The following is a 230686-nucleotide window of genomic DNA, read 5'->3' as shown; positions in this document are numbered from 1 at the left end:
AAGACAGATTGCAAGTTTGGATTTTTATGTTACCCATCAGATAAAATAGAGTTGAAAAGTATAAGGTACCAAAACGGCATTAATGACACAGTGAGTGAAATATTAATTATGGGTATCCCACTAAGAAAAGATTGTGTGGCTGCTGCAAGAAACATACTCATAGATGAAATAGGAAAAATTTCATCAATGGTTGATTATGCCTAACAATGTGCTGCACCGGACGGAAATTCCGCAGCGCTCCATTGCCGCCGGTGAGCTGAGTAGTTAGTTCCGACGCTTGAGCGCCGGAACTAACGGGCTGCGGATTTCCATCCACTTTTGTCCCGCGCAAGCGCGGGACTAACAAGCGTATGAAGCGGACAGTCCTTATGAAAATAAATTTTCAATGGACATGCCGCTTATCCGCAGCCCGTTAAATTAAAAGGAGGTATGTGAGCTTATGGATTTAAATGGTGCTGAAGATCTCTTCAGCAAACTTTTGCAAATTGTCGATTATCCACTTTATGAGAATTCTCCGCGTATTGAGCTTAGTGCGACATTATCGGGAAGCTCCATGCAATTTGCCGCTTCAGTTCGAGTTCTATGTGCACACGATCTTTTGCTAGGTGCTAGCACTGCACTGCGGTCTCAATTTGAATCCGTCGTTCGAAGCATTTGGGCAATGCATCGTGCAACAGAGGGTCAGATTCAAAAACTTTCTGCAGAGTTAAATCTCGAGACACAACAGGCAAGCAAAAATATCCCGACAGTTAATGCAATGATGATTGAGCTTGAGAAAATTCCAAATCTTGCAAATCTCCTGATCTCACTAAAAGAATTCAAAGACAGTTCGTGGTTACCGCTTAATTCATTCGTGCATTCGGGGATTCATGCAGTTCACTGGACCAAGAATCGTGCTCCTGACGAACTGGTAGAACAAGTGTTCCGAATAAGTAATGGACTTGCACTTTTAACCTTTCAAAATTTAGGAATTTTGACTGGAAGGCCAGGAATTCAATCTGAAATTATCTCAACATCAGCAAATTACCTGGGTTGCTTGCCAAAGAGACGTGAGTGAATGTAAGACAGCAGGGGTAAAAGCCGTTTAATGTGGATAAATTAAATTCACCAAGGTGGGAAGGTTCAAAATGAATGGATCAGTTGGTCTATTCTTCTTTGAAAGAGTCTTCGTATTCTTTACGGATTTGTTTTATTGGCAAAAACACGGTGAGATCGTTTGTTGGTGATTCAATAAATCCTAAATTCATGTAGCATTCTTTAGCCTTCTCATCAATTGCATGAACCATTAATGCTTTGAATGCTACGTGTTCAGAAACTGCGATAGAACGCAAAAGACAATCTTTTAATAGATGTTTACCGAAAGACTGTCCTTGGTATTTATTATCAATAGCTAATCGCGCCAGTACCAATACGGGGATAGGGTTAGGCATATTTCTTTTTAACGCACCTGCCACTTCTTTCTGTTCAACAGAACCAGTAGAAAAGGCGTAATAACCAATGACTTTATTGTCATCGCAAATAACGAAACATCTACTGGCATCCCCACGGTCATTTTTTAATGCTTTCTCTTGTAACCAGTCATTTAAGGCATCATGGCCACAGTTAAAAGAAGAAATATCGTGTTCCTAAGTTAATCCAATCGGTTCTGTTATTTTTCCCAAGGAGATTTTTCCTTAAATAATTGTTTTAACTGACTGTTTTTGCGTACAGGCGTATCCAAAGCTTGATGAAATGCAGTAAATTCTTTCCCATCTAATTCAAAAAAAGTTTGATCTAACAAGACTTTTTTTGCTTTTTCGTAAGCGGCATTAACAATAAAAGTTGTTCTATCTATGTGTTGTAATTGAGCAGCACGACTAATTATCGCTTGCTGCGCAGGTTCAATACGTATATTAATTTGTGCTGTCCTTGCCATTTTTTACTCCTAGTTATAGTCAATACATTGCTAATAAAACTTTGTATATGAAATGTATACAATATTGATTCTTTTCTGAACCTTTAATCAATAAAAATATTTGATAATGACAAAAAACTTGGGTTTGAAATCGATTAAAAAATTGAGGGTAGAGTAATATTCAATCAATAATTTATTGATAATATTGAAAATAATATTACTCTATTTCTCGTTGGGTTATTACAACTTAATAGCTGAAATAGTCTGTTGTAGCTCATTGGCGCGTTGTGACATGGTTTGGCTTAATTGCGCAGATTGGTCGGAGAGAGCGGCGTTTTCTTGGGTGAATTGATCCAGTTGCGACACCGCTTGATTGACTTGTTCAACACTGCTCATTTCCTGAGAAGCGGCCAAGCTAATTTGCGAAACTATTGTCACTAATTCCATAATGGTCTCGTTGATTTCATGGAAAGAGCCGGAAGATTCGTCAGTAAGGTCTTGTCCTTGTTTAACCAGCGATAAATTCTGTTCCACCAGTACTTTAATGTCGCTGGATGCGGCAGCCGCTCTTTGTGCTAGAGCACGTACCTCACCGGCCACCACGGCAAAACCACGACCGTGTTCACCTGCGCGGGCTGATTCTACAGAGGCATTTAAAGCTAATAGGTTAGTTTGAAAAGAAATGCTTTCAATTAATTGCACAATGTCAGCAATTTTTTGACTAGCTCCGCTGATTTGGTTCATGGCCTGCAATGTTTGTTGCACAATTTGCGAACCGTTGGTGACATGTGTTTTGGATTTTTCACCCAAATCGGTGGCAGTTTTCGCTTCGTCGGCAGTGTTACGAATGGTGTGCATCAATTGTTCCATACTGGCGGCAGTTTCTTCAATGGAGGCGGCTTGCTGTTGGGTACGGGCATTTAAGGTTTGATTGCCTTGTTCCATGGTTTGGATACTGTCTACCACGGCGTTACTGGTGCCAGCGGTCTGAGTCACGATGTGATGCAGATTGCTCATGGCTTGGTTAATGTCCTGTTTCAGTGTTTCTAGGTCGCCTTGGTAATCGCCACTAATTTGTTTGGTTAAATCGCCGTTTGAGAAAGCATTCATGGTGCTGTTTATTTCCGATAAGGCCACATGCAAGGCGGAAACGGATTGGTTTACGACCTCTTTTAAATCGTTTAAGTCGCCAGGAAGATCGCGCTCAATACGGTGCGAAAACTGGCCGTTGGCCATATAAAACATTACTCGAGTGACTTCGGCCAATGCACCTTTTAGCGTTAGCATGGCATGTACACTTTTTTGGACGGTTTGTGTGGCTTGAGGAGTCAAATCATCAGAAAGTTTGTCGAGATGAGCCAGTAGGGAAATATCTACGCCAACCACTCCTATGAATTGATTATTATCAATAATGGGTACTGCGAAAGTGGTGAGTAATAGTTCTTTACCATCGATTTCATAGACATAAGGTGCGATGGTTTGGTCGGTTCTATGTTGTTTAGGTAAAAGGTAAAAATCCCCCAGGCCTGGTACGTCATAGTCCATTAGGGCTTCGACAATAACAGAGTTATTATCAGAAAATGCACATACAGGCATAAAGCGTCCAGCTTCATCGTGCCAATCGCGGTTACGGTGATTGGCATCTTGTCCATCAAATGCATCTGGTTCCCAGGCACACCAAACGGTGACGTAATTGGGGTGTTGTTTTAGGTGGTTTTTCAATAAATCGATGGCAGTATCGCGGGAAGCAGATTTTCGTTTTAATGTCAGTAATTCTTGCGCAATCTGGTGTACCAGTTCTTTGGCATTATCTAAATCCTGGTGGGCGCTTTTGAGCGTTAATTGGCCACCAAAATCGGCGGATTGAATTGATTCAATAACGTCAGACATTACATCGGTGGCACGGCTGTTTTGCACGAGATAATGTTGTACTTTTTCTTTAACGCCATTTGGAAGTCGGCTCCATTTGCTATCATCGAGATGAGAGGAACCAGAAGCGAGCTTTTCTATAAAGTCATCAAATGCGGCAGCGGGGCTATGTTGTTGGCGAAAACTTTCTAAGTGGCTATGCCACTCTGGATGTTGTTTGGCCAGGCTGTCATTGTTATCGCCCCATTGTTGAAAAACGTGTTTTTGTTGTGCTTTTATCCGGGCTTGAAAATAAACTAAGGACAGTCCTGAGGCCAGTAGCATGATGGGAATAATGCTCCAGGTTAAAGGCATATCTGGTTGAATATAAAATAGTGTGGTGAGGCTAGCACCAAATAACAGGTTAATCATCAGGGCAGCGATGAGAAAGAATGACATGAATTTTCCTTTTAGTAGAATAATGTTCCTGTAAGGAAAAAGCAAAAAGTGTTCTTAATATTGTAAAAGCCTTATAAATAAGGATGATAGCGATAATAACATTATGTTTTATATGGGAATATTGGGTTGGTTTTGCCTATAAATACGCCTGTAACAGCGCGGCTGCACCAAAATAAGCATCACGATAGGTGACTAAAAGCATGTAAAACACCAGGTTTGGACGTTTTGGTTGTTGACTCATACAACTATTTGCAGTGTTTGAGTTAACTGAGGCAGGGTTACTATTAAATCAATTGAAACTAATTTAAATCTTAATTTAATCTAATTTAACCTAATCTAATCTCATTGATAGGCAACAACAAAACGTGATTAATCGGTTAAAAGATTCGCTTTTAATGAGATGACGTTTTAGAAAATATTTGAATGACAATCACACCAGCCATAATTAGCCCCATTCCTAACCAAGCGGCGGTATCGGGTACTTGTTTAAAAAGCACTATACCAACAATATTCAACACAATAACGCCTAGGCCGGCCCAAAGAGCGTAAGTAAGCCCCAGAGGTAAGTGTTTTAAGGTCTGGCTTAAAAAGAAGAAGGCTAAACTATACCCTACAACCACAATCACGCTTGGCCATAAATTGGTAAACCCTTCACTTAGTTTTAAGAAACTGGTGGCAATTACTTCAAAAACCACCGCTAAAGCCAAATAAAAATAAACCATATTTATTTACTCGTGAAAATAGATTGAGAATTTGAGAATTTGAGAACTTTGCAGGAGTCATGGACAAACGTAAAAAAGCCGTTTTAAAAAACGGCCTTTTTTATCTTCGTTCAGTTAGACAAAATTAGCCTTTTACTGTACGTTTTTTCTTTTCTGGATCGTCGAACGGCATGGTGTGAGCAATAGCAGCTACTTCAATACTGCCTTTAACTTGCAGTGCTGTACCGTGTTTAGCATAAGGTACTTTTAAACGAGCAATTCCCATTGATCTGTCTGTTAAACGTGAATACATAGCACAGGTGATAACACCTACTTTTTTGCCATCAGCCCAAAGTTCATCACCTTCTGCCGCAGCTTCTTTGCCTTCTAGTAACACACCAAAAATGTTGAAACGTTCTTTGCCTTTAAGACGGAAGTGTTCAAAAGCACCGCAGAACTCTGTTTTGTCTTTAGAAACTGTAAAGTCTAGCCCTAATTCCCAAAGAGTGTCACCAGCTGGTTCGTTTTCAAATGGGTACATTTCTGAGTTATCAAATGGATAGAACAATAAAGAACTTTCTGTACGCAACCAATCTAATGTTGTAAATGAGCATGGGATAATGCCAAATTTTTTGCCATGTTCTAGAATGTTGTCCCAGATTGTGGTGGCATCAGCGGCTTTACAGAAGATTTCGTAACCACGTTCTCCGGTATAACCTGTACGAGAGATGGTGACAGGGCAATCGAAAAGACGGGCATGAGTGTGGTTAAAATAGGGTAAATCACGAATGCCTGGAACGTGCTCGGCAAGAAAATCTACCGCGACTGGTCCTTGCAATGAAAGATCGTGCATATCGTCGTCAAACAATACGGCAACCTGTTTACCAATCGCGCCTTGAACTAAGCGTTCGTAGCCTGTACCAGTACCATGTACGACCATAAATGAGTTAGGACCCATGCGGTAGATAACGCAGTCATCAATAAATTTACCTGCTTCATTCAGCATAGAAGCGTAAACCGCTTTTCCTGGGTAAAGTTTAGAGATGTCACGAGTGGTTGCCCATTCTAGTAAACTTTCAGCATGTGGACCGACATAGTGTACTTTTTTAAGACCTGAAACATCCATTAGGCCTGCTTTGGTGCGGATTGCTTCGTGATCATCGGCAAGGGTGTTACCGCTGTTGCTGTACGTCCATGCGGTAGGCATGCCATTCCAGTCTTCTAAGTTTGAACCCAAAGCACGGTGTCTTTCTGCCAGTGCCGCCATACGCCATGAATTAGCCATTATTCTCTCCTTTCGTAGAGTGCATTAAAGATGATGTTTAATTCCTGTGAGGGAAATATTATTCCTACCAGGAAAAGCAAGTTCTAGGCCGTTACCGATATGCGATAAGCAAGTTGATGATTCCTAAGGGGAAATAAAAGTTCCTAATAAATATAGATGGTATTGACTGACCTAAGGTGGGGCAAAAAAATAAAAAAGGTGACTCGTTTTGGGTCAATGTCCATTTTTTTACAGTTTTGTAAAGTGGAAATTATGTCTGGTTTGTATTGATATGTAATGGGCTTGTTGAATAGAAAAAGGGCAATAAATGTTTTGTGGTCAAGAGAGATAAAGAAAAGACACCGAGTGCAAAGATCTTACTTAGTTAAAATAATTAATTAGTATCAGAATTTAGTATAAGAATTTCACGATTGGTTTTATGATTAGAGATTCAAAGCCAAGCTTAATGAAAAGTATTTAAACGAGGTGGTTATGAATGTTAGATTTATTCTCTATTTATAATCTATTTATTTATTAATTTCGTATAAAGGTCTCTAACGGTAATTCATTTAAGCAAATACAGAATTTACTATGCTTACTATAAAAAGAGAAAAAGGCTAGTTATGCATCTTCTTAGAAAAATACAACACTGCATTTTAGCGAGTCATTTAAAGCGCCATAAAATTCCACTTAAACTATGGCATCAATCGATTAGCAAAATGCCTATTTTGCAACGTTATAATTCTAAACAACGTATGCAGTTGCGTTTATTGGCGAGTGAAATTTTGAGAACTAAACATCTTATGGCTATTAAAGGGATGTTGTTTACCGATGAAATTAAAATAACCATTGCCACTCAAGCCGCGATTATGGTTTATGGTTTTGAGGTCAGTAAACCTGGTTCTGCTATAAATTGGTTACGTAATTGGAATCAAATCACGGTTTACCCCATGCCTTTTTTGAATGGTAGAGAAAACATTGTTAGCCCGAGTGGTATTTTGGTGAGTCAGTTAGCTTTTCAATCGGGTGAAACGCAGTACCAAGGTGGTATTGTGATTGATTGGAATGATGATCAGCCACATCCGTTAAGAGCGCACGCAAATCAAGTGTTAATGCATGAAATGGCACATAAGCTAGATATGCTGGACGGCGATACGAATGGACATCCTCCTTTACATGCCGATATGAGTGAAAAAGCGTGGTTTAACGCCTTTGAAAAGGCCTTTGAATTACTTAGCAAACAAATAGCAAAAGGTGAAAAACCTGCAATAAATCCTTATGCGGCAACAAATCCTGCGGAGTTTTTTGCAGTAACCACTGAATACTTTTTTGAAGCCCCTCACGTTTTAAAAAAAGCGTTTCCAGAGGTTTACTATCAACTGACGCTTTTTTATAAACAAACGCCGTTGTTATAAATTAAACGATTTTAATGCAAGGTAAACAATAAAAACCTTTGCAATCAATGTAAGACTACCCTCTTAATAGAGTATCTAAATGATTCACTACATCGGCCCAATCGGCGTCGTCATCAACCGCTTCTTTTAAAAACTGACTTTGAGAGTGCGTCCAAAATATAGCTTGATGTAATAGGGTTTTAGAATCAAGAGGGGAATGTAAGCGGATAAAAGCCTCAATATCTTGTTCACTATTTGCTAAGCCTAATTGAGAAAATAATGCTGTTAAATCATGTGATTGTGATTCCATATCTTGTCTCCTTATTAATTATTAGAGACCTTTGCACGAGTGAGGTGCGAATTAAAAATATGAAAAAATTTCGCAGATTTTAGTTAAAAAATACGCATAATAGCGAGCTATTGGGCGTGTTTTTTGGCTGAAAGATGTGGGATTTTAGCCATTTTTAAATGTAGTTACACTCGTGCAAAGGTCTCTATTAGTTCACCTAAATTGTACGCTTAGTTTACAGGGTGAACAATGCCTATTTAAATAGATGAGTTTGCAATTTACCAGGCCTGGTAAAACGTAATTTAAGTAATAAAATATTGGTTTTTAAAGCTAACAATCTGCACAGTGAGTGGTGGGGCGTGTATTATAGACAGCTATGAATATTATCCTTATAAACTCCTTATTTTAATGTCAGTTTAATCCATTATGAAAACCCCAGAAAGAATTCTCCCATTAGTTGAAGACGGCTTAGTCGATGAAGTTATTCGCCGTTTAATGAGCGGTAAAGAAGCCGATGTTTATATGGTGCGTTGTGGCGATGAGATTCGCTGTGCAAAGGTGTATAAAGAAGCCAGTAAACGCAGTTTTAAAAAAGCGGTTGAATACCAAGAAGGTCGAAAGGTTAAAAATAGTCGCCGTGCACGCGCTATGCAAAAAGGTTCTAAATTTGGTCGTCAGCAACAAGAAGATATTTGGCAAAATGCCGAGGTTGATGCACTGTATAAATTGGCGCAAGTTGGGGTAAGAGTTCCGCAACCTTACGGCTGTTTTGATGGCGTTTTATTGATGGAGCTGATTACCGATGAAGACGGTGATGTAGCACCTCGTTTAAACGATGTGTCTATGTCAGAAGAACAAGCGATAGAAGACCATGCTGAAATCATGCATTATGTAATGTTGATGTTGTCTGTTGGCTTAATTCACGGTGATTTGTCTGAGTTTAATGTATTGGTTGATGAATATGGCCCAGTGATTATTGATTTACCGCAAGCGGTTAATGCGGCGGCAAACAACAATGCCAAACGTATGTTAACGCGTGATATTAATAATATGACCAACTACTACGCGCAATACGCTCCTGAACTTAAAAACACGCAATATGCTAAAGAAATTTGGGCGTTATTTGAAGCGGGTGAACTGACAGAAGAAACAAAATTAACAGGCTTATTTGACGAGCAAGAAAAAGAGGCCGATGTAGATGCCGTTATGCTTGAAATTAAAGCCGCTTTAGAAGAAGAGCAAGCGCGCCAAGAAAGAATTAATGCTGCTTTAGAAGATTAAATAATTTTGAACCACGAAGACACGATGTTTTTTAAAAATCTGTTTAGTTGTTGAATAGTTTTAACACCTTTATTTTAAATGCTTTATTGAGGTGTTTTTTAAGTAATTAAATGTGTGCTTTACCTCTCTTTAAATCTTCGTGACTTCGTGTCTTCGTGGTGATATTAAAACAATATAAATATAAGAAATAGAAAAACCATGGCAAAAAAATATTACGTAGTTTGGGCGGGAAGAAAACCTGGTATTTATACCGATTGGAATAGCTGTAAAGCACAAGTAGAAAAGTTTGCAGGTGCAAAATATAAATCGTTTCCTACGCAAGCAGAAGCGCAACAGGCGTTTAGCGGTTCAGCTGCAAGCTCATCAATGAGCTCAACTTCAAAATCTAGCAGTGCCATTAAAAAGAAACCTGCAGTAAACGGTATTAAAACCTATACCGCTGCTGAAATAGATGCCATGAATATAGATGTAAAAATCTTTACCGATGGCGGATGTAATCCTAATCCTGGTCAAGCAGGTTCAGGTATGGCGGTGTATCGCAATAATAAAGTTGCTGAACTTTGGTACGGCTTATATAACCCAATGGGCACCAATAATACCGCAGAGCTAAATGCACTTAATCAAGCTTTAATCATGGCAAAATCCGAGTTAGAACACGGCCATTCTGTCGCTATTCTATGTGATTCAAAATACTCCATACAATGCGTTACGCAATGGGCAATTGGTTGGCAAAAGAAAGGCTGGAAAAAACCAGGTGGAGAGATTAAAAACCTAGATTTAATCAAGCCAATGTTTGAACTGCATCAAACCTTAAAAGATAAAATTAAAGTGTTACACGTTAATGGCCATGTGGGAGTAGAAGGTAATGAACTCGCTGACCGAATGACGATGGTGGCTGTGGCACAAAAAGAAACGGATATGGTTCGTTTTCCTGAACCGATAAATATACCTAAAATTTTAAAAATGCAGGCTGGTTAAGTTTAGAAAAATGATTGTTTTGTAAACTAATTAAGTTTTGTTTAAATTAACTTAAGTTGGTGTAAATTGATTTATATTTGCCGTTTTACCAGGCCTGGTATGTCCAGTGGCCATCTTTGTTATGTGATCACAGGCTAAAAATATAGAACCGTATTTAAAACTATTGCTAAATCGCGAATGTGGCAATTTGCACAATAACGATCAAAAAGGACAGCTTTAATGAAAAAGACAGACAGTGATAATGAGCCCGTTAAGCTGACCGAATACAGTCACGGTGCAGGTTGCGGTTGTAAAATTTCGCCAATGGTTTTGGACAGTATTTTAAAAACCTCCATGAATATTGTGCCTAATCCCAATTTATTGGTTGGCAATAGCACTAAAGATGACGCTGCGGCTTACGATTTAGGTAACGGCACATCAGTGTTAAGTACCACTGACTTTTTTATGCCGATTGTGGATGATCCTTTTACGTTTGGCAAAATTGCCGCCACTAATGCTATTAGTGATATTTACGCCATGGGCGGAAAACCTTTAATGGCCATTGCTATTTTTGGCTGGCCTATTGATGTTTTACCCGCAGAAGTTGGGCAACAGGTAATAGAAGGCGGGCGCTCAACCTGTGAAGAAGCTGGAATTCCACTGGCAGGTGGGCATTCTATTGATGCACCCGAGCCAATTTTTGGTTTAGCCGTAACAGGGATTGTTGAAAACAAACACCTTAAAAAGAATGCATCTGCCGAAACGGATTGCGAGCTGTTTTTAACCAAGCCAGTTGGTATTGGTATTTTAACCACCGCTCAAAAACAGAAAAAAATACAGCCAGAACATTTAGATATGGCGATTAAAGCCATGACGACGTTAAATAAACCGGGAACCGATTTTGCCAAAATTGATGGCGTTACAGCATTAACAGATGTAACTGGTTTTGGTATTTTAGGCCACCTAATTGAGATTTGTGAAGGCAGTGGCATTGCCGCACAAATTGAGTTTGATAAGGTGCCGATTTTACCTCACGTATTAAATTACCTACAACAAGGTTGCACGCCAGGTGGAACAGGGCGTAACTTTGAAAGCTACGGTCATAAAGTGTCTGCGGTGAATGGTGTTTTAAGTGAAACTCAAAAAATGATTTTATGTGATCCGCAAACTTCGGGTGGTTTATTGGCTGCCGTGAGAAAAGACGCTATTTCAGAATTTAAAGCCGTTGCTAAAACGTACGGTTTAGAGCTTGAATCAATTGGTAAAACCGTTGCAGTCTCAGCACAAACGCATTGCGTTGAGGTAGTTTAATGACGGTAAAAATCACAGATTTTCCAAATGAATTACCGCAAATGGATGATTTCAAATCTATTGTGTTAAACCAAACACCGTTAATTGATGTACGCGCGCCTGTTGAATTTACGCAAGGTGCGTTTAGCTCGGCAACTAATTTGCCATTAATGAATGATGATGAACGTCAAGCAGTCGGGATTTGTTACAAAGAACACGGTAATGAAGCCGCGGTTAAATTAGGTCATCAACTGGTAAACGAACAGACTAGAGAAGGTAGAGTAGAATCTTGGGCCGCTTTTATGGATGCTAACCCAGATGCATTACTTTACTGCTTTAGAGGCGGAATGCGTTCTAAAATATCGCAACAATGGTTGCAAGACGCAGGCCGTGAAATAGTGCGTTTAAAGGGCGGTTATAAAGCCTTTAGACGTTATTTAATTGATTATTTAGACAATTTACCAGGCCTGGTAAAACAGAAAATTGAGCAAGATAATTTACAACAAATTGTCTTAGCTGGACGCACAGGTGCAGGTAAAACCATTGTGATTCAACAGCTCAACAATGCCATAGATTTAGAAGGTTTAGCGCATCACAGAGGCTCCGCGTTTGGTCGCCACGCCACACCACAACCGACTCAAATTGATTTTGAAAATAATTTGGCTATGGCCCTGATACGTTTTATGGAAACCAATCCAACCCGCTTAGTGGTTGAAGATGAAGGGCGTAATATCGGTTCAGTCAATTTTTCTAAAGAGTTGTTTGATACTTTAAAAAACGGTAAAAGAGTTGTGGTAGAAACGCCTTTAGAAGACCGTATTGCTATTACTTTGGATGAATACGTGGTGCAAGCTCAGCAAGAGTATAACAGCATTGAAGAGTGGGAAGTTTTTATGCGTGCCGCCATGCAACGCATTCAAAAACGACTGGGTGGTGAACGTTATCAGCGTGTTATAGAACAATTTGATTTAGCCATGAAAAGCCAATTACAAACAGGCTCAACTCAAGAACACCAGGCTTGGATAAAAATACTGTTAGCAGAATATTACGACCCAATGTATGACTATCAAATGCAAAAAAATGACCAAGAGGTTATTTTTAAAGGCACTATTTCAGAAGTGATTGATTATTTAAATGCCTAAAATAGGTTTTAAATATTTACTCTGCTCACGAATCTCAAACAAATGTTTCTAAAATAAAGGTAATGCCAAATGGCTTTAAAACCAACCATTTATAAATTTAAAATTTCGCTTTCTGATATGAATCGTGATGTCTATGATTCTATGGCGTTAACGGTGGCTATGCACCCGTCTGAAAATGTAGAACGAATGATGGCTAGAGTCATGGCTTATTGTTGGAATTATCAAGAATTTTTAGATTTTACTAAAGGCCTGAGTTCCATTGAAGACCCTGATATTTGGGTAAGAACATTAGATGATCAATTGATGTTGTGGATTGATATTGGTGAACCCGCTTTTGATCGAGTTAAAAAGGCAACAACCCTAGCCCGAGAAGTAAAAGTGTACAGTTTTAACAGTAAAGCCGAAGTGTGGTGGAAGCAGGGCGAAGCCAAATTTAGCAAGTTAAAAGCGAGTTTTTACTCTTTTGATAATAAACAAATTCAAAATTTAGCAGGCCTGGTAGAAAGAACGACCGATATGTCGGTGACTATTTCAGATGAATCAGCTTATGTAACAACGGATAAAGGCGATTGTGAAGTGGTTTGTAAGACGTTTTTGGAACAGCAGTAGATTAGATTATCGGGTCAAGCCCGATAATGACGGTACCTGAGTCAATTGTGATAATCACAGTGCGTGAGTCAGACGTGATAATGACGGTACGTGGGTCAGGCGTGATAATAATGGTGAGGGTGATTGATAATAATCAAAGAGATTGTTTGAGATTAAAATAGTTCTATATCATCGTCTATTTCATGAACAACCACGCAGTTTCGTCCATAACGTTTAGCCGCGTATAACGCTTCATCAGCGTATTTATAAATTTCTTCGGTAATGTAGGTATTTTTTGGATCCATAATCATAATCCCAACAGAAACGGTAATTGCAAAATAAGGACTATTACCCGAATGGGCTATGTTTTTATCTTGAATAACTTTGCGACAACGTTCTGCAATCGCTCGGGCTTTTTCTGCTTCATCCACGCTAAATAGAACCGCAAATTCTTCACCGCCTAGTCTAAAAACAAAGTCGCCAGCACGTTTAAAACACTTTTTAGATGAGCTAACAATTTCTTTTAAAACCTCATCTCCAGCTTGGTGACCGTAGGTATCGTTGTATTTTTTAAAGTTATCAACGTCCATCATCATTAAGCATAAAAAGTGATTATCACGACGAGCACGTTCAATTTCTATGGGTAAAGTTCGGTTATAAAAACGACGATTATGTGCGCCTGTTAATTCATCGGTAATAGTAAGACTTTCAATTCGTTTATGGTCAGTAATGTCACGACTGATTGATAAATACCCTGTGATTTTGCCATCACTATTGCGAATTGGGTCAATGTTCATATCAGACCAATAGGTCTCATTGTCTTTTTTTAAGTTTTTAATTTCACCTTGCCAAGACTTACCTAATTTAATGGTATTCCAGAGTTCTTTAAATAGGCTATTTGGTGTGTCTGGATGCTTAAAAAGATTGTGTTTTTTACCAATAAGCTCTTGTTCGCTATAGCCAGAACTGGCACAAAAAGCTTGGCTTACACTGGTGATAATGCCGTTTAAATCAGTGGTAGAGGTAATAACATGTTTATTCACCATATCAGAATAACGATGAACGTCATGAAGAATGGATTCGAGTTCTCGAATTAGGTTTTGACCATTATGATGATTAGATTTATGCATGTTTTAATAGATTTTTTGTTGGTGATTTATATTCACTAAATATCTTAAAACGGCGCTTAAATGACCATTTTGAGTTAGGTAATGGCCATTTAAGACGTTGGTATTTAAAACTCTGCGTCGTAATATACTTTTTGAACATCATCTAAATCTTCAAGAAGTTCAATAAATTTTTCAAACATTTCAAGGTCTTCACCTTCAATGGTTTTGGTCATTTGAGGCACAAATTGAATTTCATCCACTTCAAATTCAATACCTTCAAAGGCTTCTTTTAGGGCGTTTTTAGCTTTAAAGTATTCAGTATGCGGAGCAAATACTGTGATTTTTCCATCTTCAGCTTCAATGTCAGTTACATCAACATCTGCCATCATAAGAGCATCTAAAGCGGCTTCTTCATCGTCTCCAACAAATACCAAAATAGCTGAGTGGTCAAACATGTGAGCCACACTACCTTGAGTACCAATTTTACAATTTGTTTTAGTAAAGCAATGGCGCACATCACCAAATGTGCGGTTAGGGTTATCGGTTAAACACTCAATAATAACCATTGTGTTTCCTGGGCCATAACCTTCGTAACGTGCAGCAGCAAAATCTTCACCGCCACCACCTTTGGCTTTATCAATGGCTTTTTCGATAACGTGAGCGGGCACTTGGTCTTTTTTGGCTCTATCAATTAGAGCTTGTAACGCTAGGTTACCTTCCGTTTCAACGCCACCAGATTTAGCACAAACATAGATTTCACGACTGTATTTACTGTATACCTTGGCTTTTTGATCCGAGGTTTTGGCCATGGATTCTTTGCGGTTTTGAAAAGCTCTTCCCATTGATTTATGCTCCATTAAAAATGCAATTAAATATTTGTGCGGTAAATTTTACACAATTCCATCATTTATTATGAGTTTTTGCTCTAAAATCGCTCTTAATTATGATAAAAAATATGTAATAACGGATGAATTAGGACAAAATTATGAACCGACAGAAGAAAATCAGACAAAAATTTGAAAAAAAATTAAAACAGGCTAAGGCAAAACGGTTTCCTAAAAATAAAGAACCTTATATTGCAAAAGCCGATCGTGAAGCAGCAGAAAATGCTGAGCAATCCCCATCAGAAAACAATGAAGCGGTTGAACATTGATTTACTAACCTGTAATAACGAAAAAGCCAATCTGTATCAGCAGGTAGTGTTACTGATATTGATTGGCTTTTAATTTACCCTGTGTTCACAGAACATAGATGGCCAAAGGAGATGCCAGGCCTGGTAAAATGGATTTCTTAAGCTTTTTTCAAAAAGGCTGAAACAAGTACAATTTGTGTGCCGTTTACTTTACCTTCAATGTGTAAAGGGTTATCTGTTAAGTGAATGCCTTTTACTAAGGTGCCACGTTTTGCTGTAAAGTTGGCCCCTTTAACATCTAAATCTTTAATTAGGGTAACATCATCGCCTTCATTTAAGATTGTACCGTTACTGTCTTTAGTTGGTGTTGTGTCATCATTTTCTTCTTCAATAATGCCAGCATCAGCCCAAGCTTTCATATCATCATCTAAATACATCATATCAAGTAGATCTTGTGGCCAAACTTCAGCACGTAGGGCATGTAGCATTCTGTAAGAAAGTACTTGTACAGCAGGTGTAGGTGACCACATGCTGTCATTTAAACAACGCCAGTGATTTACATCAATCGTTTCAGGATTTTCCATTTGCGATTTACAGGTTCCACAAACCAATACCGTTTGTTCTTCAGAACCATCGCTGGGAGCAACTTCAAAAACCGATAAATCGTGTTCTGCGCCACATAATTCACATTTGTTACCACTACGGCTAATTAAAGCTTGTTCTACGCTCATAAGAAAATCCTTTTTTAAGGTTGGTTAATTTTTAAGGTGCGTATTATGCATTATTTGAGCTTAAAAGTCATTAAACCCTTTAAAAAAAGTGGTTAAAAGTTGTCTTTTGTTAGCAAAATTTATTTAGTTTACGTTACTGGTTTAATCGCTAATCTATATGGATTATTGTTATTTATAGTCTTGAAATAGAGAATTTACACCCCATATTTTTTATTAATGATATCGATTGAAACCTTACTCTTAAATATCACAAAAAATTAAAGTATAAATCTACAGCTTTTAAGGAACTGTTTTTGCTTTGATGTAGAATAAGTCAATAACTCAACAAAAAACTACGGGTTTAAACTTTACGGTTTTAAACTCTATTAAGTACGGAATTAAAAAGAAAAATGCCTTATTCATCCGAATATGACGACGGTAATTTATTACTAGAAACGGCCAAACCCAAAGTAAAACCGCCCAAAAAATATCAAGTGGTTTTATTAAATGATGATTACACCCCAATGGATTTTGTGGTGGATGTATTGCAGCGTTTTTTTGCTATGGATGAGTTACAAGCGAGTGCGGTAATGTTGGCTGTTCATCACGACGGAAAAGGGGTTTGTGGTGTATTTAGTCGTGAAATTGCTGAGATGAAAGTACAGCAGGTAAACAGTTATTCTCGTCAAAATAAACACCCATTAATGTGCCAATTAGAGGTTGCCTAAGAATGTTAAGTAAAGAATTACAAATGACCCTAAGCAATGCTTTTAGTGTGGCGCATGAATATGAACACGAGTTTGTGACCCTAGAGCATTTATTACTCGAATTATTAGGTGTGCCAGAAGTACAAGAAGTTGTTGCGGCATGCGGTGCCGATATTGTTGCCATAGAAGAAGGCTTGGAGCGTTTTTTAGAATCTGAAATGGTAAGCCGTAAACCAGATGAATTGCAACCTACCATGAGCTTTCAGCGAGTGATTGAGCGTGCTATTTATTTGGTGCAATCTAATGGTTACCCAGAAGTGACTGCTGTGCATGTATTGGCTTCTTTATATGCAGAACAAGATTCTCAAGCGGTATTTTTATTAGAAAGTAACGGGGTTGAGCGTGTTGACGTTTTAAGCTTTTTATCACATGGGGTTACTGCTTCAGAAAGTGATGAGTATTTGCCTGCCAATACTGAGAATGACGATGAACAGCTTGATGCCGGTGGTGAAAGTAAAAAATCTCCTTTAGAAAGTTTTACCAGCAATCTAAATCAATCGGTTGTAGATGGAAAAATAGATCCTATTATTGGTCGTGAGTGGGAACTGAACCGTACATTGGAAGTATTAAGTCGTCGTCGCAAAAATAATCCGTTATTAGTGGGTGAACCAGGCGTAGGTAAAACAGCGGTTGCGGAAGGTTTGGCTTATCAAATTGTGCATAAAAAAGTACCAGAGATCCTTGAAGATGCGGTCGTTTACAGTTTGGACATGGGCGCTTTATTAGCAGGCACGCGTTACCGTGGAGACTTTGAAAAACGTTTTAAAGCGCTGTTAAAAGCATTAGAAGAACAACAACACGCGATTTTATTTATTGATGAAATTCATACCGTAATTGGTGCAGGTGCGGTGCAAGGTGGCGCAATGGATGCGTCTAACTTAATGAAGCCTTCACTATCTTCAGGCAAACTACGTTGCTTGGGTGCTACAACGTATGAAGAGTATCGTGGTGTATTTGAAAAAGATCGTGCCTTAGCAAGACGTTTTCAAAAAGTAGATGTCAAAGAACCAACTCAGCAAGAGACTTTTGAAATATTAAAAGGCTTAAAAGCGAAATATGAAGAACATCACAATATTAAATACACGTTACCGGCGTTAAAAGAAGCAGTGGCTTTATCAGCACGCTATTTAACAGATCGTCATTTGCCCGATAAAGCCATTGATATTATTGATGAAGCAGGCGCTAAACAAGCTTTGGCGGTTGCCAGTAAACGTAAAAAACAAATTGGTGTGGCAGAAGTACAGCACGTAGTTGCCAGTATTGCGCGTATTCCAGTTTCGCAAATTACCCAAAAAGAGAAAGACAAGCTATTTGATTTAGAAGCCAATTTAAAACGCGTGATTTTTGGTCAAAATGCAGCGGTAGAAAAAGTAACATCAGCCATTCATTTGGCGCGTTCTGGTTTAAATAACCCAAATAAACCTACGGCTTCGTTTTTATTTGCAGGGCCAACCGGTGTAGGTAAAACAGAATTGACTCAGCAATTAGCCAATCACATGGGCGTGGAAATGTTGCGTTTTGATATGTCCGAATATATGGAACGTCACACGGTTTCACGTTTAATTGGTGCGCCTCCGGGTTATGTAGGTTATGACCAAGGTGGACTATTAACCGAAGCAGTCGCTAAAAACCCACATGCGGTTGTGTTATTAGATGAAATTGAAAAGGCGCACCCAGATGTCTTTAACTTGTTATTACAAGTGATGGACCACGGAACCTTGACCGATAATAACGGCCGTAAAGCCGACTTTAGAAACATTACTTTAATTATGACCTCTAATGTTGGGGCAGAGCAAATGGCACGCTCTAGCATGGGCTTTACCTTACAAGATCATACAATGGACTTTGATGCCGAGCTTAAAAAAGTCTTTACCCCTGAGTTCCGCAACCGATTAGATGCGGTTATTCAGTTTGATCGTTTATCTGAAGAGTCTATGGAATCGGTGGTGAATAAGTTTATTTATGCGTTAGAAAACGCCTTGGCCGATAAAAAAGTAACCGTTAAGTTAAGTGATGCCGCACGTCATTGGCTAGCCACCAAAGGCTATGATCCACTAATGGGCGCACGTCCAATGGAACGATTGATTCAAGAAAAGGTCAAACAACCACTGGCCGAAAAATTACTGTTTGGTGATTTACAACACGGTGGCGAAGTCTTTATTGACTGTAAAGACGATGCACTGACCTTTGAAAAGGTTGAAAAATAACCTGCCATTAATTTGGAATTAATTTGAACTTATCTCTTTAGGTTAAATTGATCATTCATTTTTAGGACATGTCCTGTGCCTACAAAGTATTAATGGCCACAGGACATGCCTTGTGCTTACAAAGTATAAATGGCTACAGGTTTTACCAGGCCTGGTAAAACCGATTGAACTTAATTTAAAGACCTTTGTCTATGATTCGAGCAAAGGTCTCATTTAGATATTCAAATCAAAGTGAAATGCTAAAAAACGATTAAAATACGTAAAAGTGTTTACCTGTTAATGTGTTTTGCATTAATATGGGTTAATGTTTCTTATTATTTCATTTCCGCTTTTTTTTCAGCGTTTTATTCCAGCAAATATTGTGGCCACCGCCACAGGTCAAATTGTGCCAACGGGCAAAAGTAAAACGTCTCAACCTGCCAAAGCTTCACAAACAAAACTCTCAAAAGTGCTACCCATTACCCAAAAGCATAAATCAATCGAGTCTGATGGTATGGACACGCCCATCATACAAAACGGCTTTACGAATGCATTGAGCCAGTATGATAAAGGTGTAATCTCAAACAAAGGAGCGTGCCCATGACTAAAGATATTACTACTATTGGTGTTGATATTGCAAAACATACCTTTCATTTAGTCTTTGCTAATCAACAAGGTAAACCGATTCAGCGTAAGCAATTGAATCGGTCAAAATTTAAAGAACTCATCCAAACTCATGAGATAACAACATTTGTTCTTGAAGCCTGTGGCACCAGTCATTATTGGGCTCGGACCATTCAACAGGCAGGCCACGAGGTAAAGCTCATTAACCCTGCCTTTGTAAAACCGTTTGTGATGTCCAATAAGAATGACTTTAATGACGCGACTGCCATTATCGTGGCCGCAAACCAACCCACTATGCGTTATGTCTCACCAAAATCCACCGAACAGCAAGATGTTCTGATGCTCCATCGCGTTCGTGAACGTATGGTCAATCAGAAAACCGCACTCATCAACCAAATTCGAGGGTTATTGGCCGAATTCGGCATTGTGATTAAAGGTGGTGCTAAAAGTTTGATGGCCGAACTGCCTTTTACCTTGGAAGATCCTGAAAATGGTTTATCTCCTTTAGCAAGGGAGCAGTTTTATCTGCTTTATCAGGAGTTAAAACAAGCGGATCAACGTCTTAGTGAACAAAGTGCAAAAATTGAACGTTTAGCACAGCAAGATCCGGTGGCATCTAAATTACAAAAACTGCCTGGGGTGGGCTTTTTAACGGCTTCAGCCATTGCGGCTTCTGTCGGTGATCCTCTGGAGTTTAAAAACGGTCGCCAATTTTCTGCATGGCTAGGTCTCGTTCCAAAACAAAACTCCACAGGGGGCAAAAATGTCTTGCTTAGTATAAGCAAACGAGGTGATGGTTATTTAAGGCGGCTGTTAGTTCAAGGCGCATTAACTGCGATTGCTCGAAGTAAAGGCAATGATAACCAAGTCACTTGGGCCAAAAAGTTACGGCAAGCCAAATGTATTCAAGTAGCCGCGGTTGCCCTAGCGAATAAGACAGCAAGAATTATGTGGTCATTAATGGCACACAATAAAGAGTACCAAGTGATGTAGTTAAACTCTGTTACTAGACTACTTCACTTTAACAACTTACCTTGAAAAGCAAAGCTCATGGTAAAACGGGTTAATCCCACCTTGGCAAGGCCTGAATTTGGGGTCTGAGACATAGGTCTCGTGAGTCTGATGAGGAGCCAAGGTGCGGATAACATGATGGCTAGCCGGGTGCCTTAAGCCCGACACTTAAGAGCCGAATATACGACCGCTTAACTCGCTTTTAACCCTAGCCGGCGAAGCTGCGCAAAAAGGTAACTAGTGAATTTAAAATGCTGAAAAATGCATTAATGGAATTTTATTGCTTGAAATCTAGGGCGTGTCCATATATGACCCCGTTGATAAATTAAAAAATAAAAAGAATTGGCAATCTTATATTGCTGTGGTTTTGTTTTGGGTTCTACCACTCAATGTACTGGCCTCTGAAATAGCTGAAAACAAAAATACGAAAAAAGCGCAACCAGAACAACGGATTGGCAAGCTTTATAATCAAAATGGTTATTCACCTCTGGTTTTAGAGCAAGAGGGTAAAACCTTTTATAGTGTGAACAGAAAAGGCTTGCTGCTTAAGTACCAAATGAAGCCCTTTAAAAAACTCCACACCATTGACCTTAAACAACTTAATCTCTCTTATAAGCAGTACGGCGGTGCCAGCATGCACATTACCAATGATGGTAAAAGGCTAGTTATATTTAACTACTTAAATGTTTCGTTGATTGATTTGGTCAATGAAAAACTCATTAAAACGTTCAGTCTTAATAAGCAAGGCTATGCCGCTTTTTTAGATAAAAATCGATTTGTAATGATGATTTCTAAAGATTCAAGGAAAGAAGGAGAGATCGGTAAAACGGAGTTTAAAGTGCTCAGTACTTATGACCTGGGTGAAGTTGGGAGTATTGCTTTTATTGACCCTAATATTCCTCCTAGAGCCAAACTTTTGGGTCCTAACCCATCTTATCAAACCTTATTAATTAATAAGAGTAAACAGCTTGCTCAAGTCATCGTTGCTACAAATGAGTCCGTAGGTCCTTATTACTTAATAAAAGGGCATAAATCTAGATTAGTCATTTTTGAAAAACCTTCTCTTAAGCCGATTTTTATTGCTCAATTTAAGCAAATAGCAGGGTGGTATGACCCTCCGACCATTCGGTATTCATATGATTTAAAAAAAATATACTTGCAAGAGGCTGAACCTTTTTTAGGAGATGAGGCTTTTGCAGACAGTAGTTATAAAACTCTGAACACCCGTGGAAACGTTGAGATAGATTTAGATACTTTAAAGGTTCGTAAGCTAAAGCAGCCTTGGCATGAAACTGAAGAAAACACCCTACGTCTCTATGTTCGAGGAGGGAAATCACTGGCGACCTCTCAGGTAGGTGATTTTATTACCTTTGGTGATGTGCTTATTAATACCCAAGAACAATACCAATCTTATTTATCAATGTTCGAAGACGGTGAGGCGATATTGTTCAATATGAAAACCAAAAAAATGATTATAACGGAAGGGGCTCGTTCTCATCTAAAAATGCAAATAGATAGGCAAATTAGGCCAATGAATGAGGCCACTTTTAACCACTATATTGATGCTGGAAATGAACTTTAAGGGTAAATGAATCAATGGGGTCATATATGGACACGCCCTAGATTTCAAGCAATAAAATTCCATTAATGCATTTTTCAGCATTTTAAATTCACTAGTTACCTTTTTGCGCAGCTTCGCCGGCTAGGGTTAAAAGCGAGTTAAGCGGTCGTATATTCGGCTCTTAAGTGTCGGGCTTAAGGCACCCGGCTAGCCATCATGTTATCCGCACCTTGGCTCCTCATCAGACTCACGAGACCTATGTCTCAGACCCCAAATTCAGGCCTTGCCAAGGTGGGATTAACCCGTTTTACCATGAGCTTTGCTTTTCAAGGTAAGTTGTTAAAGTGAAGTAGTCTAGTAACAGAGTTTAACTACATCACTTGGTACTCTTTATTGTGTGCCATTAATGACCACATAATTCTTGCTGTCTTATTCGCTAGGGCAACCGCGGCTACTTGAATACATTTGGCTTGCCGTAACTTTTTGGCCCAAGTGACTTGGTTATCATTGCCTTTACTTCGAGCAATCGCAGTTAATGCGCCTTGAACTAACAGCCGCCTTAAATAACCATCACCTCGTTTGCTTATACTAAGCAAGACATTTTTGCCCCCTGTGGAGTTTTGTTTTGGAACGAGACCTAGCCATGCAGAAAATTGGCGACCGTTTTTAAACTCCAGAGGATCACCGACAGAAGCCGCAATGGCTGAAGCCGTTAAAAAGCCCACCCCAGGCAGTTTTTGTAATTTAGATGCCACCGGATCTTGCTGTGCTAAACGTTCAATTTTTGCACTTTGTTCACTAAGACGTTGATCCGCTTGTTTTAACTCCTGATAAAGCAGATAAAACTGCTCCCTTGCTAAAGGAGATAAACCATTTTCAGGATCTTCCAAGGTAAAAGGCAGTTCGGCCATCAAACTTTTAGCACCACCTTTAATCACAATGCCGAATTCGGCCAATAACCCTCGAATTTGGTTGATGAGTGCGGTTTTCTGATTGACCATACGTTCACGAACGCGATGGAGCATCAGAACATCTTGCTGTTCGGTGGATTTTGGTGAGACATAACGCATAGTGGGTTGGTTTGCGGCCACGATAATGGCAGTCGCGTCATTAAAGTCATTCTTATTGGACATCACAAACGGTTTTACAAAGGCAGGGTTAATGAGCTTTACCTCGTGGCCTGCCTGTTGAATGGTCCGAGCCCAATAATGACTGGTGCCACAGGCTTCAAGAACAAATGTTGTTATCTCATGAGTTTGGATGAGTTCTTTAAATTTTGACCGATTCAATTGCTTACGCTGAATCGGTTTACCTTGTTGATTAGCAAAGACTAAATGAAAGGTATGTTTTGCAATATCAACACCAATAGTAGTAATATCTTTAGTCATGGGCACGCTCCTTTGTTTGAGATTACACCTTTATCATACTGGCTCAATGCATTCGTAAAGCCGTTTTGTATGATGGGCGTGTCCATACCATCAGACTGAAGTTCCCCCCAATAAATTGGACGGTTAGGCTTTATTGACGTTCTTTCATAAAACTGGATACTAAATATCTTAGATAATAAAAAACCCCTTAGTAACCTTTGCTACTAAGGGGTTTTTTATTTAGAAAGGTTTTTGAATTTCTCTCAACTTACTTGGGTTTATTTACCGCGGTAAGTGATACGACCTTTTGTTAGGTCGTAAGGCGTTAATTCTACTTTTACGGCATCGCCGGCAAGAATTCGGATGTAGTTTTTACGCATGCGTCCAGAAATGTGTGCCAAAATTTGGTGACCATTTTCTAGTTCTACTTTAAACATTGTGTTCGGTAAAGTTTCTAGAACGACACCGTCGAATTCAATTACATCTTGTTTTGCCATAAGCTTTGTTTACACCCTTTCTATAAAAATTTGTGCGCGGATTATAACAAATTTATTTGTTTTATTTCAAATAATTATCTCTTATTTCTTTAATTAAGGGTAAAAAGTGCGGTGGAATGGGGTTTACAGGTGTTGAGGCGCTATTTTGCACATTTAGCAACCAATGAAATAGATTTTGTTCGGTTTCTTGTAACAGCTGGTCAATAAGTTGAGTTTTGTTTTTAATTGTTTCTTGTTTATTATCATCAGTTAATAAGGAATTTAGAGAATGAATATAGCTTTGTAATAGGAGTTCGGTTTCTAAATTTCCTCGTTTACATAGAAATAACGTCTTTTTTTGCCATAATTCAAATGTGTTGTTTGAAAGAGGGGATGGTGCGTTTGTGCAGGTTTTGCGGATTGCATTTTTCATGGTTAAAAAATCATCCTTTTAACTTTCTTTAAGCATTGTCGATTTTAGTTCTTGTATCGCTCGGCTTGGGTTTAAGCCTTTGGGACATGAATCGGTACAATTTTGAATATGACGACAACGAAACACGGTGGTTGGGTTATCAAGTGATTTAATTCGAGCGTTATGTTCAATGTCTCTTGAGTCAATAATAAACCGTTGTGCTGCCAATAATGCCGCAGGGCCAGCAAATTCATTTGGGTTCCACCAAAAAGAGGGGCAGGCGGTAGAACAGCAACCACAGAGTATGCATTCGTAACTGCCATCTAACTTGGCGCGTTCTTGCGGAGATTGTAGGTGTTCTTGATTTGGGTTGAGTTCACGCGTTTGTAAAAAAGGTTGTACGTTTTGATATTGGGTATAAAACAAGCTCATATCAATAATAAGATCTTTAATAATTGGCAGGCCTGGTAGGGGTTTAATTATAATTGGTTGTGTAAGCGTTGATACACGCGTAATGCAGCTTAAATGATTTTTACCATTTACATTCATTCCATCTGAACCACAAACGCCTTCTTGGCAAGAGAATCGAAAACCGAGCGTGGGGTCTTGTTCTCGTACTAGGTGTAAAAGGTCTAGTAACATCATGTCGGCTGAGATGAGATGATCTTCTACAAAGTAGGTTTTATCGTAAGGGGCTTTATCGGTTTCTGGGTTAAAGCGATTAATAATGAGTTGCATCATTTTTCCTTTAAAGGTTTTGTACGCTTGCTTTGCAAAAAAATTGGCTAAGATTAAAACTGGTAATCAATACACACGGGGTTTGGGTTCAAACGGGGCGTGTGTTTTGGGTGTGAGATTAACGGGTTTATAGGCTAAACTTCGGGTTTGGTGAAAATACAAACTGTGTTTTAACCAGGCCTGGTCATCTCGTTCAGGGTAATCTACGCGTGTATGTGCACCACGGCTCTCTTGGCGTGCCAATGCCGATGTAACGGTGGCATAAGCAATGTCTAGCAGGTTTTCTAGTTCAAAGGCTGCTAGGCGCTCTATATTAAAGATTGAGCTATTGTCCGTTAGGGTGACTTTTTGTAATCGTTTTTCAATGGCGGGCAGTGAGTCTAGGGCTTTTTGCATGGTGTCGGCTTGTCTAAATACGCTGCAACCTTGTTCCATGATTTTTTGAAGGTCTTGTTTAATTAAACTCACGCTATCTTGTTCTGTTTGTGTAGAAGCTGAGTTTGTTGGCGGTGCTGTCCAGCGCTGAATTCGTGTTAATACTTGGTTTAATGATTGGCTGTCGATATCTGGTAAGAGCGAAGGAGTGACTTTTTGTTGTTCTTCAACCAAAGTTTGTGCCGCTTTACGGCCAAAGACGACGATATCTAATAAGGAGTTTCCACCCAGGCGGTTTGCGCCATGAACCGAAACACAAGCACATTCACCAATGGCATAAAGGCCTTTAACAACGTGCGATTGGCCATTGCTGTCTTGGGTGATTACCTGGCCATTAATATTGGTAGGAATACCGCCCATCATATAGTGACAAGTTGGAAAAATTGGCACGGCTTGATCAACAGGGTCTACGTCTAAAAACGTCATACTAATGTCTCGAATGCCGGGCAAACGTTCTTTAATGATATTGGCATCTAAGTGCGTTAAATCTAAAAGTACGTGGTCTTTATTTGGCCCACAGCCTCGGCCTTCGTTTACTTCAATGGCAATGGCTCTAGAGACCACATCGCGAGAGGCGAGGTCTTTAACATGTGGTGCGTAACGTTGCATAAAGGCTTCACCATTGGCATTTTTGAGAACGCCGCCTTCACCACGTGCGGCTTCTGAAATTAACATGCCTTTGCCCGCTACGCCAGTTGGATGAAACTGCCAAAATTCCATATCTTGTAATGGGTAACCGGCACGTAATACCATGCCTAAACCATCGCCCGTATTTATGGTGGCATTGGTATTGGTTCTAAAGACTTGCCCAGCGCCGCCTGTGGCTAACATGATTTGCTGACTTTTAAGAATTTGATATTGACCGTTATGAATATTCATAATGACCAGGCCTGCTAAATTGCCTTGGGTGTCTTTTAGTAAATCAATAGCATAAAATTCTTCAAAAATAGTGGTGCCTTGATGAATGTTTTGTTGATAAAGCGAATGCAGTATTGCGTGACCTGTACGGTCGGCGGCTGCACAAGTTCGGTAGGCTTGTTCTTTGCCATAATCTTGGCTTTGACCACCAAAAGCGCGTTGATAAATTTTGCCATTATCAAGCCGAGAAAAGGGTACACCAAAGTGTTCTAACTCTCGCACAATTTCAGCGGCTTCTTGGCACATAAATTCAATGGCGTCTTGATCGCCTAAATAATCACTGCCTTTGATGGTGTCGTACATGTGCCATTGCCAGTTATCGGGCGTAACATTTCCAAGTGCAGCATTAATACCACCTTGAGCAGCAACGGTGTGTGAACGTGTAGGAAATACTTTTGATACCACCGCAACTTTTAAATCTGAATTAGAACCGGTGAGTTGTAAGGCCGCACGTAAACCCGCACCGCCAGCGCCAACGATGACGGCATCAAAATGTTGGCTTGGTAAAGGGTTGGACAGATTATCGTTTTGAGTATTTGTCATAAGGTTGTGCTCAGTAGTGTTTTAACCCTTCATTGGGTAATAGCGTTTATATGTAATAGCGTTTATATGGTTTAAAACTTGTTGTTGTTTGGTAATTAGCAGGTACTTAACTCTAGTTCCTAACTCTGGTTTCTAACTCGTCGTGCAAAGGTTTTATGATGATTTAACTGATCAGTTGGCTTATTAAATACAGCACATCTAACAAAATACATAATAAAAATAACGCATAGAGTTGTAACCAAAATTGCACACGGGTTTGCGGTAGGTAATCAATCATAATGTCGCGTAAACCTACCCATGCGTGAACCAAAATTAAAATAAAGGCTATGCCGCTGATTACAGTAAAAATAGGGCTAAAAAGCAAAGTTGTCCAAACTGTTGGCTCGGATTGTATTGGTAAACTTGTTTCTAACTGTAAAGAGTGGGTTTTCCACGCTAAATAGGGGAAAAATAACCATAAGTATAAGGCACTGTAAGTTTGCCATTTATGGGCTTTAACGCCCGTTAATTTAAAACCAAATACACGTAAAGGATTCATACTGTAAAACCTGACCAGGCCTGGTAAATAATCAAAACTGTGATTAAACACCATAAGGTGATTATGAGAAGATTTGTACTAAGGCTGTTAATTTTTTGATAGATATGGGGCTGTGTGAAGTGTTGAGTTAATAAATGCCTTAACCCTGTTAACCAATGAAATGCTAAGGCTGACCAAAATAGACTATAAAGACACTTATGAATACAGTGATTAGCCACGCTGCTTATGGTGACGTTTGGATGAAATACAATTAGGTTAAATAGAGCAAGATAACCCAATAAACTTGCTATAAGCATAAGACCTGTAATGCGATGTAAAGCAGAAAGTTTGGCGTTTAACGGAAAATGAAAGGAAGTTAAACGTAAAAAGCGTGGTCGATTACCTGGATGTTGATACATCTAAACCTCTTTTTATGAGCTGTTTAAATGTATATGTTACTCCCGACGCTTCAAAACATCAAAAGCAATCATGTCATTGAGGCGAAAAATTTATTTGAGACCTTTGCACGAGTCAGGGGCACAAGAAAAACAAGATAGAATTCTTTAGATTTAGGCTGAAAAATACGCATAATAACGAATTATTGGGCGGATTTTTTAGCTTGAAGATAGAGGATTATAGCTGTTTTTATGTGTTCATGGTCTCGTGCAAAGGTCTCTATTTAATTGAATATTGAATTAATCGTACAAACTAATGTAAGCGCTAATAATCAATACTGACTGTTAATTTGTTGTTGTATATGTGGTGTTATCCACTCAGGCCAGTTATCTGATAGTGTCCACTTAGCCGCTGAAAAGGGTTGTTGTGTTAAAACTTCAATCAAGTCTTCAAAAGTATCACGGCTAATTAAATCGGCACCTAAACTATTTAAATGCGGTGTTTCTACTTGAGTATCAATTAAGCTAAAGCCCCATTCTTTAAGTTGAAGTGATAAGGCTACTAACGCAATCTTGGAAGCATCTGTCATTTTGGCAAACATTGATTCACCATAAAACATTTGCCCAATACTTACGCCGTACAGGCCGCCCACGAGTTCTTCTTGATACCAAACCTCTACCGAATGCGCATGCCCAGCTTTATGTAACGCGCTGTATGCTTTTAACATATCGTCAGTAATCCAAGTGCCATCTTGACCCTCTCGCGGTACTTGTGAACACGCTTGCATAACCGCACTAAAATCTTGGTCAAAAGTGACTTTAAGGTCTTTTGATTTAAGATGTTTATTAATGGTTTTACGTAAACTTTTACTGATTTTTAGATGGTCAATAAATAAGACACTGCGTGGATTAGGTGACCACCAAAGAATAGGTTCGCCAGGATTAAACCACGGAAAAATACCTTTGCTGTAAGCCATTAATAGCCACTCTGGTGTTAAATCACCGCCCACCGCTAATAAACCATCGGGTTCAGTCATCGCTAAGCGACTGGGTGGAAAGGTAACAGGTTGGGTATCAAGCCAAAAAGGAACGGGGTTTGTGTGGTTTGTCATAAAGGCATTCTAAATTTTGCGAGCATTCATCGTGATTATTTACGGCAACTTATCGCCGTGGTTTTGTAATATGCGATAGAATATCACAATTAAAAACATAACCCATTTTGAACGACTTAAATTAGATTTAATTTGTACATTTAAACACTGTGCTTCGGTAATTTATAGACTCTATTTCAAGTTTTACCAGGCCTGGTAAAAGTTCAAAAAGCAAAATAAAAATACAAAGTTGACCCTTTTTTATGAACCAATTTGTTCACCTACATGTTCACTCTGAGTATTCTGTTGTAGACAGTACGCTTGGTATAAAGCCGCTTATTTCTTTGATTAAAGGGTGTAATCAACCCGCAATGGCTTTGACCGATAAAAGTAACTTATTTGCACTTGTAAAATATTACGGTGCCACGATGAGTGCTGGTATTAAGCCTATTATTGGTGCAGATGTTTTTATTGAAGATGAAAATGGTGAGGTATTTAAAGCGGTTTTACTTTGTCAAAACCCGCAAGGGTATTTAAACCTGTCGCATATTATCTCGCAAAGCTATCTACACAATCAAAAGCTTTATAACAACCATATGGAAGCGTTAATTAAACGTGAATGGTTGGCTGAATTTAATGATGGTCTTATTGTGCTTTCTGGCGGTCGTGAAGGTGATATTGGTACCGCATTATTGGCTGAAAAACCAAATTTAGTCGCCAATAGAATGAAATGGTGGACAACCCATTTTGCTGATCGTTTCTATATTGAATTGGTGCGCACTAAACGTGAAAACGAAGAAAAATATATTGCCCAAGCAATCGAAGTCGCTATTCGTTATGACGTGCCAGTAGTCGCCACCAATGATGTACGTTTTGCTAAACCTGAAGATTTTGAAGCCCATGAAGTAAGAACCTGTATTCATGATGGTTATGTTTTAGAAGATCAAAATCGCCCTAAACGTTATTCAGAAGAACAGTATTTTAAAACCACAGAAGAGATGGTTGAACTGTTTTCTGATATTCCAGAAGCCATTGAAAATACAGTGGAAGTGGCAAAACGTTGTAATATAGATTTAACCCTGGGAACCTACTTTTTGCCAGATTTTCCCGTGCCAGAAGGCATGACAATAGACGAATATTTTATTGAAGAGAGTCATAAGGGGTTAGATGAACGATTGGCGTTTTTATTTGGTCATTTGTCTAAGGAAGAGTTTGCAGAAAAACACAAAGAATACTATGCCCGAATTAAATTTGAGTTAGATATTATCTTGCAAATGGGGTTCCCGGGTTATTTCTTAATTGTTGCCGACTTTATTCAATGGGGTAAAAATCAACTGATTCCGGTTGGTCCAGGTCGTGGTTCAGGTGCGGGTTCATTAGTCGCTTTCGCACTAAAAATCACCGATTTAGATCCTATTCAATACGATTTGCTGTTTGAGCGATTCTTAAACCCCGAACGTGTTTCTATGCCCGATTTCGATGTCGATTTCTGTATGGATCGCCGTGATGAAGTCATTGATTATGTATCACGTCATTATGGCCGTGACCATGTATCGCAAATTGTGACTTACGGAACTATGGCGGCAAAAGCGGTAGTAAGAGATGTAGGGCGTGTATTAGGACTTGGTTACGGCGTGGTTGATGGTATTGCCAAGCTTATTCCTAATGAATTAGGTATTAAACTTGCTGAGGCCTTGGAAAAAGAAGAAGAATTACAAAATAAATACGATAACGATGAAGACGCGCGTCAACTGCTAGAGTTAGCCTTAAAGTTAGAAGGTACGGTTCGTAATACTGGTAAACATGCGGGTGGGGTGGTGATTGGCCCTAAACCATTAGACCATTTTTGCCCAGTTTTATGTGAACCTGATGGTTCGAGTGTGGTAACGCAACTTGATAAAAATGATGTTGAATATGCAGGCCTGGTAAAGTTTGACTTCTTGGGTTTACGTACCTTAACCATTATTGATTGGGCGTTACAGTCTATTAATGAAGGTAAGCAGCCAGGAGATGAGGGATTTGTTGATATTGCACGCATACCTTTGGTTGATAAACCTACCTTTGATTTAATTCAAACGGGTAAAACCACTGGGGTGTTTCAGTTAGAGTCTAGCGGAATGCAAAGCTTGATTGTAAAGCTAAGACCCGACTGCTTTGAAGATATTATCGCCTTGGTGGCTCTGTTTAGACCTGGCCCATTAGAATCAGGAATGGTAGATAACTTTATTGCCCGTAAACATGGTCGTGAAAAAGTATCTTACCCGGATGCCCAATGGCAACATGAATCTTTAAAAGAAACTTTAGCGCCAACCTACGGGGTTATTTTATACCAAGAGCAAGTTATGCAAATTGCTCAGATTCTGGCTGGTTACACACTTGGGGGCGCCGATATGTTGCGCCGAGCCATGGGTAAGAAAAAACCAGAAGAGATGGCAAAACAGCGATCGGTTTTTAAAGAGGGTGCAATCAGTATCGGGGTTGATGGCGAACTCGCCATGAAAATCTTTGACTTGGTTGAAAAATTTGCGGGTTACGGTTTTAACAAATCTCACTCGGCCGCATATGCCTTAGTTTCGTACCAGTCTGCTTGGCTAAAAACGCATTACCCCGCAGAGTTTATGGCGGCACAGATTTCATCGGATATGGATAACACTGAAAAAGTGGTTCATATGGTAAATGAATGTTATGCCATGGGCTTAACGGTATTGCAACCAAATGTAAATACCGGACAAATTCACTTTAAACCTTATGGCGAACGCACCGTAAATTATGGTTTAGGTGGCATTAAAGGGGTAGGTGAAGCGGCGCTTGAAGGCGTAATTGAAGAGCGTGAAACGAATGGCGCTTATACTGATTTATTTGATTTTTGTTTACGAGCAGGTAAAAAAGCCAATAAGCGTGTTATTGAAGCCTTAGTTCGCGCGGGGGCGTTTGATGAGTTGCATGACAACCGTAACGCCATGCTTGAAAGTATTCCAATGGCATTAAAACAGGCCGAACAGCAACATAAAAATGAAGAGTTTGGTCAAAACGATTTATTTGGTGATGTTTTATCGGTTGAAGAGTCGGGTGAATCGAAATTGCTTGATGTACCTGAAATGCCACAGAAATTACGTTTATCAGGTGAAAAAGAGACATTGGGTTTGTATATTACTGGTCATCCAATTGATCTGTACCAAAAAGAATTATCGACCTTAGTACCTTCTAAATTAGTGAGCTTACGACCTGAAAAATATAAAAAAGTATCAGCAGCGGGCTTAGTGGTAGAGCTTAGAAATAAAACAACTAAAAGCGGTTCAAGAATGGGCTTTATGGCTTTAGATGATAAAACCGCACGCCTAGAGGTTGTTATGAGACCTGCAGTGTATGAAGCGATTAAAGATACTGTTAAAGCAGATATGGTAGTAATCGTTCAAGGTGAAGTAAGCGAGGATACATTTAACGGAGGAATTAAATTAGACGCTGAAATTGTGGTAAGTTTGGCTGAGGCAAGGGTAGAAAAAGGCCGGGCAATTAAGTTGAATGTAAATACAACAGAAACAGCGATTAATCACCATAAAATCTCTGAATTGAAAGTGTTGTTAGAAGCCTATCAAACAGATAAAGGATTGCCTGTTGTAGTGGATTATACAAATGATATTGCTACGGCTCAGATGAAAACTTATGGTGATAACCAATATTTTCCTGATGATGAACTGATTGAAGCGTTAAATGCTCAAGGGTGGAAACCTGAGGTGGTTGTTTAATTATTTGCTAAGAGTTTTACCTGTGTAGAGCGGGCTGAATATAGCAGTATAATGCTACAAATAACGATTAAAAAACGATTAAAAGAACGTTTATAGCGAGTTTATATAAAAAGAGAGCTGTTGAGTGGCATTTTGGTTTGATAAAAATGAGTTAAGGCGTTTTAGCCGAATAGATATGCCGGTAAAGCTTTTAATTACTCCTGCGGCACCCATTACTAATATGGAGATTTTTGCTCTAGGAATTGATTATTTTCCAAATAGTGTGAATAAAGAAATTAGACAAAATCATCAGCAATTACTGCATTGGGTAAACCATATTCAAGAACAAAAAGAGATTTTGCAGCCTGTTTTTTTGCAAGTTATCGATGCCTCGGAAATATTAGGTGAAGCTATTAAGATGATATCTCAAGGCCGAAACCCTTTGCTTGATGAGCAAATATCTAAGAATATTATGAACAATCTTAAATCAATTGGTCGCATTACTACCTTAGAAGAGCATGCTCCTAAAACCTTTCAATATTTTTCTGAAGTTGAAAAAAAGCTAACCTATTTTTACCGATTACTGCTGCTGTCATTGCATAAATCCACAAATAAAACTTACCACAGTTTTGATCCTGCAATTCCGTGTTTCAAAATAGATGAAATGACTAAAAAGTTTAGTCAACCTACCTTTCAAAAAATACCTTTGGTTCAATCTATTTATTATATGCATAAGCTTGTAGATAGCATTTGTAATGTTCTTAAAGAAATGAACCTTGATTATTATCTAAGAGAAAACCCACAAGCTTGGCCAGTTGAAAACATTAGAGTCAGTGCAGGCGGGTTTTCAGCTCTTTATAAAAAACGCTACTTATCAGGCAAGCCTTTAAGATTGTGCTTTAACATAGCCGGTACACAGCGTGTTATTACAGTAAAAGCTTTGCTTGCAAGATGCGTAACCAATGCACAAAAAAAGGCTGAGCATAATGCGTTTTATTTTGAATTTCCAGACGCCCAAGATCAAAAATATATGGAGCTTGAAGTCGAGCGACGACAATTAGAAAAAGTAGCAGAATCGTGTTTAAATTTTCAAGCTCAATATAACAGTGAGATGCGTTAATGGCGGTAATGATTGAAATTTATTTTATGAATAGCCTGCCTACCGCTTTGCGAAAAGTAGCGCAACAATTATATATTCAGGAAAACTTAGATACGTTAGTTGAGTATCGTTTACAGCAAGTTTCTGATGATTATCAGCAAATGTATTCGTTAACTCAGGAGCAGTGGACGCTGTTATTAAATGCATTAATTTTAACTAAATTATCTCAATTTAGAATTGGTGGGCATTTATCTGAAGTCATTTTGTTACAAGTGCGGTTTTTAGTGAAGCTATCGCTAGATATGCAAGAGGCTAGCGATAGTGAAGTTGAGCAATATTTGCAACTAAATACAAAAACGTTTTCTGTTTGGTACAGTAAATTATTAAGAGCTTGCAAGTAACTTAAAACGGTAAGTTGTTTAAATAAATATTTAACACGTTTTATTCATAAAATTTACAAAACTCGTCCAGTGCTATACGGTCTGTTCTGTATTGATTTACAGGATGAGTTTCGTCTTTATACCCTAAAGCCATTCCGCCAATCAATTTGGTGGTTTTATCTATACCAAACGTCTCTTTAATAATGGTTGGAAATTCACCCAAAGCACCTTGCGGGCAGGTTGCAAGACCTTGTTCTTCTGCAACAAGCATAATGTTTTGTAGAAACATGCCATAATCTAGATAAGAACCTGTTTCTAAACTATCGTCTATAAAAAACAATAGCATTACAGGAGCATCAAAAGCACGGTAGTTTGCTTCCCATTGTTTAATTCTTCTCTCTTTATCCTCACGTTCAATTTGTAAGGCCTGGTAAAGCTTTTGCCCCGTTTCAACACGTCTACCTTTATAAGGTTGAATCCATTTTGTTGGATAGTAATGATAGTCCATTGGCTCTGTGTCTTTAGCTCTAAAAGCGTCAATCATTTTTTGCGAAAGTTCTTCTTTTTGTTGTCCTTGAACAACAACCACTTGCCAAGGTTGCATGTTTACGCCAGATGGGGCGTGTTTAGCGATTTCTAGAATGCTTTTTATGGTTTGATTATTAACGGGTTGAGTTGTAAAAGCTCGGGTAGATTGTCTTTGAGTAATAGCTTGGCTTACGTTCATGGCTCTGCTTTTTGTTAAGGTAGTTTAATGGATTTAATTTTAGTATAAATCGGTGCTTTTGCTGTTAATTCACTTTGATATAGCGTAAAACTGGTGATATTTAGCCAAATGTTTTCACAGCTTGCAACCTCTTTAGGGATAATTATTTGGCTTAAATCTGTTTGTTTACAGATTCTGCCTAAACTAATATGTGGCCTAAATTCTTGATTTGATTTCATAAGGCCAATTTTTTGAGTATGGATCCATAGCTTATCTACCAAGCTTTGCAGTTCTGAATTATTTTTAACGCTCGCAATTAAAGTATGTGCGGTATCTGAACTAGGAAAAAGCTCAAGTTTATCCAGTTGAAGTTTAAATGCGGAAAGGTCACTTTGTATCCAATTGTTCATTACGGTTTGTATTTCTTGAAATTTACTGTTTTCTAGATGTCCGCCAAGAAACTGTAGAGTGATGTGAAAATTTTGCGGTAAAAACCAGCGAATTTCCTCTGACCAGGCATAACGCTTTAGTTGCTGTATTTTAGCTAGCAGCTGTGTTGTTGTATCCGTGTCGATTGCTAAGGCAATGAAACATCTCATGTTTATCTTTTATTCTCTCATTTTTTTTAAAAAAGCACTTTGCATGATTGTATATTTTTTAAACATGTTTATCGATGATTTTGCCTTCAGGTATAAGTGTAACTAACGAATTGGTTATAAGAAAATTTTGTACAGCTTTGGTTATTTTCTATCTATAAATATCATAGTTACCCTTTAATTTTTTGAATAGGGTGGTACACTTTGCTCATTAACTTCTGCACGCTAAAAAAGTGCACAAAAAAATTGAAGTGATTCTCCAAGTCCTAAGTAGCTGGTCCGAGTATCCTAATATATAATTAGGAGGCTTTAGCACGAAGATGTTGGCGAACACAAAGGTCTCGCCTCAGAATGCTAAAGTCGAGAATCTATATCATTTTTGGCAATCCCAAAATGGCATCCTCCTTTGTATCGCAAACGTTTCATGCAATAGTCTCAATTGAGAATAATTATTGTAGGAGACGCCATGTCTAATATTGAATCTATCTTAACCGAAACACGCCTTTTTCAACCATCAGATACTGTTAAGCAAAACGCAGCCATTAGTGAAGAAAAATTGGCTGAAATGTACGCTAAAGCAAATGATGATCATGTTGGTTTTTGGTCTGATTTGGCTAGAGAAAAGCTGGTTTGGACTAAACCTTTCACCATTGGCTTAGATGAATCTAACGCCCCACATTACAAATGGTTTTCTGACGGTGAGCTAAACGTTTCATATAACTGTATTGATCGCCACTTAGAAAATAAGAGCGATAAAGCTGCGATTATTTTTGAAGGTGATCAAGGTGATATAGAACGCTACTCATATAAAGAACTTCACGATCAAGTTTGTCGTTTTGCGAATACTTTGACTGCTCAAGGTGTCAAGCAAGGCGATCGCGTTATTATCTATATGCCAATGATTCCACAAGCGGTAATTGCGATGCAAGCCTGTGCTCGTATAGGCGCAATTCATTCAGTTGTGTTTGGTGGCTTTTCATCTGAGGCTTTACGTGACCGTATAGAAAATGCTCAAGCCAAGCTTGTTATTACGACTAACGGTAGTCGCCGTGGTGGTAAAACCATACCTCTTAAAGGTGCGGTTGATGATGCCTTAGCTAAGGGTTGTGATCATGTTAAAAAAGTCATTGTTTATCGTAGAACTGACGATGTTGTTCATATGGAAGAAGGGCGTGATATAGATTGGATGGAAGCTGAAGCTGGTATGAGTAACTATCATGATCCAGTTCCTGTGAATGCTGAACACCCTCTATTTTTATTGTATACATCTGGTTCAACAGGTATGCCTAAAGGTGTACAACATAGTTCTGGTGGATATTTATTAAATGCCCATTTAACCAATGAGTGGATGTTTGATTTAAATGATGATGATGTCTTTTGGTGTACGGCGGATGTAGGCTGGATTACAGGGCATTCATACGTCGCTTATGGACCTCTTTCTGTTGGTGCAACTATTGTTATGTTTGAAGGCGTGCCAACTTATCCTGACGCAGGTCGTTTTTGGCAAGTTTGCCAAGACCATGGTGTTACGGTTTTTTATACAGCTCCAACAGCGATTCGTGCCTTAATGAAATTTGGTGCAGATCTACCAAATCAATATAACTTATCTAAATTGCGTTTATTGGGAACAGTGGGTGAGCCAATCAATCCAGAAGCGTGGATGTGGTATCACGATGTTATTGGTCGTGGCGAATGCCCAATTATTGATACATGGTGGCAAACTGAAACAGGCGCACATATGATCGCTCCATTCCCAGTAACGCCACTTAAACCTGGTTCATGTACTCGACCACTGCCAGGTATTGATGCCGCTATCTTAGATGAAGAAGGCAATGAACTTGGTAAAGGGCAAGGTGGACTTTTAGTGATTAAAAAGCCTTGGCCATCAATGATTCGTAATATTTGGGGTGATGATGAGCGTTATAAAAACACCTATTTCCCATTAGATGGCGTGCCTTATTATGTAGTAGGCGATAGTGCTTACCAAGATGATGACGGTTATTTCTGGATTCTTGGACGTGTTGATGATGTTTTAAACGTATCTGGCCACCGTTTAGGAACGATGGAAATTGAATCTGCTTTAGTTTCTCATGCCTTAGTGGCTGAGGCCGCTATTGTTGGTCGTCCTCACGATATTAAAGGTGAAGCGGTAGCCGCATTTGTGGTATTGAATGTCGATACGCCAAAAGGTGAGGCTCGTACTACATTAATTGCAGAATTACGTGAGCATGTAGGTAAAGAGATTGGACCGATTGCTAAACCTGATGACATTCGATTTGGTTCCAACTTACCAAAAACACGTTCGGGTAAAATTATGCGACGTCTTTTAAGAACAATCGCAAAAGGCGAAGAGATTACTCAAGACACTTCTACTTTAGAAGATCCAAGCATATTGGATCAATTTCAAAAAAAGAAATAATCTAAAAATATCTAGTTAAGTCTTAATTGGATATATGAATATTAACCAGTTTTTTGGGGAAACCCGAATTTGTCTGCCTTGTTTTAGGTGTTAAACAAGGCGGATTGTTTTTTAACACCTATTTGAAACCTCTATACGGGATCATAAATAACTTTAAAAGGTTAAAATTTTACTGTTTTTGTTTTAAGCCTCAAATAGTAAAACTTGTTCACTTTTTTCCTATGTTTATGGTTCATATAAAGGTCTCTATTTAGTTTTTAACTAAGTCAAAATAAAAATAAAAATAAAAATAAGGATTGTCGTTAGACAATTTAGTTTATTAATGAGGAGGAACTTTGTGAATAATAAAGTTAAATATTCGGCCGTATTATTGGCTATTTTCACAGTATTGTATTTTGGTGTTGCACTTATGGTGAGTGCAAGTTTTCAAGATCTTGCTGCGACAGTTGTAGGTGGAATGCCTATAGCAATTTGGGGAGGGTTATTGGTCATCATTAGTGGTGTAATCATTACTCGCTTGTATTTGAAGAAAATGAATGCTGAGGAAAATGAATAATGGAAAATCTTGTTGCTCTAGTTATCGTTGTACTTGGTATAGGTCTATCGATTTGGATTAGTTTTTATCACCGTGCTTCAACAGGAAGTACAGCAAACTTTTACGTTGCTGGTGGAGGTATTTCACCTCGTGTAAATGGTCTAGCTATGCTAGGTGATTATGCTTCAGCTGCCAGTTTTTTAGGTGTGGCTGGTGCCGTTGCACTTCAAGGTGTTGACGGTTGGTGGCTTGCCATTGGTTTCTTTGCTGCGTGGGTTGTTGTTTTATTAACGATTGCAAGCCCTCTTAAAAATGTTGGTAAATTTACGGCGGCTGATGTTTTGAATGCACGCTTTACTGAGCATTCAAAAAAGATTCGTACCGTTGCAATGGTTTCAACATTAGTGCTTTGTGTTATGTACTTAGTTCCGCAAATTGTGGGAGCAGGTTACCTATTTGGACTACTTCTTGGTTGGGATTATCTGCCAACAGTATTGGTTACAGGTTCTTTAATGGCCTTGTTTGTAATCATTGGTGGTATGAAAGGGACTTCGTATAACCAAGCTATTCAGGGGTCAATTCTTTTTGGCGCAATGCTGTTTCTACTTGTATTCGGTGTAGTGCATCTGTTTGGAGGTAATCCAGGAGGTGTTATTACAGCGGCTGAAACTATGGTTCCAGTAAAATTAGCGGCATCGAATGCTGAAGCAGTAGTCGCTGCAACAGCAGCATCTAGCCCAGGCGCAGCTGTTGATGCAGTACGTGCATTGATGACTGATGCTCCATCAGCCGTTACCCCAGGTGTTGGTCTGCGTGACTTTGCTAACCAAGCTTCTCTTGTTATTGCCTTGTTCCTTGGTGTATTAGGGTTGCCACACATCTTAATCAAGTTCTATACAGTATCAAACGCTTCTGATGCTCGTAAGTCAGCTGAGATTACTATTTGGGGCTTAGCCGTATTCTATACAGCAATCTTCTTTGTTGGTTTAATTGCAATGTACGCTCTATATCCTGAGTTAATCAAAATGATTGCAAGCGGCGAAGTTGGTAAAGCGAAGAACATGACAATGCCTATGCTTGGTGACATGCTGGGTGGTCAGGTCCTAATGGGTGTGATTGCAGCAGGCGCGATGGCAGCAATGTTAAGTACGTCAGCTGGTCTATTGATTTCAGCAACATCTTCTTTGTCTCACGACCTTTATAAAGGTGTTATTAATCCTAACTCAACGGATGAGCAAGAACTTAGATTTGCTAAAATTGGTGCTTTCTTCCTTGCGGTCGTTGCAATAGCAATGTCTGTATGGTTAAAAGAAGAAAACGTAGCCATGCTTGTAGGTATGTGTTTTGGTATTGCGGCTTCAACTTTTGCTCCGGTATTAGTATTGGCCGTTTGGTGGAAAGGTTTAACAAGCCAAGCCGTTATTTGGGGTATGGTAGCAGGTCTAGTATTCTCTTTATTGTTCACGTTCTCTAAGTTCTTTGGACTGAAAACGATGTTAGGTTTAGATGTATTAGTTAACCCAGCACTTTACTCTGTTCCAGTAGCAATTCTTGTGACTGTTGTTGTTAGTATGATGACTAGCGACCGCGGTAATACAGAAGAGTTTATGGCGAAAGCACACGGAAAATAATTTAGATTATTACGTGTTATAAAAAGGGGGCTTTTAGCCCCTTTTTTTATGTTCTTAATTAATGTTTAATATCATTTTTTGTCCTGTTTTTTATTACATACCTGTATTTTCAGAGTATTATTAACGTAATGAAAATGAATGGTTATTAAACATATGGCAGTTACCCAGCAGCGAGATTTTCTTGCACAAATCCCTCCGTTTGATCATCTTGAAGAAACATTATTAAATGAGCTCGCCGATAGTATGAATGTGGTTTATTTACCGCACAAGACGGTGATTAAATTTAAGGACGCTTTAGATAAGAATTTTCTCTATATTTTAATTAAAGGAAAGGTGGCAGAAATTAAGGGTGACGAGGTTACCTCTCGCTATAGTGTGCGTGGTTTTTTTGGTGATACTGATATTTTGTCTGAGGCAGAGCGTACCACTCATTATGAAGTGCAAGAAGAGGCTATTGCTTATAAGTTACCAGCAACCCTTTTTTTAAAGGCCTTTGAGCACAGTCACGATTTTGCTCACTTTTTTAACTCTTCAATTGTTGAAAAATTAAACCGTATTCATGAAGCTGTTCAATCGGCTACCTCAACAGAGGTGATGATGGATACGGTTTGTTCTGCACCTTTACAGCCTTATGTTTCGCTTTCTTATGAGTCTACTTTGCATCATGCCGCTCAACGAATGGTAGAACACCGAACTGATGCTTGCATTGTTGAGTTTAATGATTCAGAAATCGGAATAGTCACTTCTACAGATATATTAAAGCTTCTAGCAAAGAATGAACCAGATTTAGCCTCTTTAACACTCGGTAAGTTAGCAAATAAGCCCGTTCAAACAGTGCATGAGTTTGATTATTTGTTTAATGCTTTATTAAAGATGACCCGCTTTCAGATTGATCGATTGGTTGTCCGAGGAGATAAAGGGTATCGAGGGTTTTTACATCAAAAAGATTTAATGAGTTTGTTTGCAAATCAATCGGGTTTAGTTTTATTAAAGGTTGAGCAAGCACAGTCTGTTGCTGATTTAGTGGTGCTTGGAGAGCAGATTGATGGATTAATCGGAAATCTTAATCGTAAGGGAATTAAAACTCACTATATTGCCAAGCTTGTTAACGAATTGCACCGTAAGATGATTTACAAGCTTGTTGAGTTTTTATTGCCAACGCATTTGGTTAATAAGGTTTGTATATTTGTTATGGGTAGTGAAGGCCGCTCTGAACAAGTGATTCGTACAGATCAAGATAATGCACTTCTTTATTCTGATGAACTGACTGATAGTGAACGTTTTGAGTTGCAAGAATTTGCATCAAAATTTATAAAAACGTTGCAAGACATGGGGTTTCCTCCATGTCCTGGAAATATTATGCTTTCCAATCAAGATTGGCGTATGAGTCAATCTGACTTTATGCTTAAAGTTGCACATTGGTTTGCAAATCCTTCTGATGAAAACTTTATGCATGCCGCTATTTTGTTTGATGCTGAAGCCGTATTTGGTCAGAAAGAGTGGCTAAAAGAGCTTAAAGAATCTTTACAAAACGAGAAAGAACGTTATTCAAACTTTTTACGACATTTTGCCGTGCCGGTATTAAGGTTTAAAACACCAATAGGTTTTTTAGGAGGCCTGGTAGCAGATTCTGAAGCTGGTCATGAAGTTATTGATATTAAAAAAGGCGGAATTTTTAGTATTGTGCATGGTGTACGTTGCTATGCATTGGAGACGGGTATTTCAAAAACCAATACTCATTGGCGTATAAAAGCACTTATGGATGCAGGCGTGTTTGAAAAAGAGTTTGGTATTGAATTGGGTGAAACCCTTAATTTTTTAAATACCTTAAGGCTTGAATCTATGCTTAATCAGCTCGCTAATGGTTGTGACATACCTGACAATAAAATTCGTTTATCTGATCTTAGTCATATGCAGCAAGGGTTGCTTAAACAAAGTTTTGGTGTAGTAGATGAATTTAAAAAACGAATTAGTCATCATTTTGCACTTGATGGTTCGTTGTAATGTTAGAAGATATAAAAGCTTGGTTAAAAGGTTCTCGGTTAAATACTCTTAAACGTCAACTAAAAGAGCCTTATTATCAATACTTATTTGATGTAAAGCCGGGCGTGTTTGTCTGTTTTGATTGTGAAACGACGGGTTTGAATAGAAAAAAAGATCGAATCATCACGCTGAGTGCAATAAAGATTATTGAAAATGAAATTCAAACAAGTCAAAGCTTAAACCTTGTGATTAAGCAAGAAGATGATATTTCGGCAGAAAGTATAGAGATTCATCAAATTCGTAATATGGATGTTGAAAATAGTGAAGCTCTTTATGTTAATGAGTATGACGCTATTAAGGTGTTTTTAGAGTTTATTCGGGGTGCGACACTGGTTGGATATTATCTTGAGTTTGATATTGCCATGGTAAATAGAGTGATAAAACCACACTTAGGCATTGGGCTTCCCAACCCTCAAATAGAAGTTTCGGGTATGTATTATGAATATGCAATGCAAAAATATAAACGCTCATGTATTGAGCCTAATATTGATCTTTCATTTGATGTTATTCTTAAAAGCCTAGATATTCCTAATATAGGACAGCACGATGCATTTAGTGATGCATTGATGACATCATTAATTTTTGTTAAATTACAACAGGATAGAGAAAAATATCTGGCATAGTTTAGTCAATTAGACATTAAAGAATCAATAAAAATTCATGTTTAAGTATTTGACAATTAAACAAAAATGGTTATAATTCTCGCAGATTTTTTAAAAAGTTTTATCGAGGGTCGCTTAAATAGGTTAAGCGGCGGTTCGAATTTTAAAAAACCCCGTTTTTACGGGGTTTTTTGTTATTTAAACTTCAGAATACTTGGAATTAGTAATAAGTGACAATTGAAGAAAAGATAGAAAACGCGTTAAAACCAACGGTTGAATCAATGGGATTTAATTGGTGGGGTATGGAATACATGCCCGCCGGCCGACACACGTTATTACGCATATTTATAGAAAAATCAGATGGCACGGTCAACTCTGATGAAACCTATGCAGTATGCAAACAAATTAGTGCGATTTTAGATGTAGAAGACGTAATTAGCAGTGAATTTCGCTTAGAGGTTTCATCGCCAGGTATGGATCGTCTGTTATTTACACCTGATCAATATAAACGCTATGAAGGCCAAGAGGTGCAAGTTCGTAGTAGTGTATCGATTTTAGGTAGAAAGCGTTTTAAAGGCCCTATGGTTAAGGTCACTGAATCAGGTATTGAACTAGAAGTTGATGGTGAACTTTATGAAGTTCCTTTTGATTTAATCGATAAAGCAAATGTGGTTCCGCAATTTTAGAGACCACTTTAAACCCAAATTTTAAAGCAGTTTTAATCCCCAGTTTTGAAGTATTAAACAGAATTAGAGCGAGACAGAAATGAGTAAAGAAGTATTAGCCGTTGTTGAAATTATGGCCAATGAAAAAGGTGTTGATAAAGAAATCATCTTTGATGCCATTGAAACCGCATTAGCAACCGCAACACGTAGAAGTTACGACGACGAAATGGATGTTCGCGTTACCATCGATCGTCATACCGGTGACTATGAAACATTCCGTCGTTGGGAAGTGATTGAAGATGCCACAGCAATTGAAGATAATGTTGGTTGGTATATCCGCGAAATGGATGCGGTTGATGAAGATCCAAATATTGAAATTGGTGAGTATATTGAAGAGCCAATGGAATCGATTGATTTTGGTCGTATAGGTGCACAAACTGCCAAACAAGTGATTATTCAAAAGGTTCGTGAAGCTGAACGCAAGAAAGTCGTAGAAAATTACGAGAAACGTGTTGGCGAGATTTTAACAGGCCAGGTAAAACGTATTGATCGTGGTGATGTCATTCTTGATATGGGCGACAATGTTGATGCAGTGATTATGCGTAACCAGTTAATTGGTCGCGAAAACTTCCGTATTGGTGATCGTGTTCGCGGTTACTTACAAGAAGTTTCTTTCCGCCCTCGTGGCCCACAATTATTTATGTCTCGAGCTTGTAAAGAGATGTTAATTGAATTGTTCAAAATTGAAGTGCCAGAAATTGCCGATGATTTAATTGATATTATGAGCGCCGCTCGTGATGTTGGTTTCCGTGCAAAAATCGCAGTACGTGCTAATGACCCACGTTTAGATCCAATTGGTGCTTGTGTTGGTATGCGTGGTGGACGTGTTCAGGCCGTGACTAATGAATTGGCTGGTGAAAGAATTGATATTATTCTTTGGGATCCAAACGATGCACAATTTGTTATTAACGCCATGGCACCTGCAGAAGTTACTTCAATCATGGTTGATGAAGATAGACATACTATGGATTTAGCGGTTGAAGATGAACAGCTTTCTCAAGCGATTGGTAAAAATGGACAAAATATTCGTCTTGCCAGTGAGTTGACGGGTTGGGAACTTAACGTTATGACCCAAACAAATATGGCCGAAAAGCACGAAACAGAATCTAAAGACCAAATAGACGTTTTTGTTACGGCACTTGATATTGACGAAGATTTTGCCGAGGTGTTGGTTGCTGAAGGCTTTACAACCGTTGAAGAAGTGGCTTATGTACCAGCAACAGAAATGCTTGAAATTGATGGCTTTGACGAAGACCTGGTTGGTGAGTTAAAGCAACGTGCTAAAGATGCTTTATTAACACAAGCATTGGTTGCAGAAGAAAAAACAGCCTTAGCCGAGCCCGCTGAAGATTTACTGGCTCTAGAAGGTATGACAGAAGAAATGGCTATTCAATTAGCTAAAAACGGTGTGATCACACAAGAAGATTTAGCAGAACTCGGTACTGATGAGCTACTGGAATATGTAGAGATGAATGAGACTGCTGCTGGTGAACTTATTCTTAAAGCGCGCGCACCATGGTTTGAATAATAAAAAGGAAGAGTTTCGATGGCCGAAGTATCAATAAAACAATTTTCAGAGACGCTTAACCTTTCTGTTGAAAAACTAATTGCACAATTAAATGAATCAGGTGTTAAAGGTAAAAAACAGTCTGATAATTTATCAGAAGAAGAGAAGCGTACATTACTAAACTATTTAAAAAGCCTACATGGTGATGCATCTGAAGATGCACCTGCAAAGGTAACACTGCGTCGTAAACAAACGCTAAACCTTTCAGCGGGTTCTGGCAGTGGTAAACGCACCGTAAATGTTGAAGTTCGTAAAAAACGCACTTACGTTAAAAAACCAGAACAGGTTGAAGAACCTGTTGTTGAAGAGCCTATCGTTGAAGAAGTGGTTGAAACGGCTCCAATTGTAGAAGAAAAAGTAGAAGAAACGGTTGTACAAGAAGTTGTTCAACCTGTTGAATCTAAATCAAGCAAAAAAGAACCTGAACAAAAAGAAGTTTTGGATCAAGAGACCATTGCTAAGATTGCTCCAGTTCCGCCAAAAGAAGATCATTCTAAAGCGACTAAAAAAGCCAAAGATCAAAAACATCACGAAACCCGTAAGGCAAATGATGGTGTAGATGGTCCAAAAGGTAAAGGTAAAAAAACCAATAACCGCTCAAATGCATTCCCAAATCGTCGTGGAAAAGGGCGTAAAGGTCAAGTTGATAAGCGCAATGTTGCTCAAGCAGATAATGAGCATGGTTTCCAAAAACCTACTGAACCTGTTATTCGTGAAGTTAAAGTACCTGAAAGTATTACACTTGCCGCTTTAGCAGAACAAATGTCTGTTAAAACAGGTGAAGTCATTAAGTTTATGATGATGGAACTTGGCACTATGGCCACCATTAACCAAATTCTTGATCAAGAAACAGCCATGTTGATTGTTGAAGAAATGGGGCATAAAGCCGTAGCTTTCAATGAAGTAACGATTGAAGATGAAGTTGTAAACCAAGAATATCATGGTGAAACGGTTCACCGTTCACCGGTTGTTACCATTATGGGTCACGTTGACCATGGTAAAACTTCATTACTTGATTACATTCGTAAAGCAAAAGTTGCTAGCGGAGAAGCGGGTGGTATTACACAGCACATAGGTGCTTACCATGTAGATACTGACACTGGTGGTGTTACCTTTATTGATACTCCTGGTCACGCGGCCTTTACAGCAATGCGTGCTCGTGGTGCAGATGTTACGGATGTGGTTGTTATTGTTGTGGCCGCTGATGATGGTGTTATGCCACAAACAAAAGAAGCCATTCAACACGCAAAAGCTTCTGGTGTTGGGATTGTTGTAGCGGTTAACAAAATGGATAAAGAAGCGGCTAATATGGACCGTGTTATGCAAGAGTTAGCGGCCGAAGAAGTGATTCCAGAGTCATGGGGTGGTGACACTCAGTTTGTACCAGTATCAGCAAAAACAGGTTTAGGGATTGATGAGCTTTTAGATGCCATCTCTTTACAATCTGAAATGCTAGAACTTGAAGCGCCTACAGAAGGGCACGCTAAAGGTGTTGTTATTGAATCACGTCTTGATAAAGGTCGTGGGCCAGTTGCAACCGTATTGATTCAGTCAGGTACTCTAAGAAAAGGTGATATTGCACTTTGTGGAATGGAATACGGACGTGTACGTGCCTTAATCAGTGATTCAGGTGAATCTATTTTAGAAGCTGGGCCTTCAATTCCAGTTGAAATTTTAGGTCTTTCTAGTGTCCCAGTTGCTGGTGATGAAATGATTACGGTTGAAAACGAACGTAAAGCTCGTGAAGCCGCCTCTTTCCGCCAAGGTAAGTTTAAAGAACTTAAAATTGCACGTCAGCAGAAGTCTAAGTTGGATAATATGTTCAACAAAATGGCAGAAGGTGATGTTCAAAACGTTAATATTATTCTTAAAGCTGACGTACAAGGTTCTATTCAAGCCATTTCAGATGCGCTGACTAAGCTTTCTACAGATGAGATTAAAGTGGTTATTGTCTCTTCTGGTGTGGGTGGTATTTCAGAAACGGATGCTAACTTAGCCATTGCTTCTGATGCATTAATCTTTGGTTTCAACGTACGTGCAGATGCGTCTGCAAAACGTATTATTGATAACGAAGGTATTGGCCTTAAATATTACAGCGTAATCTATGAAATTGTAGATGAAGTGAAACGTGCAATTGAAGGTAAAATGGCACCTGAATTCCGTGAAGATATTGTTGGTATTGCGGATGTTCGTGAAGTCTTTAAAGCACCTAAAATTGGTCTTATCGCTGGTTGTATGGTGACAGAAGGTTCTGTTAAACGTAATAACCCAATTCGTGTATTACGTGAAAACGTGGTTATTTACGAAGGTGTACTTGAATCACTTCGTCGCTTTAAAGATGACGTACCAGAAGTTCAAAAAGGTATTGAGTGTGGTATTGGCGTTAAAGATTACAACGATGTTAAAGCCGGTGACCAAATTGAGTGTTACCAACGCGTAGAAGTAAAACGTACTTTAGATTAATACCGCGTTTTGTTTATTAAGACCTTTAAATACAATTTACCAGGCCTGGTAAATTGCATTTAAACCTTAAAATTGATCACTCAAACTGCCTCAATGGGATAATCAAATGATTTACCATTGGGGCTTTTTGATTTTAATGAGACTTTTATGTATCTTAAATGAGCAATAAGTCTTCAAGAGTAAAGAGATTATGAGTAATCAAACGGTGAGTAGACCAACCAGAGTCGCTCAAGAAATTAGAAGAACGATTGCACAACTAATTGTGCAAGAAGTTAAAGACCCACGTTTTCAAAATATGAGCATTACGGATTGTAAAATCAGTAAAGATTTAAGTGTTGCCAAAATTCACTTTGCCCTAATGGGGTTTAATGAAAATGATCCAGAAGTGGCGGATGCTTTAGCGGCTTTAGAAAAAGCTCAAGGTTTTTTTCGTTCAGAGATAGGCAAACGCTTACGTTTACGCATTGTGCCGCATATTCGATTTTACTATGACAGTATTCCAGAACATGCGCAGCATATGGAAGAGCTTATTAATAAGGCTTTAAATTCATAAATGTCTGAACAGATTCAACCCAAAAAGGCTAAAAGACCACAAATTAAAAGAGCGCCTAAACGTGTTGTAAACGGTATTGTTTTATTAAACAAACCCGTTGGTGATTCATCCAATGGCATTCTTCAAAAAGTGATTCGTGCTTTTAACGCCAAAAAAGGCGGCCATACAGGCGCTTTAGATCCATTTGCTACGGGGCTTTTGCCTATTTGTTTAGGTGAAGCCACTAAGGTTTCTGGTTTGCTTTTAGAATCAGATAAACGCTATACCGCTACGCTTAAACTGGGTCAACAAACCGATACTGGCGATACAGAAGGTGAGGTTATTAACACCTTACCGGTACCTAAATTAACGCAAGAATTAATCGAATCCGTTTTACGTCAATTTGAAGGTGATATTGAACAAATTCCACCGATGTATTCAGCGTTAAAACATCAAGGTAAGCCGCTCTATTTTTATGCACGTCAAGGCATTGAAATAGATCGGCCAGCTCGCCCGGTTAAAATTTTAAATTTGAGTTTGGTTTCATTTACAGACAATCAAATTGTATTTGATGTGCATTGTTCTAAAGGAACTTACGTTAGAACCTTAGGTGAAGACATTGCCAAAGCGTTAGGTACAGTAGGGCATTTAATTGCCTTACATCGTACACAAACAGGCAGTTTGCTAGGTGAAAACATGTTAACCCTAGAAGAAATTGAAACGCAGCTTGATGCTTGTGTTCAACCTTTAGATATTGCCATACAACATTTGCAACGTATTGATTTAACCCATGAACAAGCGGATTTAATACGTCACGGCGGTAAGTTAGAGTTTGCGCAACCACAAACCGATTTAGTGCGTTTTTATGAAAATGATATTTGTATTGCAGTAGGTGAATGGCAAGCGGATAAACAGTTGCTTAAACCAAAACGAGTGTTTAATTTACCCGAAAGTGTGGCAGGATAATGGTCTTTCAAAAAGCCGATGGCATAATCGATTTACGTTCTTTTGAAGACTATAAACTCAATCATCTAAAAGGCGCTACCTGGCTAAGTTGGCAAAATCTTCCAGAAAGCCTAAATGCCTTGCCTGCTGCGCCAGCTAAGCTTTATTTGGTTGGAGACAAAGAAGAAATTGAAGCCGCCAGTATATTTTTAGACAGTAAAGGGTATTTGGTTTGTGGATCTTTAGTGATTCAATCAAATCAAGCCATGCAAGATTGGTCAAGTAATTTACCAGGCCTGGTAAAATCAGGTTCAGATTCTAAAATACTTTGGTCGCCCAGTGGTTTAGTAAGCCATTTTGTTGATCTATTGAATCAATCACAGCTTTCTTTTAACTTAGAAGAAGGTGCTCGTCCAACCGTATTAGATATTGGTTGTGGCGGAGGGCGTGACGCTATATTCTTGGCTAAGAACCGTATGAATGTGACCGCTATAGATAATGAATCTAAAGTGCTTAAACGCTCCAAAGCTTTAGCCAATTTATCTGGTGCAAATGTAAAGTTTAAATGTTGTGATATCAAAAAAGCAGGCTGTTTACCTGAACAACAATTTGATTTAATTACGATGGTACGTTTTTTAAATCGTGAAACGTTTAATTATATTAAACAAGCTATAAAACCGGGTGGTTTTGTGCTGTTTCAAACCTTTACCGAAGGGGTTGAAAAGTTTGGCTCACCAAAGAACCCAAACTTTATTTTAAAGCATGGTGAGTTAGCGCATTTTTTTGCGGGATTTACTATAATAATTGATAAAGTAGAAACGATAGATGATGGACGACCTGTCGCATCATTTTTGGCTCAAAATAAAGTATAAAATAAAAAATAAAATGATTTGTATTCCAGTGGTGTTTAGCACTGATACAAAAATCACTTTAGGTTACATAAGGAGAATAAATTTATGATTTCAATGTCAGCAAAAGATCTTTTCACTTTTTTCCAAGAGAACGCTATTTGCGAATCTCTAACAAAACAAGATGTAGAAAAGTTAACGCATTACTTGATTGAAAAAGATTACGCTGGTGGCGACATGATTTTAGATCGTGGTGACGTAGGTGATTTTTTAGCGATTATTGTTAGCGGTAATGTAGAGTTTATAAGCTTTAAAGGTCAAGGGCCAGCCCCTGTTGGTAGACAAGGAGAAGGCAGTCTTATTGGTGAGATGTCTTTCTTTGACAGAAAACCACGTGAATTACGTATGGAAGCAAGTAAAAAAGGCGTTAAGTTACTTGAATTAACCCGTCCAATGTATGACCGTATTAAAGTAGAAGAACCCTATATTGTTGTAAATATTTTAGAAAACGCAATTGTGAGTTTAGATATCCTGGTGCGCAATATGAGTAACGATATTTCGGCGTTAGGAAGTTATATGAAAGGGTTTGGCAAACAATAAAAATTTATTGGTTTATTTGCTCCTAAGGTCGTCCATTTCTTTGTTAGTCGGCAGTCACTTACTATTCGTAAGCTCCTTTCTCCTGCCTCGAACTGAACAGCCTTAGGAATAAATAAACTCAATAAATTTATCGGTTATTTCGGCTTTAAATACTGCCATCTCTGCGTTGTTCGTTCGTCACCTACTATATGTAGGCTCCTTACTCACGCCTTGATCTGACATTATTTAAAACTGAACTAACTCGAAAATTAAGTTTATATCATTTAAATTTCTTTGTTAGTCGTTAGTCACTTACTATTCGTAAGCTTCTATTTCATTATAAAGAACACTTCGTGACTTCGTGGTTCATTAAAAATAAATGATAAATTGTTGTATTCTGGTGAAAAATCAGTAAAATACGCGAATTCGTCCCTATCATCGGTTGTGGAGACGATTTTTTATTAAGACCGATCCAATGGAGTAAACATTATGTTTAACGCAGAAGTTAAAGCTAAAATCGTTGCTGAATACGCAACAAAAGAAGGTGATACTGGTTCACCTGAAGTTCAAGTTGCACTTTTAACTGCACGTATCAAATACCTTACTGAGCACTTTAAAACTCACAAGCAAGACAACCATTCTCGTACTGGTCTTCTTCGTCTTGTTAGTCGTCGTCGTAAGCTTTTAGACTACGTTCATAAGAAAGATGGTGAAAGATACCTAGCTCTTATCAAGCGTCTTGGTCTACGTAAATAATTTATTATTTACTGGTTCAAAAGCTCAAAAAGGCCCCGCAATGCGGGGTTTTTTTATGTCTAAAATTTGTTATTCTGTTTGCTCTGTGTTTTTGCTTAAACTTACGTAAAAAACTGCTTGTTTAGTTTTAAATCCTTTACGTTTAAGAGTAGAATGAATCCACTTTATTTTTTGCAAAATAGATTGGCTGTAACCCGATAGCCTGAATCCCTAATAGAATGCACGGTAGTCATTTCATTAGGGATTCAGGTTTCAGACAACAAAAAGTATGCAGAAATAAGTTTGAACCCAATGAATGATTTAAAAGGACAAAAGATGGCCAAAATTACTAAGACTTTCCAGTATGGAAAACACCAAGTTACGATAGAAACTGGAGAGATTGCTCGCCAAGCAGACGGTGCCGTTATGATTGGTATGGGAGACACGCGTGTATTAGTTACAGCAGTGGCTGCTAAATCCGCTAAAGCAGGGCAAGATTTTTTCCCTTTAACGGTTAATTATCAAGAAAAAGCCTATGCGGCAGGTAAAATTCCTGGTGGCTTTTTAAAACGTGAAGGTCGTCCTTCTGAAAAAGAAACCTTAACGTCTCGTTTAATTGACCGTCCTATTCGTCCTTTATTTCCTAAAGGGTTTTTAAATGAAGTTCAAATTATTGCCACGGTTGTTTCTCTTGACCCAGAAGTAGGAACTGAAGTTGCCGCTATGTTAGGAACATCAGCGGCTTTAGCCATTTCTGGTATTCCTTTTGACGGACCTATTGGTGCGGCAATCGTTGGTTACAGCAATGACGAATATTTGCTAAACCCTAGCCTGGAAGAGCTTGTTACTTCTGATTTAGAATTAAGTGTTGCGGGTACTAAAGACGCGGTATTAATGGTTGAATCTGAAGCGGCTGAACTTCCTGAAGATGTAATGTTAGGCGCGGTGATGTTTGGTCATCAACAAATGCAAGTGGCCATTGATGCGATTGCTGAATTTGCTGAACAAGCTGGTAAACCACGTTGGGATTGGCAAGCGCCAGAGGTGAATGTAGAACTAAAAGAGGCCGTATTCGGTTTAATTCGTTCTGATGTAGAAGCCGCTTATTCTATTGCCGATAAAATGGACCGTTATGCGGCATTAGATGCTGCAAAAGCCAAAGCCATGGACGCTTTAGCAATTTCTGAAACCAATGAAAATGGTTTTAATGATAAAGAGATTGAAGGCATGTTTGGTAAGGTGCAAAAAGACATCGTTCGTGGCCGTGTTATTGCTGGTGAACCTCGTATTGATGGCCGTGATACTCAAACCGTTCGTGCGATTAATTGCCAAGTAGGCGTGTTGCCACAAGTGCATGGTTCTGCATTATTTACCCGTGGTGAAACTCAAGCCTTAGTGGTAACAACTTTAGGAACAGAGCGTGACGCTAAGATTGTGGATGATTTAACAGGTTCTTATCACGATCGTTTTATGTTGCATTATAACTTTCCTCCATTCTCGGTAGGTGAATGTGGTCGTACAGGTAGTCCAGGTCGCCGTGAAATTGGTCACGGAATGTTGGCTCGTCGTGGTGTTGCGGCTTTATTACCAACAGCAGAAGAGTTTCCATATACCATTCGTGTGGTTTCAGAAATTACCGAATCTAACGGTTCATCTTCAATGGCGTCAGTTTGTGGTACTTCAATGTCATTAATGCATGCTGGTGTGCCAATTGCAGCGCCAATTGCCGGTATTGCGATGGGTTTAATTAAAGAAGAGAGCGGCTTTGCTGTGCTTTCTGATATTTTAGGTGATGAAGATCATCTTGGTGATATGGACTTTAAAGTAGCGGGTACAGATCAAGGTATTACCGCTCTTCAAATGGACATTAAAATCACAGGGATTACTGAAGAAATTATGCAAATTGCTTTAGATCAAGCTAAAGCAGGGCGTATGCATATTTTAGGTGAAATGGCTAAAGCGATTAGTGTTTCAAATGAATCTGTTGGCGCTACGGCTCCTCGTTTCTTTATGGTTAAAGTTAAGCCTGAGAAAGTACGTGAAATTATTGGTAAAGGTGGTGCAACCATTCGTGCTCTAACAGAAGAGACAGGTTGTACCATTGAAATTGATGACGACGGTAATGTGAAAATTGCAGCAAAAGATGATGAGTCAGCTAATGTGGCTAAAGCACGAATTGCTGAAATTACCGCTGAACCAGAAATTGGTAAAACGTACGATGCGGTAGTTAAGAAAATCGTTGATTTTGGTGCTTTTGTTGCCTATATGCCAGGTCGTGAAGGATTAGTTCATGTTTCTCAAATTGCTGAAGAGCGTGTAGAAGACGTGAATAAATATTTAACTGAAGGCCAAGAAATTAAAGTGAAATTAACGGATATTGATAAGCAAGGTCGTGTAAAACTTTCTATGACCGCTGTTGAACAATAATCTTAATTTTATTGTCAGTTTATAGATAGAAAAGGCCGCCGTATGGTGGCCTTTTTTTGTTTATAATCAATGAAATTATAAAACTTCACAAAAAACGTTACACAAAAACGGAAACTGTATGAGCAATAAAACTATCCAAACGGCACCAAAAAGCCACCCCGCATTTGAATTTAAAGGTGAGCATGAAATTGACTCTCTAAACTTAACCATTCAGCATTTTGAGCATAAAGTAACAGGTGCTGCACATTATCATTTGGCGGCTGATGATCCGCAAAATGTGTTTTTGGTTGGTTTAAGAACGGTACCTATGGATTCAACGGGTGTGGCGCACATTTTGGAACACACTACATTATGCGGAAGTGAAAAGTACCCGGTTCGCGATCCATTCTTTATGATGATTCGCCGTTCGTTAAATACGTTTATGAATGCATTTACCTCAAGTGATTGGACGGCTTATCCATTTGCAACAGAAAACCGTAAAGATTTTCAAAACCTTCTGCAAGTCTATATGGATGCCGTGTTTTTTCCGAATTTAGATGCTTTAGATTTTGCCCAAGAAGGGCATCATTTTGAATTTGAAGAGATGGATAATCCAAATTCACCCTTAACCTATAAAGGTGTGGTTTTTAATGAAATGAAAGGGGCAATGAGTTCGCCTGTTTCAACACTTTGGCAGGCTTTTTCTGCTGAGTTGTATCCAACAAGCACATACCACTACAACAGTGGCGGTGAGCCAGAAGATATTCCAGATTTAACGCATCAACAGTTACTCGATTTCCACAAACTGCATTATCATCCTTCAAATTCGGTATTTATGACTTATGGTGATATTTCTGCTTTGGAACATCAAACGCAGTTTCAAGACCTTGCTTTAGCACGTTTTAAAGATACGGTGCCTCAAGTGCATGTTGGTTTAGAGCCGCGTTATTCTGAACCTAAAGAGGTTGAAGCTAGTTACGCGCTGGATGAAGAAGATGTTACTAATAAAACACATATTGTTTTAGGTTGGCTGTTAGGTCAAAACAAAGATCCATTGCAAGTATTGCGTGGTCATTTATTGGCGGCGGTTTTATTAGATAACAGTGCTTCACCACTGCGTAAAGTGCTAGAAGAAACGGATTTAGCTAATGCACCATCACCACTTTGTGGTTTTGAAGAATCTAATAAAGAAATGGCGTTTGTAGTAGGTGTTCAAGGCTCTGAACCAGAACACGCGCAAGCGATTGAAGATTTAATATTGACTGAATTACAACGCATTGCCAATGAAGGCGTTGAGCAATCTCAAGTAGAAGCGATGTTGCATCAATTAGAGTTGTCGCAACGTGAAGTGGGTGGTGATAGCTATCCTTACGGATTACAGCTTATTTTACATTCATTAGCAGGTGCTTTACACGATGGTGACCCAATTGCATTGTTAGATACCGATTCTGCACTTAAACAACTTGAAGATGAAGTAAAGTCGCCTGACTTTATACCAGGCCTGGTAAAAAAATTATTGTTAAACAATATGCATCGTGTACGTTTAACCATGAAACCAGATACGGAACTTTCGGCACAAAAAGAAAAAGCAGAAAAAGCTAAGTTAGCAGCGATTCAAGCTAAGTTAACCGAAGCAGAAAAACAAGCTATTGTTGATCAAGCTTTGGCATTAGATGAACGTCAATCGCAAGAAGATGATCCAAGTATTTTGCCTGAAGTAACCAAGGATGATATTCCTGCAGAAATTAAAGAATATCCTGCACAAACCTCGCAAGTGGCTAATATGTCGGTTAAGAGTTATCAGTGTGGAACCAATGGTTTAACCTATGAACAGTTGATTATTGATTTGCCGCAGTTAACTGAACAAGAGCAAGCCATAATGCCGCTCTTTAATAGTTGTTTAACCGAGGTGGGTACAGCTAAAAGAGATTACATTGAAATGCAATCTTACCAAGCAGAAGTTACTGGTAGCATTTCGGCACGTTCGAGCATTCATTCTAAATTGGGTGAGCCAAATGGTTGTCATAGTCACTTTATTTTGTCTTCCAAAGCCTTAAACCGTAACCAATTACCTATGGCAGAGTTACTCAATGAAACCTTAAATGAAGCACGTTTTGATGAAACGGCTCGTTTAAAAGATTTAGTCTCGCAAATTAGAGCTTCAGTTGATCAAGGTATTACAGGTAACGGGCACGGTCTAGCGATGATGGCTGCAGTACAAAACTTTACACCTGCGGCTAAATGGAAATTTGAACGTTCGGGTTTTAAAGGTATTCAGTACATTAAGCAATTACATAAAGAGCTTCAAGATTCAGACGATGCCATGCAATCGCTTAGTAATGGCTTAAGTTCTATTCAATCCAAAATCAAGCAGTCGCCTAAACAAGCTTTAGTTGTCAGTGATGAAACAGGAATGGATACAGCTCTATCAACCATGCAAACGGCTTGGGCAGATTCTCAAGCACTAAATACAGATATTGCAGGTTTTGAATTCAGCGCTAACCAACAACCTATTAACCAAGCCTGGGTAACCAGTACACAAGTCAATTTTTGTGCTTTAGCTTATCCTGCGGTAATGTCAGACCATGAAGATGCCGCTAAATTATCAGTGTTGGGTGCGTGTTTACGCAATGGCTTCTTACATTCAACCATTCGTGAAAAGGGTGGTGCTTATGGTGGCGGTGCATCTTATAACGCAGAAGCGGCGGCATTTGTATTTTACTCATACCGTGACCCACGTTTATTAGAAACCTATGCCGATTTTAAACGCGCTAAAGATTGGTTAATGAGTTCAGAAGCCACACAAGCTAAAGTGGATGAAGCGATTTTAAACGTCATTAGCTCAATGGATAAACCAGGATCACCAGCCGGTGAAATGAAAAAGGCCTTTTATCAAGAGTTATACGGTCGTACGCATGATATTCGTATGGCATATCGTGAAGGGGTTATTTCTACCACCATTGATGATTTACGCGTTATGGCAGATAAATATCTAACCAATGACAAAACGTCATCAGTGGTATTAACAAACACGGGTGGTGCAGAATCATTAGCGGATACTGAGTTTGAAATTATTACGCTTTAATGTAGTTAATGTAAATTTGGTTAATGTAAATTGAATTGATTTTAATTCTGTTATTTTTAATTACGTTATTAATGAGTAAACCGTTTTATGCCACATATTATTATTGAATACAGTGCTGATTCTATTGAAAAATACAATCTGCCCTGTGCTCACAAAAAAGATGGTCTGCCACAGGGCATGCCAGGCCTGGTAAATTCAATATTTGATTCTGTGGCAAACACGCAAGTTGTAAACCCAAATAATATAAAAATTAGAGCTTATAAGGCTGATTGTTATAAATTGGGTTTAGAGCAAACTGGATTTATTCATGTGGTGTGTAAAACGCATACGGGTAAAACTGAAATTGAAAAACAGCTGTTATCTCAATCAATATTAAGCGCTTTAACGGCAAGTGTAAAAACTGATGCAACGCAAGACAAAGCAATACTAAAGCACGATGTAGTAATAACGGTAGAAGTGGTTGAGATGCAAACAAACTCTTATACTAAAGCGATTGTTAAGGCGGATGTTAATAATTAATTACATAACCTAAGGTTTGTGCATTTGCTAGTAAACCTTAGAGTTATCAAAATTTAGTATTTTTAAATCTAAATCAAGCTCAATAAAAAGGGCGGTGCAAGTTATTTTTTAACTCGCATCGCCCTTTTTTTGTTTTGAATTTACCGTTAATTAAACCAACCAAATCTAAATATAGATTGGTAAATACAACGGTTTTTACAATTTTAATTCTTTAAAAGCTGTGCCACTTCGTGTTCTTGCCAAGATTTGATATTGTTTAAAATAACCATTCTATACAGCAATAAACCAACCGAAAGCAATGTTAAGGTTGCTAATACAAAGCCTAGTGTCCAGCTTAAATTCCATACTAAACCGTATTTAACAATTAAACCTGCCTTTACCGCTGTTCCTGAAAATAGCGTCAGTAATACATAACTAGAAACAAACATACAAATTTGTCCTAAAGAGAATAGGTAGTTTTTTGATGCAGTTAATAAATGATTAAAAAATCCAGAACGCATAAAGCTAAGTATTACGATAAAAACTAACGGTAAAATGACAATTAATCCCCACGTTAAGCTATTTTTAAAAGCAAAAGAAAAATCACCAAAGTTATGGCCGTAATTTAAATAATTACGAATAATGGCAATTTGCCATACATTTACCGCCGTAATACCTGTGGCTAAATTGACTTGATGCCCCCAAGTTACTTGCTGTTCTGTTTCTGTTTTAGGTTTAACCCAAAGTTGTTTGAATCCTTCTTTTATAGCTGGAATTTTGGTTAAAAAAGCAAACATAGACAAGGCAATAAAAAATAACGAAGCACTTATGGAAATAGTTGCAACCACGCTGTTTGCAGTAAAAGCACCAGGACCCGCTAAGTTTAACCCCATAAAACCTAGGGCAAAAGGCACAACCATTGAAAATTGTTCTTTATTTTCGGCTGTTTTTCTAACTTGGCGATACCAAATGTATTGACCCAATGCCATTAAAGCAATAAGCAGATTCATGGCCATCCAAAACGGCCATAAAATATCGTCTTGTTTGGTATTTAATTCAAAAAACATCACACTAGCAAACGCCGATACATTAGCAAACATCGCTAAAGAGAGTGGAATACCAAACCAACCAGCGGTTTCCATAACATTTTTATCAGAAACACGGTGCGCACCTATTCTTAAAAACTGAATAGACTTAAATAAGAAAAGCGGTATAAGCAGAGCGGCTGTAACCAGTAGAGTCCAAAAAAGCCCCCAATCTAAAAGCAGAAGCGTACCAATAAATCCTTGTTCTGAAGTGTAACTAATGACTTGTTGGTAAGTAGGTAGCATGTATCCAGGATGTGGAATAAAGGTTTTTAAAATAAACACTGTCATAATGCTTAAACCAAGCATTGTGAGCGGTAATAACCAATGGCGAGGGTGCCATTTGTGAAGCTGTAAAGACATGAGAAATTTCTCCTTTAATATTAAAACAACTTAGATATAGTTTAAATTAATACCCGTATAATATAAATCTATATTTATGCGAATTCATTATTTAGTAAGTATTTGTTACTGAGTTTGTAAGGCGAATACTTAAATAAGAAAATATTAATAAAAATAAGTAGATAGGTATAAAAACGAAAGAAAGAAAAGGAGAGTTTGAATGTTTTTTGGGTAGTGTCGTTAAAGACTGATTAAAACGATAACTTAAACAATAACCAAACGTAAGAATGAGTTATTGTTTAAGTAGCGCTTGGAGTAGAGGTTAGAATGGGTTTATTCAATAAAGACTAAGTATTGTAACTTCCATAAATCAAACAGTAGTTTGATATTACCTTCATTGTCACCCGCCAACATAATGGTTTCTTGTGTTAAAAAAGACTGGTTGGCAAATTGGGCAATAAATTGATCACTTGCACCAAAGGTATCCCAAATAGCGCCATTAATATAAAGCTTGGTTTCACCCTCAATCACCGCATAAGCAAAACGACAAACAGGGTCTTTTACCAGGCCTGGTTCAACTTGTAACGCGCCCATAAAGTCTTCAATATCAGGTGTTTCTTCTTCGGTTAGTGGTTCAGGTAATTGTTGTGCCGCCTCTTGATCTAATTGAGTAGCAAAGCGACCAAACCAAGCTTTAATTAAAGATTTATCTTCTAAAACGCTGGTTAATAGTTGTTGTGCTTGGTCAGCGGCCGAATCGGTAATTTCACCAGGATTTAAACCAGCTTGCCAAATTGGATCCATATACAACTCTTTAAAACAGGCCATTTCAGACAAATGATCACCAAAGCTATCCCAAAGTTCTTGCCCGCGATAAGTGCGATAACCAATAGAGTAGGTCATACATTCGTCATCTAAGGCCACACCGTGATGACCCCATTTGGGTGGGATATACAGAATATCGCCTTTTTCAAAAACGTAATCTTCTTCTACGGTAAAGGTTTCCATTAAACGTAAATCAACCCCTTGAATGTAATTGTCTTCACGGCAATCTTGTGAAGTGAGTTTCCAATTACGTTTACCTGCGGCTTGTAATAGAAACACGTCATAATGATCAAAGTGCGGGCCAACATTACCGCCTTTGGTCGCATAACTAATCATAATGTCGTCAATTCGCCAGCGAGGTAAAAAGTCAAAATCATTTAAGATATCGGTGACTTCTGGTACTAAACGATCCATGCCTTGAATCAATAAAGTCCAGTTTTCTTCAGGCAACTTTTCATAGGTTGATTCATCAAAAGGTCCTTTAAGTAGTTGATAATCTTTTTCGCCATTTTGAATCACAATACGGCTTTCAACTTCGTCTTCTAAAGACAGGCCTGCAAGTTCTTCTGCAGAAACAGGTGTTTCAAAATCAGGCAAGGCACCACGGATGACTAAGGGCTTTTTTTGCCAATATTCGTTTAAAAAAGTAGAAATGGTTATTTTATTGAGATGAATCATGATGAAATGCTTTTTTTTATGAGAAAATTTGGTAAATTATAACTGTTTCCCTTTCTCTTTTACGGCTCAATCTTCTTTTATTGAGCAATTTCATTTTAAAATTTATGCAAATTTCTGGATTGTGCAATGACTCCTAAATTAAAGGTTCGCTTGGTTTTTCTCATTCTTTTCATTATTGTTGTGGGAGCTATTTATTTTTATTACCAAAAACACGCTAATGGTCTAGCGGATGGTGTTGTTAAGCTAAACGGTAGAACCGAAGCAGAACAGTATTTAGCCTCCACTAAAGTCGCGGGTAAGGTGTTAGAGTTAAAAGTAAAAGAAGGCTCTGAAGTTAAAGAAGGGCAGGTTTTAGTTGTTTTAGATGATGCTCAAGTTCGCGCACAAGTGGCGCAAGCTAAGGCGGCTTACAATGCTGCTCAAGCGCAATTAAAAGCGGTAGAAATGAGTTTATATGTTTTAAAGAGCCAAGTGCCTTTACAAATTAAAACCGCTGAATCTTCTGTGGTATATGCTCAAGCGGTATTAAACAGTGCTATTGAAAATGCCTCTCAAGCCAGTATTGATGAACAACGTTATAAAAAATTATATGAAAAAGGCACTATTCAAAAACATCAACATGAAGCCGCATTGTTGGCTAAAAAAGTTGCACAAAATGATGTCACCATTGCGCGTGCCGCATTAGATAAAACACAAAAAGCCCTAAATGAAACCAAGTTAGGCTGGGATCAGGTTGAAGCCAAACAGCAGGAAGTTAATGCCGTAAAAGCCCAGGTATTGCAAGCACAAGCCGCTTTAACAGAAGCCAATAGTGTTTTAGATGATATGACAATTAAAGCCCCAACAAACGGAGTGATTACAACCCGATTAGTTAATAAAGGTGAAGTTGTTGCTGCTGGTTCAGGTTTATTTAATATTGTTAATTTAAATGAAGTCTATTTAAAAGGCTATATTGCAGAAGGTAAAGTCGGTTTGGTACACCTAAATCAAAAAGCCGATATTGTGATTGATTCTTTACCAGACGATAAGTTTTCAGCCACTATTCGTTATATTGCCTCGCAAACTGAATTTACCCCTAAAGAAGTGCAAACCAAAGATGAGCGCGTTAAATTAGTGTACGCCATTAAACTCTATTTAGATGAAAACCCCAAACATCGTATTACTCCAGGACTGCCTGCTGACGCTTACATTCAGGTAAAATAACCATGACCGTAGCGGTAAAGGTAAAAGGGTTTTCTAAATCTTATAAAAAAACGCAGGCCGTTGAAGATATTTCTTTGTCTATTCAAACCGGAGAAATATACGGCTTAATTGGCCCTGATGGTGCAGGCAAAAGTACACTAATGCAAGCAGTGGCTGGTGTATTGCGTTTTAATGCCGGCCAAGTTCAAGTTTTTGATCAATTAATCGATTCCGATAAATCTGCCGAAAAAATAAAAAATCGTATTGGTTTTATGCCACAAGGCCTTGGTTTAAATTTATACCCAGATTTAAGCATTGAAGAAAATATCGATTTTTTTGCCAATCTGAGAGGTGTGCCTTTTGATACGTTGCAACAACGTAAAAAAATGTTGCTCGAAGTTTCTAGCCTAAATCACTTTAAAGACCGAGCCATGAAAAACCTTTCTGGTGGGATGAAACAAAAGTTAGGTTTGGTTTGTACATTAATTCATCAACCCAGTTTAGTAATTTTAGATGAACCCACCACGGGTGTAGACCCTGTTTCACGCCGAGATTTCTGGGAAATGTTAAACCAGTTAGTGCGTGAAGAAAATATGACCGCCTTAATTTCTACCGCTTATATGGATGAAGCCACGCGCTTTAATCGCTTAACGGTTATGCACCAAGGCAAAGTGTTAGACAGCGGAACGGCCGATGAAATTATTGAACGTACCCCCGGTTGGTTAATTGAAGTTGAGAGTGAAAACCCTAAAGAATTACTGCCTAAGATACAAAAGCAATTTCCACAAGCCGAAGAGCTGGGACAAATGATTCGTATTACAGGGTTTGAAAGTTCTGCCGAACAAGCCCAGCAATCTATAGAAACCTTAATTGATGGTAAAAACGATAGATGGTATTTTGCGCCAGTGGGGCTAGAAGAGGTATTTATACATCGTTTAAACCATGATTTGGTTGCTGAAAAATCAGTGGTTCAAAAAGACGTAAGTCTTGATTTAACCTCGTCAACGTCAACTACGACAGAGACTAACTCTGAACTGATTAAAGCCCATGAATTGGTTAGACGTTTTGATCAGTTTACCGCAGTAGATAAAGTCTCTTTTGAGGTTGCGGCGGGCGAAATATTTGGTTTATTAGGGGCAAATGGTGCGGGTAAAAGTACCGTTATTAAAATGCTTACCGGTATTTTACCGCCGTCAGAAGGTACAGGATTTGTGGCAGGGCATAATATGGCCACATCCTCTATGGCCATTAAAGAAAGCATTGGCTATATGTCACAGGCTTTTTCACTCTATTTAGATTTAACGGTTGTTGAGAATGTTGATTTATTTGGACGTATTTACGGTTTATCTGGACGTCGATTAAAAGAACGCAGAGATTGGGTGCTAAAAATGGGGCACTTGCAGAAAGTACAAAATTCAACAGCAGGCAGTTTACCTATGGGTAAACGACAGCGTTTGGCATTAGGCTGTGCCTTAATTCATGAACCCAAAGTTTTGTTTTTAGATGAACCCACTTCGGGAGTTGACCCTATTGGTCGCCGAGAATTTTGGCATATTTTAGTTGAGCTTGCCGAAAAAACAGGCGTAGCTATTTTGGTTACAACACACTACATGCAAGAAGCCGAACATTGTCATAAATTAGCGTTAATGCAAGCGGGTAAAGTGGTGGCGTATGATTCACCCAAACAACTTAAGCATGAGTTAAAAGAAAGCAGAGGGACTGTGCTCAGTATTAAGATTTCAAAACCTTATGAAGCCTTATCCATGTTAGAAAACGCAGGATATAACAAGGCTGCACTATTTGGTAGTCGTGTGCAACTGTTTACCAAAACAATAGAAGAAACTCGTCAAACCGTATTAGAGATGTTTGAAAAAAATAATATAGAAATAGAAAATATCATGGTGTTAGAACCAACCTTAGAAGATGTTTTTATCGATAAGATTGAATCAGCCAAAAAGCCAGAAAGGCATACCCAATCATGATGAACTTACACACTGTTTTTACTATCACTAAAAAAGAGATGTTAGAAATTTGGCGTGACCGTGTCTATTTTATAATGGCTTTTGTTTTTCCGTTTTTTATGATTTTAATCTTGGGTTTTGGGTTAAGTTTTGACGTTGAAAAAATGCCATTTGCCGTGGTTGATTACGATAACTCAGATCAAAGCAGAGATTACTCTTATAAATTTATTAGCTCTCGTTATTTTGACTATAAAGGCAGTATTCATTCAGCCAAAAAAGCAGAAGAATTAATTAATACCTCTAAAGTCAGTTTTGTATTGGTGATTCCGCCTGAATTTTCTAAAAATATTCTTAAAGGTCATAAAGCAGAAGTTCAAGCGCAAATAGACGGTATGTTTAATTATCGCGCCGCTATGGTGTCGGGTTATGTTACGGCCATTAACGCACACTATAATTCAGAACTCATGCAACAGTGGGTCATGAAAAGCCAAGGAATGACAAGCCAAGTACTAAGTGATTTGATTTCTCCTGTAAAACTAGAAACCCATTATTTATACAATAATGAATTAAAAAGTATATGGTCAACCGGTACAGGGTTAATTGTATTGGTTATGCTGGTTTCACCTGCCATGCTTGCGGCCTTAGGGGTAGTAAGAGAAAAAGAAACCGGTTCTATCTTTAATATTTATGCTTCCACAGCAACACGTAGCGAATTTATTACCGGTAAATTATTACCTTATATTGTCATTTCATACATAAATATATCCATTCTCTGTTTAGTCGCGCTCTGGGTGTTTCATACTCCCTTTAAAGGAGAGTTATCCGTTCTATTAGTCGCCAATTTCTTTTATGTGGCCGCCGCCGCTGCTATTGGGGTGCTTATCTCTTCTTTTGTAAAATCTCAAGCCGCTGCCGCATTAATCTCTATGTTAGGTACTATGATTCCAGGCATTATGTATTCTGGCTTAATGATGCCTGTTGCTTCTATGTCATCAGAAGCGGTTATAGAAGCGCATGCTTTTCCTGCGATGTATCAGTTAGAAGTGATTTGGGGCGTGTTTTTAAAAGGCCAGGGGTGGGCAGAATTATGGCTTAATATTTTAATTTTAATTGGTTTTTTGGCCTTATTTTGGGCATTAGCCGTTTTGCGATTTCGTAAGAGGGTTAACGGATGAACTTATTATGGTGGCGTCGGGTTTTTACGCTAACAAAAAAAGAGCTACTACAATACAGTCGAGACATCATTCTGGTGATCGCAACTTTATACTTTTTTACTGGCGAAGTTTTTATTGGTGGTAAAGGGGTTTCTTTTGATTTAATCAACGCCCCAATTGGTTATATAGATTACGATCAAAGCTCTGACAGTCGTGAGTGGCTTAATAAATTACGCCAGCCGTACTTTGATGTAAAAGGCAGTATAAATAATGATACGGATGCGCAACACTACCTTGATAATAGCTTGTTACTGGGTGTTATAGAAATACCGCCCAATTTTCAACGCGACTTACTAAAAGGGCAGTCTACTCAAATTAGCTTTCAACTCGATTCTAGTAATGTCATTCTTGGAAATTTAGCGAACAGTTATGTGGGATTATCTAATGCCAGTTTTAACCAAGAATGGATGTTAAAAAAACTCAAGTTAAGTGATCTCGATGAGATGGAAGCGCCCAGCGTTGACGCCAAAAAAATGATTCTATTTAACCCCGAAGGCAAAAGCTCCTGGTTTATGGCGATTTCAGAAATGATGACGGTAATGACCATGCTTTCTTTGTTTTTAACCGCCGCTATACTGGTTAAAGAAAAAGAGCGTGGAACCATTGAACAGCTTTCTATTGCACCTTTAACTCCGTTTCAAATTCTTTTGCCCAAGGTTTTAGCGGTAGAAATTATTTTATTAATTGGCGTAGCATTATCCCTGTTTTTAATTGTTATTCCCGTTTTTGAAGTACCGTTTCAAGGTGAGTTTTGGCTGTTTTTCTTGGTGTCTGCCGTTTATATTTATGCCATGTCAGGCTTAGGCATTTTTATAGCCACCATTAGTAAAAACCTAGCGCAAGTTATGATTGTTTCAATCATACTGATTATGCCTATTATTTTACTTTCAGGAGCCTTTACACCACCAGAAGCCATGCCCGAATGGGAACAACCCATTGTCCATTTTTCACCGCTCTACTATTACATCAATATGGGCTTTGGCATTATTCTAAAAGGTACCGATTTAAACTTGATATGGGGTGATTTACTCACATTATTTGCTTTAGGCACGGTTCTATTCTTATTTGGTATTAGCCAGTTCCGCAAACAGTTTGAAAACTAATTAGTTAAACGAATAGATGATCTAATCAATCAATTTATGAAATAAAAAACCCATCTTACTTTTACCAGGCCTGGTAAAAGTAAGGTGGGGTTTAATCATTATTAAATGAATAATAGAAATGCAGATTGCGAATAAAATGAGTGAAAATCAAGGCTTAAGATAAAGGAGTGTACAAGTGTACATGACTGTTCTTAAACAAAGAGATTCCTCATTTTAGTGTTATATATCTGTGATTAATTTCGAGTTAGAAAGCAGGTAGAGTGTTCAAGTTCAAGGCAAGAAAAGGGCGCGTACAACTCTACGCAACTGTTCTTAATGAAAAAATCGTGCAGTATTAAGAATAGAAAATTATAAAAAATAATAGAAATGCAGATTGCGAATAAAATGAGTGAAAATCAAGGCTTAAGATAAAGGAGTGTACAAGTGTACATGACTGTTCTTAAACGAAGAGACTTCTCATTTTAGTGTTATATATCTGTGATTAATTTCGAGTTAGAAAGCAGGTAGAGTGTTCAAATTCAAGGCAAGAAAAGGGCGCGTACAACTCTACGCAACTGTTCTTAATGAAAAAATCGTGCAGTATTAAGAATAGAAAATTATAAAAAATAATAGAAATGCAGATTGCGAATAAAATGAGTGAAAATCAAGGCTTAAGATAAAGGAGTGTACAAGTGTACACGACTGTTCTTAAACGAAGAGATTCCTCATTTTAGGCGTGATATGCGTTCTATTATCGGCCTTTTAGCATGGTGATGGCTAATTCTATGTTGTGCGCTTGCTGTGCCGCATTACCAATATATGTACCTGGTGTTAAATCACGTAAATATTGTTTAGCATCTTCAGGTAAACCTTCAAGACCATCAACAAAGTTTTGCATAATCTCTTTGTTTACACGTTGACCGCGCGTCAAATCTTTTAGTTTTTCATAAGGTTTTTCAAAACCGTGACGACGCATAACGGTTTGTATCGCTTCTGCTAATACTTCCCAGTTAGAGTCTAAGTCATTGGCCATAGCTTCAGCGTTAACTTCTAACTTGCTCAAACCTTTCATGGTTGATTGTAAAGAGATCATTGTATGCGCCACACCCACACCTAAGTTACGTAAAACTGTTGAATCGGTTAAATCACGCTGCCATCTAGAAATAGGTAGTTTCATCGCAAGGTGTTCAAAAATCGCATTGGCCATACCCAAGTTACCTTCTGAGTTTTCAAAGTCGATAGGGTTAACTTTATGTGGCATAGCAGAAGAACCAATTTCACCCGCAATGGTTTTTTGTTTAAAGAAACCAACTGAAATATAGCTCCAAACATCGCGGTCAAAATCAATTACGATTGTGTTGAAGCGTGACATGGCGTGAAAGTATTCAGCAATATAATCATGTGGTTCAATTTGAGTGGTGTAAGGGTTCCATAGAAGCCCTAAACTCTGAACAAACTGTTCAGAAAGCTCATACCAGTTAACATCAGGGTAAGAGGCAAGGTGAGCATTATAGTTACCCGTTGCGCCATTGATTTTACCCATAATTTGCACATTCATTAACTGCTTAGCCTGGCGCTGTAAACGGTAAGCCACGTTAGCCCACTCTTTACCTGCTGACGTTGGCGATGCTGGCTGACCATGCGTACGAGCCATCATCGGAATATCCGCCATCTCAACACTCATTTCAACCATCTTAGCGATTAACTTATCCATCTCAGGAATAATCACAAATTCACGCGCATCTTTAAGCATTAGGGCATAAGACAAGTTATTGATGTCTTCAGACGTACACGCAAAATGCACAAACTCAGAAACGGCCATTAACTCTTCGTTATCCGCAAAATGCTCTTTAATTAAGTATTCAACCGCTTTAACATCGTGGTTAGTGGTGCGTTCAATTTCTTTAACACGTTGAGCCATCTCTAACGTAAATTCATCCACTAATTTAATTAAATGATTTTCAGCTTCAGAACTTAATTTAGGAATCTCAGAAAAACCAGGGTGATTAGCCAACATACGCAACCAAAACACTTCGACTTTTACACGGTTTTTAATTAAACCAAATTCACTAAAAATTTCTTTTAAATTGTTCAAACGTCCGCCGTAACGACCATCGACAGGAGAAATTGCGGTTAATTCTGAAAGTTGCATAGGTTAAGTTCCTTTAATCACAAAAGTGGTAAATTTAATGGCGGCTATTATAGCCTAAATTAAAGCCAAAAACCTCCATGCTTTTCTGGCTCTTAACGCAATAAACTATTCACTTATTAAAGAGTGAGTCCCTAAGACAAACAATCCCCATAGCTTTAAAGGACTCTCCGCTTACAAAACCGAGAATAGAGATTATATTTCTTTTTATTGAATTGCATTTTTATCTGTCAATGTATGCTCTAAGGTGCTGAATAAGTCGTTTAGTTACAAAAACATTACCTTGATTGGTAATCCCTTACATAATGAACTAGAATTTACACTTATCACATTGATTCAATACACATAAAAAAGAGTATATATATGGCCAAAGGCATTATTAAACGTTTTGACTTCCGAAAAGGGTTCGGATTTATTGTTGACGATAAAACTGGAGAAGACTTCTTTTTCCATAAAAGTGCCTGGCAGGGCAATGGTTCTATCCGCCAGGGTGTGGCTGTTGAGTTTGTAAGTAAAGAATCAGATAAAGGCCCACAGGCAGATTCTGTTACACCTTTAGACGGCGGTAGTGCGAGTAAAAATAAACCTAAACCTAAACCTAAATCTAAAGTAAAACCAGCTTCTATTGAAGAACGTGTTGCATCTTTAGAAAGTTCAGTGCGTACTTTTAAAATATTGTCTTTATTAGCGTTAGCTGGTGTTATCGCTCTAGGAATTGGAATCGTTCTTTAAGTAATGATCTCCGATTTTAAAGTCCGACCAGTTACTTTTTTATCTTAAAACGCCAACCTTTGAATTTAGTGCTTAATAACAGCTTAATAACAGCTTAACTAAGCGCTAAATAATTAGGTGAAGCTATCTTTAAAACTTCAAATTCTTTCGTAAAGCACGCTTATCTTCATTAATTAATTATTGTCTATTTTCTGTGCAAAGTTAATTAACCCATTTATTTAAGGTAAAAAAATATGAGTCAACCAGAAGTCGTTTATGTAACAAAACCTGCCGATGGCATGGTTGCGGGAATCATTGCATGTGTATTAGCCGTTTTGGGTATTTTGTTTTTTGGTACGGTGTTTGTGCCTATAGCCATGATTGTTGCATTTTTTGGCACAATTATCGCCATTAAAAATGGCAGTGGGGCTGGCTTTGGAGTGAATCTTTTAGCTTGGTTATTAATTGTTGTTGGTTTTGTAACATCGCCCATGCTCCTTGCTATTATTCTTGGCGCTACTGCTCAATAAAAATAGGAAATTAAGTAATATTAAGTTGATTGATTTTAGTTTTACCAGGCCTGGTAAAACCTGTGATCACTTGTGGCTTGTAAGCATTAAGTAAAATCAAAATATGTAATGTTTTATGATTAAAATCAGTTTAGATTTTAATGGTGGTTCTTGATTATTCTTAAGGGTTTACCTTGTTTTTAATGATTTAGGGTAGTTTCATGCTGTATAAAAAGTTTTTAATACTTTCTTTTATTTTTATGCTGAGTGGTTGTTCAGATATTAATGATAAAAGTTTGGCGCTTGCTGAAATTAAAAATAGAAATCTTACCTATGATTTGGCAGGGCTTATTAAGTCAACAAATGATATAGATAGTGATGGCGCTTTTATATTTAAAGAGGCTGGTTTTTTTGATGAAATGTCGGATTCAGACTATAAAGAATTGGTAATACATGCAGGCAATAGAAATAACTTTGGTTTAGTTACTACGCTTTTAAAGATAGATAAAAAGGTCGTTTTTGAAAACGAATCGCTACAAAATGCTATGGATAAAGCGGTTAAGAAAGGGTTTGCTAGAACGGTTTTATTACTCCTTAATAATGGCGCTAAACTAAAGCCAGGTTCACTTTTTAAAGCGATTTATAAAGATAATTATGATTTCGTTAAACTTATTGTAGCAAAGGGGCCAAGCTATTCATTAGCCGAATATAAAGAAGCGTTATATGTTGCAGGTAGAATAGGGCATATAGAAGCAATAAGAGCAATTGTTGATAGTGGTAAACCGCCTAAAGAAGCGATGGAACGAGCTATGTTTGGTGGTGCGGTTACTGAAGAGATAGAGGTTGTTAAATACTTAGTGGCTCAAGGGATTGATATTAACTATCGTAGTAAAGACAAATGCACCGCATTGCATTATTTGGCGCAGGATGGCACGGTAGAAATGATTAAGTATATGCTGGATTCTGGAGCCAAGATAAATGCGACATGCCGAAATAAAGAAACCCCTCTCAAGTGGGCACACTATGGTAAAAACGAACCCGTTATACAGTATTTAAAAAAGAATGGTGCCGTTTTATATTAAGTTAGCTACCTGTTATTTTTAAAGCCGTTATTCTAATCTTCATTCTTTCTTTACAATCACTTGTTATAAATTCGTTCATTGAATGACCCATTATTTAAGACACATCAAATAAAGGTTACGGATGAAATCTATAACAAATAAAACCGCCATTTTATATTTATTAGCAATTTGTCTTACATGTAAATCTTCTGCTGCTTATGCAAACGCTAAAAAGCAAACTGTATCAGGTATTTACAATATTGTAGATACTGCAAAAATAGAATGTTTGAATAATTCAACGCGTATATATTAGCTGTTTAAAGGGCAAAGATTTTATGAAAAAATGCTCAATATAAAGGTAATTAAGCATTCTATGCTGATAACAAAGCAAGAACTTTTACAGAAAATGTAACGGATAAATGTGGCAATAATCATGTAATCAAAGTGGTAAGAGTTACATTTGATGTTAATGATAGGCTGGCTTATAAAGAAATTTTTATGAGCAACGCTAATAACCAGTTGCTAACTGGGTAGATATTTATGACTCTGAATCACAATAAAGTGATTCTAAGCGAAATCCTACGAATTGCTCAAAAAACACTAAGGTGATGCCAAACGAATTTATAACTATGTTTATTTAGGTTGTGATGTAAAGTCACATTAATAAACAATATTGGTTACAGAAGTAAACTAATAAAGCTTTAATTCATAATTTAATTAAAAGCTTCTTTTCTCTGACGACAATGGTTCTAAGGATAACGAATTAATGAAAGCAACATTAAAATCTATTGGCTATATTCAAACACCGTATAAAAATATTGAGGAATGTCCAAGTAATGTCGATCCGTCAGGGCCACTTTGCCAGCTGGTTATAGCGGAAGAATATATAGATGCCTTAACGGGGCTTGAAGCAAATCAACAAATACTAATTTTATATTGGCTTGAAAAAACCAATAGAAATTTAGTAAAACAAACGTTTAGACATGGTGATAAGTTTTTAGGTACTTTTGCATTAAGGTCACCTCATCGACCAAATCCTATTGGTGCTGCGGTTCTTTCTATAGAAAAGATTGAAAAAGGGATTGTTTTTGTTAAAGGCATTGACTGTTTAGATGGAACAGATTTAATAGATATTAAACCCGCCATTAAGCAAGAAAAGAATTGAAGTCTAGCAGTAAAGCAGATTAATTAAATCTAAAGAGAGAGATATGTTTAATACGGTTTTTGTGCCTGGTTATGGAAATTCTATTAACGGACATTGGCAAGAAATTTGGTATAAAGAAACCAAAAATAGTTATTGGGTTGAACAAGATGATTGGCAAAATCCAAATTGTAGCGATTGGGTTGAAGCGTTAAATTTGCTTATTCAATCCCTAGAAGGGCCGATTGTATTAGTGACTCACAGTTTGGGGGGCAGTACGGTTGTTGAATGGAACAAAAAATATAAAGCCAATATATTGGGTGCTTTTATTGTGGCAGTACCTGATGTAGAAAGCGATTATTTACCTAAAAAAATAGTAGGTTATCAAAACCTACCTTTAGAAAAACTGCCGTTTCAAAGTGTTGTATTAGCCAGCTCAGATGATCCTTATTCAAGCTTGGATCGTTCCAAATATTTTGCAAATTCTTGGGGAAGCGAATTTATTAATATTGGTGATTTAGGGCATGTTAATAAGGCTTCGGGTATTGGCAATTGGCCTAATGGCAAAACGCTTCTGAATCATTTTGTGGATTCTTTAGAGTAATTTGTTTTGAAGGGGCCTTTGAATATATCGTACTTATTAAGCAATAAAATATAGATAAAGAGAATAATCTAACTTATTGAAATTATGAGTTAAAGTAAAAAGATTTATACTGCTTTAATTGTTTTAGACTACGTTTTGTGGATGAGGATTGTATGAAAAAGTATTTATTAATCTTAGTTTCTGTTTTTGCGTTTAGTTCACCTGTTTTTGCGGATGTCGCTATTAAATATAATAAAGAACTAGATGGATTTAAGTACCCATTTGAAGTTAAAACATTTAATTTTAATTCTCAAAACCAAAATTTAAAAATGCGCTACATGGATGTTGGTGATAAAAAATCGCAAAAAGTGATTGTGTTATTACATGGTAAAAACTTTGCTGGTTATTATTGGGAAAAAATTGCAAAACATCTGTTAAAGAAAAAATACAGAGTCATTATTCCAGACCAGATTGGTTTTGGTAAATCATCTAAACCAAAATCTTATCAATATAGCTTTGGGCAATTGGCACTGAATACTAAATCTTTATTAGATAGTTTACATATTAAAAAGTTTGATCTTGTTGGCCATTCAATGGGGGGGATGTTAGCTGCGACTTTTGCGGCTAATTATCGTAACGCTATTAATAAGCTCATATTAATTAATCCAATTGGTTTAGAAGACTACAGTAAGTATGTAGCTTTTAAAGATGTGAATTTCTTTTACAAAAGAGAGCTTGGTACAACGTTGGATAAAGCTATAAACTATCAAAAGAAAAATTATTATGATGGTAAATGGTCAAGTGAATACGAGAAGCTTTTAACCCCTTTAAAAGGCATGTTAGCTGGAGCCGATTGGAAGATAATTGCCTGGAATAATGCGTTAACCTATGGACCGATTTTTTCAGAAAATATAGTGGCTAGATTTTCACAAATTAAAAATAAAACCTTTTTGATTATTGGTACTAGAGATAGGACTGGACCAGGTAGAGGTTGGCTAAAAGATGGCGTGACTCGTAAATTAGGCGAATATAACAAACTGGGAAAACGCGCGCATAAAATGATTAAAGGTTCTACTCTGATAGAGTTAAAAGGGCTAGGACATATGCCACAATATGAAAATTATGCTGTATTTATTAAAGCGTTTGATACAGCACTTGATAAGTAAGATTTTATAATTTGGCTTTAAAATTTGGCTTTATATCTTGGTTTTATCGCTTTATTGTAAAACACAAGAAATCAAAGCATACAAAGCACTTTAAAATAGGGTAGCTATTCTTTTTAAGGTGCATAAACGTTAATTTTACAGACGTTAATCTTTACACGGAAATATGCTTACCGCAAAATCTGCTGTAGATCTTAGTATTTCTTTTGATTTTCCACCACGTGCCTGTACGGCCAAGCCATACATTACAGAGATTAAATGACTTGCTGCATCTTTAATGGATACCTGTTCTGAAATATTGCCTTGTTCACGCTCAGCTTCCAAAAAATCTGTTATAAACTGTTCAGTATCTAATCCAAACTTTCCTATCAATAAAGACATTTCATTTGGAAAAACATCACCGCCTGATTCACAACTGCTTTTAACATAAAAGCACCCGCTGGGTGTTTTAGGGTTTGTTTGCATATCGATAATGCCATACAAAAAATCTTTTAGACGTTCCTTTAAAGGAATATCTGAGGGGGATTTTAATTGCTGCATTTTCGGTAAACCATATTTAAGCATATAGTGTTCTATAGACGATTCAAATAATTTTTCTTTATTACCAAATGCAGCATACAAACTCGGTTTATTGATGCCAAGTGCCGCAGTTAAATCGGTTATAGATGTCCCTGTATAACCATTATTCCAAAAGACTCGCATGGCTTTATCAAGTGCTTCGTCCTTGTCAAACTTACGTTTTCTTCCTGCATTCATGATTTACGCTTCTTAAAAATATAATACTTGACATTATGTAACGAACGGTAAAGAATGTCAATTGTGTACCGAACGGTATAGTTATTTAATAATGGACTTAAATGTCCTGGAGCAATATATGACACGTCAAAAAATAGTATCACTCGAACCTGTAAATTACGAAACAGCAACGGGGCGCGCTAAAGAAGTTTTGGATCCCATAAAAAAACAGATGGGGATGATTCCAAATATGTATTTAAATATGGCTAACGTACCTGCTGTTTTAGATATGTACCTTAAAGGGTATGCGGCATTTCGTTCTGAAGGGGGGTTTAGCTCGCAAGAGCAAGAAGTGATTTTTTTGGCGATAAATAACGTGAATCATTGTGAATATTGCATGGGCGCTCATAGTTGGATTGCGGATAAACAATCTGGTGTACCCGCAGATGTACTGCAAGCCATTAGAACAGGTAAAGAGATTCCGGATGTAAAGTTAGCGGCGCTAGATAAATTTACACGTGCCATGGTTAAGACGGCAGGAAACCCGAGTAAAGATGATATAGCCTTATTTCATGAAGCGGGCTATGAAGACAAAGATATTCTTTCTATTGTATTGGCGCTTTCGGTCAAAGTATTAAGTAATTATACAAACCATCTTTTTGCCACAGAACTTGATAGTGTATTTTCAGATTACCGTTGGCCAGAATAATAGGTTAAATCAATTGGCATTAAACCTGGCTTTTACAATTTAGCGGAATACAATAAGACCCTTGAGTGAGTCATAGTCATTCAGAATAACTTCAAAATAAATATACGATTTAAAAGAGATGTTTTATGGGCGACTTGTACGCACAGATTATTACGGTATTTTTAGGTTTTTTTGCCATTATGAACCCCATTGCTAATACCGCTGCTTTTGCAGGCCTGGTTGGTGATGAAAGTAAATCTAATCAAATGCTTATAGCGACTAAAGCATTAACAATTACTTTTGTTGTGGTGTTTTTGTTCTCGGTTTTAGGTAATGTTATTTTTAATTTATTTGGTATTACATTACCGGCTTTACGAATTGCAGGTGGCATTTTGGTATTTATTGTTGGTTACCATATGTTAAATGGAGCGGGTTCTAAATTACATTCAGCTGAACAACGAGATGATACCGATGTAGCAGTTTCACCTTTGGCCGTGCCTTTACTTGCAGGGCCTGGTACGATTGCTACGGCTATGAATTATTCAGCATCGGGTGGTTTAACCGGTATTGCTATTACGGTATCGGTATTTTTGGTTCTGTGTCTAATTACTTTTGTTTGTTTTATGTTTAGTTCAAATATAGTCGGTTATTTAGGCAAAAGTGGTTTAAGTATTGTAACTAGATTAATGGGATTGATTCTTACTGTTATTGGTGTGCAAATGTTAATACAGGGAATAACCACGGCATTTGATTTAAAAGCTTTAATAAGCTAATCACTGTTTACTAAAAAAGTTTTTACTTTTACCAGGCCTGGTAAAAGTAAATGTTTTATTTCATAAACTCTTCTTTTTTGTGTCATCTTCGGCTAAAAATTCTCTTTTAAGATAATCTTTTTTACTAAAGATTGAGTAAATTATGAGAATAGTACTTTTTACCGATACGCTGGGTGATTTAAATGGTGTGTCGCGCTTTATTCAAGATATGGGCGAGTTAGCTTATAATCTTGACAATAAACACAATATTGAAATACATATTGTTACCTCTACCAGCAAAACCTTACCTGAACAGCCTTATATTCACAATTTACCTTATCGATTTAGAATTCCCATGCCATTTTATCAAGAGATGGATTTGGTATTACCCAATAAAAAAGCCATAAAGGCCAAACTTGAACAGTTAAAACCGGATGTAGTACATATCTCGACACCAGGGCCTTTTGGCTGGCAGGCTAAAAATATAGCCCAAAAAATTGGTTATCCATTAGTGGGCACTTATCACACAGATTTTCCCGCTTATATGTATGATTTAACGGGTATAAAATGGGTTAAACATCAAACGGATCGTCTGATGGCGCGTTTTTATAAACCGTTTATTCATGTGTTTTCGCGTTCAGTAAATTATTTAGAAGTTATGGCAAATGACCTTAATATTGAGTTTGAGCGTGCTTCAGCATTATCGCCAGGTACGCATTTAGATAAGTTTCACCCGCAACATAAAATGCCAGAAGTTTGGGAGCATTTTGGTTTGCATAATGGTCGAAAAAAAGTGCTGTATGTTGGGCGAATGAATATTGAAAAAAATATCCCTTTTTTAGTCGATGCTTGGGCAACGATGATGACAAAACATCCCGAATTAAAAGCGGATTTAATTTTGGTAGGTGAAGGGCGGTATAAAAAATGGGCTGACAAACTTCGTGATAAACATATCTATTTTTTAGGTCCAATTGTAGGTCAACGACTGTCACAAATTTATGCCAGTTCTGATGTGTTTGCTTTTCCATCTATTACCGATACCTTAGGGCAGGTGATTATGGAGGCACAAGCAAGCGGAATAGGTTGTATAGTGTCCGATATTGGTGGCCCGCAAACATTAGTATTGCCAGATGAAACAGGTTTGGTGATTCAGGCAAACCAGAAACAAGATTGGATTGACGCTTTATATAATGCAATGACTGAAGAACATGTGACACAAGCTTGGAGAGATAAAAGCCGTGCACATATAGAACAATATAATATAGAAGACTCGTTTACGCATTTTATAGAGGTTCATAAAATGATTTGTAAGTGAATAAGTTAAAAAGGATAATTTTTGAAGTCACAACAGAAAGGCGAGTTATATGCCATTAGCTTAACGGTAATAGAGGCGTGGTTTCCTATTTTTGCTTTTTTTACCGTACAGGCATTAGGGGCTTTACATGCGTATTTTTATAGTTTATTAGTCACTATTCTTTGCTTAAGTATTTGGTGGTTTCTACGAGGTAAACAGTATGAAATAAAAGTAACCTCGGCCTACAAAAACTTGGCTTTAACGACCTTTTTTATTACTTTATTGTTTTCGCTAACCTTTATGGCTTTGCAATATACCAGTGCAACCAATGTAGCGATTATTCTGTTTTTACAGATTTTATTTAGTTATTTGTTTTTAGGTAAACGCCAAGAAGAGAGTTTAAGTGCAAAGCAGTCGGTGGGGGCTTTTTTAATGACGATAGGCGCTGTGTTAATTTTATTTCCGGGTGCTTTTGTTATTAATCTCGGTGACGTATTGGTTTTATTGGCCGCAATGATTGCACCGATTGCTAATTTGTATCAAAAAAAAGCGAGAGCACAGGTCTCAAGTGAAACCATTTTATTACTTCGTTCAATCATCGCATTGCCATTTATCTATGTATTAGCTACGCTATTTGAAGAGTCATCCAGTATAGAGTTGATTCAACAGCAGTGGATTTGGTTAGTGTTAACGGGTGGTTTGGTATTTTTTATAGCCAAACTTTTTTGGGTAGAAGCGATTCATTTATTACCCATTACTAAAGTGAATGCGTTATTTGCATTTGCCCCTCTAATGACTATGTTTTTAGCTTATTGGTTGCTTGATCAAACACCAACGCTTTATCAGTTAATAGGCATAGTGCCAATTTTATTAGGCGGTTTTTTAATCACTCGTAAAGTCATAAAAAATTAAAAAAGGGTTTTGCTTAAAGCTGGGGTAAGATCTGTTGTGAAAGTTGTCATTATTCAATAATTAAATACTGTTCTTTGTCAGCAACACCATCCCATTCGTCGGCATCAGCAGGCGGGGCAATAACTTCAGTAATCACCGGCCAAATTTGCGCTAAATCTTTATTCATTTGGCGGTAATGTTGCATACCTTCTGGCAGGGCATCTTCTTGAAAAATAGCTTCAGCAGGGCATTCGGGTGAACATAAATCGCAGTCAATACAAATATCGGGGTCAATCGCTAAAAAGTTAGGCCCTTCGTGAAACGCATCAACTGGACAAACGGCTACGCAGTCGGTGTATTTACATTTTATACAGTTTTCGGTAACAACAAATGCCATGTTCTTTCTTCGCTATAGAGACCTTTGCACAAGTCAAGCCACGGTTAAAAATGGTTAAAATTCACCTGATTTTTGTTGAATAATTTGCCAATAGCTAGCTATTAGCTACTTTATTCGCCGCAATCAGGCAAATTTTATCGCATTTTTTCCTCGTACCTCACTCGTGCAAAGGTCTCATATTGTATTAAATTCTGTTAAAATTCCGCTATTAAAAACAATGCTAACAGCCATTTTTGGAAGAGTCAGTATACTACTGATTTAAGCTAAAATTGCAAGATTAACCACCTGACTCGACTCGATGTTATTTAGTTTAACAGGTGTTTTTAACGCTTAGTTTTGTTTATTTATTTTTACTATAGCCAAGTAACATAAATTTTGGATACCCCATGATTCGCATCACCAATATAAAACTCCCACTAGATCACAAAGACCCAGAGCTTGAACAAGAAATCTTAAAAGCACTCAATATTAAAGCCAATCAATTAATTGATTTTACTGTTTTTAGACGTGGTTTTGATGCTCGAAGTAAAAATCAAATTAGCTTGCTATACACCATTGATGTTACGACTAAAAATGAAGCTGAGATTCTTGAAAATAATCAAAAAAATCAAAACATTAGAATAACCCCAGACATGACGTACAAGTATGTCGCTAAAGCGCCAGAGCATTTAACAGAGCGACCTGTGGTGATTGGCTTTGGGCCTTGTGGCATTTTTGCAGGCCTGGTATTGGCAGAGATGGGTTATAAGCCGATTGTGTTAGACCGTGGTAAAGAGGTGCGTGAACGTACTAAAGATACTTTTGGTTTTTGGCGTTCTAAAACGTTAAATACCGAATCAAATGTGCAATTTGGTGAAGGTGGTGCGGGTACGTTTTCAGACGGTAAACTTTGGACACAAATTAAAGACAAAAAACATTATGGCCGTAAAGTCATGCGTGACTTTGTGGACGCGGGTGCGCCAGAAGAGATTTTATACGTGAGTAAGCCGCACATTGGTACTTTTAAACTGGTGGGCATGGTAGAAAAAATGCGTGCCAAATTAATTGAGCTGGGCGGTGAAATTCGTTTTAACTCACGAGTGGATGACTTGCATATTAAAGACGGACAAGTCACTGGGTTAACCTTAGCCAATGGCGACCAAATACAGTCTAAATACATTGCTTTGGCAACAGGTCATAGTGCACGAGATACTTTTGAAATGCTGTATAAAAAAGGCGTGTATCTTGAGGCTAAACCTTTTTCAATTGGTTTTAGGGTTGAACATAATCAATCGTCAATTGATAAAGTTTTATTTGGTAAAAATGCAGGCAATGCTATTTTGGGTGCGGCAGATTATAAATTAGTACATCATTGTAAAAATGGCCGTTCAGTTTACAGTTTTTGTATGTGTCCGGGCGGCACGGTGGTGGCCGCTACGTCTGAAGAAAACCGAGTTGTAACTAATGGAATGAGCCAGTATTCACGTAATGAGCGTAATGCCAATGCGGCACTTGTGGTGGGTATTGATCCAAAAGATTATCCAAGTGACAGTCCATTAGCTGGGATTGAATTGCAACGCCAATTGGAAAGTGCAGCCTATGTATTGGGCGGTGAAAATTACGATGCCCCTGCGCAGTTAGTGGGCGATTATTTATCGAATAAACCATCTGATCATTTAGGTAAGGTAGAACCATCTTATAAACCTGGCGTAAAACTAACCGATTTAACCCAAATACTGCCTGAATATTGCCGTGAAGCTTTGCAAGAAGCGATACTCGCTTTTAATAAAAAAATTAAAGGTTTTGCTAGAGAAGATGCTTTATTAACCGGGGTTGAAACTCGAACTTCATCGCCCGTAAGTATTAAGCGCGGAGATGACTATCAAAGTATTAATACTAAAGGATTGTTTCCAGCAGGAGAAGGTGCGGGTTATGCTGGTGGCATTATGTCAGCCGCCATTGATGGAATTAAAGTGGCCGAAGCGATGGCTTTAGCAATAAATGAAGCAAATAAATAAAGATTTAATAAGTCTAAAAATGATTGTATCTAGCCAGGTTAAAACTAACTAGATACAAATGATGAGTCTTTAAAATATACTATTCTTAATAATGCATTCGCATCGTATATTAAAAGAAGCCCAGTGGGTTAACGTCATAGCTGACTAATAAGTTTTTAGTTTGCTGATAATGCTCTAACATCATTTTATGGGTTTCACGCCCTACACCTGATTTTTTATAACCACCAAAAGCGGCATGAGCAGGGTATAAGTGGTAACAATTTGTCCAAACTCGGCCAGCTTGAATACCTCGTCCCATACGGTAAGAGGTGTTCATGTCACGAGTCCAAACGCCAGCGCCTAAACCAAATTCGGTATCATTGGCAATGGCAAGCGCTTCAGCTTCATCTTTAAAGGTGGTAACGGCAACAACAGGGCCAAAAATTTCTTCTTGGAACACTCGCATTTCATTGGTGCCTTTTAATAAAGTAGGCTGAATATAGAAACCATTTTTATATTCATCTTCTAAAGATTCAACTCCACCACCAATAATGACTTCGGCACCTTCTTCACGACCAATTTCCATATAACTCAGAATTTTTTCATGCTGCTCTTGCGAGGCTTGCGCACCTACCATAACTTCGGTATCTAATGGATTACCACGTTTAATTTGTGCGGCACGTTCTATCACCATAGCAATAAAATCATCGTAAATATCTTCTTGGATTAGTAAGCGAGAAGGGCATGTGCAAACTTCACCTTGGTTAAAGAATGCAAGCACGGCACCTTCAACACATTTGCTTAAAAAAGCATCTTCATGATTCATAATATCTGAGAAAAAGACATTAGGCGATTTACCACCCAATTCTACCGTAGACGGAATAATATTATCTGCAGCGTATTTCATTATTAATGAACCAACAGGGGTTGAGCCTGTAAATGCGATTTTGGCAATACGTGTGCTGGTAGCCAATGCTTTACCAGCCTCAACACCATAACCATTAACAATATTGAGTACACCAGGCGGTACAATATCACTAATTAATTCAGCTAAAATTAAAATAGAAGCTGGAGTTTGTTCAGCGGGTTTTAAAACAACACAGTTACCAGCAACAATAGCTGGAGCGAGTTTCCATGCCGCCATTAATAGCGGAAAGTTCCACGGAATAATTTGTCCTACAACACCAAGCGGTTCATGAAAGTGATAAGCCACGGTATTTTTATCAATTTCGCCAATGCCACCTTCTTGGGCACGAATGCAACCCGCATAGTAGCGAAAATGATCTGCGGCTAATGGTACATCGGCATTAAGTGTTTCACGCACGGCTTTACCGTTATCCCATGTTTCTGCAATCGCTAACATTTCAAGGTTAGCTTCAATACGATCTGCAATTTTTAATAAAATATTTGACCGGTCTGTTACAGAGGTTTCTGCCCAAGCGTCTTTGGCAACCTCAGCGGCATCAATAGCGAGATTAATGTCTTTTTCATTTGAACGCGGAATTTGGCAAAAGGCGTTTCCTGTAACCGGCGAAATATTATCAAAATACTGTCCGTCAACAGGCGCAACCCATTCGCCACCTATAAAGTTTTCATAACGTTCTTTAAAATTGATTACCGCACCCGCGGTGTTTGGATTTGCATATTGCATGAATTAGATCCTCTTTGATGTTCATTCATAAAGCAGACAGAATCATTGCATCTGTTAGCTAAATTTTTAATTTTGTAAAAACAATGTAAAGACAAATCAAACAAAACCTTATTGTTTGTTAAAGTCATTCTTTGACGATAAGTACGTGGTTTTGTTGGAATCAACACTCTAATTGACAATAGGTTGGTAAAACGTTGGTAAATCGTTGGTAAATTTTTATTCAGGTAGAAGACAACAAATTACAGAATGCTTTGTTGTCAATTGGATGGGGGATGACTAATGTTGAGTTTGGTTAAATAATACCTATATCGTGATTAGTAAAAATATTAGGTACATAAAAAATACAATCATAAAAGAGTGAGTAACAAGATTATAATTTTGTAATCAAAATAAAGGAGGCGGATTTTATGAGTTTAGCTTTACTCACTGATTACAGTCTGTCAAAACGACGCAGTATCCTAGAAAATAATTGGCAACACTTTACGGAATACGATGCACCTCCTTTAAAAACAGAGGTAACAGAAGATATTTCTTTATCCTGGCAACGCAGTGCTACAAATGTAGATTACCGAGAGCCTTACGCGCCTTATGAAGGTGAAGAACAGGCTCGTAAAGCTTGGAGTGATTCGCCTCTTTCTATTGCCGCACAAAAAGAGCAAGCCAATATGATGCAGCTGATTCGTGAAGGAGAATTGGTTGCGGCTATAGCAGACCCAAATGGTTTTTTGATGTGGAGCTATGCGAGCCAACACATGCGCAGTCGTGCAGAATCGGTAAACTTTCATGCAGGTGGAAATTGGGATGAACGATCAATTGGTACTAACGCAATTGGTTTATCAAAAACACTCCGTAGGCCTGTTACTGTTTTTTCATCAGAACATTATCAATCTTTTTTACATGACTGGGTTTGTTATGCCGCTCCGATTATTCATCCACAATCGGGTGAATGTATGGGGATTTTAGATATGTCTACCACATGGAAACGCCATACCTCTTTAGGGCAAGCGGGTGTGACTCAGTTAGCACGTAATATAGCTTTATGTTTGCCAGTAGCTAAGCCAAAAGCTGAATTAGAAATTTATGCTCTTGGACAAATGCGAGTTATTTTTAGAGGTAATGCTTTACGTATAAGTAAACGGCAGGTTGAAATTTTGTGTTTGCTTGCTTTGCATCCTCAAGGACTTAATTTAGAAACGTTTCATGCCGCTTTATATGGTGATGCGCCAATTTCTATAAATACTCTAAAAGCGGAACTTTGTCATTTGCGTCATTTGTTAGATGGTGTTATTGGCTCTCGTCCTTATCGGCTGTTAGTGCCCGTATGGTCTGACTTTATTCAAATTTGGCAAGCGTTACAACAGCAAAATACAAAAGAAGCTTTTGCACTTTATCAAGGGCCTTTATTGGCGCAATCCGAATCTCCTGAGCTGGAAGAGTGGCGTTATAGCATTGAGGCAGTAATGGGAAAAATGCTAGAAAATTGCGAAGAACCCAAATTACTTTTACAAAAGCTATGTAACAAAACGTCGGGTAATGAAATGGTTCGTGAACGATTAGTTGAATTGATCACAACTTAAAGCTTAGGTTTTAAAATTGTAATCTCGTTACCTTCTTTTAAAACCCCATCTCTATTTTTATAAGCGATCCGCTTGTTCAGCTACATGATTTATTCATTCTTTTCTTATAGATTTCTTAATTTAATTGAGTATAGTAATAAATAAGTTAGCCATACCTAACTTATTTATTAACCAGTTCTAATCTATTGGTTAAGCAGACCTAAGTTCATAATACCAAGTCCTCAAAGTTAGTTTCTAAAGGTTGATGAACTCTTTAAAGCATTCAATAAAATTAACAAAAAAGACTTTACACTAATATGAATTCACCGGTTTCTCAGACATTATCATCCAATAAGTCATTTTGGTTTTTTATAGGGCCAGCATTTTTAGTTTCAGTTGGGTATATGGATCCAGGAAACTGGGCAACTTCAATTGAAGCAGGCTCACGCTATGGCTACGATTTATTATGGGTCATTACGCTTGCTTCCATAATCGCGATTTTAATGCAGGTTCTTAGTGCAAAACTCGGCATAGCAACAGGCAAAAATTTGGCGCAATTAATACGCATTGAACATCCAGGTAAAGCGGGTACTTTTCTATTGTCTTCAGCTGCTTTGGCGATGGTGGCCACCGATTTAGCGGAATTTTTGGGTGTAGCCGTTGCTCTAAATTTATTATTTAATATTCCGTTAGTGGTGGCGATTTTTTTAACCATTTTTGATGTGTTATTTATTTTATGGTTAGAACGTTTTGGCTTTAGATGGCTAGAAATGACTATCTTGGCCTTTGTAGCAACCATTGGTTTGGGCTATGTTATTGAACTTTGGTTAGCACAACCTCAGTGGTTAAATGTAGCGCAAGCTTTAGTGGTGCCTAATGCAACCATTTTTAATACAACGGCTCTGTTTATTGCCATGGGTATTTTAGGCGCTACGGTTATGCCACATAATTTATATTTGCATTCTCATCAAGTCATTACTCGCCGCTCTGGTGCAGGTCAATCACTCATTGAACGCAAACGTTTTTACAATATGATGAAATGGGATACCGTTTTAGCGTTAACGGCCGCATGGTTGGTTAATTCAGCTATTCTAATTATGGCTTCGGCGGCATTTCATGAACAAGGTTTGTTAATTACCGATATAGATGAAGCCTATAAAACGCTTGGGCCTTTGTTAGGCGATGCAGCCGCTTTAACGTTTGCAATTGCATTATTAGCTTCTGGCATTGCCAGTTCGACTACAGGAACTTTAGCTGGGCAAATTGTTTTTGAAGCATTTTTTAAAAAGCGTCCAATTAATATTTTAAAAATACGTGTGTATATTCGTTTGGCAACTATGATTCCGGCTGCAATTGCTATTTTATTAAGTGCCAGTCCATTAAGTTTATTAGTTATGTCTCAAGTCGTTTTATCGCTTCAATTGCCTTTTGCAATTATTCCTTTAGTTATGTTGACCTCTAATCCTGCCTTAATGGGGGAGTTAGTTAATACTTCTTTAATGAAAACGATTGCTTGGAGTACAACGATTTTAATTGTTGTGCTCAATTTATGGTTATTGTTGATGTTGGCGTGGGATGGTGTAAGTGCGATGGTATTGCATTAAATGAGAATCGTTTAATCTAAAATTTATATTATTTTCTCTTTTCTAGTGAACTCCTAGAATAAAAATACACTTTTTGAGGGTTTAAGGCTCCACACGCTTATCGTGTTTGTATTTGTCTGTGTTAAAATAACCACAGTTAAATTTTTATTTTTTAGGAGAAGTCTTATCATGTTAGATGCCTACCGTAGTCACGTTGCTGAACGTGCAGAACAAGGTCTTCCACCGTTACCTTTAACAGCGGAACAAACTGCTTTATTAGTAGAACTAATTAAAAACCCACCAGCGGGCGAAGAAGCTTTTGTTGTTGATTTATTAACCAACCGTGTTCCTCCTGGAGTGGATGAGGCTTCTTATGTTAAGGCGAGTTTTTTAGCGGATGTAGCAAATGGCACAATTGCCAATGACTTAATCTCTGCTGAACAAGCGACTTTCTTATTAGGCACCATGTTGGGCGGATATAACGTTCAGCCTTTAATCAGCTTATTAGATAGTGATAAACCGAGTATTGCTGAAGCCGCTGTAGCCGCTTTATCTAAAACATTATTAGTATATGAAGCGTATCACGATGTGGCGGCAAAAGCTGAGACTAACGATTACGCAAAACAAGTCATGCAGTCTTGGGCTGATGCAGATTGGTTTCTTGCTAAACCAAAAATGCCAGAAAAAATTACTGTGACCGTTTTTAAAGTAGAAGGTGAAACTAATACGGATGATCTTTCGCCTGCTACAGCAGCTTGGTCACGTCCTGATATTCCTCTTCACGCGACAGAAATGTTAGCGGCACGTATTGAAAATGTGGGTGATGTTATGGAGTCCTTAAAAGAAAAAGGACATCCTGTTGCTTATGTTGGTGATGTTGTAGGAACAGGGTCATCACGTAAATCTGCCATGAACTCGGTTATGTGGTTCTTTGGTGAAGATATTCCTTATGTACCAAATAAACGCCAAGGTGGTGTTGTTTTGGGTGGCAAAATTGCACCAATCTTCTTTAATACGGCGGAAGATTCAGGTTCTTTACCGATTGAGTGTGACGTAAGTGCTATGAACATGGGAGATGTGATTACCATTCACCCATACGAAGGCAAAGTAACAAATGAAGCAGGTGAAACCATCTCTACATTTGAATTAGCTCCAGATACGATGCCTGATGAAGTGCGTGCTGGTGGTCGAGTGCCTTTAATTATCGGTCGTGGATTAACGGATAAAGCACGTCAAGCAATGGGGTTAGCTCCGTCAGAAATTTTTATTCGTCCGCAAGATAAATCACAAGCCAATCACGGTTATACCTTAGCGCAAAAAATGGTTGGTAAAGCTTGTGGTATTGAAGGGGTTCGTCCTGGTATGTTCTGTGAACCTCACATGACCACCGTTGGTTCTCAAGATACAACAGGTGCTATGACTCGTGATGAAATGAAAGAACTTGCTTGTTTAGGTTTTTCTGCTGATTTGGTGATGCAGTCTTTCTGCCATACTGCAGCGTATCCAAAACCCGTTGATATTACATTACAACATTCATTACCAGACTTTATGACAAGCCGTGGTGGTGTTGCTCTTCGTCCTGGTGATGGTGTTATTCACTCTTGGTTAAACCGTTTATTATTGCCAGATACTGTAGGTACTGGGGGCGATTCACATACTCGTTTCCCAATTGGTATCTCTTTCCCTGCGGGGTCAGGTTTGGTTGCCTTTGGTGCCGCTTTAGGTGTTATGCCTTTAAATATGCCAGAATCCGTATTGGTTCGTTTTAAAGGAGAAATGCAACCTGGCATTACATTACGTGACTTGGTGAATGCAATTCCATATAAAGCGATTCAAGATGGTTTAATGACTGTTGAGAAGAAAGGTAAGATTAACTGCTTTAATGGTCGAGTATTAGAGATTGAAGGGCTTGAGCATCTTAAAGCCGAACAGGCGTTTGAACTGTCTGATGCTTCTGCCGAGCGTTCTGCTAACGGTTGTGTTGTTAAGTTGGGTGTTGAGCCAATTACCGAATATTTAAAGTCCAATATGGCGTTGATTGATTGGATGGTAGAAAACGGTTACCAAGATGCTCGTACTTTATTACGTCGCCGTGATGAGATGCAAGCTTGGATTGATAACCCAGAATTACTTTCAGCGGATGCCGATGCAGAATATGCTGAAGTGATTGAAATTGATCTTAATGAAATTAAAGAGCCAATTGTGGCTTGTCCAAATGACCCTGATGATGTGAAGTTAATGTCTGAAGTTGAAAATACCAAAATTGATGAAGTCTTTATTGGTTCTTGTATGACAAATATTGGTCATTACCGTGCGGCAGGTAAAGTGTTAGAAAGCATGGGTAATGTGCCAACACGTTTATGGATTGCACCGCCAACTAAAATGGATGAGCGTCAGCTTATTGAAGAAGGGTATTACAGTATTTACGGTCGTGTAGGTGCGCGTACTGAGATGCCGGGTTGTTCATTATGTATGGGTAACCAAGCACGTGTTGCAGATGGTGCCACGGTGTTTTCAACCTCAACACGTAACTTCCCTAACCGTTTAGGTAATGGCGCAAATGTTTATCTTGGTTCGGCTGAATTAGCGGCTGTATGTTCTGCTTTAGGTCGCATTCCAACGGTTAAAGAGTATATGGATAACGTTTCTATGCTCGATACTATGGCAAATGACGTTTATCGTTATTTACAGTTTGATGAAATGGCTGATTATGATGTTGAATCGCCAAAAACATTAGCTGAAATTGGTGTTGCAGTCGCTTAACTTTTAAGGCTGTCGTCAAATTAAAAACCGACTATAAATTGTTTTATAGTCGGTTTTTTTTGTATGCATATATGGATATGAACGGCGCTAAAAATACCGTTTTATTGACTCCTTTTATTTACTTAGTAAAAATATGTACAATAAAAGGCATTTAGATGGGTTAAATTTGCATTAGATAATTTAGACACCTTTGTATAAATGTATCTTTTAGAATAAAAAATGGCAAGTTATTTACAAAATTAAAGATAGTTACTTGTTCTTTACAGGCTATTACCCCTCCGATTTTTATCTAAAGAGTAAAGACGTTTTTTAAAAGCGACTTTTACACAAAGATTTTTATTTTGTTATTAAAAATTACCTTTCATGAAGGATTTTATAGGTGATATATGAAGTTGGTTAAACCGTCATTAGTGTCAGTTTTTGTTGTTTCTTTACTGGGTTGTTCAACAGCCCCTGACACCGAAAATGGCAATCAAGAAAAGCTGTATACTCAGACAGAAATGAATTTAATGTTAGCTAAAGCTAAATCTGAAGAGCGTGCAAGAATAGAAAAAGAGCTTAATCGACAGCAAAAGCAGAAAGATTTATTTAATCAAATTAGAGAGCATCAACAAAATCTGCAAAAAAATAAAGAAACGGCTAAAAGTACACAAAAACTGAATAAAAATAGTGAAAAAAAATCAGGTTCAGTATCGAGTGAAAAAATTATTCCTACATCAAGAAAACCAGTGCTTTATAAAGAGATTAAGGGCGTTAAATATTATCGATGTGCCGCAAACTCGTTAGTTGCCGTTTCATATAAAAATAATTACTGGCACTACGATCCATCAAGTAAAGAATTAAGTGCAACGTTATGTAAAAAAAGCCGAGACTTAGTCACAATCAAAAAACTTCAACAAGCTTTATATGATCAAGGCTTGTTAAAGTCTGATTCTTTAACAAAAGAGCAGTTGGTTGATGGTATTTGGGGTGAATCAACTTTGCAAGCAGTAAAAAAATATCAGCAAAAAAATGGCCTTCTTCTGGGGCAATTAACCATTCAAACCTTAGAACACTTAGGTGTATTTTCAACAAATACTGTTAATACAGATTCAATGCAGGGGTTAAATATTATAAAACCTAGTGTTGAAATTGCAGATGTTGAAGAAGATTCTAATCAAGATAATAGTGCAACCATTGATACTCAAAAAACTCAAGTTGCTGTAGAAACTTTGTCGGTTGAAAGTCAATCACCTACAACATCGGTAACAGCAGAGTCTAAGAAGGTCGTGAAAGCGCCAGCAGTAGAATCAAAATCGCAGTCAAGTGATATAAGTGATAAAGAGAATTTAGTAAAAGTTATTGAAAAAATTATTCCTAAGAATCGTAGCCAACAGCTTTATAAAACCGTTAGTGGGGCAGATTACTATCGTTGTGCGGCAAATTCATTGGTACCACAAAAAAATGATTTTGGTGATTGGGCTTACAGTTCAGATAAACAAGAATTGAGTGCCACCTTGTGTAAACGAAGTCGAGATGTCGCTACGATGACAGACTTACAATATATATTAAATGAAAAGGGCTATTTAACCTCACGTAACTTAACTAAAGGTCAGTTAATCAGTGGAAATTGGGATCAAGCTACTTTAGCGGCGGTTAAAAAGTATCAAAGAGAAAATGGGCTTTTATACGGGCAGTTAACGATTGAAACTTTAGAGTATCTAGGTGTTTTTAAACCTGATGCAAAACGTATTAAATGGGTATCTTCAAACACTAAAAATACAGAGAAACCTGTTGAATTAGATAAAACCAATAAAATTAAAAATATTATTGTTGCGCCAGGCCAAGTAACAGAGGTTAAAGGTCAAGATAATAAACAGACATTGGCTAATGATAAATCAATAGAATTTAACGCTATAGAAGTTATTAAACCAACAGAAGATGCAATTAATTATGCACTGTTTAAGCCTGAAACAGCTAAGCCCGTTTTATATGCTAAACAGGTTAATGGCAAGGCTTTATGGCGTTGTAGAGCACATGCTTTTATGGCCTCTAAAGATAGCAATGGTTTGATTTCTTATGATGAAAATAAAGAATATAAAGCCACGCTTTGTAAAATGAGTCGTAGTAAAGCTATTATTAAGCAGTTGCAGTTAGCGTTAAAACAAAAGGGATATTTAAAACCTAGTCCGCCATTAGATTTAGTCGTTATAGATGGAATATGGGGAATTAATACGTTAAGTGCTCTTAAGGCTTATCAGCGAGCGAATGGTTTGGCTTATGGACAGCTAACTATCGATAGTTTAGAAAAGCTGGGTGTCTTTAAGGCACATTAATTATTTATAGGAAGTTGACGGATTAAGAGAACTTTACACAAGCTCATAAACGAGTAAAAGAGGCTAAAATTTTACTGCTTTTTTGGGCTTATTCCCTAGAGGGTTGAGTTCTTAGTTTCGTTTATTAATGACAATAAAAAACCGCGCTAGATTCATCAATCTAGCGCGGTTTTTTTGTATTTAAAGATTAAGTTTAATTAGATTTACCAGGCCTGGTAAATCTAAAAATGCCTTTATTTATTTCATGGTAGAAAGGTATAACGATAGTTTAGAAGCCGTTTGCGTGCTTATATCACCCATGAGTTCTTCAATAACACTCTTTTTACCTTCGTAGTAACGTACATTGGTTGTGCCTACAATATCACGTTCAACCATACCAAGATCACCTAAACCATCAATTAAACCATTTTTAGTGGCTTCATCACCCAACCATACCAGGCCTGTAAACGTATTTTCATTCTCTTTTAAGCGATCACCACGGCCAGAACGAACAGCATCAATAAATTGTTGATGAGTGCGCTCTAAGATATGTTTTTGAAAAAAGGCACGACCGGTTTCATCTTCAGGGCTAAATGGATCAATAAAGGTTTTGTGTTCGCCAGCATGCATTGAGCGGTTTTCAACACCTATTTTATCCATTAAGCCAGTAAAACCAAATGTATCCATTCGTACACCAATAGAACCAACCATAGAACCTTTATTGGCATAAATTTTATCGGCTGCAACAGCAATGTAGTAACAGCCTGAAGCGCACATATCTTCTACCACAACATACACAGGTTTTTTATATTTGGTTTTTAAGCGTGTAATTTCATCATTAATTAACGCCGATTGAACTGGGCTGCCACCAGGCGAGTTTGCCAAAATAACAACTGCCTTACTGAGTGGGTTTTTAAACGCATCGTCTAAAAGTGGGTTAATCGCTTCAGCACTGGTTTTAGTACCAGGCATAATTGCACCATCTAATCTAACTACGGCTAGATGTTCTTTACCACTGCTGCTGCTTTTATCTGCGCCATCGATATTACCTATGTTTTGTGAGGCCGTATAAATAAAAAAGACAATATAACCTGCAACGACTAATTTAAGAAAATTAGCAATACGTCGGCTCCAACGTTCCTGTTTAACTAATGACTCTACTGCAATGGCTAAACGATTAAAGCCTTGTTGTGAGTTTTGTGGCTCTTGTTCCATTCTTTATCCTTTATAATGCAAACCTAAGCCCACAATTCTACCTGTTTATGATTTATGACCCAAGATAATATCAACAATAAAAATGAAAATAACCTTAAGACTGAGGTTGAGCCTTTTGACATTAATGCCTTTTTAAAGCAATTAACTGAACGCCCAGGTGTTTATAGAATGTTAAATGAAAAGGGCACTATTATTTATGTGGGTAAAGCTAAAAACCTAAAACGAAGGGTTTCGAGCTATTTTAAAAAGCAACATGATGAAATAAAAACCGCTAAAATGGTTCAGCAAATTGCCCGTGTAGAAGTGACCGTTACCGATACGGATAGTGAAGCCTTTATATTAGAAAATACATTAATAAAGCGATATAAGCCTAAGTATAATATACTTTTTAGGGATGATAAATCTTACCCTTATATTTATGTTTCTACGGGTAAAACGTTTCCGGCATTAAGTTATCATCGTGGTGCTAAAAGACGAGTAGGTGAGTATTTTGGCCCTTTTCCAAACGCATCTGCCGTTCATCAAACCTTACAGGCCTTGCAAAAAATTTTCCCAGTTAGGCAGTGTGCCGAAAGTGTTTTTAATCATCGTTCACGCCCTTGTCTACAATATCAAATCAAACGTTGTTCTGGCCCTTGTGTTGAAGGATTAGTGACTAAAGAAGTCTATCTTGAAGACGTAAAGCATACGTTGGGGTTTTTACAAGGCAAAAGTTTTGAGGTGATAGAAGAGTTGGGTTCTAAAATGGAGCGGGCTTCTGAAGCGTTGGAATTTGAGCAGGCCGCTCGATACCGTGATCAAGTTTCAGCCTTAAGAGCCATACAAAGTCAGCACTTAATTAATCAACCCGGCTCAAAAGACATGGACGTGATTGCGGTTGCTGAACAATCTTCACAAGTTTGCGTGTGCTTAATGATGTATCGCGGAGGTAATCTTTGGGGCAGTGAACATTATTTTCCCAAAGTCACGGATAGTGTTGACCAACAAGACATTTTATCCGCCTTTATAACTCAGCACTATTTAGAACACCCTGTTCCTGCAGAAATTATTTTAGCAATTGAACTCAATGAAAAAGCATTTTTACAGGCCTGGTTAAAAGAACAGCGTCAGGGCAAAGTGCTTTTAAAATCTACACACAATCAAATCAATAAGGGGTTGGTGCAATTAGCCAATACTAATGCTCAGTCAGGTTTAAAGCAGCACATGACACAGCGCGCTACACAAGTTCAAAGAGTGCAGGCATTACAAGAAGCCTTGGCTTTGGTTAATCCACCTAACTATATGGAATGTTTTGATATTAGTCATACGCAAGGTCAAATGACCATTGCCAGTTGTGTGGTGTTTCAAGATGGTATCCCTAATACCCAAGCCTATCGAAAGTTTAATATAGAAGGTATTCAGCCAGGCGATGATTACGCTGCCATGCACCAAGCCATGAGTCGGCGTTATGCGAGATTAAAAAAAGAAAATGCAATCCTGCCAGATTTAATTGTAGTGGACGGAGGTAAAGGGCAACTTACTCAAGCCATTGATGTATTAAAAACGCTCGAATTAGAGCATGTGCCATTAGTATCGGTAGCTAAAGGAGAAGGGCGTAAAGCTGGCCTAGAAATCTTGTTTACACCACATAACTCTCAAGGTATTGATTTAGAATCGGACGATATTGCTTTGCATTTAATTAACTATATTAGAGATGAATCCCATCGTTTTGCTATTACCTCGCACCGAGCAAAACGCACCAAAGCACAAACACAATCTAGTTTAGAATCTATTGAAGGTATAGGCCCTAAAACGCGTAAAGTATTGTTAATGCATTTTGGTGGGTTAGGTGAGGTAAAAGAGGCTTCTATTTCTGAACTACAAAAAGTGAAAGGTATTAGCTTAGATAAAGCACAAAAAATATATGATTTTTTTCATGGAAGCCTTTAAAATTAAATCAAACTCATATCCGTTAAGAAGCCTATGGTCAGGTATGGTAGTATTCTTTACAAAATCAACACATTTAAAATAAAAGTGAAAATATGTCCATAAATTCTCTCCCAATGATGATGACCTGGAGCCGCGTTGTTCTGATTCCGGTTTTTTTAATTTGTTACTATGCACCCATTGAAGACGCTAGGTTTTGGGCTGGTTTAGCCTTTATGATTGCCGCTATAACCGATTGGTTTGATGGTTATCTTGCTAGAAAACTCGGTTCAGATAGTAAACTTGGGGCTTTTTTAGACCCTGTTGCAGATAAATTGATTGTTGCAGCCGCCTTAATTGTGGTTGCAGCGGAATATCACGATAATATTTATGTCATTATTTCTGCCGTATTAATTATGATGCGAGAAGTCGCTATTTCTGCATTGCGAGAATGGATGGCAGAAAACAATGCCCGTGAAGTGGTAGCGGTTTCTAAATTAGGTAAAATCAAAACAGCATCCCAGCTTGCAGCCTTAACTTGGCTACTTTATGGTGGAGAGTTATGGGGAGTAAATTGGGGTGAACTTGGTTTCCCAATGTTATATTTTGCAGCAACATTAACCGTTATTACTTGGGTGCAATACACCAAAGCTGCATTACCAGAAATTATTCGTTCAACAGAATCATAGACTTAGCAACTTAGATAATACCGGGTTAAGTTAAAGATTTATTCTTTTTAAATTTTTAATAAAAAGTGCTTGACCTTTAATGGGGAACCCCTATAATACGCCCCATCAAGCGGGAATAGCTCAGCGGTAGAGCACAACCTTGCCAAGGTTGGGGTCGCGAGTTCGATCCTCGTTTCCCGCTCCAAATTGGCGGAATAGCAAAGTGGCTATGCAGTGGATTGCAAATCCATCTACCGCGGTTCGACTCCGCGTTCCGCCTCCATTTATTTTGGAGGCTTGATACATTTAAATTAGCATTTTTAATGTTAGTCATCTGCCCAGGTGGCGAAATTGGTAGACGCAGGGGACTTAAAATCCCCCGGTAGAAATACTGTGCCGGTTCGACTCCGGCCCTGGGCACCATATTCTAAAAGCCCGTAAAGCAATTTGTTTTACGGGTTTTTTTATGTCTAAAATTTATCGCTTAATGGTTTCCAGTTTCTTTGAAGAGAGATTATTTCTGTTTTGTGGGCTGATTCATTAGGTCTTGTTTTAATAGCTTGTTGAAACTAAGTAAGGTCTATGTGTAAGACGTTATCAATAATGTTTTAGTGAATAGCACGGTATAGTGCCCTTTACAATTTTGTATCAATTCTTTGTTCTAAATGCACCAATATGGTTTTTAAAATCCTTTTTGGTTCATAAAATACCTTTTAATTATTTATATTAAATGTAACTATAATATTTATAAGCTTATAAATATATTGGCATGAATAATGTTTAGTAGCGATAGTTTATGTTTATTTCAAAGGTGAAAATTATGAACCCCGCATTTTCAGTTCTATTAATTAGAGATAATCTCTCTCAAGTAGACACTATCAAAGATGGTCTTAAGAACTCTGGTGCATCTGTTATCCATACTTGTGCTTCTACTGATAGTTTTTTACAGGTTTTGGATACGATACAAGTCGATTTAATTGTTCTTGATGTTGATAAACCCAGTGTCGATTTATTTGAACAATTCAGTGTTGTGCAGGAGTTCTGTCCTAAACCAATCGTTTGCTTTAGCAACGATTCGGATTCTAAACTTATTGAAAAATCGGTTAAAGCTGGCATTGCGGCTTATATTGTTGATGGAAAATCTGAAGAAAGAATTAAGCCCATTATTGATGTCGCTATATTGCGATTTAATCAGTGTCAGGCAGTCAAAAAAGAACTTGCGCAAGTCAAAGATAAATTGTCTGAACGTGCCGTTATTGAAAAAGCTAAAGGGCTTCTTATTGAGCATAGAAGTATGTCTGAAAATGATGCTTATAAAACATTAAGAAAAATGGCCATGGATCAAGGTAAAAAGATTTCTGTTGTGGCGCACGAAGTTTGTGGTGTTTTAATTGGTTTAGACGGCATTTAATTTTGTCTCTTCTTTATATTTCTTATTTAGTTTGAATTAACCTATGCTTGCATTCCTTAAATAGCCACAGGACATGCCAGGCCTGGTAAATTCAATAAATAAATTCCTATTATGTTTTTAATACATGCTTTATAAGGTGTTAATTGGTTGTGTCTAGCCTTTTAGTTCTTCAGCAGTCACATTTAAGAATATATCAGTTATATTTTTTAGAGTATTTAATTATTTTACACGGAGGTTAAGGCTGGATATGAATGCAAATAGGATTAACAAGGCAAAGAATGTTTACATTAAAGTTTAATGGTAAAAAACTATATTCGGTATTTCAGCCGATTTATAGTTTTTCAAACCAAGCATGTATTGGTGCAGAGGCACTGGTAAGAGGTAGAAGTTTGGTAACAAACAATGCCATTTCTGTTAAAGATTGTTTGAATGTTCCCAGTGATTTTACAAAAGGTGAGTTTACTCGTCAGCTGAACCGAATGCATTTACAGAACTGGAAAGAAAAAAATACAGGGCAAAATTGGATATTTTTAAATTTAGATTTTCAATATTTTGATAGGTTAAGCGACTTATGTATTGAAGGTTTACTTGATGAATTGGGATTACAAGGCTATCAATTGGTGGTTGAGGTGGTTGAAAGTGAAATTTATGATGATTTGTTGTTTCAAGATTTGATTCTAAGTCTTAGAGATTATGGTTGTTTAATCGCTTTAGACGATTTTGGTGCGGGGCATTCTAATGTTGATCGAATTTGGAAAGTACAACCTGATATTGTAAAGCTTGATCGTGAAGTGTTGATTGAAGCAACCAAAAGTATGAGAGGTCAGAGTATTTTAAGAAATCTAACCCTTCTAATACAACAAGCGGGCAGTATTGCATTACTTGAAGGGGTTGAAACGAAAGAGCAAGCCTTATTAGCGATGGATTCTGGGGTTGATTTAGTACAAGGTTTTTATTTCTCAAAACCTAACAGTGATTTTGCATTAGTAGAAAAGGGTGAGCAAAAAATTACGGAAGTGACTCATTTATATCCCTTTTATCAAAGAGAGAATAGAAAGGCGGATAAACTTCAGAAAAAAAACTATGAATCTTTATTTGAAGGGTTACATGGCATAGATTCTGCGATAGAGCTCGAGGAAATCATGTTTAAGGTATCAGAACAAAAAATGGTTAAACGGTTTTATATTTTAGATGATAAAGGTTTTCAAATCAGTGATGAGTATCTGTTGAAAACCGATGATAAATCATTGATAAAAGAAAATATATTAAAAAAAGGTAAAGGGCTCTGTTGGAAAAATCGTCGCTATTTTATTAAAGCAATGCAAAATCCAAAACAGATATATGTTTCTACACCGTACCGTTCTTTAATTGATGTAGAACTCTGTTTAACTGTGTCAAAGGTTATTTCATTAACCAATGATCGTGAAGTTATTGCTTGTTACGATATTTATTATCAAAACCAAGCCGTTTCTGATATTCAGTTCTCAGCCTAAATTACTAATATTTACAAATTAACCAAGACTGAGAATTAAGTTCTTTAAAAAGTTCTTATTTTAATTAGGGGGATGTGGTGCACCAAATAGAAATCGACATAAGTAAATTAGGCACAATTGTGTCAAAAACGGATTTAAATGGCACGATTTTAGAAGTGAATGAAGCTTTTATTAATGCTAGTGGTTATTCAAAGAGTGAATTAATTGGTCAATCTCATAGTATTTTAAGGCATCAAGATGTACCCAAAGAGGTGTTTGCAGATATGTGGGCCACAATTAAAAAAGGATTACCTTGGGTACATGTGGTTAAAAATCGTGCTAAAAATGGTAGTTATTATTGGGTGCTTACCAATGTAACCCCTGTGCTTAATAATGGAAAAATCGTCGCTTATCAGTCTGTTAGAACTCCCGTGACTAATGAGGTGAAAAAGACAGCTTCATTGCTCTATCAAGAAATAAGTCGAGGTCGTAAAAAAATAACAAATGGTTTTGTTATGAATATTTTTCAAAGACTTTGCATATTTCATCATCTTCATCCCATGAATATTATGGTTAGCATGATTGCTACTTTAGGTGTTTTATTGATTGTGATGGCTTCTGGGATATTTACGCTTCCAGTTGAATTAGCAGTAATTATTAGCGTTCTATTTTTTGGGTATGCTTTTGCAGGTAAAAAATATGCATTTAATCGTTTGGGTAAAGCCAAACAAGTTATGGATAAAATGCGTCAGGGGGATTTTACGGTTCAGGTGAATAATTATGGTAATCACTCGTTAAGTAAATTAATTTCTTCTGTAAAAATGATGCAAATGCAGCTAGGAGCCATGTACGATGAAGCCCATGAAAAGTTACGTATCAGTTTGCGTTTAAAATCTGGGTTAGACAGCGCTTCTGCAAATATGATGATGGTGGATACTGCCGGACAAATTATCTACTTAAACCATAATATGCAGTTATTTATTGATCAAAACGCGCAGAAGCTTAAAGAAACGATATCTGACTTTGATGAAAAGAACATACAAGGTTTAACCATAAGTTCTTTTTTTAATTATGGTTCTTTTGACGATTTATCGAAGATAAATACTTTTGAAGAAGTTATTGGAAGTTTAACTATTAAGCTTTCAGTTGTACCCGTCGCAGGAATAGATGGAAAACATATTGGTTCTGTTATTGAATGGCAAGACCTTACGCAGCAAAAAGTCATTGAGAACGAATTAAAATCTACTTTAGAAATGGCCTCTATTGGGCATACTGCTCTACATATTGATACAGAAGGACTTTCTGGTTTTTATTTAGATACTTCAGAGCATGTAAATTCATTACTATCGGAGCTTAATGCAATTATTGAAAGTATGGTCTATGTTATGACCAAGCTTGCCGTTGGAGATATTCGTGGTCGTGTCGATAAAAATTTACAAGGTTCTTTAGCCGCGATGAAAGGGGCGACCAATGTTTCTTTAGATAATTTAAGTGCGATTGTTTTACATATTAAACGAGCAGCTGAAACTGTTGGTAGTGCCTCAGAAGAATCTTCAAGAGCATCACAAGATTTATCCGATAGAACTCAGCAAGCGGCCGCTGCGTTAGAGCAAATTAATGCAACTATGCAAAATATGAGTAATTTGCAAAATCAAAATACGCAAGAACTTAGCCAAGTAAATGATATTGCTAAAGAAACAGTTGAGCAAAACAAGCTCGCTAAAGATTCTTTAGGAGCAACGATAGATTCTATACAAGATATTCAAAAAACGTCAGAACAGATTGCAAGTATTATTTCTATAATTGATGGCATTGCATTTCAAACTAATCTTCTAGCTCTAAATGCTGCTGTAGAAGCCGCTAGAGCGGGTGAACATGGGCGTGGGTTTGCTGTCGTCGCCGGAGAAGTGCGATCTTTAGCGCAAAAATCTGCGGATGCAGCTCGTGATATTAAAACGCTGATTGACTCTTCAGTTATTAAGGTTAGCGAAGGGGTATCCAAAGTAAATGAAACGCATATTGCTTTTGAGCAGGTAGATGAACGTGTTGAAAATATCGGCCAAGCTATGGATGTTGTTTTGAACTCAATTCACCAACAGCAAAACTCAGTAACTGAAATAGCACAAGCTCTTAATAGTTTGGATGCAAATATTCAAAGCAATGCAGCTTTGGTAGAAGAGTCATCAGCCGCAGCCTTATCTTTAAAAGAACAAGCTAATTTATTGAAAGATGAAACCAGTAAGTTTGTCATTGATGAAGTTCAAGCTGGAAAATTGATTCAAAACTCTGAAGAAGTGTATGGTGTCAAGCTGATTGATGTACGAAGAAATATGAGAGTTTGGAGAACAAGTATTCAAACTTTTTTAAATGATATACCAACTACTGTCAATATGGACACAGCCACAAATGCAGAACATTGTGAAGTTGGTAAAGCTTTGTCAGAATTAATAAAAAATTCAGACTCTATAGCAAGGATGCCGGAATACTTAAAGGTAAATGAGCTGCATATACAACAGCATCAATTAGTAGCAAAGGCAATGACTATGATGAATTCAAATGCGGATTTAACGATAGATGACCTTAAAGAAAAAGATAAATTGTTAGATCAATTTGTCGGGGTAACTGATATGCTTGATATCGCTTTATCGGACTTAAATAAGAGTTTAGCTTACTAATGTATTTTATAATGTAAATAATAATTTAAAGTTTTTAAACTTTTCTATGTTTTTATTTTCAGTAATTCATACTTGAAAATAAAAACATAGATTAAGGTAGTGAATAGTCATGTACTATTCACGTTAATTAGGAGTTGCGTTAATTACGCTTAGTAAAATATGAAAGACATTCTTGTAAAACTATTTTCACCAATTTTAAATATATTTGATAATGGTGAAAGTGATGAAGACTATAGTTATAGCTCATCACACCGTAAAATTTTGGCTGTTATGGGAGTGCTTTTTATAATAATTGCTTCTGTGGCGCTTTATTTTTCAATGCTGATTAATCAAATGGCAGGTCTTTTACCAGTGATTTTATTTGGTGCGGTTGGGTTATTATGCCTAATTGTGGCGGGTTTAGGTACGGATAGAGCGGTTTCTAAAATTTGGCGAAATCGAGATTAAGGTTTGGATTTTTAGTCTATTTAAGTCTTTAGACTGTAAAAGTCCAATTAGCTTGAATGATTTTATTGCTTATGCAGAATGAATTAAAATATTTAAACCTTAATTCATTCTTGAATTTTAAAATTGATTTTTAGTGTTGATGAATTAAAAAAATCACAACTGACAATCAGTTAAGTTTGTATTCTTCTGTTGATTCAAAATCAAATTCAGTTTGATTTAAACTAATGCCTTTTTCATTCAGTTTCTCTTCTAGATTTTTCTTTTCTAATAGCAGGTCTAATAAAGCCTGATTATTATCATCCAACTTATGCATTTGTTCTAATCCAAGATGATAAAAACGCAATATTTTCATCGCTTTTTCATCACCATGATCCACCGCTTTTTGAATATTAGCTAAAGAGTTAGTGATATACATTAGATTACGTTTTAAACGCCAGGCATAAATGGCTTCTTTCATCCATTCCTTATCGGCCAAATACACCTTAACAATTGCCGCTGTGATTAATAAACCAACAAATGCCCCCATAAAGTTTAAGACTAAGTGGTTATTAGAATGTTGCCCAAACCAGTGTAGGGCAAGTGAGGCTGTACCAAAGCCAATAACAATAAAAATGCTGATAACAATAAGCGTAGCTTTGCGAGTTTGTTTGCGATAGTAAACAGGATCGATTTCTTGAATTTTAAACATAATTTGGCCAATATTTATAGGTTATATCTGCTTTGCAGTTTTAAAGGTGTGTTGATTTTACTGAGTTACCACCTTAAAGTCATGTATTAAGGTGGAATGAATGCAAATAAATATTTATGCGTTTTTTATGCGTGAATATTTAGAAATTTTATTATTTAAAATCTATCGTTTGAGTTGATTTATTTGGCTTAGAGGGTAGGGTTTGACTTGGGTTGTCTAAGTCATAATATCGTTTACAACCGATTAAAAAATGTAATTTACAGCTGTTTCCAAAATACTGTTTTGCTTCGGTTAAATGTGGTGGATTTTGCATTTCTGGCGCCATTAAATAATATTTACCTAAAATATAGTTCGCTTTAGCAGAATCTTCTTGCGCGGCTTCTTTTAAAAAGCTTACCCCTTTTTGAATATCTTTAGGAACACCAGACCCTTGCATTAACTGTTGGGCCATTAAAATTTGCGCTTCAGGGTTTTTAAGTTCAATGGCTTTTTGTAACCATTTTTGTGCCTTTTGAGTATTTTTTTCAGTGCCTTGTGCATTTTCATAAGCTAAAAATAAACGTGTCATAGCCATAGAGTGACCGCGTTCTGCAGCTTGTTTAAACCAATAAAGCGCTTTTTTACCATTTGCCGGCGTACCTAATCCGTCAGCATAAAGGACTCCTGTGTTATATAAAATGTCTGTATAAGCGGGTTCGTTTAGGTTTTCTTTAAGAATTTGACGAGCAAGTTTTAAGTGCCAAAAATACGCATAGTTCATCTTTTTGGGAAAGCTCGTTCTTGGATCAGTAAAGAATTTAGCCATTGTATAGCGGGCTTTAGCATCCCCCTTTATTGCCGAATGACAAATTTGGTTTAACTGTTTATCTTTAAATAAACTGTTGCAAGTCTGGTTGTTAAAAACGTCGGCTGCTTGCAGATTAAATGCAAGAAAACCTAGAATAAAACCAAAACAGATTTGCGTTAAATAATGGCTGGTTTTTGTGTTTTGATTCAAAGTAATTGTTTGGTTTTCTGGCATGTTTATTAACCTGTATGAATGGTAATTATGAATATGTGCCTTATAGTAAATCAGGTTATTCAATAAGTAAAAAAATATTAACAAATACAAAACAAATACAAAACAAATACAAAACAAATACAAAACAAATACAAAACAAATACAAAACAAATACAATTTAGGATGACGATTTATTGAGTATTTGTTGAGATGAATTTATCTTTTTATGCATTGACTCATGTAACAATCTACCTATATACTTAGCCCTGATTTATGTCGGAGTGCCTTTAGGCTGAGATCGCGAAAGCGGGATCCGTAGAACCTGATCTGGATAATGCCAGCGAAGGGAACAATCAGATTAACGCAAATCTTTTGCGGTCAAAATTGTTTTAACCTATGTTTTTAATGGTTTGTTAATAAATTTGTAATGAGCGTTGTAATCATACCTTTTTACTCAGTTTTACCAGGCCTGGTAAATCTTGTGGCTATTATTGCGATTACATTTTTAGCGTTTTTGATCTCTTAATCTGAATCTACAGTCTATAGAGCTCCGCCTTTTAATTAATTTTTATGATTAATCATAATTAAATAAGGCAGAGTGATGAATACCAATAACCAACCAAAAACCGATCGTCGTCAACGTCGTGCAGAAGCTGAAGCATTTATTCAAAATGTATCGGGTCAATCTTTTCCAAATTCCAAAAAAGTCTATGTTGAGGGTAAATTGCACCCAATCAAAGTCGCCATGCGAGAAATTGCAGTAAGCGATACCATTAGCGGTAGCCGTGATAATCCAACGTATATTAAAAATGATGCCATTCCGGTTTACGATACATCGGGTGTTTACACCGACCCGCAAGTAAAAATTGACGTTTATCAAGGTTTGCCAAAATTGCGATCGAACTGGATAGATGCGCGTGGTGATGTAGAAGAATTAGATTCTGTTACCTCAAAATTTACCCAAGGTCGATTGGCAAATGAAGGGTTAGACCATATTCGTTTTGATAACTTGCCCAATGTAAAACGCGCCAAAAAAGACAAAAATGTCACTCAAATGCACTACGCACGCCAAGGCATTATTACGCCTGAGATGGAATACATTGCGATTCGTGAAAACATGCGCCGGTTAGAAGTTACTGATTCAGAATTAACCCAACAACATCCAGGGCAATCTTTTGGTGCCAGTATTCCTCAAATGATTACGCCAGAGTTTGTGCGTGACGAAGTCGCACGCGGTCGTGCGGTGATCCCTTGTAATATCAATCATCCAGAATCAGAACCTATGATTATTGGCCGTAACTTTTTAATTAAAGTAAACGCCAATATTGGTAACTCTGCGGTGGGTTCATCTATTGCCGAAGAGGTTGAAAAATTAGTTTGGTCAACCAAATGGGGAGCAGACACGGTAATGGATTTATCAACCGGGCGTAATATTCATGAAACCCGTGAATGGATTATGCGTAATTCACCTGTTCCTATTGGTACAGTACCGATTTACCAGGCCTTAGAAAAAGTAAATGGCGTGGCCGAAGACTTAACTTGGGAAGTGTTTAGAGATACCTTAATTGAACAAGCCGAACAGGGCGTAGATTACTTTACCATTCATGCGGGTGTGTTATTGCGTTATGTACCAATGACGGCTAAACGTGTAACAGGGATTGTTTCTCGTGGTGGTTCAATTATGGCTAAATGGTGTTTAGCCCATCATCAAGAAAACTTTTTGTACACGCATTTTGAAGACATTTGCGAGATTATGAAAGCGTATGACGTTACCTTTTCGCTTGGTGATGGTTTACGCCCAGGTTCGGTTGCTGATGCTAATGATGAAGCACAATTTGCCGAATTAGAAACCTTGGGTGAACTGACCAAAATTGCCTGGAAGCATGATGTTCAGGTCATTATTGAAGGGCCTGGTCATATTCCATTGCATATGATTAAAGAAAATGTAGAAAAACAAATTGATGAATGTGGTGAAGCGCCTTTTTACACTTTAGGGCCGTTAACTACCGATATTGCGCCTGGTTATGATCACATTACATCGGGTATTGGAGCAGCGAATATTGGTTGGTATGGTTGTGCCATGCTTTGTTATGTTACGCCCAAAGAGCATTTAGGTTTACCTAATAAAGACGATGTTAAAGAAGGTTTAATGGCTTATAAAATTGCCGCCCATGCAGGTGATTTGGCTAAAGGTCATCCTGGTTCTCAAATTAGAGATAACGCCTTATCTAAAGCACGCTTTGAATTTCGTTGGGAAGACCAATTTAATTTAGGGTTAGACCCAGAGCGTGCACGTGAATATCACGATGAAACCATTCCGCAAGAATCAGGAAAAGTAGCACATTTTTGTTCTATGTGTGGACCAAAATTCTGCTCTATGAAAATCAGTCAAGAAGTGCGTGATTACGCTAATGAGCAAGAAAAAGTGCGTTTGCACGATGATGAAAATGGCCAAATTACCGAAATTTCGTTAGAAAGTATTCAAGTCGGTATGAAAGAAAAATCGCAAGAATTTAGGGATGCTGGCAGTCAAATTTACCAAAAGGAGGCGTAATTGTGGACCCGCAGGTGAATTTGACTAAATCCAAAGTGGCGTTACCCAAAATGGCGCTACCTAAAATCGCTATTTTGGGTGCGGGTTTATTAGGCAGAATGCTCACTGTTTCATTAATGAAAGATTACCAAATCACTTTATTTGATAAAGACAATGGTGATGCCAAACAAAGTGCAGGCTATTTAGCGGCCGCTATGTTGGCTCCGCTTGCGGAGTCGGCCGATTGTGATTTAAAGATTATGAAAATGGGTGAAAAAGCGTTGATTTTATGGCCTGAATTTATAAAAAAATTAAGCACCCCCGTGTTTTTTCAACAAGCGGGCAGTTTAATTGTGACGTTTGATCAAGATATTGCTAGCTTAAAACAGTTTACAAGCCGTTTAAAAGGCCAAGATTATTCAGAGTTTGATTTACAGCAAATTCAGCAATTAGAGCCAGAATTAAATTCACGTCTTAAAAAAGGGTTGTTTTTACCCAATGAAGGACAATTAGACAATCGCCAACTTTTAGAGGCGATGGCCATTGAAATTCGTAAAAATGATGTGGTTTGGCATACCGATTCAATGGTAAAAACCACAGACCAAGCTGTATGGGTAAATAATAAAAAATTAACGGGGTATGACTGGGTTATTGACTGCCGAGGAATGGGGCTGCAACAAGACCAAACAAAAGTTCCAATACAATCTCAAACAAAACATCAGATGCAATCAAATAATCAACTTAGAGGGGTAAGGGGTGAGGTGATTAGAGTCTTTGCACCCGATGTAGTTTTGCAACGCCCCGTTAGGTTAATGCACCCTCGTTACCCCATTTATATAGCACCTAAAGAGAAGCATTACTTTGTTATTGGTGCCACGCAATTAGAATCTGAAGATCAACGTAAACCAACAGTTCGTTCTGCTTTAGAGCTTTTGTCGGCGTGTTTTAGTGTGCACAGTGGTTTTGCTGAGGCAGAGATTATTTCTATCGATGCAGGGCTACGGCCTGCCTATGTAAATAACCACCCAAAAATTACGAAACAAAAAAATAGAATAACTATAAATGGGCTTTTTAGACATGGCTATTTATTGGCTCCCGTTATGGTCGAAAAATGTGTAACCTTGTTAAAACAAGAAATGACAAAACAAATAAATACAGAACAATTGAATCAAGAATTGTCATTTTTACCAGGCCTGGTAAAACCACAAAATTCAAATTTAGTTCTCAATAAGGTGAATGAATGAATATCATCGTAAACCAACAAACCGTAATTTTTGAACAACAGGTAAACGTATCAAAAGTAATTGAAAAAGGGGCGTTTTTGCCACCTTATGCCGTGCTATTAAATGATGACTTTTTGCCTTATTCTCAATACCAAAATACCTGGTTAAAAGAGAATGACAAAATTGATATTGTTACGGCAATACAAGGAGGATAAAACGTGAAAAATTTGACTATGGAAGATGAAATTCAAATAAAAAAATCTACAAATGATTTAAAAAAGGATAAGCAACCTAATGATTTTATTTCTATTTATGGTACCAAACTATCTAGCCGGTTATTTGTAGGCAGTGCGCTTTATTCATCACCACAAATAATGCAAGAATCTATTATTGCCTCGGGTGCACAGGTGGTTACGCTCTCTTTAAGTAGGCAAAATCCTAATCAACAAGGCGGGCAAAGTTTTTGGAATATTATTCAATCATTAGGTGTACACCTTTTGCCGAATACTGCAGGCTGTTATTCGGTTAAAGACGCCATAAATATGGCCAAAATGAGCCGTGAATTGTTTGAAACAGATTGGATTAAATTAGAGTTAGTCGGTGATGATTATAATTTACAGCCTGACCCGATTGAGTTAGTAAAAGCAACTGAGATTTTAATAAATGATGGCTTTAAAGTTTTGCCATACTGTACCGATGATTTAGTGATTGCGCGTCATTTAGTTGAATTAGGGTGTGAAGTGATTATGCCTTGGGGTTCGCCTATTGGTTCAGGTAAAGGATTGTTAAACCCTTATGCGTTGCAGGCAATTAGAGATCGTTTTCCGGATATTACGATGCTTATTGATTCAGGAATTGGCAAGCCATCTCATGCTGTACAAGCGATGGAAATGGGGGTAGATGCTATTTTATTAAATACCGCCATTGCCCAAGCCAACCAACCACAACAAATGGCCGAGGCGTTTAAATTATCAGTTAAAGCAGGAAGAATAGCTTATTGCGCTGGAACCATGGCCGAACAAACATCGGCGCAACCTAGCACACCTACAATTGATTCACCATTTTGGCATCATGCTTGAAGTTTAGACATAAAAAATAAAAATGATAGATGTATCTTGTGATCACATTGCTTAAATAACCACTGGGTATACCAGGCCTGGTAAATCTGAAAATAATTATATTTAATTCATTAAAAAGGGTGATGTATTTATTGTTAACCGCGAATATACTATATGTAAATAAATTACATTTAAGTTTTCAAAGGAGAAAATAATGAATATGTCTAAAGCGGTAAAAAGAGCAGTATTAGGGTCATTGTTAGTTATGGGTGTTTCCGTTAATGTTTATGCAGAAGAGGCGGTTAAATTAAATACTCAACAACAAACACAGTTACAAACTCAACAGCATACAGCTCCTGTTCCAAATGGTAATGGTGTGGGAATTCAGCAACCAAAAAAGAAAATGATTCAACATCAAAATATGAATCAACACCAAAAAACTTTTGAAGGCGAATTACAAAAAGCTGAAAAAGGCAATAGAGTGGGAAATGCAAGCGGTAATAAATTAGAAAACCACACAGGAAATAGATCTGATAACAGAAGTGTTAACGGCGGAAATGGTTCAGTGAATCGTACAGGTAATGGTAAACATTAAATTTGTACCATTCATCCTATTTAGTTGTTTTGTGTAATTAAAAACCAGTGTTAAAAGACACTGGTTTTTTTATGTTTTTGTTTTATGTTATGAGTTAAATCGACAAAAGTATAAACAATTAGATACGTATTACATCCCAGAATTAATTCTATTATAAAGTTCTAACTTAGAGTTAACTTCATATTTTGCATAGATGTGTTTTACATGCGTTTTAACTGTATTGACACTTACATGCATCTCTTTTGCAATTTGAGTATATGTTTTTGCATCAAGTAGTTTTTTAAGGGTTTGTTTTTCTTTTTTAGTGAGTATGGGGATTTCATTTAATATTTGAATATTTTTAGTTTTAAAGGTATTACTTTTTACATCATGAAAAGGGCGAATAATGGTTTCAATCATCGTGCGCAAAGTCACAAGTTCTTGATCATTACTTTTGGATTCACCAAAATAGCAAAAAAACAAAAAGCCAATTAATTGATCCTCAAGCGATAAAAGAGGCATGCAAATATATTCTTTAAAATCTGTACTTTCTTGAAAATAATTAATTTTATTTTTTGAAAGAGATTCCCCCAATAGTTGATATAGATCCTTTTCTCTTTTAATAATATGTTTATTAAAAGATGTTGCTTTATGCATTTTAAGATAGTTATCCAAAATAATGGTATGGCTTTGTAAGTTGTAACGTTTAAATAGTTGATGAAATTGATTGCTTTTTTCAATCATAAACTCAAGTCTTAAAGTGTCCTTTTGCACAATGCACATACCGCAAAAGTCTGCATTGGAACGCTCTAATATATAATCAGCACGGTTACGAAAAACAGCCTCAATACTATGTCCTTCAATCAGACAAGATTGTATCTTTATGGTCTGTTGGAGAACCTCAATATCGTTAATTTCTTCCATGCATTAGTCCTTGCTTATTAAACTCATTTTAAAAAGTACCACAAATTAAGATGATTTAAATCAATTAAATTGTTTTTAAGCAGATTCAATTAATATATTTGTTACTAAATCACCCCCTAAGGTGATTACGTAGTTTATTCCACAGCCTTATTATTAAAACTGAAGAAGGAAATATTATAATAATGAAGCTGAGGTTTAAATGAAGATACGTAATACATTCAAATTAACAGGATTAACGACGGCATTGTTGTGTGCAAGCTTAACTGTGAATGCTGGTCAAATTGTTAGTGGTCCTCAAGGAGCGCCTAGTGCAGCAGATGGTTTTGGTGCTTTTAACTTAGACAATGTAGAAGTTAAAATTATTAATGCTGAAACAGGTGTTGATACAGGTAAGGTTTATACTGAATCAACAGGTGCTTATGATGCAATGGTAGCAGGTGATTCTTTTATCAGTGAAATGTTGGATGAAAACTCTGTAATAACCGGTATTTTACATGGTAAAGATTGGCCATTGGGTGAGCCGTCAGGTGTAAAAGTTGTTAATGATACTTTGGGTAAAACACTTTCGCATAGTCGTCCAGCGAGTTGTTTGTTGAGTACTTCGTATTTTAAATTTGGTGAAGACCCAGATTATACTGGCGCAACACCCGATGACGGATGGTTAGATTCAGCTAATCCTAATCCAACAATGTGTGACAGTCCGTTCCAAACACATAAGCGTTTTAAGGTTGATGCGATTACGCCGACAGAAGCAGAAGTTCAAGCTGATTCAATGGCAGTTTCTAAGCCGATTGACTTAGTGATTAATGTTAATGCTACATCAGGTGAAACAGATATTCGTCGTTACATGGTTTTACAAAAATTAAATAACTACAGTGATAAACGTTTTACAGGTTTTACTGTTGAAGTTGGTTTTGGAGTTGGCGCGGCCTTTAAAACTGTTGCTGAGGCTGATGCGGCTGGTTCAACGGTGAATAATGGTGCAACTAAAAACTTAACATTGTCACTTGGTGTTGGTGAAGATACCGATAAAGATGGCAACCCAGTAGATATGTGGGATCCAGAAGATTTAGCACCATTCTCTGCAGGCTTGTTTGGAACAGCAGATGATCAACATCCGCATGATGGTTTCTTTGACACTCGTCGTGCTGCGTTTAATGTTGCTGTTGATGCTACAGAAACTAAAATCAGTTCTGGGGCTGCATTTCCAAGTAACTACGCCACCATTTTTGGTGATTGGTTACCGTCTAAATGGGAACCAACAGGTATCTTTTATGACGAAGATAAAGACCCTCTAACAGATGGTGTTTTGGTTGCTTTTTGGGGTGAAGATACCGATGGCTCATATAAGTGGTTACAAGGTAATGCAGAAAGCTTTGCACCTGCTACTGATGCCCAACTGTATGCTTGGTCACATAATACAGCAATGCCAGATGGTTCGAGCCAGTACGCAATGGAAACCATTGAGGATGTACTGAACTTAGGGTTAAGTTATATTGTTGATTTGGGTGATGTAACAACATTTCCAGCAACGAATTTTACTATTCGTATGACACCTATTGCTCAAGCGAATGTAGATGCAACAGAACCAGGTTGGATTTCAACGCCTGCAATCGATCCAGGTGATGCAGTTTCTCCTGGATACGTACCTCCAGTAGACACAACAACTTCATCTGGTGGCGGTTCAGCAAGTTCTATGAGTGAGTATGGTGTGGCTTTATTAGCCTTAATCATTCTTGCGCTTGGTGGATGGGTTGTTAGAAAAAAAATGTCTAACTAACCCTGTATTTTAAAAGTTTTTATATAAGACTGATAAAATTGAAAACCCTTGTAAGTTTACTTGCGAGGGTTTTTTTATGCTAACGTTTCATTTATTTTTAGATAATATAAATAGAGGTATTATGCTTTGATTGGATTTTTAATACGCTTTCTAAGCTGGTTAGTTTTTCTCTTTGTGTTATTTTTTATAGAATCATTCTCGCCTTTTTATATCATTCAAACGTTGCAAACAGATTTGACCATTTACTTAACCCAGTTATGGATTAATTCTTTTGATATACCCGTTAAAATGATTGGCAATACCGTGTATTTAGAACATGGTTTTAAAATATGGATTTTAGATCCATGCAACGGACTGATTGCTTTTTTATTGTTTGCTGTTGCTATTGTTGCTTATCCAACAGCTTGGCTTAGTCGTTTAAAGTGGCTAGTGGAAGGGTATGTTTATTTAGTGGTGGTTAATTCTATACGTATTGATTTTGTGATTTATGTCACGATGTTTGATGCTACTTATTTTCACTGTGCACACGACCATATTGGTATGTTGGCAATGGGAACGATGACTTTAGCCATTTTTATATTATTTACATTGCGTGTACAAACATTTAAATATTTACGTCGATTTTACCAAAGACGAAAGCAAAAACATGACCGTAGACATTCCTCTTTTGCTCATGAGTGGCGAGAACCAAGCGAAGAACATAGACACCTTGTTGATAGAAGGCAAAAATCAGATCGTAGAAAATTAGTAAAAAATAATCCCTCAAAGACAGATGAAAAAAAGTAACTTAAGTCTATGTAATGAAGCTTATTTTTACTATAAATGCGCTAAAGCCAGGTGTTTATGCAAACTTAATTGACAGTTTTTTTTTACTCTTGTAGACTCAAACTCAATTAAATTTAACTTGATCTAATCGAGAAACCAAAATGTCTAAAAGTATTGTTGTTGAAAAAACGGACTTTACCTTACCTGTTATTCAAATATTAAACTCAGATATTCAAATCATTCATAAAGAATTAGTTCAATTACAGTCTAATGAGGGCGAAAATTATTCTATACCTTGTGTATTGTCTATTACTGAGTGTTTTGAACCGACATTTTTAGCACGTTTACTTGATATTTTAAGACAATTTAATCTCATTGCTATAGGTCTTAAAACGGAAGATAAAATTTTGTCTGAACAGGCAGATTTTGCAGGCCTGGCTGTTTTTAACAACAATATGAATCAAGCTGATTTATTTGGTGTAAGTAAATCGCTGTCTGTACAGAACTCTTCAAATACTGAAAATATGTCTAGTGGTGATAAGTCACCAAAAATTCATCAAGGTAATGTACGTTTTGGTGAGCAGGTATATGCTGAAGGGTGCGATCTTATTGTGCTGGGTGATATTGAACACGGCGCAGAAGTGATTGCTGATGGTAGTATTTATATAGGCGGTAGCTTAAATGGTAGAGCTTATGCAGGAAACTCGGGCACTATGAATATGGACGCAATTTGTGTGCAAGCGTATGTGTTTGAACCTGAGTTAATTAGTATTGTAGGTTTTTATCAATTAAAAAATGATATATCTGACCATTATTTAGGCTTAAATATTGAAGCTCGTTTTAACCATAATAAATTAGAGTACTCTTTAAAAGAGTAGTATATTTTAGAAATAGGTTGTTTCTATTATTGGTTCCTATAATTGGTTCTTATTTTTTTCATTATTAAATTTGGGTACTAAAAAAGTATAAAACTTGAGATACCAAATTCTAATGTAAAATCCTTTTGTTACATTTTTATTACAAAAATTCTTTTTTTCTCTTTTCAATCTTTGTTTTATCCTTAAGCGATTAAGAAAGCCTCAATCCTTAGGGAAAATATCTCAAATTTATAAAACTTGAAGAGAGCTATCTGGCTATAAAAAACCACTAAAACTCCAATATATTTTTGTCTCTACTTGCTCAATTCTTCCTCAATTTATATGTCACAAAAGTGTCGTGTCTACCTATTTTGTGCTCTGCTAATATTTTCACGAGTTAAATTTGTTAGCCCGCTGGTTGGCGAGTGATTGTTAAATTTATGAAAGGAAGCACAGATGAAAAAGAAAATTATTGCAGGTTTTATTACAGCAGTGGTGTCAACTTCTGCAATGGCTTGGACAGTTGAAGGAACAGGTTCTAGTTTTCAGTACCCAGCTAATAAAGCTTGGGCTGAAGAGTTTTATAATGCTACTGGCAACAAGGTCAATTACTCCCCAACAGGTTCAGGAGCGGGTATTAAATCGGCTGAGGCTGGGCAGGTTGATTTTGGTGGAACCGATAAGCCTTTAAAACCCAGTGAACTGCACAAAAATAAATTAGTTCAATTTCCGATTGCAATTGGTGCAATTACATTTGCTTATAACGTTGACGGAGTTAAAAGTTTAAAACTTTCTGAAAAAGCCATTTCAGGCATTATGTTAGGCAAAATTAAATATTGGGATAATCCGGCTATCAAGGCAGAAAACCCAACGGAAACGCTTCCGCACAAAAAAATTCTATTTGTACATCGTTCTGACTCATCTGGAACAACCTTTGGTTTTACCTACTATTTAGCAAAAATGAATAAGACTTGGCGTTCAAAGTATGGCGCTCAAAAAGAATTAAATTGGCCTATGGAAAATACGATTGCAGGTAAAGGTAATTTTGGTGTGTCTACGGCCATTAAAACAAATGCTAATTCAATTGGTTATGTTGATTATGCCGATGCTGTTTCTAACGGATTACAGATGGCCTCAATTGAAAATAGAGCGCATCAATATGTTGCTCCAACACCAGACGCATTTGCAGAAGGTGCTAAGTATGCAGACTTAAATCCTAAAAAAGATTTTTATGCCAATATTGAGTATCCAAAAGCAGGATATCCAATTATGACAGCCACCTTTGTATTGGTTCCAACAGATAAAGATAAGAAAAACAAAGTTTCTGAATTTTACAACTTTGCTTATAAACACCCTGAAACGGCATCTAAGTTAGGTTATGTGCCATTACCAGAATCAGTTGTTTCTAAAATTGATGCTTATTGGAAAGATAAATCTCTTAACTAATTGCAGACCAAGGTAGTAGAAGGGTTATATTTTTATAACCCTTTATTTTTTATAAAAAATTGATTTTGTAGGTGCCGGAAGTCATTTTTTATAAAAAATACTGGTATTTCATTTTGTATTTCTATTTTAAGCGGTCATCAATAAAGATTAATTTATGGAAAGAATGTTTAAAGCCTTTTCTCAAATGAGTGCAACCTTAGTTTTTGGTGTGCTTGTTGCCACTGTTGTGGTGCTATATTCAATGGCAAAACCCGCAATAGAGGAATTTGGTGCCTATTTTATGGTTGATACTCGTTGGAATGTTGACGTTAATGTGGACAACCCAGAGGTAGAAAATTTAACCCAAATATCCGCCAGTGATAATGATAAATCTGCCAATAAGCTAGCACAAAAAATTGATACATCATCAACGGATACAGATTTAAGTGATGTAGATTTAGATGCCGGAATTGATGAAGATATTCCAATGGACGGTGATATCCCTATTGATGGAGATGGGTTGGATAAAGCTGAAACCAAAACTGTATATGGCGGTGCGGTACCTATTATTGGTACGTTGTTTTCAACGGCTATTGCCATGCTTTTTGCTATTCCTGTTGCGATGGGTATTGCTGTTTTTTTATCAGAGATAGCCAATGAAAAATTAAAAGCTCCTGTAGGTGTTGCTATTGAGCTGTTAGCGGCGATACCCAGTATTATTTATGGCATGTGGGCGTTGTTTTACTTTGGCCCTTTTATATCATCCATTTTTGGAGGTCATAGTGTTTCTCTTTTGGTGGCGGGTTTGGTGCTTGGGGTTATGGTTATTCCATTTATGGCGGCTTTAAGTCGTGATGCCATTAACACTACGCCCGATGTGCTGAAAGAATCGGCTTTTGCGATGGGAGCAACTAAGTTTGACGTAGTAAAAGATATTATTTTTCCGTTTGCAAAAGCGGGCATTATTGGCTCTATTATTATTTCGCTTGGTCGAGCAATGGGTGAAACTATGGCCGTTGCTTTTGTTATTGGCGGGGTTTATAAAATTGCAGAGAGTGTTACTGATCCAACAAATTCTATACCAGTTGTGTTAGCCAATAACTTTGCAGAATCAAGTGGATTAGGTTCGAACACTCTTTTCTATTTGGCATTAATTCTCTTTATTGTTAGTTTTATGATTATTTTTACAGCCAAATATGTTTTTTTAAAGAGAAATAAACGATGAGACTTTTTGTTAATAAACTCTTTATTGTGCTTTCAACTTTTACAGCTCTTTTAGGTTTGATATTTTTAGGTTGGATTATTGTGACTTTGGTAGGTAAGGGGGTTGAATCTCTATCCCCGTACATTTTTACTCATGATCTTATTCACAATGGCATTAGAAATTTAATTTGGGGTCAGTTTGTTATTGCTGGGCTGGCAACACTTATTGGCATGCCAATTGGTTTAATGGCGGGTATTTATTTACAAGAGTATGGCGGGCAATCTCGATATGCAGAACTGATACGTGGTTTAAGTGATGTCATGATGTCTGCTCCTTCTATTGTTATAGGCACGTTTATTTATGCGATTATTGTAATTCCTGTTGGCCATACAAATGGTTGGGCAGGGGTGGCGGCGTTATTTGTAATGATGCTACCCATTGTCGTTAGAACCACTGATGACATGTTAAGTTTAGTGCCTCAAGAATTAAGGGAAGCTGGGTTGGCAATTGGCGCTCCTAAATATCATGTTACTTTGAATATTGTAGTAAGAGCAGCAAAAGTGGGCATTATGACAGGCTTGATTTTAGCTTTTGCACGTATTGTCGGTGAAACAGCGCCTTTGCTTTATACCAGCGGATCAAGTATTTATATGGAAACTGATCTTACGCAAACCTTTCCATCTATGACCGTCTCAATTTATAACCTCGCCACTATGCCAGATGAAAAAATGGTGTCTTTAGCATGGGCTTCGGCGTTAGTTTTAACAGCAATCGTACTGTTTTTAAATTTACTTGGTCGGTATACGATCCATGAAAAACATCATTAAAAAGGGTTAACGTGAAAAATATTGCAAATATTATGGAAATTCAAGATTTTAGTTTTACATACCCTAAAGCTAAAAACCCCTCTTTAAAAAATATTAACTTACCCGTTAAAGAAAATCATATCACAGCATTAATTGGCCCGAGTGGCTGCGGTAAATCAACGCTATTAAGGTCAATGAATCGTATCCATGATCTTTATAAAGGCTGTCAGTACCAAGGTGCAATTAAATTAAAAAATCATGATGATTCAGTATCAAATATTTTGGATATTAAAAAAGAAAATGACTTTATTGCTTTGCGTCAAAAAGTAGGCATGATTTTTCAAAAACCAACGCCGTTTCCTATGACAATTTATGAAAATATTGCCTATGGTTTGCGTTTGTCTGGCATTAAAGATAGAAACGATATTGAAGAAATTATTATTAAATCACTACAAGATGCCGCTTTATGGAATGAAGTGAAAGATAGGTTACATCAAGATGCGCGAAGCTTGTCAGGAGGGCAACAGCAACGTTTGTGTATTACACGTGTTGTAGCGTTAAAACCAGATTTAATGTTATTTGATGAGCCAACTTCAGCTCTGGATCCAATTTCTACTTTGGCCATTGAAGAGATGATTGTGGAACTTAAAAAGAAATACAGTATTGCCATTGTGACCCATAATATGCAGCAGGCTTCCCGTATATCGGATTACACAGGTTTTATGTATTTGGGTGACTTAGTCGAATTTAATGATACAGATACTATGTTTACAAACCCAATAGAGCAACAAACAGAAAATTATATTACTGGCAAGTTTGGTTAATAAAAATGAGTTATAGAAGATGTTAGCTATTATTCGCTTTATAAAAAATAAAACCCTGTATAAAACAGGGCTTTTATTGATTGGATTTATTGTTTAAAAGTTACGATTATATTTTATGAATTTTGACTAAAACACCAAATAAAGGGTGATCTATGTAATGCAGTTCACCATCTTTAATTTTACGTGACTCTTTGAGCTGAAAACTCCAACGAGTGGGGGAATCTGTTACGGGCAGTTTTTCATTTTGTATAAAAGCATCTAATATTTTATTAGGTATTTTGCGATCAAATTCTAAATTAATATCCACATGGGCAAAACGTGTTTTATAGAGTCTAACTGTACCCACCATGTTAGTACCGTAACTATTGCTTTCAACTAATGTTGTTGGGGCTTTTTTATTGGGATAAGCCACTTGTGACCAGGCCTGGTGAAAAAGTACACGATAGCCTCTTTTATTTAGTCTGTTTACTGCACCACCTAACGAGCGACTGCTGTTATTAATCCATAATGGTTTTTGACCATGGGTTGTTACAGCGGTGCTGCCTTGAATATTTGGGTGTTCAATTTCTTCAGGCCAATATTCTTCAGTCCAGCCTTTTAGGGCTAAGCTTTCAAATACCACGACTTCAATAGCGTAGTTATCCGCTTTTGCATGGGCTTGTGTACTTAAAGTGACCAGGCCTGTAAAAAACAGCAGGCTAATAATCTGAGTATTAATCAAAAATGATTGGGTTAATGTTGGCATTTTTTTCATTTGCGACTCTTAATTTTAAAGATTAAGTGATTTGATTATAAGTATCGTACCTTAATCGGTAAGGCTAATGTTTTTTACAATAAGCTCTATAGCAGATATTCTTTGTTCAATATTGGGCATTGTATCTAAAAAGGTGAGTTCAGTTTGCCCTTTTAGTTTAAATTGCTTAGGTTGCGATTGAATTAATGTAATCAATTTTACAGGGTCAATATTGGGTTCATTGTTAAATTGAATACGTATTAAAGATTCACCAGCATCTAGTTTAGTTATGCCAATAGGTTCTATTAACAACTTTATTTTAGTGACTTCAAATAGGTGTTTAACAGAATCGGGAAGTAATCCAAAACGGTCAATCATTTCCACTTCAAGTTCTCGTAAATCAGCCTTTGATTGTGCGCTAGCAATGCGTTTGTAAAACACTAAACGGCTATGAACGTCTGGTAAATAGTCTTCTGGAATTAATGCAGTAACGCCTAAATCAACCTCGCTACCGCTGTGTAAAGTAGTATTGAGTTCAGGTTGTTTGCCAGATTTTAAAGCTTTAACAGCACGTTCTAACAGTTCACTATATAGACCAAAACCAATTTCTTGAATTTGTCCTGATTGGCCATCACCTAAAAGTTCACCTGCACCACGAATTTCTAAATCGTGACTGGCAAGCATAAAGCCAGCGCCTAACGTATCGTGTTTTGCGATGGCGGTTAGCCGTTTTTCGGCATCTTTACTTAACATGGATTTACCTGCGGTAAACATATAAGCATAGGCTTTGTGGTGAGAACGTCCAACACGACCTCGTAATTGGTGTAACTGAGCTAAACCAAATTTGTCGGCACGGTGAATTAAAATGGTATTTGCAGTAGGAATATCAATACCGGTTTCAATTATGGTAGTACAAACCAAAATGTTATAGCGTCGATGGTAGAAGTTTTCCATGACCGATTCAAGTTCACGTTCGTGCATTTGTCCGTGTGCAAAGGTGACTTTGGCTTCGGGTATGAGTTCTTCAATATGTTCAACCATTTGCTCAATGCGATCAACTTGGTTAAATAAAATATAAACTTGACCACCACGACGAATTTCTCGTAATGAAGCTTCCCTGACAACATCATCATTCCACTCTTGTACAAACGTTTGTACAGCCAGGCGTTTAGCGGGAGCCGTAGCTATAATTGATAAATCACGTAAATCATTCATAGCCATATTTAAGGTACGCGGAATTGGGGTAGCGGTCATGGTAAGCACATCCACTTCTGTTCGCATTTTTTTAAGCTGCTCTTTTTGGCGTACCCCAAAGCGATGTTCTTCATCAATAATAATTAAACCAAGATGTTGGTAATCTACACCTTTTTGTATAAGTTTGTGGGTACCAATAATTATGTCAACTTTACCTTCTTTAAGGTCTTCTAGCGTTTGTTTTTGTTGTTTTGGTGTTTGAAAACGAGACAAAACATCAATACGAACGGGCCATTCCGAAAAGCGACTTTTAAAGCTTTCTAAATGCTGGTGTGCCAAAAGGGTGGTAGGTACAAGCATGGCGACTTGTTTACCATCGTAAGCGGCTATAAAGGCCGCACGCATGGCGACTTCGGTTTTACCAAAACCAACATCACCACAAATCAATCTATCCATAGGTAACGCAGAGTGCATATCTTGTATAACGGCTTCAATGGCTTGTTGTTGGTCTGGCGTTTCCTCAAAAGGAAAACTTGAGGCAAATCGTTGATAAGCCTCTTCTGGTGTTTTAAACGCATAACCTGGACGTGCGGCTCTTTGAGCATAAACATCTAACAGTTCAGCGGCCACATCACGTACTCTTTCAGCCGCTTTGCGTTTGGCTTTTTCCCATTTATCACTACCCAGTTTATGTAAAGGAGCAGTTTCTGGTGTAGCACCAGTGTATCGGCTAATTAAATGCAGTGATGAAACAGGTACATACAACTTGGCATCACCAGCATATTCAATCATTAAAAATTCTTTTTTATCGCCTTGGATTTCTAAGGTTTCAAGCCCTAAATAACGCCCAACACCATGGTCGATATGAACAATAGGACTACCTAAATCTAGTTCTATTAGGTTGCTGACAGAAGTATCAAAATCATTGTGTTTACGTTTACGGCGGCGTTTTTGTACCACGGTTTGCCCAAATATTTGGGTCTCTGAGATAACGCTAAATTCTTCTGTATGAATAGAGGTTTCAAATGGACTAACGACAATGCTGTAAGGTTTATTTGATTCTATGGCTTGTTGCCAATTATCGACAATCTCTGGGCGTTGTTGGTATTTAGCCAGTAAGCTTAAAAGGGTTTCACGTCGTCCTGTGGTTTCGGCACTGTAAATGACTTTCTTTTTATAACGGTCCAAAAAGGCAATGAGTTTAGAAAGAGGATATTCGCTTTGTGATTGCACACTTAAATCTGGCAGGGGCAAGGTATTAAACGTGGTTGTGGTTTTATTAGAACAAACAGGTTCAAAAGTTATTCTATGGTACGGTTTTATCTGGCTTAAAAATGCACTAGGTTCAATCAAAATTTCTTTTGGTTTTAGTAACGGAAAATCAGGGTTATGTTGACCTATTTCATATCGTTCGCTGTAATCCATTAGCACATGGTCTAGCGTTTCATTAAGGTTTCCAAAATCAAAAAACTGGCTATTTTTGGGTAAATAATCAAATAAGCTAGCTAACTGTTGATGAAACAAGGGCAAATAATATTCTAAGCCTCCTACCATTTGGGCTTGTGAAACGCTTTTGTAAATTTGAGCTTCTCTAGCGTTATCGCCAAAGTAATCTTTAAAGTTATGTCTAAATAAATCAATGCCTTGCTTAGTAAAGTTAAACTCTTTTGCAGGTAGTAGTTCTATTTTTTCAATCTGGTCTATTGATCGTTGAGTCTCTGGGTCAAAGCTTCGAATGGTTTCGACTTCATCATCAAATAAGTCAATTCTAAATGGGGTTTTGCTGCCCATTGGAAAAAGGTCAATAATAGCGCCACGAATGGCAAATTCACCATGCTCATAAACTTGACCAACACGTTGATAGCTAGCAGATTCTAGTTGTTGACTAAAGGATTCAACATTTAAGGTATCACCTGTTTTAAGTAAAAACGTAAACTGCTGAATATATTCATGTGGCACCACTTTTTGCATTACTGTGGCAATGGGTACAATTAAAATACCTTGTTGCAGGCTAGGTAATCGATATAGGGTTTTTAAACGTTCAGAAACAATGTCTTGATGGGGTGAAAATTGATCGTAGGGCAAGGTTTCCCATTCTGGAAACGTTAATATTTCAATTGAATCATTGACTAAAAAGGCTAAGGTATCTTGAAGTTGATTCGCTATTTGCGAGTTTTCGGTTAATACAATGACCAGGCCTGGTAAATCTTTAGCATAGTTGGCAATCGCTAATGCACTTTCTGATTGGTTAAGCGGAGCCCAATACGAGCGTGTTCCTTTGACGGCGATTTGATCAGTTAGAAGTAGAGAGGCGAGTTTTTTCATGCGTTTAAGAGATTCTTTATCAATTTTTAAGTGCAATATTTTAAACTACTGATATTTTAATACAGATTAAATTTACTTTACTGAGAGGTTAATAGTGGGAAATTGGGCTTTTTCTTGGGTACAAATCATGGCTCATAACAAAATTAAGTTATTGTTATCTTGGGTGTTATTTACTGTATTTATTCTTTTTGGTATGTTTTTTATCGACTTTACCCAACTTAAAAGTGATTTATTTCTGCTTCTTATAAGTCTTTTTGTGATGAGTTTTGTTGTTGGTTACTTGCTTGAATCCATTAAAGTGGGGTTTTTACAGTTAGGATTAAGTCTTTATATTGTGCTAATGACATTTGGGGCTTTGGGTTGGGTTGGGTATCAATTAACGGCTGACTCTATACTGGGCTTGGTGGTGTTAATGACGTTGTTAAGCAGTAATTTGGTACATATTCTCAGTACCTTGTTAAGAGAGATGGCAAGAGGTTTATTTCAATACGATGCCGTTGCAGAAACCTTAAAATTAAATTCAACCCCCATTTTTTTATCTAACCTCACAACGGCACTTGGATTTGTATTTGCCGCATGGTTTGACCCGAGTTATATCGCATTAGCATGGTTGGTGGTTATTGGTGTCACCTTAAGTTATTTAATGACATTAAGTTGGTTACCAATGATTTTATTAAATTGGCTTTTAGAGTTTAGAGTAGGTAATACAGCAGATAGACATGGTTTAACTTTTTTGGCAAGTTGGCTACAAAAAAATCATTTAATGAGAAAGCTGGTTATTGTTTTAGGGGTTGTTTTGGGTATTGTTTTAATTGGTATTAATTGGCAGGTTTTAATACAAATTGAACAAATTTTTTGGTTGGTCGCTACGTTTGTCGTTTTGTTTTGGTTATTTTGGAAAAGCCTATCACTGGCAATTTTAAATGTCATTGTGAACTTTTTTGCCTTATTGGCAGCTGTGTCATTGTTTATGCTTGTAACGGGTGAATCGACTTGGGCGGTGTTGCTATGGATGGTGCCGTTGGGATTAATTGTGGATGATGGTATTCATTTCTTTTCTCGATATGTGAGAGCAAAACAATATATGTTTTCAGATGCAAATTCATCTGTTATTTTTGCTTTGGCAAGTGTAGGCCGACCAATTTGGGTAACATCTTGGGTCCTTTTTTCTGGGTTAATTGTTTTATTGTTTAGTCAGAATTCGATCGTTTTTCAATCGAGTTTATTAACCTTGATATCACTAATATTGGCTACATTTCTCATTTTAACGGTTTTACCAGCCATTTTAATGTCGAGAGAAAATAAAAAAATATAAAAAAACGGCTGATAAGTTATTGTTAACGATTGAATTATTTATCATCTTATTAATTAAGTTGATTTGCCATTGATAAATTTTATTTTCTTTTCTAAGATAATTAGTTCAATATTCTTTTAAAATCACATCTTAGCATTGTCTATCTAGGTAGTATTTTTAAGATAAAACTGATTTGAATTCACAATAAAATATAATAATCAAAGCGAGGCAAAAACATGGCAACAGTTGTTGTAGTTGGATCCAGTACAGGCGGTTTACCAATGTCTTACGATATTCGTAAGCATTTAGATAAAGGACATACTGTCAAAGTCGTTAGTGCGATTGAAGAATTTAATTTTGTACCATCAAACCCATGGGTGGCTGTTGGTTGGAGAAAGCCAGAAGATATTTCTTTTAAGTTAGAGCCGTATTTAACACGAAAGGGTATTGAATTTTACCACCAGGTTTGTACTGGTTTAGATCCAGAAAACAACAATATTACATTAGATGACGGTACAGTAATGGACTACGACTACCTAATTCTATCAACTGGACCTGCTCTTGCTTTTGAAGAAGTGGAAGGTTTTGGCCCTAAGAGCCATGGTGGTAATACCGTATCAGTTTGTACAACGCCACATGCTGCTGAAGCTTATGAACAGTGGGAAGAGTTCTGTAAAGATCCTGGGCCAATTATTGTTGGTGCCGTACAGGGTGCATCTTGTTTTGGTCCTGCTTATGAGTTTGCCATGATTATGGAAACAGATTTACGTAAACGTAAAATTCGTAGTCAAGTTCCTATGACATTTGTAACGGCTGAACCTTATATTGGACACTTAGGTTTAGGTGGTGTAGGTGACTCTAAAGGGTTGATGGAAGCAGAAATGCGTGAACGCCATATTAACTGGATTTGTAATGCTAAGACAACTAAGATTGCTGATGGCATTATGTATATTGATGAGCATAACAATCAAGGTGAAGTGATTGAGAAGCATGAACTACCGTTCAAATACTCAATGATGCTTCCTGCTTTTAAAGGTTCTAAGTTCCTTCAAGAGATGGTTGATGCTGATCCTGAAAAAATGGGTGGTCCTTTAGTAAATCCTCGTGGATTTGTTAAGGTTGATAAATTTAGCCGTAACCCAACTTATCACAATATTTACTCTTTAGGTGTGGGTATTGCTATTCCACCAGTAGACGCTAAATGTCCAGTGCCTTGTGGAACGCCTAAAACAGGTCTTATGATTGAATCAATGGTAACGGCAATCTGTCATAACATTATGTCAGACCTAGAGGGTAAAGAGGTTTCTGAAGAGCCTACTTGGAACACTGTATGTCTTGCAGATATGGGTGATACTGGTGCGGCATTTGTTGCTCTACCACAGATTCCTCCTCGTAACTTAACCTGGGCTAAAAAAGGTAAGTGGGTTCACTTAGCTAAAATCGCCTTTGAAAAATACTTTATTCGTAATATGAAGTCTGGTAATTCTGAGCCTATTTATCAGAAGTATATTATGAAAATGCTAGGTATTAACCGTCTAAAATCAGATAAATAAAATCTATTTTTTTCATAAAAAACGATCTTTGTACGACTGAATTTAGAAATATAAAGATCACATAAAAAACGCCCTCAATTAGCAGGGCGTTTTTTTTTGCCCTCGTTTATAATATGCGACCTATGACACTCGCACTCACTCTCTATTATCTTGACCTTGTTGGTACTGCAGTATTTGCTATTACTGGGCTTCTGGCTGCCCGCCGTAAAGAGCTTGATCTTTTTGGAGCAATTGTTATTGCCATGGTTACCGCTATTGGCGGAGGTACTTTACGTGACCTGATTATTGATGTGCCTGTTTTTTGGACACAGAACGATATTTATATTTATGTTGTTGTTATTGCAGCATTGTTGCTATTTTTCTTAGCACGTTTTCGACGTTTACCAATTAAACTACTCTTATTTTTAGATGCACTTGGTTTAGCTGTTTTTACAGTAATTGGTACTCAAAAGGCCATGGCTCTTGGTTTTTCTGACCCAATTGCCATTATGACAGGTATTATGACAGGGGTTGTGGGCGGTGTAATACGTGATGTTCTCGTTGGAGAGGTACCGCTAGTTTTTCGTAAAGAAATCTATGCCACCGCTTCTTTTGTTGGCGCGAGTATATTTTTATTAATGGTACATTTTTCTATCGATACTGACATAGCGGTTGTTCTTTCAATTTTAATCACGTTGGTGATGCGAGTGTGGGCCATTATGTATAACATTGAATTACCCGTGTTTATCTCTTATAAACCTAGAGAAATAACACAAAAAACTTCACAAGATGACGTAAACTCACTTACAAATAATAAGAAAACGGATGAGTAAAATACACTATGTTTAAATTACCTTATGAGCTGTCACTCGGATTGAAATACACTCGAGCAAAGAGAAGAAACGGGTTTATCTCATTTATTTCACTATCTTCTATGCTGGGAATTGCCTTAGGTGTAACAGCGTTAATCACTGTGTTGTCGATAATGAATGGTTTTCAAGACGAATTGCGTGATCGCATCCTTGGAATGACTGCACACATGACGATTAATGAAAAAAATAACCGTCTAAATGATTGGAACTCTTTGTACAACCAGGTTATTAATCAACCGCATGTTAATGGCGCGGCTCCCAATATTATGGAGCAAGGTATGCTGACGAATGGTGGCAAGGTTAACGGGGTTGCTGTTAGAGGAATATTACCTGAGTTTGAGGGGCAGGTTGCCGATATTGAAACCAAAATGGTATTTGGTTCACTAAAAGATTTACAACCCAAAAAATACAATGTGATTTTAGGGTCTGAACTGGCGGTTTCATTAGGTGTATCTCTGGGGGATAAAGTCACCTTAATTGCGCCGCAAGGCAGTGTTTCACCCGTTGGTATTGTTCCTAGAATTAAACGTTTTACGGTTTCAGGTATTTTTGAAGCTGGTATGCATGAATACGATAGCGGACTAGCGATTATTAATATTGAAGATGCGCAAAAAGTATTTAAATACGGTAATGCCGTAAGTGGTTTACAGTTAAAACTCGATGATATGTTTAATGTAGGCGAAGTAAAAGATGAATTAGCTAAAGTGGTTGATAAGGTCATGTATATGCGTGACTGGCGTCAACAACACTCTAACTTTTTTAAAGCCATAGAAATGGAAAAACGCATGATGTTTATTGTGCTAACACTCATTATTATGGTGGCGGCATTTAACATTGTATCAACCATGGTAATGGTGGTTACAGACAAACAAAGCGATATTGCGGTATTAAGAACCATTGGCGCAACCCCGATGAGTATTCAAATTATCTTTATTGTGCAAGGTTTAATTATTGGGTTACTGGGTGTTGTTTTGGGGATTATTGGCGGTTTAAGTTTGGCATTAAATATTGATGTTATTGTGCCGTTTATTGAAAACTTACTTGGCTTTAAGTTTTTCCCGCCTGATGTTTATTACATTAGTACCGTACCTTCTAAATTGGAATGGTCTGATGTTTGGTATATAACCAGTCTGGCATTTTTATTAACTTTATTGGCGACACTTTACCCGGCCAGAAAAGCCTCAAAAGTAAATCCTGCGGAGGCTTTGCGTTATGAATGATTCAGAACAAACACTTGTTTTACAAGCAATGGGATTATCAAAAACCTATAAAGATGGTGATTTAGAAACTCAAGTTTTTTCTGATATTGATTTTCAGCTTAAAGCCGGTGAAAAAGTGGCGATTGTTGGAGCATCTGGATCAGGTAAAAGTACGTTGCTGCATTTATTGGCGGGTTTAGATTCGCCAAGTAACGGTAAAGTATTATTAAAAGGCGCGGTTTTTTCTTCTGAATCGGATGTAGTTCGTGGCAAACTTAGAAATAAGCATATGGGGTTTGTTTATCAATTTCACCATTTGTTTTCAGAATTAACAGCGGTTGAAAATGTAATGATGCCATTGCAGATTAGAAGAACGCCAGTTAAAGAAGCTGAAGCTAAAGCCAAGAAGTTGCTTGAAAAAGTAGGTTTATCTCACCGTGCTTTACATAAACCGAGCGAATTATCGGGTGGTGAGCGTCAAAGAGTTGCTATTGCTAGAGCCTTAATTACCGAACCTTCGTGTATTTTGGCCGACGAACCAACTGGAAACTTAGATTATATGGCGGCAGAGCAAGTGTTTGATTTATTGGTAAACTTAAATACTGAGTTAAATACGGCTTTATTGATTGTTACGCATGATAGAAATCTTGCTGCAAAAATGGATCGCCAAGTTGTTTTGCTTGATGGTCAAATCTCGACTTCTGAATAAAAGTAAATATCTCTGTGTTAACTCTTCAAAACTTATCCATTAGAGCGGGGATTAAACCGCTTTTAGATTCTGCAACCCTTACAATTCATCCAGGCCAAAAAATTGGTTTAATTGGTCAGAATGGTGTGGGTAAAACCTCTCTTTTTAAAGCGATTCTAAATGAATTACCAATTGAAGCTGGTCATATTGATTTACCTGCTAGTTGGTTAATAGGCTGTGTTGAACAAGAAGTAGCCGCTAAAGAAATTAACGCACTTGAATATGTAACCTATGGTGATAGCTTATTTGCCAAGTATACTGAGCGAGTTAAACAGTACCAAGCTGAAGAAAATCATACAGCCATGGTAGAAGCTTATGATGCATTAGATAAAATTGCAGGTTATCTCGTACCGAATAAAGCTAAACAGCTTTTATATGGTTTGGGTTTTAAAGACAGTGATTTTATTAAAAATCTTTCTGAATTTTCTGGTGGTTGGCAAGTGCGTTTAAAGCTGGCTAGAGCCTTAATGCAGCGTGCAGATTTATTATTGTTAGATGAACCTACTAACCACCTTGATATTGAAGCGGTCGCTTGGCTTGAGCAATGGCTAAAGTCTTATGAAGGTGCGGTTATTATTATATCGCATGATCGTGATTTTTTAGATCAAGTGGTGCAAGGTATCGCCCATATTCATAATCAAAAAATTTACTATTACTCAGGTAATTTTGCCGCTTTTGAACGTCAACGCAATGAACAGTTAATGCAACAACAAGCTTTGCACGATAAACAAAAGCAACAGATGCAACATCTAAAAAGCTTTATTGAACGTTTTAAAGCCAAAGCCAGTAAAGCCAAACAAGCACAAAGTCGTGTAAAAGCCTTAGAAAGAATGGAAGAAGTGGCTGCTGTTCAAGCTATGAATCCATTTGTTTTTAAATTTTTATCGCCAGATCACCAACCCGATCCAATGATGAATATTCAACATATTTCATTTGCTTACCAAGATAAAGTGATTCTAGATGAAGTTGATTTAGTGTTAAGAGCGGGTGATAGAATTGGTTTAGTGGGGGTTAACGGTTCAGGTAAAACAACTTTATTAAAACAGTTAGTGGGTGAATTAACACCTCAGTCGGGTAAGGTTGTAATTAGTAAAGGTGTCAAAATTGGTTATTTCTCTCAGCACCAAATAGAATCTTTGCACTTTGATCAGAGCCCTTTACAGCATATCTTAAGTCAAGAAAATGCACCAACAGACCAAGAGGCTAGAGACTTTTTAGGCCAGTTTGGTTTTTCAAATACTCAGTGTTTAGATACAATCAAAACTTTTTCTGGTGGTGAAAAAGCGCGTTTAGCCTTAGCGATTATTGTTTACCAAAAACCCAATCTTATTATCTTAGATGAACCAACTAACCATTTGGATATGGATACGCGTGATGCTTTAGATATGGCTATTCAAGATTTTTTAGGTGCGGTTATATTAGTGAGCCACGATAAGCACTTATTGGCCAGTATTTCAGATCAATTTTGGTGGGTTCATAATGGTAAAGTTACCCCATTTAATGGTGATTTAGACAGTTATTTAACTCAGCAGTTAAAAGCAATTAAGGCTCATGAAGCCCAAAATAAACCGACCAGGCCTGGTAAAAGTAAAAAAGAGTTAAGACAAGAAAATGCCCAGCAACGTAAATTGTTAGAAGCGAAAATAAAACCATACCAAAAAGAAATTACACAACTAGAAAAGCTTATGGAAGGGTTGCAAAAACAAGTAGCTGAATGCCATCTGTTAATGGAAGACGAAACTTTATATGAAGCACAAAATAAAGAAAAATTAGCTGAAAGCATAAAACAACAAGCTGTAGCCAGTCAAAAGTTGGAAGAAGCAGAGATGCGTTGGTTAGAATTACAAGAATTTATTGAAGAAATTAAAGCTGAAATGCAAATTGAAGAGTAGATTTGTGATGATGTTTAACGAGTAATGAAAATCTATATTTTAACATTCAACCCTGTCACGAATTATCTAGGGTTGAATATTGAAATTGATTAACGAAAAACAGGGCCGTGTTTAAAACCTAATTTACGTAAAATCATTACCATAGGGCAAAAACCGGTAATGCCTGAAAACATTAAATTAGCACCAACAAAACCTGCTAAGTACAACCATTCTGGTGTGTGGTAAACACTTAATATCGTGCTGACTAAAACCATGGTTCCTGCAACCAATAATACAATTCTTTCAATTGTCATTTGAATTTCCTTAGATATTGAGTTAATTCACTCTTAATTATACGTTTTAACTTATATGTCTGTTGTGTCAAATAAGCTATAAATCTGGCGGATGATTCTATCAGTTTTTTATATTTACTCAAGAAAAGGCAAGAAAATACTCTTTTTCTTATTGTTTTTGTTAGATTTTATGACTTTCCCTTTAAATTTACCGCTTAATTCCGTATAATCCCATGTCTAATTTTTACCGATTAAGAAAAGGCTATAAATGCTTTTCTTGGTTAAATCCATGTTGAGATTCTATTTATTATTAAAAGAACTTGTTGGGTAGAACGCTATAAATATTGCTGACAAATGATTAAACGGCTGATCGTTGATCTAATAATCAAAAAATAAGTTATTACGTTATCCTTCAAACATTCTTTTAAATATAGAACTCTTAAACCTAAAAACATCGAACTTTGAGATTTAAAAATGCAAGTAACTGTAGAAAAACCAGAACAAGGTCTTGAGCACAAAATGACGGTAACGTTTCCATCTGACACTTTAAGCTCAGATGTTGAAAAGCGTTTAAATGAAATTCGTCGTACCATCAAAATGGATGGTTTCCGTCCAGGTAAAGTACCTTTAAACGTTGTAAAAAAACGCCACGGTGCCCAAGTGCATCAAGAAGTAATGGGCGAAGCTTTACAGAAAGCATTTTACGATGCTGTTGAAAAAGAAGCACTTCAAGTTGCTGGTTATCCAATGTTTGATGACCTAGACGATAAGGATGGATCTGTTACTTTTATCGCACGTTTTGAAGTTTATCCTGAAATTACCGTTCCAGAGTTTTCAGGCGTAAAAGTAGAAATCACTGAAGCCGCTGTTACAGATAAAGATGTTGATAATATGATTACTCGTCTACGTGAACAGCGTATGGCTTGGAAACCTTCAAAAAGTGGGGCTAAAAAAGCCAAAATCGGTGAGCAAGTCATTATTGATTTTGTAGGTAAGATTGGTGGTGAAGTGTTTGACGGTGGTTCAGCACAAGACGTACCTTTAGAACTTGGTTCTGGTCGTATGATTCCTGGTTTTGAAGATGGCATCGTTGGTATGAAAAAGGGTGAAGAAAAAGCAATTGAAGTTGTTTTCCCTGACGATTACCAAGCAGATACTCTTAAAGGTAAAACGGCTACTTTTGATATTACCGTTCACTCAATCTCAACTAAAGTACTTCCAGAAATTGATGAAGAATTTGTTAAATCATTTGGTATCGAAGATGGAACTGAAGCCTCTTTAACTAAAGAAATCAAAGACAGTATGGAAAAAGAACTTTCTCGTGCTGTTGAAAGCTCAAACCGTACAGCGGCTTTAGATGCTTTACAAGCTATTGTTGATGTTGAATTACCTAAATCATTAGTTGATCAAGAAATTAAAAACTTAATGGACCGTGCGGTACAAAACTTACAACAGCAAGGTATGAAGCCAGAAGACGTTAATATCGAAGCGGCTCAGTTTGAAGAAGAAGCTAAAAACCGTGTTAAATTAGGTTTAGTCCTAGGTGATATCATTAAAACAAATAAACTTGAAGCGTCTAATGAAGAAGTTGAAGCTTATATTGCTGAACAAGCCTCTTCATATGAAGATCCTGCTGAAGTAATTGGTTGGTATGCTCAAAACCCAGGTGCACGTTCTGAAATTCGTGCGGTTTTAGTAGAAGGTAAAGTGGCTGCTAAAATTATTGATGAAGCAAAAGTGAAAAAAGTGAAAAAAGCATTTGATGAAGTAATTAATTCACCTATGTAAATCACGTTTGATTTATCAAAAAACTTAATCCTGGGCATAAAATTTCAATTTGTGTCTGGGGTTAAGTTTTTTTTTGCCTCAGAAAAGGCTAAGATACCCACAAAGACAAATTAAATAAAAAACATCTAATAGGAAATACAGCAGAATATGGATAACATGATTCAAAATGCACTTGTACCGATGGTTATAGAGCAAACCAGTCGCGGTGAGCGTTCGTACGATATTTATTCAAGACTATTAAAAGAGCGTGTTATCTTTTTAGTAGGCCAGGTTGAAGATCATATGGCGAATTTAATTGTGGCGCAAATGCTGTTCTTAGAGTCAGAAAATCCAGAGAAAGATATTCACCTATATATTAATTCACCGGGTGGAAGCGTGACCGCGGGTATGGCAATTTATGACACTATGCGTTTTATTAAGCCAGACGTAACCACTATGTGTATTGGTCAAGCAGCAAGTATGGGCTCTTTCTTATTGTCTGCAGGAGCTAAAGGTAAGCGTTTTGCATTACCTAATTCTCGTGTCATGATTCACCAGCCTTTAGGTGGTTTTCAAGGGCAGGCAAGTGATATTCAAATTCATGCGCAAGAAATTATGCAAATTAAAAATAAGCTTAATACGGCGTTGGCAGAACACACTGGCCAAGATATTAAAACCATTGAGCAAGATACAGATCGAGATAATTTTATGAGTGCTGACCAGGCATGTGATTATGGTTTGATTGATAAAGTACTGACAAATCGTTAAGGCAAATAAAGATGAGTGAAGACAAAACCCTATATTGTTCATTTTGTGGAAAAGGACAAGATGAAGTCAGAAAATTAATTGCAGGCCCTTCGGTTTACATTTGTGATGAATGTGTTGAGCTATGTAACGATATTCTAAGAGAAGAATTTGGTGAAGAAGACATAAGCCAGTTTGAATTAGAAAACCTACCAACACCACATGAAATCAGCCATATTTTGGATGACTACGTTATTGGCCAGTTTAATGCTAAAAAAGTTTTGTCGGTAGCTGTTTATAACCATTACAAGCGTTTACAAAACGCTCATGTTAAAGATGATGTTGAGTTAACCAAAAGTAATATCTTATTAATTGGTCCAACCGGTTCAGGTAAAACATTGCTGGCTCAAACCTTAGCAAGATTATTAGACGTACCGTTTGCCATTGCAGATGCCACAACGTTAACCGAAGCAGGTTATGTTGGTGAAGATGTTGAAAGTATTGTTTTAAAGCTTTTACAGCGTTGTGATAATGACCCTGAAAAAGCAGAGCGCGGTATTATCTATATTGATGAAATTGATAAGATTACACGTAAATCTGAAAACCCATCTATTACCCGTGATGTTTCAGGTGAAGGTGTTCAGCAAGCGTTACTAAAATTGGTAGAAGGGACGATTGCATCCGTTCCTCCTCAAGGTGGTCGTAAGCATCCAAACCAAGATATGATTCAGGTCGATACGTCTAAAATCTTATTTATTGTGGGCGGTGCTTTTGAAGGTCTAGATAAAATTATTGACCAGCGTACAGAAACCAATATTGGTATTGGCTTCTCTGCAGAAGTTAAAACAAAAGAAAATCGTTTAACCTTAAGTCAAAAATTTCAAAAAATTGAGCCTGAAGATTTAATTAAATTTGGTTTAATTCCTGAATTTGTTGGGCGTTTGCCAATGATTGCTTCTTTAGAAGAGCTTGATGAAGAAGCATTAATTAAAATTTTAACTGAGCCAAAAAATGCCTTGGTTAAGCAGTTCCAAAAAATGTTTGAACTTGAAGGGGCTGAATTACAGTTCCGTAAAGACGCATTAACAGAGATTGCACGCATGGCCATTGAACGTAAAACAGGGGCTCGTGGATTACGCTCAATCATGGAGCAATTATTGCTTGATACAATGTATGACCTTCCAAGCTTGAAAAATGTAGAAAAGGTCGTTATTAATAAAGCAGTAATACAAGGCAAGAAAGCACCGATATTAATGTATCAAGAAGAATTGCCAAAAGTAGCTTCAAGTGAATAGACGAGTTTAAAACAAAATAAATTATTGATGTTTTAACCCAGCTATATGCTGGGTTTTTTAAAGGTAAATTTTGCCTAAAACGCGCTAAAACGGCCAATTTACCTAAGACAAGGAATAAAAAATGGATATTGATCAAGTAAGTATGAAAATGGATGTATTGGTTTTACCATTACGAGACGTGGTCGTTTTTCCAGGAAATGTAATGCCTTTATTTGTAGGTAGGGAAAAATCTATCCACGCCCTGAACGAAGCCATGCAGGGTGATAAACAAATCTTTTTAGTGACTCAAAAGAGTGCAGAGTTAGACGTCCCTTCGTTAGAAGACTTATATACAGTCGGGACAATGGCAAATATTTTGCAGTTACTTAAATTGCCTGATGGCACGGTTAAAGTCTTAGTTGAAGGTGTTCAGCGTTTTAAATTAACCGGTTTGCACGTGGAAAATAACGTACTACTTGGTGATATTGCTGAAATTGAAGCCAATTCAGACAATGAAGTTGATACCGTTGTATTAATGAGAGCCTTAAATGATCGCTTTCAATTCTTTGCAGACCTTAAAAAGAAAATTCCTTCAGAAGTAAAAACCTCGGTTAAGAAAGAAACTGATCCAGATAGGATGGTTGATTTGATTTCAGTAAACTTAAAGCTGAGTGTTGAAGAAAAGCAAGTTTTGTTAGAACTAACGTCGGTGAGTGAGCGTTTAGAACGTGTATTAGCGATGATTGAAACTGAACTAGAAATGCTTGAGTCTGAAAAAAGAATTACAACGCGTGTTAAAAAGCAGATGGATAAAACACAGCGTGAATACTACTTAAATGAAAAGATTAAAGCCATTCATAGTGAGTTAGCAGGTGGTGATGAAGCCGTTGTTAATGAAATGGATGCCATTGCTGAACGTATTGAAAAATCAGGCATGCCTGCAGAAGCAAATAAAAAAGCGACGGCAGAGTTAAAGAAACTCAAAATGATGCCTGCACAGTCGTCTGAAGCGACCGTAGTACGAAACTATCTTGACTGGGTGATTGATTTACCATGGAAGAAGCGTAGCCGAGTTTCTAACGATTTAAGCAAAGCTGAAGATATTTTAGATTTACAACATTACGGGCTAGAAAAAGTCAAAGAACGTATTGTTGAGTATTTAGCTGTGCAAAAACGTGTTAAAAAAATGAAAGGGCCTATATTGTGTTTGGTAGGGCCTCCTGGTGTAGGTAAAACCTCTTTAGCACGCTCAATTGCAGAAGCAACCAACCGTAAATATGTTCGTATGTCTTTAGGTGGTGTGCGTGATGAAGCTGAGATACGTGGGCATCGTAAAACCTATATTGGTGCGCTTCCGGGTAAAATTATTCAAAAAATGCAAACAGCGGGTACTAAAAATCCACTGTTTTTATTAGATGAAATCGACAAAATGTCGAGTGATATGCGTGGCGATCCAGCTTCAGCGTTACTTGAAGTATTAGACCCAGAACAAAACAGCACGTTTAATGACCATTATTTAGAAATAGATTACGACTTGTCTGATGTTATGTTTGTGGCAACGTCTAACTCTATGGATATTCCAGAAGCCTTATTGGACCGAATGGAAGTCATTAATCTATCGGGTTATACCGAGCCTGAAAAGTTGAATATCGCACAAAAACATCTTTTACCAAGAGCCATTAAAGACCATGGTCTTAAAAAAGATGAGTTAATTATTTCAGAAAAAGCGATTTTAGGCATTATTCAAACCTATACACGTGAGGCAGGAGTTCGTCTTTTAGCGCGTGAACTCGCTAAAATTTGCCGTAAAGCAGTCAAAAAAATCGTAACCAGTAAAGAAAAGCTTACACAAATTACCGTGACTGAAAATGAGCTTGAAGAATATTTAGGCGTTGCGCGTTACCGAGTAGGTTTGGCAGATTCAGAAAATAGAATAGGGCAGGTCTCTGGTTTGGCCTGGACACGTGTGGGTGGCGATTTATTAAGAATCGAGGCTACTGCCATGCCTGGTAAAGGTAAATTATCCAGTACAGGGCAGCTTGGTAGTGTTATGCAAGAGTCTGTTCAGGCCGCCATGAGCGTTATTAGAAGTCGTTCTAATGCTCTAGGCTTGGCTGAAGACTTTTATGAGACTAATGATCTGCATTTGCACTTTCCTGAAGGTGCTATTAAAAAAGATGGACCAAGTGCCGGTATCGCGATTTGTACAGCAATTACTTCGGTGCTTACTAAAACACCCGTAAAAGCCAATGTGGCGATGACAGGGGAGATAACTCTTAGAGGAGAGGTCTTACCTATTGGTGGTTTAAAAGAGAAGTTATTGGCTGCTTTACGTGGTGGAATTAAAACGGTCTTAATTCCACACGACAATGTAAGAGATTTAGCCGATGTACCCGATGAAGTGAAAAATAAGATCGATATTCACCCTGTTAGATGGGTAGATGAAGTCTTAGAATTGGCATTAGTAACCATGCCAAAGCCATTAGCAGAAACCACTAAGGCCATTACTTATTCTGATGAAAAAGCCAAAAAAACGGTGGAAAAGGCTTCAAATCGACATTAAATGCTAAAAATACGTTTTTTTACTTGACACCATTTGGTGATGATTGCTATAAATGCAATAGCCAAAAGGTGGTGGATAAAAAATACATTAAAAACTCATGGAGATAAAAATGAATAAATCTGAATTAGTAAGTGCAATCGCAGAAGAAGCCGGTCTAACAAAAGCAGACGCAGCTAAAGCATTAGACGCAACCGTTGCTTCAATCACTAAAGCTATGAGCTCTGGTGATTCAGTTGCTATCATTGGTTTCGGTACTTTCAAAGTAGGCGATCGTTCTGCACGTACTGGTCGTAACCCTCAAACAGGTGCTGAGATGCAAATTCCTGCAGCTAAAGTACCTAAGTTTACAGCTGGTAAAGCACTAAAAGAAGCTGTTAACTAATTGATGTTAAAAGGGCTGTCAAAAAAATGAAAAAAAACATTTAAATTTTATTGACATGCTCTCCCATAACTCTATAATACGCCACATCAATTAAGCACTGCAGCACAGACCATACGGGATGTAGAGCAAGTTTAATTGGGTGATTAGCTCAGTTGGGAGAGCATCGCCCTTACAAGGCGAGGGTCACTGGTTCGAGCCCAGTATCACCCACCATGGAGTAGTAGCTCAGCTGGTTAGAGTACCTGCCTGTCACGCAGGGTGTCGAGGGTTCGAATCCCTTCTATTCCGCCATATTTAAAGCTAGTTTTTTGACTAGCTTTTTTATTGCAAATCTTCAGGAGTTTGCAGTAATACAAAACATAGAAGTTATTCGCAAGAATGTAAAACTTTTATGTCTATCCTGGGTGATTAGCTCAGTTGGGAGAGCATCGCCCTTACAAGGCGAGGGTCACTGGTTCGAGCCCAGTATCACCCACCATACAATTCGGAGTAGTAGCTCAGCTGGTTAGAGTACCTGCCTGTCACGCAGGGTGTCGAGGGTTCGAATCCCTTCTATTCCGCCATTATATGAAAAGCCGTTAGATTTTAATCTAGCGGCTTTTTTTATATCTAAATTTCGTCTTTATGTGTTAGTGCATCCTTTGATTAATAAAAAAATATTTTTACCACGAAGACACGAAGAACTCTAAAATCTAAGTTTGGTTTTGTTTAATGATATAACCAATCTAAAATAATCGGGCATTCGTCCTAAAACTGTATTCATAAAGTGTTATTGACACATAAATAATGAATGAACTATCTTATCTAATTGTTTTCACTCATTTCTTAAATCTTCGCGCCTTCGTGTCTTCGTGGTTCATTTTTTAGAGTAAATATCGTTAATGGAGCTAATAAATAAATTTTAGACATAAAAAAACCGCATTGCTGCGGTTTTGGTTTTTACCAGGCCTGGTAAAGCTGGTAAAAGGCTAAAGCTATGTTTAACTAGCTTGAAAGACTAGCTTGATGCGGTAATATTGTAACCACCATCAACATAAGTGATTTCACCTGTAATACCTGACGCTAAGTCAGAACATAAGAAAGCGGCGGTATTACCCACTTCTTCAATCGATACATTGCGACGTAAAGGCGTAGCTTGCGCTGCTTTGTCTAACATGCTTCTAAAATCTTTAATTCCCGCAGCCGCAAGGGTACGAATAGGGCCGGCAGATACCGCATTAACACGAATACCATCTTGACCAAGATCTGCTGCTAAATAGCGTACAGTGGCTTCTAAAGAGGCTTTGGCAATACCCATAACGTTGTAGTTTGGTACGGCACGTTCTGCGCCTAAGTAAGAAACAGTCATAACCGAACCATTTTTAGCTTTAAGCATGTTATAGGCGGCTTTAGTACAAGCGGTTAAGCTGTATGCGCTAATGTCATGTGCAATGCCAAAACCGGCACGGGTAGAGGCGTCAATCATGCGTCCTTCAAGTTCTTCTCTTGGTGCAAAAGCAACAGAGTGAACCAAAATATCTAAACCGTCTGTCCAAGATTCGGCTAGTTTTGCAAAAGTGGCATCAAGTTCAGCATCACTCGCTACGTCTAAAGGCAATACAATGGTAGAACCCAATTCATCTGCAATTTTTTCTACACGACCTTTTAGTTTTTCATTTTGGTAGGTAAGGGCAATTTCTGCACCTTGTTCATGCATTTGTTTTGCAATGCCATAAGCGATAGATTTATTATTTGCGACACCGATGATTAAGGCTTTTTTTCCTGAAAGGAACCCCATATTGTTCTCCAATATTTGATTTATGAACGATTGATCTCAATATTAAAAAGCTCTTAATAACGATGAAATGCTTATGCATTAAAAAGTTTGACTGTTTAAGAAAGAGATCATTTAATTTATACGCATTATAACGCCAAATTATTGGTTATAATGCCTGAAGTTACTAAAATCGTTATCTATCGCTTTGTCGTGTTTACAATCTGTTTGTAATTACGAACTAATAAATTAAATAACGATTTACCAGGCCTGGTAAATTTATTTAAAAATAATAAAATTCCAGATTTAATAACTTATATTTACAAGAAATATCTATGTTAAACAGAGTCTATTTTAATACAATTAAGCGCTTGTTATTTATAGGATTACTGTTTTTACAACTTCTCACATTCTCTTCTTTATCGCACGCTAATAACTGGAATGCGCCTTATACCGATCAGCAGGTTAAGGAAGAAACATTATTCAGTTCTTTTAGTTCGCCACCCAAACATTTAGACCCTGTTGTTTCTTACAATGCGAATGAGTGGGCCATTTTATCGCAGATTTATGAACCACCTTTGCAGTATCAATATTTTAAACGTCCTTATACGGTTGAGCCTTTAACGCTTAAAGCCATGCCGACGATTCAATACTTAAATCAATTCAATAAGGTTGTAGCGTCAGGTGCTAAAAATATTGCTTTTACGGAATACAGTTTTGAGCTAAAAAAAGGCATGTATTTTCATAATCATCCTGCTTTTGCAAAAGATGCACAAGGTAATTTTGTATATGACAAGTTAAGCGATCAGCAGTTGAGTGACGTTAATAGTGTTTTTGATTTTAAACAGCAAGCTAGCCGAGAACTGGTTGCCAGTGATTATGTTTATGCCATAAAACGTATGGCTTTACGTCAAAATCATTCGCCTGTTTTAGACTCTATGCAATCCTATATTGTGGGATTAAAAGCCTATTCGCAAAAGGTAACGAGTGATTTTACCGAACAACTAAAAGAAAGCGGTGGGCAATCTAAAACGACTTTTTATGATTTAAATAAGTTTTCCATAAGTGGTGTTCAAGTTATTGATAAATATCATTTTAAAATAAAAATAAAAGGTCAGTATCCGCAGTTTTTATATTGGTTAACAATGAACTTTTTTGCACCAATTCCATGGGAGGCAGACAAGTTTTATAAACAACCAGGCCTGGTAAAACGTAATATTTCTTTAGATACATCACCTATTGGAACAGGCCCTTATTACCTTGCAGAAAATAATCCAAACCGTGTAATGCGTTTGGTAGCAAATGAGACTTATCACGATGCTTTTTATCCAAGTACAGGCCTGCCAAAAGACGCAGATGTTAATTTATTAAACGATGCAGGCAAAAAATTGCCGTTTATAAAACAAGTGGTGTTTACCTTAGAAAAAGAGAGCGTCCCCCTATGGAATAAGTTCTTGCAAGGTTATTACGATGCTTCAGGGGTGAGTTCTGATAGTTTTGACCAAGCGGTTTCTGTATCGGGTTCAGGTAATATGAATTTAACACCCGAGATGAAACAACGCGGTATTCAGTTTTTAAGCCAAATTCAGCCAACCATTTTTTATTTTGGTTTTAATATGGCTGACCCGGTTATTGGTGGTTATTCAAAAAAACAGCAAAAATTGAGACAGGCCATTAGCATTGCCGTGAACTTTGAAGAGTATATTTCTATTTTCTTAAATGGTCGTGGGGTCGTGGCTCAAGGGCCAATTCCTCCTGGCATATTTGGGCATGCTGATGATTCTGAAGGTATTAATAAATATGTGTACAACCTAGATAAAGATCAGATAAAACGTAAATCCATAGAGTACGCTAAAAAACTCTTGGTAGAAGCAGGGTACCCTAATGGACGTAAAGCTGATGGTACGGCATTAACCCTGCATTACGACACTGCAGCCACAGGGCCAGATAGCCAGTCAGAATTAAATTGGTACCGCAAACAGTTTGCTAAATTAGGGATTAATTTAATTATAAGAGCCACCGATTACAACCGTTTTCAAGACAAGGTAAGGCAAGCTAAAGTACAAATGTTTTCTTGGGGCTGGAACGCTGATTATCCCGACCCAGAAAACTTTTTATTTTTGCTTTACGGTGGTAATGCCGTCATTCATACCAAAGGTAGCGGTATAAATAGTGCCAATTACGATAATCCAGAGTTTAATCGTTTATTTAAAAAAATGAAAACCATGGCAAACACCCCACAGCGTTTGGCGATTATTCATAAAATGGTTCAAATTGCTCAAAAAGATTCGCCGTGGATTTGGGGATTTAACCCTAAATCATTAGCTTTGTATCACAGTTGGTTAAAAAACGTGTACCCCAACGCATTGGCTAATAACACCACAAAATACAAACGTATTGATGTGCAAGATCGTTACCAAAAACAACAAGAGTGGAATAAACCGATTATTTGGCCATTAATTTTAGTGGCTTTAATTGCCTTGCTTTCTATTTGGCCATTAAAACAAGCTTATAAAAAACGTCAATTAAACGTATTAGCTGCGCCCAAAACTGACACAAAAGGAGGGCGTTAATGTTTGCTTATATTGTAAGACGCATGCTATTTGCCGTGCCTATTTTGTTAGGAGTTAACCTTATTACCTTTGCACTGTTTTTTATGGTTAATACGCCAGATGATATGGCTCGTGCACAATTAGGAGCAAAACAAACTACACCCGAAATGATACAGGCTTGGAAGGTGAGTCATGGTTATGATAAACCGTTATTTGTAAATAGTAATGAATCGGGTCTAAATACGCTTACTGACACGTTATTTGTAAAAGAATCGGTTAAATTATTTAGTTTTGACTTTGGTCAGTCCGATTCTGGGCGACAAATATCAGCTGATATTTATGAACGTATGTGGCCAAGTTTAGCCATTGCCTTACCCACGTTTATTATTGGTTTAGTCACCAATATTGCCTTAGCATTACTGATTGTTTTGTTTAGAGGCTCCACACTCGACAGCGTAACCATGGCGGTTGCCGTAGGTATTATGTCGATTTCAGGTTTATTTTATATTATTGCAGGCCAGGTGTTATTTAGTAAAACCTGGCATTGGGTACCAATATCCGGTTATGCCGATGGTTTAGAAGGGCTTAAATTTGTTATTTTGCCGGTGTTCATTGGTGTTTTTGCTGGTATTGGTGCTGGGCTTCGTTGGTATCGAAGTATCTTTTTAGAAGAAATCACTAAAGACTATGTACGTACCGCCAGAGCAAAAGGATTATCAGAAATTAAAGTGTTATTTGGGCATGTCTTGCAAAATGGTTTATTGCCAATTTTAACCGGCGTTGTAGTGGTGATACCTACCTTATTTATGGGAAGTTTGATTATGGAATCTTTCTTTGCCATACCAGGCCTGGGAAGTTACACCATTGATGCTATTCAATCACAAGACTTTGGTATTGTTAAAGCCATGGTCTTTTTAGGCTCGGTTCTTTATATTATTGGCTTAATTCTTACCGATATTTCTTATACCTATTTTGACCCAAGAGTGAAGCTGTCATGACCCCAGTATTTTTATGGACAGACATGATGATTTGGGGGCTATTTGCACTGCTCATTATTGGTGTGTGGCAAATACTAAAAGATCCACAAAAAAAAGGGCAATGGCACAAGGTGTTTCAATCTAAAACGGCCATGGCTTCAATAATGGTGTTAATGGTGTATTTTGTGATTGCACTAATGGATTCGGCCCATTTTAAGGTTGCCCCAAGTGATAACCAAACTAACCATAAAGAATTAACCAGTGTTTTAGATTTAAGCCTAGCGCATTTAATTAAAAATGCCGAGCGAACCTATTCAGCACCGTTTGCTCTAAATGAGTACAGCTCTAGTATTGTTTATGATGAATCAGGCCAAGTTAAACAAGTCTATTTGCCATTAAAACATGTGGCAAATCATATCGATAGAGACGATAGTAAAGTTGTAAACGATGTTTTAAAACAAACAGGTTATGCCTTTATAAACAGTGCGATTTTTATATTTGTATTGTTAGTCATATTCCGATTAATGGTGCGTGGCAAAAAAGCGAGCACTCCCGTTAAACCTTATCAATTACCAATAAAAACCGCCTTATTAACGCTATTTATTATTGTGTTTTTGGGCAGTAGCTTGTATTTACTCAGTTTTGATTATCATGTACTTGGCACCAATAAAGTGGGTGAAGACGTTTTTTATAACTCCCTTAAAAGCATTCGCACTGGTGTATTAATTGGTGGTTTAACCTCCATTGTTATGTTGCCGTTAGCGTTAATTTTAGGGATTAGTGCAGGTTATTTTAAAGGTTGGATTGATGATGTAATTCAATATTTTTACACCACGTTAAACTCCATACCTGGCGTATTATTAATTGCCGCTGCCGTGCTCGTCATGCAATCTATTATGAGCACCCATAGCGATTGGTTTAGCAGTACCGAAGAACGTGCCGATATGCGTTTACTGTTTTTAATTTTAATTTTAGGTATGACAAGTTGGACAGGTCTATGCCGTTTGCTTAGAGCCGAAACCTTAAAAATTAGCCAAATAGAATACGTGACTGCCGCAAGGGCTTTTGGTGTAAAACCATTTACCATTATCAGAAAACATATCTTGCCAAACCTTGTGCATTTAATACTTATTGCATTGGTTTTAGATTTTAGCGGCTTAGTGTTGGCCGAGGCTGTTTTATCTTACGTGGGCGTGGGTGTAGACCCAACCATGCCAAGTTGGGGTAATATGATTAACCAAGCCAGATTAGAAATGGCACGTGAACCCATGGTTTGGTGGTCACTGCTTTCTGCGTTTAGTTTTATGTTTATTTTAGTATTAGCCGCAAACCTTTTTGCCGACCGCGTGCAATGGGTACTTAACCCAAGATCAGAGAAATAGGAACCCAAATGTCTCAATCAACTATCTCTACAACAGCTACTGTTTTAAGCGTTAAAAACCTCGTGTTAAATGTAGGCGAGCAGTGCTTAATTAATGACATTAGTTTTGATATTAAATCAGGCGAAATTTTTGCATTAGTGGGAGAGTCGGGGAGCGGTAAATCCTTAACGAGTTTAGCCATTATGCGTTTACTACCAGAAGCTCTAAGCATTGGCAGTGGGCAAATTAACCTCCATCAGCAAAATCTATTTCAACTGCCTGAATACCAAATGCAAAAAGTGCGTGGTAAACAAGTTGCCATGATTTTTCAAGAACCTATGACATCACTCAACCCAGTCATGAAAGTAGGCGACCAAGTAGCCGAGGTGCTACGTTTGCATTTAGGTTTAAACAGCAAACAAGCCAGAGAAAAAGTGGTGTCTTTATTTGAAGAAGTCGGTATTCCAGAATCTAAAGAGCGTTATGACTGGTATCCGCATCAACTTTCAGGCGGGCAAAAACAACGCGTTATGATTGCCATGGCATTAGCCTGTGAGCCTGATTTACTGATTGCGGATGAACCCACTACGGCGTTAGATGTGACCATTCAAGCGCAAGTATTGCAACTGCTCAAGGAAATTCGCAATAAACGTGGCCTCGCGATTCTGTTTATTACACACGATATGGGCGTGGTATATGAAATGGCCGATACGGTTGCGGTTATGAAACAAGGCGAAATTTTAGAACAAGCTGAAAAAGAAAGCTTCTTTAACAACGCCACGCATCCTTACACACAAAAACTCTTGCAAGATGCGGTACCTAAACAAATTCTAAAACCTACAAAAGATTCTGAAAAATTACTTGAACTTACTGATTTAAAAGTACATTTCCCAATTAAAAAAGGGCTATTTCAACGTACTGTTGGCATGGTAAAAGCGGTTGATGGCGTAAGTTTAAGTATTGAAAAAGGGCAAACGCTAGCCCTTGTAGGCGAATCTGGTTCAGGCAAAAGTACGATTGGCCAAGCCATTTTAAGATTGGTAAACGCCACCGATGGCGCGGTTTCTTATGTATCAGATAATCAAGAAGTTCAACTTACAGAGCTAACTGAAAGACAAATGAAACCGTTGCGTAAAAAAATACAGGTCATTTTTCAAGACCCATTTTCAGCGCTAAATCCCCGCATGACCATCAGTGAAATCATTAGAGAAGGCATGGTAAGCTTAAAAGTAGGTAGTCAGAATAAGCAAGATCAAGACAAACGTATTGATGAACTACTCGAACAAGTCGGGCTGTTAATCGAACACAAACACCGCTACCCACATGAATTTTCAGGTGGTCAACGCCAGCGTATTGGTATTGCTAGAGCTTTAGCGGTAGAACCCGAACTCATTATTTGTGATGAACCTACCAGTGCATTAGATGTAACCGTACGAGCGCAAGTTCTTGCTTTGCTAGAAGATTTACAGAAAAAATACCAGCTTTCCTACCTGTTTATTACCCATGATTTATCCATTATTCCGACCATTGCCCATAAGGTAGCGGTAATGCAAAACGGCAAAGTAGTCGAACATGGAACTGTAGAACAAATCATGCACAATCCCCAACAAGACTACACAAAACAGCTGCTTAACTCCGCACCTGAATTGATTCGTAAGGTTATGTTTGCTTAAAGATAGATTTACCCCAAAGATACGAATGCACAAAGTTTTTTAAAGTGATTTAAATCTCTTTTTACCAGGCCTGGTAAAAAAGCAATTTGTTACCTTGATTATCTTATATAAGTATTAGCTATCAATATGTATAGATTGAGAAAAAGGATAGTAACTTTTAATAAACAACTTAATACATTATTAAAGTATTTGTGATTTATACTAAAAGTTAAATATAAAAAATATAGCGTATTCAGTGGGGCTAAAAATAAGCTATTTTTGCGATGATATCGGCTATAAATTCCCCACAAGATAGGCTTGTTGTACACAATCAATATAAAGCATGCTTTAAGGCTCATGAACCAATGTTTACTTTCATTACTTGTGTTAAACGCAAAGTGTAGTAATCTGTTTAAAACGGTCAAATATTGAATTTTACAGAGATTATTTATGGAAAATAGCACCAAAGCAACGAACGCTTTAGTAGAAACAGGCTACTGGATTAGCCAATCTTTTTTCTTGGGTATCGTCTTAGCATTGGTGCTGTTGTTTCTGGCTGGTACGTGGTATTTTCTTTATCTTCGCCGTGCGATGGCAGTGCAAAATGTCTTAATGCAGAGTTTGCAAGAGAGTGCAGTTTCGTTTCGTTATCTTGTTGAAAATGCGCATGAAGGTATAGCGGTAGTGCAAGAAGCACGGCTGGTATACCTAAACCCTCGTATGTGCGAAATGAGTGGGTATGATGAAGCTGAACTTAAAGCTTTGCCGTCTTTTATGCCTTTAATCCATCCATCTGTTCAAGATGAGATGATGGCTAATTATCTGCGCCGCGTAGCAGGAGAAGACGCTCCGCAACGCTATGAAAGCCTTTTTTTGCGAAAGGATGGAGCCAGTTATCCTATTGAACTCAGTGGCGTAGCCATTGTTTGGGGTGGAAAGCCAGCAACGCTTAATATGCTCACTGATATCTCCGCACGAAAAGCGGCTGAAGAAAAGATTCTGTATCTCGCCCACCATGATGATCTTACAGGGCTTGTTAATCGCGCTGTATTGAATGAGCGTATCAAGCAAACCATTGGTTTGGCTCAGCGAAGTAATGACCCTTTTGCGGTGTTATTCATTGACCTTAATGCTTTTAAACAAGTAAATGACACCTACGGACACGAGGTGGGAGATATTGTTTTGCAACAAGCGGCTTTGCGCATTAAACAGCAACTAAGAGACACTGATACTTTGGCACGTATTGGTGGGGATGAATTTGTCGTCTTGTTGGCTCAAATAAAAGACAATCAAGATGTGAAACAAATTATGCTTCGCATTAAAGAGAGTATGGCAGAACGCTTTCAGATTAAGGATTATGAGCTATATTGCCATGTCAGTCAGGGGGCTGCCGTATACCCGGAAGATGGAACAACGGTAGAAACATTATTGAGTCAAGCCGATAAAAATATGTATGCGGATAAGTGTGGCGATGATGTAAGCAATAACAGCCACTCTCCAGCATAATTTCAACTGAAATCAAGTAAGACGGTGTCATTATAAATTTGTAATCAAAGTAAAATTAAATTTTGTATTTATTGGTTAATCATTAATAAAAAAAGGTTAAAAATGGAAAAACAAAAACATTCTGGGCTTGGGATAGCGTCATTTATTTTAAGTATTGCTTCGGCAGTATTTATATTTTTACTGGTGGCTATAGCGGGCATTATAGAAGCAAGTAACCCAACCGGTATGGACGAAGAATCTGCGGCGGCGGTAATGATTGGTCTTTTTCTATTTATATTTTTGGGCGGAGCGCTTGTTGCGCTTGGTTTAGGGATTGCTGGCCTTTTTCAAAAAGAGAGGCAGAAGATTTTTGCCATTCTTGGAGTTGTATTTTCTGTGGTGACATTATTGGGTACGGTTCTTTTAATCATGATTGGTCTTTCAATGGGTTAAGTAAAAGTTTAAATAATTAACAAAGTTCGGTTAAGGGACTGTAATAAAAACAGCCTATTTACAATGCGTTAACGTTCTTTGTTAATTGTATTTTATAAATACTTTTCTACCTCTTCACAGGATTTACCCGATGCCTACAACATTTAGATGGCACAGGGCATACCAGGCCTGGTAAATTTCATAACAAACCAATAATTATTAAGGTTAGAGTACAATGAAATTAGCACGTTATTGGCGTGGTTTAGTAACGTATAAGTGCTTTGTTCTCCGTCTAATTATTCTAGGGTAATATGTTTACTTCTTTAACGCTTAGTATTATTGCTTTTGTTACCGCAGCTTTGGTTATTGTTATTGCGGGCAGTAAACTGGCTAAACAGGCGGATGCTTTGGCTGACCAAACGGGGTTGGGTGAAGCTTTGTTTGGGGTTTTGTTTTTAGCGGGCGTGACTTCTTTACCTGATTTTGCGGCAACCTTAAGTGCGGCGGTTGATTCTCGTCCAGATTTGGCCATGAGTAATGTGATGGGCAGCATGGCGGTGAATTTGGTTTTTCTTGGTGTAGCTGATATTTTTTACAGAAAAGCGAATTTAGAACATGCGGCGGCATCTACTGTTAATTTGGTGCTAGCAGGGTTGCTAATTGTATTATTAACCTTGCCATTAATTGCTGTTTTTACTCCGTCCTATACTCAATGGGGCGTGCATCCTATTACGCCAGTGATTGTTTTGGCTTATTTATTTGGTCTTCACCTTGTTCATCGCACTCAAACAAAACCTATGTGGTTTCCACGGCAAACTCATCAAACCGTAACAGATAAACCTGAAAAGCATTCTCATAAACCGTTAAATCATGTGTGGTTTGGTTTTATTAGTATGGCGATTTTAACGGGAGTAGCAGGTTGGTTTTTAATGGAATCAGCCAAGACAATTGCCGATCAATCAGGCATATCTGACACTTTAGTGGGTGGTTTATTCACGGCCCTTGCAACATCTACGCCAGAATTGGTTACGACGATTGCGGCAATACGTATTGGCGCTTTAACCTTAGCGGTTAGTAATATTTTTGGTACAAACTGTTTTAATATGCTGGTTATTGCAACAGCAGATGTGGGCTATTCGGAAGGCTCTATTTATCATGATATGGCGCCTGTTCAGATGACTTGGGGGTTAATTAGCATTTTAATGACGGCTATTCTAATGGTAGGCATGGTTAGGCGAGAGACTTATGGAATTGGTCGAATTGGCTTTGAAAGCGCTTTAATTTTAGGCGTCTATGCCATTGCACTTAGTATGATTGTAATGAGTGCGTGATTTATTTTTCTTTGTTAAAACTGGCCACAAATAGTTGAAAAATAAGCGTAATCTTCAACTTTAATATTTAGATTAAAACAAAAACTTTAAAAGGTGTTACATGTATTCAACGTTTGAAACAGAAATTAGCGTGCGCCCAGATGATATCGATTTAAATAATCATGTTCATAGTTCAAAATATCAAGATTACCTGTTTGTGGCACGTTATATACAGATGAAAGAAAATTATAAAATGTCTATGGAGCTGTTTACAGAACGTGGCTATTCTTGGGTGGTTTCAGAGTTTAGTATTCAGTATAAACGAGAAATTACGCTTTCCGATCAAACGGTAAAGGTTAAAACCCAAATTCAAGAAATAAAAGGGGCTAATGTTGTGGTCAGTTTTTGGATTTTAAAATCCAAAAATAATAAAATTGCAGCACAAGGCCAGGCTATCTATACCATGAAATCTTTACAAACAGGACGTTCTACCCAGATTCCCGAAGATATTATTAAGTATTATGAAATTTAAGATTCAAGATGTTTTATAAGGTAAATAGTGTTGTAAAATGATTTTGTGCAGAATTAAATTTTTTCTGTTTTTAAAGCGCTAAAGTGCAACGTAAACACGGCATATTTAGTTTAGTTATTGAATATTTTAAGCTTAATATATGCAGAAGATTCAAATGATTTTCTGTGTTTTTTATAGGTAATGAAGGTGAACAAATTATGAAACGTAACATTATTTTCGCATCTGTCGTAGCTTCTGTATTTAGTGCTAACGCTTTTGCTTTAGAAGCCCAATTTGCGGATAAAGCATGGGGCGGTAGTAATATACCTGAAGGGCAACAATGCCAAAAATTTGGTGGCAATAACCCTGCAACACCAAAATTGATTGTGAGTGATATTCCAGCAGGTTCTGATGCCATTGCGTTGGAATACAGTGATCGTGATTATAAAAAGATGAATAATGGCGGACATGGCAAAATGCGTTTTGCACTGAATTCAACAGCAAGCAAAGTAGAAATACCTTCTGTACCAGGGCATTCATTTTCCCTGCCAGCAGGGTTTACAATAATTGAAGAACATCGTAGCCCAGGTTGGGATAAAGCGGGCGCTTATATGCCACCGTGTTCAGGCGGAAAAGGGCATGCGTATTATGTAACCATTAAAACACTTAAGGGCGATAAAGTAACAGCCACTACCCGCTTAGAGATGGGTAAATATTAAGAATTTTTAGTCTATAAGGCTAATTCACTTTAACCAGGCCATGAGCGGGAATGATCTCCGTAAATGGCTTGAGTTTAATAGCAAAAGATTTTTATAAAAAACGGTTTCACTTCACGCTTTTTGATTAGCGCAAATTAGAATAAAAAATCCGTTCAATAAAAAACGATATATTTTATATATTTACATAATATAGTTGCTCTTGTTTTTACCAGGCCTGGTAAAAATATTATTTGATGTTTTTAACCCATTTAATCCTTTTAACCCATTTAATCCTTTTAACTCTTTTAACCCGATATATTTAAATAACATGGATTATTAATATGAGATATTTATTGTTGGTTAGTTTATCTGTGTTTAGCTTAAATTGCTTTTCTGCAACTAATTTATATACGGGCTCTGGCATTGCTATTAAGGGTGCAGCACAAGTTAAAACTCAAAACTTATTTACTTGTGAATTTGGCAATTCAAGATTGTCGCCAGTTGGATTAAAAACAGCAGGCAACAATACAGGCGACAATACTTATACCGTGCCTGCAAACGTACAGTATAAAAAACAATACTTTGCTTCTGATCTTTATAATCAATGCACTCAAGTACAGCCAAGTTCATTGGCTGAAGTAGATATAACGGATATACCGGTGATAGAAATTGATAAAGATGGAGAGATAATTACAGGTTATATTTTTGCCGATAATTATTTTGAATTGTATGTAAACGGCAAATTGGTTGGCGTTGATTCCGTGCCTTTTACCCCATTTAATTCAAGTGTTGTTCGCTTTAAAGTCAAAAAGCCGTATGACATTGCCGTAAAGGTTGTTGATTGGGAAGAAAACTCTGGAATTGGTAGCGAAAATAACAGAGGTAACCCATATCATCCTGGTGACGGTGGTTTTATTGCAAGCTTTTCAGATGGCACAGTGACGGATTCTACCTGGCATGCTCAAACTTACTATACATCACCCGTTTCAGACTTAAGTTGTTTAGAAGAAATAGGTTCTAAACGCCTATCTAATAAATGCCTTAAAAAAAGTACTAATAACTCAAGCAATGCTTACTCTTTGCATTGGGATATTCCAGTAAACTGGCAAATAAGCCAAGCCTATTTAAACTGGCCAAAAGCCACAACCTTTACTGAAGAACAAATTGGAGTAGATAACAAACCGGCGTATATGAACTTTAGAGAAAAGTTTGGGGCAGGTGGTGCAAGCTTTATTTGGTCAACTAATGTGGTATTAGATAATTTGGTGCTTTTAAGGTATCACGTAAAATAAAGCCCATTTACCAATAAAATTTTTAACAAACTGAACAAGTTAGGAAAGAAAGATGACTAAAGATTTTTTTGAAGATAAGGCCGTTAGTTATGAAAACGACGGGCATAGAACTTCAAATGTAGAAAATATTGCCAACGCCATTACCGCTAAGATAACACTGAACCAAAACATGCACTTAATGGATTTTGGTTCAGGTACAGGGTTATTACTTGAGCGCATAGCGCCACATGTTAAAAAAATCACGGCAATCGATATTTCTAAAGCCATGAATGAACAGCTCGCTAAAAAGCAAGAGAGCCTTGGTTGTGAACTTGATATTAGAGAAATCAATTTAGTCACTTCAGATATTAACGACAAGTTTGATGGCATTATCTCTTCAATGGCTTTTCATCACATACAAGATATTAACGCAATGTTTGCAAAACTTTACTTAATGCTTAATACCGGCGGTTTTATTGCAATTGCGGATATTGATGAAGAAGATGGCAGTTTCCATAAAGAAGATACTGGCGTTCATCATTTAGGTTTTGAGCGAGATGTGATTGCCAATGCCGCCAAACAAGCAGGGTTTAAAGACGTTGCGGTTAAAGATGCCAGTATGGTCTATAAGCCACAAGGTGAGTACCCTGTGTTTTTGCTTACGGCAAAAAAATAACGCGACTTAAAGCAAATGCAATAAAACGTTATAGTTCAATGTAAAAGTGAGTATAAATGAATGACAATATAGAGATTATTGAGCTATTACGTGACAATATTCCTTCTTTTAAGTGCAAAGAAGGTTGTCACGATTGCTGTGGGCCAGTCACCACTTCTTCAGAAGAGATGTCACGTTTACCTGTAAAAACTGATGCCGAACATGATGCGGCGCTAAATGAATTAACTTGTGTGCATCTTGGCCCAAATGGTTGCGAAGTTTATGAAGAACGCCCATTAATTTGTCGTTTATACGGTACAACGCCCAATTTATTATGTCCAAATGATTGTAAGCCAGAAAAGATGGTGGAGCCTGAAATAGAAAAACAGGTACATGACTTTATAGCCAATACACGCCAAGTATTAGTGTGATTAAATGCATTAAATCATAGGAGCTCAATATGTTAAAACTGATTGATATTAAAATTGATAACGCCGTAGCGTTTGAGGTGTCAGGAAAAATTACAGAAGACGATATGGTTTTGGTGTTTAATGAAATAAAACAAAAAATACAACTTTATAACCAGATTGTATTATTTGAAAAAATTGATTCTTTTAATGGTGTAGAACTCGCGGCGATGCTTGAAAAATTTAAATCTCTCTTAGATATTGGCTTGTCTAATATTGTTAAGATCGCCATTGTCACCGATAAAAAATGGCTTTCTAAAATTGTAGATATAGAAGATAAGTTTTTTAGAAAAATTGAAATGAAAAGTTTTTCTGTTGAAGAGCAGAGCCAAGCAGTTGCTTTTTTAAAGGGTAATTAAATAATCAGAAGATTGGGTATAAATCTATGGAAGATTCATCATTAATGATGTGGGGTTTGCTTTTTAGCTCTATCGGAGTGGGGTATTTTCTGTACGGAAAAAAAACAAAAAAAGTTGTGCCATTATTTATAGGAATAGGGCTTTTGGTTTTTCCATTTTTTATTAGTAATCTTTATATTCTAGTGGCTTTAGGCGTTGCTATGGTAGCAACCCCTTATTTTATAAGAACTTAGATTTTTACTCTGTGACCACAGAATTACCTGTACACAGGGCATACCAGGCCTGGTAAAAAGCTATTTTACAGTTTTTCAATCTTCCCAAAATTAGCCATTGCTGTCATTTCTGGCTGTTCAAATACAGAATCAATAATAAAACTGGCCATATCTTCTGCTGACGTTAGTTTGGTTGGATTTTCACCAGGGAATAATCGCCCACGAGATTCTGTTGCAAAAGTTTCTAAATGCGCCAAATAACATTGTGTTTTGGTTTGTTTAATCTCTTGAGAAACCGTATTTAGAAGTTGCTCTAAACCCGCTTTAGCCACGCCATAAGCACCATAATAGGCAGGGTGTTTTTTTACATTATTGTCGGTAATAGCAATAAGTTTGCCTTGCTCAGAGTCATGAAGTAAAGGCAACGTTTGCTGAATTAAATGAAAATTAGCATTTAGATTTGTGTGTAAAACTTCATACCATTGCATATAGTCAAAATGTTCAATAGGCGTAAAGGCAGGTAAAATAGCGGCATTTAAAAACACGCCGTCCAGTTTTTGATATTCATTTGTAATGTTTTGTTTAAACTCTTGATAATTTTGAATATTAGCACCCAGTAAATCCATTGGATATAAAGCCACTAAATCAATATTTAAGTCAGATTGTTCAATTTCATCGTATAGCGCATTTAGAAGATTAAGCTCTTTATCTAATAAAATTACCTGATGATTTAATGATAAAAGTTTTAAGGTTAACGCCTTGCCTAAGCCTTGAGCCGCACCTGTAATTAAATAGGTTTTCATATTAATAAAGGGATTCCTAAATTTGTAATTTATGGATTTAAAGCGATGAATTTATAGCGATTGAATAAATTGCGTAACCTCAAAAGGGGTATGAAAAAACAGATCGGCTGGCCAGTCTTTTTTAGTTGCTTCTAAAGGTAAGTAGCCATACATGGCAGCAGCGGTTTTCATATTTGCGTTAATACCCGCTTCAATATCACGTGGATGGTCACCAATATAAATGCAATTTTTTGGCTCAACCCCACATTGTTCTGCGGCTAAAAACATAGGTGCTGGATAGGGTTTTCTAACGGATAAAGTATCACCGCAAACAATGACTTTTGGTGCGCTTTTAAAGGTAAAGTTTTTTAAAAGTTCTTCTGTTAAATGAGTGGGTTTATTGGTGATAATGCCCCATGGAATATTTTTTACTGCAAGGGCATCTAAGCCTGCAATTAAGCCTGGAAAAATTTGAGTATGGTGGTCAATGTTTTCAAAATAATGCTTTAAAAATACTTGTCTGCGTTCTTCTAGCTCTTCGCCCTGTAAATCCGGAAAGGCCAATTGTGTCATAGCTAATCCACCTTTAGAAACGGTGCTTCTGAGGTCTTGGTAATTAAGTACAGGTTGTTGATAGTCTTCGCAGGTCAATTTTAAAGCATAGGCAAAGTCGTAAGAGGTATCGAGTAGAGTGCCGTCTAAATCAAATAGAACGCATTTTATGGACATTAGTTTTCTCTGTTTTTAAAGGTTATGAGTATATGAATATGGGTGTAAAATTAATTAAAATTTTTAATACGCTTTTTGATAAGCCAGAAGATAATTTACGCTCACATCTTTATTTAACCCATAACGATTAAGTAATGGGTTAAATTCAATGCCGGCTGAATCACGTAAATAAAGATCCGCATTACGTGCCATGGCATCCATTTCAGCAGGGGTAATAAATTTATCGTGCGTATGTGTACCTTTAGGTACTAAGTTTAAAACTTGTTCGGCTGCAAAAATAGCGAGCAAATAAGATTTGTAATTGCGGTTTAAGGTTGAAAAAAATACCCAACCTCCAGGTTTTACACATTTTGCAGCGGCTTGAATAATAGAGGCGGGATCAGGAACATGTTCCAACATCTCCATGCAGGTCACAATATCATGTTTTTCTGGGTTTTCTTCAGCATATTGTTCTGCGGCAATTAATTGGTAATTAACTTTAACGCCTGTATCTAAACCATGTAATTTTGCTACGGTTAATACATCTTTCGCTAAATCAATTCCTGTAACATCAGCGCCAGACTTGGCAAGTGACTCTGATAAGATGCCGCCACCACAGCCAATATCAACAATGCTTTGCTCAGCTATTTGATGATGTTTTGCTATAAAGTCTAAACGAAATGGATTAATTTTATGAAGCGCAGAAAATTCACCTTGTAGATCCCACCAGGTATTGGACAAACGATTAAAGTTATTGAGTTCATTTTGATCTGCATTACTTGTCATTGTTTCTTCTAAGGCCATGGTATTCTCTAGATTTGAGGGTGAATATTACAATCTGAAGGCAAAATTATACGAGATTCTGTAAAACTGATTTGACCTAAATAATTAAAAAGACCAAAAAAATCAAAAAAAACGGTTAATTTCCAATTTAAACCACCTTCACGGGATTTTTAGTAATTCTCGACAGGGGGTCGAGAATAAAAATATTGTCGCTTTATGAGCTTTATTTGCTATATAATTAGTGTTTTTATAGAGAGCTATTATAAATCATTAGCTTTTCTGGTCGTTTTACTTAAAAGATGGATATTGAATGTCAGACTTTGCACGCGAAATTATTCCTATTGCCCTAGAAGATGAGATGGAGCAGTCCTATTTAAGTTATGCCATGAGCGTAATTGTAGGACGAGCCCTTCCAGATGTAAGAGACGGTTTGAAACCTGTTCACCGTCGTGTTTTATATGCGATGAATGAACTTAGTAATGACTTTAATAAACCCTACAAAAAATCGGCGCGTATTGTCGGTGATGTAATTGGTAAATATCACCCTCATGGTGATACCGCTGTATACGACACTATTGTACGTATGGCACAACCGTTTTCATTACGTTATATGTTGGTTGACGGGCAAGGTAACTTTGGTTCGGTTGATGGTGATTCACCTGCCGCCATGCGTTATACAGAAATTCGTATGTCTAAGATTGCGCATCAACTACTTGCCGATCTTGAAAAAGAAACCGTTAACTTTACTGAAAACTATGATGGTTCAGAAACAGAGCCTAATGTTTTACCAACCCGCATTCCAAACTTATTAGTTAATGGTTCATCTGGTATTGCTGTTGGTATGGCAACCAATATTCCACCTCACAATATTACCGAAACCGTAAATGCGTGCTTGGCGTATATTGAAAACCCAGACATTGATATTGCAGGCCTGATGGAATATATACCGGGTCCTGACTTTCCTACTTACGGTTTAATTAACGGTACGTCTGGTATTCGTGAAGCGTATGAAACAGGGCGTGGTCGTGTAAAAATTCGTTCAAAAACAGATGTAGAAACCGATAAATCGGGTAAATCTCAAATTATTGTTAATGAACTGCCATACCAAGTCAACAAAGCGAAACTGATTGAACGTATTGCTGAATTGGTAAAAGAGAAAAAAATTGAAGGTATTACTGGTCTAAGAGACGAATCTGATAAAGACGGTATGCGTATTGTTATTGAACTTCGTCGTGGTGAAGTGCCTGAAGTTATTATTAATAACCTATTTAAACAAACATCCATGCAAACGGTGTTTGGTGTGAATATGGTTGCATTAATTGATGGTCAACCAAAACTGCTTAACTTAAAGCAAGTGGTTGAAGCCTTTGTTAAACATCGTCGCGAAGTCGTTACTCGTCGTACCATTTTTGATTTACGCAAAGCTCGCGAAAAAGCACATATTTTAGAAGGTTTAGCGGTTGCACTTAATAATATCGATGAGATGATTGAGTTAATCAAAGCCTCTCCAAGCCCTGCGGTTGCTAAAGAACGTATGTTAGAAAAAGCCTGGGCAATTGGTTCGGTGGTTGATTTACTTGAAAACGTTGAAATGAAAGACGTTCGTCCAGAAGATTTACCTGAAGGATTTGGAGCAGAAGGGGCAACGTACAAACTTTCACCTGCTCAAGCTCAAGCCATTCTTGAAATGCGTTTACACCGTTTAACCGGTTTAGAACAAGATAAAATCATTGAAGAATACAAAGGGTTAATTCTTAAAATAGCAGAATTCTTAGAAATTTTAAGAAACCCAGATCGCTTAACTGAAGTGGTTAAAGAAGAACTACTTGAAGTGGTTGAAAACTTTGGTGATGCACGTAGAACAGAAATAGATTACAGCTACCAAGATTTAGATGCTGAAGATTTAATTGCGGTAGAAGACCGTATTGTGACTTTATCGCAAGACGGTTATATCAAAACACAGCCATTAAGTGATTACCGTGCGCAAAAACGTGGAGGTCGTGGTAAGTCTGCAACCGCAATGAAAGAAGAAGATGAAGTGGGTCAACTATTTGTTGCGAGCACACATGATATGTTGTTGTGCTTCTCAAACAAAGGTAAGTTGTACTGGCAAAAAACGTGGCAGTTACCTTTAGCCAGTCGTGGTAGCCGTGGTAAACCTATTGTGAATGTTTTACCGCTAGAAGAAAATGAACATATTACGTCTGTACTGCCTGTTGGCGACTTTGATGAGCGCGTTGTCTTTATGGCTACTCGTAATTCAATTGTTAAACGTGTGGCACTTAAAGATTTCTCTCGCCCACGTGCTAACGGAATCATTGCGGTTGATTTATTAGACGACGATGAATTGGTTGGAACAGCCTTAACCGATGGCGAACAAGAGATTATGTTGTTCAGCGATGTGGGTAAAGCGATTCGCTTTAAAGAAAGTGATGTTCGAGTTATGGGTCGTACGGCTCGTGGTGTGAGAGGTATGAAGTTAAATGATGCCAAGGTTATTAGTATGCAAGTGGCTAAACCAGACGCGTTAATTCTTACCGCAACAGAACACGGGTTTGGTAAATGTACGCCAGTTGAAGATTACTCAACCATTAATCGTGGTGGTCAAGGTGTTATTTCTATTAAAACAACAGATCGTAATGGTCCTGTGGTTTCAGCCGTTTCAGTTTCACCTGAACAAGAAATTGTATTAATCACAAATAAAGCCACCTTAGTTAGAACGCGCGTTTCAGAAATCTCTGTTGTTGGGCGTAATACTCAAGGTGTTAAACTGATTAATGTTGGTAAGGGTGAGCAAGTTGTTGGTTTAGCGGTAGTTGATATCGAAGATGATATCGAAGATGATATTGACGAAGAACTTGACGATGCGATTGAAGGTGAAGTTTTAGAACAAACAAACTCTGAAGAAAGCAACGTGGCTGACTCAGAAAATAACGAGTCGGCTGAAAAAGATTCAGCTGAATAATGAAACAGTAGCACTAAAAAGAACTTAATCCCTTGGGGGTTAAGTTCTTTTTTGCGTTATAGATCTTGGCTTTAAGTAATTGATATTAAATGGAATTAATATTGTTGATTTACCAGGCCTGGTAAAATATTAAGGAAGTAAAATGGCAAGAGCATTTAATTTTAGTGCTGGTCCAGCAATGTTACCCGAAGCGGTAATGCGTAAAGCAGGGGCTGAGTTTTTAGATTGGCAATCTACTGGCATGTCGGTAATGGAAATGAGTCACCGTAGCAAAGAATACATGGCGGTTGCACACAAAATGGAAGCCGATTTGCGTGAAGTCATGCAGATTCCAGATAACTATAAAGTGATTTTTACTCATGGTGGAGCCTCATTACAATTTGCGGCAATCCCAATGAATTTAGCACAGCAAAACGATACGGTTGATTATTTAAATACCGGCGTTTGGTCAACTAAAGCCATTAAAGAAGCCAGCCGTTATGCCAATGTGAATGTGATTGCTGGTGGACAAGTAGATAATCCAACAAAAGTCCCAGAACAAAAAGAGTGGTCATTTTCAGCAGATGCAAAGTATATTCACATTTGTGTTAATGAAACCATTACTGGTTTAGAGCTAAAAGATGAGCATTTAGAAACCATTTTTGCACAAGGTAAACCGGTTATTGCTGACATGTCTTCAAACATTATGTGTCGTGAGATTGATGTCAGTAAGTACGCCATGATTTACGCGGGGGCACAAAAAAATATTGGCCCGGCAGGCTTGGCTATTGTTATTGTTCGTGAAGACTTATTAGGTCATGCTCGTAGCGATACACCAACGCTTATGAACTGGGATATTTACGCTAAAAATGATTCTATGTTTAATACGCCAGCCACTTACGCTTGGTATTTAGCAGGCCTGGTATTTGAATGGTTAAAAGAGACGGGTGGTGTAAAAGCCATTGAAAAGATTAATCAGCGTAAAGCGCAAAAATTGTATGACTATATTGATGCGTCAGATTTGTATACCAACACAATTCAAGTCAGTGAACGCTCGTGGATGAATGTCACATTTAATCTATGTAATAGCGATTTAGATGCAGCATTTTTAGAGCAGTCTAAAGCAGCAGGTTTATTAAGCTTAAAAGGCCATAAAGCATTTGGTGGCATGAGAGCAAGTATTTATAATGCTATGCCTGAAGAAGGTATTGATGCACTTATCACGTTTATGAAGAAATTTGCATTAGCAAACGCATAACATAAAACTATTGAAGAGCTTTGCCAAAGCAAGAGTTGGTATAGTTCTTCACCGATATTTAATTTTACAGCAGGCATTTAAATGACGACGGAACAAGCACAATTAACAGAAATACGCATGGAAATTGATGCGATTGATGAACAAATTCAAACTTGGATTGGCAAGCGAGCTGAATGTGCCCAAAAAGTAGCCGATATTAAAACGCAAGGTGGTAATGTCAGTGCCGTTTTTTATCGTCCAGAACGTGAAGCGCAAGTGTTACGAGCGGTAAAAGCCCGAAATACTAGCTTGTTACCTGATGTTGAAATGGCTAAGTTGTTTAGAGAAATTATGTCTGCTTGCCTGGCGTTAGAACAACCTATCTCCGTTGCTTATCTTGGGCCAGAAGGCAGTTATTCTCATGCCAGCGTAGTAAAACAATTTGGTTCATCTGCACATGCGGTTGCTGTTTCGAGTATCGAAGAGGTTTTTGCTGCGGTCGAAAGTGGTGAAACGCATTACGGTATTGTTCCGGTTGAAAACTCGTCAGAAGGGGTAGTTAAGTCTACCCAAGATGAGTTAATGAAAACACGCCTTCAAGTTTCTGGTGAAGTAGATTTAGCCATTCATCATTGTTTGATGTCTAAATCGCAATCACATGAATTCATTAAGAAAGTGGTCGCACATCAACAAGCTTTAGGACAGTGTGAACATTGGTTAAAAAATAACTTACCGTGGGCTGATATTGAAGCTGTTGATTCTAATGCATTAGCTGCAAAAATGGCTCAAACCGACGATTCTTTAGGTGCTATTGCTTCTGAGCAAGCGGCACAGTTGTATCAGTTAAATATTTTAGAATTGAATATTGAAGATTTTAAAGACAATACCACCAAGTTTTGGGTGATTGGTAAAGAGCCTACTCAACCAAGTGGTGAAGATAAAACGGCCTTAATTTTATCGATACACAATAAATCAGGCGCTCTATTAGATATTTTAGGTTGCTTTAGCAAACGCAATATTAATATGACACGTATTATCTCTAGGCCATCAACAGACAAAAAATGGGATTACATTTTCTTTATTGATGTTTTAGGACATAAAGAAGATGACAATGTAAAAGAAGCCTTAGCTGAAGTTCAGGCTAATGCTGCTTTTTATAAATTATTAGGCTCATTCCCAGTTTCTCCGCTTTAAAATTAGCGATTTTAGTTAGTAAGGTTTATATATGACAGTAAACACAGGTTCTTTTTGTGATCAAGTTTTGCCACAAATTTTAGGGATTCATCCTTATGTTCCAGGTAAACCCGTAAGCGAATTACAGAGAGAGTTAAGCTTAGAGTCCATTACTAAATTGGCTTCTAACGAAAACCCTTTGGGTTGCAGTAATTTAGTAATTAAAGCTATTCAAGAAGAAATTAAAAATATTTCCCGTTACCCAGATGGCAATGCTTATGATTTAAAAGCGAGCTTGGCAGATTTTTTAAACGTAAAACAAGAACAGCTTGCCGTAGGTAATGGCTCTAATGAATTGCTTGAATTAGTTGCACGTGTTTTTGCAGGGCCTGGTGATGAAGTGATTTATTCGCAATATGCTTTTGCTGTATATTCTATTTCAGCACAAGTTGTTGGCGCCAAAGGCGTTGAAGTGCCAGCCAAAGAGTGGGGGCACGATTTACCCGCTATGTTAGCCGCTATTACGGATAAAACTAAAATTATTTACATTGCTAATCCTAATAATCCAACGGGTACTTTTTTTACCCGCACTGAGTGGCAAGATTTTATTAGCCAAGTTCCTGAAAAAGTTATGGTTGTACTCGATGAGGCTTATGTAGAATACGCTCAGTCTTTTATTGATGAATCTGCCTATTTTGATGGTATTGATTATGTTCAAAAATATAAAAACCTATTAGTTTCACGCACCTTTTCTAAAGCCTATGGTTTAGCTTCTTTGCGTTTGGGTTATATGGTGGGTAATGCTGAAACCATTCAATACATTAACCAAGTACGTGAACCCTTTAACGTTAATCAGTTTGCGCAAGTTGCGGCCATTGCCGCATTGCAAGACCAAGATTTTGTTGCAGAATCGGTTAAAGCAAATAGTCAAGGTATGCGCCAACTGATTGATGCGCTTAATGAATTAAGTATTGGTTACATTCCTTCAGTCTGTAATTTTGTTTGTATTGATTTAGGAAAAGATGCCCTTTATTACAATCAAAAACTTTTAGAAGAAGGTATTATTGTTCGACCTGTAGCTAACCAGGGTATAAATGATTACCTACGTGTTTCAATTGGTACTCAAATTGAAAATGCACATTTTTTGGATGCCTTAAAAAAGGTATTAACTCATCACACACATACAGATGATTAAATTGAAAACATTAAAAAAAATAACAATTGTCGGTGTTGGTTTAATTGGCGGTTCCTTTGCAAAGGGGTTAAAAAAAGCAGGCCTGGTAGAAGAGGTTATGGGGTTTGGTTATAATCCACAAAACCTGCAAACCGCCATTGAACTTGGTGTTATAGATTCCTTTTCACTCGATATGGCCGAAGCCGTAGAAGAGAGTGATTTAGTCTTTTTGGCTGTGCCATTAGGTGCTATGAAAAGTTCTTTAGAGTCAATGAAGCCGTATCTTTCTGCAAAAACCATTATTACCGATGGTGGTAGTGCAAAAAGTAGTGTTATTTTATCGGCTTTAGAAGTGTTTGGTGAACTCCCAGTCAACTTTGTGCCCGGTCATCCTATTGCCGGTAAAGAACAAAGTGGGGTAACCGCTGCTGATGAAGATTTATATATTGATCACCGTGTTATTCTAACGCCCAATAATAATACCGCCCAAGAAGCTGTGCAAACCGTACAAGATTTATGGCAAGCATTAGGCGCTAAAGTGGAAACCATGTCTGCTCAACAGCATGATGAAATCTTTGCAGCAACCAGTCATTTACCGCACTTACTGGCTTTTTCGCTAGTGGATATGCTAAATGAACATGAGGAACTCGGTGATGTGTTTCAATATACGGCTGGTGGTTTTAGGGATTTTACGCGTATAGCCTCTAGTGATGCGGTTATGTGGCGTGACATTGCCGTTCATAATTCAGATGCTATTGTAAAATGGCTTAAAAATTACGGCTTTGCTATTGAGCGCTTAACCAAGCTTGTTGAGGCTAAAGACGCTGATGGGCTTTATCAACTGTTTGATGAAGCGAAAAAAGCACGTGATAAACATATTGTTAATAAGAGTTAAGTCAATCATTATTAACAAAGCTTTTATATAACCCAATTCAAATTAAACGCTAAAAGACATCAAAATTATGGCAAACGTAAAATTTAAAGTTCAACCTGGCGGTACAATCAAAGGCCGTATTCGAGTACCTGGTGATAAATCGATTTCTCACAGAAGTATTATGTTGGGTGCCTTGGCTGAAGGTACAACTACGGTTACAGGTTTTTTAGAAGGTGATGATGCTTTAGCGACATTACAAGCTTTTCGTGAAATGGGCGTTGAAATTGAAGGTCCCAATAATGGTAATGTAACCATTCAAGGTGTTGGGCTGCGTGGTTTAAAAAAACCGAATAAACCACTCGACATGGGAAACTCCGGCACATCCACTCGTTTATTAGCTGGAATTTTAGCCGGCCAAGACTTTGATTGCGAACTGATTGGTGATGCTTCTTTATCTAAGCGTCCAATGAAACGTGTAACGGAACCATTACGTTTAATGGGGGCTCAGTTAGAAACGAATGAAGGTGGTACTTTACCGATGATTATTAGGGGTAAAGGCCAAACCTTAAAAGCCATTGATTACACTCTACCAATGGCCAGTGCTCAAGTTAAATCGTGTGTGTTGCTTGCGGGCTTATTTGCAGAAGGTAAAACGTGCGCTTTAGAACCTGCGCCAACTCGTGATCATACAGAACGTATGTTGAATGGTTTTGGTTATAAGGTTGAATCAACTAAAATTGATGCACAACAAATGAAAGCTTGTGTTCAGGGTGGTGGTAAATTAACAGGGCGTCATATTGACGTGCCTTCAGATATCTCATCCGCCGCTTTTTTTATGGCAGCAGCCGTTGTTTCTAAAGGATCGGATTTAGTTATTGAACACGTAGGCATGAACCCAACACGTGTGGGTATTGTTGATATATTAAAATTAATGGGTGCCAATATTCGCTTAGAAAATCATCATGAAATAGGTGGTGAGCCTGTAGCCGATATACATATTAAATATGCTCCTCTTAAAGGCATTAACATTCCAGAAGAATTGGTGGCTTTAGCCATTGATGAATTCCCTGTATTGTTTGTGGTTGCGTCAACAGCAGAAGGACAAACCGTGCTTACTGGCGCTGAAGAACTTAGGGTAAAAGAATCAGACCGTATTCAAGTTATGGCAGATGCACTTGTTGCAGTGGGTATTGATGCTCAGCCAACACCAGATGGCATGATTGTTAATGGTGGTACTCAATCACCACAAAATAATGAAATACAAAGTCACCATGATCATCGAATCTCAATGGCTATGACCATTGCAGGGATTAATGCCGTATCAGAAATTGTGATTGATGATTGCGCTAACGTAAATACCTCTTTTCCAACATTTCTATCATTAATCAATGAGGTAGGTATGTCAGTTGCAGCAATAGAGGAAGCTTAGATGCAAAATACACCCGTAATTACAATTGATGGTCCAAGTGGTGTAGGTAAAGGCACTTTAGCGCAATACCTAACCTGCAAAACGGGATTTCATTTATTAGACAGTGGTGCTATTTATCGTGCATTAGCTTATGGTGCGGTTAAAAATGGCTTAGCTTTAGATGATTTACCAGGCCTGGTAAATCTAGCCGAAACGCTTCCTGTTGCATTTAAAGCCACCAGTATTTTATATGAAGGGGTAGATGTTACCTCAAAAGTAAGAACAGAAGAGGTGGCGAGTGTTGCCTCAACCGTTGCTGTTATACCGGAAGTAAGAGCGGCTTTATTACAGCGCCAAAAAGATTTTGCACAAGCACCAGGTTTAATTGCCGATGGCCGAGATATGGGTACTGTTGTCTTCCCAGACTCGCCTGTAAAGTTGTATTTAACCGCATCTGCGGAAGTAAGAGCAGAAAGACGTGTTAAACAGTTGAAAAATCAAGGAGTTGATGCTAACATTACTCAGATAACTCAAGACATCAAAGAAAGAGACGAGCGAGATACTGGTCGTAAGACAGCACCGCTTAGACCTGCAGATGACGCTATAGTCATCGATACTTCGGATTTAGATATCCAAGATGTCTGTAAAAAAGCAGTATCTTTACTGTGGGATAAAGGAATTATGAAATAATTTTTTTATTCTAACAAAGTTATAAATTAACTATAACTAGTTGATTTTAAAAGTTTATTTAAAATCCCTGGCCTTTTTAAGAGCTGGGGATTTGTATTTTTTAGCTAGCAGCTGGGGCGCTGGCAATTATTAACTGACCCGTTTATTTATTTATATCCCATACGCGATAAATAAACGGTATGAAAATATTGGTAATACTATCCATGAGTGAATTATCTTTCGCTGAATTATTTGAAGAATCATTTCAAGAAAAATTTAACACAGGCTCTTTAATCATCGGTACCGTTGTAGGTATTGATAAAGAAACTGTACTTGTAGACGCAGGCATGAAGTCTGAATCTGCTGTTCCAAAGTCACAATTTTTAGACGCAAACGGCCAACTAGAAGTTGCTGTTGGTGATGAAGTTGAAGTTTACCTAGAATCTCTAGAAGATGGCTTAGGTGAAACTCGTTTATCACGTGAGAAAGCGAAGCGTGCTAAGACTTGGGACCGCCTTGAAACCGCTATGGAAGAAGGTGAAGTTGTTGTTGGTCTTGTTACTGGCAAAGTTAAAGGTGGTTTAACTGTTGACGTTGAAGGCGTTCGTGGTTTCTTACCTGGTTCACTTGTAGATATTCGTCCAATTCGCGATTTCGGTTTCCTAGAAGGGAAAGAAGTAGAAATGAAACTTGTTAAGCTTGATCGTAAGCGTAATAACGTGGTTGTTTCTCGTCGTGCAGTTATCGAACAAGAAAGCTCAGCAGAGCGTGAAGCCATTCTTGCTAACATGGAAGAAGGTGCATCACTTAAAGGTATCGTTAAAAACCTTACTGACTACGGTGCATTTATTGACCTTGGTGGTGTTGATGGTCTTCTACACATTACAGACATGGCTTGGCGTCGTGTTAATCACCCATCTGAAATCGTTCAAGTTGGTGATGAGATTGATGTTAAAGTTCTTAAGTTTGACAAAGAACGTAACCGTGTATCTCTTGGTCTTAAGCAACTTGAAGAAGATCCTTGGGCAGATATGGTTTCTCGTTACCCAATGGGTGCAGAAGTGGCTGGTAAAGTTGCAAACATCACTGATTACGGTGCTTTCATCGAAATCGAAGATGGTATTGAAGGTCTAGTTCATACTTCTGAACTTGATTGGACTAACCGTAACATCCACCCATCTAAAGTGGTTCACTTAGGTCAAGAAGTTCGCGTTAAGATTCTTGATGTTGACCAAGAACGTCGTCGTATCTCTCTATCGATTAAACAGTGTACTGTTAATCCTTGGGAAGGTTTCTCAGCGACTCATGCTAAAGGCGATAAAATCTCTGGTAGCATCAAATCTATTACTGACTTCGGTATCTTTATCGGTCTAGAAGGTGGTATTGATGGTCTTGTACACTTAACTGATATCTCTTGGAATCAGCCTGGTGAAGAAGCAATCCGTGACTTCAAAAAAGGTGATGAGCTAGAAACAGTTATTCTTTCTATCGATCCTGATCGTGAGCGTATCTCTTTAGGTCTTAAACAGTTAGAGCAAGACCCATTCGGTCAGTTCGTTGCAGATAACGGTAAAGGTTCTATTGTTGTTGGTACTGTTAGATCAGTAGACGAAAAAGGTGCCATCATTGATGTTGCTCCTGAAGTTGAAGGATACTTACGTGCGTCTGAATTATTAGAAGATACTCGTGATGCATCTAGCGTTCTTAAAGAAGGTGACGAAGTTTCTGCGAAGATTACTAATATCGACCGTAAAAACCGTTCTTTATCTCTTTCTGTTAAAGCGAAAGAAGCGGCAGAAGAAGCTGAAGCTATCAAAGGTTATTCAGAGCAGCAAGTTGTTGCTGGTACGACTTTAGGTGACCTTTTCAAAGATAAAATGTAATCACTGATTACTGACCAGTCTTTATAAAAGGGTAGCCTGCGTCCGCTAGCTTATTTAGCTTGCAGGTTACACCTTGGTCTCTCTAATACTTTTCATTTGTTAAAAATGAGTATTAGATTTATTGAAACTCTCTTTGAGAGATAAATAAGAGCAATATCAAATGACCAAGTCTGAATTGATTGAAATTATTGCAAGAAAACAAACTCAATTTGCCCAAAAGGACGTTGAGATTGCAGTGAATCAAATTGTTGATTCTATGATTGATACTTTATCCCAAGGCGAACGTATTGAAATACGTGGTTTTGGTAGTTTTAGTTTGCATCATAGAAAAGCACGTGTTGGCCGTAACCCAAAAACAGGGGAAACGGTGAAGTTAGATGATAAACGAGTTCCACACTTTAAGCCTGGAAAGGCTTTAAGAGAGCGCGTTGATGAGTCTAAAGAACATACCGATATCTTGCAGTAACATTAAAAAGGGGTGAATTTTCACCCCTTTTTTTATTCATCCTACTATAATCTCTATATCTTCTGATAGAGAATTCTCCCATGTTTAAATTGATTTCTATCCTAATTACGCTGCTATTTGTATTGATGGGTGTAACCTTAGGTGTTCTAAATCCAACTCCAGTTTCTCTGGATCTTTTTGTTATTCAATTTTCAGTACCTTTAAGTGTCATTATGGCTGTGTTACTTATCTTAGGTATGGTTATTGGTGCGTTGATTATTACCATGCAGGTTATACGTTTGCGTTGGACTGTTCGACGTAAAACAAAAGAAAATCAAAACCTAGCCAATCAAATTATTCAACTTAGAAAAGCCAATGCGCAAGTCAATGAGACTTTAAAAAAAGACTCTAGTGCATTGGTTTCAATCGAAAAATAGAGTTATTTATGACTGTAGAATTAACCACTATTCCTAAAGACCCAAAAGTTTTGGTGGCTTTAGATTTTGCTAACGCTAACGAAGCCTTAGCCTTTGTTAAAACCCTTAATCATCAAGCTTGTCGCCTTAAAGTAGGCAAAGAGCTTTTTGCTGTTGCTGGACCAGAGTTTGTAAAAGACTTGGTGCAACAAGGTTTTGATGTTTTTTTAGATCTTAAATATCACGATATTCCCAATACGGTTGCTAAAGCTGTACAAGCAGCTGCAAGAATGGGCGTTTGGATGGTAAACGTGCATGCTTTAGGTGGACGAAAAATGATGCAGGCTGCGCAAAACGCCTTGTTAGAAATGGACGATATTCAGCAAAAGCCTTTGTTAATTGCGGTGACCATTCTTACCAGTATGGAACAAGAAGATTTAGCTGAAATTGGCCTACAAGGCACGCCAAAAGACAATGTTTTACGTTTGGCTAAATTGGCGAAAGACTCTGGCTTGGACGGTGTTGTGTGTTCAGCACAAGAAGCCGAAGATATTAGAGCAACTATTGGCCAAGACTTTTGCTTGGTGACACCAGGTATTCGTCCTGAGGGAAGTGCTGCTAATGATCAAAAGCGCATAATGACTCCCGTTATGGCAATGGAAGCTGGTTCTAGTTATTTAGTGATAGGGCGCCCAATAACTCAGTCTGATTCACCTTTGCAAGTATTAGAACAAGTTAATTTAAGTTTAGAAGCGTAATTTACACTTTTTATATATTTGTTTAAAAATAGATTTACCAGGCCTGGTAAAACACTTTTAACATCCACACTAGGCCAAGTTAATCGCTTTATAACGTCCTTTTCTATATAAAACAGTTATTTATCCATATTTATTTGTTTTGCACTTTAATATCGTTTATAATCCGCGTCTTTCAGGGCATTTACCTGAAAATCCTTGTCTCACTGCCTACAATCCAAGTTGGTTTGTATGTGTCAGGAGACTGTTTATCATCCATAAGGAGAAAATGAATGCGTCATTATGAAGTCGTATTTCTAGTGCACCCTGATCAATCTGAACAGGTTCCTGCAATGCTAGAACGTTACCGTGCCCTTATCGAACAGTCTGGTGGTCAAATCCACCGTTTAGAAGACTGGGGTCGCCGTCAACTTGCCTATCTTATTAATAAGGTACACAAAGCTCACTACATCATGCTTAACATTGAATGTAATCAAGAAGCATTAGATGAACTTGAAAACGCTTTCTACTACAACGATGCTGTTTTACGTAGCATGATTGTTAAGCAAAAAGCGGCTATTACTGAACCATCAGTAATGACTGCTAAGAAAGACGAAAGACACGACAAACGTCGTGATAACAAGGAGTAAGTGATGTCTAGAGGATTTGGTAGAAAAAAATTCTGTCGTTTTACTGCTGACGGCGTTAAACAAATTGATTACAAAGACTTAGATACTTTGAAAGCATACATTACTGAAACAGGTAAAATTGTTCCTAGTCGTATTACTGGAACAAGTGCTAAGTACCAGCGTCAATTAGCAACTGCAATTAAACGTGCTCGTTATATTGCGTTACTGCCATATACTGATCAACATAAATAATTTGTTTGTCGGTAAATAGGAATTAACAAGAACACATGCTAGTAATAGCCAATTTTGCAATGAAAGGGCCAATGCAGGCCAATATTGCCGCTGTTTTATTTTCAGCGTTGAGTGTTCTATTAGCACCATTCGGTATTTTCGTTGGTGCGATTATAGCCTTAGTTACATTAAGAATTTCTGTAGCTGAAGGCTTTAAAACTCTTGCTTGGAGTGTGGTGGCACAAACCGCTCTAACTTTAATTTTGACTGGAAGTTATTTTCCCGCCATTATTTCGGTTATTGAGTTTATATTGCCTGTTTGGTTACTGGCGGTTGTTTTAAGACAATCGCAGTCATTAGCCTTAGCACTTCAGTTTGCAATGATTATGGTTGGATTAGGGGTGGTCTTGTTTTACTTGATCGTTCCTAGTCCTGCTGAGTGGTGGTTAGCACTGTTTAATCAGTACGTTGCCCCAGTGCTAGAAGCGTCTAAAATTAGCTATGATAAGGAGTTAATCCCTAACTTAGTTGAAATGATGACCATGCTCCTAGCCGTGCTTATGATTATTTTATGGTTTTCCATCTTAGTTGTAGCACGTTGGTGGCAGAGTGAGCTATATAATCCAGGACAGTTTAAAACCGATTTTTATCAATTAACTTTACCCAAAGCAACCGCTTATACAGCGATTGTTCTTGCCGTAATAGGGTTGGTAAATGGTGCTAAACCTGGCCTGGCTTATGATCTATCAGGTGTAATTATTGCGGGTTTGATGTTTCAAGGTATAGCCATTGCACATCAAACCGTAGCCATTAAGAAGTTAAGTTCTGGTTGGTTAGTAGGGTTGTATATATTGTTATTCTTATTTCCACAAGCCATGTTGATTTTAGCAACCATTGGTTTAGTTGACACTTGGGTCAACTTTAGAAGCCGATGGGAAAATAAAGAACTATAGAGGTTTAAGCTATGAATGTTATTCTGCTTGAAAAAGTACAAAATCTAGGATCTTTAGGTGATCAAGTTTCAGTTAAGTCAGGTTATGCACGTAACTTCTTGATTCCTCAAGGTAAAGCAAAAGCGGCAACAAAAGAAAACGTTGCAGAATTTGAAACAATTCGCGCTGAATTAGAAAAAGCTGCTGCGGCTGAATTAGCTGTTGCTCAAGGTATCTTCGAAAACCTAAACGGTCAAGTTGTTACTATTGAATCAGTTGCTGGTGATGAAGGTAAGTTGTTTGGTTCTGTTGGAACTCAAGACATTGCTGATGCACTTAAAGCAACTGGTTTTGACATGGAACGTCGTGACGTTCGTATGCCAGAAGGTGCTCTACGTCACGTAGGTACTTATGAAATTGATGTTCAATTACACACTGATGTAGTTGCTTCAATTACAGTTGAAGTTAAGGCTTCTGCTGAGTAATCTTTTTTATAAAGATTGTCTTAAAAAAGCGGGGTGTATTCATTTGAATACCCTCGCTTTTTTTATGTCTAAAATTTATGCTATTTCAATTTTATAAATATACAGACCTTGCGGTTTTGTTTTTATAAAAAACGGTATAATACTTTTTTTGTTAATCAAATTTGATACTGTTAATTTCTATTATGGCTAAAAAACAATCGACCGAAGAACTCTTTAAAGTCCCACCTCATTCCATTGAAGCCGAGCAATCTGTTTTAGGTGGTCTTATGTTATCTGAAGATGTATTAGATGATGTGAGTGTTATTGTGAACTCTGGTGACTTTTATACCAAACAACACCAAGTCATCTTTGAAGCTATTTTTGAACTCAACCGCAATAATAAGCCGTTCGATTTAGTTTCTGTTGTGGCATATTTAGATAATACAGGTCAATTAGAAACCGCTGGCGAAAAAGCCTATCTTGCCGAATTAGTTAAAAACACCCCTGGTTCAGCCAATATTTTATATTATTCAGGTTTGGTTAGAGGTAAGTCCATATTACGTAAATTAATCCAAGCCAGTAATGAAGTAGCAGAGGCGGCTTATTTTCCACAAGGAAGAGATATTAGAGAAATTTTAGATATCGCTGAATCTAAAATTATGGGTATTGCTGAGCATGGAGAAGGTAAAGAGCGTCTTTATAAGTCAATGGATATGTTACTTGAATCAGCCATTAATAAAATTGACGAACTCTTTAATTCAGAAGGCACAATTACTGGCCAAGAAACACATTTAACTAAATTTGATGATATTACAGCAGGTTTACAAAATGGTGATTTAATCATTGTAGCAGGGCGTCCTTCAATGGGTAAAACAACCTTCTCAATGAATATGGCAGAAAACATTGCCACCAAAAATGGTACACCTGTCGCCGTATTTAGTATGGAAATGCCAGGTGAATCATTGGCTATGCGTATGATTAGTTCGATTGGTCGAATTGATGCAGGGCGTATGCGTACAGGTAAATTGGCACAAGATGATTGGCCAAAATTGAATAAAGCAATCAATGTTTTGTCTCAAGCCAAAGTGTATATTGATGATACGCCAGCTTTAATGATTACCGAGTTACGCGCACGTGCTCGCCGAATTGATAAAGATGTACGTGATATTCAACGTAAAGAAGCTATTGAAGCGGGTAAAGAAAACCCAGAAAAGCATGTCACTGGTTTAGGTTTAATTGTGGTGGATTATTTACAATTAATGCGTGGTTCAGCAAACTCTGAAAACCGTGTAAATGAAATTTCTGAAATCTCACGTGGTTTAAAAGCTTTAGCAAAAGAACTTAATATTCCCGTTATCGCACTGTCTCAGCTTAACCGAAGCCTTGAGCAAAGACCAAACAAACGTCCAGTAATGTCTGATTTACGTGAATCTGGTGCGATTGAGCAAGATGCCGATTTAATCATCTTTATCTATCGTGACGAGGTTTACAACCCCGAAACCGAAGATAAAGGCATGGCTGAAATTATTTTAGGTAAACACCGTAATGGTTCTTTAGGTATGGTTCCTCTTACCTTTATTGGTGAATACACTCGTTTTGAAAACCATGCGAGTTTTGATGTTCCAGATGAACATTATTAGGAGCTTTAATACGTTATGACCTATCGCCCAGCCAAAGCTTATATTTATTTACAATCTTTAAAACATAACTTGCAACGTGTTCAAAAGATTGCGCCAAACAGTAAAATATTAGCGGTTATAAAAGCCGATGGTTATGGTCATGGCGTTGAACGAGTTGCACATCAATTAAGTGGTGCCGATGGTTTTGGGGTTGCCTCAATTGATGAAGCGTTAGTATTAAGACAAAAAGGCTTTTTACATCGTATTTTATTGTTAGAAGGTTTGTTTTCGCAGTCAGAACTTTCTGTTGCTTTACAAAACCGACTCGATATTGTGGTTCATTCTGATTATCAGCTTGACTGGCTTTTACAGCAAACAATTTCTATACAACTTAATGTTTGGATTAAAGTTGATACTGGCATGCACCGTTTAGGGTTTGACCCGCATCAAGTTGCATCAGTCATTGCCAAGTTAGAAAAATCAGACAATGAATTTTGTATTCATATTATTTCGCATTTTGCGATGGCTGATGAAACAAGCCCGCAAGCAGAAGAATTTACCTCTCTGCAATTGCAGCGATTTGAAACGTGTTCAAAACACTACGGTTATGCCAAAAGTTTTGCAAGTTCAGCCGCTATTATTCGTTATCCGCAAAGTCATTATAATTGGGTACGGCCTGGCATTACACTTTATGGTGCAGGAGATATTGCGGGTGACAAAACTCTTAAAAAAGCGGTTATGCAGCTTGAATCAGAAGTTATTTCTATTAAAACCGTACAAGTTGGTGAATCAGTAGGGTATGGAAGTACCTGGACTGCTTCACGCAAAAGTACCATTGCGGTTGTTGCTATTGGTTATGGTGATGGCTATCCTCGGCATGCAAAAACAGGCACACCTGTTCTTATTAATGGTCAAAAGTTACCTCTTGTTGGTCGTGTATCGATGGATATGATTACCGTAGATATTACCGATAGCCAGTCCAATGTTACGATTGGTACAAGAGCTATTTTATGGGGACAAGAGCTATCAGTAGACGTTATTGCTGACTATTCTGGCACCATCAGTTATGAATTATTGTGTGGCATAACTCAACGTGTTCCAAGAATTGAAATTAAGTAATCATGAAGACTAAAACCCTTAATATTCAAACAATTAAAACCGTATTTAAACAGTTTTTCAGCGTCAAAAACATCAAGTTTAGTCACTCTTTATATCAAGGAGGGCAAAGCCCTTTAATTGAGCGTGAAGTTTTTTGCAGAGGTCCAGCCGTAGTCGTTTTATTGTATGACCTAAAAGCACAAAAGGTTGTATTGGTAGAACAGTGCCGTGCAGGTGCGATTGAAAATGCACTTAATCAAAATGCATTTTACCAGGCCTGGTTAATTGAACCGGTCGCAGGCATGATTGATTTAGGCGAAACACCAGAACAAGCTTGTATTAGAGAAGTCAAAGAAGAAACCGGTGCGGATATTAAGGCGCTTGAATTTATTAACCAATGCTATCCTAGTCCAGGTGCTTGTGATGAGATACTTCATCTATACGCCAGTCAAATTGACAGCACCACCGTTAATACACATGCTGGGCTTGCAACGGAACATGAAGATATTCGAGTAGTCACACTGTCTTTTAAAGAAGCTAAACAAAAATTGCTAGCAGGGGATTTTAATGTAGCAACAACCTATATGGCACTGCATTGGTTATTTTTTCAAAAACTAAGTCATGTTTAGTTTTACCTTGACTAATTATTGTCCCTTTTAAACCTTTCATAAAACCCTAAGAGAATCTATGCTTTGCTTATTTAGAAATACCAAATTACACCCTTTACTTAATCTTATTGCTATTTTGCTAAGTTTGTCCTCTGTTGTTGGCTGGTTGTATTTTACTTTTGTTCATAAAAATCTTTTTGAAATGCTTTTTGAAGGCCAAGCACTTATTGTAGATTTAGTGTTTGGCTTACCTTTGGTTTTAGCCTTAGCGGTGGTGATATATGCTACGGTTTTTTGGGTCTTTAAATTAATTATTATTTTATTGTTACCCAAAATGGTTTTGCATATAGATCCTAATGATGACAACGTACTTAACCAAGAAGATTTATCAGAGCTTGAACAAAAACACGGTGAAGCCTATTGGACTAAAAAAGGGTTTACAGAACAAGAACTTTTAGATGAGAAAAAGTTAAACTCGTCAGTTGATAAATTGCCTGAAGATAAGTGATTTAAAGATAAATGTTTTTTTTATCAACGGCTTTTTTGGCAGAATCAAAACTTTTAATTAAGCTTGCTTTGCCTATATTGTTTGCCCAACTCGCCTTAACAGGACTGGGTGTGGTAGATACGATTATGTCTGGCCAAGTTGGTACAAATGATTTGGCGGCTATTGGATTAGGCACAAATATTATGATGCCTGTATTTATCTTTTCAACTGGTGTTTTATTGGCTATTACGCCTTTAATATCCAAAGCAAATGGCCAACAAAATCATACAAATATTCGTTTATATTTAATTCAAGGTCTTTGGTTGTCTTTGCCTTTAGGATTGATATCGCTAACCATTTTGATGAATCTTACCTGGCTATTAAACCTATTAGGTTTAAATCCAGAAGTACATCAATTAACTCAAGATTATCTATTTTTTATAGCGTTTGGAATGCCTGGTGTTGTTTTATATCAAGCCTTACGTTTTTTTTGGGAAGGGCTAGGCAAAACACTTCCCACTATGTGGATTAGTTTTTTAGCCTTGCTATTAAACATACCACTAAACGCATTATTTATTTATGGTTATGGCCCTGTCGAAGCAAGAGGTGCGGCAGGTTGCGGTATTGCTAGTAGCTTGGTTATGTGGTCCATGTTTATTATTGGTTTAATTTATGTGTTTAATAAGCAGTCATTACAACAATATATCTTTCCTATAAAAAACCAAAACAAGTCTGGTTATTTAATTAACTGGAAAAACGGAATAAAGCCTATTCTTTCTATTGGTTTACCCAATTCTTTTGCCTTATTATTTGAAGTCAGTCTATTTAGTTTTATTGCCTTATTTATTGCCGTTTTAGGTACAAGCGTTATTGCGGCACATCAAATTGCCATTAGTTTTACCTCTGTTGCCTTTATGGTGCCTTTAAGTTTTGGTATGGCATTAACGGTGAGAGTCAGTTATGGTTTTGGTGAATTGGATTATGAAAAAGTAAAAAACTCTCTATATACGGGTTTTACCTGGGCCGTCCTACTAGGACTATTCCTGGCAATAACCAGTTTTTATTTTAGACTCGATATAGCCCAACTTTATTCAAAAGATAGTCATGTTGTAACTATTGCAACGGCATTAATTTTTTATGCCGCAATGTACCAAGTTTTTGATGCCATACAAGTTAATGCAGCAGGGGCTTTGAGAGGGTTTCATGATACAAAGGTGACTATGTGGGTAACATTGATAAGTTACTGGGGAATTGGTTTAGGTTTAGGCTATATCTTTACCTTTACTAACTGGATAGTTGAACCGATGGGGGTTGAAGGTTTTTGGCTAGGAATTGTTTTAGGACTGCTTTTAGCCGCAATATTGCTTTCCTTAAGATTACACCAAGTATTTAAAAATAATTTAACCGTTTAAAAACAAAATATTATGCTTGAAATAAACAATAATGCTCTTTGCTTGTGTGGATCCAAACAAATCTATGCAGAATGCTGTAAACCTTATCATCAACAAACACAAATACCAGATACGGCAGAAAAGCTCATGCGATCTCGTTTTAGTGCCTATGAACTGCATTTGACAGACTACCTTTTATTTACTTGGGATAAAATTACCAGGCCTGGTAGCATAGAATATACGCCAGGTTTACACTGGACTAAACTTAGTCTTAATGGGCGTAAAAAAGGCCGTAAAAAAGATGCAGAAGGCTGGGTAACGTTTATTGCTTATTATCAACTAAATAACGGTGAAGCAGGGTCTATGCATGAAAAAAGCTATTTTAGAAAAAATGAAATAGGTCATTGGAAGTATGTTGATGGCGAGGTAAAATAAATTTCGATAAACTTAAAAAGAAGCTAAATATAGAGAGAAAAATTACCTGCATAAATTAAAATACAGGCAAAAATACTGTTATTTTTCGTCGTCTTTATTTTTAAAGAATTTATATAAAAACCACATTGCCAAACTTACTATGCCTATACTGACCACTAGTAATGCAAAGGTAATTAATAACGCAGAACCTACGCTTTCCATATTAGGCATATTTATCACTCCAAAGGTATGTTTAAGTATCTTTTTATACTAAAGCATTTTACAATAAATTTAACTTTTAAGAACCCTTTCATATAGGTAACTTGCGTAAACAACTATGTCACTTACTATTTCAGAACTTGAAGAACAAAGAGCCAAAATTTTAGAAGAGATTGAATCTAAAGCTGGCAAAATTTCACCTCAAAATTCAAATGGCAGCGAAACCCCTTCTTTAAATGATTGGTTAACGGCTGCTGAACAGGTTATGCCTGAACCCCCTAAAAATAAGATGCAGGAAACCGTGCCAAAAACAAATTACTCAAATAAGTTACTTAGTGATTCAAAGCCAAGCAATAAACTCTCTTTTTTTGGTGTCATTATAATGCTCTCACTTTTATTAACCGTTTTAGGTCTTATATATATTGCCTATAGCAGTTTTCAAAAAGAGCAAGAAAAGGTAGTTGAAAGCCAAAATCAGAATGTTGAACAACTCAAAATTCTACAAGAAGAGGTTGAACAGCTTAAAATTACAAATGCCAACCTTAAAAAAGAGGCATTACCTAAAATTGCAAATGGCACTGAATTAACATCAAATAAAGAAAGTAGCCTGTCTAAAACAACAGCCTCGGTAGTAACCGAAGATGTTTTAGATGAAAAACTTAAAGCCTATACTCAAACACTCGAATCAAAAATTGACCACAAGTTAGAGTTAATTCTAAAACAGCTTAATCAAGATAAAGATGTTAAGGATTTACCAGGCCTGGTAAATTCAACTTTAAATAGCAAAAAACAGTTAACTGAAAAATCAAAAACATTAAGTTCTGACACGATAACGGTGCCAACAGTAAAAGAACCAGAGTTAGAAATGAATGGCGAGATTAAAGGGCCAACAAGTCCCCAAGCGCCAATTATTGCAACTTCAGCAGATGTGAATTGGTTAATAGCACAACCTAAAAAGAACTTTGTTTTACAATTAGCAAGTGTGCCAAACCAAAAAGCGGCAGAAAAACTTATTTCGAGCAAAGGTTTAAAAGATGCTAAAGCGCTGCCACAAACTCGTAATAAAGAAACTAACTATATTGTCGTTACTGGCTCCTTAGAAAAAAGAGCCGAAGCAGATAAACTTGCGCAAAATATAAAATCCAACTATGGCATAACCCCTTGGATTCGAAATATAGAAGATTTAGTTAAAAGGGTCCAATAAAACAACTTTACCCATTTAATACATTAACAAAGGCCGTATTGAAGTGACCCCAAAAAGTTGGACACTTTGGTTAAACGGCACTTAAGGCCTGATTTCGATATTCTATCGGACTCAGGCTTTTTTTATGGTTACCAAAAAAAGTAAACATACTAAACCCTAAACTCGACTCGAGACCGTTTATTAAAATGTTGTATTTTCAATTCTATTTTACAAAACGCACTTTTAGTGCAATGGGAGAATCTAACGAATTTTCAAAGACTTTTACAGATTTATTTTTTAACACAGTGCTTTATTGGAGTTTCTCCCTAATCATCCTTGTAGTTTCTCCTATATTTTGGATAAGCATATAATAAAACGAATGTATATCAATCGCTTATAAAGCTAAATACATGGCCTGCAAAATGCTATTTACAAAAGAATTCATGATGAATAAATATAAAACGATAAAATTAGGATAGGCGTGATTATTTGTTCTTAAAAACAATCTCTTACCGTCTTCTAATAACCTAATGTATTTTTAATTATTAAAAAATAACGAGTACTTATGAAAAAATTAAACTCTGCAATCAAACCTTTAATAACAGCTCTTATTTTAGGTACGCCAGTAACGGCTTTAGCAAATGATGCATACTCAAACTCTTTTAAAGCCTATGCAGAAGAAACGCATCTTCTTGAAAAGAAAAATGGTTACATTGGAGAAAAGCTTCCGATTCCTGATCTACAAAAAGTAGCAGATGGTGTATATACATCCATAGGAAGTCAGATTTGGGGAAATAGATCCAATTTTGGTTTTAATAACAATATGACAGCAGTTATTTTTGAGAATGGCGTCATGCTTTATAATGCCGGTCCAAACCCAGCCGTGGCATATAGCTTTCATAAAAAACTCAAGAAAATTACTGACAAACCCGTTAAATGGATTGTGATTGAAAATCATCAAGGCCATGCAAATATGGGTGCAAGCTATTGGCATGATGTTGGAGTTAAAAATATTTACTCAGAAAAACAAGCGACTGAAGAATGGAACGAAATGTTTAATAAAGCTAAAAAACGTTACATGACTTCTGTTTCAAAAGTGTGGAATACCCCTGCCTATAATGCAACCAAATTTTATACAACATTCGAAAACTCACTGGTTCTCGATGTTGGAAATAACGAAAAAGTTTATATTAATAACTATGGTGGTGGTCACACACCAACTATGTCAGGGGTACTTGTCCCTTCAAAAAATGTAGTATTTACAGGAGATTTAGGGGTAAATGAAAGATTGCCAGGGCTTTTTGATGGTGGTGATTATAAAGAGTGGATTGATTCTTTCAATAAAATGGAAGCGACCATGGCAGAATTATTTAAAAAGCCTGAACAAGCCATTGTAATACCTGGTCACGGCAATCCCGCTAGTATTAGTAAAATTAGAGAAAAGACTGTTGATTACTTTGTAAAAATAGCAGATCGAGTAAAAGAATCTATTGCTAATGGCGGTGGAGTTGAAGAAGCTAAAAAAATTGATCAATCAGAGTATAAAGACAGAATTGTTTTTAATCAGGTTGCAGTACCAAATGCAGCAAGTGTTTACATGACATTAACGTCTGAATAACAGATTTTTTAAATGTGAATTTATAAAAAATAATCGGCTTTTTTATTCAAAGCTGCGGTCTATCATCTTATAGATTATCTCTGAATAAAAAGGCATTGTTTTATGTTTGGCTAATTACTATTTTAATTAAATGAATAGCAATTAGTCATTTCATAAAATAATTGTCTTTATAGGTGAAAAGGGAGTTCGATTGTAAACTTAACGCCATTAAATTTTCTTTGTTCAAAGGATGTAATATTTTCAGCAAAAACCTTTCCCTTATGAAAATCAGTAATGAGTTTAACTATATATAAGCCTAAGCCCAAATGTGTTTGATTATCTTGATTCAATGTTCTTACTGACGTCATTCCATCAAAGACTTGTTGTTCCAATCCTTTTGGTAATGCGGGGCCTGAATTAATAATATTGATTAAAACCGATGATTCAGAGATTTTACAAATTATGGTAATCGGGATTTTATTGTCTGAGAAATCTGCAGCATTGCTGAGTAATTTATCCATTAATTGTTCAATCATAAAACCGTCACCACAAACCATTATTTCGTGTGGAACAGTGCATCGACAGTCTAGATTCCAATCAGGATGAAGTGCCGTTGTGTTTTCTAAATAATGTTCAAGCATTAATCCAATCGGAAAATCTTCAGGTGTTTGACTTTGCAAACTATCTTCAATACTTGTGGCTTCTGAAAGAGAACTAATTAACTGTTTTAGTTGTGCTAAAGCATGCTTAGCGTAATCAAGTTGCGGGCTTTCATTTTCATTTTCGTTTTCTAATAAGGTTAATGCCATAGATAGGCGATTAAGTGGGTTGTGAATTTCATGCCTTAATGTTTTTGGCAGTTGTTTTAAGTAACGTTCATAAGCCCCTAGTTGCATGAGCATCTCATGTATATGATGGCGTAAATCTGATAGCTCATCTTGATAAAAACGGCTAATTTTGTCTTGAAATACCAAGTCTGTTATACGGCCTTGAATACTAAAAGTTCTTTTTACATCATTATCTAACCGAATGATTCTATTAGATAAAGAAGCCGTATGCATTAGTGCACCAATCAAGACAATTAAAAAGATGATTGCGCCTATTCCAATTAATCGGTAAAAATAATTTAGGTTGTGACTAAAAAGCGTTTCCATACGCTGTTCTAATACGATTGAGCCTATAATTCTGCCTTTAATAATTAATGGAGTCGCTGACATAAGCGAAATGGGCTGACCATTTTTATCCATTCGATATTGCTGAAAGGTTTTTCCGGCTAAGGAGTTTGAAATTAAGCTTCTTTCTGGGTTAAGACTTTGAGGATAAGGATAGGGGAGAGAATAAGGTAAAAATGTCGCAAGTGTTTTAATTAATACTTTACCAATAGTGGTAAATGCATCAACAGGGTGTTGGATTTCATGGTTGGGTAACTGCCCAACAACATAAGTGGTTTGACGGTTTTCGTTAACCACCCATAGAACAGAGTTAGCCAAATTAAGATGCGATAAACGAGTTGGCATACCCGATTGTATTTGCAAAGCCCACAAGTCCGTTCTGTTTTCTAAAATGAGGGCTAAGTTTTCAACAGTTTGCTCTTGAACTATGGCTTGGTTATTAAGCATAATTCGGTGTAAATCAATAGCAAAACGATAGGCTAGAAAAGGAAGTATTGTTAGCAATAACAACAAGATAAAAAACCTTGTTCTTATTGAAAGTCGCATGGATTCTTTTCTATTAAACATTAAATTGATACATTAATTTTTATCTTGCCAGCTGTAACCACGGCCATATTCATTGTGAATTAAATTAAACTCAGGAGTAATCTTTTTAAATGCATTGCGAATACGGCAAATATGAGTATTTATGGTATTTCGTTCAACAACACCTTGAGTGGATGACTGTAAAGCATCGTAAGAAATGACACTGCTTTCGCCTGCGGTAGCAAATTGTTTTAGCATTTCAAACTCAGTAGCCGTTAGATCTAACTGCTTACCATGCCAATAAGCTTTAAATTGATCAGGAGCTAATTCAAGTTGTGGAATTTTAGATTGTTCATCATTAGCATCATTTACCTTTGCTGAACCAGTAATTCTTAATAAATTTTTAACTTTAACGATTAATACATTTAAGCTAATGGGTTTAGGTAAATAATCAATTGCACCTAAAGCGTGACCAGTATAAATATCAAACTCTGATTGTCGTTCTGAAAGAAAGATAATTGGAATAGGTTGGTTATAGCTTAAAAGATGTTTTGCTAAATCAAATCCACCATCGACTTCAGAACCTAAAATAATGTCAGAAATAACAAGATTTGGTAGGGATTGCGCAAATGCTTTTTCAGCATCTTTTCGATTAGTAAACGGTTCTACTGTAAAACCTTGCTGTTGAAGTGCTTCAACCAAACTTCGTAGTTGAATCTCATCATCTTCAATCACCGCGATTTTATAGTCTGTATTTTGCATAGAATATTTCCAATATAAATAAATTTAAAGTTATTACCCTTAAAAATCGATTTACCGGGTAAGCACGGTTATAAAGAGTTGTTAGCGAATATATTGAAAGTCTAAAACCTGCATATTCATAATAATGCCCGCATCTTGAATTGGTAAAACAATAGCATCTTCACCTGATTCATTATGATGTGAATGCCACCAGCCTGGAGGTGTAATAAATGCAGAACCTGGTGTCCACATAGCTTTAATTGGGTTGATAATTTCACCATTTTCATCTACTTCTTTACCAATTAAGGTATAAGTATCTGGCCCTGCGTTGACACAAAAATCAAGAGCAATTGAATTATGACGATGTGCTTTTTGTACAACACCTGCTGGCAATACATTATATAAAGCCCATAAAGTGTGAGTTAACGTCATGGTTTGCGGAAAATTTGGATTGGCTAATAAAAAACCAGTTCGGTTACGACCTTCGGCTTTTTTACGAATTGCTGTCAGTTCACCGCATAATCTTTCTTTAGTATATAAAACCGGATGAAAACGCTCTTTGCCTGGTTGTACACCTAAGTAATCTAAAAGAGGGCCATCATGCACCCAATAAAATGCAGTATCTTCTGTTGCTGTATGTAAGGCATCAGGTACAGATGGAAGGGTGAATAAATCTCCTTGTTTCCATTCAATGGTTCCGTGTTTCATTTGCGTACGGCCTGAACCACGAATAACGTAAAACATTTGAGAGGTAACCGCCGCATCTGTTCTCAACATTTCGCCAGCAGAAATCTTTATATAACTCGCCATTAAGTTTGGAGAGGTTGCTGGATAATCGGTTTGTAATTGTGTAGATAGATCAAAAGGAACTATGCGAGTGATACCACCTTGATGTAAATCACTTGGGTAATTAATAACATCGATTTTTGGCATAGGAGGATTGACTGCAGACATGTACTCTTTGACTTCTGCTTGAGATTCCCATTGCTGCTGTGCAGCCTCTTGGATCTGCTCTAGATTTACTCTATTCATAATAATGTACCCAGTTTTATATTTTAATTATTGAGTCATTATAAAAGCGAATGTAATAAATTACTATTATTCAAAGCGTTGTAGTGTGAGGAAATGCTTAAAAAATCTAAATAATGGGATAATAGAAGGTGATTTAGAGTATAAAACCTTGTATTTACTAATGAAATACAAGGCCGTTAGAAAAAGTTATAACTTGAATTGATTATATTTTTTTCGTTCGCTTGAGGATGGAATTTTTAAAGCTTCACGGTATTTGGCAATAGTTCTTCTAGCAACAACAATATCTTTTTCTTCTAAAAGAGCCATTAATTTGCTATCACTAAGAGGTTTTTTGGCATCTTCACCATCAATTAATTCTTTAATATGAGCTTTAATTGCAATTGCGGATTGGTCAGCACTACCATATTGACTAACCCCCGTAGAAAAGAAGTATTTAAGCTCAAAAGTGCCGCGAGGTGTTTGAATATATTTTTGATTAGTTGCACGTGAAATAGTTGACTCATGCAAGTCAAGAAACTCAGCAACTTCACGCAATACAAGAGGTTGCATGGCATGTTCACCTTCGTCAAAAAAGCGTTCTTGTTTTTCAACAATAAATTTACCAACTCTTAATAAAGTTTCACCACGGCTATGAATACTTTTGATTAGCCCTTTAGCCTCAATGAGTTGTTCTTTTATTTGTTTAGATTGTTCATCATTTTTAAGATTTGATGCTAAATCAATATATGCTGAATTTACGGTGAGCTTAGGAAACGCATTTGCATTTAATTCAACTAACCAACCATCTTTTACTCGTTTTAATCTTAAGTCAGGAATAACAATACTTGATTGAGTGCTTGAAAAATCACGACCAGGTCTAGGGTTTAAAGACTGAATTAATCGTAACAATTGATTGAGATCGTCATCCGTAAGACCGTACATTTTTTTAATACGTTTTGAATCATGAAAAGAGAGCCAATCAAAATGTTCTTTAATTAATTGTATTGCGGTAACTACATAAGGGGTTTTATGCATATTAGACAATTGAATTAATAAGCTTTCTTGTACCGATCTGGCACCAACACCTGTTGGTTCAAATAATTGAACAACACTCAATACATTTTCAATATCGTCTATTGTTGTTGCTAAATTCGTTTCATTTTCTTGAATAAAGCCATTTAATTCTTCAAGCGTACTGGTGAGATAACCTTCTTCATTAATATCATCAATAATATAAGAAGCAATAACCGACTCTTCATCTGACCAAGGATAAATATCAGATTGCCAATATAGGTGATCGTGCAAGGTTTCTTCAGAAGCCGTATAGGTTTCAGCACTCGTGTATTCTTCTTGACTCTGAGAAGAGAGAGAAGGGGTGTGATCTGTATAAACATCTTCCCAATCATAATCTGCCTGCAGATCATCCTTAAGAACTTCCGTATCATTAATATCAAGGGGCGTTTCATCATCAGGAGTTTCAAGTTTCTCCTTATTTTCAGAAGGCTCATCAGAATTTACAGATTGTTCGAGTTCATCATCAAGGTCCATGTCTTCACCAACTTCTAGCATAAAGTTAGTTTCGAGCGTGGTCTCAATAGTCTGCTGAACTTCTAAAGCAGAATATTGCAGTATCTTAATTGATTGCTGTAACTGAGGTGTTAATTTCAGTTGCTGGCCAATATTAATCTGTAAGCCGGGCATGAGTGCCATGTGTAAGAAAGCTCCTGACGAAATTTAATAGTATTAAAAGCCCTTTGCTTGAGTCATAAACAAGTAAAAAAGGTCTCTTAGTAGATATAATAATCCAAAATAAAGATAAAACGTAAAGTAAATTAGACTTTTTAGGCATTTTTCATGCCAATTTTATCTAAAAGTAACTTTTAACATCTAAATTCATGATGAATATCACCATATTAGATAGATTTATAAACATTTTGCAAGTGTGTCTAATTTCTAAGTACATTACTCCCTAAATGCCTAAGAATGCCAAAATAAAAGTCTGTATTAGGCTTTTCAACACAATTACATCTTTGCAAACTCATATTCAATTGTTGGATATTCGTAGCAAAAACTACTTTTTTAATATTTCTAGCACACACGGTAATTAATTAATTTTATATGGGTATAAAAATAAAAAAAATAAATAATTAATGCACTAAATGCTATTGATATATTATCTATCAATAAAATTTGCAGTATATATTAATTTAATTTTTTGCTTTGTTAAGACCTTGACTTAAAGAAGGGGGTTTAGTTATAGACCGCCTATACAAGAGTCTTAAAAGCGCAAATTAGTTTAATGAGTTTAGAGGAAAAAATATGTCTATTAAAAAAGATGCACACCAAATCATAGATCAATTAGACGATGATGCTAACTGGGATGATTTAGTCAAATCCCTATATAAAAATAAAAAGATTACCTTAGGCATGACAGATATAGAAGTGGTGCAAAGTGATTTGTCTGAGTCCGATATTAATGGCATTATGGGGCGTTTACAGTCCGCAAGTACTCAGCCAGATGATATGCGTAATACTAAAAGTTATCAGCCTGGAGATTCAGCAACATTAGGTATGGTTTCTGGTGTTGTAGCGATTTTATTTGCTCTTGTATTTCCTCCTATTACTTGGATTGCGGCTCCTATAGCCGTTATTGCAGGGCTTATTGGTCTTAGAAATAAAGAAGATAAAGCGTGGGTGCCAATCTTATTGGCAATTATTGCAATAATTCCAATGATTACTGTTTTGCTTGGTCTGCACGATGGAACCTAATGTTTGATTAAGTTAATAAACAATCAGGCCAATTTATGGTTTAACTTTAAAAACTCGCTAAAGGCGGGTTTTTTTATACTTAAACTATTATTAACAAATAGAAGGTAAGGTAATTTAATCCTGTAAATAAAAACACCGTGCAGGCTGCATAATTAAGTTGCCAGATTGAAATTTAGTGAACTTAGTTAAAGTATGCCATATAAGATAATGTTTAACCCAAACCAAGATTCAAATCCAAAACAGAATAATCAAAAGAGCCAAAGTATTTGAAGTACATTGGTTTAGTCAAAGGTTTTTATAAGATTTAAAAAACATTTTAAATAAACAGAGATAAATCATTTCCGTAATGAACTCACTAAAAATAAAATAATCTTATTTTCTATTTTAATTCTAAAAAACAAAAGCAATGCAAAAAACCTTTTAAAACAAAAGGATAGATATATATTTCAACTTAAGTTTAGTAAATAGTAGCCCCTGTTTTGTATTTACAATATTCGCATAATATATATTATGTTAAATTTAATATTAAATAATATAAGGATTTATCATCTCAATACCCTATTGGGTTAAATTAATTACAAAATTAGCTATAAACCGGTAACTCGGATTATCTTAAAGTGAATTTAATATAAATATATTTAAGCTTGGTAACATGAATATATTCGTAATGAATATTTCAGCTACTTACTTAGCAACCTATAACGCTAAATATATAAAATTAAGAACTCTTAACTAAATAAGGTTTTTAGTTGATGGATTTATGAAATATTTTATGAAAACTAATCTTTGATTGGAATTTAAGGCTTGAACCAAATAACCTATCTCATTAAAGCTATTGGCCTGAAGAATATTTAAATTTACCAGGCCTGGTAAATTTAAAATAATGTAACTAAATAATTTGCTAGACACGTTTTATTTGAATTGTGATGACTTTATAACTTAGCGAGATCTAATCCATAATCGCTAAAATATTTTCTGGTGGTCTTCCCATAACGACTTTATCACCAATTTTTACAATCGGTCTTTCAATAAGTCTAGGATGCGCAATCAAAATATCTAACCATTCATTATGCGTTTTAAGGTCTCGTTTACTAAAGCCTAACTCTTTAAACAAATCTTCACCCTTGCGAACAATATCAGCAGGCTTAACCCCCATTTTTTCACAGAGATCGGCTAGTTCTTCTTTAGTGGGCGGATTATCCAAATACAAAATTTCGGTAACCTCATAACCATGTTCTATTAATAGTGCTAAGCTGTTTTTACTTTTTGAGCAGCTCGGGTTATGATAAATTGTTGCTTGTTTTGGCATTATTAATCCTCAGTTTGTTCATTATGACTTGAGTTTGAATCACTTTCTAAACGTGTATTTAACGCACTTTCTACGGCATCGATACGTGATTTACAAAGCTGATATGCTCGAGTGGCGTCATCAACCATTGGAACTAATTCATCAATATCAACTTCACCACTATTGGCTAGTTTTTGGGCAATATCCTGTAATTTTTGATAATTCTCTTTAAAACTTTCTGCTGATTGAGTCATATAAAAACCTCTTTATTTATTCTATTTTATCTGTTTAATTATCTGTTTTGGCGGTATATTGGCTTCAATCGAACCATCACTAAATTCCAACTCAATTTTAGGGTGTTTTAAAGCCTCTTTAGCCGTAATAATCGGCTTGCCTTCAAGGCTTTTTGCCATACTAAATCCCCTGTTTAATTGAGCTTTGGGACCAGAGCTTAAAATAAAGGAGATTGACTGTATAAGCTGTTGTTTTTGTACAGATAATACTCGTTTAGCATTCTCTAAGACGTGTTTTTGTTGCTGTTCAATATCTGCATAAATAAGTGTTATCTGTTGATTAACAGTAGATCGTATCTGTTGATGAATTACATCAATATCGTGCCCTGCCTGTCTAATTTTTGATTCACTTAAACGTCTAATTGCAAAATTAATAGGTTCTATTTTTTGTTGCCACTTATGTACGCTATTTAGGCTGTCGCGTGTAATTGTATTATGAAAATTTACAATTTTTTGTTTGAGTTTTTGCACTTGTAATCGACTAGATTGCTCTATATTAATCCAATTAGTTTGTGCATATTTTGCTTGATGAACGATCTGAGTTCTTATAAAACCGATAACTTTACTCGGTGTGTCAAAACGAGTATGAGCAATTTCATCTAATATCGTATTGTCTCTTTCGTGACCTATACCCGATAAAACAGGTAAATTTGCGTTGCATAATGTTTCTGCGATTGACTCAATGTTAAGCATATTTAAATCTAACTTAGCACCACCGCCTCTAATAATAACTAAAGCATCAAATGCATTAGTTTGATGCATTGAATGTACGGCAGAAATAGCTTCAAGCATCTCTCTTTCGACCGCATCTCCCTGAAAACTACTATAAAAATAGCTAAATTGACATAATTTATATTTTTGTAGAATATCGGCATCCGCCCTAAAATCGCCTAACCCAGCAGCATCAGGTGGTGCAATTACGGCAATCCTAAAAAAATCAGTCGGTAAATTAAATGATTTATTTTTCTGGTATAAGCCTTTTTTAATTAGATTTTTACGAATTTCATTTAAACGTTGCTCTTGTGCGCCTAAGGTGTAACTTGGATCTAAATCTTGAATAACAAAAGAGAAACCGTACTGCTCATGAAAACTCACTTCTGTAAGCAAAAGCACTTTTTGACCAATCGCTAACCCACTGCCGGTTTCTGTCTGAAAACGCTCTAATAATCTATTTGCCTGGCTTTGCCAAATCATGCCGCGGCAATTTGCGATAGACTGACCTTGCTCATTGGTTTCAGTTAATTCTAGATACACATGCCCACGGCGTGTATTCATATTTGCTATTTCAGCAACTACCCAAACACCACCAGGAAAGCCTTGTCTTAAAGTCGATTGCACTTTTCTTAATACAATAGAGAGTTTAGTGCCTTTTTCTACTTCTGATTGATTTGAAGAGTCAAAATTTAAAGACTGGGAATAGGGATCGAAATGATTTGTAACGTCTGCAGACACGTTTTCAGTTAAAGTTTGCGGTAACCACTTTTGAAAAGATGCTTCTTCCGATTTTAATGCTTCTGGGATATACCAGCGTTTGCTTACGGCATCCCAACGAGCACCAAGCGCTTTAACTTGGTCTTTTTCTCTAAAAGGCACATCTAAAAAAATCACAATCTATCTTCCATTCTTTGAATTTCATCCGCTACCATTTTATAGGCTTGTTCAACTACTTCAATCCCTGCCCCTTTTTTAAAGGCGTGTTCAGATAAATGGCGACGCCAAATTCTACCACCGGGCAATCCAAAAAATAGACCTAGCATATGGCGAGTAACTTGATTTAATTTACCTCCATGAGATAAATGCTGTTCTATATAAGGATACATTTTTTGTAAAACATCTAAGCGTGTTAATTCTTTGCGATTCTGTCCATAATATAAGTGATCAACTTCAGAAAGTATAAAAGGTTGTTCATAAGCTGCTCTACCTAACATTACGCCATTTACGGCAGGCAAATTTTCATATTCACTAAAGTGTTTTAACGCTTGTTCGTGATTTGTAATACCACCGTTAATAGCAATGTCCAAATCCTTAAAATCCGATTTTATTCGATGCACCCAATCATACTTTAATGGTGGTATTTCACGGTTTTCTTTAGGAGATAAACCTTGTAACCAAGCTTTACGTGCATGAATAATCACCCCATCAACACCCGCGTTAACAAGTCCTTGAACAAAATTATGAAGGATATCGTACTCTTCTTGATCATCAATCCCAATACGAGTTTTTACCGTAACAGGGATTTTAACTTTGGCTTTCATTGCAGCTACGTTTTCAGCAACCAATTCTGGATGCCCTAATAAACAAGCACCAATCATATTATTTTGTACACGATCGCTTGGACAACCAATATTCAAATTGATTTCTGAATAACCCCACTCTTCTGCTAAACCTGCACATTGCGCTAAATCTTGAGAGTGACTACCTCCTAGTTGTAAAACTACAGGAGCTTCTTCAGGATTATGACCTAAAAACCGTGGCAAATTATCACCATAAATAATGGCTCCCGTAGTGACCATTTCACTATATAACCAAGCTTGCTGGCTTAATTGACGATGAAAAAAACGACAATTTTTATCGGTCCAATCCAACATGGGAGCAACGCTAAAGCCGCAGGCACTATTTTTATGTAAAAGGTTTTTGTCTATGATTTCTTGTGACAATGTCATTGGGGTCGTTTCAATCAAAATTTTATTAACTCATTTAAATTACTTAAAAAAATTAGAGCACATTATCGCATTGCGCACCTCTTTAAACCAGAGCATTTACTTCTGCTTGTTCAATAATAAAATCTTTTACTATAAATACTGAATTTTACTGCGCAAAACTCGCTAAAATATATCGATTATTTCCAAAGTTAGTATTTATCAATGTATACGGTCGAATCTCTATATAAAGAAATTTTTTCTGATTTCAATTTAACCAAAGAACAACAGAAACGTTGTGAGTTTGCGTGCTCGATGGCAATCGAATCTGAAGCTTTGCCAGAAAAAAGCATGGTAAGAAGTCTTCAGGTTGCCAAAATTTTAGCGCATCTTAAATTAGACGATGAAACTTTAGTAGCCACTTTAATCAGCGATGCAAACCTTGAAAGCCTTTATCCGCTTGAAAAAGTAACCGAACACTTTGGTGCTGCAACGGCTAAATTGGTTGATGGAATTCGAAAACTAAACAAATTCAAAGATTTTGATTTAGAGCGTAAATCTGACGAAGTGCAAAACGAACGTTTGCGTCAGATGTTATTAGCTATGACATCTGATATTCGCATTATGATTGTTAAGCTTGCTTATCGTATTGGCCGTTTACGCATAATTAAAGATGAAAGCGAAGAAATACGTCATCAAATTGCGGCAGAAACGCAACTTATATTTTCCCCTCTTGCCAATAGACTTGGTATCGCCCAGCTTAAATGGGAATTAGAAGACCTGTCTTTTCGCTATCTTCATGCTGATGAATACAAAAAAATAGCTAAGCAATTACAGTCAAAACGTTCTGAACGTGAGCAATATATTGAAGCTGTACTTGATACCATTAAAGGCATGCTTGATCAAAACAGTATTAAGGCAAAAATCACAGGTCGTCCAAAACATATATACAGTATTTGGAAAAAAATGCAGCGCAAAAACCTGCCTATTGATGAACTTTATGATTTAAGAGCCGTAAGGATTTATGTTGACAGCGTACAAGTTTGTTATGAAGTATTAGGGTTGATTCATAGCCGTTGGAACTACGTTAGAGATGAATTTGATGACTATATTGCCACGCCAAAAGAAAATGGCTATCAATCTATTCATACCGTTATTATTGGCCCTGAAGGTAAAACTGTAGAGATACAAATTCGTACTGATCACATGCACCACAGTGCAGAATATGGTATTGCAGCACATTGGCGCTATAAAGAAGGCGATAAAACTGGATTTGATGTCAATCTAGAAAGAAGTATTTCTAACGTTAGGCAAATCCTTGAAAACTCTGATGATCCAGATATTTTTAAAGAGATTAGCACTGAATTACAGAGCAAACATATTTATATCATGACGCCTAATGATGAAATCATTACGCTTAGACAAGGCGCTACGCCGCTTGATTTTGCCTACCAAATTCATACCGAGCTTGGGCATAGATGTCGTGGTGCAAAAGTGAACGGTAGAATTCAGCCGTTAAGCTTCACTCTTAAAACCGGAGATAAAGTTGAAGTGCTCACCATTAAAAATGGAGAGCCTAGTCGTAACTGGTTAAACCCTAACCTAGGTTATTTAACCAGTACCAGCGCAAGAAACAAAGTTAGAAACTGGTTTAACAAACAAAATAAAAGTGAAAACACTACTACTGGTGAACTGTTATACAACCGTGAAATCAAACGTTTACATGCAGAATCAATTAACCCTAAAAAAGTGGCTAAACGCTTTAGGCATGATAGTACCGATACTTTTTTTGAAGACATTGGTAAAGGCCGAATTAATGAACGCCAACTAACCAGTGCAATACAATCACTCTTAAAACCTGAGAAAACACAGTCTAAACAACAACGTACCTTCACTTTTTCAGAGAATACTAATCTTGAAGATGCTAAGGCGTATGTTATAGGTGCGATTCACCTATCTACCAATATTGCACCTTGTTGCTCACCAAAGCCGTTTGACGATATTGTCGGTTATGTTACTCGTGGTCGAGGAATTACTGTTCATAGACACGACTGCCCTAATATTCTTAATCTTACGCACGATGAGCAACGTCGATTAATAGAAGTTACCTGGAATAAAAACCAAGCTGAACAACCAAGCTTTATGGCTGAACTTGAGGTAATTGCGTTTGACCGTAAAGGTCTGCTCAGAGATGTAATGGCTACTTTAACCACTTTAGATATCAATTTAATCGCATCTAATACTAAGACAAATACTCAAGAAAACAGTGTCAATATGTTGCTTACCTTAGAGTTAGATCATAGTACCAATTTGGGCGACCTTCTGGACCACATTGAAATTATTCCCAACATTGAATCTGTTTCAATAAAAACCGAATAATATTAATGCGTTAAGATATAAAATAAATACTACTTCTATATATCTATATTCAAATAAAACACCAAAATTACCAGGCCTGTCCCCTCTTTACATAGAGTGGAATTGCTTGGTTTTTTATTTCCAATATTTTAATGGTTAAAATTTAGACAATAAAAAACCCACTAACGACAAGTCATTAGTGGGTTTATTATATATGGCGTCCCGTAGGGGAGTCGAACCCCTGTTACAGCCGTGAAAGGGCCGTGTCCTAGGCCTCTAGACGAACGGGACAGATTGTTGTTAACTCTAAAGAGTTAACGAGTGTTCTAATACACTTAAAAATAAGTTTAAAAGCATATTAAAGTCTGTTGATGATTGTTATGGCCTAGGTCATCAACACACTTAAAACTGGAGCGGGAAACGAGGATCGAACTCGCGACCCCAACCTTGGCAAGGTTGTGCTCTACCGCTGAGCTATTCCCGCAAATTGGCGTCCCGTAGGGGAGTCGAACCCCTGTTACAGCCGTGAAAGGGCCGTGTCCTAGGCCTCTAGACGAACGGGACACACATGGTGATAAAAAAATATAATCTTTATCGGTATTGCCATCAGTTAGCAAACCCGGCCTAGTGGGTTTCTAATGGACTAAGTTATCAACTTGGTGGAGCTAAGCGGGATCGAACCGCTGACCTCAACACTGCCAGTGTTGCGCTCTCCCAGCTGAGCTATAGCCCCTCGAGCTGATGGGTGCGTATTATATAGTGTTGCCGCTTTTCGTCAAGCTTAAATTGTAAAAAAGATGACACTTTTTTGAAAATAAACCCCTGCAAGCCCTAAGTGATTGTTTATTAGCTTGTAGAGCCCAAAATCAAAGTCTATGAAGAGTAAAATTTACCCCTGGAATTCAGGTGTAACAATCAAAAAATCTGTCATAAAGTGCTTACTAGATTAATAATTAGAGAAAGCAAAATGCCCATGATCTTCCCGGTTGGTTAAGCAAATGCAATTAACATTTAAATATTTTGATTCTGTTTACTAGACTAAAGATGCATAAATTAGTTTTAAGTTTACTTTGCATGATAATTTTACACATTTACCAGTGTTTTGGCCCGCTTTGAAGTTGATTGTAAAAAATGAACATAAAAAAACCGTTTAGCTTATATAAGTTAAACGGTTTTCAGTTTTATCAATGTATCAGGCAAAACATTAAGGTTTTAGAGATTACTGTGCCTGTTTACGCTGCTCAACAAATGCTAAGGCCATTTTAATACGCTTTAAACAACGATCTTGACCTATAAGCTCTGCCGTAGCATCTATAGCTGGTGATTGACCACCACCGGTAATAGCTACTCGTAAAGGCATACCTACTTTGCCCATACCAACTTCAAGTTCAGTTGCAGTGTCGTTAATGGCATTGTGAATATTCTCTGCTGTCCATTGGCTAATAGCTTCTAGTTTACTGTAAGCCAGTAGCAATGCGTCTTCTGCAACAGGGCGTAGATGTTTTTTAGCTGCGCCCTCTTCAAATTCCTCAAAGTCTTTATAAAAATAAACTGCACCGTCAGCCATTTCAACCAATGTTTTAGCACGATCTCGTAATAAATCAGCTACGTCCACTAATGCAGGCCCTTGGTTTAAATCGCAACCACGTTGTGCAACAAAAGAAGATAAATGCGTTGCTAAATGTTCAGCATTAGCCATTTTAATGTGTTGTTCGTTTATCCAGATCAGTTTAGCTGTATCAAAAGTAGAAGGCGAACCGTTAACAGAATCCAAGTCAAAGTATTGCACCATTTCATCCATTGTAAAGACTTCTTTATCGCCGTATGACCAACCTAAGCGTACTAAATAGTTAAGTAATGCTTCTGGTAAAAAACCTTGCTCTTTATATTGTAAAACACTTACCGCACCATGGCGTTTTGACAAACGGCTACCATCTTCGCCTAATACCATTGGGATATGTGCAAACTTGGGAACTTCAGCACCCATTGCTTTATATAAATTGATTTGGCGTGGCGTGTTATTTAAGTGGTCATCTCCACGAATAACGTGTGTCATTCCCATGTCCCAATCATCAATTACAACGGTTAGATTATAAGTAGGCGTGCCATCTGAACGGGCAATGACCAAATCATCTAATTCTTTATTGTTAATCGTGACGGTACCCTTAACCAAATCTTCAATGACCACATCACCATCTATTGGGTTTTTAAAACGAATAACCGGTTTAACGCCTGCAGGAGGTTCGCCAGTAAAGTCACGGTAACGACCGTCATAACGTGGTTTTTCACCAGCGGCTTTTTGCGCTTCTCGCATTTCATCAAGTTCTTCTGGCGTTGCATAACAATAGTAAGCTAAGCCTTTATCAAACAGCTCTTGAATCACTTCTTTATAGCGTTCAAAACGATGCGTTTGGTAAATAGGCCCTTTGTCATAATCTAAACCTAACCAACTCATTCCTTCTAAAATAGCATTTACCGATTCTTCTGTTGAACGTTCTAAATCGGTATCTTCAATGCGAAGAGTAAATTCACCGCCTTGTTTTTTGGCGTAAAGCCAAGAATATAGGGCTGTTCTAACGCCACCAATGTGTAAATAACCTGTTGGACTAGGGGCAAAGCGAGTACGAATCACAAGAAGACTCCAAATTTAGATAAATCAAAAAAAACAGTATTATAAACCTTGCAGCCAGTGCGTAAAATTGAAAATTTACTTTAAAGCCGTAAAAATTAGGATTTAGGCTTTATTCTTCTGTTTTTACATTAACGGAACGCACGCTGAGTTTAAATAACCAAAAGGATAAAAGCAGTATAAACACAATCAGTGAAACAAAAATTATGACACTAAAAATAACTAACCAGGTGCTTTGCATGGCATAAGCTAAATACTGAGCCGCTAGACCATACGCGGCTAAAGGGTACACAAATGACCACCCTGCCATACTTAAACCACTTCCTACAAAAAATTTAAAGCTTAAAAGCCAAGCTATTAACATAGTGCTTGCAAAGGAAAAGCTTAACCACGTTACAAGCCCAATGGCTTGTTCATGCACGCTACCGGTTAACATATAGTTATCAGATAAGAGTAATGAAGCCACGCAGGCTAATGAAGACGGAGCTAAAAAAATAAATAAACTTGGTCTTAATTGCGTTTGCAACATGCTATTAAAAATTAATCGATAAAATAATGTGCTTGAGAAAACAACCCAAAAGAATAAACCTATTGCATAAAAGAACATCGACAACTCATACAGAATGCTATTCGTCGTGACAATAAATTCACTGTTTAAGGCGATAACAATAATAAAGTTACCAGATAATAAAATATACCAAGTAGGTTTATGTTGATTAAGCGTTAGCTTTTCATCAAACAGCCAACCATTGATTAAAAACACATTTAATAATAGATGAAGTGCAGCAACAAATAACAGTAATAACAATAGAACAAACTGTGATGAATAATGCCATGATAATTCTGAACTAGAATCTGCAACATGTTGATTTATATTTAGAACTTGTGCAATACTTAGGATAAACAATACACTCGTTAAGGTAATTGCTGGTAAAAAAGAACGCCTAAACGGGTCATACCATTCTTGAATTAATGTATCTCTATTTTTCTTGCCGACCAAATGCCAAATATAATGAACCATTACAACCGTAAAACTCACCCACCCCAGCAATAGTAAAACAATTGAAAAGTCATATTTAAGCTGTAAAAGCGTTATTAAATGTTGGGCATTTAGGCCTGCTCCTAACAGCCCCATTGGCAATACAAAATACCCAACACTCGGAAAATAACTCAATCGCATGCTAAAAAAATGACCTTTAAAATTTTAATAATTTTGAATTTACAATAAATACGTTAGGGTTGCGCCTGTAAATAAACGTACTAAAACCTCAAGTATAAAGAGGTTTGAGCCCAAGAATATTTAAAAACCAACAGAGATCTGTCTTTATTTGATTTAAGTTCTTTATAATAAGGCTTTAAATATAAAAAATAGTTAAAAAACAGCTAAATTTTGAAAAAGCATTATGCAGTAAGGAAGGTTTCATGTCACAACCATCGACAGAAGAACAAAATACTAGGCCTGTTGAGCGCAGCACGGCGTTTTTTCCCATTACTATTTTTGGTGCAGTCATGGGGTTTAGCGGCTTAACGCTCAGCTTAAAACAAGCCCATGAACTACTAGGAATTTCTATTTATATATTTTATGGTTTTGCATTATTAACTACACTTGTTTTTGTACTGTTTTCAATTGTGTATTTGATTAAATTAATAAAACACCCTAAATCTGTAATTGCTGAATTTAACCACCCTATTACCTTACATTTTTTTCCAACCTTTAGTATTAGCTTACTGCTTCTCAGCTTAGTTTATTTAGATATGAATTATGATATTGCGCGTGTCATGTGGTTTTTAGGTGCAATAATGCAATTTTTATTGTTGATCTTTATCTTAAATATTTGGATTCATCACGAAAAATGGCAAATAACGCATATGACACCGACGTGGTTTATGCCCGTTGTTGGCGCCATTGTTGTGCCTTTAGGAGCTGTACATTTTGTTGACATGGAAGTCGCCTGGTTTTTCTTTAGCACCGGGCTGGTCTTTTGGATTATTTTAAATAGCATTGTGATGTATCGTTTATTTTTTCATCCGCCAATTATGAAAGTATTAGAACCTACTCTTTTTATCTTAATTGCTCCACCTGCCGTTGGATTTATAGCTTATATGACATTAAGTGGTATGGCTGGGGTCGATGAGTTTGCTCATATTCTTTACTACATTGCACTATTTTTAGTGATTATGCTAATGGTACAAACACCGCGTTTTATAAAAGTGCCTTTTTCAATTTCATGGTGGGCTTACACTTTTCCATTAGCGGCTTTTTCTTTAGCCAGTTTTATTATGTTTGAACAATTACATAAAGTCTTTTTTAGCTATATAGCCTCTTTAACATTAGCGGTACTTTTAGCTCTTATCGTACATTTAAGCATTAAAACCATTATGGCCATAAAAAACAAAAAGCTCTGTGTGCCACCTCAAATCACACCAAGCCCAGAAACGTCACCCAAGTGAAATAAGCATGATGTTTCCAATATATTTAATAATCAAAACACTAAAAAAGATAAAGAACATACTATGATTCAGTACAACATTACCGCCCTAGACGCTAAATCTCATTACATTAAAGTCAGTTTAAAAATAGATAAGCCAACCCAACCGCAACAATTACTGCGTTTACCTAACTGGATACCAGGAAGCTATTTAATAAGAGATTTTGCCAAACATATCAATGATATTAAGGTAATTACATTACAAAATGAACTCATAGAATTAAAAACGATAGATAAATCTAACTGGGCGTTTAGTTGTCAGCAAGCGGTAACTGTTGAATATACAATTTACGCTTGGGATCTATCTGTTCGCGGCGCACACTTTGATGAGTCACACGCCTTTTTTAATGGCACATCGGTCTTTTTAGAAGTGGTAGAACAAGCTGACCAGGCCTGTGAAATTCAAATTTCACCCTCTGATATTACTTGTCAAAACAATTGGAAAGTGGCGACAGGCATGCCTGCTAAAAAGATTGATAAACATGGTTTTGGGCTTTATCAAGCCGATAATTACGCCTCATTAATTGACTACCCCGTTGAGATGGGGACTTTTCATGAAATTAATTTTGAAGCTTGTGGCATTCCGCACAAAATGGTAATTACAGGTATTTTTGATTGTGATGATGAACGTCTAAAACAAGACTTAATCAAAATATGTGAAACTGAAATTAAGCTTTTTGGTGAACCTGCTCCAATGCAAGATTATCTTTTTCAAGTTATGGTAACCGGCAGTGATTACGGCGGTTTAGAACACCGAAATTCAACCGCATTAATTTGCAGTCGAAATGATTTACCTTACAAAGGTATGCAAAAAGCCACGGATGGTTATTTGCAATTTTTAGAACTCTGTAGCCATGAATACTTTCATACTTGGAACGTAAAGCGCATTCAACCCAAAGTGTATCAACAAAGTGATTTGCAGACACCCGTTTATACCAATCAACTTTGGTGGTTTGAAGGCGTTACCTCTTATTATGATGCCTTAATTTTGCTAAGAGCAGGTCTAATAGACAACCAAACATATTTAGATTTATTGGCTAAACAAATGACTCGCGTTTACAGGATGCCTGGCCGTTTTAAACAGTCGGTTGCCGAGTCAAGCTGGTTAACGTGGACTAAGTTTTATCAGCAAGATGAAAATGCGCCCAATGCCATTATTAGTTATTACACTAAAGGAAGTCTTATTGCTCTAGCTCTTGATTTAACCATTAGAAAACAAACTCAAAACGCAAAGTCTTTAGATGATGTTTTACTCCATTTATGGAACCATTTTGGAAAACAAGGCATTGGAATTGAAGACGGTCAAATTGAGCAAATATGTTCTGATGTAGCTGGTGTGCCTCTAAATAGCTTTTTTGATGCTTATCTGTTTGGCACTGATGATATTCCTTTTGAATCATTATTTGCTGACTTTAATATTGATTTTAGTTTACGTGCATTAACGGGTTTGGATGACCTTGGCGGGCATATTACTGGTATTACGGATAAAGAAGAGTCTGATAATACTGAATTAACCTTACCTAATCATATTGGTGCTAACTTAAGCAATATGCCACAAGAACGATTAAAAGTGACTCATGTTTGGAATGACCAAGCGGCTTACCAAGCGGGCTTATCTGCCGGTGATGAAATCATTGCGATTAACGGCTTAAAAATGAGCAATAAATCACAATTAGATATGCTTTTAAAACGTCATGATTCAACTTTACCGTTACGCTGTTTCTATTTTAGACGTGATGAACTTAGAGAAACCGTTATTCACTTGCAAAAACCCAATAAAGACCGAGTGTCTTTATGTGAACACAAAAATGAACAATCAAATAACCTTCATTGGTTAGATTAAGAGTAATTAACATGCAAAATACGCTACCTGAAGAGGTCTTTAAACGATTAGATGCTTTAGAAATGAATCAAACATTTCATGATGAAAATATTCAAGCATTAGAAAAGACAATTGCGATACAACACCAAGAAATACAATTATTAGAAAAGAAATTGGGACTGTTAAGTGAATATTTAAAAAGCTTAAAACAAGACATGATTAAAGACCCTAAAGATGAAGTACCTCCACCCCATTATTAATTAAATTTAGTTTTGTCGTTAAGATACATTCATTACAATATTAAAATGATTAGCAAGCTTATTTTTAAGCTTTAATGATAGAATCAACTTATGAAAAAATTAATATTTATCGTCATCGTATTTTTTGCCTGGAAACATTTCTACTATGTTGGCAATGCCCCTGATTTAGGCCCTGGAATAATGGCGGCAGGATTGCCGTTTCAAACTCAACCTCCGGTTTCAACCTTTAGACGTGATGAATTTATCTTTTCGCCTTTTTCAGAATATGAGGTAGAAGCCCGGGTACTTTCAATCAAACGTTATTATTTTGATGAACAAGCGAGATTATCACCTGCCGATTTTGTTTTAGGCTGGGGCAAAATGTCGGATTCGTCGGTTACTGATGATATTGATATAACACAAGATGATCGTGATTATGAATGGGAATCAGATACGATGCCTATCAGTAAAGATGAAATTAATAACAACTCTATAAATATGCATATTATTCCTGAAAATGAAAAAATTGCTCACAGACTTAAAGAAATTCGCAATGGTGATCTTATTCAAATTAAAGGTTATTTAGTGAATGTTCGTAGTACAGCAGGATGGAAATGGAATAGCTCAAGGTCTGGTTCATCAAATTATGATTTAGGTGGTGGATCAGATAAAATTTACTACGTTAAAGGTGTTCGTATCGTGGATCCTTATGAAAACTGATTTTTTATCAATTCATTAAATACCAATAACTTACCATGATTAATTATAGTGTTTATAAATAAAAATAAAGATTATAAGTTCAAAAAAAAGCTTTTACCAGGCCTGGTAAAAGCTTTTTTTATTTAAAACATCCATCCATTTTGTAATCTTAATAATCGTATTTTTAACCGTTTATTAATTAACGTCGTCTATTATTTGGTCGTTTACTCTTACCTTCACTCAAGTCATGGATAGTGCGCTTACTCGATGGTTTTCTGGCAACAGGTTTAGCCAATGAGTTCATGCGTTTTTTCTTTTTATCGCCTGCTTGATTAGTGCTTCTTAAATCAGGACGCGCTTCTTCTTTAAGATCAACCGACTTTAGTAACTGGTTAATTTGTTTCCAGGTTAACTCTTCTGTTTTACCTTTTCTCAAGCTTCTAGGAATGGTAAATTGGCCATAACGAACACGATGTAGACGGCTAACTTTAACCCCAACGGCTTCCCAAATACGTCTAACTTCACGGTAGCGCCCTTCTTTAATCGTTACCTTATACCATTTATTAATAGATTCACCTTCAACCGAAGTTTGCATTTTAGTGACTTTATTAAAACTCGCGGGGCCGTCATCAAGCTGTACACCTTTAACCACTTGCTTTAGTGCTTCATCGCTGACTTCACCAAAAACTCTAACGGTGTATTCACGCTCTACTTCATAAGATGGGTGCATCATGCGATTTGCCAATTCACCGTTATTGGTTAATATCAGTAAACCACTGGTATTTAAATCTAAACGCCCAATACTAATCCAACGACCATTAATGACCCTAGGTAACTCTTCAAAGATGGTTTTACGCCCTTTTTCATCACTACGTGTACACAATAACCCTTCAGGTTTATTGTATAGAATCACTTTAGTAGGTTGTTTTTGTAAACGCGTTTCTTTAACGGCTTGGTCACGTACTTTAATTTTATCTAACGGCGTCGCTCTTTCACCTAAAGTAGCAGTGCGACCATTGATTTTAACAAGACCATCTGTAATTAGGGTTTCTACAGAACGTCTTGAGCCGAATCCTGCTCTAGCTAAGATTTTTTGAAGCTTTTCGCCTTCAGGTTGATTCATAAAATTCTCTTTTTATATGTTCAGTGTGCTGTTTATTTATCTGTATTTACAGACCAATAAAACTAATAATCACATCTCTAATGGCAATATACGGGCCCATTAATATTGGGCTTAATACACCTAGAAGCATCATGCCAATAAGTATAAAAAAACCATAAGGGGCAATTTGATTATATTGCCATGCTAGTTTTTTAGGTAAAAAAGCCGATAAAACACGACTGCCATCCAGTGGCGGAATGGGTATAAGATTCAATACCAATAAAATCAAGTTAATACTGATACCTGCAAAGCCAGTGTAAATTAAATAGGTACCTACATCAGGTATTGAGGTTTGCAAAATAGTACCTGTTTTAGCAATAATCGCCCAAAACACAGCCATTAAAAGATTGGCTGCGGGACCAGCAACAGCTACTTTTGCCATATCTGCGGCTGGGTTTTTAAAATTACGGGTATCAACAGGTACAGCTTTTGCCCAACCAAAAACAAACCCACCCATAACTAATAACGCGATGGGAACAACCACGGTACCAATAGGGTCAATGTGTTTAATTGGGTTTAACGATAAACGCCCTAACATCAAGGCTGTTTGGTCACCTAATTTAGATGCCGCCCAACCGTGAGCAACCTCATGCAACGTTATAGCAAAAATAACTGGAATCGCCCAAATAGCGATTTGTTGCATGATATTGAGTTCGTTCATGAAATAAATTCTCCTTGACCCTGGCGTAGCAAAATAGGTTCTTCGTCAGTAAAGTCAATAATGGTTGTTGGTTCAAATCCACTAAACCCACCATCTAAAACAGCATCTAAACAATGAGAATACTCTTCTTGAATAGACCATCCATCGGTCATGGGTTGTGATTCACCAGGCATAATCAAGCTGGCCGATAATAACGGTTTATCAAAATAGGCCAGTAAAGCATTTGTCACCACATTAGGTGTTACTCTTAAACCAATCGTTTTACGTTTAGGTGCTTGTAAACGTTTAGGAACTTCTCTACTGGCCGGTAGAATAAACGTATAAGGGCCTGGCAAATGGTTCTTTAAATAGCGAAACTGGGTATTACCCACTTTTGCATATTCTGATAAATTGCTAAGATCACGGCACATTAAGGTAAGTTCATGATTAAGTTCAAGGTGACGAATTTGTCGAATTCGGTTAGAGCCTTCTTTATTGTCTAAAAGAGTCCCTAAAGCATATCCAGATTCAGTGGGATAAGCGATTACGCCACCTTTATTCAGGATGTCAACCACCTGTTGCAATAACCTTGCTTGCGGATTATCTGGATGAACACTAATGTAAATACTATTTGAAGCCACGATCTTTCCCGAAAATATAATAAAAAACAATCGAGAATTATACGCTATTTACGGTTTTGTAACACTATACTCAGAGTCTTTTAACGGTTCTTTAAACAGTTGCCAAACAGGTTGCACGGTTTGTGGCATAGGCGCTAACCAACCAAGCCCACGCCAAGAGTGTTCTAACCGGTGAAAATCAGAACCCATAGAGGCATAAAGCCCGTGAGTTATAGCTCTTTGAGCCATCCCGGTAATATTGGCAGAATGCCTGGGTTGGTTAACCACCTCGATCGCTTGACCACCAGCGGCTTTAAAATCAGTAATTAAGCGGTTTAATTTATTACTGGTAAATTTATAAATACCTGGATGCGCAATAACAGCAATGCCACCTGCTTGCGTTATCCAGTTAACTACTTTGGCTAATTCAGGCCATTGACTCGCTACATAGCCAACTTTGCCTTTTTTTAAATACCGTTCAAACGCTTGTTGGGCATTTTTAACCAGGCCTTCTTGCTGCAGTAACTGCGCAAAATGTCCTCGCCCTACAACACCGTCACCCACCACAGCCCAAAGCTTATCGTGCAGGTTTTCAATTTTAATATGTGGTTTATCACTCATTTTAGTCAACATTGCTTTAGCACGTTGTTCTCGTAAGGCTCTAATTTGCGTTAAACCATCTTGTAATGCCGTGTTTTTTAAGTCAAAATCTAAACCTACAATATGGATTGTATGGCCATTCCATTCACAAGATGCTTCTACTCCTGTAATTAACTGAATGTCGTTTTTACTTGCATAATCCAAAGCAATCTCATAACCCCTCGTAGTATCATGATCTGTAATTGCTAAAGTAGTTACTTCATATTTAACCGCTAAGTCAATGATTTCGTGAGGAGTTAGTCCGCCATCTGATGCGGTTGTGTGACAATGAAAATCAACTTTCATAATTTGAGCCTTTTAATCCTTGGCAAACCCATATAGAATCCTTTTAAATTAACATAAAAAACGCTAACTACATGAAATTATTATTTGACCTTTTTCCCGTTGTACTCTTTTTTATTGCTTATAAAATGTATGACATCTACACCGCCACTGCCGTCATTATTGTGGCTTCAATTGCCCAAGTGGCTTATTTTTATATGAAACACAAACGTGTTGAAAAAATGCACGTAATTACACTAGCGCTTATTCTTGTTTTAGGTGGCTTAACCCTTATTTTACAAGATGAGAATTTCATTAAATGGAAACCGACTATTGTTAACTGGGGTTTTGCACTGGTGTTTTTAGGCAGTCATTATATTGGTCAAAAACCGATTGTTGAACGTATGATGGGGCAAGCAATTGCTCTACCGGATGCGATTTGGATACGACTAAGCTGGTTATGGATTTTATTCTTTATTGTTTCTGGTATTACCAACTTATATGTAGCGTTTAATTTTGACACTGACACCTGGGTAGATTTTAAACTTTTTGGTTTAATGGGTATGACCATTGTCTTTATCTTAATTCAAGGTGTGTATATTAGTCGTTACATACAAGAGTCAGATTCTGATGCAGAACATGAAGCTCTTAAAGAGGGTCATACAGAAGATGAACTTATTGAGAATCTACAACATACAAAAACTGAAACACAAGACACTAAAAAGGATTAAACAATGCTTTACTCAATTTTTGCCTACGACGTAGAAAACAGTTTGCCACTCAGAGCCAAAGCACGTCCAGCGCATATTGCACGTTTAAAAGAGATGAATAACTGTAACCGTTTAGTTTTGGCTGGTCCTAATCCCGCAATAGATAGTAATGAACCCGGTGAAGCCGGTTTTACAGGCAGTCTAATTGTAGCGGATTTTCCATCATTAGAGGCCGCTCAAAAATGGGCTGATGAAGACCCATATATAGAGGCTGGTGTTTATAAAGAAGTACATGTTAAGCCGTTTAAACAAGTACTCCCTACTATTGAATAATAATTTAATCCATACTCAATTACCTTAACCAGAGAGATTGCCATGTCAAACCTAGCTTACTTAATTCCAAGACGAAATCAAAAGCTTCAATTACAAGCGGCTGATCCTGTTGAAATGATGGATATTGATTTTGTATCCATTCCTGTTTTAGGTTGGACATCGGCGGGTGAACCGATTCAAATGGAGATGGATTACGACACGATTTCAGTGCCATCCAGCATGGTTAAAAAAGAAACCTTTGCCTTAAGAGTCAAAGGGAATTCTATGATTGAAGAGAATATTGAAGATGGGGATATTGTTATAATTGAAAGACGCTCTTCTGCTGAAAATGGTGAGTCCGTTGTGGTTAGAATCAACAATCAAGAAGTCACTATGAAAAAACTGTTCATTGAAAAATCTGGGGTTCGTTTACAACCAGCCAATAAAGAGATGGAGCCTATTATTCTTAAAAATGAAGACATTGAAATTTTAGGTATTGTAACGGGAATTCTTCGTCAATCCTAAACGATGTAGTTATGAAAGAAATTCAACTTTTTATTACCGGCGGCACCCTAGATAAAGACTACCAAACCACAACAGGTGAATTAGTCTTTACACAAACGCATATTGAAACCCTGTTAACTCAAGCCAATTTAACTTTACCTATTAATATTGCAACCTTAATGTTAAAAGACAGTTTAGAAATGACTGATAGTGATAGAGAGCATATTTACCAGGCCTGTCAAAAGTCAAATGCCAAAAATATTGTGATTACCCACGGCACTGACACCATGGTAGAAACTGCGCAGTATTTACAACAAACCAATACTTTAAATAATAAAACGATTGTATTAACAGGAGCTATGCGCCCTTTTATGCTAGGTAATTCAGATGCCAGCTTTAATATGGCCAGTGCATTAATGGCAGTGCAATTAGCCTCTAACGGCATATTTATCGCCATGAATGGTCAACTGTTTAACGCTGGCTCAGTTCAAAAAAACCGAGAATTAGGCCAGTTTGAATCTCATAGTTAACCTTATTAAGTAATTCTTTTAAGTAACCTACTTAATTCGCCAATATCTTTCAGTTTATATCCAAACTCTCTACCTTAAAATTATGACTCTTTTTACCGCATCTATATAAATTAGGCGTATCATTACTCTTCGTTTTATCTACCAACAATACTCAAGTTAATCTTTTTACCCTATATTTAAGCGAGTCCCAACATGGCAGTTGTTTTTGCATATATTACCGTTGTTTTAATTTGGACAACGACACCTTTGGCGATTGTTTTAGGTGGGCAAACCGACTGGTTTTTTGGTGTTGCAGGTAGAACAGCATTAGCCGCAGTTTTAATTTTACCTATTTTTTTATGGTACAAAAAAACCAAGTTTCGGTTCGACTTTTCTGCAATTAGGCTGTATATATTTGCAGCATTTCCTATTTTTGGTGGTATGACATTAATGTACTGGGCAGGCCAGTATTTACCATCAGGTTGGATAGCCATTTTATTTGCCTTAACACCGGTAACAACAGGGATATTTGCCTATTTCTTACTACCAAATCAGCGGTTTACTTTTGCTAAAGTGACCGGGATTTTATTGGTTATGGCTGGAATGTTAAGTATATTTATTCCTAACTTACAAACTCATTTAGTTGGTTTTCAGGTTGCCGCTATTGGTGCGGCTATACTTTCTGTTAGCTTTCACTCTTTAGGTAGTGTATTGGTAAAACGGTGTGGTACTCATTTACCCGCTTTACACATGGTGGTTGGCGCTTTATGGGTGAGCGTTTTAGGTCAGTTTTTAATTGCGCCCAGTACGCTCTTTAATTGGCCACAGCTACAACAAATTGAGGTTTACGCCATCTTATATGCTGCCACCATAGGTTCAGTGGTGGGGTTTTTATTGTATTTTTATTTAGTTAAAAATGTTGATGCGATGAAGGTTGCTTTAATACCTGTTTTAACACCAGTATTTGCACTTTTATTTGGTCACTTTTTAAATGATGAAGTGTTAAGTTTAACGATTTGGTTTGGAACAGGATTGGTTTTAAGTGGTTTGGTATTATTTGAATGGCGTTTTAAGGTAAAAGCACCGCTTATAAAGCCTTTATAAGCAAGAGTACACGGTGTTGTTTAACAATTTACCAGGCCTGGTAAATTGTTAATTTTAGAAATATTCTTCTTACCAAGATAAGCTTTTAAGATACTTAAATATTTCACGAGAAGACTTGGGTGGTTTTGATTCTTTTAACTCTTTCTGAGCGTTGCGAATCCACTGTCTAAGCGATTGGCGATCTGCTTGCGGGTAAAGATCTAAAAACTCGACTAAAGCTGTATCTCCCTCTTCTATTAAACGGTCACGCCATTTTTCTAGTTTATGAAAATGGGCATTTTGTTGTTTTTTCTTAACTTCAATTTCAGCCAATTTATTTTTAATATCTATTAATAACGCTTCATCTTGTCTTAAATATTTGCCAATATACAATTTTTGACGTTTTAACGCTGGCCCTTTGTCCATACGTTTTAAGAGTAAAACAGCATCCATTAAATCCGTAGGCAGTTGCAGTTTTTTAATCTCGGTTTCGGTCATTTCTGCCAATTGCTCACCTAAATCCGTTACCGCTTGTGCTGCTTTTTTAATGTCAGTTCGGCTTTCAAACTCTTCTTGTTCCCAGTCTGGAATTTCTTTTTTAAGCTTTACTCGGTTTACATTACGTGGTCTAACCATTTATTTCTCCCATCATGGCAATCCATTCTGCCTCAGTTAATACAGAAATGCCAAGGGCTTCTGCTTTGGTTAATTTAGAACCCGCTTTTTCACCTGCTATCACAAAATCTGTTTTAGCGGAAACACTGCCGGTTACTTTGGCACCTAATAATTCTAATTGTTGTTTGGCTTCAGTTCTTGATGTTTGCAATAAAGTTCCTGTTAAAACAATGACTTTACCTGCAAATGCTGAATTTGTTTCTATCTTTTTATTTTCTGGTTTTGGCCAATGCACACCTGCCGAAAGTAAACCATTAATCACTTCTTGGTTATGTGGTTGTTCAAAAAAAGTAACCACATGTTGCGCCACTATTTCACCAACATCATCCACATCAAGTAGTTGTTCAGTGGTAGCACTTGCTATTGCTTCTAAACTTAAAAAATAGTTGGCTAGATTTTTAGCGGTAACCTCACCTACTTCAGGTATACCTAAAGAAAAAACAAAACGAGCCAAAGTGGTTTCTTTTGATTTTTCAATGGCATCAATGACTTTTTGTGCTGATTTAGTGGCCATTCGTTCAAGGCCAGACAAAGTTTCAGCCGTTAATTTATAAAAATCATCGGGGTGTTTTACCAGGCCTGTATCTGCCAACTGAACAATTAATTTATCGCCTAAACCAACAATGTCCATAGCTTTACGAGAAACAAAATGCTGCAAGGCTCTTTTGCGCTGTGCAGGGCAAAATAAACCGCCTGTACAACGGTAAACGGCTTTATCAAGTTCTTTTATAACTTGTGAATCACACTCCGGACACGTCGTGGGCATTTTAAACTTAATGGTTTTATCTGTTCTTTGCGATAACACAGGGCCAACCACTTCTGGAATAACGTCACCTGCTCGTCGTACAATGACTTTATCGCCAATTCTGACATCTTTACGGTCTATTTCATCTTGGTTGTGTAATGTAGCATTAGAAACGATAACCCCACCAACCGCAACAGGCTCTAATCTAGCAACGGGAGTTAAAGCACCTGTACGCCCCACTTGAATATCAATGCCTAATAAGTCGGTCCACACCTCTTCAGCGGGGAACTTTCTAGCAATAGCCCAACGCGGTGCTTTGGCAGTAAAACCCAGTGTTTTATGCGTGTTTAAGGCGTTAACCTTATAAACAATACCATCAATTTCATAGGCGAGATCATTGCGTTTCGCTAATAATTGATCGTAGTAATCAGACATACCCTGCACACCCTGCACGATTTGAGCATCTGGATTAACAGGCAATCCCCAAGTTTTAAATGTTTGAATCGCTTCATTGTAGGTCTCAGGTAATGACCAATCTTCACTGATTTGACCCCAACCATATAAATATAAACTGAGTTTGCGTTGTGCCGCTATTTTGGGATCTAGCTGACGTAAGGTTCCTGCAGCCGCATTTCTTGGGTTAGCAAACGGTTTTTCATTACGTTCAATGTATTCAGCATTAAGAGCATTAAACACTTTTTTAGACATAAATACTTCGCCACGTACTTCCAGTATCTTAGGCCAAGCGCCATTTGATAGTTTAAGCGGTACAGATTGCATGGTACGTATATTGTGTGTAACGTCTTCACCTACAACGCCATCACCACGAGTGGTAGCCTGTTTAAGAAGCCCATTTTCATAACGAATATTAATCGCCAAACCATCCATTTTAGGTTCTGCCGAAAATTCAACTTCAGCATCCGTTTGTAAGCGATCTTTAACACGACGTTGAAAATCAATTAAGTCTTCTTGATTAAACGCATTATCTAAAGAAAACATCGGCACAGCATGGGTAACCGATTCAAAATGAGATAAAGGGGCATCGCCCACACGTTGCGATGGTGAATCTTCTGTCACCCATTCAGGATATTGTTTTTCAATTGCAATTAATTGCTGATATAACTCGTCATACTGAGCGTCACTGACTTGCGGATTATCTAATACATAATAGGCATAATTAAGTTCAGTAAGTCTTTGTTTTAGCGCGTTAAGTTCGGTTTGAGTGTGCTGAGGCATGATGATTCTTTAAATAGTAAATAGAGTGCAATTTAACAGGTTAAATTCACCGTTATTTTTTTAAAAAATAACCTTATTAAAGTGAATATAAACCTGTTAAATGAATATTAAGCAATAGGAATAGACTCATAATCAAGCGCTGCATCACGCATAGATTGTAGGTCAGACTCTTTGATAAGTTGGCGTTCAGCGTTATATAAACGACCTTGTAAACGCTGTGATACTTTGCGTGCCATCATAATTAAATCATGCATTGCGGCTGGAGCTCTAACCGTGGTTGGCAATTCTAAAATCATTGCAACACCTGGTGTTGCATAGTTTTGTAGATTTTCTTGTGGGAATGACCCAGGTTCTAACATATTAGCAACCTTAATAAAGGCGTTGCCCATATTATCATTTTTAACAAAAATACCTTGTTCTGAATAGGTTAACCCTACCCCTAATAGAGCTTGATTAACATCCGTCATGGCAAATTCTTGAGCGGTCGTCATAACCAATAAAACATAGACTTCTGGCTCTTTATTAGTCGAAGATTTATAAGTTTTGGTTGTTTTCTCTTCTTCTGGAATACCAAAGGAAGGTTTTATAAAATCAGAAGAATTGCTTGAATCATCAATCTCACCCGTCATACCTGGATCATCCACCACCAACACATGGTGTTTGCCACCTGTTTTTTGTGGGGGCTGTTCTGGTGCTGCACTAAGATTTACTGATTCTTCAATGTCTGGGTTTGTGGTCATATTCATTGGAGCAAGATTTTCTTCAATATCTTGTTCACTAACTGATTGATCGGCCGTTTTTAAATCAAACTCTTCACCAAAAAACAATACTCCTTGATTTTGGTTGTAATCTTCAGTTTGATTTTGAAAATCAGCACTATTGTCTGTATTCACAACGCCTCTTGATTCTGTAAATCTACGTTCCGTTGTTTCAGATACAGGAATGTGTGGTGACCCTAGGTTATTAAGCGCTTCTGATGCTTGTTCTTGTGATTCATTTTGTTCTGATAATGGTATATCACCCAAGACCGGTTCATTATTATTTTGGTTTGCATGACTTGTCTGTGAAGACGTTTCATTTGATTTTTGAGCAGGTTTTTTTACTGTATTTTGACGGCTTCGGCTTAAAAAATACAATCCTGCAATGACAACAACAGCAAAGATTAATAGTACTTGTTGCAATTCATTCATTAAGTCAACTCCAAAAAACGCTATGTTATGACGAGGCATGATATAAATTGGCTTTAAAGGTAAACCAAAATAACGAGCCTAAATATTCGTCAAAACATCTCTCTCAAAATAAAAACGGTTATGAGACCTTTCACTAAGTAAGTAAAAGTTACGAGATATTTTCTATTAAAAATTAATTCACAATTGTACCTTTTTTAATGTCTTTTTGGGTAAGGAATTAATAGAAAAGTTATGCGAACAAATTTAAGCCGCATTAAGATAATTATTTTTTAATAGATCGTGCATTTAGGCTATTGGTTTTCATATAAAATCTGTAAATAAAATACTCTTAAAGAAATAACACTTATTTAAACTAAGGTAAAAATTTGATTACTGCAACTCCGCTTTTATATAAAAATAAAACCGTTTTAGGTATTGATCTAGGCACATCTGGTTTAAGAGCCTGTGTTGTAAATAAAAGCCAAGATACCTTAGGCGATATTAAACAAACCATATTAGCCGAATGTTCTGTACCACTAGAGTCAGCCACTAAACAATCTAATGGACAAATTACTCAAAATCCAAAACTTTGGATTACCGCGTTTAACCAATTATTAAACGACCTTAAAGAACGCGTTTCATTAAAAGAAATAACGCACTTAGTTGTGGATGCCACCTCCTCTACGGTTTTGCTTTTAGATCAACAGACTAAAATATTTACCGATGCTTTTATGTACAGCGACAACCATGCCGTTAAGCAAGCTAAAAAAATTGAAGAGGCATATCAAAAACACGATTTACATCATCAAGCACAAAGTTCAATAATAGACTCAACCCAAACGGCATTAGGTGCTTCAAGTACTTTAGCTAAAGTAATGAGTTTATTAGAATTAAATCCACATATTGAACGCCCTATCATTTGCCATCAGGCTGATTTTATTAACTATTATTTATGCGGTGTAACCAATGTTACCGATGAAAATAATGCCTTAAAATTGGGCTATAACTTAACAAGTCAAACACCAGAGTTAACACACAATCAACCCAACAACCAGGCCTGGCAAAATTGGATAATGAATTTATTAACTCCATTACATTCCCAAATAAACTTGCCAAAAGTGGTTTCGCCTGGTGATTATTTAGCCAAAATCTTGCCCCAAATAGCCCAACAATATGGCTTGAGTAAAAACCTAAAAGTAATGGCTGGTACAACCGACAGTATTGCTGGTTTTCTAGCTGTCGGTACAAAAAAAGCAGGTGATGCTGTCACTTCACTGGGGTCAACCATTGCCATTAAATCCATTTCTAAACAAGCGGTTTACAATTCAAAACTGGGGCTTTATAGTCATAAATTAAAAGACGATTGGTTGGTTGGAGGGGCTTCTAATGCAGGTGGTCAGGTTTTATTAACCTATTACTCCATTGAGCAACTATCTTTTTTAAATCAACAAATTAGTCAAGAAGAGATTACTGCATTTTTGCAAAGCAATCCAAAAGATTACTACCCTTTATGCTCAGTAGGTGAACGCTTTCCAATTTCAGATTCACAACTACAACCTAGATTACCTCATACACCTAATTGCGAAAAAGACGATATCTATTTTTCTGAGTCTTGCTTGCAAAGTCATAAGCAATTTTTACTAAGGCTTTTATATGGATTAACATTGATTGAGCAGCTAAGCTATCAAAAGCTTGAAGAGATAACCAATACAGAGATTAAAAACATCTATACAGTTGGTGGTGGTATTAAGAGTCCTGTTTGGATGTCTTTACGCCAAAAAGTAATGAAATCAAAACAATTTAAACCTGTACTAAATACACAAGCTGCTTATGGTGTAACGCAACTCGTACTTTAAGCCTTCATACAATATTAAATATTAAATATTAAAGCGAATAAACCTTTTAAAATTGGTACATTAGAAAATAACAATAAAACAAATACTGTAAAAACAAAACCACTATTTAGGAGAAAACATGAGTGATTTAACCCCAGAAGCATTAGCCGAAAAATTAAAACTTAACCCCGTTGCCTTTGATGAAGTCATGACTGTTATTGATAAATATTATGATTTCACACCAACTGAATTCGTGAACGGTGACACTTTAAATAAAGCCAATACCAATAATGGTTCTTGTAAAGTATTTTCTTTTGGTATTGAGCATAACTTATCCAAACAAGCTACCTTAAATGCTTTTGGTAACTACTACATTCAAGATGTTTTACAAAACCCTGAGAATGATGACCACCAAAATATTCGCAATTTTATGAAATCTGGTTGGGATAAAGTGATTTTTAAAGGACGTGCTTTACAACCAAAATCTTAGCGTTGTAAATTATAAGTATCAGATTTATAAAAGAAATCAAACCAATTTACCAGGCCTGGTATATCCTGTGGCAGTTCTAATCATCTAATCATCTAAGCACGGGATAAATTAAAAATAACACAATAAAAAGCCACATTTTAAACACCTTAAAATGTGGCTTTTTAACTTAAAAATGTTAATTTTACTGACTGTTGCAAAGATTTATGCCGCTGCAAATATTTTCTTAACTAAAGCTAAATCTAAATAACTTTGGCCTTGTGCATCACCGGCTATAACAGTAAAGGCATTATTTTTATCGCCCATCTGATCAAGCACAATCACCGCATCACTAAAATCATCGTTTTTAGTGTAACCATTGATTGTTACTATTGTTTTTAAATCCGCCGCAACGGAAGACAAAATACCATTACGTGAATCTTCAAAGGCAATCGCCTGTTCAGCCGTTAGGTTCATTTGCTCAAGCGCCCAAATATAAATATCGGGTGCTGGTTTTTTTGCTGGCACAATATCTCCGGCTGCAATCACTTCAAACCAACTTTCAGAGCCTTTACCCAAAGTATTGTCTAATAAAGCCGTTACATTTTCTGGTGTGGTGGTGGTTACAACTGCCATACGCATACCGCACGCTTTCGCTTCGTTAATTAATGCTTCAACACCTGGGCGCAATGGAATTCGACCTTCTGCCATTAACTGAGTATAAAATTTCGTTTTCGCTGCATGTAATCCCTTAACAAAGTCATCAAAATTATCCGGCTTAACAAACGCCGTATTAAATTTTTCTAAATAAAAACGAATACGCTCTTTACCCCCAGTAACGGCAAGCAGTTCACCATATAGATCTTCATCCCAATGCCAGTCTAGGCCAGCTTCTTCAAAAGCCATATTAAAAGCTGGACGGTGTCCATCTTTTTCGGTGTCAGCAAGGGTGCCGTCAACATCAAATAAAAGTGCTTGTAATTCAGCCATGGAAAACTCTCTTTTTTATTTATAAATTCAATTACTTAGTAAAATAATAATTAAAAACCCTACATTTAAAGCTATTTAAGCTAAAAAATTAGGTGTTAAAGACTTTATTAACTGCATTTTTACTGATACATTACTAAGTTGGTTTTAATATTAAATATCGTTTAAAACAATGAGCAGATTTTGCTTGAAACGATCAATAATATCAAGTTAAACGGTCTATAAACTGTTTATGATTACCTTAATGAACTTTTATACATTATTTAGTTAATTAATTCCTATTAATTCATTAACAAAATTAGCTTGTTGAATACAACTAAACCTGATATAAAACACCGTTAAATGAAATCGTACTAAAAACAACTTATACTTTAAAAAATAAATAAGTACGGTGTTAGGAGAGAGAGAATGGAAAATATCGACTTTATTGAAAACTACCCTTCGTATGAGCCTAAAAAAGGTGAAGAGTATATGAGCCCTGAAATGCTTGAGCATTTTAAAGGTAAATTAATGGCTTGGAAAACACAGCTTATTGAAGAAGCAAACGGTACAGTTTCTCATCTTAAAAAAGATTCTGACACGCCTGCTGATCCAAATGACCGTGCATCACAAGAAGAAGAGTTTGCTTTAGAGTTACGTACCCGCGACCGTGAGAGAAAACTAATTTCTAAAATTGATAAATCGCTACGTGAAATCGAATCTGGTGAATACGGTTTTTGTAAATTAAGTGGCGAAGAAATTGGTCTAGCACGAATGGAAGCTCGCCCTACAGCGACTCTAACGGTAGAAATGAAGCGTAAGCAAGAAATTCGTGAAAAACAAGGTGTTGCTTAAACTTCAACACTAAAATCATAAAACTTTATGATTAACCCCCATTCAAATGCGTTAATTTAAAGTGGTTAATAATGAGTTCAAATTCATTAATCACTTTAACGCTCATTTTTGCATAATCATTTTCTGATTGATACTAAAAAGAGTTAATTGTATTGGATACAGCTGGCCTTATAGATGCCCTTCTTGACCCTAGTACCTACTCTCACCCTGTAGATGTTATTACAACAATAGAAACGCATATTTCTATTGTGTTTTTAACTGGTCAATATGCTTACAAACTCAAAAAGCCTGTTAATTTTGGTTTTTTAGATTTCTCTAATAAGCAAAATCGTAAAAAATATTGTTTTTTAGAAGTCGAACTCAATCAAAGAACCGCTCCGCACCTATATCTTGGTGTTAATCAAATTAACACCCTAAATCATAAAATATCTATTTCCGAAGCCTCTATAAACACTAATGAAGATGCTCATATTGAAGATTATCTAGTTAAAATGCGTCAATTTGATCCTAATATGGTCTTGGGGCGCCTTTTAAATCAAGGTATTTTAGATCATAAAATGATTGATGCTTTAACCTTTCAAATTACACAGTTTCATAAAAAAGCCCAAACTGTTGTACAAAGCTCTAAATATGGAAGCCCTAGAGCTCAACTGCAACCTATGCTAGATAATTTTGCAACTTTGCAAAACTATGTTACGGACAAACAGACTCAAACAGACTTAATTGACTTACAAAAATGGACTTTTGAAAAGTATAACCAACTAGAGAGCAGACTAAGTAAACGTAAAATACAGGGATTTGTTAAGGCGTGTCATGGTGATTTACATCTAGATAACATTACCTTAATTGATGATCTTCCTGTTCTATTTGACGGCATTGAATTTAACGAAGCGTTTCGTTGGATTGATGTCATGAATGACTTGGCATTTTTATTGATAGACTTAGAGTTTAAACAACAACAGACCGTAAGTTATAAAATACTTTCTCTATACCTTAGTCAAACTTTAGATTATAACGGTTTGTTTATATTAAATTTTTATAGAGTTTATCGCACAATGGTTCGTGCTAAAATCACAGCATTACGCGCACAACAACTTATTAAAAATAGTTACGAAAAAAACCAAGTAGAACATATTGCTAACCAGTATATTCAACAAGCGGTAGGTTATAGTCAAAAAGAGACTGATATAAAATGTATTCTTATCAGTGGCGTAGCCGGTTCAGGTAAAAGTTATTTTGCTAATCAGCTTTTAGAAAACTTGCCTGACTTTAATGCCATTATTATTAGTTCAGACCGCATTAGAAAATCTTTATTTGGGTTAGAGGCTCAACAACGCTCAAATGCACAACAAAAACAGCAATTGTACTCGGCCCAAATGAATCAAAAAACTTATCGAGCTTTAGCTGATTATGCCGATATTTGTTTAAAAAATGGGTTTAATGTCATTATTGACGCTACTTTTTTAAAACAAGAACATCGTCAAAATTTTTATGATTTAGCCAGTAAAAATCATGCCAAAAGTTATTTATTTTCTCTTAGCGCAGAGATAGAAACAACGGAAAAAGCCATTACATTACGACAAGCTGAAAATGACAATCCATCTGATGCCGATTGTGAAGTTATGCATAACCAACGTAAATATATACAATCAGCACGGCCTAATGAAAATGCTCTATCACTAAAAAGTGAAGATTTAAGACAATATTTTCCTACCACTACTATTCAGAATTTCTTAAACCTGCCGATTAAAGAGTAAGACACATTTTTTAAATGTTAACTCTTAAACAAAGTGATTTGAAAGACTATGAATAAACCATTAGAAAAAATCGTAAGCCCTATTGGCTTTGCTTTAGTTTTTAGTTTTTGTTTAATACTTGCATTTCCTTTAACAAGCGTCGCTGCAGAAACGAAAGACAACCCCTCTAACACACTGGCTGATAAAGCAAAAGCACTTAAAGATACTCAGTTTTTAGGTATTAAGTTAGCTGATGCTAATCTAGATTCTGTCAGAAAACAGCTTTGGGATATTGGTGGGTTTTTACAAGCCAAAAGTACAATTAGACAAAGAAATATTGATAAGTTTTACCCTTGGTCTACCTTAAGAGATAGTTATTACATCACTTTTAGATACAACAATGCAGGTAATCTAACTTCAGTTAAAAGACTGTACCGCCCTTATGGTGAAAAAGGCAGTCATAAAAACCGTGCTATTGCGACAAGAGAAGTGGCGCTAAAATTAATGACTGATTTAGGACAACCCAACAATATAGAACGTAAGAATTCTGATGGTGGCATGAGTTATTTAAGCTATACCTGGCAAGATAAAGATATGAAAATTACAATAGATCGTGAAGGCAGTAATATTTTGGGGAATGTGTTCGTAGAATATACTCTAAAAAATAATAATCCGTATGAAGTGATTTAAGGTCTAAATTTAAAGGGAAAACACAATGCAAATACAAACATCAATGCCCTTAGCCAATGCAACTCAAACAGCCAGCAATGCCTTAAATATGCAGTTTACTCATCTAAACAGCATTAGCCAATCCATTAATCATTCTTTAGTTAGTCAAAATAAAACGGCGGATTACACCGCACCAAATTACTCTGTTCTTGATTCTACGCTTAACAAAAACTCAATGTCCAATACAGTCGAGAGTAATTTATTAGATTTAAATACAACCAAACTACAGTCTTTAAGTTTATTAAAAGTGATGGAAGTTGAAAATAACAACATAAATTCATCGCTGGGTAAAATTTTTGACAACTGGGCTTAAACTCTAAGATAAAATTATAATGATTTTCTTTTCAATCACTTAAAAGCCTTTATAAATCAGTTACAAACTCTTTTATTTCATACCAAGCTTCTTCCATATGAATAAATCGATGATCACCACCTGAATATATTTTGGCTTTAAAACAATGGTCACTATCCCTTTTTTGGTATCGTTGAATAACAAAATCCACATCAATCACTTCATCATCTAAATCAATTAACAGTAATGCCGGAATATTTTCATCAGGATTGTTTACATCATATTTTTTTAAGTTATTAATATAATCCTCATCAATACACACTTGCTCACCCGTAGAAGGATTGGTATGCAGTCCCATATTGGCTTTAAACACAGGCAATGAGTTAAGTGCTGGGTTAATCATAATATAAGGCAAGTGATAGATTTGCGCAAAATACTGAGCATAAAACCCACCTAATGACGAGCCAAGTAATACGATTTTTTTATCTTTTTTTAATTGTTTTTTTATTTCATCATCAATTACTTGAACACTATCAGTAACTAATTTGTTTGGATAATTAACCGTAATAAATTCATCAAACAAACGAGATTTATCTGTAGAATTTTTTTGCAATAACCACTGCCCTTTTTCACTTTTAGCACTACTTAAAAAACCATGTAGATAGACACCAATATAACCCTTCATTCTGTTAAAATCCTCTTATGATAAAACACCCAAAAATAGTTCAACGCACACCATCAGAACCCGTCTATTCCTTGGCTAAAACATTAGGTTTAACAGACTTTCAAGCCAAACTCGTTGCCAATCGTACCGATCAAACGGATCAGTTAGATGAAATTGTTTTTCCAAAATTAAAACACATACAACACCCTTCTGCGTTAAAAAATATTGATTTAGCGGCAGAAATTATTGTTAAGGCCATTCAGTCAGATGGTTTAATTGTTTTAGCGACCGACTACGATACAGATGGCGTAACATCTGCATGGGTGGCTACTACGGCTTTATGTAATTACTTTGGCTTGCCTAAATCCCGCATAAAACATGTTATTGGTGATCGTAAAACAGGCTATGGCATTACCGAAGAAGTGGTAAACCGAATTTTAGCGATAAAAGACCCTATTGCACTTGTTATTTCTGCAGACCAAGGCTCAAGTGATGAGCAACGTATAGCCATGCTTAAATCGCATGGTATTGATGTTTGTGTAACCGATCATCACCAAATTCCAAAAGATGGCGTACCCAAAAGTGCCGTTTGCACTGTTAACCCACAACAAAAAGGCTGTGATTACGATAAAACCGTTGCCGGTTGCTTTGTTATCTTTTTAGTAATGACACAAGTTAGACAGCGTCTTATTGCTCAAAACATGCTCGATAAAGACAGCGCCTCGTTGAAGTATTTAGCGTTAAATGTGGCGCTTGGAACAGTCGCTGATAGCGTAAGCCTTAAAAGCCCAAATAATCGGGCAATTGTACATGCTGGTTTACAGTTAATTAATTTATTTCAGTCCCCCGCCTGGCAAGCACTTAAAGAACTTAATGATAATCAAGGTTTACCATTTGACGCGGAATTTTTAGGGTTTCAGGTGGCTACACGTATTAATGCTGCAAGCCGTGTGAGTGATGTAACTACCGCCTTTAACTTTTTAACAGCACATCATGTATCGGATGCGAGTCGTTATTTACAACAGTTAGACGCAGACAATCAAAATCGTAGAGCTCAGCAAGAAGTTATGCTAAAACAAGCGCAACAACAAGCTAAAGAGAGCTATCATGATAAACGCTATTCCATGACGTTAAAGTTAACTGGTAATGCGGGCATTCAAGGTATTATTGCATCACGTATTGGTGAATTATATGGTGTGCCAACTGTGGCAATGACAGACCTAGAAGATGGAACTTTGGCAGGCAGTGCTCGTGGCGTAGTACCTGATATTGATTTACGTGAGGCTTTTCAATGGATGGCTGATCAAAAAGAAGATTTATTTATTTCAATGGGTGGCCATAAAGGCGCTGCCGGTTGCATGATTCATATTCAAGATTACCCAGAATTTAGTGAACTTTTTGAAAAAGCCGTACATATACAATTAGGTGAAACAGTACCTGTTCCGATTATTGAAACTGATGGAACATTAGAAGATTGGCAATTAACACCAGCACTAATTGATGAAATTAATGCGCTTGAACCCTTTGGAAGAGAATGGCCTAAACCTATGTTTTATGGTGTTTTTTCAATAATTCAAATTCGTGAAGTTGGTCAAACAAAAACACACTATTCATGTAAATTAAAAACACAAAGTGGTTCAGTTTTTCAGGCTATTTACTTTAATGCTAAACAGTCTGCAGAAGAGCCTACCGCATTTAGTATTGGTGATTTGGTTCAATGCACTTATCAACCTAGCTTAAATCATTTTGCAGGCCGTACAACCCTTCAATTACGTATTCAATCAATGCAATTAGATTAAATTACCAGGCCTGGTAAATATGATTTTTTGTTTTTTAACCACGAAGACACGAAAGCACTAAGAGTTTTAAAACACTCATGTTCTTGTGGTTCCTTTCTACAAAAGTAATGCTCTTCAATAAAATAGATCTGCTTCTTATTTTTTTTATTTAGTCGGCTTTTAAATTGAATTTACCAGGCCTGGTATATTTCTTGTAATAAAGTAAAAACCGTCTATAAAGACCTAAAAAAGGCCAAAGTAATAGAATTACTTTGGCCTTTTTATATTAAAAACTCAGTAATAAAGACTGAAATAAATAGCTTTTAACTTAAAAAGCTTAAAATTTCTTTTTCAATATCCGTTTTATTAATAACCGTTGGTTGAGCAATTGGCTTATCAAAAAGTTCTGCAATTTGTGCCGGCATAGCCACATTTGCTTTTTCGGCAATCATTTTTAATGCATCAATATCTTTTTCAAACTTTTCACCGGTTAAGGCATAAGCAATGACTGGTGAGAATTTAGTCCATTCTGCAGTGGCATAAGCAATTGTTTTAATGGTTTTATCTTTACGGCACGTATCATAAGCTTTAAAGCACGTTGCCGTATGCGGACACATTAAATAACCTACTGAAAAGGCTTGTTTAATATATTGCAGCCCTTCTTGATCATTACAGAAGTCAGCGGCAAAGATTTCTTGAACTTTAGCCAATTCATCAGCATTAATTTTGTAGCACTTATCACTGTCTAATTGCAGCATTAATTCTTTGGTACGCTCTGCACCAAACAGATCAAATAAAATACGTTCAATATTAGATGATTTAAGAATGTCCATAGCTGGAGATGTTGTTGGAATAACCGACACATCACGTAAATCATATTCACCCGTAGTAATAAACTGAGTTAACACATTGTTGTTATTTGAGGCGATATGAATTTGCTTAACTGGTAAACCCATCTTATAAGCGTAATAACCACCTAACGCATTACCAAAGTTACCACTTGGTACATTTAAGTAAACCAAATCACCCAGTGTTATGGCTTTTTGGCGAACCAATTCTAAGTAACTATGAATATGATAAATTGTTTGAAAAATAATACGTCCAAAGTTAACCGAGTTAGCGGCTGACAATGAAATATTATGCGCTTTTAATGAGGCGGCAAAGGCATCAGAGGTCAGTAGCATTTTTAAAGCAGATTGTGCATCATCAAAATCACCGTGAATACCAATAACTTTTAAGTTTTTAGCATCTTCTGTCACCATTTGTAAACGTTGAACATCTGATGTTCCACCGTCTGGATACATACAAGCAACTTGCACATTCTTACGGTTTTTAAAGGTTTCTAAAGCCGCAGGCCCTGTATCACCACTGGTGGCCGCAAGAATAAGATACTTTTCATCTCTTTGCTCGGCAACGGCAGAAAGAACACTACCAAATGGCTGTAAAGCCATATCTTTAAACGCACGTGTTGGCCCATGATATAACTCACTAACATAAAGGTCGTCATACACTTTTTCTACCGGCACAGGATTGCTTGGATCATCAAAATTATCATAAAGGTTTAAAGCTTCTTCAATTACCGCATCATCAATATCGACTTCAAACATATCTAAAACATCTTTAGCCAATGTTTTATAACCTGAGTTAAGATGCGATTTTATAAAATCTAAATCAAACGATGGCAAACTCTCTGGCGAGTAAATACCGCCAAAAGAAGACATTGGGCTTAAAATTGCCTGTGCAAATGTAATAGAAGCAGGTCTTTGACCATCATTACCACGGGTTTCAATAAATTTCATAACAAACCTATATATATGATTTTAATAATTAGAGACCTTTGCATGAGTGAAAGATAGAATAGCTAGGTAAATTTTACCCCGTTTTATCTATCCATTTGTCTCATGTAAAGACCTCTTTAAATTAGAGCGAATTATACTCGAAATTGAGGAGGCTTTTTGTACTCAATCAAGCCAATTTTTTCTTAAATCGCCAAAAACGTTTTAAGTGATTGGGTTGTAAGTGGGTGCGATTTTCTTGTCCTAAATCAAGCAACAATGAATCAATAGTGCCCTGCTTTAAACCTTGTACTAATGGCGCAAACCACTCTTTTTCTAATTGTTTGAGTACATCAATCCATTCTGACATTTGCATTTTGTCCAAACTATCAGAAACATCACCTAAATGAATAAGATGTTTGCTGATTGTTGCAGGTAAATCTTGTTGAGTTTGATTTAACCAGGCCTGGTAATTTTTGGCATTGGGCATAGAATGGGCATCTGTTAATTTTGCCATCCCTTGCAAATAGATATTATTAGACCAAATTACCGCATCTTTTCTTTGCTTAATTTGGTTTAAATCGATTTTACCTTCACCCCAAACCCAAACACTATTAATGTCTGGCTCACCCATGTCTCTGCGTTTTTCATTAATTGGGTTGGTATAAAATAACATTTGTGTTTCATTAAGCAATTGACGCCAATATTGCGCCGCATTACCTGTGGGATAAAATCTATTTACAGATTGAAAGGCAACCTTTTCTAATGGCATGGTATGTAAATCAACCGGTTGCACTATAGATAAATACCAATGCGTTGGGCTTGCCCAAACTAACTGCACCTGGTCATCTGCAAAATGCTGATTAAAGCTGGCTAAAAGTGCTTGAGATTCTAGCTCGGTAATTTGCAAACTATCACCAGGTATTAAGACCAATGTATCTCTATCTGGAATCATTTGCACCGGATCAACACTCAGCCAAAAGTGCGATTGATTAAATGCTTCTACTTCTATAGAAGCCTGTGTAGCCGCTTCAGGCAAACAAATAGGTTGATGAAAAAGATAGCTTGCTTGTTCATAAAAAGATTGTGGTTTAGCTAAAAATTTATCACCTTTTGCTAATAAAAATTGCAGGCCTGGTAATGTAATTTGTGCCAAGGCTTCTTTAGCTTCTTTGACCCTTAATACATTAAGTAAATCAGGTGCCCATAGAGTTACGGCTTGTGACAACGGTTATCTCCTTGTGCAAATTCTTATAATTAGTAATCATTTTAATTTTTAAGCAATTGCGTATTTACATTGTATTGTGCAATAAAAAAGCCGGGCAAGCCCGACTTTTTAGATAAAGTTAATGAGCTTAACTCAATTAACTTAACCCAAAGTTTCGATACGAATTCTTTGAATTTCACCTTCAATATCCGCTGATGCCGCTAACTCTGCTAAAGCTGTATTCACTTTAGTTTCTTTAACTTCATTGGTAATAATAACCAAGGTTGCATCGTCTGATTTTTCGGATGATGGTTCTTGCAGCATGTGTTCAATACTAATATCACACTGCGCAAAAATGGAACTTACTCTTGCTAAAACACCCGAATGATCTTTAGCCAAACAACGAATATAATATGAGGCACTTATTTCATCAATAGAAACCACAGGAACAGACTCTAGTTGATCAGAAATAAAACCTAAAGCGGGTACTTGATCTTCTTGCGGTTGGTTTTTCCAACGTACAATATCAATAATATCTGCAACAACAGAGCTGGCTGTTGGCCCAGCACCTGCACCAGGACCATAATACATAGTTGGCCCAACATGGTTACCTTTTGCCATAACCGCATTCATAACACCGCTTACATTTGCGATTAATACATCTTTAGGTACAAGGGTTGGGTGAACACGTAATGAAAAGCCATTTTCTGCACGACTTGCCACACCTAAATGTTTGATTTCATAGCCCAATTGTTGCGCAAAACGAATATCATCCGCCGTGATTTTGCTAATACCTTCGGTATAAACTTTATTAAATTGCAGTTCAATACCAAAAGCAATAGAAGCCAAAATAGTTAATTTATGTGCCGCATCAATACCTTCAACGTCAAAAGTTGGGTCGGCTTCTGCATAGCCTAGTTCTTGGGCGACCTTAAGCACCTTGGCAAAATCTGCACCAGGCTTTTTCATTTCGGTAAGAATATAGTTGCCTGTTCCGTTAATGATCCCGGCAATCCAATCTATTTTATTGGCAGCTAGACCTTCACGAACGGCTTTAATAACAGGAATCCCCCCTGCTACCGCTGCCTCGTAATTCACAATAACATTATGTTGTTTAGCAAGTGCAAAAATAGCATTACCCTGTTCGGCAATTAACGCTTTATTTGCCGTTACAATGTGTTTACCATTTTTAATTGCCGTTTCTAATAATGTTTTTGCCAGGCCTGTACCGCCCATTAATTCAACCACAATATCAACATCTGGATGATTAACGACTTCTTCGGTATTGTCAGTTAAAATAATACCGGTTGTATCAACAGAGCGTGGGCGATTTAAATCACGTACAGCAATAATCGTTACTTCAATTTTTTGACCAAGGCGTCTTTCTATCTCAGGCATGGTGTTTGTTAAAATATCAACAGTTCCACCACCAACAGTACCTAATCCAAGCAATCCTATTTTAACTGTCTTCATTCTTTTGTTTCCTAACGATTATTCTTTGTTTGTTCTTTTAAATATATATTTAAAAAGAGATTTGCGAGATCCAGTAGCATAATAAAAACCGTGCTTAGTTAAATTTTGTTGCTAAACGTTAACGCTTGCGGTTTTTATTTACTTTATTTTTCACGCAAAAATCTCTATTTAATCTTGTTTAATTAATCCGTCTTGTCTAAACATGTCTCTAATGCCACGAACAGCTTGACGAATTCTGTGTTCATTTTCAATTAGACCAAAACGAACATGATCATCACCGTAGTCGCCAAAACCAACACCAGGCGATACTGCAACTTTTGCTTCTCTCAGTAATTTTTTAGAGAATTCAATTGAGCCCATCGCTTTATATTCTTCTGGAATTGGCGCCCACACAAACATAGTTGCTTTAGGTGGCACAACATCCCAGCCAATAGAGTTAAGTCCTTGGCAAAGTACATCACGACGTAATTTATACATGTCTGAAATTTCTTGAACACACTCTTGCGGCCCTTCTAAAGCAGCAATAGCAGCAACCTGAATTGGCGTAAAGGTACCGTAATCTAAATAAGATTTCATACGTTTTAAGGCGTTAACTAAAGTTTTATTACCCACCATAAAACCAACACGCCAGCCTGGCATATTGTAACTTTTAGATAAGGTATAAAATTCTACGGCAATGTCTTTGGCCCCTTCTACTTGCATAATAGAAGGTGCTTTATAACCGTCAAAAGCAATATCCGCATAAGCTAAATCATGAATAACCCAAATATTATGTTCTTTGGCAATGGCAACAACTTTTTCAAAGAAATCTAGCTCAACAGTCTGAGTTGTTGGGTTACCGGGGAAGTTAAGCACTAACATTTTTGGTTTTGGCCACGACTCTTTAATCGCTTTTTCTAGCTCATCAAAAAAACAAACATCTGGTGTCATTTTTACATGACGAATATCGGCACCAGCAATAACAAATCCATAAGGGTGAATTGGGTAAGCTGGGTTAGGGACTAAAACGGTATCGCCCTTATCAACTGTAGCCATAGCCAAATGCGCAAGACCTTCTTTTGACCCAATAGTTACAACGGCTTCGGTTTCATAATCAAGATCTACATCAAATTTAGTTTTATACCAGTTACAAATGGCTTTACGTAAACGAGGAATCCCTTGAGAAACAGAGTAGCGGTGAGTACCTTCTCTTTGAACGACTTCAATCAGCTTATCAACGATATGTTTTGGTGTATCCTGGTCTGGATTACCCATACCAAAATCGATAATATCCTCCCCTCTACGACGGGCTTCGGCTTTTAATTCGCCAACAATATTAAACACGTAAGGAGGAAGTCTGTTTATTCTTTGAAAATCGTCTGCCACGGGAAGTACACCTTCTATCAATATGAACTGGTTATGCTAAAAAAATAAATGCCGAAATTGTCACCACATTTACTTAAGTTGAGTTTACTCAACTTGATTTTACTTAAACCTAAGTAAGGGCGTAATTACAGCTTTTGAGAGGAAAATAGATAAAGGAATTATGATACAGCATCCATTTTTTACGTCAATTGAAAATCTTTAGTTAAAGACTGTTTTTAGGGTTCATATGAATATTTTTAATGACTTTTTTAAATTACACTTCATTTATATTAATTAACGAATGGGTGGATGTTAAAGATAAGAACACATGAATCAAACTCTATAACAAACAATTCGCTATAATCATAAACATAACTTACTCATTTTTAGAGGTATACCAATGAAATTTACTGAACACCGAGACTCAAATGTTTATGCCGTTAAACGTTATGAACCAGGCCTGGTAAAAGTAAATAATTTAGAATTGACTCAGAGTTGTTATATGACTCAAACAAAGGTTGAAGAAAGCTGGCCATGTTTAAGTATTGATAACTTAACCACCGAGTTATTGGACTCATTACTAGAAGAAAAACCTGAAGTTATTATTTTAGGAACGGGAGAACAGCAAACTTTTCCAGAGCCTAAGTTATTTGCATATTGTGTTTCTAAAGGTGTCGGCTTAGAAGTGATGGCAAACGATGCTGCTTGTAGAACATATAACGTACTTACAACAGAAGACAGAGATATTGTTTTAGCTTTAATCATGTCTTAACGCTAAGTTTGTATGCAAATTTAAACTCTTTTTAGATTTAATTTTATGCTTACAAAGTATCTTTACCCACTGGCATACCAGGCCTAGTAAATCGTAGTTTTTATAAAATTTAAAAAACTTTATTAATATACCTTAATATACCTTCATTAATAATTACGGTTTTAACATCTTCTTAATGTCGATTTTACGTCCTTGATACCTTGCTTCAAGGTAGAGTTTTGGTCTTTTAGTATTACCCGTAGCTCCCATTGTTGCTACGGTTTGACCCGCATCAACCGAATCACCCTCTTTAACCAATAATGCGCTATTGTGAGCATAAATAGACATATAATCGTTATCGTGTTTAATCACTAACATCCAGCCATAATTAATAATGCCATCACCTGCATACACAACCTTTCCAGAGGCAACCGCCTTGACTCTTTGGCCTGGAACACCATAAATCTCTAAAACAGATAAACCTGCACTATCTCGTAGATATTTATACGATAAACCTTTTTGCATTGGCCACTGCCATTTATTGCTTTTGCTATTACTTTTTGTATGCGTTTTAGACGTTTTATTATCAGATAATTCAATTGCTCTAGCCGTACTTTCTTTTTTAACTGGCTTAGCAGGTTTAGTAGATGATGAAACATGATTATTTGTTTGTTTAGCTTGAGTTTTTTCTGTTTTTTGGTGATAAACCGTATTTTTTGCTACAGATTTTTTCTCAGTTGAATGTTGCTCTTCCATCTGCTTTATAGGCAACACAAGTTCTTGCTTTACATAAATAATATAAGGTGGCAAAAGGTGATTTAAGTGAGCAATCTCTTGCATTTCGACATTACAATCCACAGCAATACCACTTAAGGTATCACCGGGTTTTACAATATAAGGAGAGCGACAAAGGTTTATACCCGTTTTATTTGAGGTGCTTTTAGTGAATGATTGTTCATCTCTTGGTTCATACTTAAGAGGTGAAGAACAGGCACTTAATAAAGCGGTTGCAAAGCAGGTAAGCGTTATTTTTTTTGCTCTTGATAGAGTCATAACAGACATAATAAAATCTTTTTCTCTTTATTTCGATGGTAGACCCTTGTAGAAAAGCGCCCTTGAATAATACGGATAATTTTGATTACTTAAAATTCTCTTATGATTAATCATGAGACATAAAGGATTTATAAGCAATATAAATGATAATTAATAGTACTAAGGTCCAGCCAATCCAGTCAACCCATTTTCGAATACTTGCTTCAAATTTTTGCCCTCCCCAGCGCATTAATGCCGCAACTAGAAAAAAACGTGCGCCACGACCAAAAAAGGAAGCAATAATAAATGGAATAAATGCCATAGCACTTGCACCGGCACTTAAGGTAAAAAGCTTATAAGGAATTGGGCTAAAACCCGCAACAAAGACAATCCAAACACCGTATTCAATAAACCAAGCATTTACCTCTTGTACTTTGTGTGCGTAGCCTAAAGACTCTATTGTTGGCATTAATAAATCCATTGCCAAGTACCCAAGCAAATAACCTACAACCCCACCTAACAGAGAAAATAAAGTGGTTAACCAGGCGTAATAAAATGCTTTTTGCGGTTGAGCTAAACTCATTGGCATAAGCATAACATCAGGTGGAATAGGAAAAAAAGAAGACTCTGCAAAACTCAGTCCACACAGGTATTTAGGAGCCTGTTTGTGTTTAGACCATTTAATGGCTAGATCATATAAAGGGGTAAATATTTTCACACCTCAACTCCTTGTTTCATAGGGACAAACATAACCTCTCCTAAACAAGTTTTTGTAACACCGCTCGGCGTTTTGACAAAGCCATATAGCTTTTGTTCTAAACCGCCAATCGGCATAACCAAACGGCCACCCATTTTAAGTTGATGAATAAGTTCTATAGGTAATTCTTCAGGTGATGCAGCAGAAATAATGGCATCAAAAGGCGCTTTTTCTGACCAACCCCAATGGCCATCACTTAGTGAAAATTCAATATTATCCAGTTTGAGCTTATTTAAAGTAACTTGCGCTTTATCTGATAAGGGTTGAATGCGCTCAACACTGTAAACCTGATTAACTAAAAGGGATAAAATAGCGGTTTGATAACCTGAACCTGTGCCGATTTCTAACACTTTTTTGATTGGTTGATGCGTTTCGAGAAGCCATTGAGTCATTTTTGCAACCACCCAAGGCTGAGAGATAGTTTGTCCATACCCTATTGGTAACGCAGTATCTTCATAAGAACGTGAAGCCATAGCTTCATCAATAAATAAATGACGTGGCACAACTCTTATTGCATTAAGAACGGGACCATCTCTAACACCCTTTTCAATTAACCGTTCGGCTAAACGGTTACGAGTGCGCTGTGAGGTCATGCCTACACCTTGATAATGTTCAAATGCTAAATTAGGGTATTTCATGCAAGTAATAACGCTATAAAGTGAGTTTGAGTAATAAAGCTTTTGGTTTTAGCCAACACTTAACCCCTTTTCCCAAGTTTGCATAGCATCAAGCATTTCATAATGCGTTAAATCTATTTTAAGTGGCGTAATAGATGCATAGCCATGTTCAACGGCATAAAAATCCGTACCTTCACCTGCGTCAGCCGCCAAACCCGCTGGCCCAATCCAATAAATGGGTAAACCTCTTGGATCAGTTTGCTTAACAATAGGCTCTGAAATATGACGTTTACCTAAACGGGTTACCTTTATACCTTTTAATTGCTCTAAAGGGATATCAGGTACATTAATATTTAGAATGGTATTTGCTTCTAAAGCCAGTTTGGGTAAATCATTAAAAACTTGTAACAATACATTTGCTGCTGTATCAAAATTTTGATCACCACAAAGAGATATCGCAATAGAAGGTTTGCCTAAAAAGCGGCCTTCTGTTGCTGCAGCAACCGTACCTGAATACAAAACATCGTCGCCCATATTCGCGCCTGAATTTATGCCCGAAAGCACGATATCTGGCTGATAACCTAAAGCGCCATTCATGCCTAGGTGCACACAATCTGTTGGGGTACCATTAACACTAAATACATGACTTCTAGGGTCATGACTTAAACTAGAATGTAAATTCATACGTAAAGGTTCTAGTAGCGTTAAAGAGTTGCTGGCAGCACTACGGTTACGTTCCGGTGCAACGATATCTAATCGCGAAAAATCTAAATTTTCTCTTACCATTTCAAATACGGTCTGTATTCCTGGTGCAAAATATCCATCATCATTAGAGAGTAGGATTTTCATAATGTACAATACCTTAAATTAAATCGAAAATTTGTATTCGCAACCTTGCATGACATTGCCAGCAAATGGATTGCCTAATTATATAGTCTTAATGATGTCAGAAGAAGATAAAAACCTATTTACAGAAGCGATGTTAGATGTTGTACCGCTGTCTCAAAAAAAGACAGTTGAAAACATTTATAATTCAACAAATAAAACGTCACAGTCTGAAGTGATTAAACGTGTTCGAAAAAAACACAATACTTCACAAAATAGGCTTGAAACCGTTAGACCTGTAGATCTTTATAAAGGTAAGCATATTGCCAAATTTACGGCATTTGAAAACTTACTTTATTACCAAAAAGGCTTAAGAATTCAAGAGATTAGCAAGCTTAAAAAAGGTGAATTCTCAATACAGAATTGCCTTGATTTACACGGCTTAACAATGGATTTAGCAGAAAATGAAATCATTGCATTTTTAAACCAAGCAAGCCATGAAAAATTGCGTCATATTAGAATTATTCATGGCAAAGGCTACAATTCAAATGATGAATTTCCCGCACTAAAAAACTTGGTAAACCTTATTTTACGTAAAACATCAAACGTTATCGCTTTTGCCAGCGCTCCAGAAAAGCAAGGCGGAACAGGCGCGGTAAATATTTTGCTTAAAGCAAAATCATAATCCATTAGTAGATCAGCAATAAACGGGATAATAATACGGTTTTGATAGAACGATTATTCTGAAGAACCACTATCACTCGACTTAGCTTCAACTTGATTGTTTACTGATAATTTTGTCTTCGTTGATACATCACCAGGTTTAAGCTCTATCACCTTTATAAATACTTCATCTTTTTTTACCATACCAAGATTTTGTCTTGCTAAGGTTTCTATAGACAATGGATTTGATTGAAGTGACTTAACCTCTTCAGCAAGTTTAGCGTTAATTAAACGCTGCTCTTCCAAAGAACTTTCAAGTGTTTTTAACTGTTCCTGTAACGAAAAAAGTTCGCCAAGCCCTCCTTCGGAGGACAAAAGACGAACTTGTAATATTACAATCAGGATAGCTAATGCTAAATAGAGTTTTTTCACATTACCAGGCCTGGTAAATTATCATTTCTTAAAATTACTTAAGGTTATAAAAAGCATCATTACCTGGGTAAACCGCTTCTGCACCTAATTCTTCTTCAATACGAATCAGACGGTTATATTTTGCAATACGGTCTGTACGTGATAAAGAACCTGTTTTAATTTGACCACAACCTGTAGCAACGGCGATATCAGCAATAACGGTATCTTCTGTTTCACCAGAACGATGAGAAACAACAGCGGTATAACCTGCTTCTTTAGCCATAGCAATCGCTTCAAATGTTTCTGTTAAAGTACCAATTTGGTTGATTTTAATTAGGATAGAGTTTGCAATCCCTTTTTCAATCCCTTCTGCAAAGATTTTAGGATTCGTTACAAATAAATCATCACCTACAATCTGTAAACGTTTACCGTCTTTTTCTGTTTGGTATTTAAAACCATCCCAATCAGATTCATCTAAACCATCTTCAATTGAGATAATTGGATATTTATCTACCCAACTAGAAAGTAAATCAACCATTTGCTCTGACGTTAATACTTTATTTTCTGAACCTAAATTATATTTACCATCACTGTATAACTCTGATGAAGCGGCATCCATAGCGATCATAATGTCTTTGCCTGCTTTATATCCAGCAATTTCAATCGCTTCTAAAATAACGGTTAGCGCTTCTTCATTTGACTTAAGGTCTGGTGCAAAACCACCTTCGTCACCTACTGATGTATTGTAACCTTTGTCATGCAGTACTTTTTTAAGTGCATGAAAAACTTCTGCACCATAACGAATAGCTTCTGACATGGTTGGCGCACCAATTGGCATGATCATAAACTCTTGAAAATCAACCGAGTTATCAGCGTGTTCACCACCATTAATGATATTCATCATTGGTACTGGCATTTTATAGGTATCTGTTTTTAGGTATGCGTACAGAGGTAAGCCTTTAGATTGTGCAGCGGCTTGAGCTGTGGCAATCGATACAGCAAGAATAGCGTTTGCACCTAAACGTGCTTTGTTATGTGTACCATCTAAATCAATCATAACAGCATCGATAGCCGCTTGATTCGTTGCATCTTTACCAAGTAATGCTGCTTTAATTTCAGTATTAATGTTATTTACAGCAGTTAGGACACCTTTGCCGCCAAATTTAGACTTATCATTATCACGTAATTCAATTGCTTCACGAGAACCCGTTGATGCGCCTGATGGAGAAATACCACGGCCAATTGACCCATCCTCTAAAATCACATCAGCTTCAACTGTTGGGTTACCTCTAGAATCAATAACTTGACGTGCTTTAATATCTTTAATTAATGACATTCTAACTTCCTACTTCTTTTAAATTTTTATGTAATCGGATTTATTATAATTTTTTTATATGACGTCAAGATGACATTCATACATGAATAAAGCTTATTTATTTAATAGACTATTTTCAATAAAACCTTGTTTTTTAACGGTATCATCTAACATTTTTAGTGTTTCTAGCAATGGCTTAAGGTTATTAATTGGCCACATGTTAGGCCCGTCACTCAATGCTTTTCCAGGATTTGGGTGAGTTTCCATAAAGATACCGGAAACACCAGCCGCAATGGCCGCTCTGGCTAACACAGGAACCATTTCTCTTTGTCCGCCAGAAGTCGTGCCTTGTCCACCTGGTTGTTGTACCGAATGTGTTGCATCAAAAACAACTGGGCACCCTGTTGAACGCATTGAAGCAAGTCCGCGCATATCAGAAACTAAAGTGTTGTATCCAAAAGAGGTGCCTCGATCACATACCATAATATTTTCATTGCCTACTTCATGAGCCTTAGCAACAACTTGATCCATATCCCAAGGTGCTTGAAACTGACCTTTTTTGATATTTACAGGAATACCCTGACGGCAAACATTCTGAATAAAATTAGTTTGGCGTACCAAAAAAGCTGGCGTTTGCATAACATCTACAACTGAAGCCACTTCTTCTAATGGTGTATCTTCATGTACATCCGTTAAAACAGGCACACCAATTTCATCTTTAACTTTTTGTAAAATGCGCAAACCTTCTTCAACGCCCAAACCTCTAAAACTCTTAGTAGAAGAGCGGTTCGCTTTATCATAAGAAGATTTATAAATAAACGGAATCCCCAAAGAATCCGTCATCTCTTTTAACTGCCCAGCTGTATCAATCGCTAATTGTTCAGATTCAATAACACAAGGACCTGCAATTAAAAAGAACGGCTGGTCGATACCAACATTAAAACCACATAAATTCATATTTATTACCCTTTTGCTTTATAGGTGTTTGCGGCTTGAACAAACGCTGTAAATAACGGATGCCCATTACGTGGTGTTGATGTAAATTCTGGATGGAATTGGCATGCAATAAACCAAGGGTGATCAGCCACTTCAATCGTTTCTACTAAGTTACCATCTTCAGAACGTCCTGAAATAATTAGACCTGCTTCTTCTAACTTATGAATATAACCGTCATTCACTTCATAACGATGCCTATGTCTTTCACGAATAACATCTTCCCCATAGACTTCACGAAGTTTTGTATTGGCTTTTAATACACAATTTTGGCCACCTAAACGCATGGTTCCGCCTAAATCAGCATCTTCAGTTCTTTCTATTTTATTACCATCTTCATCAGTCCATTCAGTAATTAAAGCAACAACTGGATATGGTGTTTCGGCATCTAACTCACTACTGTGTGCATTTTTTAAACCAGCAACATTACGTGCAAATTCAACCACGGCCATTTGCATACCCAAACAGATACCTAAATAAGGAATTTTATTTTCACGTGCATATTGAATAGCTAATATCTTACCTTCAACACCGCGTTCACCAAAACCACCTGGAACAAGAATAGCATCTTTATTTTTTAATACATCAATACCGTCAGTTTCTAGGGATTCTGAATCAATATAATCAATATTAACTCGGGTGTTTGTGTGTATACCCGCGTGAATTAAGGATTCAATTAAAGATTTATAAGCTTCTGTTAAATCGACATATTTACCAACCATGGCAATTTCAACAGCTTTATCTGGGTTTAACTGAGCATGAACAACTTCATCCCAGTCAGATAGATTAATAGCTCCTGCATCAATACCTAGTTTTTTAACAACTAACTCATCCAAGCCTTGTTCATGCAACATTCTTGGTACGGCATAAATAGTATTGGCATCGAGTGAACTAATAACCGCTTTCTCTTCAACATTAGTAAATAATGCTATTTTGCGTTTTTCACTCTCTTGAAGTTCCATCTCTGAACGACAGATTAAAATATCAGGCTGAATACCAATAGATCTTAATTCTTTTACTGAATGTTGAGTAGGCTTTGTTTTAACTTCACCGGCTACAGCAATATAAGGTAATAAAGTTAAGTGCATGAATAAAGCTCGATCACGCCCTACTTCAATACTTAATTGACGAATGGCTTCAAGAAAAGGTAAAGATTCAATATCACCTACTGTACCACCAACTTCAACAAGAACAACGTCAAATCCTGATGCCGCTCTCTGAATACGCTTTTTAATTTCATCCGTAATGTGTGGGATAACCTGAACTGTTCCACCTAGATAATCGCCACGACGTTCATTACGAATAACCGTTTCATAAACTTGGCCTGTAGAAAAACTGTTTCTACGCGTAAAATTACGCTGAACAAAACGTTCATAATGACCTAAGTCCAAATCGGTTTCAGCACCATCATCGGTTACAAAAACTTCACCGTGCTGTAGAGGACTCATAGTCCCAGGATCAACATTAATGTACGGATCCATCTTTAGCATACTAACTTTAAGGCCACGAGCCTCTAATAATGCACCCAAAGAGGCCGCTGCAATGCCTTTTCCTAGAGAGGAAACTACACCACCTGTTACGAAAATAAATTTAGTCATCAATAAACACTTTTTGAAGTTTTGAAATTACGATTTAAGCTATCAGAATGGAAGGGAATTATAGCGTAATACTGTATTTTCAGCAATGAATTAATTAGAATTTACTAGGCTTGTTTTT

At 37.0% G+C, this 230686-nt stretch carries 206 protein-coding genes, 11 tRNA genes and 1 riboswitch (1 of these 218 only partly in view); of the genes, 145 read left to right on the top strand and 72 right to left on the bottom strand.

Annotation, left to right across the window (positions count from 1 at the left end; translation table 11 throughout):
- On the top strand, nt 1-204 hold the final stretch of the coding sequence (locus ACYQ0E_RS07840; protein WP_460187679.1) for a 5-methylcytosine restriction system specificity protein McrC. The gene continues 1170 nt to the left of window position 1, outside the view; the window shows 204 of its 1374 coding nt (coding positions 1171-1374); its start codon lies beyond the left edge, outside the window; it ends in the stop codon at nt 202-204.
- 235 nt (nt 205-439) lie between these two features.
- Nucleotides 440-1057 (top strand): DUF6988 family protein, encoded by a 618-nt coding sequence (locus ACYQ0E_RS07835; protein WP_460187678.1) that lies wholly within the window; start codon nt 440-442, stop codon nt 1055-1057.
- An 88-nt stretch (nt 1058-1145) separates the two neighbouring features.
- Here ACYQ0E_RS07835 and ACYQ0E_RS07830 read toward each other — a convergent pair whose 3' ends face one another.
- The 5 genes from ACYQ0E_RS07830 to ACYQ0E_RS07810 all read right to left on the bottom strand — a co-directional run bounded on the left by ACYQ0E_RS07830 (nt 1146) and on the right by ACYQ0E_RS07810 (nt 6187).
- A complete protein-coding gene (locus ACYQ0E_RS07830; RefSeq protein WP_460188706.1) occupies nt 1146-1616 on the bottom strand; it encodes a GNAT family N-acetyltransferase in 471 nt (156 codons plus the stop codon).
- A gap of 32 nt (nt 1617-1648) precedes the next feature.
- A complete protein-coding gene (locus ACYQ0E_RS07825; protein ID WP_460187677.1) occupies nt 1649-1915 on the bottom strand; it encodes a type II toxin-antitoxin system TacA family antitoxin in 267 nt (88 codons plus the stop codon).
- Between the two features lie 219 nt (nt 1916-2134).
- Nucleotides 2135-4201: a methyl-accepting chemotaxis protein gene (locus ACYQ0E_RS07820; protein ID WP_460187676.1), complete on the bottom strand. Its 2067-nt coding sequence runs from the start codon at nt 4199-4201 to the stop codon at nt 2135-2137.
- Between the two features lie 392 nt (nt 4202-4593).
- Entirely contained in the window at nt 4594-4923 is a 330-nt protein-coding gene (locus ACYQ0E_RS07815) for a DMT family transporter (protein ID WP_460187675.1), read from the bottom strand.
- Between the two features lie 124 nt (nt 4924-5047).
- Nucleotides 5048-6187: an aminomethyl transferase family protein gene (locus ACYQ0E_RS07810; protein WP_460187674.1), complete on the bottom strand. Its 1140-nt coding sequence runs from the start codon at nt 6185-6187 to the stop codon at nt 5048-5050.
- A gap of 602 nt (nt 6188-6789) precedes the next feature.
- On the opposite strand from ACYQ0E_RS07810, the gene ACYQ0E_RS07805 reads away from it, so the two are divergent.
- Nucleotides 6790-7581 (top strand): M90 family metallopeptidase, encoded by a 792-nt coding sequence (locus ACYQ0E_RS07805; RefSeq protein WP_460187673.1) that lies wholly within the window; start codon nt 6790-6792, stop codon nt 7579-7581.
- Nucleotides 7582-7636: 55 nt separating this feature from the next.
- On the opposite strand, the gene ACYQ0E_RS07800 is transcribed toward ACYQ0E_RS07805, so the two are convergent.
- On the bottom strand, nt 7637-7870 hold the full coding sequence (locus tag ACYQ0E_RS07800; protein ID WP_460187672.1) for a DUF2789 family protein: 234 nt from the start codon (nt 7868-7870) through the stop codon (nt 7637-7639).
- 405 nt (nt 7871-8275) lie between these two features.
- Here ACYQ0E_RS07800 and ACYQ0E_RS07795 point away from each other — a divergent pair, with 405 nt between their 5' ends.
- The 5 genes from ACYQ0E_RS07795 to ACYQ0E_RS07775 all read left to right on the top strand — a co-directional run bounded on the left by ACYQ0E_RS07795 (nt 8276) and on the right by ACYQ0E_RS07775 (nt 13128).
- Complete coding sequence (locus ACYQ0E_RS07795) at nt 8276-9130, top strand: PA4780 family RIO1-like protein kinase (protein ID WP_460187671.1); 855 nt, start codon at nt 8276-8278, stop codon at nt 9128-9130.
- Nucleotides 9131-9328: 198 nt separating this feature from the next.
- Complete coding sequence (locus ACYQ0E_RS07790) at nt 9329-10108, top strand: ribonuclease H1 domain-containing protein (RefSeq protein ID WP_460187670.1); 780 nt, start codon at nt 9329-9331, stop codon at nt 10106-10108.
- 219 nt (nt 10109-10327) lie between these two features.
- The gene (selD, locus tag ACYQ0E_RS07785) at nt 10328-11398 is read left to right on the top strand and encodes a selenide, water dikinase SelD (protein WP_460187669.1); all 1071 of its coding nucleotides are present in this window, start codon (nt 10328-10330) and stop codon (nt 11396-11398) included.
- Nucleotides 11398-12519 carry a tRNA 2-selenouridine(34) synthase MnmH gene (gene mnmH / locus ACYQ0E_RS07780; RefSeq protein WP_460187668.1) on the top strand — a complete coding sequence of 374 codons (1122 nt, stop codon included), beginning with the start codon at nt 11398-11400 and terminating at the stop codon, nt 12517-12519. Before selD ends, mnmH begins: the two co-directional genes overlap by 1 nt.
- A 69-nt stretch (nt 12520-12588) precedes the next feature.
- Nucleotides 12589-13128 (top strand): YaeQ family protein, encoded by a 540-nt coding sequence (locus tag ACYQ0E_RS07775; RefSeq protein ID WP_460187667.1) that lies wholly within the window; start codon nt 12589-12591, stop codon nt 13126-13128.
- 152 nt (nt 13129-13280) lie between these two features.
- Here the strand turns inward: ACYQ0E_RS07775 and ACYQ0E_RS07770 are convergent, their stop codons facing one another.
- Both ACYQ0E_RS07770 and ACYQ0E_RS07765 read right to left on the bottom strand, forming a co-directional pair.
- On the bottom strand, nt 13281-14237 hold the full coding sequence (locus ACYQ0E_RS07770) for a sensor domain-containing diguanylate cyclase (protein WP_460187666.1): 957 nt from the start codon (nt 14235-14237) through the stop codon (nt 13281-13283).
- Nucleotides 14238-14341: 104 nt separating this feature from the next.
- Complete coding sequence (locus tag ACYQ0E_RS07765) at nt 14342-15058, bottom strand: YebC/PmpR family DNA-binding transcriptional regulator (protein WP_460187665.1); 717 nt, start codon at nt 15056-15058, stop codon at nt 14342-14344.
- A 143-nt stretch (nt 15059-15201) separates the two neighbouring features.
- On the opposite strand from ACYQ0E_RS07765, the gene ACYQ0E_RS07760 reads away from it, so the two are divergent.
- Nucleotides 15202-15369, top strand: a complete 168-nt coding sequence (locus tag ACYQ0E_RS07760; RefSeq protein ID WP_460187664.1) for a DUF2986 domain-containing protein — start codon at nt 15202-15204, stop codon at nt 15367-15369.
- A 137-nt stretch (nt 15370-15506) separates the two neighbouring features.
- On the opposite strand, the gene ACYQ0E_RS07755 is transcribed toward ACYQ0E_RS07760, so the two are convergent.
- The gene (locus tag ACYQ0E_RS07755; protein ID WP_460187663.1) at nt 15507-16079 is read right to left on the bottom strand and encodes a PhnA domain-containing protein; all 573 of its coding nucleotides are present in this window, start codon (nt 16077-16079) and stop codon (nt 15507-15509) included.
- 389 nt (nt 16080-16468) lie between these two features.
- Here ACYQ0E_RS07755 and clpS point away from each other — a divergent pair, with 389 nt between their 5' ends.
- The 5 genes from clpS to ACYQ0E_RS07730 all read left to right on the top strand — a co-directional run bounded on the left by clpS (nt 16469) and on the right by ACYQ0E_RS07730 (nt 22228).
- The gene (gene clpS / locus ACYQ0E_RS07750; protein ID WP_460187662.1) at nt 16469-16786 is read left to right on the top strand and encodes an ATP-dependent Clp protease adapter ClpS; all 318 of its coding nucleotides are present in this window, start codon (nt 16469-16471) and stop codon (nt 16784-16786) included.
- Nucleotides 16787-16788: 2 nt separating this feature from the next.
- A complete protein-coding gene (gene clpA, locus ACYQ0E_RS07745) occupies nt 16789-19032 on the top strand; it encodes an ATP-dependent Clp protease ATP-binding subunit ClpA (RefSeq protein WP_460187661.1) in 2244 nt (747 codons plus the stop codon).
- A gap of 304 nt (nt 19033-19336) precedes the next feature.
- On the top strand, nt 19337-19615 hold the full coding sequence (locus ACYQ0E_RS07740) for a hypothetical protein (RefSeq protein WP_460187660.1): 279 nt from the start codon (nt 19337-19339) through the stop codon (nt 19613-19615).
- On the top strand, nt 19612-20628 hold the full coding sequence (locus tag ACYQ0E_RS07735; protein ID WP_460186738.1) for an IS110 family RNA-guided transposase: 1017 nt from the start codon (nt 19612-19614) through the stop codon (nt 20626-20628). The genes ACYQ0E_RS07740 and ACYQ0E_RS07735 overlap by 4 nt, the downstream gene beginning before the upstream one ends.
- 379 nt (nt 20629-21007) lie before the next feature.
- Complete coding sequence (locus tag ACYQ0E_RS07730; RefSeq protein ID WP_460187659.1) at nt 21008-22228, top strand: hypothetical protein; 1221 nt, start codon at nt 21008-21010, stop codon at nt 22226-22228.
- Nucleotides 22229-22578: 350 nt separating this feature from the next.
- On the opposite strand, the gene ACYQ0E_RS07725 is transcribed toward ACYQ0E_RS07730, so the two are convergent.
- The 8 genes from ACYQ0E_RS07725 to aat form a co-directional block, all read right to left on the bottom strand.
- Nucleotides 22579-23595: an IS110 family RNA-guided transposase gene (locus ACYQ0E_RS07725; RefSeq protein ID WP_460186738.1), complete on the bottom strand. Its 1017-nt coding sequence runs from the start codon at nt 23593-23595 to the stop codon at nt 22579-22581.
- A gap of 257 nt (nt 23596-23852) precedes the next feature.
- The gene (infA, locus tag ACYQ0E_RS07720) at nt 23853-24071 is read right to left on the bottom strand and encodes a translation initiation factor IF-1 (protein ID WP_029407455.1); all 219 of its coding nucleotides are present in this window, start codon (nt 24069-24071) and stop codon (nt 23853-23855) included.
- Nucleotides 24072-24132: 61 nt separating this feature from the next.
- Nucleotides 24133-24483, bottom strand: coding sequence for a succinate dehydrogenase assembly factor 2 (locus ACYQ0E_RS07715; RefSeq protein WP_460187658.1), 351 nt, complete (start codon nt 24481-24483; stop codon nt 24133-24135).
- 18 nt (nt 24484-24501) lie between these two features.
- A complete protein-coding gene (locus ACYQ0E_RS07710) occupies nt 24502-25200 on the bottom strand; it encodes a succinate dehydrogenase iron-sulfur subunit (RefSeq protein ID WP_460187657.1) in 699 nt (232 codons plus the stop codon).
- A gap of 66 nt (nt 25201-25266) precedes the next feature.
- Complete coding sequence (gene sdhA, locus ACYQ0E_RS07705) at nt 25267-27096, bottom strand: succinate dehydrogenase flavoprotein subunit (protein WP_460187656.1); 1830 nt, start codon at nt 27094-27096, stop codon at nt 25267-25269.
- 163 nt (nt 27097-27259) lie between these two features.
- A complete protein-coding gene (gene sdhD / locus ACYQ0E_RS07700) occupies nt 27260-27634 on the bottom strand; it encodes a succinate dehydrogenase, hydrophobic membrane anchor protein (protein ID WP_460187655.1) in 375 nt (124 codons plus the stop codon).
- Nucleotides 27631-28032: a succinate dehydrogenase, cytochrome b556 subunit gene (locus ACYQ0E_RS07695; protein ID WP_460187654.1), complete on the bottom strand. Its 402-nt coding sequence runs from the start codon at nt 28030-28032 to the stop codon at nt 27631-27633. The genes sdhD and ACYQ0E_RS07695 overlap by 4 nt, the downstream gene beginning before the upstream one ends.
- Before the next feature lie 308 nt (nt 28033-28340).
- A complete protein-coding gene (gene aat / locus ACYQ0E_RS07690) occupies nt 28341-29120 on the bottom strand; it encodes a leucyl/phenylalanyl-tRNA--protein transferase (RefSeq protein ID WP_460187653.1) in 780 nt (259 codons plus the stop codon).
- A 242-nt stretch (nt 29121-29362) separates the two neighbouring features.
- On the opposite strand from aat, the gene dnaE reads away from it, so the two are divergent.
- The 3 genes from dnaE (at nt 29363) to ACYQ0E_RS07675 (ending at nt 34324) form a co-directional block, all read left to right on the top strand.
- On the top strand, nt 29363-32845 hold the full coding sequence (gene dnaE / locus ACYQ0E_RS07685) for a DNA polymerase III subunit alpha (protein WP_460187652.1): 3483 nt from the start codon (nt 29363-29365) through the stop codon (nt 32843-32845).
- 124 nt (nt 32846-32969) lie between these two features.
- Nucleotides 32970-33944: a hypothetical protein gene (locus ACYQ0E_RS07680; RefSeq protein WP_460187651.1), complete on the top strand. Its 975-nt coding sequence runs from the start codon at nt 32970-32972 to the stop codon at nt 33942-33944.
- A complete protein-coding gene (locus ACYQ0E_RS07675; RefSeq protein ID WP_460187650.1) occupies nt 33944-34324 on the top strand; it encodes a hypothetical protein in 381 nt (126 codons plus the stop codon). The genes ACYQ0E_RS07680 and ACYQ0E_RS07675 overlap by 1 nt, the downstream gene beginning before the upstream one ends.
- A 40-nt stretch (nt 34325-34364) precedes the next feature.
- Here ACYQ0E_RS07675 and ACYQ0E_RS07670 read toward each other — a convergent pair whose 3' ends face one another.
- Nucleotides 34365-35030 (bottom strand): nitroreductase, encoded by a 666-nt coding sequence (locus tag ACYQ0E_RS07670; protein WP_460187649.1) that lies wholly within the window; start codon nt 35028-35030, stop codon nt 34365-34367.
- A gap of 14 nt (nt 35031-35044) precedes the next feature.
- A complete protein-coding gene (gene thpR / locus ACYQ0E_RS07665) occupies nt 35045-35608 on the bottom strand; it encodes an RNA 2',3'-cyclic phosphodiesterase (RefSeq protein WP_460187648.1) in 564 nt (187 codons plus the stop codon).
- Between the two features lie 463 nt (nt 35609-36071).
- On the opposite strand from thpR, the gene acs reads away from it, so the two are divergent.
- From acs to ACYQ0E_RS07585, 16 genes are all read left to right on the top strand, one after another.
- Nucleotides 36072-38024, top strand: coding sequence for an acetate--CoA ligase (gene acs, locus ACYQ0E_RS07660; protein WP_460187647.1), 1953 nt, complete (start codon nt 36072-36074; stop codon nt 38022-38024).
- A 337-nt stretch (nt 38025-38361) separates the two neighbouring features.
- Nucleotides 38362-38580, top strand: a complete 219-nt coding sequence (locus tag ACYQ0E_RS07655) for a DUF485 domain-containing protein (RefSeq protein WP_460187646.1) — start codon at nt 38362-38364, stop codon at nt 38578-38580.
- On the top strand, nt 38580-40190 hold the full coding sequence (locus tag ACYQ0E_RS07650) for a sodium/solute symporter (RefSeq protein ID WP_460187645.1): 1611 nt from the start codon (nt 38580-38582) through the stop codon (nt 40188-40190). Before ACYQ0E_RS07655 ends, ACYQ0E_RS07650 begins: the two co-directional genes overlap by 1 nt.
- A 153-nt stretch (nt 40191-40343) precedes the next feature.
- The gene (locus tag ACYQ0E_RS07645; protein WP_460187644.1) at nt 40344-42194 is read left to right on the top strand and encodes a putative nucleotidyltransferase substrate binding domain-containing protein; all 1851 of its coding nucleotides are present in this window, start codon (nt 40344-40346) and stop codon (nt 42192-42194) included.
- Complete coding sequence (locus ACYQ0E_RS07640; RefSeq protein WP_460187643.1) at nt 42194-42856, top strand: 3'-5' exonuclease; 663 nt, start codon at nt 42194-42196, stop codon at nt 42854-42856. The genes ACYQ0E_RS07645 and ACYQ0E_RS07640 overlap by 1 nt, the downstream gene beginning before the upstream one ends.
- 209 nt (nt 42857-43065) lie before the next feature.
- Complete coding sequence (gene rimP, locus ACYQ0E_RS07635; protein ID WP_460187642.1) at nt 43066-43521, top strand: ribosome maturation factor RimP; 456 nt, start codon at nt 43066-43068, stop codon at nt 43519-43521.
- 79 nt (nt 43522-43600) lie between these two features.
- Complete coding sequence (gene nusA, locus ACYQ0E_RS07630) at nt 43601-45088, top strand: transcription termination factor NusA (RefSeq protein ID WP_460187641.1); 1488 nt, start codon at nt 43601-43603, stop codon at nt 45086-45088.
- Nucleotides 45089-45106: 18 nt separating this feature from the next.
- Complete coding sequence (infB, locus tag ACYQ0E_RS07625) at nt 45107-47590, top strand: translation initiation factor IF-2 (protein ID WP_460187640.1); 2484 nt, start codon at nt 45107-45109, stop codon at nt 47588-47590.
- Between the two features lie 190 nt (nt 47591-47780).
- Nucleotides 47781-48143: a 30S ribosome-binding factor RbfA gene (gene rbfA / locus ACYQ0E_RS07620; RefSeq protein ID WP_460187639.1), complete on the top strand. Its 363-nt coding sequence runs from the start codon at nt 47781-47783 to the stop codon at nt 48141-48143.
- On the top strand, nt 48144-49088 hold the full coding sequence (gene truB, locus ACYQ0E_RS07615) for a tRNA pseudouridine(55) synthase TruB (protein WP_460187638.1): 945 nt from the start codon (nt 48144-48146) through the stop codon (nt 49086-49088).
- Nucleotides 49088-49939: a methyltransferase domain-containing protein gene (locus tag ACYQ0E_RS07610; RefSeq protein ID WP_460187637.1), complete on the top strand. Its 852-nt coding sequence runs from the start codon at nt 49088-49090 to the stop codon at nt 49937-49939. Before truB ends, ACYQ0E_RS07610 begins: the two co-directional genes overlap by 1 nt.
- An 84-nt stretch (nt 49940-50023) precedes the next feature.
- Nucleotides 50024-50515, top strand: coding sequence for a cyclic nucleotide-binding domain-containing protein (locus ACYQ0E_RS07605; protein ID WP_460187636.1), 492 nt, complete (start codon nt 50024-50026; stop codon nt 50513-50515).
- A 468-nt stretch (nt 50516-50983) separates the two neighbouring features.
- Nucleotides 50984-51250 (top strand): 30S ribosomal protein S15, encoded by a 267-nt coding sequence (gene rpsO, locus ACYQ0E_RS07600; RefSeq protein WP_040725184.1) that lies wholly within the window; start codon nt 50984-50986, stop codon nt 51248-51250.
- Nucleotides 51251-51565: 315 nt separating this feature from the next.
- Nucleotides 51566-53656: a polyribonucleotide nucleotidyltransferase gene (pnp, locus tag ACYQ0E_RS07595; protein WP_460188705.1), complete on the top strand. Its 2091-nt coding sequence runs from the start codon at nt 51566-51568 to the stop codon at nt 53654-53656.
- A 118-nt stretch (nt 53657-53774) separates the two neighbouring features.
- Entirely contained in the window at nt 53775-56720 is a 2946-nt protein-coding gene (locus ACYQ0E_RS07590) for an insulinase family protein (RefSeq protein WP_460187635.1), read from the top strand.
- 87 nt (nt 56721-56807) lie between these two features.
- Nucleotides 56808-57239: a 5-carboxymethyl-2-hydroxymuconate Delta-isomerase gene (locus tag ACYQ0E_RS07585; protein WP_460187634.1), complete on the top strand. Its 432-nt coding sequence runs from the start codon at nt 56808-56810 to the stop codon at nt 57237-57239.
- Nucleotides 57240-57442: 203 nt separating this feature from the next.
- Here the strand turns inward: ACYQ0E_RS07585 and ACYQ0E_RS07580 are convergent, their stop codons facing one another.
- Both ACYQ0E_RS07580 and ACYQ0E_RS07575 read right to left on the bottom strand, forming a co-directional pair.
- Nucleotides 57443-58666: a TsoY family (seleno)protein gene (locus ACYQ0E_RS07580; protein WP_460187633.1), complete on the bottom strand. Its 1224-nt coding sequence runs from the start codon at nt 58664-58666 to the stop codon at nt 57443-57445.
- Nucleotides 58667-58978: 312 nt separating this feature from the next.
- The gene (locus tag ACYQ0E_RS07575; protein WP_460187632.1) at nt 58979-60148 is read right to left on the bottom strand and encodes a JmjC domain-containing protein; all 1170 of its coding nucleotides are present in this window, start codon (nt 60146-60148) and stop codon (nt 58979-58981) included.
- A 126-nt stretch (nt 60149-60274) separates the two neighbouring features.
- Here ACYQ0E_RS07575 and ACYQ0E_RS07570 point away from each other — a divergent pair, with 126 nt between their 5' ends.
- Genes ACYQ0E_RS07570 through ACYQ0E_RS07555 form a run of 4 tightly spaced genes read left to right on the top strand, consistent with a single transcriptional unit; the run spans nt 60275 to nt 65608 of the window.
- The gene (locus ACYQ0E_RS07570; RefSeq protein WP_460187631.1) at nt 60275-61351 is read left to right on the top strand and encodes an HlyD family secretion protein; all 1077 of its coding nucleotides are present in this window, start codon (nt 60275-60277) and stop codon (nt 61349-61351) included.
- A 2-nt stretch (nt 61352-61353) separates the two neighbouring features.
- A complete protein-coding gene (locus tag ACYQ0E_RS07565; protein WP_460187630.1) occupies nt 61354-63312 on the top strand; it encodes an ATP-binding cassette domain-containing protein in 1959 nt (652 codons plus the stop codon).
- Complete coding sequence (locus ACYQ0E_RS07560) at nt 63309-64466, top strand: ABC transporter permease (RefSeq protein ID WP_460187629.1); 1158 nt, start codon at nt 63309-63311, stop codon at nt 64464-64466. Before ACYQ0E_RS07565 ends, ACYQ0E_RS07560 begins: the two co-directional genes overlap by 4 nt.
- Complete coding sequence (locus ACYQ0E_RS07555; protein ID WP_460187628.1) at nt 64463-65608, top strand: ABC transporter permease; 1146 nt, start codon at nt 64463-64465, stop codon at nt 65606-65608. Before ACYQ0E_RS07560 ends, ACYQ0E_RS07555 begins: the two co-directional genes overlap by 4 nt.
- A gap of 730 nt (nt 65609-66338) precedes the next feature.
- Here ACYQ0E_RS07555 and purB read toward each other — a convergent pair.
- A complete protein-coding gene (gene purB / locus ACYQ0E_RS07550) occupies nt 66339-67739 on the bottom strand; it encodes an adenylosuccinate lyase (RefSeq protein ID WP_460187627.1) in 1401 nt (466 codons plus the stop codon).
- Nucleotides 67740-68099: 360 nt separating this feature from the next.
- Between purB and ACYQ0E_RS07545 the strand changes: the two genes are divergently transcribed.
- From ACYQ0E_RS07545 to ACYQ0E_RS07520, 6 genes are all read left to right on the top strand, one after another.
- Nucleotides 68100-68468, top strand: coding sequence for a cold-shock protein (locus ACYQ0E_RS07545; protein ID WP_460187626.1), 369 nt, complete (start codon nt 68100-68102; stop codon nt 68466-68468).
- A gap of 233 nt (nt 68469-68701) precedes the next feature.
- The gene (locus ACYQ0E_RS07540; protein ID WP_460187625.1) at nt 68702-68977 is read left to right on the top strand and encodes a hypothetical protein; all 276 of its coding nucleotides are present in this window, start codon (nt 68702-68704) and stop codon (nt 68975-68977) included.
- Nucleotides 68978-69177: 200 nt separating this feature from the next.
- Nucleotides 69178-70038 carry an ankyrin repeat domain-containing protein gene (locus tag ACYQ0E_RS07535; protein WP_460187624.1) on the top strand — a complete coding sequence of 287 codons (861 nt, stop codon included), beginning with the start codon at nt 69178-69180 and terminating at the stop codon, nt 70036-70038.
- Nucleotides 70039-70783: 745 nt separating this feature from the next.
- Entirely contained in the window at nt 70784-71182 is a 399-nt protein-coding gene (gene tsaA, locus ACYQ0E_RS07530) for a tRNA (N6-threonylcarbamoyladenosine(37)-N6)-methyltransferase TrmO (protein WP_460187623.1), read from the top strand.
- Nucleotides 71183-71225: 43 nt separating this feature from the next.
- Nucleotides 71226-71762: an RBBP9/YdeN family alpha/beta hydrolase gene (locus ACYQ0E_RS07525; RefSeq protein ID WP_460187622.1), complete on the top strand. Its 537-nt coding sequence runs from the start codon at nt 71226-71228 to the stop codon at nt 71760-71762.
- 152 nt (nt 71763-71914) lie between these two features.
- Complete coding sequence (locus tag ACYQ0E_RS07520) at nt 71915-72907, top strand: alpha/beta fold hydrolase (protein ID WP_460187621.1); 993 nt, start codon at nt 71915-71917, stop codon at nt 72905-72907.
- A 144-nt stretch (nt 72908-73051) separates the two neighbouring features.
- On the opposite strand, the gene ACYQ0E_RS07515 is transcribed toward ACYQ0E_RS07520, so the two are convergent.
- Entirely contained in the window at nt 73052-73660 is a 609-nt protein-coding gene (locus ACYQ0E_RS07515) for a TetR/AcrR family transcriptional regulator (protein ID WP_460187620.1), read from the bottom strand.
- 118 nt (nt 73661-73778) lie between these two features.
- On the opposite strand from ACYQ0E_RS07515, the gene ACYQ0E_RS07510 reads away from it, so the two are divergent.
- From ACYQ0E_RS07510 to ACYQ0E_RS07495, 4 genes are all read left to right on the top strand, one after another.
- Complete coding sequence (locus tag ACYQ0E_RS07510; protein WP_460187619.1) at nt 73779-74348, top strand: carboxymuconolactone decarboxylase family protein; 570 nt, start codon at nt 73779-73781, stop codon at nt 74346-74348.
- 125 nt (nt 74349-74473) lie between these two features.
- Nucleotides 74474-75100: a MarC family protein gene (locus tag ACYQ0E_RS07505; protein ID WP_460187618.1), complete on the top strand. Its 627-nt coding sequence runs from the start codon at nt 74474-74476 to the stop codon at nt 75098-75100.
- Nucleotides 75101-75242: 142 nt separating this feature from the next.
- Nucleotides 75243-76394, top strand: a complete 1152-nt coding sequence (locus ACYQ0E_RS07500) for a glycosyltransferase (protein ID WP_460187617.1) — start codon at nt 75243-75245, stop codon at nt 76392-76394.
- A 21-nt stretch (nt 76395-76415) separates the two neighbouring features.
- Nucleotides 76416-77285: a DMT family transporter gene (locus ACYQ0E_RS07495; RefSeq protein ID WP_460187616.1), complete on the top strand. Its 870-nt coding sequence runs from the start codon at nt 76416-76418 to the stop codon at nt 77283-77285.
- Between the two features lie 49 nt (nt 77286-77334).
- Here the strand turns inward: ACYQ0E_RS07495 and fdxA are convergent, their stop codons facing one another.
- Nucleotides 77335-77661 (bottom strand): ferredoxin FdxA, encoded by a 327-nt coding sequence (gene fdxA, locus ACYQ0E_RS07490; protein WP_460187615.1) that lies wholly within the window; start codon nt 77659-77661, stop codon nt 77335-77337.
- A 386-nt stretch (nt 77662-78047) separates the two neighbouring features.
- Between fdxA and ACYQ0E_RS07485 the strand changes: the two genes are divergently transcribed.
- Complete coding sequence (locus tag ACYQ0E_RS07485) at nt 78048-79658, top strand: NAD(P)/FAD-dependent oxidoreductase (protein WP_460187614.1); 1611 nt, start codon at nt 78048-78050, stop codon at nt 79656-79658.
- Nucleotides 79659-79767: 109 nt separating this feature from the next.
- Here the strand turns inward: ACYQ0E_RS07485 and exaC are convergent, their stop codons facing one another.
- Nucleotides 79768-81288, bottom strand: coding sequence for an acetaldehyde dehydrogenase ExaC (gene exaC / locus ACYQ0E_RS07480; protein ID WP_460187613.1), 1521 nt, complete (start codon nt 81286-81288; stop codon nt 79768-79770).
- A 407-nt stretch (nt 81289-81695) separates the two neighbouring features.
- Between exaC and ACYQ0E_RS07475 the strand changes: the two genes are divergently transcribed.
- From ACYQ0E_RS07475 to ACYQ0E_RS07460, 4 genes are all read left to right on the top strand, one after another.
- On the top strand, nt 81696-82865 hold the full coding sequence (locus ACYQ0E_RS07475; RefSeq protein ID WP_460187612.1) for a transcriptional regulator: 1170 nt from the start codon (nt 81696-81698) through the stop codon (nt 82863-82865).
- Between the two features lie 296 nt (nt 82866-83161).
- Nucleotides 83162-84448, top strand: a complete 1287-nt coding sequence (locus ACYQ0E_RS07470) for an Nramp family divalent metal transporter (protein ID WP_460187611.1) — start codon at nt 83162-83164, stop codon at nt 84446-84448.
- A gap of 168 nt (nt 84449-84616) precedes the next feature.
- The gene (gene acnB, locus ACYQ0E_RS07465) at nt 84617-87190 is read left to right on the top strand and encodes a bifunctional aconitate hydratase 2/2-methylisocitrate dehydratase (RefSeq protein WP_460187610.1); all 2574 of its coding nucleotides are present in this window, start codon (nt 84617-84619) and stop codon (nt 87188-87190) included.
- A 386-nt stretch (nt 87191-87576) separates the two neighbouring features.
- Nucleotides 87577-89505, top strand: a complete 1929-nt coding sequence (locus tag ACYQ0E_RS07460; RefSeq protein ID WP_460187609.1) for a peptidoglycan-binding domain-containing protein — start codon at nt 87577-87579, stop codon at nt 89503-89505.
- Between the two features lie 237 nt (nt 89506-89742).
- Here ACYQ0E_RS07460 and ACYQ0E_RS07455 read toward each other — a convergent pair whose 3' ends face one another.
- Nucleotides 89743-90699 carry a S49 family peptidase gene (locus tag ACYQ0E_RS07455; RefSeq protein ID WP_460187608.1) on the bottom strand — a complete coding sequence of 319 codons (957 nt, stop codon included), beginning with the start codon at nt 90697-90699 and terminating at the stop codon, nt 89743-89745.
- 54 nt (nt 90700-90753) lie between these two features.
- Here ACYQ0E_RS07455 and uvrC point away from each other — a divergent pair, with 54 nt between their 5' ends.
- The 9 genes from uvrC (at nt 90754) to ACYQ0E_RS07410 (ending at nt 99277) form a co-directional block, all read left to right on the top strand.
- A complete protein-coding gene (gene uvrC, locus ACYQ0E_RS07450; protein ID WP_460187607.1) occupies nt 90754-92628 on the top strand; it encodes an excinuclease ABC subunit UvrC in 1875 nt (624 codons plus the stop codon).
- A gap of 92 nt (nt 92629-92720) precedes the next feature.
- Nucleotides 92721-93293, top strand: a complete 573-nt coding sequence (pgsA, locus tag ACYQ0E_RS07445) for a CDP-diacylglycerol--glycerol-3-phosphate 3-phosphatidyltransferase (protein WP_460187606.1) — start codon at nt 92721-92723, stop codon at nt 93291-93293.
- Nucleotides 93294-93402: 109 nt separating this feature from the next.
- Nucleotides 93403-93477 (top strand) — tRNA-Gly (locus ACYQ0E_RS07440).
- Nucleotides 93478-93481: 4 nt separating this feature from the next.
- Nucleotides 93482-93555, top strand: a tRNA-Cys gene (locus ACYQ0E_RS07435).
- A gap of 53 nt (nt 93556-93608) precedes the next feature.
- Nucleotides 93609-93695, top strand: a tRNA-Leu gene (locus ACYQ0E_RS07430).
- Nucleotides 93696-94092: 397 nt separating this feature from the next.
- The gene (locus ACYQ0E_RS07425) at nt 94093-94683 is read left to right on the top strand and encodes an ANTAR domain-containing response regulator (RefSeq protein WP_460187605.1); all 591 of its coding nucleotides are present in this window, start codon (nt 94093-94095) and stop codon (nt 94681-94683) included.
- Between the two features lie 278 nt (nt 94684-94961).
- The gene (locus ACYQ0E_RS07420) at nt 94962-96176 is read left to right on the top strand and encodes an EAL domain-containing protein (protein ID WP_460187604.1); all 1215 of its coding nucleotides are present in this window, start codon (nt 94962-94964) and stop codon (nt 96174-96176) included.
- 77 nt (nt 96177-96253) lie between these two features.
- Nucleotides 96254-98830: a methyl-accepting chemotaxis protein gene (locus tag ACYQ0E_RS07415; RefSeq protein ID WP_460187603.1), complete on the top strand. Its 2577-nt coding sequence runs from the start codon at nt 96254-96256 to the stop codon at nt 98828-98830.
- Between the two features lie 159 nt (nt 98831-98989).
- Complete coding sequence (locus ACYQ0E_RS07410; protein WP_460187602.1) at nt 98990-99277, top strand: hypothetical protein; 288 nt, start codon at nt 98990-98992, stop codon at nt 99275-99277.
- 166 nt (nt 99278-99443) lie between these two features.
- Here the strand turns inward: ACYQ0E_RS07410 and ACYQ0E_RS07405 are convergent, their stop codons facing one another.
- Together ACYQ0E_RS07405 and ACYQ0E_RS07400 are read right to left on the bottom strand one after the other, a co-directional pair.
- A complete protein-coding gene (locus ACYQ0E_RS07405; protein WP_460187601.1) occupies nt 99444-99965 on the bottom strand; it encodes a DUF3087 family protein in 522 nt (173 codons plus the stop codon).
- A 151-nt stretch (nt 99966-100116) separates the two neighbouring features.
- Entirely contained in the window at nt 100117-100986 is an 870-nt protein-coding gene (locus ACYQ0E_RS07400) for a tetratricopeptide repeat protein (RefSeq protein ID WP_460187600.1), read from the bottom strand.
- Nucleotides 100987-101232: 246 nt separating this feature from the next.
- Nucleotides 101233-101331, top strand: a riboswitch (TPP riboswitch).
- Nucleotides 101332-101566: 235 nt separating this feature from the next.
- On the opposite strand from ACYQ0E_RS07400, the gene thiC reads away from it, so the two are divergent.
- The 5 genes from thiC (at nt 101567) to ACYQ0E_RS07375 (ending at nt 106374) form a co-directional block, all read left to right on the top strand.
- Nucleotides 101567-103519, top strand: coding sequence for a phosphomethylpyrimidine synthase ThiC (gene thiC / locus ACYQ0E_RS07395; RefSeq protein WP_460187599.1), 1953 nt, complete (start codon nt 101567-101569; stop codon nt 103517-103519).
- A 2-nt stretch (nt 103520-103521) separates the two neighbouring features.
- Nucleotides 103522-104742, top strand: a complete 1221-nt coding sequence (locus ACYQ0E_RS07390; protein WP_460187598.1) for an FAD-dependent oxidoreductase — start codon at nt 103522-103524, stop codon at nt 104740-104742.
- Entirely contained in the window at nt 104739-104936 is a 198-nt protein-coding gene (gene thiS / locus ACYQ0E_RS07385) for a sulfur carrier protein ThiS (RefSeq protein WP_460187597.1), read from the top strand. Before ACYQ0E_RS07390 ends, thiS begins: the two co-directional genes overlap by 4 nt.
- 3 nt (nt 104937-104939) lie before the next feature.
- Nucleotides 104940-105800, top strand: coding sequence for a thiazole synthase (locus ACYQ0E_RS07380; protein WP_460187596.1), 861 nt, complete (start codon nt 104940-104942; stop codon nt 105798-105800).
- A 193-nt stretch (nt 105801-105993) separates the two neighbouring features.
- Complete coding sequence (locus ACYQ0E_RS07375; RefSeq protein WP_460187595.1) at nt 105994-106374, top strand: hypothetical protein; 381 nt, start codon at nt 105994-105996, stop codon at nt 106372-106374.
- Between the two features lie 129 nt (nt 106375-106503).
- On the opposite strand, the gene ACYQ0E_RS07370 is transcribed toward ACYQ0E_RS07375, so the two are convergent.
- Nucleotides 106504-107277: a response regulator transcription factor gene (locus ACYQ0E_RS07370; RefSeq protein ID WP_460187594.1), complete on the bottom strand. Its 774-nt coding sequence runs from the start codon at nt 107275-107277 to the stop codon at nt 106504-106506.
- Nucleotides 107278-107476: 199 nt separating this feature from the next.
- On the opposite strand from ACYQ0E_RS07370, the gene ACYQ0E_RS07365 reads away from it, so the two are divergent.
- The 7 genes from ACYQ0E_RS07365 (at nt 107477) to pstB (ending at nt 114938) form a co-directional block, all read left to right on the top strand.
- On the top strand, nt 107477-109057 hold the full coding sequence (locus ACYQ0E_RS07365) for a choice-of-anchor F family protein (protein ID WP_460187593.1): 1581 nt from the start codon (nt 107477-107479) through the stop codon (nt 109055-109057).
- 174 nt (nt 109058-109231) lie between these two features.
- Nucleotides 109232-109843: an exosortase/archaeosortase family protein gene (locus ACYQ0E_RS07360; protein WP_460187592.1), complete on the top strand. Its 612-nt coding sequence runs from the start codon at nt 109232-109234 to the stop codon at nt 109841-109843.
- Nucleotides 109844-109983: 140 nt separating this feature from the next.
- Entirely contained in the window at nt 109984-110700 is a 717-nt protein-coding gene (gene minC / locus ACYQ0E_RS07355; RefSeq protein WP_460187591.1) for a septum site-determining protein MinC, read from the top strand.
- A gap of 435 nt (nt 110701-111135) precedes the next feature.
- Nucleotides 111136-112125, top strand: coding sequence for a phosphate ABC transporter substrate-binding protein PstS (pstS, locus tag ACYQ0E_RS07350; protein WP_460187590.1), 990 nt, complete (start codon nt 111136-111138; stop codon nt 112123-112125).
- 154 nt (nt 112126-112279) lie between these two features.
- Nucleotides 112280-113329: a phosphate ABC transporter permease subunit PstC gene (pstC, locus tag ACYQ0E_RS07345; RefSeq protein ID WP_460187589.1), complete on the top strand. Its 1050-nt coding sequence runs from the start codon at nt 112280-112282 to the stop codon at nt 113327-113329.
- Nucleotides 113326-114135, top strand: a complete 810-nt coding sequence (gene pstA, locus ACYQ0E_RS07340; protein ID WP_460187588.1) for a phosphate ABC transporter permease PstA — start codon at nt 113326-113328, stop codon at nt 114133-114135. The genes pstC and pstA overlap by 4 nt, the downstream gene beginning before the upstream one ends.
- Before the next feature lie 11 nt (nt 114136-114146).
- Nucleotides 114147-114938 carry a phosphate ABC transporter ATP-binding protein PstB gene (gene pstB, locus ACYQ0E_RS07335; protein ID WP_460187587.1) on the top strand — a complete coding sequence of 264 codons (792 nt, stop codon included), beginning with the start codon at nt 114147-114149 and terminating at the stop codon, nt 114936-114938.
- Between the two features lie 106 nt (nt 114939-115044).
- Here the strand turns inward: pstB and ACYQ0E_RS07330 are convergent, their stop codons facing one another.
- Both ACYQ0E_RS07330 and mfd read right to left on the bottom strand, forming a co-directional pair.
- On the bottom strand, nt 115045-115692 hold the full coding sequence (locus ACYQ0E_RS07330) for a CsiV family protein (protein WP_460187586.1): 648 nt from the start codon (nt 115690-115692) through the stop codon (nt 115045-115047).
- Between the two features lie 51 nt (nt 115693-115743).
- Complete coding sequence (gene mfd / locus ACYQ0E_RS07325; RefSeq protein WP_460187585.1) at nt 115744-119226, bottom strand: transcription-repair coupling factor; 3483 nt, start codon at nt 119224-119226, stop codon at nt 115744-115746.
- Between the two features lie 91 nt (nt 119227-119317).
- Here mfd and ACYQ0E_RS07320 point away from each other — a divergent pair, with 91 nt between their 5' ends.
- From ACYQ0E_RS07320 to ACYQ0E_RS07295, 6 genes are all read left to right on the top strand, one after another.
- Nucleotides 119318-120505, top strand: coding sequence for an MMPL family transporter (locus tag ACYQ0E_RS07320; protein ID WP_460187584.1), 1188 nt, complete (start codon nt 119318-119320; stop codon nt 120503-120505).
- Between the two features lie 215 nt (nt 120506-120720).
- On the top strand, nt 120721-122037 hold the full coding sequence (locus ACYQ0E_RS07315) for an NAD(P)/FAD-dependent oxidoreductase (protein WP_460187583.1): 1317 nt from the start codon (nt 120721-120723) through the stop codon (nt 122035-122037).
- A gap of 122 nt (nt 122038-122159) precedes the next feature.
- Nucleotides 122160-122849: a trimeric intracellular cation channel family protein gene (locus ACYQ0E_RS07310; RefSeq protein ID WP_460187582.1), complete on the top strand. Its 690-nt coding sequence runs from the start codon at nt 122160-122162 to the stop codon at nt 122847-122849.
- Nucleotides 122850-122857: 8 nt separating this feature from the next.
- Entirely contained in the window at nt 122858-124108 is a 1251-nt protein-coding gene (locus ACYQ0E_RS07305; RefSeq protein WP_460187581.1) for a lipoprotein-releasing ABC transporter permease subunit, read from the top strand.
- On the top strand, nt 124101-124796 hold the full coding sequence (gene lolD, locus ACYQ0E_RS07300; RefSeq protein ID WP_460187580.1) for a lipoprotein-releasing ABC transporter ATP-binding protein LolD: 696 nt from the start codon (nt 124101-124103) through the stop codon (nt 124794-124796). The genes ACYQ0E_RS07305 and lolD overlap by 8 nt, the downstream gene beginning before the upstream one ends.
- 14 nt (nt 124797-124810) lie before the next feature.
- A complete protein-coding gene (locus tag ACYQ0E_RS07295; protein WP_460187579.1) occupies nt 124811-126727 on the top strand; it encodes an ATP-binding cassette domain-containing protein in 1917 nt (638 codons plus the stop codon).
- Nucleotides 126728-126816: 89 nt separating this feature from the next.
- On the opposite strand, the gene ACYQ0E_RS07290 is transcribed toward ACYQ0E_RS07295, so the two are convergent.
- On the bottom strand, nt 126817-127020 hold the full coding sequence (locus ACYQ0E_RS07290; RefSeq protein WP_460187578.1) for a YgaP family membrane protein: 204 nt from the start codon (nt 127018-127020) through the stop codon (nt 126817-126819).
- A 453-nt stretch (nt 127021-127473) separates the two neighbouring features.
- Here ACYQ0E_RS07290 and tig point away from each other — a divergent pair, with 453 nt between their 5' ends.
- The 9 genes from tig (at nt 127474) to ACYQ0E_RS07245 (ending at nt 134292) form a co-directional block, all read left to right on the top strand.
- Nucleotides 127474-128787, top strand: a complete 1314-nt coding sequence (gene tig / locus ACYQ0E_RS07285; RefSeq protein WP_460187577.1) for a trigger factor — start codon at nt 127474-127476, stop codon at nt 128785-128787.
- Nucleotides 128788-128934: 147 nt separating this feature from the next.
- On the top strand, nt 128935-129534 hold the full coding sequence (gene clpP, locus ACYQ0E_RS07280; protein ID WP_460187576.1) for an ATP-dependent Clp endopeptidase proteolytic subunit ClpP: 600 nt from the start codon (nt 128935-128937) through the stop codon (nt 129532-129534).
- Nucleotides 129535-129545: 11 nt separating this feature from the next.
- Nucleotides 129546-130805 carry an ATP-dependent Clp protease ATP-binding subunit ClpX gene (gene clpX / locus ACYQ0E_RS07275; protein WP_460187575.1) on the top strand — a complete coding sequence of 420 codons (1260 nt, stop codon included), beginning with the start codon at nt 129546-129548 and terminating at the stop codon, nt 130803-130805.
- 121 nt (nt 130806-130926) lie between these two features.
- Nucleotides 130927-133347 (top strand): endopeptidase La, encoded by a 2421-nt coding sequence (gene lon, locus ACYQ0E_RS07270; protein WP_460187574.1) that lies wholly within the window; start codon nt 130927-130929, stop codon nt 133345-133347.
- Between the two features lie 109 nt (nt 133348-133456).
- A complete protein-coding gene (locus ACYQ0E_RS07265; RefSeq protein ID WP_460187573.1) occupies nt 133457-133729 on the top strand; it encodes an HU family DNA-binding protein in 273 nt (90 codons plus the stop codon).
- Between the two features lie 137 nt (nt 133730-133866).
- Nucleotides 133867-133942: transfer RNA gene (locus tag ACYQ0E_RS07260), tRNA-Val, on the top strand.
- A 1-nt stretch (nt 133943) separates the two neighbouring features.
- Nucleotides 133944-134020 (top strand) — tRNA-Asp (locus ACYQ0E_RS07255).
- Nucleotides 134021-134131: 111 nt separating this feature from the next.
- Nucleotides 134132-134207: transfer RNA gene (locus ACYQ0E_RS07250), tRNA-Val, on the top strand.
- Nucleotides 134208-134215: 8 nt separating this feature from the next.
- Nucleotides 134216-134292 (top strand) — tRNA-Asp (locus tag ACYQ0E_RS07245).
- A 434-nt stretch (nt 134293-134726) separates the two neighbouring features.
- Here ACYQ0E_RS07245 and ACYQ0E_RS07240 read toward each other — a convergent pair.
- On the bottom strand, nt 134727-135506 hold the full coding sequence (locus tag ACYQ0E_RS07240) for an enoyl-ACP reductase FabI (protein WP_460187572.1): 780 nt from the start codon (nt 135504-135506) through the stop codon (nt 134727-134729).
- 311 nt (nt 135507-135817) lie between these two features.
- Between ACYQ0E_RS07240 and ACYQ0E_RS07235 the strand changes: the two genes are divergently transcribed.
- From ACYQ0E_RS07235 to ACYQ0E_RS07170, 14 genes are all read left to right on the top strand, one after another.
- A complete protein-coding gene (locus ACYQ0E_RS07235; RefSeq protein WP_460187571.1) occupies nt 135818-138055 on the top strand; it encodes an ABC transporter substrate-binding protein in 2238 nt (745 codons plus the stop codon).
- The gene (locus tag ACYQ0E_RS07230) at nt 138055-139032 is read left to right on the top strand and encodes an ABC transporter permease (protein ID WP_460187570.1); all 978 of its coding nucleotides are present in this window, start codon (nt 138055-138057) and stop codon (nt 139030-139032) included. Before ACYQ0E_RS07235 ends, ACYQ0E_RS07230 begins: the two co-directional genes overlap by 1 nt.
- Nucleotides 139029-140393, top strand: a complete 1365-nt coding sequence (locus tag ACYQ0E_RS07225) for an ABC transporter permease (protein WP_460187569.1) — start codon at nt 139029-139031, stop codon at nt 140391-140393. The genes ACYQ0E_RS07230 and ACYQ0E_RS07225 overlap by 4 nt, the downstream gene beginning before the upstream one ends.
- Nucleotides 140394-140401: 8 nt before the next feature.
- On the top strand, nt 140402-142045 hold the full coding sequence (locus ACYQ0E_RS07220; RefSeq protein ID WP_460187568.1) for an ABC transporter ATP-binding protein: 1644 nt from the start codon (nt 140402-140404) through the stop codon (nt 142043-142045).
- 570 nt (nt 142046-142615) lie between these two features.
- Entirely contained in the window at nt 142616-143530 is a 915-nt protein-coding gene (locus ACYQ0E_RS07215; RefSeq protein ID WP_460187567.1) for a diguanylate cyclase domain-containing protein, read from the top strand.
- Nucleotides 143531-143632: 102 nt separating this feature from the next.
- Entirely contained in the window at nt 143633-143962 is a 330-nt protein-coding gene (locus tag ACYQ0E_RS07210; protein ID WP_460187566.1) for a hypothetical protein, read from the top strand.
- A 290-nt stretch (nt 143963-144252) separates the two neighbouring features.
- Entirely contained in the window at nt 144253-145272 is a 1020-nt protein-coding gene (locus ACYQ0E_RS07205; RefSeq protein ID WP_460187565.1) for a sodium:calcium antiporter, read from the top strand.
- 100 nt (nt 145273-145372) lie between these two features.
- Nucleotides 145373-145783, top strand: a complete 411-nt coding sequence (locus ACYQ0E_RS07200; RefSeq protein WP_460187564.1) for an acyl-CoA thioesterase — start codon at nt 145373-145375, stop codon at nt 145781-145783.
- A gap of 197 nt (nt 145784-145980) precedes the next feature.
- The gene (locus ACYQ0E_RS07195; RefSeq protein ID WP_460187563.1) at nt 145981-146481 is read left to right on the top strand and encodes a fimbrial protein; all 501 of its coding nucleotides are present in this window, start codon (nt 145981-145983) and stop codon (nt 146479-146481) included.
- A 320-nt stretch (nt 146482-146801) separates the two neighbouring features.
- A complete protein-coding gene (locus ACYQ0E_RS07190; protein ID WP_460187562.1) occupies nt 146802-147752 on the top strand; it encodes a hypothetical protein in 951 nt (316 codons plus the stop codon).
- A 52-nt stretch (nt 147753-147804) separates the two neighbouring features.
- Nucleotides 147805-148407, top strand: a complete 603-nt coding sequence (locus ACYQ0E_RS07185; RefSeq protein WP_460187561.1) for a class I SAM-dependent DNA methyltransferase — start codon at nt 147805-147807, stop codon at nt 148405-148407.
- Nucleotides 148408-148463: 56 nt separating this feature from the next.
- Nucleotides 148464-148817, top strand: coding sequence for a YkgJ family cysteine cluster protein (locus ACYQ0E_RS07180; RefSeq protein ID WP_460187560.1), 354 nt, complete (start codon nt 148464-148466; stop codon nt 148815-148817).
- 29 nt (nt 148818-148846) lie between these two features.
- A complete protein-coding gene (locus tag ACYQ0E_RS07175; RefSeq protein WP_460187559.1) occupies nt 148847-149212 on the top strand; it encodes a SpoIIAA family protein in 366 nt (121 codons plus the stop codon).
- Nucleotides 149213-149238: 26 nt separating this feature from the next.
- Nucleotides 149239-149445 carry a hypothetical protein gene (locus ACYQ0E_RS07170; protein ID WP_460187558.1) on the top strand — a complete coding sequence of 69 codons (207 nt, stop codon included), beginning with the start codon at nt 149239-149241 and terminating at the stop codon, nt 149443-149445.
- 65 nt (nt 149446-149510) lie between these two features.
- Here the strand turns inward: ACYQ0E_RS07170 and ACYQ0E_RS07165 are convergent, their stop codons facing one another.
- The 3 genes from ACYQ0E_RS07165 to ubiG all read right to left on the bottom strand — a co-directional run bounded on the left by ACYQ0E_RS07165 (nt 149511) and on the right by ubiG (nt 151718).
- A complete protein-coding gene (locus ACYQ0E_RS07165; protein WP_460187557.1) occupies nt 149511-150227 on the bottom strand; it encodes an SDR family NAD(P)-dependent oxidoreductase in 717 nt (238 codons plus the stop codon).
- 51 nt (nt 150228-150278) lie between these two features.
- Nucleotides 150279-150935: an HAD family hydrolase gene (locus ACYQ0E_RS07160; RefSeq protein WP_460187556.1), complete on the bottom strand. Its 657-nt coding sequence runs from the start codon at nt 150933-150935 to the stop codon at nt 150279-150281.
- A 63-nt stretch (nt 150936-150998) separates the two neighbouring features.
- Nucleotides 150999-151718 carry a bifunctional 2-polyprenyl-6-hydroxyphenol methylase/3-demethylubiquinol 3-O-methyltransferase UbiG gene (gene ubiG / locus ACYQ0E_RS07155; protein WP_460187555.1) on the bottom strand — a complete coding sequence of 240 codons (720 nt, stop codon included), beginning with the start codon at nt 151716-151718 and terminating at the stop codon, nt 150999-151001.
- A gap of 289 nt (nt 151719-152007) precedes the next feature.
- On the opposite strand from ubiG, the gene gyrA reads away from it, so the two are divergent.
- The 21 genes from gyrA to ACYQ0E_RS07050 all read left to right on the top strand — a co-directional run bounded on the left by gyrA (nt 152008) and on the right by ACYQ0E_RS07050 (nt 172548).
- Nucleotides 152008-154662 carry a DNA gyrase subunit A gene (gene gyrA, locus ACYQ0E_RS07150; protein ID WP_460187554.1) on the top strand — a complete coding sequence of 885 codons (2655 nt, stop codon included), beginning with the start codon at nt 152008-152010 and terminating at the stop codon, nt 154660-154662.
- 142 nt (nt 154663-154804) lie between these two features.
- The gene (serC, locus tag ACYQ0E_RS07145; RefSeq protein WP_460187553.1) at nt 154805-155899 is read left to right on the top strand and encodes a 3-phosphoserine/phosphohydroxythreonine transaminase; all 1095 of its coding nucleotides are present in this window, start codon (nt 154805-154807) and stop codon (nt 155897-155899) included.
- An 81-nt stretch (nt 155900-155980) separates the two neighbouring features.
- Nucleotides 155981-157072, top strand: coding sequence for a prephenate dehydratase (gene pheA / locus ACYQ0E_RS07140; RefSeq protein ID WP_460187552.1), 1092 nt, complete (start codon nt 155981-155983; stop codon nt 157070-157072).
- 31 nt (nt 157073-157103) lie between these two features.
- Nucleotides 157104-158246: a histidinol-phosphate transaminase gene (gene hisC, locus ACYQ0E_RS07135; RefSeq protein WP_460187551.1), complete on the top strand. Its 1143-nt coding sequence runs from the start codon at nt 157104-157106 to the stop codon at nt 158244-158246.
- Entirely contained in the window at nt 158239-159120 is an 882-nt protein-coding gene (locus ACYQ0E_RS07130; protein WP_460187550.1) for a prephenate dehydrogenase, read from the top strand. The genes hisC and ACYQ0E_RS07130 overlap by 8 nt, the downstream gene beginning before the upstream one ends.
- A 67-nt stretch (nt 159121-159187) precedes the next feature.
- Nucleotides 159188-160528 carry a 3-phosphoshikimate 1-carboxyvinyltransferase gene (gene aroA / locus ACYQ0E_RS07125; RefSeq protein WP_460187549.1) on the top strand — a complete coding sequence of 447 codons (1341 nt, stop codon included), beginning with the start codon at nt 159188-159190 and terminating at the stop codon, nt 160526-160528.
- Nucleotides 160529-161197, top strand: a complete 669-nt coding sequence (cmk, locus tag ACYQ0E_RS07120; protein WP_460187548.1) for a (d)CMP kinase — start codon at nt 160529-160531, stop codon at nt 161195-161197.
- Nucleotides 161198-161400: 203 nt separating this feature from the next.
- Nucleotides 161401-163059, top strand: coding sequence for a 30S ribosomal protein S1 (gene rpsA / locus ACYQ0E_RS07115; RefSeq protein WP_460187547.1), 1659 nt, complete (start codon nt 161401-161403; stop codon nt 163057-163059).
- 160 nt (nt 163060-163219) lie between these two features.
- Entirely contained in the window at nt 163220-163525 is a 306-nt protein-coding gene (locus ACYQ0E_RS07110; protein WP_460187546.1) for an integration host factor subunit beta, read from the top strand.
- Nucleotides 163526-163605: 80 nt separating this feature from the next.
- Nucleotides 163606-163941, top strand: a complete 336-nt coding sequence (locus ACYQ0E_RS07105; protein ID WP_460187545.1) for a LapA family protein — start codon at nt 163606-163608, stop codon at nt 163939-163941.
- Nucleotides 163942-163949: 8 nt separating this feature from the next.
- Nucleotides 163950-164678, top strand: coding sequence for an orotidine-5'-phosphate decarboxylase (pyrF, locus tag ACYQ0E_RS07100; protein WP_460187544.1), 729 nt, complete (start codon nt 163950-163952; stop codon nt 164676-164678).
- A 269-nt stretch (nt 164679-164947) separates the two neighbouring features.
- Nucleotides 164948-165304, top strand: a complete 357-nt coding sequence (gene rpsF / locus ACYQ0E_RS07095; RefSeq protein ID WP_460187543.1) for a 30S ribosomal protein S6 — start codon at nt 164948-164950, stop codon at nt 165302-165304.
- 3 nt (nt 165305-165307) lie between these two features.
- Nucleotides 165308-165535 (top strand): 30S ribosomal protein S18, encoded by a 228-nt coding sequence (rpsR, locus tag ACYQ0E_RS07090; RefSeq protein ID WP_275595979.1) that lies wholly within the window; start codon nt 165308-165310, stop codon nt 165533-165535.
- Nucleotides 165536-165570: 35 nt separating this feature from the next.
- On the top strand, nt 165571-166467 hold the full coding sequence (locus ACYQ0E_RS07085) for a YybS family protein (RefSeq protein ID WP_460187542.1): 897 nt from the start codon (nt 165571-165573) through the stop codon (nt 166465-166467).
- 11 nt (nt 166468-166478) lie between these two features.
- Nucleotides 166479-166931 carry a 50S ribosomal protein L9 gene (gene rplI, locus ACYQ0E_RS07080; RefSeq protein ID WP_460187541.1) on the top strand — a complete coding sequence of 151 codons (453 nt, stop codon included), beginning with the start codon at nt 166479-166481 and terminating at the stop codon, nt 166929-166931.
- Between the two features lie 182 nt (nt 166932-167113).
- Nucleotides 167114-168550: a replicative DNA helicase gene (gene dnaB, locus ACYQ0E_RS07075; protein WP_460187540.1), complete on the top strand. Its 1437-nt coding sequence runs from the start codon at nt 167114-167116 to the stop codon at nt 168548-168550.
- 15 nt (nt 168551-168565) lie between these two features.
- Nucleotides 168566-169648 (top strand): alanine racemase, encoded by a 1083-nt coding sequence (gene alr, locus ACYQ0E_RS07070; protein WP_460187539.1) that lies wholly within the window; start codon nt 168566-168568, stop codon nt 169646-169648.
- Nucleotides 169649-169650: 2 nt separating this feature from the next.
- A complete protein-coding gene (locus tag ACYQ0E_RS07065; protein WP_460187538.1) occupies nt 169651-170256 on the top strand; it encodes an NUDIX domain-containing protein in 606 nt (201 codons plus the stop codon).
- Between the two features lie 58 nt (nt 170257-170314).
- Entirely contained in the window at nt 170315-170743 is a 429-nt protein-coding gene (locus ACYQ0E_RS07060) for a hypothetical protein (RefSeq protein ID WP_460187537.1), read from the top strand.
- 11 nt (nt 170744-170754) lie between these two features.
- Nucleotides 170755-172134 carry an MATE family efflux transporter gene (locus ACYQ0E_RS07055; RefSeq protein WP_460187536.1) on the top strand — a complete coding sequence of 460 codons (1380 nt, stop codon included), beginning with the start codon at nt 170755-170757 and terminating at the stop codon, nt 172132-172134.
- Between the two features lie 12 nt (nt 172135-172146).
- Nucleotides 172147-172548: a YchJ family protein gene (locus ACYQ0E_RS07050; protein ID WP_460187535.1), complete on the top strand. Its 402-nt coding sequence runs from the start codon at nt 172147-172149 to the stop codon at nt 172546-172548.
- A 78-nt stretch (nt 172549-172626) separates the two neighbouring features.
- Here the strand turns inward: ACYQ0E_RS07050 and ACYQ0E_RS07045 are convergent, their stop codons facing one another.
- A complete protein-coding gene (locus ACYQ0E_RS07045; protein ID WP_460187534.1) occupies nt 172627-172758 on the bottom strand; it encodes a hypothetical protein in 132 nt (43 codons plus the stop codon).
- A 106-nt stretch (nt 172759-172864) separates the two neighbouring features.
- Between ACYQ0E_RS07045 and ACYQ0E_RS07040 the strand changes: the two genes are divergently transcribed.
- Nucleotides 172865-173950 carry an SPOR domain-containing protein gene (locus ACYQ0E_RS07040; RefSeq protein WP_460187533.1) on the top strand — a complete coding sequence of 362 codons (1086 nt, stop codon included), beginning with the start codon at nt 172865-172867 and terminating at the stop codon, nt 173948-173950.
- A gap of 544 nt (nt 173951-174494) precedes the next feature.
- Nucleotides 174495-175547, top strand: coding sequence for an MBL fold metallo-hydrolase (locus tag ACYQ0E_RS07035; protein ID WP_460187532.1), 1053 nt, complete (start codon nt 174495-174497; stop codon nt 175545-175547).
- A 167-nt stretch (nt 175548-175714) separates the two neighbouring features.
- On the opposite strand, the gene ACYQ0E_RS07030 is transcribed toward ACYQ0E_RS07035, so the two are convergent.
- From ACYQ0E_RS07030 to ACYQ0E_RS07015, 4 genes are all read right to left on the bottom strand, one after another.
- Nucleotides 175715-177211 (bottom strand): ATP-binding protein, encoded by a 1497-nt coding sequence (locus tag ACYQ0E_RS07030; RefSeq protein WP_460187531.1) that lies wholly within the window; start codon nt 177209-177211, stop codon nt 175715-175717.
- 66 nt (nt 177212-177277) lie between these two features.
- The gene (locus tag ACYQ0E_RS07025) at nt 177278-177985 is read right to left on the bottom strand and encodes a response regulator transcription factor (protein WP_460187530.1); all 708 of its coding nucleotides are present in this window, start codon (nt 177983-177985) and stop codon (nt 177278-177280) included.
- 81 nt (nt 177986-178066) lie between these two features.
- The gene (locus tag ACYQ0E_RS07020; RefSeq protein WP_460187529.1) at nt 178067-178996 is read right to left on the bottom strand and encodes a cupin domain-containing protein; all 930 of its coding nucleotides are present in this window, start codon (nt 178994-178996) and stop codon (nt 178067-178069) included.
- Between the two features lie 186 nt (nt 178997-179182).
- Nucleotides 179183-180685 carry an RNA polymerase factor sigma-54 gene (locus ACYQ0E_RS07015; protein WP_460187528.1) on the bottom strand — a complete coding sequence of 501 codons (1503 nt, stop codon included), beginning with the start codon at nt 180683-180685 and terminating at the stop codon, nt 179183-179185.
- A gap of 609 nt (nt 180686-181294) precedes the next feature.
- On the opposite strand from ACYQ0E_RS07015, the gene ACYQ0E_RS07010 reads away from it, so the two are divergent.
- Nucleotides 181295-181744 (top strand): hypothetical protein, encoded by a 450-nt coding sequence (locus ACYQ0E_RS07010; RefSeq protein WP_460187527.1) that lies wholly within the window; start codon nt 181295-181297, stop codon nt 181742-181744.
- Nucleotides 181745-182693: 949 nt separating this feature from the next.
- Here ACYQ0E_RS07010 and arsC read toward each other — a convergent pair.
- From arsC to dusA, 4 genes are read right to left on the bottom strand one after another with little or no spacing between them, the layout of a single operon-like run.
- Nucleotides 182694-183053: an arsenate reductase (glutaredoxin) gene (gene arsC, locus ACYQ0E_RS07005; protein WP_460187526.1), complete on the bottom strand. Its 360-nt coding sequence runs from the start codon at nt 183051-183053 to the stop codon at nt 182694-182696.
- 2 nt (nt 183054-183055) lie between these two features.
- Entirely contained in the window at nt 183056-183286 is a 231-nt protein-coding gene (gene xseB, locus ACYQ0E_RS07000) for an exodeoxyribonuclease VII small subunit (RefSeq protein ID WP_460187525.1), read from the bottom strand.
- Between the two features lie 21 nt (nt 183287-183307).
- Nucleotides 183308-184933, bottom strand: coding sequence for an exodeoxyribonuclease VII large subunit (xseA, locus tag ACYQ0E_RS06995; protein WP_460187524.1), 1626 nt, complete (start codon nt 184931-184933; stop codon nt 183308-183310).
- Nucleotides 184930-185988 (bottom strand): tRNA dihydrouridine(20/20a) synthase DusA, encoded by a 1059-nt coding sequence (gene dusA, locus ACYQ0E_RS06990; RefSeq protein ID WP_460187523.1) that lies wholly within the window; start codon nt 185986-185988, stop codon nt 184930-184932. Before dusA ends, xseA begins: the two co-directional genes overlap by 4 nt.
- Nucleotides 185989-186189: 201 nt before the next feature.
- On the opposite strand from dusA, the gene ACYQ0E_RS06985 reads away from it, so the two are divergent.
- Nucleotides 186190-188343 carry a RelA/SpoT family protein gene (locus ACYQ0E_RS06985; protein ID WP_460187522.1) on the top strand — a complete coding sequence of 718 codons (2154 nt, stop codon included), beginning with the start codon at nt 186190-186192 and terminating at the stop codon, nt 188341-188343.
- Nucleotides 188344-188537: 194 nt separating this feature from the next.
- Here the strand turns inward: ACYQ0E_RS06985 and ACYQ0E_RS06980 are convergent.
- The 6 genes from ACYQ0E_RS06980 to ACYQ0E_RS06955 form a co-directional block, all read right to left on the bottom strand.
- Nucleotides 188538-188613, bottom strand: a tRNA-Glu gene (locus tag ACYQ0E_RS06980).
- A 118-nt stretch (nt 188614-188731) separates the two neighbouring features.
- A tRNA-Gly gene (locus ACYQ0E_RS06975) sits at nt 188732-188806 on the bottom strand.
- 4 nt (nt 188807-188810) lie between these two features.
- Nucleotides 188811-188886 (bottom strand) — tRNA-Glu (locus ACYQ0E_RS06970).
- A gap of 93 nt (nt 188887-188979) precedes the next feature.
- Nucleotides 188980-189055, bottom strand: a tRNA-Ala gene (locus ACYQ0E_RS06965).
- Nucleotides 189056-189541: 486 nt separating this feature from the next.
- Entirely contained in the window at nt 189542-190954 is a 1413-nt protein-coding gene (gltX, locus tag ACYQ0E_RS06960) for a glutamate--tRNA ligase (RefSeq protein ID WP_460187521.1), read from the bottom strand.
- A 109-nt stretch (nt 190955-191063) separates the two neighbouring features.
- A complete protein-coding gene (locus ACYQ0E_RS06955) occupies nt 191064-192131 on the bottom strand; it encodes an SLAC1 family transporter (protein WP_460187520.1) in 1068 nt (355 codons plus the stop codon).
- Between the two features lie 242 nt (nt 192132-192373).
- Between ACYQ0E_RS06955 and ACYQ0E_RS06950 the strand changes: the two genes are divergently transcribed.
- The 4 genes from ACYQ0E_RS06950 to ACYQ0E_RS06935 all read left to right on the top strand — a co-directional run bounded on the left by ACYQ0E_RS06950 (nt 192374) and on the right by ACYQ0E_RS06935 (nt 196221).
- The gene (locus ACYQ0E_RS06950) at nt 192374-193402 is read left to right on the top strand and encodes an SLAC1 anion channel family protein (RefSeq protein ID WP_460187519.1); all 1029 of its coding nucleotides are present in this window, start codon (nt 192374-192376) and stop codon (nt 193400-193402) included.
- Nucleotides 193403-193465: 63 nt separating this feature from the next.
- Nucleotides 193466-195283: a M61 family metallopeptidase gene (locus ACYQ0E_RS06945; RefSeq protein WP_460187518.1), complete on the top strand. Its 1818-nt coding sequence runs from the start codon at nt 193466-193468 to the stop codon at nt 195281-195283.
- An 11-nt stretch (nt 195284-195294) separates the two neighbouring features.
- The gene (locus ACYQ0E_RS06940) at nt 195295-195522 is read left to right on the top strand and encodes a SlyX family protein (protein ID WP_460187517.1); all 228 of its coding nucleotides are present in this window, start codon (nt 195295-195297) and stop codon (nt 195520-195522) included.
- A 180-nt stretch (nt 195523-195702) separates the two neighbouring features.
- Entirely contained in the window at nt 195703-196221 is a 519-nt protein-coding gene (locus ACYQ0E_RS06935; protein WP_460187516.1) for a hypothetical protein, read from the top strand.
- Between the two features lie 178 nt (nt 196222-196399).
- Here ACYQ0E_RS06935 and rluB read toward each other — a convergent pair whose 3' ends face one another.
- From rluB to ACYQ0E_RS06915, 4 genes are read right to left on the bottom strand one after another with little or no spacing between them, the layout of a single operon-like run.
- Nucleotides 196400-197323, bottom strand: a complete 924-nt coding sequence (rluB, locus tag ACYQ0E_RS06930; protein WP_460187515.1) for a 23S rRNA pseudouridine(2605) synthase RluB — start codon at nt 197321-197323, stop codon at nt 196400-196402.
- A gap of 46 nt (nt 197324-197369) precedes the next feature.
- The gene (locus ACYQ0E_RS06925; protein WP_460187514.1) at nt 197370-198023 is read right to left on the bottom strand and encodes a site-2 protease family protein; all 654 of its coding nucleotides are present in this window, start codon (nt 198021-198023) and stop codon (nt 197370-197372) included.
- Nucleotides 198020-198643 carry an L-threonylcarbamoyladenylate synthase gene (locus tag ACYQ0E_RS06920; protein ID WP_460187513.1) on the bottom strand — a complete coding sequence of 208 codons (624 nt, stop codon included), beginning with the start codon at nt 198641-198643 and terminating at the stop codon, nt 198020-198022. Before ACYQ0E_RS06920 ends, ACYQ0E_RS06925 begins: the two co-directional genes overlap by 4 nt.
- Before the next feature lie 48 nt (nt 198644-198691).
- Nucleotides 198692-199567: a PHP domain-containing protein gene (locus ACYQ0E_RS06915; RefSeq protein ID WP_460187512.1), complete on the bottom strand. Its 876-nt coding sequence runs from the start codon at nt 199565-199567 to the stop codon at nt 198692-198694.
- Nucleotides 199568-199638: 71 nt separating this feature from the next.
- Here ACYQ0E_RS06915 and ACYQ0E_RS06910 point away from each other — a divergent pair, with 71 nt between their 5' ends.
- The 5 genes from ACYQ0E_RS06910 to ACYQ0E_RS06890 all read left to right on the top strand — a co-directional run bounded on the left by ACYQ0E_RS06910 (nt 199639) and on the right by ACYQ0E_RS06890 (nt 202682).
- Complete coding sequence (locus tag ACYQ0E_RS06910) at nt 199639-200274, top strand: septation protein A (RefSeq protein ID WP_460187511.1); 636 nt, start codon at nt 199639-199641, stop codon at nt 200272-200274.
- A gap of 3 nt (nt 200275-200277) precedes the next feature.
- Complete coding sequence (locus tag ACYQ0E_RS06905; protein WP_460187510.1) at nt 200278-200586, top strand: YciI family protein; 309 nt, start codon at nt 200278-200280, stop codon at nt 200584-200586.
- A gap of 42 nt (nt 200587-200628) precedes the next feature.
- Nucleotides 200629-201090 carry a transcriptional repressor LexA gene (gene lexA, locus ACYQ0E_RS06900; RefSeq protein ID WP_460187509.1) on the top strand — a complete coding sequence of 154 codons (462 nt, stop codon included), beginning with the start codon at nt 200629-200631 and terminating at the stop codon, nt 201088-201090.
- A gap of 11 nt (nt 201091-201101) precedes the next feature.
- Entirely contained in the window at nt 201102-201599 is a 498-nt protein-coding gene (locus ACYQ0E_RS06895; protein WP_460187508.1) for an asparaginase domain-containing protein, read from the top strand.
- A gap of 192 nt (nt 201600-201791) precedes the next feature.
- Complete coding sequence (locus ACYQ0E_RS06890) at nt 201792-202682, top strand: DMT family transporter (RefSeq protein ID WP_460187507.1); 891 nt, start codon at nt 201792-201794, stop codon at nt 202680-202682.
- A gap of 69 nt (nt 202683-202751) precedes the next feature.
- On the opposite strand, the gene yjgA is transcribed toward ACYQ0E_RS06890, so the two are convergent.
- The 3 genes from yjgA to ACYQ0E_RS06875 all read right to left on the bottom strand — a co-directional run bounded on the left by yjgA (nt 202752) and on the right by ACYQ0E_RS06875 (nt 206507).
- Complete coding sequence (gene yjgA, locus ACYQ0E_RS06885; RefSeq protein ID WP_460187506.1) at nt 202752-203297, bottom strand: ribosome biogenesis factor YjgA; 546 nt, start codon at nt 203295-203297, stop codon at nt 202752-202754.
- A complete protein-coding gene (gene ligA, locus ACYQ0E_RS06880; protein ID WP_460187505.1) occupies nt 203290-205317 on the bottom strand; it encodes an NAD-dependent DNA ligase LigA in 2028 nt (675 codons plus the stop codon). Before ligA ends, yjgA begins: the two co-directional genes overlap by 8 nt.
- A gap of 107 nt (nt 205318-205424) precedes the next feature.
- Entirely contained in the window at nt 205425-206507 is a 1083-nt protein-coding gene (locus ACYQ0E_RS06875; protein WP_460187504.1) for a cell division protein ZipA C-terminal FtsZ-binding domain-containing protein, read from the bottom strand.
- A gap of 365 nt (nt 206508-206872) precedes the next feature.
- On the opposite strand from ACYQ0E_RS06875, the gene ACYQ0E_RS06870 reads away from it, so the two are divergent.
- Both ACYQ0E_RS06870 and ACYQ0E_RS06865 read left to right on the top strand, forming a co-directional pair.
- Nucleotides 206873-208342, top strand: coding sequence for an FGGY-family carbohydrate kinase (locus tag ACYQ0E_RS06870; protein WP_460187503.1), 1470 nt, complete (start codon nt 206873-206875; stop codon nt 208340-208342).
- 118 nt (nt 208343-208460) lie between these two features.
- Complete coding sequence (locus ACYQ0E_RS06865) at nt 208461-208811, top strand: HopJ type III effector protein (protein WP_460187502.1); 351 nt, start codon at nt 208461-208463, stop codon at nt 208809-208811.
- A gap of 201 nt (nt 208812-209012) precedes the next feature.
- Here the strand turns inward: ACYQ0E_RS06865 and ACYQ0E_RS06860 are convergent, their stop codons facing one another.
- The gene (locus ACYQ0E_RS06860; RefSeq protein ID WP_460187501.1) at nt 209013-209777 is read right to left on the bottom strand and encodes an HAD family hydrolase; all 765 of its coding nucleotides are present in this window, start codon (nt 209775-209777) and stop codon (nt 209013-209015) included.
- Between the two features lie 405 nt (nt 209778-210182).
- Here ACYQ0E_RS06860 and dksA point away from each other — a divergent pair, with 405 nt between their 5' ends.
- The 4 genes from dksA to ACYQ0E_RS06840 all read left to right on the top strand — a co-directional run bounded on the left by dksA (nt 210183) and on the right by ACYQ0E_RS06840 (nt 213386).
- Nucleotides 210183-210608 carry an RNA polymerase-binding protein DksA gene (gene dksA / locus ACYQ0E_RS06855; RefSeq protein WP_460187500.1) on the top strand — a complete coding sequence of 142 codons (426 nt, stop codon included), beginning with the start codon at nt 210183-210185 and terminating at the stop codon, nt 210606-210608.
- Nucleotides 210609-210760: 152 nt separating this feature from the next.
- Nucleotides 210761-212365 (top strand): bifunctional aminoglycoside phosphotransferase/ATP-binding protein, encoded by a 1605-nt coding sequence (locus ACYQ0E_RS06850; RefSeq protein WP_460187499.1) that lies wholly within the window; start codon nt 210761-210763, stop codon nt 212363-212365.
- 48 nt (nt 212366-212413) lie between these two features.
- On the top strand, nt 212414-213034 hold the full coding sequence (locus ACYQ0E_RS06845) for a hypothetical protein (RefSeq protein ID WP_460187498.1): 621 nt from the start codon (nt 212414-212416) through the stop codon (nt 213032-213034).
- A 25-nt stretch (nt 213035-213059) separates the two neighbouring features.
- Nucleotides 213060-213386 carry a hypothetical protein gene (locus ACYQ0E_RS06840; RefSeq protein ID WP_460187497.1) on the top strand — a complete coding sequence of 109 codons (327 nt, stop codon included), beginning with the start codon at nt 213060-213062 and terminating at the stop codon, nt 213384-213386.
- Nucleotides 213387-213435: 49 nt separating this feature from the next.
- On the opposite strand, the gene ACYQ0E_RS06835 is transcribed toward ACYQ0E_RS06840, so the two are convergent.
- Nucleotides 213436-214050, bottom strand: coding sequence for a YqiA/YcfP family alpha/beta fold hydrolase (locus tag ACYQ0E_RS06835; protein WP_460187496.1), 615 nt, complete (start codon nt 214048-214050; stop codon nt 213436-213438).
- A gap of 17 nt (nt 214051-214067) precedes the next feature.
- Between ACYQ0E_RS06835 and ACYQ0E_RS06830 the strand changes: the two genes are divergently transcribed.
- Nucleotides 214068-215828 carry a single-stranded-DNA-specific exonuclease RecJ gene (locus ACYQ0E_RS06830; protein WP_460187495.1) on the top strand — a complete coding sequence of 587 codons (1761 nt, stop codon included), beginning with the start codon at nt 214068-214070 and terminating at the stop codon, nt 215826-215828.
- A gap of 302 nt (nt 215829-216130) precedes the next feature.
- On the opposite strand, the gene thrC is transcribed toward ACYQ0E_RS06830, so the two are convergent.
- The 4 genes from thrC to alaC form a co-directional block, all read right to left on the bottom strand.
- Nucleotides 216131-217606: a threonine synthase gene (gene thrC / locus ACYQ0E_RS06825; protein WP_460187494.1), complete on the bottom strand. Its 1476-nt coding sequence runs from the start codon at nt 217604-217606 to the stop codon at nt 216131-216133.
- A 166-nt stretch (nt 217607-217772) separates the two neighbouring features.
- On the bottom strand, nt 217773-218810 hold the full coding sequence (locus ACYQ0E_RS06820) for a hypothetical protein (protein ID WP_460187493.1): 1038 nt from the start codon (nt 218808-218810) through the stop codon (nt 217773-217775).
- 141 nt (nt 218811-218951) lie between these two features.
- Nucleotides 218952-220262, bottom strand: a complete 1311-nt coding sequence (locus tag ACYQ0E_RS06815; protein WP_460187492.1) for a homoserine dehydrogenase — start codon at nt 220260-220262, stop codon at nt 218952-218954.
- 168 nt (nt 220263-220430) lie between these two features.
- Nucleotides 220431-221627, bottom strand: a complete 1197-nt coding sequence (gene alaC / locus ACYQ0E_RS06810; RefSeq protein WP_460187491.1) for an alanine transaminase — start codon at nt 221625-221627, stop codon at nt 220431-220433.
- 379 nt (nt 221628-222006) lie between these two features.
- On the opposite strand from alaC, the gene ACYQ0E_RS06805 reads away from it, so the two are divergent.
- Entirely contained in the window at nt 222007-222378 is a 372-nt protein-coding gene (locus ACYQ0E_RS06805; RefSeq protein ID WP_460187490.1) for an Mth938-like domain-containing protein, read from the top strand.
- Nucleotides 222379-222531: 153 nt separating this feature from the next.
- Here the strand turns inward: ACYQ0E_RS06805 and ACYQ0E_RS06800 are convergent, their stop codons facing one another.
- From ACYQ0E_RS06800 to surE, 4 genes are all read right to left on the bottom strand, one after another.
- The gene (locus ACYQ0E_RS06800) at nt 222532-223419 is read right to left on the bottom strand and encodes a peptidoglycan DD-metalloendopeptidase family protein (RefSeq protein ID WP_460187489.1); all 888 of its coding nucleotides are present in this window, start codon (nt 223417-223419) and stop codon (nt 222532-222534) included.
- A gap of 97 nt (nt 223420-223516) precedes the next feature.
- Nucleotides 223517-224107 (bottom strand): YqaA family protein, encoded by a 591-nt coding sequence (locus ACYQ0E_RS06795; RefSeq protein ID WP_460187488.1) that lies wholly within the window; start codon nt 224105-224107, stop codon nt 223517-223519.
- On the bottom strand, nt 224104-224784 hold the full coding sequence (locus ACYQ0E_RS06790) for a protein-L-isoaspartate(D-aspartate) O-methyltransferase (protein ID WP_460187487.1): 681 nt from the start codon (nt 224782-224784) through the stop codon (nt 224104-224106). Before ACYQ0E_RS06790 ends, ACYQ0E_RS06795 begins: the two co-directional genes overlap by 4 nt.
- A gap of 48 nt (nt 224785-224832) precedes the next feature.
- Nucleotides 224833-225612, bottom strand: coding sequence for a 5'/3'-nucleotidase SurE (gene surE, locus ACYQ0E_RS06785; RefSeq protein WP_460187486.1), 780 nt, complete (start codon nt 225610-225612; stop codon nt 224833-224835).
- Nucleotides 225613-225661: 49 nt separating this feature from the next.
- Here surE and ACYQ0E_RS06780 point away from each other — a divergent pair, with 49 nt between their 5' ends.
- Nucleotides 225662-226273 (top strand): Smr/MutS family protein, encoded by a 612-nt coding sequence (locus ACYQ0E_RS06780; protein ID WP_460187485.1) that lies wholly within the window; start codon nt 225662-225664, stop codon nt 226271-226273.
- A gap of 53 nt (nt 226274-226326) precedes the next feature.
- On the opposite strand, the gene ACYQ0E_RS06775 is transcribed toward ACYQ0E_RS06780, so the two are convergent.
- The 4 genes from ACYQ0E_RS06775 to pyrG all read right to left on the bottom strand — a co-directional run bounded on the left by ACYQ0E_RS06775 (nt 226327) and on the right by pyrG (nt 230568).
- Entirely contained in the window at nt 226327-226683 is a 357-nt protein-coding gene (locus ACYQ0E_RS06775) for an FtsB family cell division protein (protein WP_460187484.1), read from the bottom strand.
- A gap of 34 nt (nt 226684-226717) precedes the next feature.
- Nucleotides 226718-227998: a phosphopyruvate hydratase gene (eno, locus tag ACYQ0E_RS06770; RefSeq protein ID WP_460187483.1), complete on the bottom strand. Its 1281-nt coding sequence runs from the start codon at nt 227996-227998 to the stop codon at nt 226718-226720.
- A 93-nt stretch (nt 227999-228091) separates the two neighbouring features.
- Nucleotides 228092-228934 (bottom strand): 3-deoxy-8-phosphooctulonate synthase, encoded by an 843-nt coding sequence (kdsA, locus tag ACYQ0E_RS06765; RefSeq protein WP_460187482.1) that lies wholly within the window; start codon nt 228932-228934, stop codon nt 228092-228094.
- A gap of 5 nt (nt 228935-228939) precedes the next feature.
- A complete protein-coding gene (gene pyrG, locus ACYQ0E_RS06760) occupies nt 228940-230568 on the bottom strand; it encodes a CTP synthase (RefSeq protein ID WP_460187481.1) in 1629 nt (542 codons plus the stop codon).
- Between the last annotated feature and the right edge of the window lie 118 nt (nt 230569-230686).

The organism is Thiomicrorhabdus hydrogeniphila, assembly GCF_054656895.1.
The sequence above is the reverse complement of the archived record's forward strand: the minus strand, read 5'-3'. Positions and strand labels throughout refer to the sequence as shown.

Coding starts and splice junctions, on each gene's coding strand:
- ACYQ0E_RS07835 (WP_460187678.1), top strand. CDS start 440: ATGGATTTAAATGGTGCTGAAGATCTCTTCAGCAAACTTTTGCAAATT.
- ACYQ0E_RS07825 (WP_460187677.1), bottom strand. CDS start 1,915: ATGGCAAGGACAGCACAAATTAATATACGTATTGAACCTGCGCAGCAA.
- ACYQ0E_RS07820 (WP_460187676.1), bottom strand. CDS start 4,201: ATGTCATTCTTTCTCATCGCTGCCCTGATGATTAACCTGTTATTTGGT.
- ACYQ0E_RS07815 (WP_460187675.1), bottom strand. CDS start 4,923: ATGGTTTATTTTTATTTGGCTTTAGCGGTGGTTTTTGAAGTAATTGCC.
- ACYQ0E_RS07810 (WP_460187674.1), bottom strand. CDS start 6,187: ATGGCTAATTCATGGCGTATGGCGGCACTGGCAGAAAGACACCGTGCT.
- ACYQ0E_RS07805 (WP_460187673.1), top strand. CDS start 6,790: ATGCATCTTCTTAGAAAAATACAACACTGCATTTTAGCGAGTCATTTA.
- ACYQ0E_RS07800 (WP_460187672.1), bottom strand. CDS start 7,870: ATGGAATCACAATCACATGATTTAACAGCATTATTTTCTCAATTAGGC.
- ACYQ0E_RS07795 (WP_460187671.1), top strand. CDS start 8,276: ATGAAAACCCCAGAAAGAATTCTCCCATTAGTTGAAGACGGCTTAGTC.
- ACYQ0E_RS07790 (WP_460187670.1), top strand. CDS start 9,329: ATGGCAAAAAAATATTACGTAGTTTGGGCGGGAAGAAAACCTGGTATT.
- selD (WP_460187669.1), top strand. CDS start 10,328: ATGAAAAAGACAGACAGTGATAATGAGCCCGTTAAGCTGACCGAATAC.
- mnmH (WP_460187668.1), top strand. CDS start 11,398: ATGACGGTAAAAATCACAGATTTTCCAAATGAATTACCGCAAATGGAT.
- ACYQ0E_RS07775 (WP_460187667.1), top strand. CDS start 12,589: ATGGCTTTAAAACCAACCATTTATAAATTTAAAATTTCGCTTTCTGAT.
- ACYQ0E_RS07770 (WP_460187666.1), bottom strand. CDS start 14,237: ATGCATAAATCTAATCATCATAATGGTCAAAACCTAATTCGAGAACTC.
- ACYQ0E_RS07765 (WP_460187665.1), bottom strand. CDS start 15,058: ATGGGAAGAGCTTTTCAAAACCGCAAAGAATCCATGGCCAAAACCTCG.
- ACYQ0E_RS07760 (WP_460187664.1), top strand. CDS start 15,202: ATGAACCGACAGAAGAAAATCAGACAAAAATTTGAAAAAAAATTAAAA.
- ACYQ0E_RS07755 (WP_460187663.1), bottom strand. CDS start 16,079: ATGAGCGTAGAACAAGCTTTAATTAGCCGTAGTGGTAACAAATGTGAA.
- clpS (WP_460187662.1), top strand. CDS start 16,469: ATGCCTTATTCATCCGAATATGACGACGGTAATTTATTACTAGAAACG.
- clpA (WP_460187661.1), top strand. CDS start 16,789: ATGTTAAGTAAAGAATTACAAATGACCCTAAGCAATGCTTTTAGTGTG.
- ACYQ0E_RS07740 (WP_460187660.1), top strand. CDS start 19,337: ATGTTTCTTATTATTTCATTTCCGCTTTTTTTTCAGCGTTTTATTCCA.
- ACYQ0E_RS07735 (WP_460186738.1), top strand. CDS start 19,612: ATGACTAAAGATATTACTACTATTGGTGTTGATATTGCAAAACATACC.
- ACYQ0E_RS07725 (WP_460186738.1), bottom strand. CDS start 23,595: ATGACTAAAGATATTACTACTATTGGTGTTGATATTGCAAAACATACC.
- infA (WP_029407455.1), bottom strand. CDS start 24,071: ATGGCAAAACAAGATGTAATTGAATTCGACGGTGTCGTTCTAGAAACT.
- ACYQ0E_RS07715 (WP_460187658.1), bottom strand. CDS start 24,483: ATGAAAAATGCAATCCGCAAAACCTGCACAAACGCACCATCCCCTCTT.
- ACYQ0E_RS07710 (WP_460187657.1), bottom strand. CDS start 25,200: ATGCAACTCATTATTAATCGCTTTAACCCAGAAACCGATAAAGCCCCT.
- sdhA (WP_460187656.1), bottom strand. CDS start 27,096: ATGACAAATACTCAAAACGATAATCTGTCCAACCCTTTACCAAGCCAA.
- sdhD (WP_460187655.1), bottom strand. CDS start 27,634: ATGAATCCTTTACGTGTATTTGGTTTTAAATTAACGGGCGTTAAAGCC.
- ACYQ0E_RS07695 (WP_460187654.1), bottom strand. CDS start 28,032: ATGTATCAACATCCAGGTAATCGACCACGCTTTTTACGTTTAACTTCC.
- aat (WP_460187653.1), bottom strand. CDS start 29,120: ATGACAAACCACACAAACCCCGTTCCTTTTTGGCTTGATACCCAACCT.
- dnaE (WP_460187652.1), top strand. CDS start 29,363: ATGAACCAATTTGTTCACCTACATGTTCACTCTGAGTATTCTGTTGTA.
- ACYQ0E_RS07675 (WP_460187650.1), top strand. CDS start 33,944: ATGGCGGTAATGATTGAAATTTATTTTATGAATAGCCTGCCTACCGCT.
- ACYQ0E_RS07670 (WP_460187649.1), bottom strand. CDS start 35,030: ATGAACGTAAGCCAAGCTATTACTCAAAGACAATCTACCCGAGCTTTT.
- thpR (WP_460187648.1), bottom strand. CDS start 35,608: ATGAGATGTTTCATTGCCTTAGCAATCGACACGGATACAACAACACAG.
- acs (WP_460187647.1), top strand. CDS start 36,072: ATGTCTAATATTGAATCTATCTTAACCGAAACACGCCTTTTTCAACCA.
- ACYQ0E_RS07650 (WP_460187645.1), top strand. CDS start 38,580: ATGGAAAATCTTGTTGCTCTAGTTATCGTTGTACTTGGTATAGGTCTA.
- ACYQ0E_RS07645 (WP_460187644.1), top strand. CDS start 40,344: ATGGCAGTTACCCAGCAGCGAGATTTTCTTGCACAAATCCCTCCGTTT.
- ACYQ0E_RS07640 (WP_460187643.1), top strand. CDS start 42,194: ATGTTAGAAGATATAAAAGCTTGGTTAAAAGGTTCTCGGTTAAATACT.
- nusA (WP_460187641.1), top strand. CDS start 43,601: ATGAGTAAAGAAGTATTAGCCGTTGTTGAAATTATGGCCAATGAAAAA.
- infB (WP_460187640.1), top strand. CDS start 45,107: ATGGCCGAAGTATCAATAAAACAATTTTCAGAGACGCTTAACCTTTCT.
- rbfA (WP_460187639.1), top strand. CDS start 47,781: ATGAGTAATCAAACGGTGAGTAGACCAACCAGAGTCGCTCAAGAAATT.
- truB (WP_460187638.1), top strand. CDS start 48,144: ATGTCTGAACAGATTCAACCCAAAAAGGCTAAAAGACCACAAATTAAA.
- ACYQ0E_RS07610 (WP_460187637.1), top strand. CDS start 49,088: ATGGTCTTTCAAAAAGCCGATGGCATAATCGATTTACGTTCTTTTGAA.
- ACYQ0E_RS07605 (WP_460187636.1), top strand. CDS start 50,024: ATGATTTCAATGTCAGCAAAAGATCTTTTCACTTTTTTCCAAGAGAAC.
- rpsO (WP_040725184.1), top strand. CDS start 50,984: ATGTTTAACGCAGAAGTTAAAGCTAAAATCGTTGCTGAATACGCAACA.
- pnp (WP_460188705.1), top strand. CDS start 51,566: ATGGCCAAAATTACTAAGACTTTCCAGTATGGAAAACACCAAGTTACG.
- ACYQ0E_RS07590 (WP_460187635.1), top strand. CDS start 53,775: ATGAGCAATAAAACTATCCAAACGGCACCAAAAAGCCACCCCGCATTT.
- ACYQ0E_RS07585 (WP_460187634.1), top strand. CDS start 56,808: ATGCCACATATTATTATTGAATACAGTGCTGATTCTATTGAAAAATAC.
- ACYQ0E_RS07580 (WP_460187633.1), bottom strand. CDS start 58,666: ATGTCTTTACAGCTTCACAAATGGCACCCTCGCCATTGGTTATTACCG.
- ACYQ0E_RS07575 (WP_460187632.1), bottom strand. CDS start 60,148: ATGATTCATCTCAATAAAATAACCATTTCTACTTTTTTAAACGAATAT.
- ACYQ0E_RS07570 (WP_460187631.1), top strand. CDS start 60,275: ATGACTCCTAAATTAAAGGTTCGCTTGGTTTTTCTCATTCTTTTCATT.
- ACYQ0E_RS07565 (WP_460187630.1), top strand. CDS start 61,354: ATGACCGTAGCGGTAAAGGTAAAAGGGTTTTCTAAATCTTATAAAAAA.
- ACYQ0E_RS07560 (WP_460187629.1), top strand. CDS start 63,309: ATGATGAACTTACACACTGTTTTTACTATCACTAAAAAAGAGATGTTA.
- ACYQ0E_RS07555 (WP_460187628.1), top strand. CDS start 64,463: ATGAACTTATTATGGTGGCGTCGGGTTTTTACGCTAACAAAAAAAGAG.
- purB (WP_460187627.1), bottom strand. CDS start 67,739: ATGCAACTTTCAGAATTAACCGCAATTTCTCCTGTCGATGGTCGTTAC.
- ACYQ0E_RS07545 (WP_460187626.1), top strand. CDS start 68,100: ATGGCCAAAGGCATTATTAAACGTTTTGACTTCCGAAAAGGGTTCGGA.
- ACYQ0E_RS07540 (WP_460187625.1), top strand. CDS start 68,702: ATGAGTCAACCAGAAGTCGTTTATGTAACAAAACCTGCCGATGGCATG.
- ACYQ0E_RS07535 (WP_460187624.1), top strand. CDS start 69,178: ATGCTGTATAAAAAGTTTTTAATACTTTCTTTTATTTTTATGCTGAGT.
- tsaA (WP_460187623.1), top strand. CDS start 70,784: ATGAAAGCAACATTAAAATCTATTGGCTATATTCAAACACCGTATAAA.
- ACYQ0E_RS07525 (WP_460187622.1), top strand. CDS start 71,226: ATGTTTAATACGGTTTTTGTGCCTGGTTATGGAAATTCTATTAACGGA.
- ACYQ0E_RS07520 (WP_460187621.1), top strand. CDS start 71,915: ATGAAAAAGTATTTATTAATCTTAGTTTCTGTTTTTGCGTTTAGTTCA.
- ACYQ0E_RS07515 (WP_460187620.1), bottom strand. CDS start 73,660: ATGAATGCAGGAAGAAAACGTAAGTTTGACAAGGACGAAGCACTTGAT.
- ACYQ0E_RS07510 (WP_460187619.1), top strand. CDS start 73,779: ATGACACGTCAAAAAATAGTATCACTCGAACCTGTAAATTACGAAACA.
- ACYQ0E_RS07505 (WP_460187618.1), top strand. CDS start 74,474: ATGGGCGACTTGTACGCACAGATTATTACGGTATTTTTAGGTTTTTTT.
- ACYQ0E_RS07500 (WP_460187617.1), top strand. CDS start 75,243: ATGAGAATAGTACTTTTTACCGATACGCTGGGTGATTTAAATGGTGTG.
- fdxA (WP_460187615.1), bottom strand. CDS start 77,661: ATGGCATTTGTTGTTACCGAAAACTGTATAAAATGTAAATACACCGAC.
- ACYQ0E_RS07485 (WP_460187614.1), top strand. CDS start 78,048: ATGATTCGCATCACCAATATAAAACTCCCACTAGATCACAAAGACCCA.
- exaC (WP_460187613.1), bottom strand. CDS start 81,288: ATGCAATATGCAAATCCAAACACCGCGGGTGCGGTAATCAATTTTAAA.
- ACYQ0E_RS07475 (WP_460187612.1), top strand. CDS start 81,696: ATGAGTTTAGCTTTACTCACTGATTACAGTCTGTCAAAACGACGCAGT.
- ACYQ0E_RS07470 (WP_460187611.1), top strand. CDS start 83,162: ATGAATTCACCGGTTTCTCAGACATTATCATCCAATAAGTCATTTTGG.
- acnB (WP_460187610.1), top strand. CDS start 84,617: ATGTTAGATGCCTACCGTAGTCACGTTGCTGAACGTGCAGAACAAGGT.
- ACYQ0E_RS07460 (WP_460187609.1), top strand. CDS start 87,577: ATGAAGTTGGTTAAACCGTCATTAGTGTCAGTTTTTGTTGTTTCTTTA.
- ACYQ0E_RS07455 (WP_460187608.1), bottom strand. CDS start 90,699: ATGGAACAAGAGCCACAAAACTCACAACAAGGCTTTAATCGTTTAGCC.
- uvrC (WP_460187607.1), top strand. CDS start 90,754: ATGACCCAAGATAATATCAACAATAAAAATGAAAATAACCTTAAGACT.
- pgsA (WP_460187606.1), top strand. CDS start 92,721: ATGTCCATAAATTCTCTCCCAATGATGATGACCTGGAGCCGCGTTGTT.
- ACYQ0E_RS07425 (WP_460187605.1), top strand. CDS start 94,093: ATGAACCCCGCATTTTCAGTTCTATTAATTAGAGATAATCTCTCTCAA.
- ACYQ0E_RS07420 (WP_460187604.1), top strand. CDS start 94,962: ATGTTTACATTAAAGTTTAATGGTAAAAAACTATATTCGGTATTTCAG.
- ACYQ0E_RS07410 (WP_460187602.1), top strand. CDS start 98,990: ATGAAAGACATTCTTGTAAAACTATTTTCACCAATTTTAAATATATTT.
- ACYQ0E_RS07405 (WP_460187601.1), bottom strand. CDS start 99,965: ATGTTTAAAATTCAAGAAATCGATCCTGTTTACTATCGCAAACAAACT.
- ACYQ0E_RS07400 (WP_460187600.1), bottom strand. CDS start 100,986: ATGCCAGAAAACCAAACAATTACTTTGAATCAAAACACAAAAACCAGC.
- thiC (WP_460187599.1), top strand. CDS start 101,567: ATGAATACCAATAACCAACCAAAAACCGATCGTCGTCAACGTCGTGCA.
- thiS (WP_460187597.1), top strand. CDS start 104,739: ATGAATATCATCGTAAACCAACAAACCGTAATTTTTGAACAACAGGTA.
- ACYQ0E_RS07375 (WP_460187595.1), top strand. CDS start 105,994: ATGAATATGTCTAAAGCGGTAAAAAGAGCAGTATTAGGGTCATTGTTA.
- ACYQ0E_RS07370 (WP_460187594.1), bottom strand. CDS start 107,277: ATGGAAGAAATTAACGATATTGAGGTTCTCCAACAGACCATAAAGATA.
- ACYQ0E_RS07365 (WP_460187593.1), top strand. CDS start 107,477: ATGAAGATACGTAATACATTCAAATTAACAGGATTAACGACGGCATTG.
- minC (WP_460187591.1), top strand. CDS start 109,984: ATGTCTAAAAGTATTGTTGTTGAAAAAACGGACTTTACCTTACCTGTT.
- pstS (WP_460187590.1), top strand. CDS start 111,136: ATGAAAAAGAAAATTATTGCAGGTTTTATTACAGCAGTGGTGTCAACT.
- pstC (WP_460187589.1), top strand. CDS start 112,280: ATGGAAAGAATGTTTAAAGCCTTTTCTCAAATGAGTGCAACCTTAGTT.
- pstA (WP_460187588.1), top strand. CDS start 113,326: ATGAGACTTTTTGTTAATAAACTCTTTATTGTGCTTTCAACTTTTACA.
- ACYQ0E_RS07330 (WP_460187586.1), bottom strand. CDS start 115,692: ATGAAAAAAATGCCAACATTAACCCAATCATTTTTGATTAATACTCAG.
- ACYQ0E_RS07320 (WP_460187584.1), top strand. CDS start 119,318: ATGGCTCATAACAAAATTAAGTTATTGTTATCTTGGGTGTTATTTACT.
- ACYQ0E_RS07315 (WP_460187583.1), top strand. CDS start 120,721: ATGGCAACAGTTGTTGTAGTTGGATCCAGTACAGGCGGTTTACCAATG.
- ACYQ0E_RS07310 (WP_460187582.1), top strand. CDS start 122,160: ATGACACTCGCACTCACTCTCTATTATCTTGACCTTGTTGGTACTGCA.
- ACYQ0E_RS07305 (WP_460187581.1), top strand. CDS start 122,858: ATGTTTAAATTACCTTATGAGCTGTCACTCGGATTGAAATACACTCGA.
- lolD (WP_460187580.1), top strand. CDS start 124,101: ATGAATGATTCAGAACAAACACTTGTTTTACAAGCAATGGGATTATCA.
- ACYQ0E_RS07290 (WP_460187578.1), bottom strand. CDS start 127,020: ATGACAATTGAAAGAATTGTATTATTGGTTGCAGGAACCATGGTTTTA.
- tig (WP_460187577.1), top strand. CDS start 127,474: ATGCAAGTAACTGTAGAAAAACCAGAACAAGGTCTTGAGCACAAAATG.
- clpP (WP_460187576.1), top strand. CDS start 128,935: ATGGATAACATGATTCAAAATGCACTTGTACCGATGGTTATAGAGCAA.
- clpX (WP_460187575.1), top strand. CDS start 129,546: ATGAGTGAAGACAAAACCCTATATTGTTCATTTTGTGGAAAAGGACAA.
- lon (WP_460187574.1), top strand. CDS start 130,927: ATGGATATTGATCAAGTAAGTATGAAAATGGATGTATTGGTTTTACCA.
- ACYQ0E_RS07265 (WP_460187573.1), top strand. CDS start 133,457: ATGAATAAATCTGAATTAGTAAGTGCAATCGCAGAAGAAGCCGGTCTA.
- ACYQ0E_RS07240 (WP_460187572.1), bottom strand. CDS start 135,506: ATGGGGTTCCTTTCAGGAAAAAAAGCCTTAATCATCGGTGTCGCAAAT.
- ACYQ0E_RS07235 (WP_460187571.1), top strand. CDS start 135,818: ATGTTAAACAGAGTCTATTTTAATACAATTAAGCGCTTGTTATTTATA.
- ACYQ0E_RS07230 (WP_460187570.1), top strand. CDS start 138,055: ATGTTTGCTTATATTGTAAGACGCATGCTATTTGCCGTGCCTATTTTG.
- ACYQ0E_RS07225 (WP_460187569.1), top strand. CDS start 139,029: ATGACCCCAGTATTTTTATGGACAGACATGATGATTTGGGGGCTATTT.
- ACYQ0E_RS07220 (WP_460187568.1), top strand. CDS start 140,402: ATGTCTCAATCAACTATCTCTACAACAGCTACTGTTTTAAGCGTTAAA.
- ACYQ0E_RS07215 (WP_460187567.1), top strand. CDS start 142,616: ATGGCAGTGCAAAATGTCTTAATGCAGAGTTTGCAAGAGAGTGCAGTT.
- ACYQ0E_RS07210 (WP_460187566.1), top strand. CDS start 143,633: ATGGAAAAACAAAAACATTCTGGGCTTGGGATAGCGTCATTTATTTTA.
- ACYQ0E_RS07205 (WP_460187565.1), top strand. CDS start 144,253: ATGTTTACTTCTTTAACGCTTAGTATTATTGCTTTTGTTACCGCAGCT.
- ACYQ0E_RS07200 (WP_460187564.1), top strand. CDS start 145,373: ATGTATTCAACGTTTGAAACAGAAATTAGCGTGCGCCCAGATGATATC.
- ACYQ0E_RS07195 (WP_460187563.1), top strand. CDS start 145,981: ATGAAACGTAACATTATTTTCGCATCTGTCGTAGCTTCTGTATTTAGT.
- ACYQ0E_RS07190 (WP_460187562.1), top strand. CDS start 146,802: ATGAGATATTTATTGTTGGTTAGTTTATCTGTGTTTAGCTTAAATTGC.
- ACYQ0E_RS07185 (WP_460187561.1), top strand. CDS start 147,805: ATGACTAAAGATTTTTTTGAAGATAAGGCCGTTAGTTATGAAAACGAC.
- ACYQ0E_RS07180 (WP_460187560.1), top strand. CDS start 148,464: ATGAATGACAATATAGAGATTATTGAGCTATTACGTGACAATATTCCT.
- ACYQ0E_RS07175 (WP_460187559.1), top strand. CDS start 148,847: ATGTTAAAACTGATTGATATTAAAATTGATAACGCCGTAGCGTTTGAG.
- ACYQ0E_RS07170 (WP_460187558.1), top strand. CDS start 149,239: ATGGAAGATTCATCATTAATGATGTGGGGTTTGCTTTTTAGCTCTATC.
- ACYQ0E_RS07165 (WP_460187557.1), bottom strand. CDS start 150,227: ATGAAAACCTATTTAATTACAGGTGCGGCTCAAGGCTTAGGCAAGGCG.
- ACYQ0E_RS07160 (WP_460187556.1), bottom strand. CDS start 150,935: ATGTCCATAAAATGCGTTCTATTTGATTTAGACGGCACTCTACTCGAT.
- ubiG (WP_460187555.1), bottom strand. CDS start 151,718: ATGGCCTTAGAAGAAACAATGACAAGTAATGCAGATCAAAATGAACTC.
- gyrA (WP_460187554.1), top strand. CDS start 152,008: ATGTCAGACTTTGCACGCGAAATTATTCCTATTGCCCTAGAAGATGAG.
- serC (WP_460187553.1), top strand. CDS start 154,805: ATGGCAAGAGCATTTAATTTTAGTGCTGGTCCAGCAATGTTACCCGAA.
- pheA (WP_460187552.1), top strand. CDS start 155,981: ATGACGACGGAACAAGCACAATTAACAGAAATACGCATGGAAATTGAT.
- hisC (WP_460187551.1), top strand. CDS start 157,104: ATGACAGTAAACACAGGTTCTTTTTGTGATCAAGTTTTGCCACAAATT.
- ACYQ0E_RS07130 (WP_460187550.1), top strand. CDS start 158,239: ATGATTAAATTGAAAACATTAAAAAAAATAACAATTGTCGGTGTTGGT.
- aroA (WP_460187549.1), top strand. CDS start 159,188: ATGGCAAACGTAAAATTTAAAGTTCAACCTGGCGGTACAATCAAAGGC.
- cmk (WP_460187548.1), top strand. CDS start 160,529: ATGCAAAATACACCCGTAATTACAATTGATGGTCCAAGTGGTGTAGGT.
- rpsA (WP_460187547.1), top strand. CDS start 161,401: ATGAGTGAATTATCTTTCGCTGAATTATTTGAAGAATCATTTCAAGAA.
- ACYQ0E_RS07110 (WP_460187546.1), top strand. CDS start 163,220: ATGACCAAGTCTGAATTGATTGAAATTATTGCAAGAAAACAAACTCAA.
- ACYQ0E_RS07105 (WP_460187545.1), top strand. CDS start 163,606: ATGTTTAAATTGATTTCTATCCTAATTACGCTGCTATTTGTATTGATG.
- pyrF (WP_460187544.1), top strand. CDS start 163,950: ATGACTGTAGAATTAACCACTATTCCTAAAGACCCAAAAGTTTTGGTG.
- rpsF (WP_460187543.1), top strand. CDS start 164,948: ATGCGTCATTATGAAGTCGTATTTCTAGTGCACCCTGATCAATCTGAA.
- rpsR (WP_275595979.1), top strand. CDS start 165,308: ATGTCTAGAGGATTTGGTAGAAAAAAATTCTGTCGTTTTACTGCTGAC.
- ACYQ0E_RS07085 (WP_460187542.1), top strand. CDS start 165,571: ATGCTAGTAATAGCCAATTTTGCAATGAAAGGGCCAATGCAGGCCAAT.
- rplI (WP_460187541.1), top strand. CDS start 166,479: ATGAATGTTATTCTGCTTGAAAAAGTACAAAATCTAGGATCTTTAGGT.
- dnaB (WP_460187540.1), top strand. CDS start 167,114: ATGGCTAAAAAACAATCGACCGAAGAACTCTTTAAAGTCCCACCTCAT.
- alr (WP_460187539.1), top strand. CDS start 168,566: ATGACCTATCGCCCAGCCAAAGCTTATATTTATTTACAATCTTTAAAA.
- ACYQ0E_RS07065 (WP_460187538.1), top strand. CDS start 169,651: ATGAAGACTAAAACCCTTAATATTCAAACAATTAAAACCGTATTTAAA.
- ACYQ0E_RS07060 (WP_460187537.1), top strand. CDS start 170,315: ATGCTTTGCTTATTTAGAAATACCAAATTACACCCTTTACTTAATCTT.
- ACYQ0E_RS07055 (WP_460187536.1), top strand. CDS start 170,755: ATGTTTTTTTTATCAACGGCTTTTTTGGCAGAATCAAAACTTTTAATT.
- ACYQ0E_RS07050 (WP_460187535.1), top strand. CDS start 172,147: ATGCTTGAAATAAACAATAATGCTCTTTGCTTGTGTGGATCCAAACAA.
- ACYQ0E_RS07045 (WP_460187534.1), bottom strand. CDS start 172,758: ATGCCTAATATGGAAAGCGTAGGTTCTGCGTTATTAATTACCTTTGCA.
- ACYQ0E_RS07040 (WP_460187533.1), top strand. CDS start 172,865: ATGTCACTTACTATTTCAGAACTTGAAGAACAAAGAGCCAAAATTTTA.
- ACYQ0E_RS07035 (WP_460187532.1), top strand. CDS start 174,495: ATGAAAAAATTAAACTCTGCAATCAAACCTTTAATAACAGCTCTTATT.
- ACYQ0E_RS07025 (WP_460187530.1), bottom strand. CDS start 177,985: ATGCAAAATACAGACTATAAAATCGCGGTGATTGAAGATGATGAGATT.
- ACYQ0E_RS07020 (WP_460187529.1), bottom strand. CDS start 178,996: ATGAATAGAGTAAATCTAGAGCAGATCCAAGAGGCTGCACAGCAGCAA.
- ACYQ0E_RS07015 (WP_460187528.1), bottom strand. CDS start 180,685: ATGGCACTCATGCCCGGCTTACAGATTAATATTGGCCAGCAACTGAAA.
- ACYQ0E_RS07010 (WP_460187527.1), top strand. CDS start 181,295: ATGTCTATTAAAAAAGATGCACACCAAATCATAGATCAATTAGACGAT.
- arsC (WP_460187526.1), bottom strand. CDS start 183,053: ATGCCAAAACAAGCAACAATTTATCATAACCCGAGCTGCTCAAAAAGT.
- xseB (WP_460187525.1), bottom strand. CDS start 183,286: ATGACTCAATCAGCAGAAAGTTTTAAAGAGAATTATCAAAAATTACAG.
- dusA (WP_460187523.1), bottom strand. CDS start 185,988: ATGACATTGTCACAAGAAATCATAGACAAAAACCTTTTACATAAAAAT.
- ACYQ0E_RS06985 (WP_460187522.1), top strand. CDS start 186,190: ATGTATACGGTCGAATCTCTATATAAAGAAATTTTTTCTGATTTCAAT.
- ACYQ0E_RS06955 (WP_460187520.1), bottom strand. CDS start 192,131: ATGCGATTGAGTTATTTTCCGAGTGTTGGGTATTTTGTATTGCCAATG.
- ACYQ0E_RS06950 (WP_460187519.1), top strand. CDS start 192,374: ATGTCACAACCATCGACAGAAGAACAAAATACTAGGCCTGTTGAGCGC.
- ACYQ0E_RS06945 (WP_460187518.1), top strand. CDS start 193,466: ATGATTCAGTACAACATTACCGCCCTAGACGCTAAATCTCATTACATT.
- ACYQ0E_RS06940 (WP_460187517.1), top strand. CDS start 195,295: ATGCAAAATACGCTACCTGAAGAGGTCTTTAAACGATTAGATGCTTTA.
- ACYQ0E_RS06935 (WP_460187516.1), top strand. CDS start 195,703: ATGGCGGCAGGATTGCCGTTTCAAACTCAACCTCCGGTTTCAACCTTT.
- rluB (WP_460187515.1), bottom strand. CDS start 197,323: ATGAATCAACCTGAAGGCGAAAAGCTTCAAAAAATCTTAGCTAGAGCA.
- ACYQ0E_RS06925 (WP_460187514.1), bottom strand. CDS start 198,023: ATGAACGAACTCAATATCATGCAACAAATCGCTATTTGGGCGATTCCA.
- ACYQ0E_RS06915 (WP_460187512.1), bottom strand. CDS start 199,567: ATGAAAGTTGATTTTCATTGTCACACAACCGCATCAGATGGCGGACTA.
- ACYQ0E_RS06910 (WP_460187511.1), top strand. CDS start 199,639: ATGAAATTATTATTTGACCTTTTTCCCGTTGTACTCTTTTTTATTGCT.
- ACYQ0E_RS06905 (WP_460187510.1), top strand. CDS start 200,278: ATGCTTTACTCAATTTTTGCCTACGACGTAGAAAACAGTTTGCCACTC.
- lexA (WP_460187509.1), top strand. CDS start 200,629: ATGTCAAACCTAGCTTACTTAATTCCAAGACGAAATCAAAAGCTTCAA.
- ACYQ0E_RS06895 (WP_460187508.1), top strand. CDS start 201,102: ATGAAAGAAATTCAACTTTTTATTACCGGCGGCACCCTAGATAAAGAC.
- ACYQ0E_RS06890 (WP_460187507.1), top strand. CDS start 201,792: ATGGCAGTTGTTTTTGCATATATTACCGTTGTTTTAATTTGGACAACG.
- yjgA (WP_460187506.1), bottom strand. CDS start 203,297: ATGGTTAGACCACGTAATGTAAACCGAGTAAAGCTTAAAAAAGAAATT.
- ligA (WP_460187505.1), bottom strand. CDS start 205,317: ATGCCTCAGCACACTCAAACCGAACTTAACGCGCTAAAACAAAGACTT.
- ACYQ0E_RS06875 (WP_460187504.1), bottom strand. CDS start 206,507: ATGAATGAATTGCAACAAGTACTATTAATCTTTGCTGTTGTTGTCATT.
- ACYQ0E_RS06865 (WP_460187502.1), top strand. CDS start 208,461: ATGAGTGATTTAACCCCAGAAGCATTAGCCGAAAAATTAAAACTTAAC.
- ACYQ0E_RS06860 (WP_460187501.1), bottom strand. CDS start 209,777: ATGGCTGAATTACAAGCACTTTTATTTGATGTTGACGGCACCCTTGCT.
- dksA (WP_460187500.1), top strand. CDS start 210,183: ATGGAAAATATCGACTTTATTGAAAACTACCCTTCGTATGAGCCTAAA.
- ACYQ0E_RS06845 (WP_460187498.1), top strand. CDS start 212,414: ATGAATAAACCATTAGAAAAAATCGTAAGCCCTATTGGCTTTGCTTTA.
- ACYQ0E_RS06840 (WP_460187497.1), top strand. CDS start 213,060: ATGCAAATACAAACATCAATGCCCTTAGCCAATGCAACTCAAACAGCC.
- ACYQ0E_RS06835 (WP_460187496.1), bottom strand. CDS start 214,050: ATGAAGGGTTATATTGGTGTCTATCTACATGGTTTTTTAAGTAGTGCT.
- ACYQ0E_RS06830 (WP_460187495.1), top strand. CDS start 214,068: ATGATAAAACACCCAAAAATAGTTCAACGCACACCATCAGAACCCGTC.
- thrC (WP_460187494.1), bottom strand. CDS start 217,606: ATGAAATTTATTGAAACCCGTGGTAATGATGGTCAAAGACCTGCTTCT.
- ACYQ0E_RS06815 (WP_460187492.1), bottom strand. CDS start 220,262: ATGAAGACAGTTAAAATAGGATTGCTTGGATTAGGTACTGTTGGTGGT.
- ACYQ0E_RS06805 (WP_460187490.1), top strand. CDS start 222,007: ATGAAATTTACTGAACACCGAGACTCAAATGTTTATGCCGTTAAACGT.
- ACYQ0E_RS06800 (WP_460187489.1), bottom strand. CDS start 223,419: ATGTCTGTTATGACTCTATCAAGAGCAAAAAAAATAACGCTTACCTGC.
- ACYQ0E_RS06790 (WP_460187487.1), bottom strand. CDS start 224,784: ATGAAATACCCTAATTTAGCATTTGAACATTATCAAGGTGTAGGCATG.
- surE (WP_460187486.1), bottom strand. CDS start 225,612: ATGAAAATCCTACTCTCTAATGATGATGGATATTTTGCACCAGGAATA.
- ACYQ0E_RS06780 (WP_460187485.1), top strand. CDS start 225,662: ATGACATTGCCAGCAAATGGATTGCCTAATTATATAGTCTTAATGATG.
- eno (WP_460187483.1), bottom strand. CDS start 227,998: ATGTCATTAATTAAAGATATTAAAGCACGTCAAGTTATTGATTCTAGA.
- kdsA (WP_460187482.1), bottom strand. CDS start 228,934: ATGAATTTATGTGGTTTTAATGTTGGTATCGACCAGCCGTTCTTTTTA.
- pyrG (WP_460187481.1), bottom strand. CDS start 230,568: ATGACTAAATTTATTTTCGTAACAGGTGGTGTAGTTTCCTCTCTAGGA.